The 230,686-nt window shown below is 43.4% G+C and carries 198 protein-coding genes, 1 tRNA gene and 1 other annotated feature (2 of these 200 only partly in view); of the genes, 100 read left to right on the top strand and 99 right to left on the bottom strand.

Annotation, left to right across the window (positions count from 1 at the left end):
- The 4 genes from torS to norW all read left to right on the top strand — a co-directional run.
- Positions 1-2,466, top strand: partial view of a TMAO reductase system sensor histidine kinase/response regulator TorS gene (torS, locus tag CXF83_RS18705; protein WP_101093055.1) — the 3' portion only. Its footprint begins 564 nt before the window's first position; only the last 2,466 of its 3,030 coding nucleotides appear in the window; its start codon lies off the left edge, out of view; its stop codon occupies positions 2,464-2,466.
- 571 nt (positions 2,467-3,037) lie between these two features.
- Positions 3,038-3,250 carry a transcription antiterminator/RNA stability regulator CspE gene (gene cspE / locus CXF83_RS18700; RefSeq protein ID WP_101093053.1) on the top strand — a complete coding sequence of 71 codons (213 nt, stop codon included), beginning with the start codon at positions 3,038-3,040 and terminating at the stop codon, positions 3,248-3,250.
- 779 nt (positions 3,251-4,029) lie between these two features.
- Entirely contained in the window at positions 4,030-5,541 is a 1,512-nt protein-coding gene (gene norV / locus CXF83_RS18695; RefSeq protein ID WP_101093051.1) for an anaerobic nitric oxide reductase flavorubredoxin, read from the top strand.
- Between the two features lie 23 nt (positions 5,542-5,564).
- Positions 5,565-6,725, top strand: coding sequence for an NADH:flavorubredoxin reductase NorW (gene norW / locus CXF83_RS18690; RefSeq protein ID WP_101093049.1), 1,161 nt, complete (start codon positions 5,565-5,567; stop codon positions 6,723-6,725).
- A gap of 116 nt (positions 6,726-6,841) precedes the next feature.
- On the opposite strand, the gene CXF83_RS18685 is transcribed toward norW, so the two are convergent.
- The 3 genes from CXF83_RS18685 to CXF83_RS18675 are packed head-to-tail and all read right to left on the bottom strand — an operon-like array spanning position 6,842 to position 11,509.
- Positions 6,842-8,173: a cytochrome c gene (locus tag CXF83_RS18685; protein ID WP_101093047.1), complete on the bottom strand. Its 1,332-nt coding sequence runs from the start codon at positions 8,171-8,173 to the stop codon at positions 6,842-6,844.
- A gap of 7 nt (positions 8,174-8,180) precedes the next feature.
- The gene (locus CXF83_RS18680) at positions 8,181-8,714 is read right to left on the bottom strand and encodes a (2Fe-2S)-binding protein (RefSeq protein ID WP_101093045.1); all 534 of its coding nucleotides are present in this window, start codon (positions 8,712-8,714) and stop codon (positions 8,181-8,183) included.
- Positions 8,711-11,509 (bottom strand): xanthine dehydrogenase family protein molybdopterin-binding subunit, encoded by a 2,799-nt coding sequence (locus CXF83_RS18675; protein WP_101093043.1) that lies wholly within the window; start codon positions 11,507-11,509, stop codon positions 8,711-8,713. Before CXF83_RS18675 ends, CXF83_RS18680 begins: the two co-directional genes overlap by 4 nt.
- A 479-nt stretch (positions 11,510-11,988) precedes the next feature.
- On the opposite strand from CXF83_RS18675, the gene CXF83_RS18670 reads away from it, so the two are divergent.
- On the top strand, positions 11,989-14,277 hold the full coding sequence (locus CXF83_RS18670; protein ID WP_232775145.1) for a TonB-dependent receptor domain-containing protein: 2,289 nt from the start codon (positions 11,989-11,991) through the stop codon (positions 14,275-14,277).
- Between the two features lie 97 nt (positions 14,278-14,374).
- Here the strand turns inward: CXF83_RS18670 and CXF83_RS18665 are convergent, their stop codons facing one another.
- The 3 genes from CXF83_RS18665 to gloA form a co-directional block, all read right to left on the bottom strand.
- The gene (locus CXF83_RS18665; protein WP_101093041.1) at positions 14,375-15,235 is read right to left on the bottom strand and encodes a DMT family transporter; all 861 of its coding nucleotides are present in this window, start codon (positions 15,233-15,235) and stop codon (positions 14,375-14,377) included.
- 164 nt (positions 15,236-15,399) lie between these two features.
- Positions 15,400-16,500 (bottom strand): alkene reductase, encoded by a 1,101-nt coding sequence (locus CXF83_RS18660; protein ID WP_101093039.1) that lies wholly within the window; start codon positions 16,498-16,500, stop codon positions 15,400-15,402.
- 4 nt (positions 16,501-16,504) lie between these two features.
- The gene (gene gloA / locus CXF83_RS18655; protein ID WP_101093037.1) at positions 16,505-16,894 is read right to left on the bottom strand and encodes a lactoylglutathione lyase; all 390 of its coding nucleotides are present in this window, start codon (positions 16,892-16,894) and stop codon (positions 16,505-16,507) included.
- 147 nt (positions 16,895-17,041) lie between these two features.
- Here gloA and CXF83_RS22575 point away from each other — a divergent pair, with 147 nt between their 5' ends.
- Positions 17,042-17,230, top strand: coding sequence for a hypothetical protein (locus CXF83_RS22575; protein ID WP_157822940.1), 189 nt, complete (start codon positions 17,042-17,044; stop codon positions 17,228-17,230).
- A 64-nt stretch (positions 17,231-17,294) separates the two neighbouring features.
- On the opposite strand, the gene CXF83_RS18645 is transcribed toward CXF83_RS22575, so the two are convergent.
- Complete coding sequence (locus CXF83_RS18645) at positions 17,295-17,483, bottom strand: hypothetical protein (RefSeq protein ID WP_101093035.1); 189 nt, start codon at positions 17,481-17,483, stop codon at positions 17,295-17,297.
- A gap of 455 nt (positions 17,484-17,938) precedes the next feature.
- On the opposite strand from CXF83_RS18645, the gene CXF83_RS18640 reads away from it, so the two are divergent.
- On the top strand, positions 17,939-18,178 hold the full coding sequence (locus CXF83_RS18640; protein WP_101093033.1) for a hypothetical protein: 240 nt from the start codon (positions 17,939-17,941) through the stop codon (positions 18,176-18,178).
- A 448-nt stretch (positions 18,179-18,626) separates the two neighbouring features.
- Here the strand turns inward: CXF83_RS18640 and CXF83_RS18635 are convergent, their stop codons facing one another.
- Positions 18,627-18,887 (bottom strand): hypothetical protein, encoded by a 261-nt coding sequence (locus CXF83_RS18635; protein ID WP_101093031.1) that lies wholly within the window; start codon positions 18,885-18,887, stop codon positions 18,627-18,629.
- A 1,449-nt stretch (positions 18,888-20,336) separates the two neighbouring features.
- Here CXF83_RS18635 and CXF83_RS18630 point away from each other — a divergent pair.
- The 5 genes from CXF83_RS18630 (at position 20,337) to CXF83_RS18610 (ending at position 26,099) form a co-directional block, all read left to right on the top strand.
- Positions 20,337-21,299, top strand: coding sequence for a helix-turn-helix domain-containing protein (locus tag CXF83_RS18630; RefSeq protein WP_198553555.1), 963 nt, complete (start codon positions 20,337-20,339; stop codon positions 21,297-21,299).
- Positions 21,296-22,516, top strand: a complete 1,221-nt coding sequence (locus tag CXF83_RS18625; protein ID WP_101093027.1) for an EAL domain-containing response regulator — start codon at positions 21,296-21,298, stop codon at positions 22,514-22,516. Before CXF83_RS18630 ends, CXF83_RS18625 begins: the two co-directional genes overlap by 4 nt.
- On the top strand, positions 22,503-22,811 hold the full coding sequence (locus tag CXF83_RS18620; RefSeq protein ID WP_101093025.1) for a hypothetical protein: 309 nt from the start codon (positions 22,503-22,505) through the stop codon (positions 22,809-22,811). Before CXF83_RS18625 ends, CXF83_RS18620 begins: the two co-directional genes overlap by 14 nt.
- Entirely contained in the window at positions 22,801-24,852 is a 2,052-nt protein-coding gene (locus CXF83_RS18615) for a hybrid sensor histidine kinase/response regulator (RefSeq protein ID WP_101093023.1), read from the top strand. Before CXF83_RS18620 ends, CXF83_RS18615 begins: the two co-directional genes overlap by 11 nt.
- Before the next feature lie 374 nt (positions 24,853-25,226).
- On the top strand, positions 25,227-26,099 hold the full coding sequence (locus CXF83_RS18610) for a DMT family transporter (protein ID WP_232775144.1): 873 nt from the start codon (positions 25,227-25,229) through the stop codon (positions 26,097-26,099).
- 137 nt (positions 26,100-26,236) lie between these two features.
- On the opposite strand, the gene yghU is transcribed toward CXF83_RS18610, so the two are convergent.
- The 4 genes from yghU to CXF83_RS18590 form a co-directional block, all read right to left on the bottom strand.
- Entirely contained in the window at positions 26,237-27,094 is an 858-nt protein-coding gene (yghU, locus tag CXF83_RS18605) for a glutathione-dependent disulfide-bond oxidoreductase (RefSeq protein WP_101093021.1), read from the bottom strand.
- Between the two features lie 208 nt (positions 27,095-27,302).
- Positions 27,303-28,358 carry a hypothetical protein gene (locus CXF83_RS18600; protein ID WP_101093020.1) on the bottom strand — a complete coding sequence of 352 codons (1,056 nt, stop codon included), beginning with the start codon at positions 28,356-28,358 and terminating at the stop codon, positions 27,303-27,305.
- Positions 28,358-29,842, bottom strand: a complete 1,485-nt coding sequence (locus CXF83_RS18595) for a GIY-YIG nuclease family protein (RefSeq protein WP_101093018.1) — start codon at positions 29,840-29,842, stop codon at positions 28,358-28,360. The genes CXF83_RS18600 and CXF83_RS18595 overlap by 1 nt, the downstream gene beginning before the upstream one ends.
- Before the next feature lie 446 nt (positions 29,843-30,288).
- Positions 30,289-31,293, bottom strand: a complete 1,005-nt coding sequence (locus tag CXF83_RS18590; protein WP_101093016.1) for an HAD family hydrolase — start codon at positions 31,291-31,293, stop codon at positions 30,289-30,291.
- A 266-nt stretch (positions 31,294-31,559) separates the two neighbouring features.
- Between CXF83_RS18590 and CXF83_RS18585 the strand changes: the two genes are divergently transcribed.
- Positions 31,560-31,808: a hypothetical protein gene (locus tag CXF83_RS18585; RefSeq protein WP_101093014.1), complete on the top strand. Its 249-nt coding sequence runs from the start codon at positions 31,560-31,562 to the stop codon at positions 31,806-31,808.
- A gap of 98 nt (positions 31,809-31,906) precedes the next feature.
- Here CXF83_RS18585 and CXF83_RS18580 read toward each other — a convergent pair whose 3' ends face one another.
- From CXF83_RS18580 to CXF83_RS18555, 6 genes are all read right to left on the bottom strand, one after another.
- Positions 31,907-33,979 carry a M13 family metallopeptidase gene (locus CXF83_RS18580; RefSeq protein ID WP_101093013.1) on the bottom strand — a complete coding sequence of 691 codons (2,073 nt, stop codon included), beginning with the start codon at positions 33,977-33,979 and terminating at the stop codon, positions 31,907-31,909.
- A gap of 122 nt (positions 33,980-34,101) precedes the next feature.
- Positions 34,102-34,359: a hypothetical protein gene (locus tag CXF83_RS18575; RefSeq protein WP_101093011.1), complete on the bottom strand. Its 258-nt coding sequence runs from the start codon at positions 34,357-34,359 to the stop codon at positions 34,102-34,104.
- A 396-nt stretch (positions 34,360-34,755) separates the two neighbouring features.
- Positions 34,756-35,412: an NAD(P)H-dependent oxidoreductase gene (locus CXF83_RS18570; RefSeq protein ID WP_101093009.1), complete on the bottom strand. Its 657-nt coding sequence runs from the start codon at positions 35,410-35,412 to the stop codon at positions 34,756-34,758.
- Positions 35,413-35,488: 76 nt separating this feature from the next.
- On the bottom strand, positions 35,489-35,779 hold the full coding sequence (locus CXF83_RS18565; protein ID WP_101093007.1) for a putative quinol monooxygenase: 291 nt from the start codon (positions 35,777-35,779) through the stop codon (positions 35,489-35,491).
- A gap of 412 nt (positions 35,780-36,191) precedes the next feature.
- Entirely contained in the window at positions 36,192-37,103 is a 912-nt protein-coding gene (locus CXF83_RS18560) for a prohibitin family protein (protein ID WP_101093005.1), read from the bottom strand.
- Between the two features lie 211 nt (positions 37,104-37,314).
- Positions 37,315-37,554 (bottom strand): YdcH family protein, encoded by a 240-nt coding sequence (locus CXF83_RS18555; RefSeq protein WP_101093003.1) that lies wholly within the window; start codon positions 37,552-37,554, stop codon positions 37,315-37,317.
- A gap of 141 nt (positions 37,555-37,695) precedes the next feature.
- Here CXF83_RS18555 and CXF83_RS18550 point away from each other — a divergent pair, with 141 nt between their 5' ends.
- The 4 genes from CXF83_RS18550 (at position 37,696) to CXF83_RS18535 (ending at position 42,370) form a co-directional block, all read left to right on the top strand.
- The gene (locus CXF83_RS18550; RefSeq protein ID WP_101093001.1) at positions 37,696-38,571 is read left to right on the top strand and encodes an AraC family transcriptional regulator; all 876 of its coding nucleotides are present in this window, start codon (positions 37,696-37,698) and stop codon (positions 38,569-38,571) included.
- A gap of 94 nt (positions 38,572-38,665) precedes the next feature.
- Positions 38,666-39,529, top strand: coding sequence for a nuclear transport factor 2 family protein (locus CXF83_RS18545; RefSeq protein ID WP_101092999.1), 864 nt, complete (start codon positions 38,666-38,668; stop codon positions 39,527-39,529).
- 305 nt (positions 39,530-39,834) lie between these two features.
- Positions 39,835-41,025, top strand: a complete 1,191-nt coding sequence (locus CXF83_RS18540; RefSeq protein ID WP_101092997.1) for an alginate export family protein — start codon at positions 39,835-39,837, stop codon at positions 41,023-41,025.
- A gap of 316 nt (positions 41,026-41,341) precedes the next feature.
- Positions 41,342-42,370, top strand: coding sequence for a hypothetical protein (locus CXF83_RS18535; RefSeq protein WP_308303107.1), 1,029 nt, complete (start codon positions 41,342-41,344; stop codon positions 42,368-42,370).
- A gap of 22 nt (positions 42,371-42,392) precedes the next feature.
- Here CXF83_RS18535 and CXF83_RS18530 read toward each other — a convergent pair whose 3' ends face one another.
- Positions 42,393-42,809, bottom strand: a complete 417-nt coding sequence (locus tag CXF83_RS18530; protein WP_232775143.1) for a hypothetical protein — start codon at positions 42,807-42,809, stop codon at positions 42,393-42,395.
- 497 nt (positions 42,810-43,306) lie between these two features.
- On the opposite strand from CXF83_RS18530, the gene CXF83_RS18525 reads away from it, so the two are divergent.
- Together CXF83_RS18525 and CXF83_RS18520 are read left to right on the top strand one after the other, a co-directional pair.
- The gene (locus CXF83_RS18525; protein ID WP_101092995.1) at positions 43,307-44,776 is read left to right on the top strand and encodes a carbon starvation CstA family protein; all 1,470 of its coding nucleotides are present in this window, start codon (positions 43,307-43,309) and stop codon (positions 44,774-44,776) included.
- 149 nt (positions 44,777-44,925) lie between these two features.
- Positions 44,926-45,516, top strand: coding sequence for an HAD-IB family hydrolase (locus tag CXF83_RS18520; RefSeq protein WP_101092993.1), 591 nt, complete (start codon positions 44,926-44,928; stop codon positions 45,514-45,516).
- A 536-nt stretch (positions 45,517-46,052) separates the two neighbouring features.
- Here CXF83_RS18520 and CXF83_RS18515 read toward each other — a convergent pair.
- The 6 genes from CXF83_RS18515 to rpsU all read right to left on the bottom strand — a co-directional run bounded on the left by CXF83_RS18515 (position 46,053) and on the right by rpsU (position 52,126).
- Positions 46,053-46,409: a hypothetical protein gene (locus CXF83_RS18515; protein WP_101092991.1), complete on the bottom strand. Its 357-nt coding sequence runs from the start codon at positions 46,407-46,409 to the stop codon at positions 46,053-46,055.
- A gap of 937 nt (positions 46,410-47,346) precedes the next feature.
- Positions 47,347-47,423 (bottom strand) — tRNA-Ile (locus tag CXF83_RS18510).
- Positions 47,424-47,668: 245 nt separating this feature from the next.
- Positions 47,669-49,498 (bottom strand): RNA polymerase sigma factor RpoD, encoded by a 1,830-nt coding sequence (gene rpoD, locus CXF83_RS18505; protein ID WP_180960981.1) that lies wholly within the window; start codon positions 49,496-49,498, stop codon positions 47,669-47,671.
- Positions 49,499-49,624: 126 nt separating this feature from the next.
- Positions 49,625-51,355 (bottom strand): DNA primase, encoded by a 1,731-nt coding sequence (gene dnaG, locus CXF83_RS18500; RefSeq protein ID WP_101092987.1) that lies wholly within the window; start codon positions 51,353-51,355, stop codon positions 49,625-49,627.
- A gap of 104 nt (positions 51,356-51,459) precedes the next feature.
- A complete protein-coding gene (locus CXF83_RS18495; protein WP_101092985.1) occupies positions 51,460-51,903 on the bottom strand; it encodes a GatB/YqeY domain-containing protein in 444 nt (147 codons plus the stop codon).
- A gap of 7 nt (positions 51,904-51,910) precedes the next feature.
- Complete coding sequence (gene rpsU / locus CXF83_RS18490; RefSeq protein ID WP_020911290.1) at positions 51,911-52,126, bottom strand: 30S ribosomal protein S21; 216 nt, start codon at positions 52,124-52,126, stop codon at positions 51,911-51,913.
- A gap of 228 nt (positions 52,127-52,354) precedes the next feature.
- On the opposite strand from rpsU, the gene tsaD reads away from it, so the two are divergent.
- A complete protein-coding gene (gene tsaD, locus CXF83_RS18485) occupies positions 52,355-53,371 on the top strand; it encodes a tRNA (adenosine(37)-N6)-threonylcarbamoyltransferase complex transferase subunit TsaD (protein WP_101092983.1) in 1,017 nt (338 codons plus the stop codon).
- Between the two features lie 91 nt (positions 53,372-53,462).
- Here tsaD and plsY read toward each other — a convergent pair whose 3' ends face one another.
- On the bottom strand, positions 53,463-54,074 hold the full coding sequence (plsY, locus tag CXF83_RS18480; protein ID WP_101092981.1) for a glycerol-3-phosphate 1-O-acyltransferase PlsY: 612 nt from the start codon (positions 54,072-54,074) through the stop codon (positions 53,463-53,465).
- 311 nt (positions 54,075-54,385) lie between these two features.
- Here plsY and folB point away from each other — a divergent pair, with 311 nt between their 5' ends.
- The 5 genes from folB to CXF83_RS18455 are packed head-to-tail and all read left to right on the top strand — an operon-like array spanning position 54,386 to position 57,891.
- A complete protein-coding gene (gene folB, locus CXF83_RS18475; RefSeq protein WP_101092979.1) occupies positions 54,386-54,739 on the top strand; it encodes a dihydroneopterin aldolase in 354 nt (117 codons plus the stop codon).
- On the top strand, positions 54,740-55,231 hold the full coding sequence (folK, locus tag CXF83_RS18470; protein WP_101092977.1) for a 2-amino-4-hydroxy-6-hydroxymethyldihydropteridine diphosphokinase: 492 nt from the start codon (positions 54,740-54,742) through the stop codon (positions 55,229-55,231).
- Positions 55,232-55,255: 24 nt separating this feature from the next.
- On the top strand, positions 55,256-56,056 hold the full coding sequence (locus tag CXF83_RS18465; protein ID WP_101092975.1) for an undecaprenyl-diphosphate phosphatase: 801 nt from the start codon (positions 55,256-55,258) through the stop codon (positions 56,054-56,056).
- A 51-nt stretch (positions 56,057-56,107) separates the two neighbouring features.
- Positions 56,108-56,941, top strand: coding sequence for a putative RNA methyltransferase (locus CXF83_RS18460; protein WP_101092973.1), 834 nt, complete (start codon positions 56,108-56,110; stop codon positions 56,939-56,941).
- Positions 56,942-56,994: 53 nt separating this feature from the next.
- The gene (locus CXF83_RS18455; protein WP_101092971.1) at positions 56,995-57,891 is read left to right on the top strand and encodes a L,D-transpeptidase family protein; all 897 of its coding nucleotides are present in this window, start codon (positions 56,995-56,997) and stop codon (positions 57,889-57,891) included.
- A 204-nt stretch (positions 57,892-58,095) separates the two neighbouring features.
- Here the strand turns inward: CXF83_RS18455 and CXF83_RS18450 are convergent, their stop codons facing one another.
- Positions 58,096-58,362 carry an Lpp/OprI family alanine-zipper lipoprotein gene (locus CXF83_RS18450; RefSeq protein ID WP_101092969.1) on the bottom strand — a complete coding sequence of 89 codons (267 nt, stop codon included), beginning with the start codon at positions 58,360-58,362 and terminating at the stop codon, positions 58,096-58,098.
- A 229-nt stretch (positions 58,363-58,591) separates the two neighbouring features.
- Complete coding sequence (locus CXF83_RS18445) at positions 58,592-59,821, bottom strand: multifunctional CCA addition/repair protein (RefSeq protein ID WP_101092967.1); 1,230 nt, start codon at positions 59,819-59,821, stop codon at positions 58,592-58,594.
- A gap of 312 nt (positions 59,822-60,133) precedes the next feature.
- Between CXF83_RS18445 and CXF83_RS18440 the strand changes: the two genes are divergently transcribed.
- Together CXF83_RS18440 and CXF83_RS18435 are read left to right on the top strand one after the other, a co-directional pair.
- Positions 60,134-61,753 carry an ExeA family protein gene (locus CXF83_RS18440; RefSeq protein ID WP_101092965.1) on the top strand — a complete coding sequence of 540 codons (1,620 nt, stop codon included), beginning with the start codon at positions 60,134-60,136 and terminating at the stop codon, positions 61,751-61,753.
- Complete coding sequence (locus CXF83_RS18435) at positions 61,753-62,769, top strand: general secretion pathway protein GspB (RefSeq protein ID WP_101092963.1); 1,017 nt, start codon at positions 61,753-61,755, stop codon at positions 62,767-62,769. Before CXF83_RS18440 ends, CXF83_RS18435 begins: the two co-directional genes overlap by 1 nt.
- Positions 62,770-62,870: 101 nt before the next feature.
- On the opposite strand, the gene nhaD is transcribed toward CXF83_RS18435, so the two are convergent.
- The 3 genes from nhaD to CXF83_RS18420 all read right to left on the bottom strand — a co-directional run bounded on the left by nhaD (position 62,871) and on the right by CXF83_RS18420 (position 67,392).
- Positions 62,871-64,118 (bottom strand): sodium:proton antiporter NhaD, encoded by a 1,248-nt coding sequence (nhaD, locus tag CXF83_RS18430; RefSeq protein ID WP_101092961.1) that lies wholly within the window; start codon positions 64,116-64,118, stop codon positions 62,871-62,873.
- 936 nt (positions 64,119-65,054) lie between these two features.
- The gene (gene hemL, locus CXF83_RS18425) at positions 65,055-66,344 is read right to left on the bottom strand and encodes a glutamate-1-semialdehyde 2,1-aminomutase (RefSeq protein WP_101092959.1); all 1,290 of its coding nucleotides are present in this window, start codon (positions 66,342-66,344) and stop codon (positions 65,055-65,057) included.
- A gap of 28 nt (positions 66,345-66,372) precedes the next feature.
- Positions 66,373-67,392 carry an aspartate carbamoyltransferase gene (locus CXF83_RS18420; RefSeq protein ID WP_101092957.1) on the bottom strand — a complete coding sequence of 340 codons (1,020 nt, stop codon included), beginning with the start codon at positions 67,390-67,392 and terminating at the stop codon, positions 66,373-66,375.
- 678 nt (positions 67,393-68,070) lie between these two features.
- Here CXF83_RS18420 and lgt point away from each other — a divergent pair.
- Positions 68,071-68,856 carry a prolipoprotein diacylglyceryl transferase gene (gene lgt, locus CXF83_RS18415; protein ID WP_101092955.1) on the top strand — a complete coding sequence of 262 codons (786 nt, stop codon included), beginning with the start codon at positions 68,071-68,073 and terminating at the stop codon, positions 68,854-68,856.
- A 91-nt stretch (positions 68,857-68,947) separates the two neighbouring features.
- Here lgt and CXF83_RS18410 read toward each other — a convergent pair whose 3' ends face one another.
- Positions 68,948-71,104: a TonB-dependent receptor gene (locus CXF83_RS18410; protein WP_101092953.1), complete on the bottom strand. Its 2,157-nt coding sequence runs from the start codon at positions 71,102-71,104 to the stop codon at positions 68,948-68,950.
- Between the two features lie 407 nt (positions 71,105-71,511).
- Here CXF83_RS18410 and CXF83_RS18405 point away from each other — a divergent pair, with 407 nt between their 5' ends.
- Together CXF83_RS18405 and CXF83_RS18400 are read left to right on the top strand one after the other, a co-directional pair.
- A complete protein-coding gene (locus CXF83_RS18405) occupies positions 71,512-72,105 on the top strand; it encodes a GDSL-type esterase/lipase family protein (protein WP_101092951.1) in 594 nt (197 codons plus the stop codon).
- A 334-nt stretch (positions 72,106-72,439) separates the two neighbouring features.
- On the top strand, positions 72,440-73,168 hold the full coding sequence (locus tag CXF83_RS18400; protein WP_101092950.1) for an HDOD domain-containing protein: 729 nt from the start codon (positions 72,440-72,442) through the stop codon (positions 73,166-73,168).
- 56 nt (positions 73,169-73,224) lie between these two features.
- On the opposite strand, the gene CXF83_RS18395 is transcribed toward CXF83_RS18400, so the two are convergent.
- A complete protein-coding gene (locus CXF83_RS18395; RefSeq protein ID WP_101092948.1) occupies positions 73,225-74,127 on the bottom strand; it encodes a LysR substrate-binding domain-containing protein in 903 nt (300 codons plus the stop codon).
- Positions 74,128-74,302: 175 nt separating this feature from the next.
- Here CXF83_RS18395 and metE point away from each other — a divergent pair, with 175 nt between their 5' ends.
- The 6 genes from metE (at position 74,303) to CXF83_RS18360 (ending at position 81,245) form a co-directional block, all read left to right on the top strand.
- The gene (gene metE / locus CXF83_RS18390; RefSeq protein WP_101092946.1) at positions 74,303-76,573 is read left to right on the top strand and encodes a 5-methyltetrahydropteroyltriglutamate--homocysteine S-methyltransferase; all 2,271 of its coding nucleotides are present in this window, start codon (positions 74,303-74,305) and stop codon (positions 76,571-76,573) included.
- A 237-nt stretch (positions 76,574-76,810) separates the two neighbouring features.
- The gene (locus CXF83_RS18385; RefSeq protein ID WP_101092944.1) at positions 76,811-77,146 is read left to right on the top strand and encodes a hypothetical protein; all 336 of its coding nucleotides are present in this window, start codon (positions 76,811-76,813) and stop codon (positions 77,144-77,146) included.
- Positions 77,147-77,341: 195 nt separating this feature from the next.
- A complete protein-coding gene (locus CXF83_RS18380) occupies positions 77,342-79,405 on the top strand; it encodes a protein-disulfide reductase DsbD family protein (RefSeq protein WP_101092942.1) in 2,064 nt (687 codons plus the stop codon).
- Between the two features lie 120 nt (positions 79,406-79,525).
- A complete protein-coding gene (locus tag CXF83_RS18375; RefSeq protein WP_101092940.1) occupies positions 79,526-80,305 on the top strand; it encodes a DsbA family protein in 780 nt (259 codons plus the stop codon).
- A complete protein-coding gene (locus CXF83_RS18370) occupies positions 80,305-80,829 on the top strand; it encodes a protein disulfide oxidoreductase (RefSeq protein ID WP_101092938.1) in 525 nt (174 codons plus the stop codon). Before CXF83_RS18375 ends, CXF83_RS18370 begins: the two co-directional genes overlap by 1 nt.
- Before the next feature lie 206 nt (positions 80,830-81,035).
- On the top strand, positions 81,036-81,245 hold the full coding sequence (locus CXF83_RS18360) for a dodecin (protein ID WP_101092934.1): 210 nt from the start codon (positions 81,036-81,038) through the stop codon (positions 81,243-81,245).
- Positions 81,246-81,288: 43 nt separating this feature from the next.
- On the opposite strand, the gene queG is transcribed toward CXF83_RS18360, so the two are convergent.
- Both queG and CXF83_RS18350 read right to left on the bottom strand, forming a co-directional pair.
- Complete coding sequence (queG, locus tag CXF83_RS18355; RefSeq protein ID WP_101092932.1) at positions 81,289-82,473, bottom strand: tRNA epoxyqueuosine(34) reductase QueG; 1,185 nt, start codon at positions 82,471-82,473, stop codon at positions 81,289-81,291.
- 75 nt (positions 82,474-82,548) lie between these two features.
- Positions 82,549-84,432 carry a tetratricopeptide repeat-containing diguanylate cyclase gene (locus CXF83_RS18350; protein ID WP_101092930.1) on the bottom strand — a complete coding sequence of 628 codons (1,884 nt, stop codon included), beginning with the start codon at positions 84,430-84,432 and terminating at the stop codon, positions 82,549-82,551.
- A gap of 186 nt (positions 84,433-84,618) precedes the next feature.
- Here CXF83_RS18350 and CXF83_RS18345 point away from each other — a divergent pair, with 186 nt between their 5' ends.
- Both CXF83_RS18345 and CXF83_RS18340 read left to right on the top strand, forming a co-directional pair.
- On the top strand, positions 84,619-85,143 hold the full coding sequence (locus CXF83_RS18345) for a phosphatase PAP2 family protein (RefSeq protein WP_101092928.1): 525 nt from the start codon (positions 84,619-84,621) through the stop codon (positions 85,141-85,143).
- Positions 85,144-85,176: 33 nt separating this feature from the next.
- Positions 85,177-85,614, top strand: a complete 438-nt coding sequence (locus tag CXF83_RS18340) for a DUF3069 domain-containing protein (RefSeq protein ID WP_101092926.1) — start codon at positions 85,177-85,179, stop codon at positions 85,612-85,614.
- Between the two features lie 183 nt (positions 85,615-85,797).
- Here the strand turns inward: CXF83_RS18340 and CXF83_RS18335 are convergent, their stop codons facing one another.
- The 8 genes from CXF83_RS18335 to CXF83_RS18300 form a co-directional block, all read right to left on the bottom strand.
- Positions 85,798-86,313 carry a cytochrome P460 family protein gene (locus tag CXF83_RS18335; RefSeq protein WP_232775142.1) on the bottom strand — a complete coding sequence of 172 codons (516 nt, stop codon included), beginning with the start codon at positions 86,311-86,313 and terminating at the stop codon, positions 85,798-85,800.
- A 53-nt stretch (positions 86,314-86,366) separates the two neighbouring features.
- A complete protein-coding gene (locus CXF83_RS18330; RefSeq protein WP_101092922.1) occupies positions 86,367-87,002 on the bottom strand; it encodes a cytochrome P460 family protein in 636 nt (211 codons plus the stop codon).
- A gap of 354 nt (positions 87,003-87,356) precedes the next feature.
- Positions 87,357-88,049, bottom strand: a complete 693-nt coding sequence (locus tag CXF83_RS18325; RefSeq protein ID WP_101092920.1) for a hypothetical protein — start codon at positions 88,047-88,049, stop codon at positions 87,357-87,359.
- A 333-nt stretch (positions 88,050-88,382) separates the two neighbouring features.
- Positions 88,383-90,071: an NAD-dependent malic enzyme gene (locus CXF83_RS18320; RefSeq protein WP_101092918.1), complete on the bottom strand. Its 1,689-nt coding sequence runs from the start codon at positions 90,069-90,071 to the stop codon at positions 88,383-88,385.
- A 200-nt stretch (positions 90,072-90,271) separates the two neighbouring features.
- The gene (locus CXF83_RS18315; RefSeq protein ID WP_101092916.1) at positions 90,272-90,754 is read right to left on the bottom strand and encodes a DUF1456 family protein; all 483 of its coding nucleotides are present in this window, start codon (positions 90,752-90,754) and stop codon (positions 90,272-90,274) included.
- A 77-nt stretch (positions 90,755-90,831) separates the two neighbouring features.
- Complete coding sequence (locus CXF83_RS18310; RefSeq protein ID WP_101092913.1) at positions 90,832-91,989, bottom strand: serine hydrolase domain-containing protein; 1,158 nt, start codon at positions 91,987-91,989, stop codon at positions 90,832-90,834.
- Between the two features lie 15 nt (positions 91,990-92,004).
- The gene (locus CXF83_RS18305) at positions 92,005-93,270 is read right to left on the bottom strand and encodes an NRAMP family divalent metal transporter (protein ID WP_101092911.1); all 1,266 of its coding nucleotides are present in this window, start codon (positions 93,268-93,270) and stop codon (positions 92,005-92,007) included.
- 59 nt (positions 93,271-93,329) lie between these two features.
- The gene (locus CXF83_RS18300; protein WP_101092909.1) at positions 93,330-93,866 is read right to left on the bottom strand and encodes a PH domain-containing protein; all 537 of its coding nucleotides are present in this window, start codon (positions 93,864-93,866) and stop codon (positions 93,330-93,332) included.
- Between the two features lie 213 nt (positions 93,867-94,079).
- On the opposite strand from CXF83_RS18300, the gene CXF83_RS18295 reads away from it, so the two are divergent.
- Positions 94,080-94,703 carry a glutathione S-transferase family protein gene (locus CXF83_RS18295; RefSeq protein ID WP_101093225.1) on the top strand — a complete coding sequence of 208 codons (624 nt, stop codon included), beginning with the start codon at positions 94,080-94,082 and terminating at the stop codon, positions 94,701-94,703.
- 317 nt (positions 94,704-95,020) lie between these two features.
- Here CXF83_RS18295 and CXF83_RS18290 read toward each other — a convergent pair whose 3' ends face one another.
- The 5 genes from CXF83_RS18290 to CXF83_RS18270 all read right to left on the bottom strand — a co-directional run bounded on the left by CXF83_RS18290 (position 95,021) and on the right by CXF83_RS18270 (position 99,886).
- Positions 95,021-95,521 carry a DUF4447 family protein gene (locus CXF83_RS18290; RefSeq protein WP_101092907.1) on the bottom strand — a complete coding sequence of 167 codons (501 nt, stop codon included), beginning with the start codon at positions 95,519-95,521 and terminating at the stop codon, positions 95,021-95,023.
- Between the two features lie 25 nt (positions 95,522-95,546).
- Complete coding sequence (locus tag CXF83_RS18285) at positions 95,547-95,948, bottom strand: SMI1/KNR4 family protein (RefSeq protein WP_101092905.1); 402 nt, start codon at positions 95,946-95,948, stop codon at positions 95,547-95,549.
- Positions 95,949-96,068: 120 nt separating this feature from the next.
- Positions 96,069-96,851 (bottom strand): RelA/SpoT domain-containing protein, encoded by a 783-nt coding sequence (locus CXF83_RS18280; protein WP_101092903.1) that lies wholly within the window; start codon positions 96,849-96,851, stop codon positions 96,069-96,071.
- Between the two features lie 171 nt (positions 96,852-97,022).
- Entirely contained in the window at positions 97,023-99,107 is a 2,085-nt protein-coding gene (locus tag CXF83_RS18275) for a M13 family metallopeptidase (protein WP_101092901.1), read from the bottom strand.
- Positions 99,108-99,331: 224 nt separating this feature from the next.
- Entirely contained in the window at positions 99,332-99,886 is a 555-nt protein-coding gene (locus CXF83_RS18270) for a sugar O-acetyltransferase (protein ID WP_101092899.1), read from the bottom strand.
- Between the two features lie 127 nt (positions 99,887-100,013).
- Between CXF83_RS18270 and rsuA the strand changes: the two genes are divergently transcribed.
- A complete protein-coding gene (gene rsuA / locus CXF83_RS18265) occupies positions 100,014-100,706 on the top strand; it encodes a 16S rRNA pseudouridine(516) synthase RsuA (protein ID WP_101092897.1) in 693 nt (230 codons plus the stop codon).
- A 289-nt stretch (positions 100,707-100,995) separates the two neighbouring features.
- Here rsuA and CXF83_RS18260 read toward each other — a convergent pair whose 3' ends face one another.
- Complete coding sequence (locus tag CXF83_RS18260) at positions 100,996-105,903, bottom strand: S8 family serine peptidase (RefSeq protein ID WP_101092895.1); 4,908 nt, start codon at positions 105,901-105,903, stop codon at positions 100,996-100,998.
- 658 nt (positions 105,904-106,561) lie between these two features.
- Here CXF83_RS18260 and CXF83_RS18255 point away from each other — a divergent pair.
- Positions 106,562-107,467 (top strand): LysR family transcriptional regulator, encoded by a 906-nt coding sequence (locus CXF83_RS18255; protein WP_101090542.1) that lies wholly within the window; start codon positions 106,562-106,564, stop codon positions 107,465-107,467.
- A 56-nt stretch (positions 107,468-107,523) separates the two neighbouring features.
- Here CXF83_RS18255 and CXF83_RS18250 read toward each other — a convergent pair whose 3' ends face one another.
- From CXF83_RS18250 to CXF83_RS18235, 4 genes are all read right to left on the bottom strand, one after another.
- Positions 107,524-108,465, bottom strand: a complete 942-nt coding sequence (locus CXF83_RS18250) for a DUF4097 family beta strand repeat-containing protein (RefSeq protein ID WP_101090541.1) — start codon at positions 108,463-108,465, stop codon at positions 107,524-107,526.
- On the bottom strand, positions 108,462-108,992 hold the full coding sequence (locus CXF83_RS18245; protein WP_101090540.1) for a hypothetical protein: 531 nt from the start codon (positions 108,990-108,992) through the stop codon (positions 108,462-108,464). The genes CXF83_RS18250 and CXF83_RS18245 overlap by 4 nt, the downstream gene beginning before the upstream one ends.
- Before the next feature lie 24 nt (positions 108,993-109,016).
- Positions 109,017-109,550: an RNA polymerase sigma factor gene (locus CXF83_RS18240; RefSeq protein WP_180960982.1), complete on the bottom strand. Its 534-nt coding sequence runs from the start codon at positions 109,548-109,550 to the stop codon at positions 109,017-109,019.
- A gap of 208 nt (positions 109,551-109,758) precedes the next feature.
- Positions 109,759-110,718, bottom strand: a complete 960-nt coding sequence (locus tag CXF83_RS18235) for an ornithine cyclodeaminase family protein (protein WP_101090539.1) — start codon at positions 110,716-110,718, stop codon at positions 109,759-109,761.
- A gap of 413 nt (positions 110,719-111,131) precedes the next feature.
- Between CXF83_RS18235 and CXF83_RS18230 the strand changes: the two genes are divergently transcribed.
- Positions 111,132-112,994 (top strand): methyl-accepting chemotaxis protein, encoded by a 1,863-nt coding sequence (locus CXF83_RS18230; protein WP_101090538.1) that lies wholly within the window; start codon positions 111,132-111,134, stop codon positions 112,992-112,994.
- 120 nt (positions 112,995-113,114) lie between these two features.
- On the opposite strand, the gene CXF83_RS18225 is transcribed toward CXF83_RS18230, so the two are convergent.
- The 6 genes from CXF83_RS18225 to CXF83_RS18200 all read right to left on the bottom strand — a co-directional run bounded on the left by CXF83_RS18225 (position 113,115) and on the right by CXF83_RS18200 (position 119,214).
- A complete protein-coding gene (locus tag CXF83_RS18225; RefSeq protein ID WP_101090537.1) occupies positions 113,115-114,227 on the bottom strand; it encodes a glucosaminidase domain-containing protein in 1,113 nt (370 codons plus the stop codon).
- Between the two features lie 325 nt (positions 114,228-114,552).
- Positions 114,553-114,960, bottom strand: a complete 408-nt coding sequence (locus tag CXF83_RS18220; RefSeq protein WP_101090536.1) for a c-type cytochrome — start codon at positions 114,958-114,960, stop codon at positions 114,553-114,555.
- Position 114,961: 1 nt separating this feature from the next.
- Positions 114,962-115,372, bottom strand: a complete 411-nt coding sequence (locus CXF83_RS18215; RefSeq protein WP_374702312.1) for a cytochrome C — start codon at positions 115,370-115,372, stop codon at positions 114,962-114,964.
- The gene (locus CXF83_RS18210) at positions 115,369-116,595 is read right to left on the bottom strand and encodes a sulfite oxidase (protein WP_101090534.1); all 1,227 of its coding nucleotides are present in this window, start codon (positions 116,593-116,595) and stop codon (positions 115,369-115,371) included. Before CXF83_RS18210 ends, CXF83_RS18215 begins: the two co-directional genes overlap by 4 nt.
- Positions 116,595-116,915 carry a c-type cytochrome gene (locus tag CXF83_RS18205; RefSeq protein WP_101090533.1) on the bottom strand — a complete coding sequence of 107 codons (321 nt, stop codon included), beginning with the start codon at positions 116,913-116,915 and terminating at the stop codon, positions 116,595-116,597. Before CXF83_RS18205 ends, CXF83_RS18210 begins: the two co-directional genes overlap by 1 nt.
- Positions 116,916-117,498: 583 nt before the next feature.
- A complete protein-coding gene (locus tag CXF83_RS18200) occupies positions 117,499-119,214 on the bottom strand; it encodes a chloride channel protein (RefSeq protein ID WP_180961210.1) in 1,716 nt (571 codons plus the stop codon).
- A gap of 66 nt (positions 119,215-119,280) precedes the next feature.
- Between CXF83_RS18200 and CXF83_RS18195 the strand changes: the two genes are divergently transcribed.
- The gene (locus tag CXF83_RS18195) at positions 119,281-120,084 is read left to right on the top strand and encodes a DUF6776 family protein (RefSeq protein WP_101090531.1); all 804 of its coding nucleotides are present in this window, start codon (positions 119,281-119,283) and stop codon (positions 120,082-120,084) included.
- The gene (gene erpA / locus CXF83_RS18190) at positions 120,077-120,427 is read left to right on the top strand and encodes an iron-sulfur cluster insertion protein ErpA (RefSeq protein ID WP_101090530.1); all 351 of its coding nucleotides are present in this window, start codon (positions 120,077-120,079) and stop codon (positions 120,425-120,427) included. The genes CXF83_RS18195 and erpA overlap by 8 nt, the downstream gene beginning before the upstream one ends.
- Before the next feature lie 87 nt (positions 120,428-120,514).
- On the opposite strand, the gene CXF83_RS18185 is transcribed toward erpA, so the two are convergent.
- The 5 genes from CXF83_RS18185 to CXF83_RS18165 all read right to left on the bottom strand — a co-directional run bounded on the left by CXF83_RS18185 (position 120,515) and on the right by CXF83_RS18165 (position 126,996).
- Positions 120,515-120,946, bottom strand: a complete 432-nt coding sequence (locus CXF83_RS18185; protein ID WP_101090529.1) for a hypothetical protein — start codon at positions 120,944-120,946, stop codon at positions 120,515-120,517.
- Positions 120,947-121,296: 350 nt separating this feature from the next.
- Complete coding sequence (locus tag CXF83_RS18180; RefSeq protein ID WP_101090528.1) at positions 121,297-121,677, bottom strand: DUF2750 domain-containing protein; 381 nt, start codon at positions 121,675-121,677, stop codon at positions 121,297-121,299.
- A gap of 134 nt (positions 121,678-121,811) precedes the next feature.
- The gene (gene aqpZ / locus CXF83_RS18175; protein ID WP_101090527.1) at positions 121,812-122,507 is read right to left on the bottom strand and encodes an aquaporin Z; all 696 of its coding nucleotides are present in this window, start codon (positions 122,505-122,507) and stop codon (positions 121,812-121,814) included.
- 187 nt (positions 122,508-122,694) lie between these two features.
- The gene (locus tag CXF83_RS18170) at positions 122,695-124,074 is read right to left on the bottom strand and encodes an alkaline phosphatase (protein WP_101090549.1); all 1,380 of its coding nucleotides are present in this window, start codon (positions 124,072-124,074) and stop codon (positions 122,695-122,697) included.
- Between the two features lie 162 nt (positions 124,075-124,236).
- Positions 124,237-126,996 carry a TonB-dependent receptor plug domain-containing protein gene (locus CXF83_RS18165; protein WP_101090526.1) on the bottom strand — a complete coding sequence of 920 codons (2,760 nt, stop codon included), beginning with the start codon at positions 126,994-126,996 and terminating at the stop codon, positions 124,237-124,239.
- A 360-nt stretch (positions 126,997-127,356) separates the two neighbouring features.
- On the opposite strand from CXF83_RS18165, the gene CXF83_RS18160 reads away from it, so the two are divergent.
- Positions 127,357-129,495 (top strand): winged helix-turn-helix domain-containing protein, encoded by a 2,139-nt coding sequence (locus CXF83_RS18160; protein ID WP_198553554.1) that lies wholly within the window; start codon positions 127,357-127,359, stop codon positions 129,493-129,495.
- Between the two features lie 22 nt (positions 129,496-129,517).
- Here the strand turns inward: CXF83_RS18160 and CXF83_RS18155 are convergent, their stop codons facing one another.
- Complete coding sequence (locus tag CXF83_RS18155) at positions 129,518-130,627, bottom strand: anhydro-N-acetylmuramic acid kinase (protein WP_101090524.1); 1,110 nt, start codon at positions 130,625-130,627, stop codon at positions 129,518-129,520.
- Positions 130,628-130,670: 43 nt separating this feature from the next.
- Positions 130,671-132,092, bottom strand: a complete 1,422-nt coding sequence (locus tag CXF83_RS18150; protein WP_101090523.1) for a peptidoglycan DD-metalloendopeptidase family protein — start codon at positions 132,090-132,092, stop codon at positions 130,671-130,673.
- A gap of 126 nt (positions 132,093-132,218) precedes the next feature.
- Here CXF83_RS18150 and tyrS point away from each other — a divergent pair, with 126 nt between their 5' ends.
- Positions 132,219-133,415, top strand: coding sequence for a tyrosine--tRNA ligase (gene tyrS / locus CXF83_RS18145; protein ID WP_101090522.1), 1,197 nt, complete (start codon positions 132,219-132,221; stop codon positions 133,413-133,415).
- Positions 133,416-133,519: 104 nt separating this feature from the next.
- Here the strand turns inward: tyrS and CXF83_RS18140 are convergent, their stop codons facing one another.
- From CXF83_RS18140 to CXF83_RS18115, 6 genes are all read right to left on the bottom strand, one after another.
- A complete protein-coding gene (locus CXF83_RS18140) occupies positions 133,520-133,909 on the bottom strand; it encodes a hypothetical protein (RefSeq protein ID WP_101090521.1) in 390 nt (129 codons plus the stop codon).
- Positions 133,910-134,066: 157 nt separating this feature from the next.
- Entirely contained in the window at positions 134,067-134,546 is a 480-nt protein-coding gene (locus CXF83_RS18135; RefSeq protein ID WP_101090520.1) for a nuclear transport factor 2 family protein, read from the bottom strand.
- Positions 134,546-135,169 (bottom strand): trimeric intracellular cation channel family protein, encoded by a 624-nt coding sequence (locus CXF83_RS18130; RefSeq protein WP_101090519.1) that lies wholly within the window; start codon positions 135,167-135,169, stop codon positions 134,546-134,548. The genes CXF83_RS18135 and CXF83_RS18130 overlap by 1 nt, the downstream gene beginning before the upstream one ends.
- Positions 135,166-135,543 (bottom strand): DUF2721 domain-containing protein, encoded by a 378-nt coding sequence (locus CXF83_RS18125; protein ID WP_101090548.1) that lies wholly within the window; start codon positions 135,541-135,543, stop codon positions 135,166-135,168. Before CXF83_RS18125 ends, CXF83_RS18130 begins: the two co-directional genes overlap by 4 nt.
- A 150-nt stretch (positions 135,544-135,693) precedes the next feature.
- Entirely contained in the window at positions 135,694-136,689 is a 996-nt protein-coding gene (locus tag CXF83_RS18120; protein ID WP_101090518.1) for a cobalamin biosynthesis protein CobD/CbiB, read from the bottom strand.
- Positions 136,690-136,726: 37 nt separating this feature from the next.
- Positions 136,727-137,425 (bottom strand): 5'-methylthioadenosine/adenosylhomocysteine nucleosidase, encoded by a 699-nt coding sequence (locus CXF83_RS18115; protein ID WP_101090517.1) that lies wholly within the window; start codon positions 137,423-137,425, stop codon positions 136,727-136,729.
- A gap of 385 nt (positions 137,426-137,810) precedes the next feature.
- Here CXF83_RS18115 and CXF83_RS18110 point away from each other — a divergent pair, with 385 nt between their 5' ends.
- From CXF83_RS18110 to CXF83_RS18100, 3 genes are all read left to right on the top strand, one after another.
- Positions 137,811-138,467, top strand: a complete 657-nt coding sequence (locus CXF83_RS18110) for a Bax inhibitor-1 family protein (protein ID WP_101090516.1) — start codon at positions 137,811-137,813, stop codon at positions 138,465-138,467.
- 32 nt (positions 138,468-138,499) lie between these two features.
- A complete protein-coding gene (locus tag CXF83_RS18105; protein WP_101090547.1) occupies positions 138,500-138,973 on the top strand; it encodes a GNAT family N-acetyltransferase in 474 nt (157 codons plus the stop codon).
- A gap of 459 nt (positions 138,974-139,432) precedes the next feature.
- Positions 139,433-139,717, top strand: coding sequence for a hypothetical protein (locus CXF83_RS18100; RefSeq protein WP_101090515.1), 285 nt, complete (start codon positions 139,433-139,435; stop codon positions 139,715-139,717).
- Between the two features lie 33 nt (positions 139,718-139,750).
- Here the strand turns inward: CXF83_RS18100 and CXF83_RS18095 are convergent, their stop codons facing one another.
- The 6 genes from CXF83_RS18095 to betI form a co-directional block, all read right to left on the bottom strand.
- Positions 139,751-140,239: a MarR family winged helix-turn-helix transcriptional regulator gene (locus tag CXF83_RS18095; RefSeq protein WP_101090514.1), complete on the bottom strand. Its 489-nt coding sequence runs from the start codon at positions 140,237-140,239 to the stop codon at positions 139,751-139,753.
- A gap of 123 nt (positions 140,240-140,362) precedes the next feature.
- Positions 140,363-141,067 carry a TorF family putative porin gene (locus CXF83_RS18090; RefSeq protein WP_101090513.1) on the bottom strand — a complete coding sequence of 235 codons (705 nt, stop codon included), beginning with the start codon at positions 141,065-141,067 and terminating at the stop codon, positions 140,363-140,365.
- Between the two features lie 18 nt (positions 141,068-141,085).
- Positions 141,086-142,303, bottom strand: coding sequence for a choline transporter (locus CXF83_RS18085; RefSeq protein WP_101090512.1), 1,218 nt, complete (start codon positions 142,301-142,303; stop codon positions 141,086-141,088).
- 305 nt (positions 142,304-142,608) lie between these two features.
- Positions 142,609-144,309, bottom strand: coding sequence for a choline dehydrogenase (betA, locus tag CXF83_RS18080; protein WP_101090511.1), 1,701 nt, complete (start codon positions 144,307-144,309; stop codon positions 142,609-142,611).
- 9 nt (positions 144,310-144,318) lie between these two features.
- Positions 144,319-145,782 (bottom strand): betaine-aldehyde dehydrogenase, encoded by a 1,464-nt coding sequence (betB, locus tag CXF83_RS18075; RefSeq protein WP_101090510.1) that lies wholly within the window; start codon positions 145,780-145,782, stop codon positions 144,319-144,321.
- The gene (gene betI, locus CXF83_RS18070; RefSeq protein WP_101090509.1) at positions 145,773-146,378 is read right to left on the bottom strand and encodes a transcriptional regulator BetI; all 606 of its coding nucleotides are present in this window, start codon (positions 146,376-146,378) and stop codon (positions 145,773-145,775) included. Before betI ends, betB begins: the two co-directional genes overlap by 10 nt.
- 788 nt (positions 146,379-147,166) lie before the next feature.
- Here betI and CXF83_RS18065 point away from each other — a divergent pair.
- Positions 147,167-148,141 carry a nucleoside hydrolase gene (locus CXF83_RS18065; protein ID WP_101090508.1) on the top strand — a complete coding sequence of 325 codons (975 nt, stop codon included), beginning with the start codon at positions 147,167-147,169 and terminating at the stop codon, positions 148,139-148,141.
- Positions 148,142-148,301: 160 nt separating this feature from the next.
- Here the strand turns inward: CXF83_RS18065 and rbsK are convergent, their stop codons facing one another.
- Entirely contained in the window at positions 148,302-149,513 is a 1,212-nt protein-coding gene (rbsK, locus tag CXF83_RS18060) for a ribokinase (RefSeq protein WP_101090507.1), read from the bottom strand.
- Between the two features lie 2,112 nt (positions 149,514-151,625).
- Between rbsK and CXF83_RS18050 the strand changes: the two genes are divergently transcribed.
- Positions 151,626-152,150 (top strand): hypothetical protein, encoded by a 525-nt coding sequence (locus CXF83_RS18050; protein WP_232775141.1) that lies wholly within the window; start codon positions 151,626-151,628, stop codon positions 152,148-152,150.
- Positions 152,151-152,327: 177 nt separating this feature from the next.
- Here the strand turns inward: CXF83_RS18050 and CXF83_RS18045 are convergent, their stop codons facing one another.
- Both CXF83_RS18045 and gltB read right to left on the bottom strand, forming a co-directional pair.
- Positions 152,328-153,737: an FAD-dependent oxidoreductase gene (locus CXF83_RS18045; RefSeq protein WP_101090504.1), complete on the bottom strand. Its 1,410-nt coding sequence runs from the start codon at positions 153,735-153,737 to the stop codon at positions 152,328-152,330.
- 6 nt (positions 153,738-153,743) lie between these two features.
- A complete protein-coding gene (gene gltB, locus CXF83_RS18040) occupies positions 153,744-158,192 on the bottom strand; it encodes a glutamate synthase large subunit (RefSeq protein ID WP_101090503.1) in 4,449 nt (1,482 codons plus the stop codon).
- 488 nt (positions 158,193-158,680) lie between these two features.
- Between gltB and CXF83_RS18035 the strand changes: the two genes are divergently transcribed.
- The 3 genes from CXF83_RS18035 (at position 158,681) to oxyR (ending at position 161,290) form a co-directional block, all read left to right on the top strand.
- Positions 158,681-159,595 carry a TIGR01212 family radical SAM protein gene (locus CXF83_RS18035; protein ID WP_101090502.1) on the top strand — a complete coding sequence of 305 codons (915 nt, stop codon included), beginning with the start codon at positions 158,681-158,683 and terminating at the stop codon, positions 159,593-159,595.
- A gap of 227 nt (positions 159,596-159,822) precedes the next feature.
- A complete protein-coding gene (locus CXF83_RS18030; protein ID WP_101090501.1) occupies positions 159,823-160,188 on the top strand; it encodes an Hpt domain-containing protein in 366 nt (121 codons plus the stop codon).
- 202 nt (positions 160,189-160,390) lie between these two features.
- Positions 160,391-161,290: a hydrogen peroxide-inducible genes transcriptional activator OxyR gene (gene oxyR / locus CXF83_RS18025; RefSeq protein WP_101090500.1), complete on the top strand. Its 900-nt coding sequence runs from the start codon at positions 160,391-160,393 to the stop codon at positions 161,288-161,290.
- Between the two features lie 92 nt (positions 161,291-161,382).
- On the opposite strand, the gene CXF83_RS18020 is transcribed toward oxyR, so the two are convergent.
- Positions 161,383-162,459: an adenylate/guanylate cyclase domain-containing protein gene (locus tag CXF83_RS18020; RefSeq protein WP_101090499.1), complete on the bottom strand. Its 1,077-nt coding sequence runs from the start codon at positions 162,457-162,459 to the stop codon at positions 161,383-161,385.
- A gap of 124 nt (positions 162,460-162,583) precedes the next feature.
- A complete protein-coding gene (mutH, locus tag CXF83_RS18015; RefSeq protein WP_101090498.1) occupies positions 162,584-163,255 on the bottom strand; it encodes a DNA mismatch repair endonuclease MutH in 672 nt (223 codons plus the stop codon).
- A gap of 691 nt (positions 163,256-163,946) precedes the next feature.
- Between mutH and rppH the strand changes: the two genes are divergently transcribed.
- The 9 genes from rppH (at position 163,947) to CXF83_RS17970 (ending at position 172,277) form a co-directional block, all read left to right on the top strand.
- Positions 163,947-164,468, top strand: a complete 522-nt coding sequence (gene rppH, locus CXF83_RS18010; RefSeq protein WP_101090497.1) for an RNA pyrophosphohydrolase — start codon at positions 163,947-163,949, stop codon at positions 164,466-164,468.
- A gap of 15 nt (positions 164,469-164,483) precedes the next feature.
- The gene (gene ptsP / locus CXF83_RS18005) at positions 164,484-166,721 is read left to right on the top strand and encodes a phosphoenolpyruvate--protein phosphotransferase (RefSeq protein WP_101090496.1); all 2,238 of its coding nucleotides are present in this window, start codon (positions 164,484-164,486) and stop codon (positions 166,719-166,721) included.
- 234 nt (positions 166,722-166,955) lie between these two features.
- Entirely contained in the window at positions 166,956-167,756 is an 801-nt protein-coding gene (locus CXF83_RS18000) for a sulfite exporter TauE/SafE family protein (protein WP_101090495.1), read from the top strand.
- A 79-nt stretch (positions 167,757-167,835) separates the two neighbouring features.
- Positions 167,836-168,687 (top strand): thymidylate synthase, encoded by an 852-nt coding sequence (locus tag CXF83_RS17995; RefSeq protein WP_101090494.1) that lies wholly within the window; start codon positions 167,836-167,838, stop codon positions 168,685-168,687.
- Positions 168,688-169,010: 323 nt separating this feature from the next.
- Positions 169,011-170,186, top strand: a complete 1,176-nt coding sequence (gene nhaA / locus CXF83_RS17990) for a Na+/H+ antiporter NhaA (RefSeq protein WP_101090493.1) — start codon at positions 169,011-169,013, stop codon at positions 170,184-170,186.
- On the top strand, positions 170,183-170,566 hold the full coding sequence (locus CXF83_RS17985) for a hypothetical protein (protein ID WP_101090492.1): 384 nt from the start codon (positions 170,183-170,185) through the stop codon (positions 170,564-170,566). The genes nhaA and CXF83_RS17985 overlap by 4 nt, the downstream gene beginning before the upstream one ends.
- A gap of 64 nt (positions 170,567-170,630) precedes the next feature.
- On the top strand, positions 170,631-171,539 hold the full coding sequence (nhaR, locus tag CXF83_RS17980; protein WP_101090491.1) for a transcriptional activator NhaR: 909 nt from the start codon (positions 170,631-170,633) through the stop codon (positions 171,537-171,539).
- A gap of 80 nt (positions 171,540-171,619) precedes the next feature.
- A complete protein-coding gene (locus CXF83_RS17975) occupies positions 171,620-171,871 on the top strand; it encodes an FAD assembly factor SdhE (RefSeq protein WP_232775204.1) in 252 nt (83 codons plus the stop codon).
- Entirely contained in the window at positions 171,852-172,277 is a 426-nt protein-coding gene (locus CXF83_RS17970) for a protein YgfX (RefSeq protein ID WP_101090490.1), read from the top strand. The genes CXF83_RS17975 and CXF83_RS17970 overlap by 20 nt, the downstream gene beginning before the upstream one ends.
- A gap of 16 nt (positions 172,278-172,293) precedes the next feature.
- On the opposite strand, the gene nadB is transcribed toward CXF83_RS17970, so the two are convergent.
- Entirely contained in the window at positions 172,294-173,904 is a 1,611-nt protein-coding gene (nadB, locus tag CXF83_RS17965) for an L-aspartate oxidase (protein ID WP_101090489.1), read from the bottom strand.
- A gap of 451 nt (positions 173,905-174,355) precedes the next feature.
- Here nadB and rpoE point away from each other — a divergent pair, with 451 nt between their 5' ends.
- The 8 genes from rpoE (at position 174,356) to era (ending at position 181,624) form a co-directional block, all read left to right on the top strand.
- On the top strand, positions 174,356-174,934 hold the full coding sequence (gene rpoE / locus CXF83_RS17960; protein ID WP_101090488.1) for an RNA polymerase sigma factor RpoE: 579 nt from the start codon (positions 174,356-174,358) through the stop codon (positions 174,932-174,934).
- Between the two features lie 25 nt (positions 174,935-174,959).
- Entirely contained in the window at positions 174,960-175,556 is a 597-nt protein-coding gene (locus CXF83_RS17955) for a sigma-E factor negative regulatory protein (RefSeq protein WP_101090487.1), read from the top strand.
- 12 nt (positions 175,557-175,568) lie between these two features.
- Complete coding sequence (locus tag CXF83_RS17950) at positions 175,569-176,501, top strand: MucB/RseB C-terminal domain-containing protein (RefSeq protein ID WP_101090486.1); 933 nt, start codon at positions 175,569-175,571, stop codon at positions 176,499-176,501.
- A 12-nt stretch (positions 176,502-176,513) separates the two neighbouring features.
- Positions 176,514-176,978, top strand: a complete 465-nt coding sequence (locus tag CXF83_RS17945) for a SoxR reducing system RseC family protein (RefSeq protein WP_101090485.1) — start codon at positions 176,514-176,516, stop codon at positions 176,976-176,978.
- Between the two features lie 132 nt (positions 176,979-177,110).
- Positions 177,111-178,901, top strand: a complete 1,791-nt coding sequence (gene lepA / locus CXF83_RS17940; RefSeq protein WP_101090484.1) for a translation elongation factor 4 — start codon at positions 177,111-177,113, stop codon at positions 178,899-178,901.
- Between the two features lie 137 nt (positions 178,902-179,038).
- Positions 179,039-179,956, top strand: coding sequence for a signal peptidase I (gene lepB / locus CXF83_RS17935; RefSeq protein ID WP_101090483.1), 918 nt, complete (start codon positions 179,039-179,041; stop codon positions 179,954-179,956).
- Position 179,957: 1 nt separating this feature from the next.
- A complete protein-coding gene (gene rnc / locus CXF83_RS17930) occupies positions 179,958-180,635 on the top strand; it encodes a ribonuclease III (protein ID WP_101090482.1) in 678 nt (225 codons plus the stop codon).
- Complete coding sequence (era, locus tag CXF83_RS17925) at positions 180,632-181,624, top strand: GTPase Era (RefSeq protein WP_101090481.1); 993 nt, start codon at positions 180,632-180,634, stop codon at positions 181,622-181,624. The genes rnc and era overlap by 4 nt, the downstream gene beginning before the upstream one ends.
- A gap of 98 nt (positions 181,625-181,722) precedes the next feature.
- Here era and CXF83_RS17920 read toward each other — a convergent pair whose 3' ends face one another.
- Positions 181,723-181,890, bottom strand: a complete 168-nt coding sequence (locus CXF83_RS17920; protein WP_198553552.1) for a hypothetical protein — start codon at positions 181,888-181,890, stop codon at positions 181,723-181,725.
- Positions 181,891-181,941: 51 nt separating this feature from the next.
- Here CXF83_RS17920 and recO point away from each other — a divergent pair, with 51 nt between their 5' ends.
- The 5 genes from recO (at position 181,942) to CXF83_RS17895 (ending at position 185,320) form a co-directional block, all read left to right on the top strand.
- Positions 181,942-182,655 (top strand): DNA repair protein RecO, encoded by a 714-nt coding sequence (recO, locus tag CXF83_RS17915; RefSeq protein ID WP_101090479.1) that lies wholly within the window; start codon positions 181,942-181,944, stop codon positions 182,653-182,655.
- 103 nt (positions 182,656-182,758) lie between these two features.
- Complete coding sequence (gene pdxJ / locus CXF83_RS17910) at positions 182,759-183,496, top strand: pyridoxine 5'-phosphate synthase (protein WP_101090478.1); 738 nt, start codon at positions 182,759-182,761, stop codon at positions 183,494-183,496.
- 98 nt (positions 183,497-183,594) lie between these two features.
- A complete protein-coding gene (acpS, locus tag CXF83_RS17905; RefSeq protein ID WP_101090477.1) occupies positions 183,595-183,990 on the top strand; it encodes a holo-ACP synthase in 396 nt (131 codons plus the stop codon).
- A gap of 72 nt (positions 183,991-184,062) precedes the next feature.
- Positions 184,063-184,356 (top strand): hypothetical protein, encoded by a 294-nt coding sequence (locus CXF83_RS17900; protein ID WP_232775140.1) that lies wholly within the window; start codon positions 184,063-184,065, stop codon positions 184,354-184,356.
- Between the two features lie 424 nt (positions 184,357-184,780).
- Complete coding sequence (locus CXF83_RS17895) at positions 184,781-185,320, top strand: Mpo1 family 2-hydroxy fatty acid dioxygenase (protein ID WP_101090476.1); 540 nt, start codon at positions 184,781-184,783, stop codon at positions 185,318-185,320.
- A gap of 64 nt (positions 185,321-185,384) precedes the next feature.
- Here CXF83_RS17895 and CXF83_RS17890 read toward each other — a convergent pair whose 3' ends face one another.
- Both CXF83_RS17890 and CXF83_RS17885 read right to left on the bottom strand, forming a co-directional pair.
- Positions 185,385-186,659, bottom strand: coding sequence for an HlyC/CorC family transporter (locus tag CXF83_RS17890; protein WP_101090475.1), 1,275 nt, complete (start codon positions 186,657-186,659; stop codon positions 185,385-185,387).
- Between the two features lie 122 nt (positions 186,660-186,781).
- On the bottom strand, positions 186,782-187,570 hold the full coding sequence (locus CXF83_RS17885; RefSeq protein ID WP_101090474.1) for a cytochrome C assembly family protein: 789 nt from the start codon (positions 187,568-187,570) through the stop codon (positions 186,782-186,784).
- Between the two features lie 405 nt (positions 187,571-187,975).
- Between CXF83_RS17885 and ffh the strand changes: the two genes are divergently transcribed.
- The 11 genes from ffh to CXF83_RS17830 all read left to right on the top strand — a co-directional run bounded on the left by ffh (position 187,976) and on the right by CXF83_RS17830 (position 199,116).
- Complete coding sequence (gene ffh, locus CXF83_RS17880; protein ID WP_101090473.1) at positions 187,976-189,349, top strand: signal recognition particle protein; 1,374 nt, start codon at positions 187,976-187,978, stop codon at positions 189,347-189,349.
- A 218-nt stretch (positions 189,350-189,567) separates the two neighbouring features.
- Positions 189,568-189,819 carry a 30S ribosomal protein S16 gene (gene rpsP / locus CXF83_RS17875; RefSeq protein WP_101090472.1) on the top strand — a complete coding sequence of 84 codons (252 nt, stop codon included), beginning with the start codon at positions 189,568-189,570 and terminating at the stop codon, positions 189,817-189,819.
- Between the two features lie 20 nt (positions 189,820-189,839).
- Positions 189,840-190,370, top strand: coding sequence for a ribosome maturation factor RimM (rimM, locus tag CXF83_RS17870; RefSeq protein ID WP_101090471.1), 531 nt, complete (start codon positions 189,840-189,842; stop codon positions 190,368-190,370).
- Between the two features lie 15 nt (positions 190,371-190,385).
- A complete protein-coding gene (gene trmD / locus CXF83_RS17865; RefSeq protein ID WP_101090470.1) occupies positions 190,386-191,132 on the top strand; it encodes a tRNA (guanosine(37)-N1)-methyltransferase TrmD in 747 nt (248 codons plus the stop codon).
- Positions 191,133-191,168: 36 nt separating this feature from the next.
- Positions 191,169-191,522, top strand: a complete 354-nt coding sequence (gene rplS / locus CXF83_RS17860; RefSeq protein ID WP_101090469.1) for a 50S ribosomal protein L19 — start codon at positions 191,169-191,171, stop codon at positions 191,520-191,522.
- A gap of 390 nt (positions 191,523-191,912) precedes the next feature.
- Positions 191,913-193,004, top strand: a complete 1,092-nt coding sequence (locus CXF83_RS17855) for a 3-deoxy-7-phosphoheptulonate synthase (protein WP_101090468.1) — start codon at positions 191,913-191,915, stop codon at positions 193,002-193,004.
- A gap of 14 nt (positions 193,005-193,018) precedes the next feature.
- Positions 193,019-194,158 carry a bifunctional chorismate mutase/prephenate dehydrogenase gene (gene tyrA, locus CXF83_RS17850; protein WP_101090467.1) on the top strand — a complete coding sequence of 380 codons (1,140 nt, stop codon included), beginning with the start codon at positions 193,019-193,021 and terminating at the stop codon, positions 194,156-194,158.
- Positions 194,159-194,451: 293 nt separating this feature from the next.
- Positions 194,452-196,116, top strand: a complete 1,665-nt coding sequence (gene hcp, locus CXF83_RS17845) for a hydroxylamine reductase (RefSeq protein WP_101090466.1) — start codon at positions 194,452-194,454, stop codon at positions 196,114-196,116.
- A gap of 95 nt (positions 196,117-196,211) precedes the next feature.
- Complete coding sequence (locus CXF83_RS17840) at positions 196,212-197,309, top strand: hybrid-cluster NAD(P)-dependent oxidoreductase (protein ID WP_101090465.1); 1,098 nt, start codon at positions 196,212-196,214, stop codon at positions 197,307-197,309.
- 137 nt (positions 197,310-197,446) lie between these two features.
- Complete coding sequence (locus CXF83_RS17835) at positions 197,447-197,785, top strand: hypothetical protein (RefSeq protein WP_101090464.1); 339 nt, start codon at positions 197,447-197,449, stop codon at positions 197,783-197,785.
- Positions 197,786-197,829: 44 nt separating this feature from the next.
- On the top strand, positions 197,830-199,116 hold the full coding sequence (locus tag CXF83_RS17830; RefSeq protein ID WP_101090463.1) for a cation:proton antiporter: 1,287 nt from the start codon (positions 197,830-197,832) through the stop codon (positions 199,114-199,116).
- An 81-nt stretch (positions 199,117-199,197) separates the two neighbouring features.
- On the opposite strand, the gene pheA is transcribed toward CXF83_RS17830, so the two are convergent.
- Entirely contained in the window at positions 199,198-201,174 is a 1,977-nt protein-coding gene (gene pheA, locus CXF83_RS17825) for a prephenate dehydratase (RefSeq protein ID WP_101090462.1), read from the bottom strand.
- Positions 201,175-201,207: 33 nt separating this feature from the next.
- Positions 201,208-201,328: a sequence feature (Phe leader region), on the bottom strand.
- Positions 201,329-201,445: 117 nt separating this feature from the next.
- Positions 201,446-201,808, bottom strand: coding sequence for a ribosome hibernation-promoting factor, HPF/YfiA family (hpf, locus tag CXF83_RS17815; RefSeq protein ID WP_101090461.1), 363 nt, complete (start codon positions 201,806-201,808; stop codon positions 201,446-201,448).
- A 308-nt stretch (positions 201,809-202,116) separates the two neighbouring features.
- On the opposite strand from hpf, the gene CXF83_RS17810 reads away from it, so the two are divergent.
- Positions 202,117-202,794: a cytochrome b/b6 domain-containing protein gene (locus CXF83_RS17810; protein WP_101090460.1), complete on the top strand. Its 678-nt coding sequence runs from the start codon at positions 202,117-202,119 to the stop codon at positions 202,792-202,794.
- Between the two features lie 71 nt (positions 202,795-202,865).
- Here the strand turns inward: CXF83_RS17810 and CXF83_RS17805 are convergent, their stop codons facing one another.
- On the bottom strand, positions 202,866-203,309 hold the full coding sequence (locus CXF83_RS17805) for a c-type cytochrome (RefSeq protein WP_101090544.1): 444 nt from the start codon (positions 203,307-203,309) through the stop codon (positions 202,866-202,868).
- Between the two features lie 233 nt (positions 203,310-203,542).
- Here CXF83_RS17805 and trpR point away from each other — a divergent pair, with 233 nt between their 5' ends.
- Positions 203,543-203,818 (top strand): trp operon repressor, encoded by a 276-nt coding sequence (trpR, locus tag CXF83_RS17800; protein ID WP_101090459.1) that lies wholly within the window; start codon positions 203,543-203,545, stop codon positions 203,816-203,818.
- A 292-nt stretch (positions 203,819-204,110) separates the two neighbouring features.
- Here trpR and slyD read toward each other — a convergent pair whose 3' ends face one another.
- A complete protein-coding gene (slyD, locus tag CXF83_RS17795) occupies positions 204,111-204,731 on the bottom strand; it encodes a peptidylprolyl isomerase (RefSeq protein ID WP_101090458.1) in 621 nt (206 codons plus the stop codon).
- A gap of 712 nt (positions 204,732-205,443) precedes the next feature.
- Between slyD and thrA the strand changes: the two genes are divergently transcribed.
- The 4 genes from thrA to CXF83_RS17770 all read left to right on the top strand — a co-directional run bounded on the left by thrA (position 205,444) and on the right by CXF83_RS17770 (position 210,751).
- Positions 205,444-207,909: a bifunctional aspartate kinase/homoserine dehydrogenase I gene (gene thrA / locus CXF83_RS17785; protein ID WP_101090456.1), complete on the top strand. Its 2,466-nt coding sequence runs from the start codon at positions 205,444-205,446 to the stop codon at positions 207,907-207,909.
- A complete protein-coding gene (gene thrB / locus CXF83_RS17780; RefSeq protein ID WP_101090455.1) occupies positions 207,906-208,838 on the top strand; it encodes a homoserine kinase in 933 nt (310 codons plus the stop codon). Before thrA ends, thrB begins: the two co-directional genes overlap by 4 nt.
- 78 nt (positions 208,839-208,916) lie before the next feature.
- A complete protein-coding gene (thrC, locus tag CXF83_RS17775) occupies positions 208,917-210,203 on the top strand; it encodes a threonine synthase (protein WP_101090454.1) in 1,287 nt (428 codons plus the stop codon).
- A gap of 257 nt (positions 210,204-210,460) precedes the next feature.
- Positions 210,461-210,751, top strand: a complete 291-nt coding sequence (locus CXF83_RS17770) for a hypothetical protein (protein ID WP_101090453.1) — start codon at positions 210,461-210,463, stop codon at positions 210,749-210,751.
- 21 nt (positions 210,752-210,772) lie between these two features.
- Here CXF83_RS17770 and nfo read toward each other — a convergent pair whose 3' ends face one another.
- Entirely contained in the window at positions 210,773-211,630 is an 858-nt protein-coding gene (gene nfo / locus CXF83_RS17765) for a deoxyribonuclease IV (RefSeq protein ID WP_101090452.1), read from the bottom strand.
- Positions 211,631-211,851: 221 nt separating this feature from the next.
- Between nfo and CXF83_RS17760 the strand changes: the two genes are divergently transcribed.
- Entirely contained in the window at positions 211,852-212,391 is a 540-nt protein-coding gene (locus CXF83_RS17760; protein WP_180960998.1) for a hemerythrin domain-containing protein, read from the top strand.
- A gap of 54 nt (positions 212,392-212,445) precedes the next feature.
- Here CXF83_RS17760 and CXF83_RS17755 read toward each other — a convergent pair whose 3' ends face one another.
- The 5 genes from CXF83_RS17755 to CXF83_RS17735 form a co-directional block, all read right to left on the bottom strand.
- The gene (locus CXF83_RS17755) at positions 212,446-212,634 is read right to left on the bottom strand and encodes a DUF3545 family protein (RefSeq protein WP_101090450.1); all 189 of its coding nucleotides are present in this window, start codon (positions 212,632-212,634) and stop codon (positions 212,446-212,448) included.
- A gap of 234 nt (positions 212,635-212,868) precedes the next feature.
- Positions 212,869-214,506, bottom strand: coding sequence for a glucose-6-phosphate isomerase (gene pgi / locus CXF83_RS17750; RefSeq protein ID WP_101090449.1), 1,638 nt, complete (start codon positions 214,504-214,506; stop codon positions 212,869-212,871).
- Between the two features lie 18 nt (positions 214,507-214,524).
- Entirely contained in the window at positions 214,525-215,481 is a 957-nt protein-coding gene (gene tal / locus CXF83_RS17745) for a transaldolase (RefSeq protein ID WP_101090448.1), read from the bottom strand.
- 371 nt (positions 215,482-215,852) lie between these two features.
- Positions 215,853-216,959: an OmpA family protein gene (locus CXF83_RS17740; protein WP_101090447.1), complete on the bottom strand. Its 1,107-nt coding sequence runs from the start codon at positions 216,957-216,959 to the stop codon at positions 215,853-215,855.
- A 234-nt stretch (positions 216,960-217,193) separates the two neighbouring features.
- Entirely contained in the window at positions 217,194-219,560 is a 2,367-nt protein-coding gene (locus CXF83_RS17735) for a phosphoketolase family protein (RefSeq protein WP_101090446.1), read from the bottom strand.
- A 425-nt stretch (positions 219,561-219,985) separates the two neighbouring features.
- Between CXF83_RS17735 and CXF83_RS17730 the strand changes: the two genes are divergently transcribed.
- Positions 219,986-221,428, top strand: a complete 1,443-nt coding sequence (locus CXF83_RS17730; protein ID WP_101090445.1) for an alanine/glycine:cation symporter family protein — start codon at positions 219,986-219,988, stop codon at positions 221,426-221,428.
- A 133-nt stretch (positions 221,429-221,561) separates the two neighbouring features.
- Positions 221,562-222,335, top strand: coding sequence for a peroxide stress protein YaaA (gene yaaA / locus CXF83_RS17725; RefSeq protein ID WP_101090444.1), 774 nt, complete (start codon positions 221,562-221,564; stop codon positions 222,333-222,335).
- A gap of 66 nt (positions 222,336-222,401) precedes the next feature.
- Here the strand turns inward: yaaA and CXF83_RS17720 are convergent, their stop codons facing one another.
- On the bottom strand, positions 222,402-223,802 hold the full coding sequence (locus tag CXF83_RS17720; RefSeq protein WP_101090443.1) for a M28 family metallopeptidase: 1,401 nt from the start codon (positions 223,800-223,802) through the stop codon (positions 222,402-222,404).
- 135 nt (positions 223,803-223,937) lie between these two features.
- Between CXF83_RS17720 and CXF83_RS17715 the strand changes: the two genes are divergently transcribed.
- The gene (locus tag CXF83_RS17715) at positions 223,938-224,252 is read left to right on the top strand and encodes an ArsR/SmtB family transcription factor (RefSeq protein WP_101090442.1); all 315 of its coding nucleotides are present in this window, start codon (positions 223,938-223,940) and stop codon (positions 224,250-224,252) included.
- Positions 224,253-224,926: 674 nt separating this feature from the next.
- On the opposite strand, the gene rpsT is transcribed toward CXF83_RS17715, so the two are convergent.
- Positions 224,927-225,193, bottom strand: coding sequence for a 30S ribosomal protein S20 (gene rpsT, locus CXF83_RS17710; protein ID WP_101090441.1), 267 nt, complete (start codon positions 225,191-225,193; stop codon positions 224,927-224,929).
- Positions 225,194-225,450: 257 nt separating this feature from the next.
- Here rpsT and murJ point away from each other — a divergent pair, with 257 nt between their 5' ends.
- From murJ to ileS, 3 genes are all read left to right on the top strand, one after another.
- Positions 225,451-227,010, top strand: a complete 1,560-nt coding sequence (gene murJ, locus CXF83_RS17705) for a murein biosynthesis integral membrane protein MurJ (RefSeq protein ID WP_101090440.1) — start codon at positions 225,451-225,453, stop codon at positions 227,008-227,010.
- Between the two features lie 65 nt (positions 227,011-227,075).
- Positions 227,076-228,011 (top strand): bifunctional riboflavin kinase/FAD synthetase, encoded by a 936-nt coding sequence (gene ribF, locus CXF83_RS17700; RefSeq protein WP_101090439.1) that lies wholly within the window; start codon positions 227,076-227,078, stop codon positions 228,009-228,011.
- Positions 228,012-228,041: 30 nt separating this feature from the next.
- Positions 228,042-230,686: the 5' portion of an isoleucine--tRNA ligase gene (gene ileS, locus CXF83_RS17695; RefSeq protein ID WP_101090438.1), read on the top strand. It continues 178 nt past the right edge of the window; the window shows 2,645 of its 2,823 coding nt (coding positions 1-2,645); its start codon is at positions 228,042-228,044; its stop codon lies off the right edge, out of view.

The raw sequence follows: 230,686 nt of genomic DNA, 5'->3' as shown, positions 1-230,686 counted from the left end.
CCGCAAGCCGTGGGAGTAGAGCAAACCTCAAAGTTGCTCGATACCTTGATTGAACAAGATCTCGATATTCAAGAGCGCCTGAATCGTGCCCTTAAAATTGTGCATAATATTGCTTTGATGGGGCAAGTGTTTCAATCTCCAGAGTTAGATAGTGGCATTTTTAATTCGTTAGCTAAAAACGATAGTCAGCTGAGAGAACTCGGGGTATCCATTTCAGGTTTGAATGATCCGGCATCAGATGCTGGATTACGCTACTTTGCCTCCTTGACCAGCTTATCTAATATTATTCGTGACCCTGTAAGATCGAAAGCTTTTGCAAGACAAGTCCGTATTTTACAGACGTTGCCCCAGAGTATATTGCTGCAAAAACAACACACTCAACTAAATCAAGCGCAAGAGTTAAAACTACAAGCCCTTACCGATAAATTAGATGCGCTAAATGGTGCCGTTGATACGGCGATGAACATTCAACGTGTGGAAGCTGATAAGGCCAGAGTCGATTATCTTAATCAGCTGAGTTGGTCTAAGGTGAGCTTGTTGCTGACAGGCTTGTTGATGCTGCTGGTTATCGCCTTTGTTGTCTACAAAGTGATCTATCAAGGCATAGCACTCAAACTCAATGCGGCCACAACCGCATTGGCGCAGTTGAGTCTTGGCAATACTGCTGTGACCATCGATACTGAAGGTGATGATGAATTAGCGGCAATGGCCAGCGCGATTAAAGCCTTTAAGCAGAAGACCGAACATAACCTTAAACTACAAGCCGAACTACGTGATACTGCTACAGAGCTGTTTGAACATAAACAAGCATTGGAAGCCACCGTTGAGGCGCGTACATTAGAGCTGGCTGAGGCCAATGTTCAGCTAGATAAAGAAGCCAAAGGGCATGTATTAGCCCGTGATATGGCAGAGCAGGCTAACCAAGCAAAGTCATTATTTTTGGCCACTATGAGCCATGAAATTAGAACACCGCTAAATGGTCTGCTTGGTACGTTAACTTTGCTTGGTCACTCAAAACTACCGCCATCACAACGGCAGATGTTGGCATTATCACAATACAGTGGAACGCTGTTGCAAACCTTGTTAAACGACATATTGGATTTCTCCCGCCTTGAGCAAAGTAAGCTGGCTAATGAGCCTCGAGCTGTGGATCTTGCTGAGTTACTCGATGAAGTTACAGCCATTATGCTTGCTGGCGCAGGTTTGGCAGGCCTGACATTAGTGGCAAACTATAAAAACCTGCCAAAGTGGGTCTATTTAGACGGTCCAAAATTACGTCAAGTACTGTTTAATTTGTTGGGTAATTCCATTAAATTCACTCCGCAAGGCACTGTTGAATTGAGCGTGATGGTTGAACAAGGTGCACTGGCCTTTAAAGTACAAGACAGCGGTGTAGGCATTGATTGCAGTGCCATGACAAAACTCTTTAAAGCCTACAGTAACGAGCCCAGTAAAGGCCGCGATCGTGGTACAGGACTCGGGCTTGCTATCAGTAAACAGCTGGTCGAACTTATGAGTGCGGGTGCTGAAGCCTCAAAGGCTTTATGGGTAACAAGCCAAGTTACTCAGGGCAGTAGCTTTGGTTTTTCATTACCGCTTACAGAGTGTGTGGAACCTGATATGGCCCAGCAGCTACAAGCCGTACTTGTTAGCTCTAAACGGGTGTTGGTGGTGGAAGATAACAAGATTAATGCGATGGTTGCGCAAGGGTTTTTAGCACATCTTGGCCATGATTCCGTGTTAGCGACTAGTTGTGAGGCTGCAAGGCAGGCCTACACAACTATAAGTGCCAGTGATTACGATGCGGTGATGCTTGATATTCAACTCGGCGATGGCTCGGGGATGACTCTGCTTGAAGAGTTACAGCAGATTAATGCACAGATAGGCCATTCTCTGCCGATCGCGGCCTTTACCGCTCAACTGCAAGTAGAAGATATGGAAAATTATCAACAGCAAGGCTTTGATTTGGTGTTAATGAAGCCGCTTGATATGAAGGCGTTAACCGCTTGGCTTGGACGAGCAAAAGAGATTGATGAATTGAATGCTACGCCCGAGGCGACATCGCAAACGACAGCTATTGCACCACTGCTCGAAACTGCGCCCGGATCTAAGGCTATGCCTCATGTGAACTTAGCACTATTAGATGGCACGCTGCTAACGCAAGATATGAGTTACTTAGGTAAAGAGGCTGTGGTTGAGCTGTTTGAGCTTTACCGTGGTTCTAGCCAAGCACATATGGCAACTTTAGCGGCAGCGCCTAAGGATTTCGAGCGAATATTACATGCACTAAAAGGCAGCAGCGCCAGCATGGGGTTAACGCAACTGGCAACGACATGTGGTGATATCGAACAATTAAAAGTAACGGCTGAAGAGTACCTGCAGCAACATCAACAGTTGTTAGCGTTATGGCAGCGCTCGATGGAGGCATTATCATTGTGGCTAGACGAGCAGGAAGAAGCGCAGTAGAACTGTTAGTTAAAGGCGCAGACATAGAAGATATTTGTTATCAAAGCATCCAGGGTTCCTCATCTCAGCAGATTAAGATGTTTATCCTTACCAAGGCTAAGCGAAGCTGACAGCGGTACACTCATACTATATTCACGAACACGACTATACCCGTTCTACCTGCATCCTGCATCTTCAAGTAGAATGGGTATATAGTGAGTGCAGCTAAATAGAGCGGGTACTATTGCTACGAGGATGACTTTAGAGCATCAAGCATCTGAACTGAGTTTAGTCGTGCGGCTAAACTGAAAGCTATGCGACATTGGTAATGATTTTCAATTTTTATAGTATCTCTTCATCTTTTATGAATAAAAGCTTTACAATATCTCAAAGTGCTGTAAAGTACGCCTTGCTCTGGCATACAGAGTTATTAATGAAACATCAAGTAAAAGTAAAGCTTCAGATTCTGCGTTATCGTTGTATCATCTGTGTTTCCCTTAGCTTCATCGTAACATTTAATAATTCAAGCTCTCAGCACATCGCACTTTCGCGATAGATTTATTAATTCTCCACTAAATATAAGGGACATAAAATGTCTAACTCAACTACTGGCATCGTAAAATGGTTTAACGAAGACAAAGGTTTTGGCTTCATTACTCAAGACAATGGCGGCGCTGACGTATTCGTACATTTCCGCGCTATCACTTCAGAGGGTTTCAAGACTCTTGCTGAAGGCCAAAAAGTTTCTTTCGACCTAGAGCAAGGCCAAAAAGGCCCACAAGCAGCTAACGTAGTTGCTATCTAGTCGAAAGTCGACACAAAGAGTTTAATTACTGTTTGAGTCAACTTTAAATAATTGAAGAAAAGTTAAATTTTCTTTAGTTATTAAAAAAAGCGAACCTTTAGGTTCGCTTTTTTGCGTTTAAAAGAAAATAATTCTGTTCTAATCCCCATTAGATTAAATAGGTCGTCAACTCAGCCACATTCACCCATTTTCAAATCAAAGCGCATCGGTGAGACTGCAGTGGTTCAATGAAAAGCAGAAGTGAAAACCATGAGCTATTGCTACTGAATACACAGATGCTTAATGCAATTGGTATAATACGTATAAAAAAGCAAATGAGTCAGAATAAAAAGAGGGTTGTGAGCTAGCTTGAAGCTAGTATCGGCTTGGCGGTATGTGTTTAGTCATATGTGTTGATAAACTTTGCTGTAGACGGCAGCCAAAATCTACTCTTGCCTGTATTCCACGTTGTCATATAGTCGTCCCAGAATTGACCCTCGAATATTATCCTTACTCTCGGCACCTATTTCTCGTCCTCAAATTACTTGATTTTACTCTGTCTAAATGGACATTATCTGCGATATTCCCTTCTTTATTAGCCTGTCATTGCGACTATTATCACCTTGTCTTTTTGACATTGATAGTGTTTATTTGACACTTGTTCGCGTTGTCATATTTACACTTCTATTAGAATTGGTTTTGTCATTATCTAATTATTTCAATGAATTAACTTTTTGGCATAGTTAGTGCAATTACTCAAGTAGAAGATTTAATTTATTTAATATTTTAGGGTGTAACTAATGACAATTCATGTGAAAAACAACATTCATTGGGTCGGTCAACGCGATTGGGAAGTGCAAGACTTCCATGGTACTGAATATAAGATGACCAGAGGCACGAGCTATAACAGTTACCTCATCCGTGAAGAGAAGACAGTATTAATAGATACTGTTGATCATCGTTTTAGTCATCAGTTTGTGCAAAATTTAGAGATGGAAATTGATCTTAATACTATCGATTTTATCGTGATGAACCATGCGGAAGAAGATCACTCCGGCGCATTAACCGCATTACTGGAAAAAATCCCCGGCACGCCCATTTATTGCACCGAAGCGGCTGTTGATTCGATTGTAGGTCACTACCACCATCCAGAGTGGAACTTTAAAATTGTTAAAACGGGTGATAGCGTAGATATCGGCAATGGTAAGAAACTCATCTTCATTGAAGCACCTATGCTGCATTGGCCTGACAGTATGATGACTTACATGACCGAGGACGCGGTGTTATTTAGTAACGATGCCTTTGGCCAGCATTACTGCGACGAGCATCTATTTAACGATGAAGTGGACCAGAATGAGCTTAAGGAGCAGTGTCTTCGCTATTACGCAAATATCTTAACTCCATTTAGCAGCCTGGTGACCGCTAAGATCCACGAAGTATTAAGCTTTAATGTACCTGTGGACATGATTGCTACTTCTCACGGTATCGTTTGGCGTGACAACCCTACGCAGATCATTCATCAATACCTTGAGTGGGCTGATAGTTATCAAGAAGATAAGATCACCATCTTTTACGATTCAATGTCGAACAACACACGCATGATGGCTGATGCCATTGCTCAAGGTATCCATGATGTGGACCCTGGCGTAGCGGTAAAAGTCTTTAATGTCTCAAAGCATGATAAGAACGAAATTTTATCGCATACCTTCCGATCAAAGGGTTTATTGGTAGGTTCATCGACAATGAACAATGTGATGATGCCAAAAATTGCAGGCATGCTTGAAGAGATCACCGGCTTAAGATTTAAAGGTAAAAAAGCCGCTGCGTTCGGCAGTTATGGTTGGAGCGGCGGTGCGGTCGATCGTATTCAAACTCGCTTAATGGACGCGGGTTTCGAAACGGCCCTTAGCTTGAAAACTAAGTGGCGTCCAGATGGGAATGCGATGCGAGAATGCCGTGAACATGGCCGTCAAATTGCTAAGCAGTGGGCGTTACATCCATTGGTCGATGCGCCTGCTATAAATCAATTTGCTAAGGCTGTAGCTGTGGATGAGAAAGCTGAAGCTAATAAGCCTGTAGCCAGCTTGTCTGAGCAACCACAGCAAGCAGCGGTTGCCAATAACAAAGATGCTGAGCATGATTCTGATTGCCAATGTATGATTTGTACCGTGTGTAATTGGGTTTACGATCCGGCTATTGGTGAGCCAAACCAAGAAATTGAACCCGGTACTCCTTGGTCTGATGTTCCTGAGTACTTCCTCTGTCCTGAGTGTAACTTGGGAAAAGACGTGTTTATTGCACACAAGGTTTAGTCGACGTATTTGAGGAAGTAGTAATGACAGCACCGATTGTAATCATTGGCAGTGGTTTCGCCGCCTATCAGTTAATAAAGAACATACGCAGGCAAGATGTTAGTTTGCCTATTCAGGTTTTTACCGCTGATGAAGGTGATGAATACAACAAGCCAGATTTAAGCCATGTATTTTCCAAGCAGCAGGATGCAAATGCATTAATCACCTTGTCTGCAGCTGACTTTGCTGCGCAGTATCAGGTTGAATTATTTGCCAACACACGGGTGGAACAAGTTGATACTAAAACGCAATCTCTGTTAGCTAATGGGCAGAGTTATCAATATTCTAAGCTAGTCTTTGCAACAGGCGCAACCACGTTTGTACCGCCAATAAAAGGCGATGCTGCAGTGGATATTGTCACTCTAAACAGTTTATCTGAGTACCGAGCTTCACAGAAAAAGCTAACCACGGCTAATCGCATATTGATAATGGGCGGCGGCTTAATTGGTGCTGAGCTGGCTATGGATCTACAAACGAGCGGCAAAAAGGTGATTGTTGTTGAACCTAATAGTCGATTACTCGCAAATGTAGCACCAGATTTTGTCGCATTGAAGCTTGAACAGCCTTTGCGTGATGGTGGAATGACACTCGAGCTTAACGACTACGTCACCACAATAGAGCAAATTAACGCAAAAGCTGAAGAGGGCAAGCAAGCTATGCTGGTTACCACTAAAGCGGGTAAAGTATTTACTGTCGATTGCGTTATCTCTGCAGCGGGTTTACGACCGAATACCGACTTAGCGCAGCAGGCGGGTATTAAGGTTAATCGCGGTATTGTAGTGGATGAAAAGCTACAATCATCTGCCAACAATGTTTACGCCCTTGGTGATTGCGCCGAGATTAACGGCAAGGTTATGGCTTATTTACAACCTATTATTTTGAGTGCCAATGCGCTTGCTAAGCAGTTACTTGGTCAAGCATCACAACTGACATTCCCAGCGATGATGGTGAAAGTGAAAACACCGTCATATCCGATCCAAGTCGGCGGCAGGTTTAATACTGATTCATCATGGAAAGTGGGCTTTGATAAACAAGGCGTGACGGCAGAAGCATATGATGATCAAAATAATATGACAGGGTTTGTGGTGACCAATGAAAATGCCAAACAGGCTTTTTCACTGCTAAGAAAAGTATCGGCTACTTAATCAAATAGGATAGATATTTATCATACGCAAGCTCAAGTGTGTCTATTTGGATTTGGCTAGCGAGATCAAAAAAACGAACCGTTAGGTTCGTTTTTTTTGGAATAACGTTAAAGCTTCTAATCCGATTTTTTCATCTGTAGATGATTCAAATAACCCTCTGTATCCAATTTTTCTCTAATCTCTTTGACCATATCATTATCAACTTTTGCATCCTTTTGTGCTCCCCAAACTTGTCTTGCAAAGTTAACGAGCTCAGCCACTTGCTGATCTGATACTTGTGCATTGAAAGATGACATCGACACCACGCCTCTGGTTTGGCTTTGACGTTTACTGGGCAAGCCTCGCAGAATAACGGCGATAGAGTTGTACGGCGATTGGGCGGTAAAGGCGCTATTTTGATTTAAGGCCACCACGGCTTCGGGTTTTCCTAAGCCATCTAAACCATGACAACCTGCGCAATAATCAACATAGGTTTGATAGCCTGAAAGTGTTTTATCCTCTTGGCTTAAATACACTCGCTTAGCCATTTTAAGATCACTAGAGCCATCAACTTCTGCAATCGAGACCTGATCTTTATCCAGTAAATAGCCGGATATAGCAGCTAAGTCTTCATTAGGCATGTGACTCAAACTATGGTTAACGACCAAATACATATTCTCGTAGGTTGAGCCCATTCGAGACTCACCCATTTTTAGCAGATCAACCAGATCTTTAGCGTTCCAGCCCTGTGAATTTAGCTCTTTAGCGGTGATATCACCCGCCTGCCAACCTTCCAAAAATTCACCTTGTAGTGCTTTACTGGGTTGCATCGCAAACAATAGGTTTCTCGGCGTGTGGCACTCACCGCAGTGTCCTGCAGCCTCGACAAAATACTTACCCTTGTTCCATTGTTTGCTGCGGTTGCTGTCGGGGCTAAAGTCGGAGTCTTCAAAAAAGAGTTGGTTCCAGCCTCCTAAGAAAAAGCGAATGTTGGCTGGGAAGATAAGATCATTAGCACTGTTAGGCTCTGCAATCGGCTTAATGGACTGGAAATAAGCCCACAGTGCATCAAGATCTTTATCATTTAATTTCCGGTACGAAGTGAATGGCATAGCAGGGTACAAGTTGCCGACCTTACTTGAGTAACCCCATTTTACAGCCCGATAAAAATCTTCACGTTGGTAAAGCCCAATGCCGTATTGTTTATCAGGGGTAATATTGGTTGAATAGATCATTCCGAATGGTGAATCAAACGCCACGCCTCCGGCAAATGGCGCGCCACTGGGGCCTGTATGGCAAGCAACACAATCACTTTCAATGGCGACTTGTCGGCCACGCTCAACGATTAAGTCTACGGCCTCACTTTGATGAACTGCACTTGCGACATTGGCTAATTTACCGCTACCAAGATAGATAAAAATGATCGCGGCTAGACCCAAAGCCAAACCGATAATAATGAGCTTTTTCATAACATCCTTATCGAACAAGTTCTGGTTGAGACAATATAAGATCCTCTATTGCCTCATAGTATTTAACGTAGCCTGTACAGCGACATACATGTTCAGCCAGTGAGGCTTCAATTGAAGATCGTAGCTCAGACTTTTTAACTGGATTTTGTTTTAGTGATTCGTAATAACCGATGGCTTCATTAACAAAGCCCGATGTACACCAACCACATTGGAAAGAGAAGTGTTCGATAAAAGCTTGTTGCACCGGATGTAACTCAAGCTCTTGGGTCTTCACATCAATTCGTGCATGACCTTCTACCGTCATCAAGTTCTTACCATTAAATGACCCTACGCCATTAATACAGGTTCGATGGGTCACATGCCCAGTAGCCGTTTTCTCTAAGATCACGCAGGCATGGCATATCCCTGCACCGCAACCAAATTTAGTGCCGGTTAAGTTTAAGTGCTCATGTAGAAACTGGATCATCATGGTATTTTGATCGACAGCAATAGGGCCGATTTGTTTACCATTTAGGATGAAATTAACGGTGCTTTTGCTCATACACTTAACCTCGACTTTATTTGTTCAGCGGTAATAGGGGTGTGGTCGAAGCGTTCGCCAATCGCATTAAATATTGCATCTTGAACTGCGGAAATCACGGGTAACATCACCACTTCGGCGATCCCTTTAGGTCGCTCTGAACTGTCATTTGATGGCAGGATTTCAAGTGTCATGTCCCATACGCTGAGATCTCTAGCTAGTGGCACGTGATAACGATTCAAATTCCAACGTCCGTTACCTGGGCCATCTTCAAATGGTGGTAAATACTCATGTAAAACATGGCCTATCCCCATGGCGAGTCCGCCTTGAATTTGTCCCTCGACGATAGGCTTTGAGATCACGGGGCCAGCATCGAGTACACTGTGAGTGCGGAGAATATCGACCTTTCCACTGTACTTATCAACGCTGAGCTCTACTAGACAATCACAGGGAGCGTAATAGGTCACCATGGCGTTGTTATATTGAGTGCTTGGGTATTTCACCCAATTACGTTTAATGAGGTGATAGCCTAAATTATCCATCAACTGTGTTTTAGCGCTATTAGCGCCGTTACCATAGCGAACCGCTAATGCATCTAACGAATGTACTTGGGTATGACCTTCAATGGTGAACTCTGCTTCAGTCCAAGCCCAGCGGTTTACCGTATGTGCCACACAACCTGTAACTAACCCAAGGTGGTGTGCAGTTGATGCCAGTAACGCCAAAGGTAAGTTGGGGTAACCTGCTTGGGTGAATTGTCCGTCTTGCCATGTTGCTGCGGAAAGGTCGCTGTTTTTATCGAGTTTCCACAATGTACGCGCCGCAGGCAAAATCCCGTATTGATAGACGACCGCACAGGCTCCTTTGGTTGCTTCGGTTTGAAAAGTAGCGGAATCGGATGCACTACTTGCCATCAGCTTTACGGGTGTCCAGAGTGGGTCTTTAGACATCTTATCTTGCTTCTCTTGACTGATGGTATAGGGGTTGTCTGTTTCAAACAGTTGCAATGCTTTCCAAGTCTCAGTAACAGCAACTTGCACTTCATCAGCTGCTTGGCCAAAGAACTTATCGGTTAATAACCCTTGGCTGGTTTGAGCGCCGCTGCCCATCTCCATATATTCAATTTCTAAAACAATTTCGCCGGACTCCAGCAGGTTGACTGCCGCATTAGGGCCAACATTGCCCGTGCCATAATTCTTAGAAAGCAATGAATAGCCGACACCAAATGTTTTGTTTGGGTTGTTGGTTTCAAAAGTGTGTTTGTTAGCCGCTCGATTCTTCCAGATAGGATGTTGCTCTGCTTTATCTAAAATTTCGCGATAGCGCAGCTCACCTGCAATTTCGGCTCCTTGAGTATTAAGATCATCAGTGTGTAATAGGTTTCTGCGTCTAAGCTCAAACGGATCTACATTTAACTCTGCGGCAGCCTGTCCTATCATGAGATCGACCACTGGCATACATTGTGTCGAGCCATAACCTCGCATTGAGCCTGATGTGACATTCCTTGAGTGATAAGCGGTTGCTTGTAAATCACTTTTTGGAATATAAAACACGCCCTGCATTGCAGACATACCAGCAGAGGCTACGCTGGCACTGAAGTTTTCTCTTCCGCCCCCATCCACATCACATACAGAGGTTAATGCTTCAATTTTTAAGGTGTCTTTATTGATCCCTAAACGGTTGTTGATTTTAAAGGGATGACGTTTAAGACCGGACTGGAACTGTTGATAGCGGTCATTGGCGATTCTAATCGGATTACCATCGGAAAATAGGCTAGCGACAAGGGCATAATAAGGGAATACTGAGTGGTCTTTTGCACCGAATCCGCCGCCAACAAATCCTGAATAAAGCACGATACTTTTAATATCTTTAGCTTGTTTGCTCTGTTTTAGCAGATGTACTGCCATTTCGGTAAAGTCGCTTGGATCTTGGCAGGTAACGGTACCGTGTACGGTCTGAGTCGCTTGATCAAACCAGATATTAGCGGCTTCTGGCTCGAGCATCATCGGCTCAACAATTTGTGTTTGAAATTGCTTTTCAACGACATGAATATTTGTTTTTAATAGATCTTGTTGGATTGTATCCGCGTAATACATCCCTTTTTCACCTAGGGTTCCTCCTATATTACGTTCCCTAGGCCATTTGGGTTGTCTTAACTGATAGGCGGGGAAAAATAGCCCATCTTGGAAGGGGGAAAAAACATCGCTTGAATCATTTCTCTCTTTTGCTATGCGTACCACACGCCATGATGCATAGGGATTTCTCTGATAAAGTTCTGTTTTATCGCCAAATTTGAGTACATCTGGATTGAAATCTAAGCGTGATTTCGCGGCGTTAAAGTCATCAAACTCATCAAACAATAGAATCGCCACCGGATGGCCAATAAAGTGGGCGACACTCCCTTTGGTTAGTAACATCTCTTCACCATGAAAAGGGGGGAGTTTGACGTCATTTTTAGCGAGATCTTCGGCCAAAATAACTTTAGTGGGTTGTTTCTCTAAAAAAGATAAATCGATACTCTCAAATGTACGATCAGCCACCGTTGCACACACAATGTATCCGTGCCACTGCTTATCAGGCCAGAGGTCAAAGTCTTTTGCTCTAAAGTCGCGAGCAAACACTTTTTCACCGGTAACCTTCTGAATTGCATCAACCCTAAATTTAGCCTTACCCCCACTAGCCCATGGTTTTTTTGGCTTATATAAGTACTCTTGCTCTCGACTATTGGCACTGACAAGCGGTGAGAAGTAAACACTGACCCCCGCAATAACGACCGTTTTAATAAAGTCTCTACGAGTTTGCTTAAGTTTTTTCATCTATGATCCTAACGTACAAATTGAAGGTATGACGCCGTAATTTCATCCTTGTTGCCATCGATTAGAGTGTTAATGTTAAGTGTAATCAACACCTAAATAGGCAAGCGATACTAGTAAGATGATAGTCTAATTTTAATACTATATTGATAAATTCTTTAGGTTCAACATACAGCAGTATGTGGATGTCTAATGTAGGAATTCATAGTGTTAGGCTTGGTTGCTTAAAGGGGCTGTATTTTGCCTGTGGTCAATTGCCGATACGTAATTGGGGATGCGCTCGCAGATAAAACATGAACTTTAACTTTGTGTTTATTTTGTAAAATATGAGTTCAAATCGGGTGTTTTGGTAACACAATTATTTCAAATGTAAATTGCAGTTGATAATCATTATCATTTGGGTGTTTTTTCTTTATACTGCCGCCATCTTACATCCTCATGAGTATATCCTGGTGCTGTCACGTTCTATTAAGCTGTTTTTATTGTCTTTTTTATCTCTATCTGTTCAGTCGCATGTATATGCGCAAACGGATCAACATCTACAACAAAGGGTTGAAGAAGGCAGTTCTCGCTCAATGAATCAAGTATTAGGCGAGCCTAAGGTTGATGCAATTGAGATTATTGAAGTTACCGGCAGGTCATATCGTCGTGGTTTAAAATTAACACCTCCGGGTGAAGCTGTGATTACCATGAAAGAGGTTGAGGAGCAGCAGTCTTCACAATTTGCTGAGTTGGTCGATCAACTTCCCGGGGTTAACATTGATGGTGGAACCCGTTCTGGTGGCGAACGAATTAATGTTTGGGGCTTTGGCGCTGTGGAGGATTTGAACCTCTACTTAGATAATGCACCGTTGGGTTTTGAGCAATACCGCTATGGCTCTTTCTTTATCGACCCGGACCTAATTAAACAGGTTGAGGTGATTAAAGGGGCTCACGATGTTCGTTCAGGCAACGGCGGTTTTGGTGGCTCTATGTATGTAACCAGTAAAAGTGCGGAAGACTTTTTGGATACTGGAGAGCATTTTGGCGCAAGAGTTAAAGCAGGTTATAGCGATAATGACGATGAAAAGCGTAGTTTAGTGAGCTTATATGGTCAGTTTAACCGCCATCTGTCTGCCATTGTTAATTACACCTATCGAGACGCTAACGATACCACTTTAGGTAATGGAGTTTTGGGGGGGAATATTGCTGATGAGGGCGAGCCCGTTGAATATGATATGGGCAATGAAGCTAAATTTAGTTACTCAGGTTATCGTCAAAATAGCCTATTAGCGAAGTTAGATTTTGATTATGGTTCACATTTATTGTCTTTATCGATGACCGATTATACCGATGAAGGCCAAAAGCCGTGGGCTAATCGCCGTGGTCAAATGCCGAATATCAGTGATTACAATATTAAAAAGTATGGTGATTATAAAACAGCGCTTTACGCAACAACGGCTCACAATATTTACGAAGATACGAATTACTCGTTGAACTATCGTTATACACCAGACAATGATTTGATTGATACTCAGTTGGTCGTTTCAACCAGTGAGAATCAGCGTCATTGGGTACGCCCTGATATCGCATGGGAAAAGATGTATGTCTCGGTGGGTAACTTTGGCCATGAGTCTTGGCTCAACTACAAACGCTCTTTTGTCGATATCAATAACACCAGCTGGTTCGGCGACCACAGCTTATTAATCGGCTTGCAGTACTTAAGTTCAGACCGTGACTCTCTGGTTTATAATAAAACCTATGAGAAGAAAGAAGCGAAAAACTTTGGTCTGTATACGCCGTATTATCAGCCCAGCGGTAAGCAGCAAACCTCAAGCGTTTATGCCAAATTAAGTTACCAAGTTAATGATGCTCTAACGGTTAAACCATCCGTTAGATATGACTATATTCGTAGTGAAGGTAAGGGAAACTTGGCGTCTGATTATAATGATTTAGCCGCAGGCCATGACTACAGCGCAGTTTCACACTCGGGACTCTCACCGCGATTAGGTGTTCATTACGCCTTAACTGAACAGACCCAGCTCTACTTTGATTACGCCTATACATTACAGGCGCCAGTCATTGATGATATTTATACGGTGCAATATGCCAAGGCCAGTAAGGCTATCACCTCAAGCCGTGATCTAGAGGTTGAGCGTTTACACGCCTATAAGTTAGGGTTGACCCAGCTTAATCATGACTTGTTTGCTAATAGCGACACGTTATCAACTCAAATAACCTTGTACTACCACAAAGGCGAGAATGATGTGGCTAAGCGCTCTGGGGTTAACTCTGTAGAACAAGCTCAAGGCTACAACACCAATCTTGGCGGATACTACAATCAAGGTGTCGACTTGGTATTAAATTATCGCTACCAAGATCTATTCGCAGATTTAGACGCCTCTTATATAGAGGGCAAGCACGATGGCAGCTTAAAGGACTCAACGGGTGAAGATGAGTACCTGGCTGATTTAGCGCCGACCAATATTGGACTAAAGCTGGGATATTATCTGACGAGTGACGTAATGGTTGCTTGGCGTGGTAAGTGGTACGACAGTAAGTCTGAAGATGAGATGCCGACTAAAAGTAGCTTTAGAACGGATCAAGCCACTGATGCGTATTTCTTGCAGGACTTTTATGTGGCGTTTACTGGCGAGTCTGGCGCATTGGATAACTGGGAAGCCTACCTTACGGTCAAGAATATTACTAACCAGTACTACAAGCCTTACATGGCCGATGGCGTAGCGGCTGCTGGCAGAGATGTTCGCGTTAGTGTGGCGTATAAATTCTAGCGAAAGTATCGTTTTAGAGTGTGTTAAATAAAGGTCACATTAGTGGCCTTTATTGACTTTAATTGCGTCTTTAAAAAATAACCAATCGATTTGGCGGTTATCTTTTTGACAACTTGATGTAGACAAACAATGATAAAAAAATAATGCCACCGCCGATGAGCTTTTGTGTCTCTATAACCTCCCCAAGCACACTCATACTTAATATCAGTGTCCAGATAGGCTCCAAGATCATAATCAACGACGCCGTTTCAATTTTCACTGAAAACTGTCCGATGGTTTGCATGAGATAACGCAGGACAGTCGCGATCACTGTTGAAATAGCAAACCAGAATATAATATCGCGGTTGATCTCAAATGCTTCAGGGGAGGTTAATAAGACCGAAAATGCACCGCTAATGCCGACCATAAACAACTGTAAGCAGATAGAGGTCAGTGGATTGATGCTGGTTAGGATTTTTTTATTAAATACAAAATGCAGTGACAGTAACGCCGATGCTAGCAGGAAATACCATTGGCTAGGCTCTACCTGCCAACCATTGGCTAGTGTTAACAATGTCATGCCGCTAATGGCAATCGGTAAAGCTATCCAAAAGGCACGGTTCGGTCTTATTTGGAACAGTAACCATGAGGTGATTGGCGCAATAATCATCGCCAAACTCATAATGAAAGCCCCTTCCGCTAGCGTATTGGAGATAAATACTGCGTGTACCCACACTTGAACAGAGGCCGCTAAAATAAGTCCTACAGCACAAACTGAGGCAACTTGTTTAAGGGTAAGAGTGAGAATGCGTTGGTAACAGAATGGCAGTAAAATGAGACTGGCAAGTAGAAAACGTGCGGTGATGAACGTCTCACCAGGCACTTCTAAAATGATACGTTTTGAGGCTATCCAACCCACAGCTGCAAGCAAGGTCGCAAGCAACAATAATATCTCTCCACGCAGCGCTGGTATTCTCATTGTTATTCTTTCAGTTTCTGCTTCTTGAACAATATGTTGGGAGGTAACGTATTAACCCTACGAGCGCTATTCATCACAGTGCATAACCGTAGGGTATCGTTTGCAGACCTTGTGATAGATTATGGCTTCGGGAGATACTCTCTGGCCAATAATCTACAAGCGGTTTAGCTCGGATTGTACTCTATATAGTCCGTTAATCCTTGCTCTGTGCCACCAAACAGGGTATTTGGATCGTGAGGCGCTAATGGGTAGCCATTTTTAATACGATTTGGCAGATCCGGATTTGCCACAAATGGACGGCCAAAGCCAACCATATCGGTCACGCCATCTTCAATCGCTTTTGCCCCTTTATCACTGTTGTAACGACCCGCATAAATGAGCACACCTTGGTATGCAGCGCGCACTGCAGGTTTAAACTCTTTTGGAGTTTCAGGTGCATCGTCCCAGTCAACTTCTGCAATGTGGATGTAAACCACATTGAGTGTATTGAGCATTGCAGCAGCAGCAGTATAAGTTTCAACCGGTGTCGCATCAACAGTGCCGTTGAGTGAGGTGAATGGAGCAAGACGGACACCGACGCGATCGGCGCCAATAGCATCAGTCATCGCTGCAACAACTTCGGCCATAAAGCGTAATCTGTTTTCAATTGAACCACCGTACTCGTCGGTGCGAAGATTAGCTTCAGAATCAATAAACTGGTTGATCAAGTAACCATTTGCAGCGTGCAGTTCAATGCCATCAAAACCTGCTTCAATAGCATTGAGTGCCGCTTGACGATATTGACCAACGACCTGTTCAATATCGGCTTTAGTCATGGCGCGTGGCTCAACAACATCAACAAAGCCTGGTGCGTCAGTGCCATTATCGATAAATACTTTTACGTTTTTAGCTGCATGTGCTGAAGATGAAATAGGTTGCTCACCGCCAATGTTGTCAGGGTGAGTAACTCGGCCAACATGCCATAACTGCGCAAAAATCTTGCCCTCTTTAGCGTGCACTGCATCAGTCACTAGCTTCCAGCCGGTAATTTGCTCAGGGCTGTAAATACCAGGTGTCCATGCATAACCTTGACCATTTGCAGAAATTTGCGTGCCTTCGGCAACGATAAGTCCGGCAGATGCTCTTTGTGCATAATACTCAGCCATCATTTGGTTGGCGACATTACCAGGTTGGCTAGCGCGAGAGCGAGTCATCGGCGGCATAACAATACGGTTTTTTAGCGCAAGTTTACCCAGTTGGATTGGTTGAAATAGTGCATTAGTCATAGAGTTATTCTCCTGAAACTTGAATGAGTTCAATTTGGTAACCGTCTGGATCGGTTATGAAGGCGATATGAGTATTGCCGCCTTTTACGGGACCGGCTTCACGAGTGACATTGCCACCCAGTGCTTTAATCTTGGTACACGCGGCATAAATGTCTTCAACACCAAGTGCAATATGACCAAATGCGTTGCCCATCTCGTACTCATTAGTGTCCCAGTTAAAGGTCAGCTCAATCGTGGTGCTATCGGCTTGAGCCTCGTACCCGACAAAGACCAAGGTGTAGCGGTACTCACTGTTGTCTGTTCTTTCTAGTACTTTCATACCCAATACCTTGGTATAAAACTCGATGGATGTCTCAAGGTCTGTGACTCTTAACATGGTGTGTAAAAACTTCATATATTGCCTTTTGAAACGCCTCACCGAACTTGAACGTGAACAGTATGAGTTGCGCGGTTTGATGATTTATTTTCGATGTACAGAGTTTATAGCGAATTAATGTAAACATAAAATTATCAATAATTATTGATTTAATAATTATTTTTTATGAATATTGTTTTTGAATGGTTTGAATGGTTTGAATGGTTTGAATGGTTTGAATGGTTTGAATGGTTTGAATGGTTTGAATGGTTTGAATGGTTTGAATGGTTTGAAAGCGACAGTCAAATCAAACAGAAAAAGGCCATAGGTGGCCCATTCGTTAAAGGTGTGAGTCGTTTAATTTTTTTAGCCTAACCGTTTAGCTTACTCGTTGAAGCCAACCGCTTGATGTTATCGGTGCAGATAAAGACAGCCGAATTTATATCAGGCTGTTCGAAATATGGCTTAAATGCATTTCCAACTCATCTTCAGTTTTAGGAAGGCAGTTCAATTCAAAAGAGAGTGGCTTGCTACCATTGAGCATGAACACTGAGCTTGCGCCATGATCATAGTGGAACCATTTTCCATTGACACAAAGATCGGTATAACAATTTGGTAATAGTTCCATCGTGCACCTCTAAATGTTACGTTTCAGTTATTGTTAAAAGAGATAAAGTCATTAATTGCGTGAGCCTTGCGGTGTAACGGAAATCTACGTTTGTGACTTAGCTCACTCTTATATGACCTGAAAAGGCGTAGGCGCTCATTGATCTAAATCAAAGCCAATGTGATTAGCGATTCTGATGACGGATCTCAGCAACATTAAAATCTAATTGAATAGACTTTCACATTAAAAAAAGATGAAACGGTGTTGAGTGGTTGGCATCGTAGCGATATGTACTTCTTTACTGAGATTATTGCGCTACAGTTAGATTTGTCGCCATAAGTGGGGGCTTTAGCCTACGCTATTACAGCGGCTATTTAATTAAATGCCACTTATTCTACTTTGATCTGAGTCAACACGTTGCATGTCGAATCAATTCAATATTAGCGTATGGGATAATACTTATATAAGGGGGACGAGTGGCGGATGCAAAGCTTATTTTACTGCTAAAAACCTGTATTACTCTTGGCGTGCTACTCATCTTGCTGGGGATCTATTGCCATAACTTTAGTGCGTCAGTAGAGGCGATGGGAGTCAATGGCATCATTATCAGTGCAATGTGCATCGCTTTTGGTATGGTGCTGTCATTGCCAACAAAAATGTATCTGACGTTTATTCTCGTTAGAAGAGAATTAGAGCAGCAAAAGCAACAAGATTAGGCTTGTTTTGATTTATGAAATGGATCTAGCGTATACCACCTATGATAGAGCATAGGGCGTTATATCGGCTTTATGTTGAATGGGAGTAGATGAGCGATTAGTCGTAATAGTTTATCGTTGGCTCGTTTACTGAGCTGTAATACCACAGAAAACATCTGCAAAACTCACTGCAATCGCATCGACAATAGGTTCAAGATTTTTAATTATGAGAAAGACAAAAGGTGAACCTGATGGTTTGCCTTTTTGATCTAGTCTGAGCAATAAAGGGAAATGCTAGGCTTTAGAAAGCCAGATTCTAGGCATCATAGCTTAAATGCTTAAGGTCTAAATCTAGTCAGAGTTATCAGTATTTGTAGGTATAGCTCGCAACATAGTTCTGGCGACCATCACCAATATTTGCCTCAAGATCAAATGCATGGTGCTTGGTTAAGCTCCAGTAAAAAAACAGTCATACCGTGTCTAGACAGTTTATGATTGCTATTTTTTGCAGCTCTAACTGCGTTGTACCATTATCTAATTTTTCATCAATGTCATCGACAGCTTTTTTTAAATCATTAGTACGTTGGACAGCTTGCTCTTTTTCTAAAAAATATGGCAAGTCATTAGCAACGAGTAAGCTTTCAATTGAATTAAGTTCAGTTGATTGAGTAAAGAGATAAGCTAGGAAAAGGCAAGCTAGTAAAAGCTTTTTCAGAAGGTCCTGTTGCAAATAAAGTCAAATAGGTGAGGGGAGGAAACACTAATTGTTGATTAATTTGTTAAAAGGAAATGGCTGCTTCAGAACAAATATAGTGTAAACCTAGTATTTAACAAACCTGGCCCGCAGAGGGCATAGATAAGGCTTATAAGAGTCAGTTGACTGGTTAAGACGGTTATGTCTCTAGTCCAGCGAAGCTCTTTGGGGTTCTTATAAGCAAGCTTCATTCACGATATCAAAAGGTATTAGCAAATGTAGAAGGTCGTTAGTTATGTTATTTTTCCATTTACGAGACCTACGATTAACCACTGTCATTGGGTTAGTAGGTGTTAACAGGGACTGAGGTGCTTGTTGATGCATTCTGGTTGGTGAGCTATAGAGATGGCTTAGTGACCCAAATTTTTGACATCTTCAATAATAACCAAATTGTCTGCCTATATGTCATTAGCTGCAAGAACGATGCGATGTATTTAATACAAATCAAGTCATATAGTATAAAAATGTAATGGGGATCCCCTAGAGCAGTAGTTGTAATATGTTTTTACTAACGGATTATGCTGTGAGAGTAATAATGGATATGTTCCTATGCAGCGTATTTTAAGCATGTAATAACCTACTAAACGTTTAAAAAATATGAACAAAGCCTAATGATATTCCATATTGTATTTCTTTGTGCTCTTCAAGTTAACTCCAATTTACTTGATTTGTTCCACAAGTACTTATTTGTATTTTTTATGGATTACAATTTACAACTTTTTAATTAACCTCTCATAAAGTGACAGATAATTATTTATTTTTTGATGTAATTAATTCGTCAGTATAACGTTTTCTTAGTGATGTTTTAGATTACAAATTAGGGTGTTCTGAAAAGAAAACTTGATTATTGATAGCACTAAATTTTTGATTCCTTACTTTAGGTAATTATTATATTTGAAGTCAAATGACGACTATATCGAAATCCATTCTAAAACGGCAAGGTTAATGATAGAACGACTAATCGCTACAAATCCTAAGTGAAACGGTATGATGTGTTGTTGGAGAAGATAGTTGAGTTCAATGACCTGATCCAATGCAGTTGTATCGGACTGAATAAGTAACTTTATGCCTAATATTAATCTGTCTCAGCTTGTAGGCTTAGCTTTATCTGTTTGTTATCAATGATTTTATGGTGATTTATGTAACAGCATGTATTAGCTAGGCATGTTAGGTGGAACTTTGTACATAACTTGCCAATGTTGTCATATTTAATAATGTTTTACACTCAGTAATCAGTTAATTCTACCGAATGACTTACTGGTGAGAGTATGAAGAACGAGCAAGTAACAGGACTTTATTTTAATGAGAGCAACCATCGTATGTGGATTATGTATACACAGTTATACCCCGAACGTATCGATGGCGTAGACAGAGAACTATATGTGGGACTATTAAAACAATTAAGCAAAACTAATGGAACGCGTGATGACCTCTACCAATTACTCTTATTCAAAAGACAAGCAGAACCATGTGTTTTCGACGTTTTTGAAACATCTTCGTCAAAATAACGACCTGTCACAAGAGCAGCTATGTTTACACCTTAGGCAACACAGTAGTCTTTTTTATAACTTAGATACTATTACTGTTAGTCGCTGGGAGCGTGGTGTCAATATTCCATCTTTAGCTAAACAAGCCGAAATAGTTGAACTGTACGATAATGAACTCACTAGTATTTATAGCCGGGATAAACAGTTCTTAAAAGAGTGTAGCAATTTAGTGGCTATTCCTAATGCGCCGGAGATTAAATCAAGCCACCCCTATTACGCAAATGATGAGTATCAGATTAAAAATATTGATATTGAAGATGATAGTTTTTACTTAGTGCTAAAGATGATCCTACGTTATGAAGGTAATCCAAGTCTTAAATTAAAGCATCCTCTTGAAGATTTTTTTTGGTTGAAAAATGTAAAAATATCCATAGCAATCGCATTTAACGGTCAAATTGTTGGTCATGGTTTGTACCTTGAAACATCGGCTCAAAATTTTCTTGAACTAGTCAATATCAATAGTGATCTTAGTGAAATAGTGGCTAATTGCGATAAAAAAGATCGTGACGCAATGTTAGTTTTGTCCTCCGCAGGTGCAACTAAACAAGTTGAGAACAGCATCATGTCGACCTATATCAATCAATTTTCTCAGCAAAAATATCTACGCTACCTCTGCTTTAGCATCTGTGATGAAGGGTTCATCAAAAAACTAAACACGGCCAAGTTAGAGCCGTTTAAGGCAAGAAATATGGAATTTAACGACAGAATGATTGCTATTCACTCCTTTCTATTAAGTCGCTCTGAATTGATGGCGAATCGATTTTTACTCAAGCTGGCGGTGATATCGCCGAAGCGATTAGTCACCTTTCTTGGCAATGATGAACAAGGAGGTTGCTCATGAAGATACTTATTGTTGATGATCAGGCATTTGTAAGAGAAACAATAAAAAGCGAGTTTGCCCAAATAGCGCCTGAGGTGATTTTTGATTTCCATGAAGCAGATTGTGGTAATAAGGCAATCGAGATGCTTGAAAATAATAGCTTAAGTGATCTGCCAACTATCGAATTGGTGATTGCAGATCTGAAAATGGAAAATGGTGATGGTCTCGCCATTATCAACCATATGGCGACAACCCGTAGCCGTGAGATCCCAATAGCAATAGTCAGTTCTTCTGATAAACGAACACTTGAACTCATTGGTAATATTACTAACAGTTTTAGTTTAAATTTAGTCGGGGTATTTCAAAAACCGCTGGATATTAATGATATTTACGCTTCAATAGCAGCAAAAAAAGCCTTTCCACAAGAACCGGATATATCCGCAGACATCACGCCTATTTGTAATGAGGCGAACATCACTTCACTACTAAACGAAGAGAATTTGTTTCTGTGCTATCAACCAAAGATAAACATAAAGACAGGTGAACTAGTCGGTTTTGAGGTTTTGTCTCGGCTTTGCATTCAAGGTGATGGGTTTATCTATCCTGATAAATTCATCCCTTTGATTGAAAAGGCTGGCTTGAATTGTCAATTTACCAAGTTAGTGCTCAATCAGGCGTTATCGCAATGGCATCTATTTGAGAAACTTAAGAGCTATAGCTTATCCATTAATATTAGCGCTAATGATTTGTTATCTGATGACTTTATTAATTACGTAATTGATAAACATTTAACTAATTCTGATATTAAACTCATGCTCGAACTGACTGAGTCTCAACAAACGATCAATCAAGATCGCTCCTTACAGGCTATCGCTAAGTTGATTATTAATGACATTCCGATATCGCTAGATGACTTCGGTAAAAGCTATTCCACTTTTGATCGGCTAGACAGTATTCCATTTGATGAAATCAAAATTGATAAAGACTTTGTGTCAGACCTTGACGTCAATTTACAGCACCAAGCCATTGTTGAGTCTACGATTGCTTTAGCCCGTAAACTCAATGTCAAAGTTGTTGCTGAAGGCGTAGAAACCTTATCGGTACTAAAGCGACTACAAATGCTCGGATGTCATGTTGCACAAGGTTATTTCATCAGCCCCCCCATCGAAGGCCGCTATTTAATGGCTTGGATTAATGATTACAACCTACAACACGAGCGCCAATATGTCAGTTGCTAGCCAAGGGATTAAAACTAAACTCCGTACTTTCTTTGCTCATTTTAATGATGATAGTCGAAGTCACCTCTATGGTGTATTAGCATTAGAACTGGATAATCTGGCTTTTGAGACGAGTTTATTATCTAGCACTAATACCGTTAATATTTCGGCACAACTGCATAAGTACAAAGGGATATGTCGGTATTTGAAAATTCACAATGAAGCGCTATACAGCGATGAAACCAACAAAATTGAACTGCTCGGCAATATCACTTGTCTTCAAGGTTTACTTAAGGATATTGAAAGTGAAATTTAGTGGTCTTGCCCGCGTAGCCTTTGTCGTTGGGGTGTTAGGTACAATGCTGATTGATGTTGCGCTTTGGAATCATGGCCAAGGGGAAATGGCGAAGCAATACCAAAGTCGGGCTGATAAGCTGTACGATTCATCTAGAGACATGTTAATCCAGCACCGAATTATGATGGATGCACTTCGCTCGTTTTTTAATGCTTCTGATGAGGTCACTAATGCCGAGTTTACGCTCTTTGCTAAAGACTTACTGAAAATAAAATCGGCAATTGCATTTACGTTGGGTGCAGATTTAAAACCGAAATATATCTCCGACCCGGAATTTTATGATGTTATAAATTCCGGGCGTGTTCATACCGAACTTAACGACAAAATAACTTATGAGGTTGAAGATTTTGCCACAATAGTTATCAGTATTGATGAGCCTAAGCAACCCTATCTAGTTTATGCGGTTTCTCATAAAAGACTACAGCGAAAAATAGAAGAAAATATTGATGTTTGTGAGAGGTTTACGTTAGGCGATAGGACACTTAGCAATCTCGAATGTCAGCGCCATGAAGGCAGGTTTTTAGCCTCGTTACTTGGGTTTCATTCAGAGCAATTTGTTGATGTACCAGAATATAATACCAGCTATCGTTTGTCTGTTGATTACATGCCAACAAAGAAAGAGATGCTTGAAATAGCACAAATTTTAGTCGTATTTACATTGTTCGGATTGACGTTCTCACTGCTCGTTTCTTTGATGATTCAAAATCGTACCGATAAAGAAAAGCAGCGTATTGAGTCAAACTCTAAATTGGCATTATTGTCTACACTCAATCATGAGATTAGAACACCGATTAACGCTGTTTTAGGTTATGCCAATATGTTAAAGGCACAGGCTTGTTGTTCAATAAGTGGTAAAAATACCCTCGATAAAATCATCTGGTCAGCTAACTTACTTAATAGCGTTGCACAAAACACATTAACCTACAGTAAGGCTAGCTCAGGAACTTTAAAGCTGCATTATGAAGAGATTAACTTTCCCCAATTGCTGCACAATATTGACGATTATTATCGGGCGTTTAGTCATACACACAAAAAACACTTGGAAATGGAATTTTCTGGGGATATTCCTGAATTTATTCAATTAGATGATACTAAGTTTTTCCAGTTAACCACCAATTTTCTTAATAATGCCTTTAAGTACAGCAGTGGAGACCTTGTGATCTTTAATGTCAAAGTTAGTCCATTGCCACACCATTTAGTGGATACGTCAGAAAGGGGAAAAAAGCCTTTAGATGGCTTTGTTAGAGTTGCAGTTAAGGATTTTGGCAAAGGAATGTCAAAAGCATCAATGGAAGCAATAACAAAACCTTTTACCACAGATTTGAAATCGTCCTTGGCGCTTAAATCGGGCATTGGAATTGGCTTGTATACCTGTAAAAAAGTGATTGAGAGTGTGGGAGGTAGTATCAGAATCCGCAGTCGTAAAAATCAAGGCACTTTAGTTATCTTCCAATTTCCTTTTCGGCTAACTAATATGTCACATGGCCAAGAAAGTGTAGTCGACCCAATGGCCAAGCAGTACCATCCAAGTGTGAGTGTAACTGAGGCAAAGGAGACTCATCAGCTGGCCACAAATGCCAGAATTTACCAATCCAATGTAACCAACAGAAAGCAGGTATTACTCGTAGATGACAATCTTTTTAATTTAGAGGTCTGTAAGTCAATGCTCGAAAGTGATGGGTACATAGTCACAACAGCTAAAGATCGACGAGAATCAATTAGTGCATTAAATAACATTTATGCTGAAGCTCAGGAAGATAGTGAGGCCCCCTCTCTTATTGTATTAATGGATTACATGCTTGACGAAACTGATGGTTTAACACTGATATCGTCATTAAGATCGTTAGGTTTTCATCAGCCAAAGTATTTTATTCTCTCTGCCAATTGTAAAGATGAAATACCAAAGTCAGCTCTGTTTCCTGAGATTACTTTTTTACAAAAACCACTTGATATCAAAACGATAAGAGCGCTAAATGACCCGAGTTTTCTCAAGCTATTTTGAAGTTAAAGCTAACTAGATAATATCTAGAGTTTCTCGCACTAGTTGGACGTTTTATTCATACCAATTCAAATGTTATCTTGAAAAGGAATAGCTCTGTAAGTTGTTGGTTTTGCCGGGCTTAGTGGTGGGGTTGATGGCTTTCCATGGTCTGTAAAGTCCGCCTCCTATAGTATTAAGGTCACTGCTATTAGCTCTTATATGAAGAGCCTGAAATATCTGACATTCGTCGTGGGCAGACATTATCGATAACCTCTTTTTTCAGATTGTTCGATAACCATGCTTTACTTCTATTTTAAGCTACTACTTTACATTTCAGTGGGTAGGTTAACCCATTCTCTTGAAATCATTGATGAATAAATATTGTTGGAGTTTTTTTGAATAATACTAGAGGCAGCCTGTTTATGGTTGCAGCAATGGCAGCGTTTTCCATAGAGGACATGCTGATTAAAGCGGCCGCTGAGACAACATCTCTTGGGCTTATTTTGGCGCTATTTGGCCTTGGTGGCATGTTGATTTTTATATTGTTGACGTACCGGCAAGGGCAGCGTGTTATTCATCCTGCTATATTATCTAAAGCAGTATTAATGCGGGCTGTCTGTGAGATTGTTGGGCGGTTTTGTTTTGCCTTAGCGATTACATTAACGCCTCTATCGAGTGCATCGGCGATCTTGCAAGCGACTCCCCTAATTGCAATGATAGGCGCAGCGCTACTATTTGGCGAGCAAGTGGGGGTTAAGCGTTGGCTTGCTGTGCTGGTCGGATTTATTGGAGTGTTAATGATTATTCGTCCAGGCCTTGCAGGATTTGAGGCGGCGTCTTTATTTGCGGTAGTGTCAACTTTAGGCTTTGCTGGTCGAGATTTGGCAACTCGTGCTGCGCCGCCAGTTTTATCCAACTTACAGCTTGGAGTGTATGGCTTTTTCGTGTTGATCCCGACAGGTTTAGTCATGCTGATATATCAAAATGAACCGCTTCAAATCAATGGTACTGCAACGATACAGATTTTAGGGGCGATAGTGTTTGGGGTGATGGCATACAATGCATTGACCATCGCGATGCGTGCGGGTGACGTGTCTGTTATTGCTCCTTTTCGTTACACCCGTTTACTGTTTGCTTTGGCGTTAGGCATTTTTGTATTTGGCGAGTCGCCCGATCTGCTGACTCTATTGGGCAGTTTACTGATTGTTGCCAGCGGCGCTTACACGCTTATGCAAACGCGAAGTGTGTTGAAAACGAATACAGCGTAATAGCGTGTTAAATGTACTGCGTAGATCTGCATGCGAGTAGTGAAAAGATCTGCTTCTTATTCAGGAGCTATGCGGCAGCAGTTAAATATAACCACTGCCGCATTTAATGACTTGATCGCTTACTTTTAAGTATAACGTTAAGGCTGTTTTTTTAGCACGTCATCTATGTCTGCTGCGCTATGACGCTCGACGAGTTGCTCCCATTCTTCACCCCAAGTACGGTTAACTATTTGGCCCCGCTTAACGGCACTGCGCTGGCTAATCTGTTTGGCCCAGCGCTGAACGTGTGTGTAGCTCGAGACATCAAGGAATTCTGCTGCATCATAAATATTACCGAGTACTAGGCTGCCGTACCAAGGCCATATTGCCATGTCGGCAATACTATATTCATCACCCGCGATGTATTCATTGTTTGCCAGTTGTTTGTCGAGTACATCCAGTTGGCGTTTGGTTTCCATAGTGAACCGGTTGATTGGGTATTCGAATTTTTCGGGTGCATAAGCATAAAAGTGTCCAAAACCACCGCCAAGATAAGGCGCTGAACCTTGCAACCAAAATAACCAGTTCATGGTCTCTGTGCGCGCTGCAATGTTACTCGGTAGGAAATGGCCAAACTTCTCTGCAAGGTACAACAAAATACTGGCTGACTCGAATATTCTGATGGGGCTCTCACCAGAATGATCAACTAAGGCGGGGATTTTGGAGTTTGGGTTAATATCGACAAAGCCGGAAGAGAACTGATCGCCTTCACCAATATTAATCAGATAGGCATCGTATTCCGCTTCGGTAACCCCTTTAGCTAATAACTCTTCCAGCATAATAGTGACCTTTTGGCCATTAGGCGTTGCCAGCGAGTGCAGTTGCAGCGGCTGCTTACCGACTGGAAGATCGTGCTGATGTCTGGTACCTGAATCCGGTCTGTTGATGCTTGCCCATTGGCCACCATTCTCGCTATCCATTGTCCAAATGTTTGCCGGTGTATATTCTTTGCTCATAAAGTTTCCTATTGGTTTAGTCACTATTACTTATCGATATGGGGCTGATTATCTAGATTAAAACCTTTGTGGGTAGAACTGTTGGTAATGAGAAAGTATTACATCGTCTAACTTAAATATCGGTCGGTGGGGGGATTAAACATAAGCACTTTTTAATCATCTTGCTAGTGGTAGGCTCAGCTTTAAGCCTACCACTTATTTGACGGTGTTAAGCCAAACTCAAATAAATGGCAGCGCCACTGGCGATGAGCGCGAGTAATGGCAACGCACTTTGAAGCATTTTAGTTTGTAACAAATTCCGATGTTTCTCTGTGCAGTACAGTGTGTTTTGGGTTTCAGTTATGGCATCGGTTAACTGAGTCACTTTTGCATCGGCATTCTGTATACCTTGACTCATTTCAGCAGTGATTAGCTTTAGCTGTGCCATTGCCTGAGTTTGAGACTGAAACGCTTGTGTCATTTGCTCTTTGTTTGATTGAAGTGACAAGCCCATTTCACTGCTGCTCTGCTTAAGTTGTTCAATGGCTTGAGCTTGAGATTGAAGCGTTTGTATCATGTGCTCTTTGTCTAACTGGAGTGATTGAATTTGCGCTGTTAAGTGGTGTATCACTTTGTCTTGTGACATGTCTTTTTGCTGTTTAGCGACACTTTTTTGCTGTAATTCAACAATCAATTGTTGACGGTTATCCGCGCCTCGAATGATTTTTTGTGAGGTTTTATCAAGGTGGGCAATCTTTGCGCTTTGTTCGCTATCAAGGATCTCTTTGACCTCGACAAAGTCATCAAGCTGGGTCAGTTTCCGTTCATGGTTTTCTATCTGTTCCGATTGCGCCAGTTGATAACTGACCTGCTGCTCGATTTTAGTGACTATCGCGATCGCCGCGTCTTTTTGGTTGGAGTCTAATGTAAGATCATCTTCTTTCAGTCGAGTCATTTTCTCAACCAGTGCTTGATGAAACTCCTTTAAAAAGCCATTTTTTATGTTTTGCACTTTAAGGACGATCGTTAAAATGCTTTGAGTGACCTCTAAACTGGCACCAAGATTTTCGATCATCGCGGCGAGATCTTTATCATTGCGGCCTGAAATACTCCCTAGCGCAGTCCCCCAAAAGCCTTTTTCACTTATTTGAGTTGCTAGCTTTTGCACATCTTTGGTGGTTTTTAAGGCTGAGGTTAATTTGCCGAGATTACCTTCAAAGTCTTGATAGAAGGCTTGGTACTCTTTTCGTTCGATTAATGTTTGCTTGGTGGTTACTAACGTCACTATTTTGTTCCTAAGGTAATACTGTTTAGTCTGTCTTCAATGCTAAAAGGGCTGATGGCTTGATGCTGCTTGAGTGTTGCAGTCTGCACTTTTAAATCAACAATCAGCTCTTTGGATGACCGCAAGTAATCTTCTAATCCATTGACTAAAAACATACTTTTTTCAGCGTTACTGACCAGCTGCTCACAGGCACTGACTTGTTGTTGGTAAGATAGTTGGCTGGTAAATTTAAAGTCGATAATTTTTTCGACAATTAATGGGATAATCCCTGAAAGATAGTGGCTTGAAATACCAAAACCAATCGCTGCAATAGTGGCTGCCAAATAGGGGGCGAATGGCGTAATGGCTGGAAATAGCGCGATAAGATTGGCTTCAATTATCGGATCTAATGCATCCCAAATAACAAGACAGCCACTGGTAATAATGGTTTCTGAAATTTTTTGAATCAACTCCGCTTTGGAAAGGGTTTTCGCGCCTTTATAGAGTTGCCATGCGGCGTAACCAAGGTCAAAAATGTTACGTGCCAGTTGGTACACCTTGCGTATTGCACTGGCAAAAGCATTAATGATGAATTCAAAAATGCCTTTGAGCAAGGTTCCTGGGTGCTTAACGATATTCTCAATGACATGCCAAATTTTACTGAATAGGCGTTTGATGCGTATTTTCAGTTTGTCTTCGCCACCACCGACGATATCAACTAACTCATCTTTGAGGGCTTTAAGGCAAGCTGTGATTAAGTTTTCAAGTACTGACCAGCCGACGTTACTGGCGGCTTCCTTTGCTGCGCCAGCGGCTAAACTCGCAGTACTGCCAGAGGCATCTTTCATCTTCTTGGCTTCAATGTTTGAGCGTGTGCCTTGCTCCTGCAGTAACTCTTCGCGTGCATTGACCTCTGGAGCTGCCTCTTTAATTAGGTGAGCTTCAATGGCGGCTGCCGTTTCTTTTGATTCACAGCTGATAAATTTTACCGTGCAGCCCTCTGTTAGCTGGCTACTCAATTTGTATTGCTCGCCACTGTCGAGTTTTTGTTTGTTTTCATTGAGGTGGCCAGCGTGCCAACGGCGACGAATGTTAGTGCTATCGCCGACATAAACTGCAGAGTTGTTTTTGTCATAAACAACATAAACTCCGGGAGTCGAAGGCACTTGGTGTAAACCTTCCGCAATACCATTTCTAACGGTGAACTGACCATCGAACTGCATATCTGATAGTGATGATATGCCGTGCGATAGGCTTTTAGCGATCATCTCTTTCCACGCCACACCACGATTGGCAACAGCCATCACAGAGTCGCTAGAGGTGGCGCTTAATGTGTCGGAAATTGAGGTGCTAATCGTTGCCTTATGACTATTGGGTAAGGAGTTGTTTTTGTTTCTGGCACCACCGACAAGCTTACGTGTGACATTATCTATTGCCTTATCAACAATGGCGTTAGAAAGTGGCGATAAAGTATGTGTGGTATCGGGAATGGGAGAGTCATTCACTTTGTAAATCCTTGCTATACGCTTGGCGTGTGCTCGGCTTGCCTTGGCAAGTTAGCGGGAATGGCTGTTATTGACTGGTCATAAAGTGCGTGTATTGCTTGAATCCTGCGGTAAGTAAGCTTCAGGTATCGTGATGAGCGATAACGAGGATTTTAGGCAGCGAAGCACGTACTATATTAATTGAGTCTTAACATGATGAATTGAAACTAACATATTGTATTTACTTGAAATAGAGTGTTAGCTCTCATTATGAAGTTAAGCTTAATCGTTTGCTTGTTTTTAGTGCTGTTATCGCTAATAAAGGAAACAATAAGGGGCTTGTCATTTAACCGCTAACAAAGAAGGCCTCTGTCATCAGGCCTTCGCTTATATCGTGATGATTGTTTAAGTTAGTCTATCTTGTCGTAATAACGCGGCTAAATGGCAGATATTAGCGACTGTATCTATTATTTTTCCGCTCCATAAACCGTGCACCAGTCATTTTTCATATCAATTAGGTGCCAGTTGCTTTTTTGTTTGGCTTCATCGAGCGCTTTGTCTAAACGGCCGACCGATGAGTCACGGTCATACTGCCATTCACGCTCGCTATCAGTATGATGCACTATCATCGCCATACTCGGACTATTTTGGCTGGTACTCCATTGCAACATGGCATGATCGCCATCGGAGTTACCAACTGCCAGTATGGGTTTTTTACCAATAATACGTTGAATATTTTCAACCTTTACCTGCTTATCATTATTAGACACTAGCGTGCCGTTTTTAACGAGAAGGGTATCACCGTCGATTTTCACGACATCATAGCCAAAGCTGCTACCAATGACATTCTCTGCCGGTATGCCATAAGCTTGCTCTGTCCAGGCTCGCATAAAATCAGTACCACCACCGGATACAATATAGTTAGTAAATCCATTTTCCTTTAGGTAATCCAACATCTCTTTCATTGGTTGATAGGTTAGGTCAATGTAGGCACGGTTGAAGCGCTGATCTTTGCTCTTGGTCACCCATGTATTGACTATCTGCTGGAACGCCTCAACAGTGACCCCTGTATGCGTAGCTTGGAGCAACTCAAGTAATGCATGGTGATCGGCTTTCATCAGCGATTCTAGATCGTCTTCGAGTACCCATTTAAAGGGCGTTTTTGTTTTCCATTCGGGGTTGTTTTTGGCCTGGCCTTTTATTTGCTCTATGGTAAACACTAGCTGATAGTACATCGGTTTTTCAGACCACAAGGTGCCGTCGTTATCAAACACGGCGATACGATCTTTTACTGCTACATACTGTGGACTTTTAGGATCCGTAACCTCTTTTACAAAGGTCTCGATTGCAGTTCGGCGCTCACTTTGCGACCATGACTTCAGGGCTCTGTCACTTGATTGGCAACTCATGGCTAGGGCGGGGGCAGACGAGAGTGCTAGCATAACAACCAAAGATAGAGATTGAAGTTTCATAAAGTAACCCTTTATTTTGATGGAATATCAGTTAAACAAAAAAATCAGCTAAAAATAACAGGTAAAAACCCTCGTTTTATGATGAAACTAAAGCTCTAATTCGAAATTAAATCAAGTAGCTTGAGAGCTTTATTTAAAACTCAGCCGCTATTGTTATGCAACTCAGTTTAAATCCTTTGTCAGTAGCGCTAAAATAGTCACAATATCGCACTATAAGCGTGGCTACTGAGATCGGTTGCCTACGTAAAAATGAAGAGAGTATAAAGATGAATGATGAACAAAGTGTTATCGATAGCTTAGCTAAACTAGAACAATTTCTGCTGTCAGTGGAAAATGGTGGTTTAGGTCTTGCAGGGATCGAGGGCGTTGGTATGGCTACCAATAACGCCGACGGTCGCCATTTTGTTGCGGTCTTCGATAATAAGCACAAATTATTGCATGCGCGCTGGATAACCGATGAGATTTTTGCAACGGGCAAAGATATGGTGGGCAATGGCGTAAAAGGAAAGCACTAAACGCTTTTATTTTTTAAAATATTTATAAAAAATGCAGTTCAGCGAACTGAACTGCATTAATTTCAAGTAGATTAAACAGTGTTAGCTATTTGCCTACATTACCAAATACGTACACGCTCATCTTCTGCTAAATAAAGTGCATCGCCTGGTTTAACGTCAAATGCTTTGTACCAAGCATCGTGGTTGCGAGGTGCTTGAGCACGATATCGCCCTGGAGCATGTGTACCAGCTCGAAGCTGATTAAGCATGCTTTGCTCGGTACGTTTTTCTTTCCAGACTTGTGCCCACGCAAGGAAGAAGCGTTGATCGCCAGTGACGCCGTCGATTACCGGTGCTTCTTTACCATTAAGGCTAAGCTTATATGCGTGGTACGCCATAGAAAGGCCGCCTACATCACCAATGTTCTCGCCTAAGCTGTTACGACCATTAACGAAATTTTCAGGGATAGGCTCATACTGACTGTATTGAGCTGCTAGTTGATCTGCTTTGGCATCAAATGCGGCGCGATCTGCATCAGTCCACCAATTGCGTTGAATACCATTAGCATCAGATTTAGAGCCCTGATCATCAAATCCGTGGCCCATCTCATGGCCGATAACAGCACCAATACCGCCATAGTTCACGGCAGGATCGGCATTTGGGTCGAAGAACGGAGGTTGTAGAATCGCCGCTGGGAATACAATCTCGTTAAACGAGCTATTGTAATAGGCGTTAACACGTTGCGGTGTCATGCCCCAGCGATTACGGTCAGTTTTCTGTAGTTCTTTAGCCACACTATCAGCTTTAAAGTACTCACGTAAATTGTGAAGGTTACCCACTAGATCTGTCTTTGTCAGGGCTAAACCCTCAAATTCTTGCCAAACATCAGGGTAACCAATTTTAGGGGTGAAAGCGGCAAGCTTGGCGTGGGCATTTACTTTTGTTTCTGCACCCATCCAGTCAAGGCCATCAATACGTTGGCCCATTGCAGTGCGCAAATTCTCAACTAGCGCTGACATTTGCTGCTTAGATGATTCAGGGAAGTAACGTGCTACGTATACTTTACCAATGGCAAAGCCTAATGACTGCGTGCCTGACATTTCAGATACCGCACGTTTCCAACGAGGACGAGGCTCCTCTTGTCCGCTTAACTCTTTGCCGTAAAAAGCAAAGTTAGCAGCGTAGATATCTTCAGATAACACATCAGCGTTGTTACTCACTGTATGAAAAGTAAGGTAGTCTTGCCAAACCTTGAGCGACTCGCTGTTAACTAAGCCAATCATGGTTTTCACTGGATCTGGTTGTGAGATATTCAACTGAGGAACCTTGTATCCCGTTTCTGCAAAATACATATCCCAATCAAAACCTGGATACTCTTTAGCAAGATCTGGGCGCTTAACTTGGTTTAAGGTTAAATCACGGTTTCGACGTTTCTCTCGTGGCCACTGCCCTTCAGCCATCTTGGTTTCAAGTGCCAGGATAGCTTCTGCACGATCTTCGGTATCTTTAACGCCTGCAAATGCCAGCATCTCTGCGATGTGATTGACGTAAGCAGTACGAATTTTTACAAAACGTTCGCTGTCTTCAAGGTAATATGAACGGTCTGGTAAACCTAGGCCGCCAGCGCCAATAGACATTTCGTATTGATTTGGGTCGAGGCGGTTAAACCACATCCCACCTGAAATAGGTGACGTTGCGCCAGTAAGCCATGCTTGGCCAAAGACCTTGGTTAGATCATCCGTTGTTTTTATCGCCGCGATCTGATCAAGTGTGCCTTGAATTGGGGTTATGCCCAATTTATTAATGGTGTCGGTGTCCATGTATGACTGGTAAAAGTCGGCAATTAATTGCTCTTCAGCATTGAGATCGCTACGACTGGCAATATCATCGATAATCTCTTTAACTTGTGTTTCGCTGCGCTCAGCAAGACCGGTGAATGCACCATAGCGTGTCTTGTCTGCCGGCATGATGTAATTGTCATACCAGGTGCCGCTGGCATACATAAAAAAGTCATCACCAGGTTTGACGGCTTCATTACGCGCTGATAACTCAACGCCAAAGCTACCTAGCTCTGCTTTGTTTGCTGTTGTCTTAGTGACTTCTGTTGTTGCTTTGCTGTTGTTAACATCCGAAGTACCGCAGCCGCCTAAAAAGGCAGTGGCTAGGGCAATAGCAATTAGTGATTTTTTCATTATTTTATGCTCTTCCTTGCTGAAGTTATTATAATTTTTTAGCGATTCTATCTTCTATAAATGGCATAAAATGTCAACTGCGCAATTGTTAGCAAAGTTATAATGAGAGGCTATTTTAGGTCTTAATGCACTCTATCTGCTTTAGTCAGTTTTCTTCCATCACGAATATTAAGTGACATTAAGGTCAGGTTTAGACGGCGAAGATTAGACTGTACTGTTGCATCAAACTCCGTTAATTCATTATCGATTAAAACGAGATCCGTTAGTGCTGACATGTAACGAATTTCATCGACGTGAGTTATTTGCTTACTTACCAACGCAGCTGAGTTCAGTAATCTTTGATTGTTCTGTAATGCCGGTTTGTGCAATACATTGTGCAAACTTTGGATCCTTAAATTGAATATCGTTGACATTTTTTGGTGAAAGGGCGCAGCCACTTAATGCAGGCAGCGTCATGCCTAGTATGTTGATGGTTAACTTCGATCATGTCATAACATAACTTCTATTTCCCTTAGTGGTTGCAGTGCACCTTCATCTAACCAGTAATTCTATTTATGCTATAAAAAACAAAGGGGAATTAACATAAAGTTATTTTTATTCAATCAATAATTGCAATGTTTTAGGCATTTTTAGAACTGTTGATGCTTTACGGGGAAAAGTGAGTTAGTGATGAACATGTGGTGGCGGGAGATTGGTTAAGCACCTATAAAAAATGCCATACAATACGATTAGGTATGTATGGCATTCTAGTCAATACACTGATGAGAAGTCGCTGGTTAAATGATCGTCATCACGTCTTTTGAAGCCAATCGTGATTTTGGCAAGTTAGCATTATAATCTTCATCTGGGTGGTGATAACCGATGGCTAACGCCACTTCACAGACATAACCGCCCAGTTCATCTTTAAATATTTCACCGATAAGCTCGCTATCAACACCTTCCATCGGTGTTGAATCGATACCAAGACGGGCGAGAGCATGCATCGTATTACCTACGGCTAAGTATGTTTGCGACTTAGTCCAAGCTTCATTGTTACCTTTTTCGTCAGTGTTGAGTGATACAAAGGCAAAGCCGCCAAACGCTTGCTCTCTATCTTCAGGTTTAGTACGACCATCTTCGATCCCCTTATCAACCACTTTAGCGTAATCCTCACGAGTGTAGCTTGGATTGTGTGCAAACAAGATGACATGCGATGCTGACTTTATATGTGGTTGGTTAAACTGGAATTTATTGGCAAAGGTGTCATGCATGCGCTGCTTTGCTTGATCACTCTCAATGACGATGAATTTCCAAGGTTGAGAGTTAATTGAAGATGCTGATAGGCGCATTGCTTCATAAATTACATCAAGATCTGTTTGCGGAATACGCTTTGACGCATCGTATTTCTTAGCTGTGTAACGCTTGTCTAAATCGGTAATGATAGGGTGAGTCATGAAATTTTCCTTTTGATGCGAGTGTTATTGGACTGGCACCATTAATATTGTTTGTAAGTTGGGATTAAAACGCACATCAGCCAATTTTAGTCATTTCATTTATGCTAAATAGCTCAACGCGGCCTTCTGTGGCGGCGATGTAATCAGCTAGGTGACTATTTGCTAGATGTGCTTGTAATTGTTCACGTGATTGCCAGTTCTCATAAAACACAAAGTGGGCAGGGTTTTCATTGTCCTGGTGTAAGTCATAGTTGATGCAACCTGCTTCAGCGCGGGTAATGTCAATAAGCTTGATTAACTCAGCTTTGACGAATTCAATGCTGTCTATTTTGGCGATGATGTTAGCGACGATAGTGAGGTTGGCCATGCTGAACTCCTGTGTTTAAGTCTAACTGTCTTCTTGGCAATGCATTTGGTACGTGCTTTCTATGCGGTGCATAGTAGCGCTAACGATTCAAAACAAAAACAGCTTAGCTTTTGAATTATTATCAATAAAAAATTGATAATGTGCCTATTTGCAACCAACGCTATTTAAATTTAAAAATGGGTATTACTTGAGGATAGCTAAATCAGAGGATTTATCTGCTAAGTCTGACCATAAAATTAGCTGTGATGTCTGTAGGTGAGGGTTAAGAAAATTGACGCTGTAGGCAAACTCGTCAGTAAACGGATCCGCTAGTTATGAATAGAAATCTCAGTAACAGTATGAAAACGAGGCCTTATAAGGCCCCGCTTTGTTAACCACTTTTTATTAAAGGAATCGATGCATAATATCTATGTTATTTATTAGATTCAGCGTCAGCTTCAGCTTCAGCTCTAATATCCATAATTGGCATTACGCCGTTACCCATCATGGTACTTGGCAGTCTTCCATCCCAAGCTTGCGCTTCGGTTAACTTTACAATCAGCGGGTTATTTTTGAGCGCTTTAGCTTTTGCTTCAATCGCCTGTGCCTCAGCTAAACCTTTGAGTAATATTGCTTTAGATTCAGCTTCGGCAATTTTCAAAATCCCTTTTGCCTGAGCATCTGCAGTATTTACTGCTCGCAGTGCTTCTAAACGTTGACGCTCAAGCTTATGCTCCTCTGCTGCTGCAAGGTTTTTCTCAGTTTGCTTTATCTCTATCGAGTTGATGTATTTTTGCGGCAAGATAATATTCTCAATTTGAATATTATCAACCACGACTGGAAAGCCTTCCATCTCTTCAGCCAAGCGCTTCTCTATACCTCGTATCGCACTGGCTCTGTCTTGAATCAGTTGCTCTGCTTCAAATTGAGGAATGGTATCTTTTGTCGCTGAGCGAAAACGTGGGTCGAGAATACGTTGTTCAAACTGGGTTAAGCCGCCATAACGTTTAAATAGCTCTAAAGCAGCTTCTTTGTTAACGGTCCAGTTAACCGAAACCTCAATCGTGACGGGCATCTGCTCTTTAGTGCTTGATGCCATTTTTTCGGCATTTTTACGGGTACGAACTTCGATCAGCTCAACGGTTTCGATAAATGGGATCTTGAAGTGTAAGCCTGGATTTTGTTGTTCTTTCGCTTCTCCGAAGCGCTTAACAACACCCACATGCCCTTCAATTACAATAAAGTAAGAGTTAAATAAGGCAATGATAATGAGCAGTATTGGTAGAGATTTTACTATTGAAATTGATTTTAAAAATGCAAGTGGTGATGGTTTTAACAGCGACATGTTAGGTATCCTTTCTTAATATGCGCGGCAAAGATACCAGTTAACTCTATGCTATGAAACATTTGTTTGTTTTAGGTTGCCAAAGTGTGGTGTTAATTTGCAACTGCAATAAAAAAGGCCAAGTTACTTACCCTTGGCCTTAATCGTTATTTGGCTAATCTAAGCTCGCAGTACGTTAGCGCCGATGCATCATACCTAGCTTAGCGAAACACTACTTGTTTGATAAACGCATATATAACGAGTCTTTTAATTCAGCTCGGTCATGCTTTAGTTGGTGCATGGATTCATCATCTATTGGTGCGCCATTTAATTCCAGCACTCGGATCTCTTTATCCAATGCGTTGTAGTGTTTGGCATCTTTATTAAATGCTGCATCACTTTTACACCGTTCCATAATAATAGCGTGGTGCTCAGGAAACTCATGGAGCAGAGAATGATCTTCGCCTAACATAAAAACCCCTTAATCTTGTATGAGTAAATACAACCTTAACCGGTTAAGTAAAGTCAATTGTTTGATTAAATTCAAGTCGATAAAGACAGATTTTACGCTTTAGGTATACTGGGGAGGTGACGTAATGATAAGTGAGTTCAAATGAACGATTTAGTGCCTGAAATTAGTTTCAGAGATACCAAGCTTCCGGATGTTGGATTTGAAGTTATTGAGCTCTCCAGCTTGTATGACAGAGTGGCGGCAGGAGAGATAAGCTTTTTTGGTAAACCCCACAGGATAGATTTTCATAACCTGATCTTCTTTACTGGCAATCAGGGGGATCATTTCGTTGACTTTAATACTCTTCAGGTAGAAAAAGGCAGCGTCGTGTTGGTCAATAAAGGTCAGGTACATGCGTTTGATCTCACCAATAAACCCGCAGGCAAGGTGGTTATTTTTACCGATGAGTATTTAGATAGGGTGGCAGCTGCCATCGACATCAAGATTTTTGCACCCACTCATTTAGTGAGCTCATATCTACAAAACTTTAATTTATCTACAGAGCAAGCACATTCATTAGTTAGATTGATGGAATTAATCTTCACCGAGTACGAGTTAACAACCCCTAATATTAGTTATCTACAGGTGTTGTTTGCCGCACTTCTGACTAAAGTCAGTGAATGTAGACCTGATATTTATCACCATCAGATGACACCGACACAAATTAACTGTTTTGATCGCTTTACTGAAACCTTAAGTGACGCCTTTACTCATACGCGAGATGCTAAGGCATTAGCGTTACAGGTTGGGACGACTTATAAGACATTGAATAAAGTTTGTAAGATGGCGACGAATCGTACCGCTAAACAGTTGATAGACTCTTATACCATCTTAGAGGCGAAGAGACGTTTGTCGATTGATAATATACAGGTTCAGCAACTATCTGATTATTTAGGGTTTGATGAGCCTACTAATTTTGTTAAGTACTTTAAGAAGCATACTTTAATGACCCCAAGCCAATTTAAACGAAACACTTAAGGCTCATATTTACCATTTTACTGCTTGATTTTACCTGCTGAAACCTGCATTCAAACCCTACAATGGCTCCGAATTCAATTGTTAGGGATACACAATGAAAACCCAATTACTTGCAACACTACTGGTGAGCAGCAGCTTACTGGGCGGTTGTTCAAATCTTTCTGCAGAATCGGAGTCAACGATGAATATTTCAAATAAAACTAAAGCGGTAGCGCTACTCAATGCGATAGAGACCGGTGACAGTAAAGCAATCTCTTATGTGAATGCCAGTGACTATACTCAGCACAATTTGGCTATTGCAGACGGTTTAGCAGGTTTTGGCGAAGCGCTACAGGCGCTGCCAAAAGGTAGCGCTAAGGTCAATGTTGAGCGTGTATTTGAAGATGGTGATTATGTCTTTACTCATACCGATTATAATTTTTTTGGTCCTAAAGTTGGCTTTGATCTATTCCGATTTGAAAATGGTCAGATTGTTGAGCATTGGGATAACTTAGCTCAAAAAGCACAACAGGCTAACCCAAGTGGTAGAACACAGTTAGATGGTGTAACGACAGTATTAGATTTAGATAAGACGGCAGAAAATAAAGCGTTAGTAGCAGATTTTGTGGAAACTATTTTGATCAACGCTGAGTACGACAAGCTTACAAAGTACTTCGATGGTGATCATTATCTGCAACATAACACCGCAATTGCCGATGGCGTATCTGGTTTAGGCCAAGCGATTGAGGCGATGGGACAACAAGGGATCACCATGGAGTACGATAAGGCTTTTAAAATATTAGGTGAAGGTAATTTTGTGTTAGCCATTAGCGAAGGTCGCTTTGCGGGAAAACCTACCTCATATTATGACTTGTTCCGTATTGAAAATGGCAAAATTGCTGAGCATTGGGATGTAATGGAAACCATTTTAAACAAAGAGCAATGGAAGAATGCTAATGGTAAATTCGGTAATCTATAGCGGTTAATGCTTTATAAAATCTGCTTGTACTCCATGAGTATAGGCAGGCTTTCTGCTTTGATTTTATGTGTAAATTAGATATTGTTTATCTTAATAACTACCTGCATTAGAAATATAAACTTAAGCAAAATGAATCAACTACCTATTTATAGGTACCCCTAAATTAGTAGTTGGTGATGATCGTGCTCACAGTTCTTAACACGAAAATGTAATCATTTAGCAACATTGTTCTAGATCAAGTTATCAAGTTGTTTTCAGCTTTATAACAACCCATAAGAATGATGAAAACAAAAGGATTACAATAAATGAAAGTCCATGCCCTAACGTTAGCCGTACTTGCAAGTTTAGCCTCTACCGCCGCCACTGCCGACACAGTTGATCCACTAAAGAAAGCTTTTATTGATGACTCAAAAGTTAAAGTTCAATTCCGTCTTCGATTTGAAGATGTTGATGTTGCGAACGTTGACCAAGAAAATCAAACCACTTTACGTACTCGATTAAACTATCAAACAGGCGATATCTATAAGCTGTTTGCCGTAGCTGAAATTGATGATGTTCGCTCTACGGATAATGAGCCACTTATCGCCGACTATGCCTACACTCAGATTAATCAGGGGTTTATTGGTTATAGAGGTCCAGCTGAAACACTGGCTAAGTTTGGTCGTCAACGTATTCTACTTGATAATCAACGTTTTGTTGGTGGTGTGGGGTTCCGTCAAAATGAGCAAACATATGATGCATTTTCGGTAAAGAATACGGTAATAGAAGGGCTAACGGCTTACTACGCCTATGTTGCTACTGTTAATCGAATTTTCCCTGAAGGCTCAGGTAAAGAAGAGCATGAGAACGAAACCAACCTTGTTAACATTAACTACTCAGGCTTGGATTTTGCAAACATCACCGGTTATGGCTACTTAATTGATAACCAAGATGTTGCTGCATTCTCTAGCGATACTTATGGTATTCGCGCCACGGGTGATGTGAAATTAGATGCGCTTAAATTGAGTTATGAAGCTGAGTTTGCACAGCAATCTGAAGCGGGTGACAATCCTGTTAGTTATAGTGCGTCTTACTATAAGTTAGGTGCGGGTATTAATTTAGCTAGCTTTGGTTTTAAAGCAGGCTACGAAGTTCTTGGTTCTGACGACGGCAAGGCGGGTTTCATCACTCCTCTGGCGACTCTGCATGCATTTAACGGTTGGACTGATAAGTTTCTATTCGGTGGTAAAGGTAACTGGAACAATGGTCTGGTTGATGCTCATGTGATTCTGACGGCTAAAGTCGCTGGATTAAAACTATTGGCTAAATATCACAAATTTGATTCAGATTTTGGCGATATTGATATGGGTAAAGAGTGGGGCGTAGCCGCGACTTATCCGTTTGCAAAGCACTATAGTGTAGGTGTTAAATATGCCAGTTTTAGTGGCGCAGACGAAGGTTATAGCTTCTCAAATGATACCGACAAGCTTTGGTTAACGTTGCAGGCTAAATATTAATAATTGAGTATTTTGCCGCTGCGGTATTGACTCGTTAGCTATATAGAGTCAATACCGTTAGCAGCTCGGACTCCCTTCCAAGCAGGAAAATTATTTTACTCCTGCTTTTTTTCGCTTTTTAAACGCCGAAATGTACGGATGAACAACCTCTGGAAATACGTTTTTTTGGGGGAAGGTCTATGCGCTTTAACCTGTTCATCATCCGTTAAGTAGGCACAATAACAAATCGTTAAAAAAGTGTAGCCAAGTTGTAGTCAGTGTTACTATTGCGACAAGTATTTTTTGTTGAGTGCATCGCTGAGTGTGGTTTTTGTCATTGAAGCTTAAATCAATCTTCTGTCTATCTATTGTGAGTCTACTGTTACTCATTCCCGCCTTTGCGGCTGACAAAGTATTGGTTGAACATGAAGCACAAATAAAAGCTAAGAGTATAACTGACGCAAAACAGAGCTCACCTGTTACTGACAATATTGCTAATGAAGAACCCACTGATCCCTGTTTTAGCCTATCTCAAACTGATCACGCGATTGACCGTGCTTTCGATTACCTCAATACTAAGTTTTGCCAACCCGCTATTTGGTTCGACACTTTTTTTGTCGATGACAGAGTTGCAGATGATGCCAGAGCTGGCACCATTATTCGTTGGTTCAATGATTTTTCTTTTTATGAGAAAGAAGACTTTAGTTATCGAGCCAATATCAGTGCACGTTTAAATTTACCCGGTGTTAATAAACGTCTCAAATTGGTATTGGAAACGTCGGATGAAGATGATCCGTTTGCCCCCTCTAAAGGACCTAGTGCAGAAAGAGAAACGGAAGTAGGCCTCCGCTATGATTGGTATGCCAAAGGGCGCAGCAGTTTTAATATTCAGGCCAACTTTAACCCTAAAGTTGAGGCTCGATGGCGCTATACTTATCCATTATCAGAAAGCACCATTACTCGATTTACTCAAAAGCTATATCAAGACAAGAAGGTCACAGGTGAATCCAGTGACCTCGATATTGAACATTCATTTAATGAAACTTTCTTGGCTCGCTGGAGTGCTGCAGCTCAATATGAATCTCGTGGCAATGGTTGGGAGTTAGGATCGAGTTTTCAGCTTTATCAATATATCAGCAGCAAGCAGGCTATTAGTTATCAAGCGGCGATACACAGTGTCGATGAGCCCCATTACTACATTAAGGATGCAAATATCGGTTTAACTTACAGACAAAATTTTGCCCGAGATTGGTTATTTTTTTCAGTGACGCCAGAATATAACTGGAGTAAAGAAAATGCAGAGTCTGAACGTATTAATCAGGTGATCATCACCTTAACGCTAGAGATATTATTCCACAATGTCTGACGCCACAGGGTATAGACGGTTATTAATCGACAATAATAACCGCGTCAGATAGTGTTATTTGATCGATTACTGACTCTGTTTCCATTACTGGTTGTTGCTGTGTTTGTTCAGCCAAAATAACTAAGCTGTCGGTATAGGAAAACCCATAACCATAACCGCCTTCGGTTGTGACGCCATTGCCAAGCAGATGGGGATCACTTAAGTGATCACTAAAATGATAATTACCTGAGGTTATCGTAGTGATTTGCATAACGCGATAACCTTGCTCATTTAAGGTTTCAATCGCTTGTTGCAGATCGTTATTGAGCCTTTCGGAATCGATTTTACAGTTTGAGTATTCCCACTGTGAGGTTTTGGGTTTAGCGGCCCACATCTCTTCACGCTTATCGGTTTCGATTTTTGCAAAGTAGCTTTTTACTAATATGCTCTTTTGTTTCATGTGCCTACAAATTCTCATTTTGATTAGTGCTCTAAAGCTATCCTATTTTGAACAGCGTAGGAATGGGTAGCGTAATGTTGAGCTGTATTTTCTGTGAATAAGTCGTAAATAAATCACTTTCGCCTGACTTAATATCGCAATTTTGAGCGATAGAGTCGCAAGGTTATGTAACGGCTTGTTCAATACCCACTGCATATGATAAATCAATACACCTATTTTAATGCTGGCCTTTGCCTGTAAGCATTGGCACTTTTTTATTGCTCTTTAAATTTAAATGCAGTTAATAAAGGCGTATTGATTTAACCGCTTATCAACGGCGTTAATATCCATTTACTCCCCCCTCTATTAAGCAAGGGTAAAAAGTAAAATAGCGCCTAACTAAATTAGTCATAACCGCAAGCCCTACTTTGGTATAACACATTGTTACTTGACCGCACTATGGATGTGATTGACACTTGGATAACAATAATTACCCTACAAAAATGGATTAATATAAAATGCTTATTTTCTTTATTTGTATTGCGCTGTTAGTGCTCGCTTACAAGTTCTACAGCCCTTTCGTAGAGCGGCAAGCTGGGATTGACCCTAAAGCTCAAACGCCTCAAGCTCGTTTTGAAGATGGCGTTGACTATGTAAAAGTACACCCAGTAAAAGCTTACTTAATTCAATTCTTGAATGTTGCAGGTGTTGGACCGATATTTGGTCCTATCTTAGGTGCATTGTATGGACCTATAGCGCTGGTATGGATCGTGCTGGGAAATATCATAGGCGGTGCAGTGCATGACTACTTCTCCGGCGTTTTAAGCATTAAAGAAGACGGTAAAAGCCTTCCTGAAATAGCGGGACACTATTTTAATATCTATTTCAAAGGTGTGATGCTCGTTTTTACCGCGATGTTGTTATTCTTCGTTGGGGTTGTGTTTATCATGAGCCCAGCGGGTCTGTTAAGTAACTTGGAATACTTTGAAGGCACTATTTTTGCCAATAATACTTTTTGGGTATTAGCAATTTTAGGTTATTACTTCTTAGCGACTATGCTGCCTATCGATAAAATTATTACTAAGCTTTATCCAATCTTTGGCTTATTGATGATTGTTATGACCGTCTCTATTGCTGTTGCACTGTTAATTAGTGCGCCACAGCTTCCCGAAGTTGGTGATATTTTTGCCTATTTTGACCACAGCCATTATAACAACGATTTGTTAGAGCCGAACCCAGACGGTTTACCAGTGTGGCCGCTGCTATTTGTGACGATCACTTGTGGTGCAATTAGTGGTTTTCACTCAACCCAAGCCCCAATCATGGCGCGCTGTTTAACCAATGAGAAGTATGTTCGCCCAGTTTATTATGGCGCGATGATGTCTGAAGGTATTGTGGCTTGCGTTTGGGCTCTAGCGGGTATTGCAGCGTTCCCAGGTGGCTATATTGAACTTAAGAGTATTCTCGATATAGGTGGTCCTGGTCTTGTTGTAAATCAAGTTGCTACAACTTATCTCGGCGCTGCGGGGGGGATTATGGCGATTATTGCGGTTGCAATATTCCCTATCACTTCGGGCGATACGGCATTCAGGTCATTACGTTTAACCATTACTGATGCATTTAAGATCCCGCAAAGTATGCGTAACCGTTTACTTTTAGCCATTCCTATCTTAGTGATTGCTTATTTCATGACTAAAATTGATTTCTCATTGATTTGGCGTTACTTCGCATTCTCAAATATGTTGTTGTCTACCAGTGTGCTTTGGTTAGCGACTAAGTATTTGTTTGACCGCGGAACGTTCCACTGGATTGTGAGCTTGCCTGCTATTGTGGGAACCAGCATTACTGTGTCTTACATTATGACAGCAGGGATTGGCTTAGGCTTACCTCAATCTATGAGCCAGCCAGCGGGGCTTGCAGTAGGTGTAATTTGCTTAATAGGACTGATTTTAGCGCACCAAAAACGCAAAGTTGTCACTGAGTCATAGTACAACCAGTGTGACCTTTAAAGGGACTGCAATTGCAGTCCCTTTTTATTATCGTTTTTATTAATCCTTAATTTTGGGACTGCTGTTAAACTGGGTATAGATTATAGAGTTACCTTACTACACGGATAATTGAATTAGAGGAGTACAGTTTGAAACTCGCGCTATTTGATTTTGATGGCACGCTAACCCATCATGACATGTACACTCGTTTTATCCTTTATTCAGCAAGCCCCGTACGCTTGGTACTTGGTTCTGTTTTCCTTTCCCCGTTATATGTTCTTTATAGGCTGCGGGTTATCCCAGCGAGAAAGCTAAGGCCTTTAGTCAGCTACTGTGCTTTTGTTGGTCGAGATAAAACCGTTATATCTGCTCTTGGTAAGCAGTACGCACTCAATGTTATCCCACAATCAATCCGTCCAGAGATGCTAGCAGCGCTAAAACAGCACCAAGCGGATGGTGCTCAAGTGGTGTTGGTTTCAGCCTCGTTAGATCTCTATTTACGACCCTGGTGTGAATCAATGGGAATAACACTAATTTGTAGCGAAATGTCTGTTAAAGAGGGGACCTACACTGGGTTTTATGTGTCAGGTGATTGTAGCTGTGATATGAAAGTAACTAAGGTGCAAAACCAGTTCACGTTAAGTGATTATGTTGAGGTTTTTGCCTACGGAGATACTCACGAAGATCTGGCCATGTTAGCGATAGCAGATCACGCCTATATGAATGGCATCAAAGTATAGGTTTTGAAGCTGAGCACACAGTAGCCCATTTTTTAGCTTATGCTATTTTGATGCCGGTGAGCGTACTGATGACTTAATGCTTGAACCCAACTTCATTTTTCGGCGCTATTCACGCAGGCTTCTACATCAACATTTGAAGGGCAAGGTGATAATTCACATTGTTTTTCATTCCAAATTCATGAACATCAACATTGAATTACGATGGCATAGAAGTCAGATTCAGGAGATTGAGCAAAGCCGGAGACGTTACCGAGGATGCCGGAGCCAATAATGACGAATACTGCATTTCCATGAAGACATCATGGACGATGGATATGTCGATAATGCAGGCGCAATTAACGACCTTGAACTCTGACACGTCTCGTTATGTTGGACCCTGTATTTCGAGGTTTTTTGAGTATATAAGTATCTGTAGAAAGGCATTTCACCATTAATTTTTTATTGAACAGCAAAGCATCAAGTGAATATCGATGCCTTGTCCGTCAATAGTACAACAACAAACCATGCTGCCGCATGCGGCAATTTGAATCTATTGCTTACATTTCTTCAGTCACAGTACAAAGGCCTGTTACAGCGTCTTCGCCGTAGACTTGTACTGTTGCGCGTAACGCGTGGTCAGCTACCGGATACTGACTGTATAATAGATAAGTAGGCGTTTCGCTAATGTCTTTACCATCTACTCCATCGATTCTATAGATGTCGCTTAGTACAGGTGACTTGTAGCTACCATCAATCTTAACTATCGACTCGTTAGAACGCAGAATATTGATATTCTTCATAGTGATATTGTCACCATCGGATACTTTGCATGTTAGATCACTTGCATGAGCCATACCTGTAAGTGCTACTGCACCAAAAGTTGAAGCGAGTAGTACTTTCTTAAATGTGTTCATCGGGTGTTGCCTCATTATTTATAATCAGTTGGTGTTTGCCGTCGTTAGCTTGCGTGCTGAACAAATCATGGCAACAAATAATAGAATCATGTAGAAATATTGACGCTGACTCTTCAGCTGTCAAGCTGTGACCATGTTGTTTCGAACTATGCTAGAGTGCAATGATTGACTTATCAAGCCCATGTTTAATGATCAATGTTTGTTTTACGGCACTTAAGCCACAGCGTCACTGTCCGCATGCTTTGCTCATATTGATGTTTCCGGCAACACATTGAAAAATTGGATCAGCCAAACTTTGATAGATTAAACTGATACTGCTAGCACAAAGATGGAGTCAATAATCAGCAAACATTATCTTCGTAAATAATGTTACTGCAAATATAACTAATCACATTATATTTACCCCTGTTCTGTGAGCAATGTCATTAAGAAATCTAACCTAAATCCTATATATAATAACCTATAAATAGTAGGGGTTATGTGGTGGTTCCTCTTAGGGAGAGGAGAGTTGTCTGAATCGATAATGATGACATAAGTGAAAGCTGGCTCTGGGGTTATTGATTTGAAGCTTAGGGCAGAAAAACGTTTGAACGGCCTATCAAGGTTGTTTAGCCTGCATAACTTGAACTACGTGAGTTTATAACGGTGAAATGAGCTCTATTTGGCTTTGGGTCATGGATCTTAAATTTAGCACAAATATTGAATTCGAATAACGAATCCAGCTATTTAATGAAGAGTACTACGGACGGTGGAAATGTCGTTAATGCCGATGCCATTAGCGACCTGAACGCTATCACTTCACGACATGCTTTGAAATTGTTTAGGCATAATGTGTAATATCGGCGCGATGGACCCTAAATTCAAAAATAAGGACTGTAGCCGATATTGAATTTCAGACACAAAAAAGCCTACACAAGGTAGGCTTTTTCGTTTTAATTGGTGGCCCCTCTGTGACTCGAACACAGGACCTGACGATTATGAGTCGTATGCTCTAACCAACTGAGCTAAGGGGCCGACTTAAGATAGTCGTCACTATCGAAAGCGAGGAAAGTATACGAGGTTTAAAAGCGATTGTCACCTGAGTTTTACGCATAATGCACGTCTATCGATTCAACTGCTTATCTGTTAATCAATCTCAAGCCAGCTTAGTTGAATTTATACAAAAAAAGCTGCCCATAGGCAGCTTTTTAAACAGAGGTAGAATCTATCTTAAGATGATTAGTCTTTAGTGTAAGACTATTCGCCTCTTATCCTTGAGACTATTCGTCTAGGAATGACTTCAAAATCTCTGAACGAGAAGGGTGACGCAACTTACGTAGCGCTTTCGCTTCAATCTGACGAATACGCTCACGGGTTACATCGAACTGCTTACCCACTTCTTCTAACGTGTGGTCAGTGTTCATGTCGATACCGAAACGCATACGCAGTACTTTAGCTTCACGAGCCGTTAGGCCTGCAAGTACTTCGTGTGTTGCATTACGTAAGCTTTCGCCTGTCGCAGAGTCCAACGGCAACTCGAGGGTGGTATCCTCGATAAAGTCACCTAAGTGCGAATCTTCATCATCACCAATAGGTGTTTCCATGGAGATAGGCTCTTTAGCAATCTTAAGTACCTTACGGATCTTGTCTTCAGGCATTAACATGCGCTCAGCAAGCTCTTCTGGAGAAGGTTCACGACCCATCTCTTGTAGCATTTGACGAGAGATACGGTTTAGCTTGTTGATCGTCTCAATCATATGTACTGGAATACGGATAGTTCTAGCTTGGTCAGCAATTGAACGAGTAATTGCCTGACGGATCCACCATGTTGCATAAGTCGAGAACTTATAACCACGGCGGTATTCAAACTTATCAACCGCTTTCATCAAACCGATATTACCTTCTTGAATAAGATCCAAGAACTGTAGACCACGGTTGGTGTATTTCTTAGCGATAGAAATTACGAGACGTAGGTTGGCTTCAACCATCTCTTTCTTAGCGCGACGAGCTTTCGCTTCACCGATTGACATACGACGGTTGATGTCTTTAATCGCACCGATAGCTAGGCCAGTCTCTTTCTCAATTGCGTCAAGCTTTGCACGACAACGCTGTACGTCAAATGCGACGACTTTTAGGCCTTCAACATGTGATTTTCCTGATGCTAATTCTAGGTTGAACCACTCAATGCTGCTTTCGTTGCTGGTATAAGCCTTAACGAAATTTTTCTTTGGCATTTTAGCTTGTTCAACACAAAGCTTCATGATCAAACGTTCTTGAACACGGACTTTATCCATCATTGCGCGCATGCTTTTTACTAAGCGGTCAAACTGCTTAGGCATCAAACGGAATTCTTTAAAAATTTCGCCAATTTCAAATAGTGCGACAGTCGACTCTGGGTGACCACGACCTTTTACAGCGATGATTTCTAATGCTCTTTCGTGAGCTAGGCGAAGCGTTGTGAATTTTTCTTTTGCTTCTTCAGGATCGGGACCTTTTGGACCTTCCTCTTCTTCATCTTCATCGTCTTTATCATCAGCATTTTCTAATTCAGCTTCAGACAGAACAGAACCGACGTGAGTTGCTGCTGGAGCAACATCTTCAGCATTTGGGTCGATAAAACCAGATATGATGTCAGATAATCTAACTTCTTCCGCTTCATAACGATCGAATTGCTCAAGGATCATCGCAATTGCTTGCGGATATTCGGCGACTGAAGCTTGAACCGTGTTGATCCCTTCTTCAATACGCTTAGCGATGACAATCTCGCCTTCACGGGTCAGTAGTTCAACGGTACCCATTTCACGCATATACATGCGGACAGGATCGGTAGTACGACCTAATTCAGCTTCTACTGTAGCCAGTGCGGCAGCAGCTTCTTCGGCAGCATCATCATCGGTGCTGTCTTCAGACATCATGATATCATCAGCATCCGGAGCCTGTTCATAGACTCGAATACCCATATCATTGATCATCTGGATAATATCTTCGATCTGGTCGGCATCGACCATGTCAGCAGGTAGGTGATCGTTGACTTCTGCATAGGTTAAATAACCTTGCTCTTTACCTTTGGCAAGCAACAATTTAAGTTGCGACTGCGGAGTATGATCCATAGATATCATCCAAGTTGGGAAACAGTTAAAACGACGGGCAAAAAACAGCCACGTAAGTCGTTAATTATAGCCTTCGGTGCTTCGCTGTGCTAGTCCAAGTGCTTACTTTTGGTGCAAAAATTGCCTTTAAGCTTGCTTTTGGATCACTGCGATTAGCTTTTTAAGCTGCAACCGTTCTTCTTTCGTGTGGTTCTGTTTTAAACTCAGCTCTTGATAACGTTGCTCAATATACTGGTTATTTAGCCACACGAGTGTTTCTTTTAACTCTCGGAGCAAGTTTTCGTCCGCCACTTGATGGTCCCATTGGGTCAGTTTTTTTAGGGTACTGAATTTATCATCGCCCCTGAACTGTTCAAGTAGTTGTGCGCTGCTCATTACTTTGCCGCGAGTTAAATCTAATACAAGGGTCAGTAAGTCAATACCTGCCATCTGTATATGTTTTAGCGCTGGTTGCTGAGGCAATTTCTCACCTAAGCGTGGATGTTGTACCAACAATGCAATGGCTAATCGCATCGGGGTGCCACGTCCTTTCAACGCTTTGTGCTGTTTAGGTTTATCGGCCGACTTAGTCGAAAAGTTAAATTTTCGTTTAAGCTCGTCAGCACCGTTCATTCTTAGCTTGTGTGCTAAATCTTCAAGCAATAGACTTTGTAATACTGTGTCTTGCACTTTTTCGATCAGTTTAATGGCATTTTTTGCCAATACACTTTTGTCTTCTTTGCCAAATTTTTTCGCCAAATTATCAAATAGAAACTCTGGTAGTGCCATGGCGTGGCCAATACTTTCTTCGAACTTATCTTTACCAATCTGCCTGACGAGAGTGTCAGGGTCTTCGCCTTCAGGTAGGAACATGAAGCGAACCTGATTACCCGGTTTTAACAGTGGTAAAGCGGTTTCTAGCGCACGCCAGGCGGCTTCTTTGCCTGCTTTATCGCCGTCGTAACAACAGATAACTTCTTTTGCGCTACGCAGCAACAGCTGAAATTGTTCAGCGGTGGTCGAGGTGCCTAATGAGGCTACGGCATAATCAACGTCAAATTGCGCAAGTGCTACGACGTCCATATAGCCTTCAACAATGAGTACTTGTTGCGGGTCTCGATGGCGTTGCTTTAGTTCATACAATCCATAGAGCTCATTGCCCTTATGAAATATGGGCGTTTCTGGAGAATTCAAGTACTTTGGCGTACCTTCTCCCAAAACTCGGCCACCAAAGCCAATGACTCGTCCACGTCTATCCCTGATTGGGAACATTAATCGGTCGCGGAATCGGTCATATCGCTTACCACTGTCATTTTCAATGACCATACCAGCAGTAAGCAGTTTGTTCTGTGAATCTTGATTTTGACGATAGCGGCTTAACAAACCATCCCAACCATCTGGGGCAAAGCCAATGTTAAAGTGTTCTACTACGTCTTTTGAAAGCCCTCGATGTGATAAATAATCAAGCACTTTTTGTTTGTCACTGTGTTGTCTTAGCTGACTTTGGAAGAATAAACTCGACTCCTCCATCAGTTGGTATAAATCGCGACTTAACTCTTGATCGCGAGGCTTACCGGTACCTTGTTCCTGTGGAACTTCAAGTCCTAACTGTCCGGCGAGTTCTTCAATTGCATCCACGAAGTCGAGTCGGTCATATTCCATGACAAAATCAATAACATTTCCGTGTGCGCCGCAGCCAAAACAATGATAAAACTGCTTGTCTCTACTAACGGTGAAAGAGGGAGATTTTTCGCTATGAAAAGGACAACAGGCAGAGTGATTTTTACCCGCCTTTTTTAGGGGTACTTTAGGGTCTATTAAGTCGACAATGTCGATGCGAGCTACTAGCTCATTGATAAAATCACGAGGTATCGCCATTAGTATTGTTAAATGCCGCCTTTAATTTCGTGAAGTTTAAATAGAGAAAATCGAAAACAAACAAGCCGCGCAAAAGCACGGCTCATTCATCACTAAAACTAAAACTACTTGAGTTTTGCACGGATCATAGCGCCAATTGCCGCCATGTCTGCTCTACCCATTACTTTCGGTTTTAGCGATCCCATTACTTTACCCATGTCCGCCATGGAGGATGCGCCCATCTCTAAGATGCTAGCATCAACTAACGCAAGAATTTCCTCTTCAGTAAGAGGCTGAGGCAAGAAGTGTTCAAGCACTTGAATTTCTTCTGCTTCTTTTTGCGCTAATTCGTCACGGCCTGCTGCTGTATATTGAGCAATAGAATCGCGACGCTGTTTTACCATTTTGGTTAAGACCGCTATAGCTTGGTCGTCATCCAAAGATTCGCGGGTATCCACTTCAATTTGTTTGACGGCGGCTAGTGCCATACGAATAGTCCCCAAGCGTACCTTTTCTTTGGCACGCATGGCGTCTTTCATCTGCTCTTTTAGCTGATCGATTAGGCTCATAATGAGATTAATATAAACGTACGCGACGTGCGTTTTCGCGAGAAAGCTTCTTAGCAAGACGCTTGATAGCAGCGGCTTTAGCACGTTTACGTGCAGTCGTTGGCTTCTCGTAGAACTCACGAGCACGAACGTCAGCTAAGATACCAGCTTTTTCACAAGAGCGCTTGAAACGACGAAGAGCTACGTCGAATGGTTCGTTTTCACGTACTTTAATAATTGGCATTAGCCATCACCCCTTAGGTGTCGGTTGCATTGAGACAATTAATTGACTCAGATAATTTAAAAATGGTGCGGAATTCTATAACGACTAGACACCTTTTGTAAACCCCTTATAACGATCGGGATTATGTCTATTTGGTAATAATGCGCTTAGAACGCTATCGGACTCTGGAGTAATTAAAGCACAGCAGGTAGAATTGGCGGTAATTATATGCAGTAAAGATGAGAGATAATGCGGGTTTTAGGAATAGAGACATCTTGTGATGAAACAGGAATCGCAGTTTATGATGATAAAAAAGGGCTACTTTCACATGCCCTTTATAGTCAGGTAAAGTTGCATGCGGACTACGGTGGCGTAGTGCCTGAGTTGGCGTCTCGGGACCATGTTCGTAAAATCGTACCTTTAATTCGTCAAGCATTAGCCGATGCCGATATGACAATTGAAGATCTCGATGGTATTGCTTATACCAAGGGCCCAGGACTTATTGGCGCGTTGCTGGTAGGTGCATGCGTTGGTCGTGCATTAGCTTTCTCATGGGATAAACCAGCTATTGGGGTGCATCACATGGAGGGACACCTATTAGCGCCAATGTTAGAAGATGACGTGCCAGCGTTCCCATTTCTGGCATTATTGGTGTCTGGTGGGCACTCAATGTTGGTCGGTGTTGAAGGCATTGGTCGCTACGAGGTACTCGGTGAGTCGGTTGATGACGCTGCAGGTGAAGCATTCGACAAAACCGCCAAATTGTTGGGGCTTGATTATCCCGGCGGACCCCGGTTGGCGAAACTCGCGGCTAAGGGTATTGAAAAGAGTTATCGCTTCCCAAGGCCGATGACGGATAAACCTGGGCTTAACTTTAGTTTTTCAGGTCTTAAAACATTCGCAGCCAATACGATAGCTGCAGAGCCAAAAGATGACCAAACACGCGCTAATATCGCTTGTGCCTTTGAAGAAGCGGTTGTCGACACGCTAGCGATTAAATGTAAGCGTGCATTAAAGCAAACGGGTTATCAACGTTTAGTGATTGCTGGCGGTGTCAGCGCCAATACGCGCTTGCGTGCTTCACTGGCCGAGATGATGAAAAATCTGGGCGGCAAAGTGTATTACCCTCGTGATGAGTTTTGTACCGATAACGGCGCGATGATAGCTTATGCGGGCTTACAGCGTTTAAAGGCGGGGCAAACAGATGATTTAAGCGTTAAAGGTCAACCAAGATGGCCTTTAGATACGTTAGAACCGGTCGATTAGTACTGAATCCTAATTATGACGGCGCTTTTAAGCGCCGTTTTTTATGGCGCTGTTTTCGAGTATGAGCTTGGACATTTAAGAGGATAATTATCTAAGAGGTTTTATTACGACGTTTTCGTGACAGTTTAGCCTCTTCGCCCTTTAGTAAGCGGCTAATATTATCGCGATGACGAATGACAATCAGGGTTGATAACATCGCAACCGGAATGGTAAACCTATCGTCAATCCACCATGTGAACACTGGCGCGAGCAATGCCGTGCAGATGGCTGCCAAAGATGAGTAGCGGGTGATGAGTACTATAGCGGCCCAAGTCAGCATTAAAAATAATGCTAGATAATGACCAATGGGCGCCATTGCGCCAAATGCGGTGGCAACGCCTTTACCGCCTTTAAATCCAAAAAAGATGGGGAAAATATGACCTAAGCAAGCAGCAATGGCGATAAGCCCAAGCGCTACGGGGTCAACACCTAATCTAAAAGCGAGATATGCTGGAGCAGCGCCTTTAAGCATATCGAAAAAAAGTACCAGTACAGCGGAACTCGCGCCGCCTATACGCAATACATTGGTCGCCCCCGGATTACCTGAACCTACGGTTCTTGGGTCGGGGAGGCCGCGCATTTTACACACAAGTACAGCACTCGATATTGAGCCTGCCAAATAGGCGCCCACTATCATCATTATTGTTAGTGCAGTACTGGTCAAATTGGTTTCCTTATCCGTCTTAGGGTATTATCGCGCAACATAAAAAAATGCTCTTTAAACTTAGCTGACTGACTTGTAAATTAGCCAGTGAATTGGAGCACAAAAAACAGCTTTACAGCTTTCTTAGCTACCTTGCATATAGAGCCGCTGTTTTTTATAAATTCTTTATTTACGAGGAATTATCCTACTTGGATTTTCTCTCGTTCGAAAGAGCCAAAGAGTAATATCTTAGCTTTGCGACGGATTATATCCTTTTTGTTCGCTTTAGCTAATCAGACCTCAATGGTAAAGATTAAGGTTTTGGAGAAATCATGGATAAAGTACTGATCAGAGAACTTAAAATAGAAACCGTCATTGGGGTCTATGAATGGGAAAAGCAGATCCATCAAACCTTGTTACTGGATTTAGATATGGCTTGGGATAATCGCTTAGCCGCCGCGAGTGACGATTATGAAAATGCTTTGTGCTACGAAACCGTGTCGAATCGACTCACGGCGCTGATCACGGAGAAGCCAATCGAGCTGATTGAGACGGTTGCTGAGCGGGTCGCACATTGTGTGATGGTGGAATTCAACGTGCCTTGGGTGAAAGTAAAAGTAATGAAGCCTGGCGCTGTACCGACAGCGGCAGCTGTAGGCGTTGAGATTGAACGAGGTCATGTATAAATGGCTAAAATTTATATAAGTCTAGGCAGTAATATTGAACCCATTCGTCACCTTAAGGCGGCTTTAATTGATTTGAATTGTCATTTCGATGAACTGCTGCTTTCGTCGGTTTTTGAAAGTGAAGCGGTAGGTTTTGACGGCACCAATTTTTTAAATATGGTCGTTGCTGCTGAAACAGCATTGCCAATAGAGGCCGTTGTCGCGACGTTTAAACAGATTGAACAAGACCACGGTCGGGTGAAAGGCGCCAAGAAGTTTGCAGCGAGAACATTAGATCTCGACTTACTGCTTTATGATGACGTGGTTTGTCAGACGCCAATAGAGCTGCCGCGTGCTGAGATTTTATACAACGCATTTGTACTTTGGCCATTGGCTGAAATTGCGCCGCTGTTAACTCATCCGGTTACCCATGAGCCATATCAAATCCTTTGGGATGAATATGACAAGACTCAACAAAATTTATGGCCTATTGAATTCGATTGGTCAGTATAAAAAGCTTTTTAATATAGGATAGTTATGGACACTTTTCAGGTGATTATATTGGCGCTGATCCAGGGCCTCACCGAGTTTTTACCCATTTCAAGCTCAGCACACCTTATCTTGCCTGCTCAATTGTTGAATTGGGAAGATCAAGGGTTGTCGTTTGATGTGGCAGTCAATACCGGCTCACTGCTGGCTGTGGTGATGTATTTTCGTAAAGAGCTGCTCTCGATGTTTAAAGCGTGGACCGGCAGTATCGTCAGCGGTAAGCAAACGGAAGAAAGTAAGCTGTCTTGGTGGATTATACTGGCGACGATCCCTGCGGTGATTGTTGGTTTTACGGCAAAAGACTTTATTGCAACTCATCTTCGTAATATTGAAGTGATTGCTGCAACCACCATTATCTTTGGTTTATTGCTTTGGTGGGCAGACAGAATGCAACGTCAAGGTTTTACTGAGTTTCAAGTCGGTTGGAAAAAAGCACTGGTGATTGGTATTGCGCAGGCAATGGCGCTTATTCCAGGGACATCACGCTCTGGTGCCACCATTACGGCAGCGTTAATGCTTGGCTTAAGTCGTGAAGCCGCGGCGCGATTTTCCTTTTTAATGTCGGTGCCAGTCAGTTTAGGTGCGGCGATATTAGTGACTAAAGATCTCATTTCCAGTGGTCAAGCTATCGACTATCAAGCGTTAGGTTTAGGCATTATTGTGTCATTTGTCGCAGCCTATGTTTGTATTCACTATTTCTTGAAAATCATCAGCAAAATGGGCATGACTCCGTTTGTTATTTATCGCCTAGTTCTAGGGGCGGTGTTGTGTGGCTTTATCTTCCTTTAAAGCGACTTACACACACTTTAATTACTTATTTATTTTAACAGCGAGCGTGTCATGAACAGTATTTATCTTTGCCCAACTTGCCAATCACCGCTAATGGTGCACGAAGAGTCAAAAGGCATGCATTGTGAAAACAAGCACCACTTTGACAAGAATGAACAAGGCTATTGGTTGTTTGGTCTAGTCAAAAAACCTAAAATAGACTCACGAGCTGTAATGCGTGCTAAGCGTTACGTGCTTGAGTCCGGCATCTATGTACCACTGGCAGAGAAACTGGCTGAGATCATTGCTAACTTGCCTCAGTTTGCTGAAGGAGCGTCATTATCGCAGTTAGATTATGATTGTGGTGAAGGTTACTTCTTAAGAACCGTCAAGGATATCTTGACTGAGCAACAACCTGAAACCGCCTTGGAGCAAACCGGGGTTTCAGAAGCTGAGAATGCCATTTTTGCAGCTGCAAAATCACAAAGTGGTCCGACTTATATTGTTTCAAACTTAAAACATCTACCAATCAAAGATGAAAGTTTTGACCTGATCACCTTAATCGATAAGCCGCTTAAGGGAAAAGAGCTGACTCGAGTGCTTAAACAAGATGGTATTTTGTTGCAAGTGGCAGCTGGTCCTAGACACTTATGGCAAATTCGAGAGTTTATATACCCAGATCTCAGCGAAAAGTCGGTCAGCAATAATCTTCCCAAAGAGCTTGAGTTACTGCAAAGCGAACGTCTATCAATCAGTGTTAAGGTGTCTGGAGAGCAAGCTATCGCACTTCTTGACATGACGCCTTATGCTTGGCGAGCGAATGACAGTATGCGACACCATATACAACACGCAAAGTTTGACTCACTAGAGATAGACTTTGTAATTAACTTGATGACTAGAAAATAGTCTTGGCTCAGGGTAACCTTTGCTTATTCAACCTAATGGAATTATAGATACTGATGATGCGTATATTGCTGTTGTTCATCTTAGCGACTTTACCGTTGTTTTCTTTTGCTAATGTTTATCAAATCCCTCAAGGCGGCAGTCGTTTAGTCGGTGAATTACAAGAGCATGTGGTGCAAAAAGGCGATTACTTCCAAACCATCTCTAAACAGTACAACATTGGTATTTTGGAGTTAATGGAATCTAACCCCGGTGTAGACCCTTTCTTACCTACGCCAGGAAGCCGCTTGTTGATCCCTACGCAAATGTTGCTGCCAGATGTGCCTCATAAAGGGGTGGTGATTAATCTGGCTGAACTGAGGCTCTATTACTTTCCAAAAGGCGGCAAAGAGGTCCATGTCTTTCCTGTCGGGATCGGAAGAGTAGGGCGAGAAACACCAGAGATGGTGACAAAGATTAAATCTCGTATCCCTAATCCAAGTTGGACGCCGCCAGCAAGTATTCGAAAAGAGCATTTAGAGCAGCGTGGCGAAGAGCTACCAAGAGTGGTACTCGCGGGGCCAGACAATCCGCTTGGCAAGTTTGCTATTCAACTATCCTATGGTGACGGTAGCTATCTTATTCACGGTACCAATAAAGATTTTGGTATTGGGATGCGGGTGAGTGCGGGCTGTATTCGACTAAACCCTGATGATATTGAATGGTTATTTGATAAAGTTAAGTACGGCGATTCTGTTACCGTCATTAATCAAGCTGTAAAAATCTCAGCCGAACCTGATGGACAACAATTAATTGAAGTTCACTCGCCATTGTCTGAGTCTGAAGGACAAAGTAGTCGTGTGATTGAGATGAATCGCGATGTCATCGAGTTCATTGGTCAAGATACTGTCGATTACAGTAAAGCCAATGATGCTTTACTCACTCAGCGTGGTATTCCAACCAATATTCAATAGCTTTGAGCTGATGCATTTGACAAGCTTTATTAGGCGTCCATATAGGGCGCTTTTTTATCGCTTAAAAACAGTGAGGAGTTTAACTGTGTTTGAACGTCGAGAGATATTGTGAGGTTAGTGCAGATAAATTTAAGGCTTGGTCAAGTTACCTTGAAACCAAGCCTTGGGTACTAGCTTAATGATTAAGCTAATGCCTCAACGTAATTACTTCTTGTAAGAAGTTGCTACGTTGTCGATGCGGTCGTTAGCACGCTTAGCTTCTGCTTGTGCGTCCATAGCAGCTGCTTTTGCATCATTAATGTCAGCAGACATTTTGCCATGATCAGACTTTAGAGAGCTAACTTCAGCTGAAAGCTGGTCAACTTTGTTACCTAGGTTTGCAACGCTTTCTTCAAGAGCAGTAGTGTTTGCACAGCCACCTAGAAGGGTAGTCATTGCTACACCAGCAATCAAAAGTATTTTGTTATTCATCGGGAATTCCCTTTATTTAGGTTGGATTTAATTAGCACAGCTGCACATAACAACTGAGCAGCTTAATTATGTCATAGACAAAAAAATTTGCTATGAATTTTAATGCTAAGCTCTGAATACCTTAGCGAATAATTGCTCAATTGCAAGCTAAGTGCAATTTAAATGCTAATTCACACAATCATAATCTTAGACTATTAATATCAATCTAAGCTGAGTTTTTATTTTCGCCTTAATTTGGCTGATTGTTTTTGAGTGCTTGTACCGCTGCAATTCGCTTGATAGTAAGTTGTTGCTTAATGTCCGCACCTTTAAAACCATCATCAATAATGGCCTTTACTGCCACATTCGATGCGGCATCAAAACACGCTTGTATGTAGTCAGCCTGAGGATACTCATTTAGCTCAAAACCTTTACGACCCTTAGCATCGGCTTCACAACTGAGTAAGAGCTGCTCTATGCGTTGCGGTTTACGCCAAAAATCTGCTTTGTCGAACAGCTTAACGATGGTGTCAGCCCTAAGATCCATCGCATTATGGATGTTTTGATGTTGGTCGCTGACCAGTAATGCCAGATCGCGGTATTCATTTGGCACTCTATAGCGATGACAAAGCGCTTTAATGAGGGGCAATCCTTTTTGTCCATGACCATAATGTTTTGGTAGCGATTCTTTAGGGCTCAACGCCTTACCGAGATCATGTAGTAGTGCGGCAAACCTTACAGCATTGTCATTAGACAGCTTGGCGGCTTGCTCAAGCACCATTAACGTATGGATGCCAGTGTCAATTTCAGGGTGCCATTGTTCAGGCTGTGGTACGCCAAAAAGCGCATCAATTTCTGGGAATAAAATACTCAAAGCACCGCAGTCTTTTAATACGCTGAAGAAGACTTGTGGCGCATTGCTCGATAATGCTTTGTCGAGTTCAATATAAACTCGCTCAGGCGTTAAGGCCTCGAGTTCACCACTTTGGCTGATCTTTCTCATTAACTCGAGAGTCTCTGCTGCAATGGTAAAACCCAGAGCATGAAAACGGGCGGCGAAACGGGCAACACGCAGTACGCGAAGTGGATCTTCTACGAAGGCATCGGACACATGCCTTAATATACGGGCATTAAGATCGGCAATCCCCAAGTACGGATCATATTGGTTTCCGTCACTATCTTGGGCAATGGCATTAATGGTCAGGTCCCTGCGGAGTAAGTCTTGCTCTAGGGTTACATTAGGTGCAGCATCCACGCTAAAGCCCCCATATCCTGCCGCGGTTTTTCGCTCGGTTCTGGCAAGGGCATACTCTTGTTGGGTACTGGGGTGTAGAAATACCGGGAAGTCCTTACCGACTTGCTTATAACCCAAGGCCAACATCTGCTCTGGCGTGGCACCCACCACCATATAGTCACGATCTTTTATCGGCAGATTTAGCAAATTATCGCGGACAGCGCCGCCAACGAGATAGATTTTCACAATAAAGCTCACTTATGGACATAAGTAGCAGTTTAGCATGGATAAATCGTTGTTCGCTGTCAAAATAGGCGACAACTTGAACCGATAGACCTCTTACTTTAGCCGCTTAAGTACTCGCAAGTTTTGACAACTGATCTGCTTGGCTTTAACGTGAGTGTAATTTATAGATTATTGTCAAAGCGTATAGAATTAAGCTGATAGGTTAGTGGCACTCAAAGTGTTATGTTGCAGTCATTCAAACGTTTTCTAAACAGCAGAGTGATTAACGGCCCAATCGGCGGTTTAGCTCCTCTAACAAGGATTAAAAGCAGTATGTATAAGGCTTTTTTTGGGTTGAAAGATAACCCTTTCTCTATAGCACCAAACCCACATTATCTGTTTCTAAGCGATCGCCATAGAGAAGCGTTAGCACACCTGACCTACGGATTAGGTGAAACCGGTGGCTTTGTGTTGCTGACGGGGGAGGTGGGTACCGGAAAAACCACTGTGTCGCGTTGCTTACTCAATCAACTGCCCGAGAACACAGATACTGCCTTTATTCTCAACCCTGCTTTGACGGAGTTAGAGCTACTGGCGACGTTATGTGATGAATTAGAGATAAGTTACTGTGAATCTCCAAGCCTTAAACAACTGACGGACCGCATCAGTACATTTTTGCTTAATAATCACAGTAACGGCCGTAATACAGTACTTATTATTGATGAAGCGCAGCACCTTAAAGCGGAAGTGCTTGAACAACTTAGGTTATTGACTAACTTAGAAACCGATACCAAGAAGTTATTGCAGGTGATTCTAATTGGTCAGCCAGAGTTACAGCAGCTGCTTAAACGGCAAGAGTTGCGCCAGTTAGCACAGCGAATTACCGCTCGCTACCACCTATTGCCGTTAACGCTCGAAGAGGTTGCACTGTATGTTCAGCATCGACTGCAAGTGGCTGGTCGACATGAACCTTTATTCCATAAAAGTGCTATTAAGACGTTACATAAGCACAGTGATGGCATCCCCAGGTTAATTAACCTGTTGTGTGAGCGTGCGTTAATGGCCAGTTATGCGCAATCTAAAGTGCCGATTGATAAAAATATGATCAATATGGCATCGCGAGAAGTGTTAGGTGAAGAACCTGAAAAGAAAAACATCTGGCTTCCCATCGGCGTAGCGGCATCAATAATATTGACTTTCTCGGGGGCGTTTTACCTCTTTAGCCAATCGGCAAACGACACCACAAATTCAGAACTTAATCGTTTCCCAGCTTCAGCCTCTAATGATAGAAGTACCAGCCGCGAGGTCGATACCACAACAGCAACATTGAGCAGCAGTCAGCGAGTACTCAAAAATGCGATGGCACAAAGTCGTGATATCGACACCGCTTATGCCAGTATCTTAGGCTTGTGGGAGAAAGCGCCTTATATCGGTCTATCCGCCTGTCAATCTGCGCAGCAACAAGGCTTGTCTTGTTATCAGCAGCAGGGTAACTGGAATTCGATAGTGAGGTTAAACTTCCCCGCCGTTGTTTACCTTGTCGATGAGCAGCAACAAGCATTTTATGGCACTGTTGTCGCAAGACAAGGTGAGCAGATGTTACTGCAACTTAATGAGCAACAGTTGTGGGTTAAACGAGACTGGTTTACGCGACACTTTAGCGGTACGTTCGAAATACTTTGGCAAGCACCTCACAATCAAGTCAGTGAAATTGGTAAGTCTGCCAATCAGGCTCAATTGCAGTGGTTAGAAAATAGTTTAGCCATTGTGACAGAATCATCACCTCGATTAGTGTATCAGTTTGACGGCCAGTTAGAGCAAGCAGTAAAAGCATTTCAGCGGCAACATGGATTGGCGGCTGACGGTATTGCCGGAGCACAAACATTGGTGCAGTTAAACCTCTACTTAAGTGATGTCGGACCTCGTTTAGGTCAATCTAAGAGGTTGTATTAATGTCAATTTTACTCGATGCTGTGACGAGAGATAAACAGCAGTCTCAAGGTATCCAACATGATGTTGTAATGACGCCTAGAGCCCAATATAAGACGGTTAGCCATGAGCATCAAATGGCTAAACGCGCCGTGGTTTTTGCAGCTTTACTGTTACTTAGCGTTGCGTTAGCGTGGTTGTTGAGCCAAATGTTCATGGTAGAAAACAATAATAACGATAACGTCGCTAATCAAACGTTTGCAATCGCACCGGAGCAGAACCAACCGAATACACCGCTCAATATTGCATCAGCGGCGGGTCGTCAGTTTGAGGCTAATGACGCAAGTGTAAAGCTTGCTGGCAAAGTCGCGTTACCTGTAGCAAGGGCAATGCCTAACAGTGGACCTCAAGCCCGTCAAACATCGTTTGTACCCGCTGGCAGAGTGACAACGTCGAACGATGCAGAAGGTAACGATTTACTCGCGGCAGTACTTAAAGCGCAACAGAGTGTTGAAGCGGACGAGAGTCCTGCCGAAGTTAAGCCGCAAGCCGTTAGCAATCAACCCGATCCGATTATATTGGGCGCTAATGCTAATCAACGTGGTCAAGATATGTTGGCATCACTGCAATACGAAGTTGATCTTGCAGCTGCAGACGTTGGTTTAGATTCAAAGCCGAAACCACAAAATGACAATAACCTCGTTGCCGCTTTTGAAGCTGCGCTTAAAGATATCGAGCGAGAAAACGCATTTGCCACTCCGGTGACTCAGCCAGCATTAGACCCTATCCCTACCACGCCAAAAACGGATAGTATTCCTAAGTACGGGCAGTTACCCGCAGGCTTGCAGTTACAGGTACCAGAATTTTCTATTAATGCGCATGTATACTCAAGTGTTGAGGACAATCGCTGGTTGAATGTGGATGGCGCTGAACTGCAGCAGGGCGATAAGATCCAAGGTAAACTCACGATTGTAGAGATTAGACCTCGAGATGTGGTGTTGTCGATACAGGGCACCGAATTTAAGGTCCCTGCAATTTAGGTGAATCTACTGACAACTGTTCTTCGAGCAGTATCGTGACTAAAAAGGCCTAACAATCGTTAGGCCTTTTTAGTGCGTATCACTTTCTGTTGTTGGTCGTGCTAGCCGTAGAAATGGTAAGCCAACAGTAAGGTCAGTGCGTAGCCGACGGAATAACATAGGGCTAGAGCCGGCACATATTTAAGATAGCTAACAAAGGTCAGTTCTTTTACTTTACTCATGGCGATAATGCCGGCCGCTGAGCCGATAACAAGTAAAGATCCGCCAACACCAACTGAGTATGTCAGCCCTAACCATTCCGGTGTATTAAGCGCGGGTTCGGCTTTTAATAATGCCGCGGTTAATGGCACGTTATCAAGTAACGCAGAACCAATACCGGCAACAAAGTTGGAGATGTTAGGGTCAAACTGAGTATAAACCTGAGTTAATAGATCCAAGGTGCCAATCTCTTTAAGCATGCCTACAAGCAGTAAAATTCCTAAAAAGAACAACAGGGTGTCGTATTCAACTTGACGGATATACTCCAGGATCTGCAGCTCCTCTTTATTGCTGCGTGTTGTATGCCCAACAAGGAACATCACCGACAGTCCGGTTAAAAAGGTAAGTACTGGAGGGATCCCAAATAATATGTTTAACACCATTGTCATTACAATCGTGGTAAAGAAGATGACAGCGATACCGATATCAACTGAGCGAACCTCTGTTTTAATGGGTGTCGTACAGACTTCGCCTTCAGCTTTAAGTGAAAATAGCACTGCTAGCAGCATGACGCTAACCGCAGCTGGTATAGATAGCATCAGAAGTTCTGACATATGGACATGGCCACCAAGAAAGATCATCAAGGTTGTCACATCACCTGTGATAAGCGCGACTCCACCCGAGTTAACTGCAAAAATGATGAGCACGGCCATGCGTCTACGTATGTTCTTTTCTAGGTTGAAAGTGGTGAGTAAGCCCAGAGAAACGAGCGTTGCGGTCACGTTGTCGCAAATAGCGGAAAGTACCAGTGAGAACAATGCCACTTGCAGCATTAACATGCGCACCGATACACGTTCAGGAAATAGCTTTTGCACCAGTACTTGGATCATTCCTTTGGCATTGAGATACGCAACAAAGGTCATGGTAGACATCAGAAACAACCATAAGGTGGCAATTTCCAGCAGATTTTCGTTTAGTTGTTCTTCGACTAACTTTTCATGGCTGGGATCTCCCGCGGCCATAAAGAGCACAATCCAAGAGATACATCCAAAAAACAGAGTGGTTTTAGCTTTATTTAGATGGGTAACTTCTTCAAACACAATACTCAACAACGCGAGTACAGCTAGCGATATTAAAAATGCGTACAACATAGGGCTACTCACAGACAGATTTTTATATTGGATACTGAAATCAGTACAGGCTTGCTCTAATTTAAGGTTTGTTTAAGCTTTCCTTGCTAGAGCGCGGCGATCAGACCACAGCATAAATAAGAACGCAACTGTTATCTGGATCAAAGTTATTGCAGAAACGTGAGCTTAACACTGTGGATTTTGTATAACTTAGTGTTAACCGCTGACTTGTTATTAATGTGTAGCGACAATGACTGTTTTTTCGTGGTTAAAATACACGCAGTAGATAGCTTAACTAAGAGAGATTGAATAAGAAATTATTGCCATTAAGCAAAAACCTGTACTTGAATTTATATAACGGAAAATAGGCATGGTCAGATGATGGACTTTATAGTTAAAACTTATACCCGTTGTATTAAAAGTTCGACCATTATGTGGGAATTAAAAGCCCTGTAGGCAAGATGGGGCATTGAAACTAATCGTTATACTCGGCTCTGGCATCCTTGGTAATAGCTCCATGCATGACTCGCTATAATTGCTCTACCTTCGTCTATCCGCGGACTCGTATCTCCTGGATCTGACCGCCAAGGAGGGCGGGAATGTCTTATTTTGTATGGAACAAAATAGACCACTTAATCGTATATCGAAAACCGACAACGAAGCTTAAAGGGCTTTGCCATTTACTTTAAACGTCGGCCGCACTCGTTAAGCGACTCTGATTTTCCACTTCTGCTTTGCATTGGCTTAAACGGGAATAACCATTGCTTCACTAATGCGTCTTGAATTGAAAAGTCTGAGGTGCTCTGAATGGGTCAAATACTTAGTGCTGTGGCTACGATATAAGAGGATGCGAAAGCATCCTTTTTTATTATCTAAAATTAAGCCCATAAAAAAGGAACACCTAGGTGTTCCTTTGACGTTAACTAGGGTCTATAACCTTAGCTGTATGCGTTAAGTCTAGCCTTTTGCCATTTTTGCAAAAACGCGATCAGCAGCAGCAAGCGTTGCTTCCAGTTCTGCTTCACCATGAGCCAGTGACATGAAACCTGCTTCATAAGCGCTTGGTGCTAAGTAAATGCCTTCATCGAGCATGCCATGGTAAAACACTGGGAATTTCTCAGCATCGCACTTGGTCACTTGCTCAAATGAGGTCACTTGCTCTTCTTCTGTAAAGAAGAAACCAAACATGCCGCCAACGTAGTTGATTGCCATTGGAATGCCGTGCTTGTTTGCAGATGCTTTAAGGCCTTCTGCAACATACTGTGTCTTAGCGGCGAGTTGCTCGTAAACACCGTCTTCACAAAGCGCGTCCAATTGTGCAAGACCTGCAGACATTGCTATTGGGTTACCTGACAGTGTCCCTGCTTGATAAACTGGGCCAGTAGGCGCAATAAACTGCATCACATCTTTACGGCCACCAAAAGCCCCCACTGGCATGCCGCCGCCAATCACTTTACCAAGTGTTGTTAGATCCGGTGTTACGCCGTAGTGACCTTGTGCGCCGCCCTTAGAGACACGGAAACCCGTCATTACTTCATCGATAATCATCAATGCACCGTATTGGTCACAGATTGCACGTAGGCCCTGTAAGAAACCTTCAACTGGTGGAATGCAGTTCATGTTGCCAGCAACAGGCTCAAGAATGATGCAAGAGATGCTATCTGGATATTGCTCAAATAGTGCCTTAACCGAATCAAGGTCATTATAAGTTGCCGTTAAAGTGTGCTTGGCGAAATCTTCAGGAATACCAGGAGAGCTTGGCTGACCTAAAGTGAGTGCACCTGAACCTGCTTTTACGAGTAAGCAGTCAGCGTGGCCGTGGTAGCAGCCTTCAAACTTTAAAATGTTGTCACGGTTAGTAAAGCCACGTGCTAAACGGATAGCACTCATAGTGGCTTCAGTACCTGAACTCACCATACGAACTTGTTCCATTGAAGGCACCATTTCGATGACTTTTTCAGCCATAGTGACTTCAAGTTCAGTTGGCGCACCAAATGATAAGCCGTTTTCAACCGCAGCAAGTACTGCTTGACGAATTTTTGGGTGGTTATGTCCCAAGATCATTGGGCCCCAAGAGCCAACATAATCGATGTATTTTTTACCGTCGGCATCAAAGATATATGCGCCATCGGCTTTTTCAATAAAACGTGGAGCACCACCAACACTACTAAATGCGCGGACTGGAGAGTTAACGCCGCCTGGAATGGTTTTTTTAGCCTGTTCAAAGAGTTCGTCGGAACGGGTCATTTTAGATCCTTAAAAGTCAGTAGCTTGATTAAAATTCAGCTTTTCGTGAATACCAATTAACTGGGCGCTCATATTGCTCTAATTGAGAGTCAACACCAAGCGTCAGTGCAAACAGTGCCATACGAATTAATAAACCGTTATCAGCCTGCCTAAAGATGGCGAGGTTAGGGTGGTTATTAAGATCGTTATCCAGTTCATTTGCTTGCTTACGAGAATCTCGTGGCAGCGGATGCATGATCACTGTGTTCGATTTACAATGTTTTGTATAAATACTTTGGTTTAATCTAAATTTTCCACGGTATTTATTTGCTTCATCTTGCGAAGGGAAGCGCTCTTCTTGAATACGCGTTAGATAGAGTATATCAGCGCGGTCTAAATTGCCTTCAAGTTGATCTGTTATTGTGATCGTATGCCCAGCATTTTCAATGTCATTGATCACATAGTCAGGCATTGCTAACTCTTTCGGTGACACTAACGTGAAGCTGACATCCTTATACATACACAAGAGTCGAGAAAGTGAATGCACTGTGCGGCCAAATTTCAGGTCGCCTACCATAGCGATATGCATGCCGCTAATATCACGCCCACCTGCAGCGAGCTCTTTTTGAATGGTAAACAGGTCTAGTAATGCTTGAGTTGGATGCTCGTTTGAGCCATCACCACCATTGATGACTGGAACACGACTGCCCTCGGAAAATTCTTTAACTGAAAATGCTTCAGGGTGACGCATCGCAATCACATCTGAGTAGCTCGATAGCACTCTGGCGGTATCATATAAGGATTCGCCTTTTGACAAAGAGGATGACGCCATACCCACGGTTTCATTCACTTTGCCACCGAGCAAGCTAAACGCGCAGCCAAAGCTGATGCGAGTACGCGTACTTGGTTCAAAGAAAAGATTGCCCAATACAGCTCCATCTAAGACGGTGGTGCGTTTTTGTCTTAAAGCATAAGGGGTCATTCGGGTGGCAACGTTGAATATGTTCTGTACGGAATCCAAACTAAGTTGGTTTACCGAGAGGATATGTGAACCTTGAAACTGAGTCATCAGCCTATATTTCCAATTTCTGGGGGGCTTTATAGCAGGCGATAAATCGCGGCTAGTGAGCCCTAAATTTATGTAGGGTGGCTGAGGCGGCACTATAGCAAAAATTCTGTTGCAGTGGAATATGCGCGCAATTGAATATGCTCACCTAAATGTTTACAGTTGGATGGGTTTTCGACCCAAAATGACCGTTAATATCGTCGCAATTTGAAGATGTCGGCCGTGCTGATGATCAGATTGAAATAATGAGGTCACATTTTAGAGAACTAATTAAGTTCCCATGAGTTTAGGGGCTGCTGATCTTTCGAGCTTGGTTTTTGTTCGATTCTTTACCGTAAGGAATAATTATTTTAGTACAAGGCTTGAGCGATGATTTAGCAACCTAAGCGAAAAGCGCGTAACGCACTCTAGTTGTAAAAGACTAAAAGTATTGAAACGAACCCTAAGGGCCGCGCTTCTTGGCTATTTTTACGGTGTTGTAGGCTATTTGTGGAGAATGACTAAACGACATAGCCTACGCCTTGTTAAAATAGCCAATAAACTGCGGCAAAAACAACCGTGAAAGATCTACAGCCACTATGTATATGGTTGTTAGCACTTGCTAAATCGTTTGTTGCAGGGTAAAACTGCGCAATAGTTTTAGGCGTTTTGATTTAAAGACATAGATCTGGAAGGTTAAATTTGGACCATATAATTTGGAATGTAGACCCTGTAGCGATTAGCTTTATGGGGCTTAAAGTACATTGGTACGGCATTATGTTTGCGCTAGCGATAGCCTCGGGCTTTCAGGTAATGAAGCGTATATATATAAAGGAAAAACTGCCGGTAGAGTCGCTGGATAACCTACTGATGTATTGCGTTGTCGGCATTATTGTTGGTGCGCGTTTAGCGCATTGTCTATTTTATGACCCTGCTTATTACTTCAGTCATCCAATGAAAATTTTCGCGATATGGGAAGGTGGGTTAGCCAGCCATGGTGGGGGTGTTGGGGCTATTTTGGCACTCTACTATTACCAGCGTCAGGTTAAGCTACCCTTCTTGTTTTTACTCGATCGCTTGGCAATAGCGACCGCTATCTTTGGCTTCTTCGTGCGGATGGCCAACTTTGTTAATTCAGAGATCTTGGGCTTGCCGACAGATGCACCGTGGGGAATTATTTTTGAGCGAGTTGATATGCTACCTCGCCACCCAGCGCAGCTGTACGAAGGGATAGCCTACTTATTAATATTTGTGTTGTTATGGGCGGTTTATAAGCTGACTGAGATGAAGCAGAAGCACGGCGCTATCTTTGGTTTGTTCTTGGTATTAGTCTTTAGTGCGCGATTCGCTATCGAGATGGTCAAGGTTAAACAAGCCGTTTATGCTGATGCATGGACATTTAGCGCGGGGCAACTGTTGAGTATTCCATTCTTGCTCGTTGGTGTTGCACTGTTAGTACTGCCTTATGTGCGTAAGCGTAAGGGATGATGAACGGCTAAACTTAAGTCTTGATTAGAGATAAAAGAAAGCCATTAGCGTTAAACGCTAGTGGCTTTTTTAATGTCTATTGATTTCGTTATTAAAACGGTAGTGTAAAGCCGATAGTGGCGGTGCGCCCCATGCCTTTGAAGTAACGTGTGTCTGTACCGACAGTCTGTGAGTAGTAAGTGTAATAGTCTTCGTTGAGCAAGTTCTGGATCCCGATGCTTAGGGTGCCGTCGTAGACTGGAATAGCGATAGATGCATCAACCGTGGTGTAACCATCAAAGTTGGCGTACACATCGTTATCCGCGTTTTTAAAGTCTTTATCCATATAGTAATTTGCTTGTACTCGGGTAGAGATATCGTTGTCGTAGTTATGGGTCCAAAATAGGTTAATACGATTGGGTGACATGTTGGCACCATCTAGATCAGTATCTACGCTTTGATCATTATTAGAATCGTACTCGCCATTTTGGATTGCGATATTAACGCCCACATCATCATGATCGCCTAGGTAAGCGGTGATGTTCGACTCGATGCCTTCAATAACACTCTTTTCGCGTTTAATCACGAACGAGCCGCTGCCATCGCCTTTTTCGACCATGCGTGAGCCGTAATCACTCGATGAGCGGTAATAAGCGATTTTGGCTGAGAAGTTGTCACCTTGGTAATCGGCACCAAACTCAATATTGTCAGTCACAATAGGCTCTAGCGCTAAGCTATCTTCAATACTTGGGTTCACGCCTTGAAAGTTATCGCCGTCTCTGAGTACGCGTCCAACGTCTGGCATACCAAAGCCTTGGTTGTAGCTGGTGTAGATCCGTAGCGCGGAGTTCAGTTTATAAGAAACGCCGATATTAAATAGCGTTTCGGTAAAATCGGGTGAGCCACCCTCGATGTGTTTGTCACCGTAACCGTATAACGTTTTGTAATCATCGACATTGAGCTTAGCGTATTCATAACGCACGCCACCCGATAGGGTTAGATTGTCGATGATGTCGTAATCTATTTGCGCGAAAGGCGCAATGTTATCGTAGGTGCTTTCAGGTACCCAAGAGGCGCCACTGACCACCATATCTTGCTCAGTTGTGTCGCGGAAGACATCCAAGCCGTACGCAATACTGACACCAGAATCGGCGATGTTTTTGGCCAGCATTGATGCTTTCATGCCCCATTTAACTGACTTATTACGCGATTGCTCATAGTAGAGAGACTCGCCGTTGGTGCCAGTGCCACAGACTGTGACCTGATCGCTGCCTTCCATGCTTGGGTCGTAAAAGCTCGCCCAACAACCACCACCGTAAACCGCTTCAAAATTTTGATTGAAAAACTGTAGGTTTAGCTGCTGACCGCCAATGTTTTCATGGATATAGGTCAAGCTAGTGGTGGTGACTTGATTGTTGGCTGCTTCCCAAGGCTGGTCTTGTTCGATTGCGCCAGTAGGCACGTCGTTTTCTTTATCGCCTTTAACGGCCATATAGTTGCCGTTGTTTTCCATATTGTAATGGTTAACCATTAGCTCCAATCGAGACTCATCGAAATCGTGGCCAAGTTTGATAAAGAAATCGGCACTTTGGCTGTCCATCGACTCGCCTTGAGTGGTATCAACCCCAATCATGTCGTCGTTAGCATCGTAATAAACACCGTTATTGCGGTAACTGACAGAACCAATCATGTCTAAGTTTTCTGATTCACCAGAAAAGGCATAGCTGGTACCAAAGCTAATGCCATCAACGTCTAGGCTGTTAGGCACACTGACATCAAAACTTACTTGGTGCTCATTGTCGCCGGTGGGTTTTTTAGTGATGTAGTTGATGATGCCGCCTTGGGCACCTAAACCATGCATGGCGTTGGCACCATGAATAATCTCAATGCGCGCGATCATTGCGGGATCAATCGTCTGCCCTGAACGACCGCCGCTGCGCAGTGGATTCGATTGCGGTACACCATCTATCATGATTAACGGGGCTCTGCCACGCAGTGTCTCACCAGTATTGCTCATTTTTTGGCGGCTTGGAGAGAAGCTCGGCGCTAAATTGCCAATGATGGTTGAGAGGTCTTTAGTGGTACGAAACTGCTCTTCTAATTGCTCTTGGTCGATGATGGTAACAGTATTAGGAATTGAGCTGACAGGCTTATCCATTCGACTAGCGGTGACGGTGATGATTTCTATATCTTCATCTTGAGCCTGAGCAATATGTGGCAGTAGTGTAGCTGAAATCGACAGTGCGACTAAAGAGGTCTTAAACTTCATGATAGATCCCGTAAAGCGGAGACACCGTAATAAATCAATCCCTTCCCTTGGTGTAGCAATCCTTTAAGGTGTGTTAACCGCGCATTGTAAATGATAATGATTATTGTTGATGGCGATTATGTCGAAGCCCATTTCTGCTGTCTATGTAAAGTTCAATTAGTTTAATGCAAATGATAAGGATTGTGATTTAGATCTAAGTTATGACTTTCTTTGAATGGTTTTATAACGTTAGTGGATGAATTTTAGGCGTTTAAACCCGAGGGCTGGGCGAAATTATATGTGAAATTAAACACAAATTTACAAAGGCTCTGTCGTTAAAGCGAGTGCTAAGTTGAGCTTTCAAATTGAAGCCAATAACTTGTATGCTAACTGGCATCTTTCCTTGCAACTGAAATAACAGGCCTCTAATGAGAAATAGCCTAATTTTTATTATATTGTCGCTCGCACTGCTGCTACAAGCTTGCCAAGAACCCAAAGTGACAGCATTGTCGAATAACGCTACCGTTATCGCATTCGGTGATAGCCTAACAGCAGGTGTAGGGGCGACAAAAGGGATGGATTATCCTAGTCAACTGGCAAATATGAGTGGTCTAAATGTGATTAATGCAGGGGTGTCGGGAGAAACAACTCGTCAAGGTGCTAAGAGGTTGCCTAGCGTATTAGCAAAACACTTGCCTGAACTACTCATTTTGCTTGAAGGTGGTAATGACTTTCTCAGAAATCAGTCTAAAGCGAGCACTAAAGCTAATTTGGCAACCATGATTGAACAAGCTCAATCACAAGGGGTGACAGTATTGTTGGTAGCGGTGCCTCAAAAAAGTCTGTTTCTATCACCATCGCCTATTTATGCTGAATTGGCAGACGAGTATCGATTAGTGCTCATTGAGGACGTACTCAGCGACTTACTGAGTCGTTCGAGTCAGAAGTCAGATGCCATCCATCTTAATGATAGTGGCTACTTAGCACTCGCCAAGTCCATACTTGAAAAGATAAACCAGTGATAAATCATGGTAAATGATGCCGTAGGCAGTATTATCAGTAAAAATTAGCTGAGGAATACTCAACGTACATTGGACTCCTGACTGAGTCGCTGAGGACTTTAGCAACAGCCAGCGAATAAAACAGACTAATTACTTGGATTTGTCGCACTAGTGCAGTCTTTATTTGGACTGTTAATCGAATCACAGATTTATTCACTGAACGAAATTAAATGCGCATTAGATGGCTGAAACTTGGTAAGCTAGGGAATGAGGGCTTGGCCCCAAATACCAATGGCTAAGAGCTTTAAGCTGATTGCGTATATCAATAAATATAATAAAAGGTTTAACGCTTGAAATGACAGATCTTGAGCAGCAGGTATTTACTCAAGTACGCGCTATTATCAGCAATGAAGAGCAGGTAATTGGCCGTAGAGGGATACTTATCCCGTTAAAAAAAGCCATCATTGCTGATGGTGATATTCGAAATGTGATTGATATTGTCTCGTCAGATCCGGCGTTATCGGCGCACTTACTGTGGCGCAGCAGTACGGCGAATCAAATCTCGGCCTCATCCATAAAGAATCGTTCATTGAAAGATGCTTTAGTGAGACTAGGGCAGGTGAACATCTATCGTTATGCGTTTACCTTTTATTTGAAAGAAAGGTTAGATGAGCTAAAAGAGCCATATAAAAAACTAGTTCATGGTTACTGGGCACTGACTGAAGCCGTTGCAACAGAGGCTGTTGATAGCCTACATCAAATGAATAGCTTTGATATCAGCCCAGATGAAGTGCAAACATTAGCATTATTTAGCGTATTTGGTGACATCATCGCGTTGACTGCGTTTGCTTATTTAAACCATGATAACGATAAGCCCTACTCGCTTAGTGTGCTTAAAGCCGTTATTGAAAATCAGCAACAAACGTTGACGATGGAAGCTTTCGAATCATTGGGGCTCGATGAAGAGTTACGTGATGAGTTTTTGATCGCACATAATTTACGCCAAACACATAATGCTGCTTCACCAGGATTGGTGCTTCGGCGCACGCTCGCTAAAAGAAAGCTATTATTGCGACCGTTATAGAACATAAAAAAGCCTGCTGTTAGCAGGTTTTTTTTATGAGTAACAGTATTAAATCGTTAGTCGAGTTTCTGTTGATAAATCCCTTCCTTTGCCACCATCTCTAGCCAATGCTGCGCTAAACGTGCACTAGCCCCATTTCTGCGATAAGCACCAAACAAGGGTCTTTTTAACCCTTCGCTACCCAATTTAATGCTAACGAGGTTTAAGCCGTGGCTTTCGCTAATAGACCAGTTTGGTAACGCAGCAATACCATCTTTACACGCGATGCGTTGTAGTAACATCATGGTGAGATCACACTTAATCACCGGCCCTGCTTGAATGCCCGCAGGTTCCATGAAATGGCGATAAATATCCAAACGTTCTAGCGATACTGGGTAACTTAAAATAGGTAAGTTTTCGAGTTGTTTCGGGGTGACATATTGCTCTTTTGCAAGCGGGTGATCGCTGGACACAACAAGTCGCACTTCAAAGTCAAAAAGATGTTGGTAAGCAATTGCTTGTCCTGGTACCGGATCTGACGTTAACACCACATCCAGTTCCCCTAATTCAAGCGCGTTGAGAGAGTCGAAAAGATGGCGACTCGAAAGATCGAGATCGGCCTGTGGATACTCCTGTCTGAATTGCTCCATAACGGGCATTAGCCAGCGAAAACAGCTATGGCATTCAATACCGACACCAAGTTTGTTATCGCCCTCTTCAAGTCCCTTTTTGAGGTCAAACTCAGTTTCAATGACTTTAGGTAAAATATCTTCTGCCAGATTTAACAATCTGGCACCTTCTTGGGTGAAAGAGAGAGGCTTGCTTTTTCGCACAAAAATGGACGAATTAATCCTGGTTTCAAGTTCTTTGATCTGATGAGACAGTGCCGACTGTGTGACAAAGCGTTTCTTGGCAGCTCCAGCGAGGCTGCCGCTTTCCTTAAGGGCTACTAATGTACGTAAATGTCTAAGCTCTATCATTTTATCCTCAGATGAAATTTTCTCATGTTGCTCTTGAATTCATTTCGATTGCGATGAAAGAGACTATCACAATAAACTTCTAGACGTCCAGACATCCTGATGGATATTGGAATAATGCTATTCAGATGAGCGTATGCCTGAATTTTGCTCATCTTAACACTAGAAGGTATACAGTATGCAATTAAATAGTTTGGGTTTCCCTAGAATAGGTCGGTTACGTGAATTGAAGTTCGCTGTCGAGAAGTATTGGAGAGGAGAGAGCAGTCAAGATGATCTACTTGATATTGCTAAAGAATTACGTGCAACACACTGGCGCTGGCAGGCTGATGCTGGAGTCTCATTAATCCCGGTTGGGGATTTTGCATATTATGATCAGATCCTTAATTTGAGTGCCACTTTAGATGTGATCCCCGTTCGTCACCGCGGTGAAAATGGGATAGACCTAGACACTTTGTTTCGCGTCGGTCGTGGCCGAGCGCCAACAGGAAAAGACGCTCCCGCTGCAGAAATGACCAAGTATTTCAATACTAACTATCACTACATCGTGCCGGAGCTCACCGAAAATCAACAATTCGGTATTGGCTATGAACAAATATTTGAAGAGGTCTCAGAAGCACAGGCGTTAGGCTATCAAGCCAAACCGGTACTGCTTGGGCCTGTGTCATTTCTTTACTTGGCAAAAACGGTCGATAGTGAGTTTGATAAACTGTCATTGTTGCCAGCGCTATTAATCGCCTACGGTAAAATATTGGCTCGATTTACGGCGCAAGGCGTTGAATGGGTGCAGTTAGACGAACCTATTTTAGCGCTCGAGTTAGATAGTCAGTGGACCGAGGCGATTACTCAAGCTTATCAAGCGCTAGCAAGCAGTGAAGTGAGTATTCTACTGGCAAGTTATTACGGTAGCATCGCCCATCATCATACATTGGTGGCTAAGTTACCCGTAGCAGGGTTACATCTTGATCTTGTTAGTGGACCCGAGCAGCTCGCGCCATTTGTTGACACGTTAAGAGCAACACAGGTGCTATCCGTTGGTGTCATCAATGGCCGCAATGTATGGGCGGCAGAACTGGACCATATTGCAGAATCTATCTCAAATGTGGCCAATGATCTTAAGCAGCGACTCTGGTTAGCACCTTCATGTTCATTGCTGCATAGCCCTGTCGATTTGGAAGTAGAAACCCAATTAGCGCCAGAATTGAAACAGCAACTTTCTTTCGCAAAACAGAAACTCTCTGAACTGAGCAAACTTAAGCAGTTGTTAATAGATCCTAATTCAACACAAAGCCTTGAGATTGTTAAGCAGTGTGTAGCGCGACGAACCGTTAGAGCAAAAGCGGCTAATCAAGATGTCATTGCCAGAGTTGCAGGGTTAAGCGCGGCTGATTACGAGCGTGATGATGTATTTACAATACGTCAAGCAGTGCAAAGGCAGAAATATAAACTGCCGTTATTACCCACGACGACGATTGGAAGCTTTCCTCAAACCCCTGCTATTCGTGGTTTACGAGGTCGCTGGCGTAAAGGAGAGATCACACTAGAAATCTACAATGAGCAATTACGCCAAGTCACCAAAGATACGGTTGAACGTCAGCTAAAGCTTGGTCTTGATGTATTAGTGCATGGTGAGGCTGAACGTAATGATATGGTGGAATACTTTGGTGAGCAGCTTGATGGTGTCGGCTTTACGCAATTTGGTTGGGTACAAAGCTATGGCTCTCGCTGTGTTAAGCCGCCGCTTATTTATGGTGATGTATCGCGCCGCAGTGCTATGACGGTTGAGTGGGCTGAATTTGCTCAAAGTCTGACTGAAAAACCGGTGAAAGGCATGCTAACAGGTCCGGTAACCATCCTGCATTGGTCATTTGCCCGAGAAGATATCAGCCGTGAACAGATAGCGACTCAGATTGGTTTGGCGATTCGTGATGAAGTGGTCGAGTTGCAAAATTCGGGGATTGGTATTATTCAAATCGATGAACCTGCGTTTCGTGAAGGCTTACCGCTTAAAAAGAGTGATTGGCAGCACTATCTTAACTGGGCGGTTAATGCCTTTAAATTAAGCGCAGCAGGTGTGGTCAATGACACCCAGATCCACACGCACATGTGTTACAGCGAATTCAATGAAACCATCGCCGCAATAGCTGCAATGGATGCGGATGTTATCACCATTGAAACCTCACGTTCACGGATGGAGTTGCTGAACGCATTTGAAGATTTCAATTATCCGAACGAAATTGGTCCAGGCGTTTACGATATTCATAGCCCGAACACTCCGTCGGTTGATGACATTGTGGCATTAATGGAAAAAGCAGTGCAAAAAATCGATGTGCAGCAACTGTGGATTAACCCTGATTGTGGTCTTAAAACGCGTACTTGGGATGAAGTTGAGCCAGCGTTAATCAATCTTGTTGAAGCCACCAAGATCCTCCGTAGAAAATTAAACTAAGAGGGCTATATTTATCCTCAATAATAGCTCCAATGACACTCAACTTCAGTGAGTGTCATTGGACTCAAATTGAACTTAATTACATCGAGACAAAGTTATTTCTATATCTTGATGAACTAAATCTGCTAAAGCTCGGTCTTATCTGTTATTGGCGCATGACGCTGGTGATAATCGATAGTTCTGGAGTTCGTTATTCGCTTTTTTTGCAAAAAACAAACCACTAATAATGGAGTCGTCATGGTTTTTACTGTGCTGATTTTTTTATGTTTGATGCAAAATAGTCGAATATTTCATACTATCAATCAGATTATTAGCCATGATGTGCCGCAATTCAGCACGCAGAGTTGGACGGCAGAACAATCTTTGGATGAATTAACCGTAAAGGCTTGTGAGCTATCTGCAAAATCTTTACGGGTTTGCATGGATGAACCGAATCTAAGCCTTGTATTGCTATTGCTGTTTTTCATTCCAATGTTACCTATCGTTTTCCGCCAATTGCATTGGGTTCTTGATGTTCCGATTCTGCCTAAACCACGGCGAATACACCTCTTTTTTTGTCGTTTTCAAGAGTAACGTATAAAAGTCATTAGCTTTACCGCTAAACTGACTCTATTTGCGCTTTACACCATCTTTTATCAATATATTTTGCGCTTACTGTGACTCAGTAAGCCTTTTGGAAATGTGCTGACAGCATAACGACTTAGCTCAAAAAGCTCAGCCTCTTTATTGCTTAGAGAGCTGAGATTATGCATTGCTACGGAGACGAAATTGAAAATTGTTAAACCCTTTTTACTGATATTTGGCTTGTTAATATCGAGCTCAACCTTTGCCCAATCTACTGGGTGGATTGAAAATCCAAATCACCCGCCAGTTACCGCTAAGTTCATGCTTACTGGCGAGCTAGATCCCGTAAGCAAGACCTTGCCGGCGGTGTTAGAGGTTAAGCTTGACGGTGATTGGAAAACCTATTGGCGCAGCCCTGGAGAAGGCGGCATTGCTCCTAGTATTGATTGGGAACAATCGGAAAACCTTGCCAATGTAAGTTGGGACTGGCCCACACCAGAAGCCTTTTCATTACTGGGTTTACAGACATTTGGATATAAGCATGATGTGATGTTTCCGATGTTATTACAGAGTAAGGATATTAATAAACCTATTAAAATTAAAGGTTTGCTCACGTTATCTAGCTGTACCAACATCTGCGTGTTAACCGATTATGAAATAAACCTAAACATTGATCCTAAGCGTATGACAGCGGATCCCGCCGCGATGTTTGCCTATAACAAGGCAACATCGAGCGTGCCACTGCATAAGACTGACGCCGACATTAACCTTGGTTGGGATCAAGAAAAGCGACAACTTGAAGTGTTACTAAACGAGGGCGATTGGCAATATCCGCAATTGATTATTGATGGTGAACCCGACGTTACCTTTAAATTAAAAAAGGTAGAAACCAGTACCGATGATCAAGGGGTTAAACAACTAAAAGCCATTTTTGATGGTAGCAGTTGGTTAGGAGAAACGGATCTCATTGGTAAATCGTTAAATGTCACTGTGATAGAGGCGGATACGGCTATTGAGTACAGCGCACCGGTGACCGCGGTGGATATTATTGATAGTGGATCGTCATTACTGACTATGTTGCTGATAGCACTACTCGGTGGTTTGATCTTGAATGTCATGCCGTGTGTGTTACCGGTTCTCGGTATGAAGTTAAGTGCAGTTGTGGCCGCGCCAGAATTTAATAAAACTAAGATAAGACAACAATTTTTATCGTCAGCTTTAGGTATTTTGGTCTCTTTCTGGCTGTTAGCGGGCTTTATTCTTACCCTAAAAGTCACCGGACAAGCAATAGGTTGGGGCGTGCAATTCCAAAACCCTTGGTTTATTGGCTTTATGGCGTTGATCACCTCTGTATTTGCCTTAAACATGTTAGGGGCATTTGAAATTAACTTGCCTTCTAGTGTGCAAACAAAGCTGGCGACGACCGGTGGCAATGACAACCGTGGTCACTTTTTACAAGGGATGTTCGCGACACTATTGGCCACACCCTGTAGCGCACCTTTTTTAGGCACTGCAGTCGCATTTGCACTTGGGGCAGATGCTATCAGCTTGTTTGTTATCTTTACGGCCTTAGCTGTCGGAATGGCGTTACCATGGTTGATGGTCGCGGCAGTCCCGCAAGTGGCGAATTACTTTCCAAAGCCCGGTCGCTGGATGAATGTGGTTAAGGTTATTTTTGCAGGCTTATTGTTACTCACCAGTCTTTGGCTTATTAGCTTATTAGCCAACTTCATTTCAACGGGCATTCTATGGGTTGCTGCGGCGATATTAGTGCTGTTATTTATCACGTTGATGGCTAGGGTTCATGGCTCTGCTGCCGTGATCGCCAGTATTAGCATGGGTATTCTTGTCAGTGCGATAACTGCTTTTGCCACATCAGATAACTGGGCGCGTCCGTTACCCACAGATCTTAGTTGGACTCCACTGCAACAAAGTGACATTCAGGCAAAAGTCGCTGAAGGGAAAGTGGTCTTCGTTGATGTGACCGCAGATTGGTGTATTACCTGTAAAGCCAATAAAGTCGGGGTGATATTACAAGACCCTGTTTATAGCCGCTTAAAACAAAATGATATAGATCTTGTTATCGGTGATTGGACTAAACCTTCGGCGCCTATTACCGACTATTTACAGAGCCATAATCGCTATGGCGTACCGTTTAATGTGGTTTATGGGCCCAATGCTCCTGATGGGATCGAACTGCCTGTGATTTTGTCTTCAAAGGAGGTGATCGCAGCGATCAATAAAGCCTCTGCTAAAGGTCCTTTTTAGCGTATACGGCAAACCTAACTCGCTAGCGACTATAGTGACAGACGCTAGCGAGCTAAACCTATATGACTGAAAACGGTTAAAAGGACCGTTTGAAGATAGTATTTTTAAGAGAGTATTAAGATGACATTAAGCGTAAAAGCAAAAAGCATAATAGGCGTGGCTCTAGCGGTCATATTCACATTTATCGGGGTTCAAACGGTGAGTAGCGCAAGTGTTAAAGCGGATGAAGGTAAGCTTAGTGCAGGGCAACAGCAAGAAGTTAAGGGTATATTGAAAGAGATGCTGCTCAATGACCCAGATCTGCTTAAAGAGGCGATTATTGCTATGCAAGTACGCGAGCAAGGTTCGCAGAAAGCGAGCGCTAAGTCGCTCATCAAGCAGTATCAACAGGCGCTATTTAATACAAAAACAGATCCATGGAAAGGCGCTGAGTCGCCAGACGTTACCATGGTTTATTTTACCGATTTTAACTGTCCTTATTGTAAAAAGTTAGAGCCAGAGTTGGAAAAATTAATAGCCGAATTTCCTCAGTTGAAAATCATTATTAAAATGGTACCGTTACAGGGACAAAGTGCTGTAGAAGCGGTCGAGTTGGCGCAAACGGTTTGGCTGAATGAACCTGAAAAATACCTTGCACTTAAAAAGACTTTGATGGCAGCGCCTCGCCGGCTAGACTCCGCGACTATCGCCAAAGTGGCCAAGTTAACACACACGCAGAAGTGGCTGGGTAAAAATGACAGCCGAGTGGATGCCATTGTGGATGAAAATCTACAGTTAATGCGACAACTCGGTCTTCGGGGAACCCCAAGTATGATTATTGGTGAGCAGATAATCCCTGGTTTAGTACCGTTTGAAACGCTTAAACAAGAGGTTGAAAAAGCGCTTAAGGCACAAGGATAATGACGAAGCCGAATGCCTATAAATCCCTATTGAGTAAAGTACTTTATGGGGCTAAACAAATAGCTATTATGCTGGTGGTTTTCACCTTGTTTTCTGCAGCGTTAGATCTGTGGCGCAGTAAAGATATCCCCACCGATAATCTGCCAGACTTAAAAGCGATGACTCTAAATGGTGAGCCCGTAGATATTCTGGCGATGAGTTATCAGGAGCCTGTTCTGCTGTACTTTTGGGGAACATGGTGTCCAGTGTGCAGCTTTGTTAGTCCATCGGTTGATATAATGGCGTCACAATATTCGGTGGTGACTGTGGCGATGAACTCCGGCAGTGATGAAAAACTCAGCCAGTATTTGAAGCACAAACAATATGATTTCCCCGTGGTTAATGACAAGAAGGGGCTACTTTCCCGAGACTTTTCAGTCAATGTGACGCCGACGTTGATGGTGATTAAAGACGGTGAACTGCAGTTCTATACCAGTGGTTTTACCAGCTTACCAGGAATGTGGTGGCGAATGCTGTTGGCATAAAGCCAGCTGTTCCCTCATGTTGTATTCAGTCTAAGGTAGCCAAGTCGGCTGCCTTTTTATTATCTATTATATTTTTGCACTGAAGAGTTATCGGTGATCTGCACTCTGCTAAGCACTTCATCATTATAAATGAAATGGAAAACACCGCCGTCATTGGTGTTCTATACTGGTTAACATCTTTGTGTTTAACCGCGTTGGAGCTAGCCATGAGTCATACTTACAAGATTATTGAGCTTACAGGTTCATCCCCGATTAGTTCGGATGATGCAATAAAAAATGCCATTGCGGCGGCAAATGAGTCAATACAGCATATGCGCTGGTTTCAGGTGACCGAAACTCGGGGTCATTTGGAGGAGGGGATGGTGGCTCATTGGCAAGTGACAATCAAAGTAGGTTTTACACTTAATCCCAAATAAATACAGTTAATATACCGAAGGGCTACTCTATTGTGAGCAGCCTTTAGGCATCTCGTGGCAACCCTTTTTCTACCGTCCGAATGACCCGCTGTGTTTTACGGCTTAATAGGCTCTGTTTGGTACTTTGTTGTTCGAGTGCCCAGTCAATATGTTCAGCTACCATCTCATCAACTTCATCCGATAATTTGCGCGCTTCAAGTGCCGACATGATGGATGCTGAAGTCGGTGCATTGCCAAGAGCGATAGCGATATTTCTAAGCCAACGTCGATGACCTATTCTGCGGATCGCACTGCCTTCGGTTAGCTTTAAGAACTCAGCTTCACTCCATGCAAATAACGTCAATAATTCAGGCTGCTGTAACGGAGTGCGAGTGTGAAAATCTTGTTCAGCGGTGATAGGTGCCTGACTATTGATAGGACAAACGAGTTGGCAATCATCACAACCGTAAATTCGATTGCCTATGGCCTCACGAAACTCGACCGGAATAGCCCCTTGTAGTTCAATGGTAAGGTAGGAGATACAGCGGCGCCCATCAACCACATAAGGCTCGACAATGGCGTTAGTCGGGCATGACTTAATGCAGGCCACACAGGTGTTACAGTTCTCGCTTACCGGAATATCGACAGGCAGAGGCAGGTTGATAAACAACTCACCGAGGAAAAACCAACTACCAGCTTCTTGATTGAGCAGTAAGCTGTGTTTACCCGTCCAGCCTAAACCCGCTTTATCGGCGAGAGGCCGCTCTAGCACCGGCGCTGAATCGACAAAAGGACGGGAGTTGGATTTACTGAACCCCATCTCTTTTAGTTCAGCCTCTATTCGGTCTCCCAGCTTTTTGAGTCGACTACGGATCATTTTATGGTAGTCTCGGCCGCCTGCATACCGCGAGATATAGCCTAAGTTGGGATCTTTTAGATTGGTGGCAAAGCCTGCATTAGGGGGCAGGTAATCCATTCTTGCGGAGATGACTCTTCGGGTACCAGGGTGTAACTCATGTGGCCTGGCACGCATCATACCGTGATTAGCCATATAGCCCATGTCACCATGGTAGTCGTTGTCTAGCCATTGCTGCAGTTTAGGTTCTTCGGCCGTTAGATCTGTGTCGCAAATGCCGATCTGCGCAAAACCTAACTCTTGACCCCAGGTTTTAATTTTAAGGGCCAATTCGCCGAGTTGAGTGGGCGTTAAGGTATCAATTGCTGCAGGTAGTGAAGGAGTGTCTGGCATAGCTCTAATAACGGCTTGAAGTAACGGCTAATGATAGCAGTTATTGGGGGGGAATAGGTATCCCCGCCTTCTTCTCTAACTCATTTTTACTTGGTTGCGTCCATTGCTTTTGGCTTGATAGAGCGCATCGTCAGCTTTTTTGAGGAGCAGTGACAGCTTATCATCTGTGGTAGAAAGGCCAGCAACCCCAGCACTGATGGTTAGAGCAAAGCCCCGTGGAAACTTGCAGAAGTTAGCTTCACAGACTGTTTTTATAAGATTCTGAGCAATTTTATACGCTTGAGCTTTATCTGTTTCGGGTAAGATTATCAAAAACTCTTCGCCACCAACGCGTGCAGTTGGGTACTCGGAGGAGAGTATTTCTCGACAGGTATCAGCAAGCAGTACTAGCGCGTGATCGCCCACCTCGTGACCGAAGTTGTCATTAATAAGTTTAAAATGGTCAGCATCAAATATAATCACAGATAACGGCGTTTGTGTTTTCTTTGCTTCCTCAAAACAGCGCTGCGCTTTGGTATAGATATAACGACGATTAGGTAATTGTGTTAAATGGTCAGTCAGTGCGAGTTCCGATAATAATTTGTTCTTTTGCGATTGCTTATAAGCAAAAAAGGAAATAATAATGATAAGGAAGCTGCCGAGAAAAATGATGATCCCTTGCTGGATTTTATTTTGCTCTAACATCGCAAACTCAATCTCCTTGAGCCGCTGATTTTCTATCAGGTGGCGATTCTCTGCTTCTATTTGATCAACATTAAAGCGAGTACGCATTTCAGTTGTATAGCTTGAAAGCCGCTTTAAATCGAGTTCTTTATGTTGCTTCACATACTCATTAAGCGCGCGGTAAGCTTGTTGCCAGTTATTTTGACTCAGAAATATTTGGCTTTCGACTAGCTGCAATTCTGCTAAGCCTCGGATGTTTTTTACACGCTTGAAGGCTGCTCGTGCTAATGCTAGGCTTTCGTGAGCCTGAATTAACTTGCCATTGGCAAGGTATGTTTGCGCTCTAAATAGGTGCATAAAGCTGTAAAAGGCTTCATCGGTAGGCAAAATAAAAGGTTCAGCTTCATTTAAATATTGATTAACTTTTTTAAAGTCACCTAGCTTAATCAAGGTACCAGCCATATTTACCGCTACCCTTGCTTGTTGTAACTCTTGTTTATTGGCTTTCCAGTATAAGTAGCCTTGTTCGAAAAGTTTTTTGGCGGTCTTTAAATTACCTAACTCTTCTTCGGCAATAGCAATGGAAACTGTTACAGCAATAGCGGCATCAAAGTCTTTGTCTGTGATGTAGCTATGTTCCAATTTTTTATAATAACGAATCGCATTTTTTTGATCGCCAAAACGACGATAGCTGGTGGCTATCTCGTAAAGGTTGAACTTTACCCATGCAGGCAAATTTAAACTTTGATACAGAGATTGAGAGGTGATTAGGTCTTCAAGGCCTTGGGTGAAATTTCCTTGGTAAGAATTTAAGTAACCGCGAATACTTCTGGCATCAGCAATCAGGCGTAGGTCTTCTAATGCATATGCATCATTTACCGCCTTGTTATAGCCTTTTAGCGCTAACTCGACATCCCCATTCTGCTCAGTAAACCAAGCTTGGCACAGTTCTAAGTCTAATTTATGGCTTGGGAAGTCAGCTAAATCTGGTTTGGTTAATGCGTGTTGTGCAAAGGCTAAAGCTTTGGAGAGTTGGTCTGCTTCGTTGGGATCAAATGCCCAGCAACGCACGCGAGTTAGCTGCAGTTGTCTTGAAGTATCATCTTTAGCGATTATTGCTTCTAGTCGTTCAATATAGGTGTTAAGCGTTTGGTTGTTAATCACAGTACCGCTATTAATCAAGGTAAATAGCGCATCGGCTTTATCTGTGTTGCTTTGCTCGGCATAGCAGAATGAACTCACTGAAAGTAAGCTTGCAAATAGCATGATTTTTACTAACAAAAACGGCTTTGGCATTTAGCGTTTGCTTAGTCCTGAAGTCATTGATATTCATGGTTAGCATACACGATATAATATTTTTAGAGTCATTTTTTGGTCACTAAGGCTAGCAAGTCAATATTGCCGCCGACAAGTTTTGCATTTACTAGTTGGGATCTGTATAACAACGCCGTGTTTAAAGGACTAATCCTCAAAGGTAATGTAATGAAAAAGATTTTGGCTTGTTTGCTGATGCTGATGAGTTGGTCAGTATCTGCTAAATCAGATTTAGAGCAATCAGGTGATATTTTACATCTTCTCATTCCAGTCGCTGCGCTCGGTGGCAGTTTAATGTACGAAGATGACTACGAGGGCGCATGGCAGTTGGTTAAGACTGGCGTGGTTTCTCGTCTTGTTGTCGAAGGGCTTAAATATACGGTAGATAAAGAGCGTCCAGATGGTTCGGGTGATGATTCATTTCCGTCAGGACATGCTGCTGATACCTTTGCTGCAGCCACATTTGTACAGCAACGCTATGGTTGGAAGTGGGCTATTCCTGCCTATGTTGGCGCGGCATATGTTAGCTATACACGGGTAGAAAGCGATAAGCATCAGCTCGAGGATGTGTTAGCGGGCGCGGCAATCGGTGTACTATCTGGCTTATACTTTACCGACCCATATAAAGACATTACCATCACGCCAATTGTAGGTAACGGCAATTATGGCGTGTATATTAGCGGCACTTTCTAGGCCGTATTGTAAAATTGTAATAGAGATCAAAAAATGACTGAAGTAAACGCTGAATATAAAGCTCGTGCTGAGCTGGTGGCATTAAACGTGTGTAATACCGTTATGCCAATGGATCAAATCCCAGAGAGCTTGTTAGAAGCTTATGCCAACCTTTGTAATGAGTTGATTGAAGATACCGATCTTAAATTCAATAGTGGCTGGAACGCCTTACCTGCTAGCGCCAGAGCACTATTGCCGCAAGAAGATTTTCACGGTTTTTATATTGCTAATGCTTGGTTTCAATTGAGCCGCGTAGCACAAGATATTGCCGACATGGCCGACTCAGATGATGAGATCGCCGAGAAAGAATACAACGGTATTTTCACCCGTTTATCAGATGCTTCACTCAAAGAGAGTGTTCGTAAGCTGAAGAAAGCCCGTACCGATCGCTCAATGCTTAACAGCATTAAAGCCGTTATCGAAGGTAAGTAAACCCTTACGTTTGTGTTAGCGTTAAAGAATAAGGCCATGGGAAACCATGGCCTTATTTTTTGCTGTGCCAAATAGCGCCAAGGGTTAAATATTTGATGATTTTATAGCTCGTTAGTGGACCGGAACGAGTTAATGACACCGCCAATCATCTGATTGTATTTACATTGCTAATGTTGATTTGAGCTATTCTTTACTAAGAGTCGGATAGGCTTCTGTATATATCCAATCCTTATTTTCCACTGGTTTGTGACAACTCAGGCAATCAGTTTTATAGTTTGTTGCGACGTTCTTGTCTTTATTATCTGGCTTGTATAGCGCCCAACCCCAGCCATCGCCCCATAGAGGATTATCGGCAAACCGACCTTTCACGTCTTTGATCATTACGAACCATTGTTTGACGTCTTTTGTCGCATAGCTGACCCCAGCTCCTGTAGTGTAGCTTCCCGCATTAGACACCCGAAGCTCTTTTACGATCGTGGCACCATCGGGAAATTTGCCAGACTTGCGGAAACTCTCAACCGATTCTTTCTCTGTATACACATCATGAAAACCGCTGGCACCGCCTTCAGGAACGAACCATGACCCTAAGTGAACCATATTGGTTCGAAAACTATGAGGGAAACTAATATTGCCTTTTTCATCAACATAATTTGAGAACGTATCATCCGCTATTGCCGAGAATGAACTAACACTAGTCATGATCACGCAACCTAAACAAATGCCTATTTTTTTGAGTCTAATGGATAGCATTATTATTTACCTTTTGGCTCAATATAATTATTGTTCAAGTCTGATTCATGACCGCCCGTAGCCTTCTTACCCTTTGCTTTACCCGAACTGAGAACCGGGTAATACTGAGTAAAAACAAAATCATCTGATGCCGACGCTAGATGACAACTATTACAGGATGCTGAAGGAAACGGCTTGGCGGTCTTTGTTAAGGTCTTATGATCTTTACTGGAAAAGCTAAAGTAAGCCCAGTTGCCAGGCTCATCAGGAAAGTTGCTCTTACTCTTGATGGTTGCTTCCAGACCAATAAACTCACCTTGAAAGTATCCTTGACCACTCACAGCGGCTTTTGAGCCAACACTGACCAGCTCTTTCATTAAAATAGTACCTTCACGAAACTTCCCCGTTTCTTTCCAATGCGCCCAGCTTTTTGGATCGATATACACATTGTGATGCTCGGGAAATGCAGCTTTGCCATTATTCATATCATTTGGTGTTACCGGAGTACCCACATAAATCCACTCGCGATAACCTGTGGGGCGTTCTAGCACTCCATCTTTTATGGTGTAATACTCTTCCGCAATAGCAGGCACTATTAAGAGCAGTTGAGCGAATATTCCAACGGCTACAAAACTTATTATTTTTTTCACTTGCTTCATTGTTAATACTCCTAAGAGATGAAAGACAAGCGTAGTAACGTTTCCACTGAAGGGCAATGTTATGATTTTGTTTGAAGCGAGATGCCACGAATGTGATTCGAGGTTGAATTTGCCTACTCGTTCATAGAGATCTAACACGAAATGAGGCTGAAATAATTTACACCCCTAGCTCACTTTTGGGCATAAACGTGTCAGATTCAGCCAAAAGTGGTGCTAATGATATTTTAGCTCGGTTAGAAAAACGCAACTTATGGGGTGTGAGATAGACATTGGCGCTGAAGACAAGGAAACCTCGTTATAGAAAATATCATTTGCAATAACGAGGCGGAACAGACGTTTTTATTAATATGGCCGTTAGAGTGTCGTTGTAGACTCAGCCATTTGTGTTTGCGCCTTTTCTTGAATTTGTGCTTTTAGCGCGGGGTCTGAAAGAATCTGTAATAATTGGTCGTGATAAGCACGAAGGACATTATTTTGAGGTGATTCATCGGCTTTTTCATCAATGACGTCCCTTTCTTGGGTGTTATGTTGATAAGTTAAACCGCTATCTTTATCAAATAGGTATGTATCAACATTGGTATCAAAATTAAATGATGAAACCCAGTTTAAATTGATGCTGAAGAACCACTCTTGCAAGTCGAGAACTAAAAGATGTTGTGATCCTTGCTCTGTTAACGTATAGCTCGCTATGGTTTCTGTCGGTACTGTTTTGAAATCAGCAGGTTTTACTTGCCATCCCTTTTCCGTTAACCCTTTTACGATTCTTTTTTGTAGCCACTGACTTAAGGTTAACGACTTATCGTCTTTTTCCGTTGCCAAGATGGTATCTACATCCCAATCAACTGGAATACCAAAGGTTGCATGTACGCGACCAACGAAAGTTTCGGGTTTACCTTCTTTAACCTTTTTACGGTTATCAATAACACTGATAAGAATGGGGGCAGCGTTATTATATTCAGGGGTAGGTGTTTGTTCTTGCAAAGCAATGGGAGAAACGCAGCCTGATAACGTTAATATGGCAAATGCCACTAATAAAATTTTGTACATTGTAAGTCCTTTTTTCATTTGTAATTAATTTGTTGTAACGGCGCTGATTATATATAACAAAATACTAATAACTCAATTGTATTAGTACTTTATTGTGGTTTCTATCTCGCTTAGATGTGAATGAACGGCCGTATGTACGGATATTGCAGAGGCTTACGACTAACCTTGGCCGTAGGCCGTACCTTTATTCGCAATTAAATCTGCAAGTGTATCCTCTAATTTAAAAACAAAAAAAAGCTGCCAGTAAATACTGACAGCTTTTTTAGCGTAAATTCTTAGTGCTAGTTGTGAACTTAGCCTCTAACCGCTGAGATCAATCGCTCACAACTGAAATTAGAACGAAGTGCGTTTATAACGGCGATACTCAGCTGTCCAGAAGTTATCTTCGATTGCTTGAGTCAATAACTCATCGCTGCTCGGCAGTGCATGACCCTCTTCAACTGCCACTTTAGCGACAGCAAAAGCGATATGTTTACTGACGCTATGGATATCTTCAAGCTTCGGCAGTAAAGAGCCTTCACCATTAATTGCAAGAGGTGAGCACTCGGCTAATGCACGGCTAGACGCCATTAGCATTGCGTCACTGACGCGGGCTGCACCAGCAGCTAACACACCAAGGCCGATGCCAGGAAAGATATAACTGTTATTGCACTGGGCTATTTCATAGGTAATGTCATCAATCACAACAGGCTCAAACGGGCTACCCGTTGCGACTAATGCTTGGCCGTTTGTCCAATGCAAAATATCTTTTGGTGTGGCCTCAACGCGGCTTGTAGGGTTCGACAGTGGGAACACAATTGGGCGTTTACAATGGCTATGCATCGCCTTGATGATCTCTTCACTGAATAATCCTGGTGAGCCAGAGACACCAATCAACACGGTTGGCCTAGCGTTACTGACGACATCGAGTAGGGATATGTTGTCGCTGAAATTATTCCAGCTCTCTACATCACTACATTGTTGCGCTAGTTTGTGTTGAAAAGGCAGTAAGTTCGGCATGTTTGACTGTAACAAGCCCCAACGGTCAACCATGAATACTCGTTGGCGTGCTTGGGTCTCGCTAATGCCTTCAGATACCATTTGCGCCACAATAGCTTCGGCAATACCACAACCTGCAGAACCCGCACCTAAGAAGGTGATTCGTTGCTTACAAAGCTGAGTGCCAGCCGCTTTACAGGCTGCGAGTAGTGAACCGACAGTAACAGCAGCTGTGCCTTGAATATCATCATTGAAGCAGCAGTATTGATCTTTGTAACGCTCAAGCAATGGCATGGCGTTCTTTTGCGCAAAATCTTCAAATTGAATCAGTGCATCTGGCCAGCGGCGGCTAACCGCTTGCATAAAGGCTTCGACAAACTCTTTGTATTCTTCGCCGCCAATGCGTTGGTTACGCCAACCCATGTACATAGGGTCTTCAAGTAGATGTGGATTATCGGTACCGACATCAAGCGTGATTGGCAAAGTATAAGCGGGGCTAATACCACCACAGCTGGTGTAGAGCGAAAGCTTACCAATCGGGATCCCCATGCCACCAATACCTTGGTCGCCAAGACCTAGAATACGTTCACCGTCGGTGACTACGATGATTTTTACTTTTTGGCGAGTCGAGTTATTTAAGATGTCGTCGATACGATCTTTGTTCGGGTAAGAGATAAACAGCCCGCGGTTACGACGATAATCTTTTGAGAAACGCTCACATGCCATACCGACAGTAGGGGTATAGATAATAGGCATCATCTCAGAAATGTGGTTTTGCACTAAACGATGATAGAGCGTTTCGTTAGTATCTTGAATGTTCCTAAGATAGATGTGTTTGTCTAAATCATTAGAAAAATTCTTATACTGATCATAGGCGCGTGATGCTTGCTCTTCGATTGTCTCAATCACATGCGGCAATAGGCCTTCAAGATTGAAAAAAATACGTTCTTCGTCGGAAAATGCGCTGCCTTTGTTAATCAAAGGTGCTTCAAGAATGGCAGGACCGGCAAAAGGAAGATAGAGCGGGCGTTTGTTATCGTCCATTAGAAACCTTTTCTCTGTTTTTGTTAGTTTAAGGAGGTGATGTTAATCACGGAAGATTAACACAAACCGTGATCTTTGTTGCGTTTTGTCTGCCGATAAGATGAATTTTTTAATCAGAGAATATTGTTCAGTAGTGGACTTTTTCAGGTACAAAAAAGCACAGCAAATGCTGTGCTTTATTCCTTAACTCAAACTAAAGCCTAAGCTTCAGTTTCAGCGGGTTTTGGACGATGCTTCAGGGATAAACCCATTAGGAAGTTTCGTAAAACCTGATCGCCGCACGCTTTATAGTGCTTGTGGCCAGGTTTTCTAAACAGTGCGCCAAGTTCCGATTTAGACATATTAAATTCGGCTAGCGTCAGAGCTTCAATAATATCGTCTTCACGCAATTCAAAAGCAACTCTTAACTTCTTAAAGATAAGGTTGTTTGTTAGCTGTGATAATGGCTCTGGTATTTCAGCACCAGGCTTTAGTCCGCGCTTATAGATCACAAATCCATCAAGGAACATACACATGGTTTTGTCGTTACAAGGCTGATAGCCCTCTTCAGACTCTTTTTTCAACATGTTGATGATTTCTTCTTGATTGATTTCGTGATTAGCTTTAGCAAAAATGCGTAGCATTTTGGCATTGCTTAAATCAAGGATGTAGCGGACTTTACGTATAATATCGTTGTTAATCATATTTGTATTTTCTTTATGCTATTTGACTGCGCGGCTGCGTAATCATCGGTGCGTATTATAGCAGAATCGTTTGGTATTTACTTTGCTGCTAGTAAAGTTGCTGTGATTGCTTCTTTTCCTGCTTGGTATAATTTGGCTACGGGTCTGTCTTCTAACGCCACCAGTTTACTGTTAATACTATTGCGGATCTTATCGTGCAGCCCAAAAGTGCGATTGATATCTTGCAGATCCCAAGAGGTATTTTCTAAAATGACCACGTTGACGTTCGACTGTGGGTAATAGAGTGCAAGGCTGACATAGCCAGGAAGGTAACCACTATGACTATATTCAGTTATGCCGTTGATATTACTGATTTGCGTGCCATAGCCATAGCCCAATGCTCCCCAACGATGTTCTCGGGTGCTATGGGAAGTCGTCATCTCTAGTAGGCTTTGTTCACTAATAAGCTGGCCTGTGAATAGCGCATATTGAAAATGACTATAGGCATCGGCTGACGCCATCATGCCACCAGCGGTGAGCAGCTGCTGATTAATCTCGACATCAGAGGCGGCATAACTTGAGGTGTCATTGCCGTCTTGCTGCTGATGCCTTGTTTCTTCTTGGCCAAGTAACAGTAGCGGGGATGTCTTTTTGATGGTTGATGTTTTGCCTAAGTGCGCACTCAGTCCGCCCAATCCTGCCTGCAGGTTGAATGCGTTGATTTGTTCTGTAATGGGTTGTTGATTGACGGTCTCAAGTAGTTGTCCAAGCAGGGCATAACCATAGTTTGAGTATTTAAATTGGCTACCGGGTTCAAACAACGGCGGCTTACCCGCTTCGACGAGCCCTGAGGTATTACTGAGTAGGTGCGAGATGGTTACGCTGTCAGGGATATTGTCGGGACCCTTTTGTGATGGCTGTGATCCCAGATAATGATTAACCGACTGATCTAACGCTAGCTTGCCATCATCAACGGCTTTAAGCACTAGCGTGGCGGTGACCTGTTTAGATAACGAGGCGATAATAAATTCAGATTTCAGACTGACATTATCGCCGGAAATATAGGTAAACAGCGGTTGGTTATCGCGTTTTACCATAATAATGCCAGTAAAAGGCCGTTCATTTTGAGTGATGATAGTGGGTAGCTGTTTGGCTATATCACTGTTGGCTATGCGGTTGGCACTGGCTTTATTCGCAGCCCATAAGCACAGAGTGAGCAATATAACACTCAGAATTGTTTTCGTTAAAAAATGCATCGCAGGTGTAGTCCGTTATTTAGTAAGCATCCAGTAGATGAATAAAACCGCAAAACTAATAAGGTAAGTTAAGCCAAACAAAGAGAGTATCCTCATCGCGCTACCATACCTGTCTTCAACAGGAAGTGCTGTGCTGATCATCAATTTATAGTTAAGCCAAGCGAAAATAACTGTGGTCATAAACGCAAGGATCATAACAAACTCAAGCAATGGCAGTAACGCCCCTTTAAAAAATAAAATAATAGCCAGTCCACATAAGCTCATTAAACACATCACAGTGTTAAGCCTCTTTTGGCTGTATTGGCGGCCTTTTAGCAGTTGCCAACCCATATTCAAGGTTCTGCTATAGCCATCAATAACGGTAACAGTGGTGCTGAAAATACATAAAAAGGCCACAAAACCAATTAAATATCGGCTTTCATTGCCCATCACCTTGCTATAAAGGTCGATTAGCTGCTTAGAGAACTGCACGCCAGAGGCTGAAAAGGTTTCGCCGCTGCCATGCATCACCAGAGTACCAAGCGCCAAAAATACAATGGCGAGCAGGGCGGTAACGATATAGCCAAAGTTGAAGTCGAATAGGGCTTGTTGCTTTGTCACTTGTTGGCTTTTTTGTTTCTCCAGCAACCAGAGAGAGTTCCAAGCGCTGACTTCAATCGGTGCGGGCATCCAGCCCATCATTGCGACTAAAAAGCCGATATAAGCCCATTGCCAAGGTGAGGTAGACACAAAGCCTGGTTGCACGATAGAAGGTGCATTAAATGCGAGAGCAACCGCAATTAAGGTGGTTAATGTTAGCGCCAACATGATGATCTTCGTCATCTTGTCGAGTAGCGCATAATGGCCAAAAATGAGTATGACTAAACTCGAGATCAGCACCAGTAGCCCTAATAGGTCGATAGAGAGCGGGACAAACTGGGTCAACATTGCCGCGGTTAACATCGCTACCCCCGCTGTACTGGCTATCGCAGCTATCACATTGAGGCCGGTAAACAGTAATAAATAGTTGCGACCCTGTTTTAAATATCCCGCGAGTAAGCTCTCGCCTGTGGCGGTTGTATAGCGAGCACCAGCGGCAAAGAAGGGATACTTGAGTAAGTTGACGGCCAAAATAACCCAAGCTAATTGCCAACCAAATTCGGCGCCCGCTCGGGTAGAAGCAACCAGATGAGAGGCGCCAATGGCAGCGGCGGCCATTAAAATGCCAGGCCCCATGGCTCCGATCACAGAACCTAGCTGAAGAGGGGACTTTGATAGTGTAGGAGTACTGCTGTTGCTCATTATTTGGCTACTTCATCTGTAAAAATTTAAAGGAGGTAGGTGAATCTTTAAATTGAAATCTAAAGACTCGCTTTGTTTTCAAGGCGTTTAAGGGTATCAGAGATCTCTTGTAAAAGAGTAATCACATAAGTGTCATTATTTTCATCTGCTGTACTGTCACTTTCAAGTTGGTTCAGGGTTTCTTTTTGAGCTAACACCAAGCTTCTAAAGTGGGCTGCATCGATGATCCCTGTTAGATTTAATAGCGCGCCAGAACCCGATTGCCCCGCAGTTTCAATCGTTAATTTGTGCAGCTTAAAGAATCGCATCAGTGGCCCTTGGATTAACGCCATGTCGGTGATTTTATCTAATGGGACCGTGTTTTCGGTGCGGGTAAAAATACCTTTGCGGACGATGAGTTTTCGATCTGTGAGCTCGGTGCTCATATTGGCGATATAGCGGCGAGTAAAAATACCGCCAATGGGTAGCCAAAGCAGTAACAGTGGAATGCCGATGATGGATAACGTCAGCACGATGGCAACTGGCGTTAACCAGTATTGACCTAAGTTAGTGGCAAACTCTGCTTGCTTGATACTTTTTTCCAAACCCTTTTGCATGGTTAACCCTTATTTTTGCAACTGATGATGGTGCGACGCGGAGCGTAGTTATGACTTGAGGCTGCTATTGTTATTGCCCTTAGGCTAACTTAAGCAAAATTGAATCTAATTTGAAGTATTTTATGATTTTAGAATAACTTGCTGGTTCCTATTTTAGGATTATAAGAGTAGTTTAAAATGTTATTTATGTTCAAGCAGCAGGGGAAGGGCAGGATGATTACTTTATACGGGGTTCCACGTAGCCGTTCACTGAGAGTGTCATGGACGTTAGAAGAGTTAGGGCTTGAGTGGGAATATCAGTTTATTAATTTCTCAAAAGGCGACAGCCGACATCCCGATTTTCTAGCCGTTAACCCGTGTGGAAAAGTGCCAGCGCTTATCGACAATGGTAACGTTATTACCGAATCTGCCGCTATTGCTGTGTTCTTAGCTGAAAAGTATGGCGAAGGACGCTTACTGCCAAAAGCGGGCTCTGATGCCTCAGCGTTGCACCATCAATGGATAAGCTTTATTACTAATGAGCTTGAACAACCTTTGTGGAGCATCGGCAAACATAAGTTTGCGATACCAGAAGAACTTAGGCTTGAGGCGATGTTTACCGTGGCTAAGTGGGAGTTTGATAAAGCGGCGGCAATTGCTGAGCAGTGGTTGCCCAATACCCCGTTCTTGCTAGGTGCAGAGATTAGCGTAGCCGATATATTATTAGCACAGACTTTGATGTGGGCGACGCGATTTGAGCAAGATATTCCGCCTAAGCTTGCGGCATATCGAGATCGTATAACCGCGCGTAAGGCGATGGCCAGTGCTCTGAAAAAAGAGGAAGCAGGCGCTGTTTAAGAGTCATAAAGAGTCATAAACAGTCATTAAAAAAGCATCCAAATGGATGCTTTTTTATTTTGAGTTCAGTTACTAGAACCTTCTTTAATCTATCGGTCTCAGGTTTTCTGGCAGTTCCGTCTTAGTTTGTACCGTCTTTGCTTATTCCTAGAACCTAGTATCTTCTTTAATCTATCGGTCTCAGGTTTTCCGGCAGTTCCGTCTTAGCTTGTACCGTCTTTGCTTATTCCTAGAACCTAGTATCTTCTTTAATCTATCCGTCTCAGATTATCCGGCTGTTCCGTCTTAGCTTGTTCCTAGACTCTATAACCTAGCTTTTATAACTGAGCTGCAGCCCACTTAGCACGGTTTTCTCTGCTCTCTTTAAGGCCGTCTTTGTCGCGGTAAGCTTTATACGATTCGAACTCGAGTGCGACGAGTACCACTTCAACTTCAAGTACTAGTTTACACTCTTTTTTAATGCGCCATGCTGAAGTGTTGTATAGCTCAGCTAATGGTAAGCTGCCTAAAAACTCAGGATTGTATTGTGCGTATAGCGCTTGTGTTGGGTAAACCACAAAACTTAAAGTGCGTTTAGGCTCTTTAGAAAAGAGTGCTTCGATACCGTCACACGTATTAAGTACCTGCATTTCGATAACTTCATCAATCTCTATCAGCTTCTTTTGTACGGGCATATGTGCTGGCTTTTCGCCTGCTTCCCAAGCAATAACATCGGCTTCTGATACTTTGCCTATTTCAGCTACTTGCGCAGTTGTTAGTGCCAGAGAGTGGCGAAGATACTGCATTTCAATGGCATTGAGGCCGAGATTTTTAGACATGGTGTTTCCTTAATTAGTTTTATGGTTAGCTACGCATCCAAACATTCTCGGCCCATTCCCAAAATGATTCCCAGCTGTCTTCATGGATTTCACCGTCTTGCCATAATTGTATTTCACCTTCTTGGGTGATGAAAAAGAAACTATCACCCTGCTGGCAAATAGGGATATATTCACGCGGTAAACCGATAGACCAAGCGTATGCTGTAACCTCTGATAAAAAGGTGTGCGAGTGAGGGTCGCTGGCGGTCACTGGCTCTAAGCTGCCAACGATAAGGTCACTGGCATCCAACAAGTACTCTTTCAACGCCAAAGGAAGTGGCATTAAAATTTCCTCTTCTACTTCAACAATTTGTTCAAAGGTTGCCAGCTCTAATGGTACCGGAACTGTCTCGCTCATCTCTTGTAGCTGCTCAATGATATCGTTCATAATTTTTTCGTGTGTTAAGGCTATTGGGCGGGAGTATAGACTTTTATCGGGGAAGGCACAAAAAAGCTGTGTTGAGAATAATAGGGAGCATCAGCATTTGCTGAACTCCCATTCATGTCGTTATGCTGCCACCAGAAAATCGGCTTGGTCTAAGCGCTTATATTTGAGCCACGCTTTATGGTATTGCTTGTGTGACTCTTGACGTAGTTGCACTATTTTTGTTTTTTCAATATCACTTAAATCACGTTGCTGTTGCAGGGCATGGTTCTGCATCTGTTGCACCTGTTCATAAACGAGGTGCTCATCGCCACTTTTTATGTCGGCAATATCTGCTAAGTGCAGTTGAATTTCAGCAATCATTTGTGACTTTGGCAGCTTAACAAGCAGGTTTAAATCTCGGTATCCTGAATCTTTTGGCTCAGAGAAGCGGTTTTTCACTTGAATAATCTGACTGTCAGATTTTACCAATGCATAAGCTTGCATTAGGTTATAGATATCTTTGCTAACGATACTGGCTCGTACAAGGTCAGTGAGTTGGCTGGCATCATTATTGAGTTTATTCTTTAGTTTTACCTGGGCTCTGTCTCGGCTTTTTATATCCGCTAAGACAGCGTGAGTTTGAGTTTGGTTGGTGATGCTGCTTAACAAGTCTGCGAGTTCTTGTTGTGCATCTGGCGCGATGGCGTAAAGAGTATCAAGGTCGGCGCTGGTTTGCCTTGGTTGCTGATACTGCATTGACTCTATAGCGGCCAAACCGTCGAGGTTATTAGCAAAAGCTAGCTTGGCACTGTAACCGCTGTTTGCCTCATTTGTCTCTTGCTCAATAGGGGCAATTTGGCCAATCGCCGAGCGAGTCGAGAGCAATAATAAGAAGATGAAGAATGTTCGCAATAACCGGTTCATAGCAGTCCTTTTTTGTTGCTGTGGACTTAATCTAACCCTTCAATACTTAAGCTATGCTGAATGACACATTAAGCTTTATTCATGCAGTGATATGGAACTGGAAAATTAAAAAAGCCGTTGATGAGTTATGTCATCAACGGCTTTTTTGGTTCTAAGTATACTTAGACTGAATTACCAGATTTTTACGCGTTTTTCTGGCGCAATATACATCGCATCGCCAGGCTTAACATCATAGGTGCTGTAAAATTCAGGCATGTTAGATAGCGCGCCAAGTGAGCGGAACTGTGCTGGTGAATGTGGGTCAGTTGCTACACGGTTACGCATTGACTCTTCTTTAATTTTTGCACGCCAAATTTGCGTGAAACCAATAAAGAAACGCTGATCACCGGTTAGACCGTCAATCACAGGTGCTTCTTGACCGTTAAGTGATTTCTTGTATGCACGATAAGCAATGGTTACACCCGATAGGTCGCCAATGTTTTCGCCGAGTGTCAATTCACCGTTAACGTTGAGGTCATCAAATACAGCATAATCATTATACTGATTGATTAGCGCTTTACCGCGAATAGAGAACTCTTTTAAGTCTTGCTCTGTCCACCAATCGCGCATGTTGCCTTCGCCGTCAAACTTAGCACCTTGGTCGTCAAAACCATGGCCCATTTCATGACCGATAACCGCACCAATACCACCGTAGTTTACTGCATCGTCAGCTTCCATATTAAAGAACGGAGGTTGTAAGATAGCGGCTGGAAATACGATTTCGTTCATCGTTGGATTGTAGTAAGCGTTAACCGTTTGTGGAGTCATACCCCATTCCCATGTGCGGATTGGGCCACCTAGCTTCTCAAGATCTTTTTCATGGCTCAACTGGCTTGCGCGCAGGTTGTTACCAAATAGGTCGTCAGCTTTAATCGCTAGCTTGTCGTAGCTTTCCCAACGGTCTGGATAACCAATCTTAGGATTAAATTTAGCTAACTTATCTTTAGCGGCGACTTTAGTGTCAGCGCTCATCCACTCTAAAGACTCAATGCTATCACCGTAAGAGCCACGTAGGTTTTCAACCAACGTTTGCATGCGTGTCTTTGCTTCAGGAGAAAAGTGACGCTTAACATAGACTTTACCAACAACCTCACCGAGCAGGCTGTTGACCGAGGCAACGCCACGCTTCCAGCGAGGTTCTTGCTCTTCTTGGCCGTTAAGCGTTTTAGAGAAAAACTCGAAGTTTTCAGTATCAAGCGCTTCACTTAGACTGCCTGCTGCATGTGTCAGTACCTGCCACTGCATGTAGGTCTTCCAAGTATCAAGATCAGTATTCTTGATAACGTCATTTAGACCTGAGATAAAGGTCGGCTGGTTGATTATAATATCAGCCTGCTTATCTACGCCTAATGTTGACAGGTAACCTTTCCAGTTAATATCCGGTGCTAGAGTGGCTAAATCTTTAACTTGATATAGGTTGTAACTTTTAGTGCTGTCACGTGTTTCAACGACATCCCAATGCTTTTCAGCAATTGATGTTTCAAGTGCGAGTACCGCTTCAGCACTGGCTTTAGGATTAGCCAGTCCAGCCAAGGTGTACATCTTTTCGATGTGCTCAATAAACGCCTTACGGATATTGACGAAGCGCTCATCTTGGTTAAAGTAGTAATCTTTTTCGGGCAAGCTTAGGCCGTATTGCCAGATATGCGTAGCATAACGGCTAGAATCTTTAGCATCTACGTCGATGTAAAATGCCATTGGGGTGCCGCCACCGACAATTTGGCTATGAGCAAAGTAAGTCACGAGTTCATCTTTTGACTTAATCGCGCTGACGTTATCCAGTTCGCTTTGGATTGGCTTAATGCCCAATTTGTTGAGGGTTTCAGTATCCATGAATGAACGATATAAATCGGCAACTTTTTGCTCGTCGCTACCGGCTTTAAGATCTGGCGTTGCAGCAACTTCTTCGATAATGGCTTTTACATCATCACGTGACTTTTCACGGAGATCGTAAAATGCACCAGAGCTAGTGCGGTCGCTAGGAATAGTCGTGTTCTTTATCCAAGTGCCGTTTACGTAGGAGTAAAAGTCATCTTGCGGACGAACTGACTTATCAAAATTAGCAAAATCGATGCCTGATGAAAGGGCTTTTTGTACGGCTACAGCCGTTTCCGTTTTAGTTGTTTCTGGTATCTTCGGTGCTGCTGTGTCGCTATTACACGCACTTAGGCCAACGATAAGGGAAGCGCATAAGCCCCCAACGAGTACTTTTTTCATTTTTCTTCCTTTTATATACCGTCAATTTGTTATTATATTTTGCAATTAATGACAACTAAAATGCATGTTAATAAGCTGCAAGTTACATTAAGCAACACATGTTAAGGCTTTTTTGTTTGCGTGAACAAGCATATGTTTGTAACGAAGGGCGATAATTACTTGATGATCTGTAAGAAAAGGTTTCCTTGAGGTCATTTATCTCGCTAAAGCCCGGATGAACAGTTTTATATCGACTTTAGCCATTTTGCAGGATTTCCTGCTACTACAGTCGCCGTTGGGACATCTTTTGTGACAACAGAGCCCGCTGCAACGACGGCATCATCGCCAATGCTCACCCCCGGTAAAATTATCGCGCCGCCACCAATCCATACCCGTTCACCAATATGAATCGATTGAGCTATTTCAAACCCTTGGCAACGCTTTGTCGGATCTAATGGATGATTGGCGGTGTAAAGTTGTACGTTAGGCCCGAGCATTGTTTGACGACCAATGTGGATCGGAGCGTTGTCTTGTAGCGTGACGTTGGCATTAATAAATACTTGTTCGGCAATAAAAAGGTTAATGCCGTAACTGATAAAGAAAGGTGTTCGGATCACTGTATCTGTCGCAATGTTAGGCAGTAAATCTCGGTCAATTTCGCAAGAGAGATTAACTCGATGGTTAAGTGCTTGTTGCTGTTGCCAATAGTTTGATAGTTCAGGATCAAAACAATTGTATTGTTCACCCTTCACCATCTTATCAAATTGTTTGTTTTGGGCAGAAGTCAGTAATGGCGTCATCGATCAATCCTTGTTTAGCGCATTGCACCATAGTCTTTCTGTCGCAGAGGTTACAAGCAAAACTTTGCCCTTTAGTCTCTCTGCCCTCATAATGTCGGCCATTATGGTCATATAGCTGAGTGTTACAGTGCGTTTAGATAAATATATTTGTGAGTCAACTTCCCATTCTCGTGTTTCAGCCAAAAAAGCACTGCATCGTGGCGATGTCACTTGCAACGGTGAAGTGGTTAAAACTTCAGGTTTTAAAGTCACTGATGACCATGAAATTCGTTTAGAGGGTGTGATACTCAAAGTCATTGGCCCACGTTACATCATGCTCAACAAGCCAGTTGATACTATCTGCTCAACGATTGACGAAGAGTATCCGTCTGTTATTGGCTTACTCGATGTTATTCGACCTGAAGACTTGCATATTGCTGGGCGTTTAGATGCAGACACCACAGGCCTAACCTTGATTACGACTGACGGCAAATGGTCGCACAAAGTCACCTCTCCTAAAAAAGAGTGTGGTAAACGCTATTTGCTAGAAACTGCAGAACCGCTTGCTACTGAGTTAGTTGAGCAGTTTGCGACAGGGTTACAACTTCATAATGAAGACGGTTTAACTAAGCCTGCCATACTTGAATTGTTAGGCACGCATCAAGCGCGCTTAACGATTACCGAAGGCAAATACCATCAAGTTAAACGTATGCTGGCATCTGTTGGTAATCACGTGACTAAATTACACCGTGAAAAAGTGGGCGAAATTGAACTCGATAGCACGCTTGAACTGGGTGAATGGCGTTTTTTAACTGACGCTGAAGCCAAATCAGTAAAGTAAGTCAGTAAACTTGCTCCGTAAAATAAGCCAGCAAAACACGCTGACGGTTCCTCGATAAGTGATATCAGCTTACCTGAGTGGAATTGGATAGCGGATAGTCGCTGGTTAGATAGAGCACTGAACGTGGATGCGTTCGGTGCTTTGTTGTATCTGGGAGTCATTAATCATCTGCATTGGTTGTAATATTGCCCTCTAAATAATGAAGAATGCACAAAAAAGGGCCCTCAATTGAGGGCCCAAAGACAAGGTTAAGCAAATCGCAAATGCTTAACTTTTGTGCTCTTACTGATTAATGTAGCTTACGACGTCCTGCAAATAATCCGAGCAATGCTAGCGCTAGAAAACCTAAGCTACCACCGCTTGAATCATCCGTTCCCTCTTCAACTTCTTCATCTGGTGTCTCAGTGGCTGGTGGCGTTGGTTCAACACCATTAGAAGTCACCGTCAACATAAAGCTGCTTGATACCATATCGTTGCTATTGGCAGCATCGCTTACGGTAACAGTAACCATGGTGCTGCCATGCCAATCGCTATCAGGCATAACGTCTACCATTGAGCCAGAGGTGTGACCGTTTATCATCGCCGTGATGTTATCACCACTGACACTGATAACTTTATCAGTGTTAGTACTCGTGCTATAGACAACCGCTAGATCTGTTAACTTAGTGTTTTCATCGATAGTGACATCGTTGAATTGACCCATGTTGATGTTGCCGTTAACCATCACATTGTGGGTGATAGTTTTAGTGACGGCATTATCATAATCACTGCTGATAACAAGGTCCATATTGTTTCCTGCTGCGTTGTTATTAACCACTGCACTGAACTTAACTTTCACCGCTGTTTGCTCTGGGCCTTGATAGTTACCACAAACCATTGAGAATTCAGATACTTTATCAAGCACGTTATCAAAGGCAAATGTGTCAGCTAACCAACCTTCGTTAGGTGCCCAAGGGTTACGGAAACCATGGTAGCCACGAGTACCGATTGAGCCTTTACCTTTTAATGATTCATCAAGACGTTTATAGGCGAAGATGATTTCATTTTTACCTGGAGTGAAATCAGGTTCTACCGCATAGATGGTCTGGAAGGTATAACTACCATTGGCGCCTGTCCACCAATCGTTAACCGTCATGTTATTCCACTGGACAAGGAGTTCTTTATCAGTCCTTGCTACATATACGCCGCTATATGCCCCCGTCAGCATGTCAAAGCCTGGGTTGATACGACCTTCGCTATGCCAAAGTGGTGCAACCATGGTATCTGGGAACGCTAAGTTCTCCATTGGCATGTGGCCCCAGTTCATGTAAGGCATTTGATCAAAGGCGATATAACCACCGGGGCTTATTTGCATTTGACCGTCTCTGTCCTGCCCATAGTGATTGACCTTGTCGAAACCAAGTTGCCAAATGTCTAGCCTTAATGAGTCCCAAGCACCACCCTCAATAACAGTTGGAAGCATTATTTGCCCCAAGTCTATGAAGTTCTCTTGGAAGTCGGCATCTGCATAAGGCTGGCGACATAAAGGATCTGTTTCGTTGGTCGTCCACACATATTCCCGAGGGGTATAAGCTGATGTAGGTTGAACACCTTCGATGGTGAGATTGTTACCATCAATGGTAGCCATATCAGCATAGATACCTGCAACCTCAACACTGCTTTTCACCAATGTAAGCCCTTCAGGTAACACTGCTTTTAGGCTGAAGTTGCGATCTGTTTCCATCATGTTGGGATCGGCTTCCATATAGAAGTCGATAATATCACCCGCTTTTGCTGCATCTTGGCTAGCTTCAAAAGTAAGGTCAGACCCCTTAGTTTCTAAACGAAGTCCCATCATTCCTACGTCAGTTGGGTTTTCGTCGTTACGGCCTAACTCAACGGCAGCATAGTACACATCGCCTTCTTCAGCTGTGGGTACATCCCATGCTAAATTAACGCGGTAAGGGTCAGCCCCATTAGCTTCGCCGACGATTTCAGCACTCAATTCGCCATTCATTTCATTTGGAATAATAGCCAGCGAACTGGTTATTCCTAATGGTTGATCCTTGTCCATTGGGTAGTTAGGATCATACAGGGTGTAGTTACCCACTAATGCCCAATAGTCACCCGGGGTTGGGTTTTCTACTGCACAGAAGTCACGTGCATAACTGAATGAGTAGCAGATTGCTTCATCACTCCATTGTGCTCGGCCATCGCCATTAGCGTCGAAGCCGATATCGATTGCGGTATCGTGAGCCGTAGTATTACCTTCAATATTTGTCACTTCAAATACAAAACGTTTAGTGCCTTCAGGGATGATAAAGTTGATTTGAGCAATACCAGGGTCATTGTCAATATCATCAGGTGTTCCTATGCCTAACGAATATGGCACTAAGTTATGAACCTGTTGTTCGCCCTTGACTAATCCACTGACTTTTACCGCACCGACCTGTTTTGTGAACAATTCAGGCGTAAGCGCAACACTCTTAGTTCTGTGCATATTCATTGAAAGATCATTCGGTAAACCGTCTGAATTAAAACCAATACGCATCGGTAAAGTTTGTGCCGGTTTCATTGTATCTTGTGGGGTAATGGTGACATGACCTTCAAGCTCCACATCTTGAATTCCCCCATAGACGTTACCAATATCAGAAACATTGGCACTAAACTGTACGGTTTGAACTTGACCTTTCTTCAACGTAAAGCTTGATGGATTTGCCGAGAGCTGCAATAGAGCCAGGCCTTCAGCGGTGTGCTCTTCCATCTCTACATTCCATGCACCATCTTCAGTTGCGCGGAATGTTCTCACAAAGCTACAGTTTAATGAGCAAGCAGTGCCAAATAAATAGGGGGTGTTAAGCGATGATACATCGCCGCCATTATGGGGATTAGCAGCACGATAGTTATCTGCAGTTTCGTCCATCACTAGCGTGGCCATAGAGGCCGCTTTCACATTAACGACACCACTACCAAAATCATTAAATCCAGCCGCAACAATGTCACCCCATTGCCCTGTGATTGTTCCTGTATTATTTGCTGTCATCATCAACGCAGATTCAATTTCAGCAGGCGTCCATTCAGGGTTTAGTTGCTTCAGCAACGCCATAGAACCAGCAATGTGAGGCCCAGCCATTGAGGTACCAGACATCATTGTATAGTCGGATGTAAAAGGTGAGGTGGTGAAAGGTTGGTCATCGGCGAATGCAGCATAAATATCAACACCTGGAGCACCAATTTTAGGCGCCATTGAATCAGGTGTTGTAAGGCTTGGGCCGCGAGAGGAGAAGTCTGCGACGAAATCAGCCTCACCTATTGCTGTGCTCATGCTTGAAGCATTTATGCTTGCCATATGGTCCGTGCCTGACGACAACCAGCTTGTTAATTGCTGACCTGGCCAGCTTTGTATTAACACGCCTGGAATGACATAGGGGTCATTAGGTTCAGGATAACCATTAGGTGCATCTTGCGTGTAGTCAGCGTTATATAAAACAAAGCCGCCAGCACCACCAGCTTGTACATTGATGGCTTTCTCTAAGCGCGAGATATCGCCACGTTTGCACACCACTATTTGATCAATAGTGAACGTATCAGCGGTAAATGGGCTATTACAATTTTCATCGCCATAATTAGCCGCTAATACAATACTGCCACTAAAGCCTTCGGTGTAACCTGCACCAATAAGGTCACTTGGCGCGTTGGTGTCACCACCAGATAGGCTTTCTAGACGTTTCTCTGAAAACTCAACGGTACGACCGTGAGTTGTGGCTGCAACACTAGTGATCCAAGGTGCAACGTGATCGATAAACGCATAACTTGAGTTACCTGCAGATGCTGCGACCACAATGCCCGCTTCACGGGCAGATAGAAACGCCATCTCTAAGACACTTTCCCATGGGTTACTTTCACCACCACCGATAGAAAAGTTAATCACATCAACTTGGTCAATGATCGCATCTTCAACAGCGCTGACTAAGGCTTCAGCTGGGCAGCCTTGATATTGTTCGGTGCCGTAAAAAGTGCCGGCACCATATGAACCATCTCCTGGGTAACACACCTGATAAGATATGATGTTTGCCCTAGGTGCTACACCCGACATATGCGCGAAAGTCAGCTCAGTATCAAAGCCGTCATTGGTTTCGCCATATTGGGGGAATTGATAGGGGACATCAAACAGTTCATTACCCGCCACTGTAGATGCCGTGTGCGAGCCATGTCCTTGGTAATCTTCACCGTTTTCTGGGCGTTTAGGGTCGACTTTTTCAGAATAACCAAGGTTTTGAAATGCAGGGTCACTATAAGAATCGGTGATCACTGGGTATGAGCGCACACCGATGAGCTTATCGTTACACATGCTCGCAAATTCTACTTTTTCACAATCGCCGTAGAATTGACCGCGGGCATTGTTGTGAGTGTAGCCATCACCAGACACTGCTGCAAAAGAGGGGTGGTCTGAGTTGATACCGGTATCTAAAATTCCCACCACAACACCTTCGCCTTTGTTAGCTAAAGATTGTGTATTAGGGATCCATATCTCATCGGCTTTAATATGTTTTGGGCCAACATCGGTATTCAATTTGTAATTAATTGAGCGTTGGATATTTTTTATCCCCGCTAGTTTTGCTACGCGAGAGGCTTGCTGTTGCGTCATCTTCATTGTTGCACCGTTAAGTGCAAATTTGAATGTTCGGTTCACTTTCGCACTACTGCCAACAATGGCGGTAACGTTTGAGATATGTTGCGCTTGCTTTTGTTCTAGGTAATGAACATAGCTTTTAACTTCTTGGCTATTAACATCAATTTTATAGGAATGACTAGCGACTAGGCTTGAAGGGACTTTTGATAACCCACGAACATTAGTCGCTGATAAACCCGATATCCCACCATTATAAGTGGCAACTGGACTGTCATTGAACTCGATAATATAGGTTTGAATTCCTTCGACGTCAGCTTCCCACTTGAATGGAACTTTTTGTGCAGCTGCTCTGTGGGTATTCGCTTGGCTAATGGTGGCTTGTTGAGTGTTACCCGGATTAAATCGGTCAGCTCTTACTTTACGTGCTTCACTATCTGCCACCATTTGAGGAGTAATGGAGACCTCTTTAATGAAATCATGTTTTTCTTGTGCTGAGGATTTCACTGCACTATCAGCTGCTACAGCACCGGCCCCCGCGGCATAAATCGCCGCTATGGTCACCATGCTTATTTTTTTTAACTTCATTGTAGATTCCCTATTTTTTTTGTTATTTCGATCGGGCTAATATCTAGCATTGGGATATTCTTTCGAGGTCGATTTTTAAACATGAAGGGCTTAACAATCCAATGCGTAATATGCATGGGGGTATGCGTTTTATGCATTTACGCGCTACACGTATCAGTTTGTTAAATTACGCTGGTTTGGGTATTAATATTGTGCATGTTGGCTTTGCTGGTGTTAGCAGTTGTTAGTTTGCGTCTTACTGGTGGTTGTGTTTGCCCTAGCTTACGCTGGATAGTATTTCATGTTGTGCTGCTGTTCTTATTTTGCTGGTAGATGGCTGCTAGTTTGATACAACTTGTTAATAATTTGTTCGTTTTGGTTTTTTTGTTGTGAAATGGAAATAGAAAGGAAAGATTGTGAAAGTGCTATTTGTTAAGGTTATTAACTAAAAATAACAAATACTTAAACTAGTTTTTTGTTTAAGTCGACGGATACCTGATACAAATTGTTAATTGGATAGCTTGAACTGATTTGCTTTAGTCGTTAGCTTAATAAAAAACTAATTAATCAGACGATTAAATTAGTCATAAATATAAAACCAATCTATTTTCGCATTGATTGTCGGGGGACAATGAGAGCTGTCTTTGCTAAATAAAATAATTAAAAGCAGGCAAAGATTATGGAGTTAAGGCATTTAAAGCACTTTATGGTGCTAGCTAGACTAAACAGTTTTAATCAAGCCGCTAGTCAGTTAAATCTTGCGCAACCGTCTCTATCTCGAAGTATTCAAAAAATGGAAGATTTACTCGGCGTTAAGCTATTCAAGCGTGGTGCTAATAGTTTATCACTCACTACTTATGGTGAGTTGGTATTGGAACATGGCGAGAGCATTATTTATCATGTTGATTATTTAGAATCTGAGATCCAATCTCTAAGAGGGATCGAGTCTGGCCAGCTAATCATCGGCGCTAGCCCTATTCCTTCCAACAGTTTAATTGGCCCTGTGATAGGCCCTTTTATTCGAGACAACCCCAAGATAAGTGTCGAGCTTAAAGTGGAGAAATGGAGCCGTTTGCATGAACTATTGCTCAAAGGCAGTTTATCGCTATTTATTGCGGAAGCGAAAGCAACCTCTCTTGATGAACAGGATGATTTGATCGTGGTGCCACTACCTGCATCAAATGCTATATTTTGTTGTCGACCTGAACACCCTTTGTTATTGGAGAATCATGTCTATCTGCCGACGTTAAGGGACTATCCGCTAGCCGTCGCACGCTCAATGCCAAAAAAACTTGCAGAACAATTTGATGACCTCTTTGATCTTGATAGACATGATTTTTCGGGCTTAGTAAGGTTCGACCAATTTCAGCCTATTAAGGAGTCATTATATAACTGCGATATGGTGGTGATCACGCCAGAAATATCGGTTGAAAAAGAACTGAAAGAGGGGCGGCTGGTGGCGCTAAATGTTGAGAATATGCCAAATATAAAAGCTGGATTTTGTATTGTTTATCTTAAAAACAAGCGCTTGAGTTTAGCCGATGAACGTTTTATTAATTTTATTTTGCAAGCATCTAAGTCGTAAAGATAATATTAAAAAGGTAACCCAAGGGTTACCTTTTTATTAAACTGAGCCTTGGACTAATTAGATAACTTAATCTCGCCACTAATGGTAGATGCACTGAGGTTGGCGCTGCCATCTCCCGCTTGGAATTTTAGATACGTTTGCGGTGAATACCTTTCTGTTGTCACTTTATCAGCCGTTAACTTATTGCTGATACTGCCGCCCGGGCCACCATTGATATCAAAGGAGACGTTTACCTCGTTAGTAAAATGGATGTTGATATCACCGCTGACACTGCCGAGCTTTGCTTTGTCTTTAAGGCTGGCAATGGAAAGGTCAATATCACCACTGACTGTTTTTATACTCAAGCTATCAATATCGGCAAGCGCCACAGTTGCATCACCTGATACCAGCTCGACAGAGACTTGGTCAGCTTTGGTATTGGCCGTTAACTCGCCGCTGACAAGGCGATAACCGACTTTGCCTGAGCTATCAGTATCTTTTATTTCACCTGAGACGGTTTCAAGCATTACTTTGCCACCAAGCTCACGGCTGGATATGTCTCCTGATACGGTATGCAGCATCACTTTATCACTTAGTTTACTGGCTTTTATATCGCCACTGACAGAGCTGATATCCATTTTTCCGTCAAATGCATCGATACGGAAATTTGCAGATATAGCTTCAGCCTGCAGTTTAATTTGACGTGGCAGTGTGATGGTCAGTTGCGAGCCATCTTTATTGCTGCCGCTGTATTGCCTTGGCATTTCATCCTCGATGACTACATGGTTGCCTTTAACAGTAAAAGTTAGCCCCTCGCTCAACTCATCAAGCTCGCCTTTAACGCTAATCTCACTCTTGTCCCATGACTTAAAGACGACATCGCCTCGTGAGACATTAATACTGACTTTGGGATTCGATTCGACTTGTTGAGTTTGATCCACTGTGGTGCCTGCAAGTGTTGTTTGGCTAATAAACAGTGTGGTTAATGCAAGGCTGATAAGCGGTGTTTTATTCATATTAGTGCTCCCTGATTTTGCTCTGCAGCTGGCAGTGTTTGCCCCTGCTGTAATAATTCGATTTCTCTTTGTTGGGTCCAAAGCCAAAGCTGCCATAGCTCTTTGTCATGGGGTGTTTTGGTGAGTGTTTGATAGATTTTTTCGGCCGCTTTTCTTAGCTGCTCAATGCCTTGATTTAACGGCAGACCAAGCTCGGTGGATTGCCAGTTGACCTTATGACTTTGTTGTAATAGTGCAATTTGTTGCCGATGTTCTAGCTTGATCTCTGATAACGTTATCAGTAGCGGAGATGTATTTGATTGCGCTGTATAGAGCGGCGTAATGACGCCGTTGCTCCACATCGTCGTGCCCAATATCCCGGTTAACAAAATGATGCTGGCTACAGCAATACGGCGCCACTGATTTGGCTGAGAAAATTCGGGTTTATCGAGTTGTTTCTCTATACCTGACCAAAGCTCACGTTCTGGCGCTAATGATTTAGGCGCTTTGGCTATTAATTGCTGTAACTTATCTTGTGAATGACTCATTTGTGCGTCCTTTTTCAGCATCATCTAATTCAGCATTTCAGCGAGTAACTTTTGCGCTCGATGGTATTGCGCTTTACTGGTGCCAGACGCAATTCCCATTAGCTGACCAATCTCTTCATGCTTGTAGCCTTCAAGTGCAAATAGTACAAAAACAATTCGAGCTCTTTCTGGTAATTTAACTAAGATTTTGTCGAGATCTTCATATTCATCTTGTACCGCTTCAGCATCAGTTTCTGATGCTACAAATCGAGACCAAAACGAACGATGTTTCTTGAGGCTATTGAGCGCTTGGTTAACCGATAAACTGTGCAACCAAGTGGTAAATTGGCTTTGGCCTTTAAATTGCGGCAATTTCTGCCACAAGGTGACAAAACAGTCTTGAGTGGCATCTTCAGCTAAGGCAACTTGACCGGTGATGCGAAAACATAGCGCGTACACCCGTTGATGGTGTTGTTGGTAAAGCTGTTTAAATGCAGCTTTGTCGCCTTTTTTTGCACTATCGATAAGATCCGGCTCGTTGAATGAACTCTGCTGCAAGACCTTTATTTGTGCTGTCACTACATGTTCCTTATGTGCTTACCGATATAGATAAGACAAAGCTAACCTATAAAAAGGTTTAAACGAAAATAAAATAAATTATTTTTAGCGTCATCGCCGCTTTAATTAATGAGGGGGAATATGCCCAGATGGGATGCTATTTTAGGAGGAGGAGATAAGAAATGATGCTAGCAATAAGGCCAGTATCAGTGGCCTCACCGGATAAAAATTAAGACTCAGCTGAAGTTAATTTGGCGTAGACCAGTTGAGCACCGACAAGATCTGATAACGCAGTGCCTACGGTTTTAAATAGGGTTATCTGCTCAGCGCTTTCGCGCGCGGAGATTGTAGACTGGCTCAATTGTGCCAGTTCGCCCTTGACCTCATCGAAGCAAAATTGCCCTTCTGCAATTGGAATGAGTAGTTCTCCCGCCTCGGCAAAGACATTGATCTTTGAATCAACAAATACTGCCGATTTTTGGATGAGTGTTGTATCACATTCACGGCGATCGTGGTTGTGGTTGCCGACAAAGTCAGTATGGGTGCCCGCTTGAACCCATTCGCCAGGAAACAGCGGTGTAGGAGAGCCTGTTGCACAGCTAATGATGTCTGCATTACGTACGCTGGCTTCGAGATTGTCACAATAGATAACCTCAATGTCAGGACGTTGATTGCGGATAAGCGCCATTGTCGCATGCGCTTTATCTTGATTACGTCCCCAAACGCTAATCTGGGTAATCGGCCGCACACTAGCATGAGCCAGTGCCATAAATGACGCCAAGTTACCGGTACCACATACCAGTAATTTGCTTGAATCTTCACGCGACAAATAACGGCTACCCAGTGCAGAAACGGCCGCCGTGCGCCAATATGTCACACTGGTACCATCGACTAATGCTTGTGGCTCACCGGTGACCCGATTAAAAATTAATATTTTAGAATAGAGACTGGCGAGCTTAGGATCTTTTTGTGGATTACCCGGAAAGTAAGTAAAGGCTTTAACGGCAATGGTTTTGTCGTTCCAAGAGGGTAATACCGCAAATGCATCACTGTGGCTTGCTGACTCATCCAGACTAAAAACCTGCCTTTGGGGCATACCTGCGGGACGAGAGAATGTTTCGTCGAGCGCGTCGACAAGCTCATTAAAATTTAAAGACTGGTGCACAGACTCGGCATTGATGACTAGCATAAGGGCTCCTGAAAACGGTATATTTTATATCATTAGTTGTCGCAGTATGAATCAATCAACTTTATATTGCTATATGGTTAATTTTGCGTGACCAGCAACAGTACGAACAGCGTGTAACTCCAAAAGAGTTCATCTTTGATTTATCAGTCATGTGATTAATGGGCGTGAGGCTGAGATAACGTAAACTAAGTATTTTTTAACCGTTAAAATGGACCATAAACTGTAATTAAATCAATTTATTATTGGTATTGAATTGACTGTGGTTTTAGTGCTCAAGATAGTTTCGTACTGCTATTTTATTAACGGCTAGTGTTAACGATTAAATATACGGTGTTAACTGGTTTAATGTTGTAGAATCGCGCCCTTCGTAAATGTTACTCATTAGATGTTTTCATCTTGCTGTTGGGGTTTATATGTTAATTCGCCACAAGTTGCTTTTAAGCGCTGCGGTATCTATTGCTGCACTAGGGGCTATGTTTGGTTTACAGCTTTATTTTGGTCAAGTTCAGTCTGAACTGTCTAAAGCATCTCAGGGGATCTCGAGTCTCAAAAGTGAAGTGTTGAGCCTTCGCCGTGACGAGAAAGATTTTTTGGCGAGGTTGGATCTTAAATACGTCGATAAGCATCAATCGAATCATAATGACATTAAGTTACTCACCCGAGAATTGGACCGCGTATTTACTGAGTACAGCATTCCGACTCAAGCGCTTGCTAACTTCAATAGCGATCTTACTATCTATGTAAGCACATTCACCAAGGTGGTAGGGTTACACCAGCAGATGGGATTAACACCAAAGGCGGGTTTATACGGCGCACTGCGTGATGCGGTTCATCAAGTCGAGTCTCTGGTTAAACAATACGATCAACCCGCATTAATGGTGCAGATGCTGCAATTACGTCGAGCAGAAAAAGACTTTATGCTCAGGCGCAGCCAAAGTTACGTGGCAAAGTTTGATGATGGCTTAATTAATTTCGAGACCGTGTTAGCTCAATCGACCGTTACTCCTGCCGCTAAACAGCAGATCAGCACACTCATTCAGCAATATAATGCAGATTTTAAACAGCTGGTCACTAAAGAGCAGCAACTCGGCTTATCTGTCACCCAAGGTCAAATGGGCGAGTTAAGGCAAGCGGTTGCTAATACTGATCGTGCATTGGCGCAGCTTGAATCGTTAGCCAACACTGCGATTCAAGACGAGGAAGAGTCTGCATTTTACTTAGGTTTGTCGATAGCAGTATTGATAGCACTGGCGTTATCTGGCGCAACTTTTTTGATTATTCGCAGTATTATTGACCCTGTTAAACAGATCACCGCAATTATCACTCAGATTGAAGTGAATAAAGATCTGTCGATGCGATGTGATGAGAGTAGTGATGATGAACTTGGGCAAATCGCTAAACACTTCAATAGCATGGTAGAAAGTTTTCAAGAGTTGATTGAACAGGTGACAACATCCGTCGGCACTATGAATCAGTCTTGCCAAGATCTCGCCGGTAATGTCACTCAGGCATCTGAAGGTGTGATAAGCCAATTAAATGAAACTGATATGGTCGCCACCGCAATCACCGAGATGGGTGCCACCATTGAAGAGATCGCTAAAAATACTGAACTGGCAGCTAACAAGGCTAGTAGCACCCATGATAATGCACTGCTAGGTCAAAGAGGTGTCGAGCAAACCATTGAAAAAATTGAGTCTTTGGCACAGCAAATCAATCAATCTGCAGTTGTTGTCAATGAGCTCGAAAAGGACAGTGAGACTATCGGCCGAGTGCTTGGTGTGATTAAGTCGATAGCAGATCAGACTAACTTACTCGCATTGAATGCGGCTATTGAGGCTGCAAGAGCAGGCGAGCAGGGTCGTGGTTTTGCTGTTGTGGCCGATGAAGTGCGTAGTTTAGCCATGCGAACCCAAGAGTCTACCGAAGAGATCTCTGCCATTGTTCAGACTTTACAGAGCCGAACTCGCTCTATTGTGAAAGTGATGGAAGCTAGTCGAATTCAAGGTGATGAAAGCGCGGTGCAAGCTGCTTCTGCAGGGGCACTTCTACAGCTGATAAACAGCGATGTTACTAATATAATGGACATGAGCACTCAGATAGCGGCTGCGATTGAAGAGCAGAGCATGGTGGCGACTGAAGTGAATAAAAATGTGGTTGTTATTAGAGATATTGCGCAAGAGACCGCTGATAGAGCGGTTGCGAACTCATCAGCGACTGAGAATGTTAAAGAACGGGCAGAGTTTTTACTGCACGCCGTGAGTAAATTTAAGGTGTAAAAGCTTAAAGGTAAAGTTTCATCTTTCGAAAGGGTTAGCTGAATAGGCTAACCCTTTTTACTTTTGCGTTGGTTAAATATGCAGTGTTTTAGCAGTGTTGATACTCTCTTGAAACCCCCGCTATTGGTCGGCACTTGAAAGCAGGTGTAGCGGCGCAGCGTCACTTAAGTAGGCTTCGTCAACTTGGTCTAACTTGTTATAACGGATCATCTGCCTTATCCCATCAATGTAGGCTTGGCCTCTTTCTGAATATTTGTCTAAAGTACCCGCCAGTTCAATGCCGGTAATAGCGGCGTTACTGGCACGAAGGTTGGCCCTTAGGCTACGTAACTTTTTATAAGCATTATTGGTGTTCAGATTAAGCATGTAGCCCTCAACGGATGCTAAAGGCGTGTCGAAACGGGCTAAGCCATAATTGCCAAGCTCCTTACGCTGCTGTTTCGGTATCATGCCATTACCGCTGAAATCCCATTGACCGAAAAATGCATTGCCTTCGACCGTAAATCTAGAGGTTGCCCAGCCACTTTCTTCAGCCGCTTGGGCTAATACTAATGACGGCGGCAGTATGTCTATCTCCTCTAATAACATCTGTCTCTGCTGCTCGGTAATCGTCTGGTCAAGGCGGGTAATTATCCGATACTTAGCGGCGATATTGAGCAATACAATATCATCTAATGGTGCTGATTCAATTAAGCGCCTTTCTAAGAGGATATTTTCATTCGCAACTAAAATAAGCGGTGCGATTAGCCTGAAAAATACCATCTTCTTTTGCTGCACGGGGATATTGTTAGAGGTTTCCTGCCAGCGTTCGCTGACCGACTCAAACGTTAGCCTAGGGACCTCTCGATTGCCATCGATCCAGCTTTGAGTATTATAATTTAGCGAATCAAACAGTGACGACAATTCATCAAGTGAGTTTATTTTGATCTCTTTAGGTGCCTTAGTGGGGCGAGCATCTGAGACATTAATAAAGCTCATTTGGGTTTCAGTTGAATTTGAAGCGGTAGCAAGATCAGCAGCGACTATGCGTTGCTGTACGGAACCTGTTTTATCTGGCTCTGATTTACTTTGATTAACTTGGGTTTTGAGTGCCACTTTAGCGCTAGTGACGGGTGCTGGAGTATTAATGACTGCGTCACTGTTGTCGGGATTGAACTGAGAGTTAGCAGCATAAAGTAACAGCAGGACTGAGGCGGCAAGCAGAGCAAGTTGGGTCTGAGGTTTTCTAAGCATCGAAGCGTCCTTTAGGTGATAGCGATGAGGCTGTATCAAGGTTATTGCTACAGTCTAAATCTAGTCGATCCTTATTCAATATTCCTTTATTGTTACTCATTTGTAAAGTTGGCGCTTTATTGTGGCGAAACATGACGATGGTATTGGTCTGTTTTCGAGCGGGTTATGGCGTAAGAACACCTATATTTTTACATGTTATAACGATATTTGAAGTAGTTAAGCTGTTTTGCAAGTTATCACAACAGGTTGTGCAAGGCTCATTGGCAAGCACTAAAAAGCCCAGAGGGTTAATCTGGGCTTTCATTTTAATAGCGAGAATATGGGATTACTTGCTCAAATCAGCAGCGACTTGCTGGGAGTAATAGTAAGCCACATCTTTCATTTCAGTTTCAGAAAGCATGCCCGCTTGGCCTTGCATAATGGGGTTAGTACGTTCACCGCGCTTAAACTGGACTAACTGTTTAAACAAGTAAGCGCCCTTTTGGCCTTTTAGGTTAGGGTAAGTTGCCATTATTTTAAGCATGGCGTCTCCATGACAAGCAATACAACGCTGGTTAACCAGAATCTCCCCTTTGCTTGCATCGGCTTGATAGTTAAGCACACTGCTATCAAGTTTTAGTTCGGCAACGGCAAGCGTGTCTTTAAATGAGCTATCTGTAGCTTGAACATTACTGCACAGTAACCCTGATATTAGCGTACTGGCCCATATGGCCTTTGATATACGGTTAGCCATATTAATGATCCTTGTTCGATGATGACAACACCACTGGCATTGGTGGCATTTTGTCTGCATCTAATGGCTTACGTCTGAAGATCTTCATATCAATCTCAGTTTCGTTGTAATAGGTCGATAGATAATCGAGTACAGGGTCCCAAGTATCAGAAAGATCCCAAAGACCTTGGGTATCGATCATCCATTGGATCGTCTCGCGCCATACTTCACGACTGCCGACATTCTGTGGAATGATAAGACTGGTGTGGCATGCGTTACATTGATGCTTAACCACTTCCCAGCCAGGTGCCATGATAAGACCCGTAGTGGGGTCAATCGGATAGCTTTTGACTGGGGCGGTATCTGCCGCCATAGCGGCAGGTAATGACATCGCGCTCAGCACTGCTACTAATAAGAGTGCTTTTTTCATCATACGACCCTTACTGCTACTCGATGGCAACCGTTGAAGAGGTATCCTTTAGGGTTCCACTGTGGTTGTACCATAGGTTGGCTATCACCTTTAATATCAGTTGCACGGGCCCACACCTCGTAATAACCCGTTTGAGGCAGTGTTATATTAATGCTCCACTGTTGCCATGCCATCGGGTTAACGGCTTTGGTTAATGATGCCGTTTGCCATGTGGTGCCATAGTCGTAGCTGACTTCGACTTTAGCAACATCACGAGTACCCGCCCAGGCGTGTCCGCTAACCTGTAATTTATCGCCTAGCGATAACTCACCGCCAGTTTGCGGTGCAGTGATAAGAGACTTAACAATCATCTCTTCGATAATTTTAAAGTCTTTATTGTCGACCTTCTCGCCTGGCGCAACAGGATTCTTTGGTACTTGATAAGCGGGGGCACCCATCTTCTTACCGTCGTGAACACGATCACGAACACCCATGCCGATGGCACATTTTTGAGATACGGATCCTGGGCGGCCGCCGAAAACAATACGTAGAGGATATCCATGCATATAAGGGATATCCTCGCCATTCATGCCCCAAGCAATCATCGCGTTTTCATTCATGGCAGCTTCAATAGGAACGCCACGTGAAATTGCTGCGCCCTTACCACTAAGGTGTTTATCGAGGCCATAGTGAGCGGTATACACGGCATCACTTTTTACGCCGCAGTCAGCGAGTACGTCTTTGACTAATACGCCGGTCCACTCGGCGCAGAACACAGCGGTATTACTCCACTGGTTACCTTTGGCATTGGGATAGAAGTTCTCACGGCTATTACCGCCACACTCTAGTACCAACTGCTGGGTCACGGTTTTGAATTTTTCCTTTAACTCAGCAATGGTGTAGGTTTTTGGGGTTTCAATCGACTCACCGTCAACGGTGAACTCCCAAGTGTCGGGATTGATGCTAGCAAAGTCTGGCATCTGTCCATTCCAACGAATAAATGCAACGTCGGCAGGGGTCTTTACCGGTGCAAGCAAATGCTCTGGGGGAAAGGCATTCAATGGGTTGGAGTTTAATACTTTAAAGTGGCTAGGTAGGTCATCTACTTTTGACCAAGTGACCGCTGACACATCAAGTGGTGCCATTCCAGCTGGGCGGTTTTGGGCAAATGCCCAACTTGCTGGGAGCATTGCAGTTACCGAAGTGGCGACAGCCCCTTTTAAAAAATTACGTCTATCGATTGCCATCAGTATTGTTCCTTCCCAGTGCTAAAATAATGTGCCATAAACTGCATCTGCTCTTTTGTCAGCAGTTTGGCGACTTTGCTCATTGTCTTATCTTGACGTTGATCTGACTTGAATTGTTTAAGCTGTTCAATCATATATTGCGCATTTTGGCCCTTTAAATGAGGGATAGAGCCGTAGTTGTTGCTGCCATCAATACCATGGCAGGCGATACACATATTGAGCAGTTTTTGATTCTCTTGTGCCTGTGCTTGTTGCACCTGCCCAGTAAGCGGAGCAAGTACTAACATAAACGCAGCTAACTTAATCTTCATTACACTCATAGGTAGCCCTTTTCGGGATGATATTATTGCTATTTTTACGCCGAAGGCTCGATGCCTTTAACGTGATTATCTGACGATGTTTTTGCTCACTAACCCGTTGCGACATGTTTCATGTACGCAATAGTTGCTAATGCCTTTTGGAACAGCACATGAAAAAAAATGTACATCGCTAACCGGTGCGGCGATTGAGATCGTAAAACTACAGATAAATGTGATCTTTAGCCTGTAAAAAGTTGTGAAAAGTTATAAAAGAACCCATTTAGTAGAATGTAAATTGCTTCTTATAACTAGAATTAACCTATTAATACGAACCTAGTTGCAGGTTTAGTTATTGGTGAGTGAATGTTGACTAGAGGGGCTTTAGCAGTTAGGAGCGACGGGAAAAGTGTTTGCTGAGTCATTTAGATGGTGTTTTCAGAGGGTGTTAGGTCGCAAAAATATTGATTATTTATGGCCTAACATGGCGCTAACCATTGTTTAAAACTGGCTAATAATCAACGCGAGATAGTTGTTGTTTTTCTGTAGGGAAGAGCGTTTAATGACGATTAAACTCATTCAGTAAAGCAGCCATTAAACTCATTCATTAAACTTGGCCTAAACTGATCTCTTTTTGCAACGAGGCCCAGTTGATGACACCGACTATATGGTCTTTATTTTCTTGATAAATATAAACCTCGCCTCGTCGTGCTTTCGACAAAATTAAATACACCTCATTGAGCGTTGCGGTATCAGGTACTCCTTGAATGGGGTGGCGAGTCAACGTCGTCGCATCATCACTGGCTTGCAGCTCAAGTTGTATCATCTCGACTTCGTTTATGGCATTGCGCACTAACACCGAGCGACCTTCTGCGCGTTTTAACACCTCAAGCAGCAGCTCGTCATTATTACTAATAATCACGAAGCGTTTGTCCATAAGGTGACGAACACCGACTTTTTGCAACCCTAAATTAACCGGAGCCACTTTATATCCAAGGCCCATAATCTCAAGTTGTTTGAAGAAAATCGATTTGGTTTTAAATCCTTGATGTGAAATCAAAAATGCCGGGATAACCACAAACATCGATGGCAAAATAATAGAGGCATTATCAGTCAGCTCTATTAGAGCGACTAACGCGGCAAGTGGCGCGCTTAAACAGACGCCCATCATGCCTGTCATACCAATGATGGTGTATAAGCCAATATAAGGCGCGATAGACGGGAAAAACATAGCGCAAACCAAGGCTAAGATAGTGCCGAGCAACGCCCCTATGCCATAAAGCGGACCAATCAAACCGCCAGGGATCCCGAGTCCAATAGCGGCAATCGTTGCCACCATTTTACCAATCAATATGGCGCTTAAAAACAGAATGCTGGGATGCTCACTAATGGTTTCTGCAATGGCTAACTCGCCGCTACCAATCGCTTCGGGCAATATAAGGCCGACGAGAGTGGTAATGGCACCTGCCAATAACAAGCGTTGCAGTAGTGGCCACTGTTGCCCCATAGCTGTGACGCTAAGCAAGGTGTGATTGAACACTGCGGCAATGCAACCCAACACAATGCCAAATAGTGCGAGCAAGGGATACTGGCTTAGAGGAATGACGGCAGCGCCAATCTGTTCAAATTCATGGACGTTGCCAAAAACAACTTGGCTACTTAATGCACCGCAAATGGCAGATAGCATAATCGGGAAAAAGTAGTGAATTTTGTACTCACGTAACACGACTTCAAAAACAAAGATCACTGCGGCGAGAGGAGCGTTAAAGATGGCAGCGATACCAGCAGCGATGCCACTGGCACACATAATGCGAACACTGTTATCGGGCAGTTTAAATTTTTCGGCCAGTACGCTGGCGCTGACAGCACCAAGATGAACGGCGGGACCTTCACGTCCGACCGAAAAGTTAGTGGCAAGTGCAAACAAGGCTTGGAAGAATTGCCCCGGAGCTGATTGCAGTGGAACTTTGCCGTAATGCAGCTTAACACGATGAATTACATAGGCTATTCCCATGCGTTTATAACGCTGAGATCCCATCTTTGCCACACCCCAAATTAAAAAAGCGCCGAAAAGTGGCAATAACACTCGCCAGTCGTCGATGATATCCGTAAAATTCAGAGCTTGAGTCTGGGTATAGGTGTCAAACCACACTAAGAGCAATCTAAAAAGTAGGATGACAGCTGACGCAAACAACGCAAAAAGCAATGCGAGTAAACACAGCTGAACACTGACTTTTGCTTGAGAAAGCGTATCTTTGAGATCAGTGCTGAGATACTTTTTTGTTTGCTGTCGCATTTTAACGATTGTTTGATACACAGACATTTCCAAAATTTTTGATTGTCACATTCGCATTGAAATGTGAGATTTTTATTAAGGGGCTGTTACTTAATGGCAAATTATCATCGTTGGATCGATCGCTTGCAAGTGATTGAACGACAATTTCGTACCTCAAGCGTATATTTATCTTTGTTGGTAGTGTCTTCATTAGTATTAGGGGCACTGTGCTTTGATGTTGGCTCGAGCTATTTTGCAGTGAAAGTAGAGCAACCAGCTGATCGAACTGAGGCGCTTTCAGCGCAGCTACATGCGCAAGCAAAGACCCTCGCCGCACGCAATATTGAATTAGCATTAGCGCGAGAGACTAATGCCAATATGCACACTATGTTTGTTGAGCAAGAGGGTAAGCAGCAGTCGTTAGCGCGAGAATTGGCTTTTTATCGCAGTGTAATGGCACCGGAAAACAGCGCCGATGGCGTTTCGATTAATGGCTTAGAGGTATCTGCAGAGCTTATACCCGGTCAATATAGGCTTAAGTTAGTGCTCACTCAACTCGAAAAGCGCAAACGTTCAGTGTCAGGGCGAAGTGAAGTGACATTCATCGGATTTGAAGACGGTAAACCTAAGTCAATTAAGTTATCTGAGCTAAGTGATGCATCTTTTAAATTTAAGTTTAGGTATTTTCAGGTGTTAGAGACAGAATTCACTTTGCCAGATGGTTTTATCTTGTCTAGAGTGAAGGCCAAAGTTACCGTGCCAGCGAGTCGCTGGGCTAAAGGTTCACAAACTGAACAAGAATACAGTTCACAAGAATTACGAGTCACTGAAAATGAGCAGAGCATAGTACTTGAACAAAACGGTCAGGTATTAGATAATTCTGCACAGCAATTAGATGTAAGAGGTAATAATGACTGAACAAGCTGAAGATGCTCTGCCAATCCGCTTTACTGATGCGGCAGCGTCAAAAGTAAAAACCTTGCTTGATGAAGAAGAAAATGACGCACTTAAACTACGTGTATACGTAACAGGTGGCGGTTGCTCTGGTTTCCAATACGGCTTTACTTTTGATGAAAAAGTAAACGAGGGTGACTTTACTGTAGAGAAGCAGGGTGTTCAGTTAGTTGTTGACCCTATGAGCCTACAATACCTTGTTGGTGGTGAAGTGGATTACACTACAGGCCTAGAAGGTTCACGCTTTTTCGTGAAAAACCCGAATGCAACGACAACCTGTGGTTGTGGTGCTAGCTTCTCAGTGTAAACTGATTATAGCGTTAGGCACTGAAGTGTCGTTCAATAAAAAAGCCGTCAATTGACGGCTTTTTTGTGTCTGTTCTATTAATATCGGTCAACGCATAATATTAAGGTTAACTTCCCGATTAAAGTATTGCCCAACCTTACGCGTGAAGGCTATCCATACCTGTACGATCGCTAACAAAATCAAAATGCTAAATATTATCCAATCAGGTACTTGTGCGTTAAAGCTGCCGATAGCAAAACTTGATGCCAAGTTTTCAGGATCGTAAAGTACTAAAGGTAACATGCTCACAATGGCCAGTTGCAAAGAGGTGTATACACGCAGCATGATTAATCCTGCTTTTTGCTTACCTATAATGGCTAGCACCATGAACAGGGTGAGAATACAAAACAACACCCCTTGCTTCATTATCAGGCCAGTGACGGATATCAGTACCAAAAAGACTAATAGGGCGATAAGGCGTTTCGGCGGGTTAACTTTGCTAAGCGTATTGGAAGCGGTGGCAGGGTTATTGGTATCCACTTTTTATTCTCTTTTAGGCAGACAATTAGGGGCTGTAGATCTTTCACGGTTATTTTTGCCGCCGTTTATTGGCTATTTTGACAAGGCGGAGGCTATGTCGTTTAGTCATTCTCCACAAATAGCCTACAACACCGTAAAAATAGCCAAGAAGCGCGGCCCTTAGGGTTTGTTTCAATGCTTTTAGTCTTGACTAGAATGCGTTACGAGCTTTTCGCTTAGCCAGCTAAGCATCATCGCTCAAGCCTTGTACTAAAATCATTGAATTCGAACAAAAACTAAGCTCGAAAGATCAACAGCCCCTAGTGCGGCTGCGGCTAGCACGAAGTTGCTAGCCGTGAAGCTTTACTAAATTAGTGGCTCTTTTTTGGTGCAAGGCGCTCTTCTAACTCAAACGGTTGAATCACTACACCGAGATCTTCTTGTACAGGGAATACAGCAACGAAAAGGTCGTCATCTTGCATGCCTGGAACCCAGCGCTCTAACCATTCATCAAGTGGGATAGCCAATGTTTGGCAATCTTGCCAGTCATCAACAGCCCAAAGCGCTGCAGCTTCTTCAGTTGGCCACATTGGGATACAGTCTTCATCATCGGTGGTTAGCATTACGCAACCATCTGCATCCTGTAGAGACCACAATGTCTTGTGCTCTGTTACTTGCTCTACAAGGTAGTCGTAACGAGATTCTGGCGTCATTTCAGTAATCTGCTTCATGCTTTTGCTTTTGTTGCTCATGGTCTACATCTCTTAATTTTAAATGGGGCGGGCGTAAGCTATGCACGCAATGCGCCGAATTGGAACGGATAGTAACATTTAGCAGGAGAATGAAAAAGAAAACAGAGCCGAATAGGCTCTGCTTTTAGTTATTGCTATGTTTTTGCATTAAAGAACTTGTAAATAGTCCCCGCTAATATAGCGCCAAAAATCGGTGCGACCCAAAATAGCCAAAGCTGTGACAATGCCCAATCACCGACAAAGAGTGCCGGACCTGTGCTACGGGCTGGGTTTACCGAGGTGTTGGTTACTGGAATACTGATCAGATGGATAAGCGTTAGGCCTAAGCCAATAGCAATAGGCGCAAAGCCTTTTGGTGCGCGCTCATCAGTGGCACCGAGAATAATAATGAGGAAGAAAAGGGTCATCACGATTTCGCAAATCAACGCGGCCGTTAAGCTATAACCTCCTGGAGAGTGCTCACCATATCCATTTGAGGCAAAGCCTGCTGATAAGCTAAAGCCATCTTGGCCTGACGCAATCAGGTACAAAATGCCTGCGCCTGCAATGCCGCCAGCAACTTGAGCAATAATGTAAGGTGCCAGATCCGATGCAGGGAAACGGCCACCTGCCCATAGACCGAAAGAGACTGCTGGGTTTAAATGGCAGCCCGATATGTGACCAATCGCAAATGCCATGGTGAGAACGGTAAGACCAAAGGCAAATGCAACCCCCAGTAAACCAATACCAACCTCGGGGAAAGCGGCTGCCATTACTGCGCTACCACAGCCGCCTAACACTAACCACAATGTGCCAATAAATTCAGCCATCATTTTTTGAGATATATTCATAAATCCTGATCCTTTTGATTTGACCGACATACCTCAATGAACAGACTGCACTCACCATTCATTATGTGGTTTATGTATAAAACTTGCGCACTCGCTATTGAATATAAAGCATAATTCTAAGAAATGTTATTTTGATGACATTCATCACGCTTGTTTTGAGTAGACGCACAAGCGCGACGAAGGGGGGCTAAAGGGCGATCATCTGCATTAAGGTCTTGGCAATATCAGTATTGTCCTGATGACCGATAAAGGCTTGATAACCCATGCCATAGGCAAAAACGGGGACATCTACGCCATCGTGGCCGCTGGTGGTCCATCCGGTATAGGTCACTTCATCAATTAATTGCTTTACTGAATGGGTGAGTTTTTTAAGCGGTTTATTTGCTGTCTTTGCCGTTGCAATATTGGCGGTTAACAATACTTGTTGCACTTCAGTTAAGGGGAGTTTAGTCGCTTGCTGCCACAGTTTTAGCGGCTGCGTAGATTCAAGCATCTTGGCTGCAATTGCATTGGGCATCATAGTGACATGTTTCAATGCTTGGCCTTTCCATTGATAAGTGCCCGCGCGGCCTAAGCTTAACCCCCCGGTTGAATGGTCAGCGGTCATCACCAGCAAGGTATCTGGATGGTGATCAATATAGGCTTTAATTAAGATCACCGTTTTGGCTAAATCCTCCATTTCAGCCATCGCGCAGCTAATATCATTACTATGTCCACACCAGTCGATTTGACTCGCTTCTACCATCATGACGAAAGGTTGCTCACGTGCGCTAACAAGTTGCAACGCTTTCTCCGTCATCTGCATTAGACGCGCTGGATATTTACTGCCCAATGCTGGCGCTAATCCTTTGTTCGCAAACAGGCCGAGAGCGGGCAGCCTTGTAAGCTGATTGAGGTTGTCCATGTTATCTATGTAGTGGTAGCCGCGGTCGATAAAGCTTTTAGTGAGGTCTTTATCATTCCGGACAAAGTACTTTTTCCCGCCGCCGAGCATAAGGTCTGCAACTGGCTGACCATTAATAAGGTTGGTCAGATAGCTGTCGGCGATGGCGTCATAGTTGCGACGATATTCGTTATGCGCCAAAAAGCTTGCTGGGGTCGCGTGATTAATTTGAGAGGTTACCACTACAGCGGTGGTTTTGTTTGCCGCTTTCGCTTGCTCAAGCAGGGTGGTTAAAGGTTGCTGATCTTTGGTAACAGAGATTGCCCCGTTATAGGTTTTATGGCTGGTGGCCAGTGCCGTGGCAGCGGCTGCTGAATCGGTGACATAGGTGTCATCGTCGGGATAGGTACTCGACATGCCAACCAAGAGCTGATCAAATATGGTTTGCTCGACAGCTTGAGTTGCTGGGTCGTCATTAAAATAGCGATAAGCACTGGTGTAGGCTGGACCCATGCCGTCGCCAATGACGTAGATGATGTTTTTAGGTGTTTGAGTGCTTGATTGTTCAACACTCTTTTGGGCTGTGCTTTGAGCGGAAATTGGTACTGACTCTGTTACCGATTGAGCTGTAAAAACGGTCAACAGTGGAAACAGCAACCCGCAGGATTTCAATAAGTACTGCATAGGAATATCCCTAAATTGAAACACAATAATGGCAGTAAAGAGCAGTCTCGGCGTCGCTTCGATAGTAAACATCCCCCTAAAAAAGGGAGGCTAATCCGAGTGTCTTTGTGTGCATTTAAAAAGGGCGCCTAGAAAGAGAGTTAGGCGCCAAAAAGGGCGATGTTAGAACTTTTGTGAGTAACCGAAGAATACGCTACGGCCTACAGCGGAGTAGCTGCTGTTATCCTCTTCATAGAAAGGCCAGCTGTCGTGCTCGTCGTTACGCTCATCATATAGAGGCGGCATTTCGTCAGTCAGGTTTTTAACTCCGGCGGTGAACTTTCCGTCCCAAGGCGCACTGTAACTTAGCGTCAGGTTAAGGGTTTGATAGGCACCAAGCACATCGGTGTAGTCTTCTTCTTCATACTCGTCACCATCGGCATCGATTAAGGTAAAGGTATCTTGGCCTTTGGCTTCACCTGTGTAGTAATAGGCTAAGGTCGCTGAGAAATCTTCCATCTTCCAATTTACGCTTGCCTGACCTTTCCATTTAGGAAAATAATCGGTTTCAGTCTGTTCCTCAATCTCGCTTTCAACGGTTTCCTGATACTCTTTTTTGATTAAGTAAGAGGCAGCCAGTTTCAATTTAAACTCACCTGCTGCAGTTTCTGGGAATTGATAATTAAAACTTGCATCAATACCTTCAGAGGCTTCATAAGCGCTATTAATTGGGCCTTTACGCATACAGTCTAGGTTTTCAATACCGTCGTCATCAAGCTCATTTAAGTAGCCAACAACATTCATTTGATCGCAGCTGGTGTAATTGCCTGTTTGATCATACTGAGCGGCATCATCTAACATTTCATCGGTTGAGATGGTTTTTACAGCACCTTCTAGTTTTATGTTCCACCAGTCTAAGGTTAAGTCAGCGTTGTCGGTGATATTGGCGACCAAACCTAGGTTCCAGAAATCACCTTTTTCTTCGGTCAGGTTTATATTGCCCGAGCTAATGCTATTGTATTGATCGTCGTAAACTTCATCAGGTATGGTTGGGTGAGGGTACTCGGTGCTGCCAAAGCTACGTGTGATCCCGGCGTATAGACGATGCATATCTGGTGCTCTAAAACTTTTGCCCCAGTTGGCACGAACAAGCACTTCATCAATTGGGCGATACATCAGACCTATCTGTGGTGTGGTGGCGCCGCCAACGTCGGAATCATCTAAATATTGGTCATAACGCAGTGCAGCTGAAAGCTCGAGTGATTTAACCGCAGTGATATTGGAGATCAGTGGGATCTGTAATTCACCAGCAACGGCAACACGATCGCGGTCGCCTTTACCGCCCGTGCCACCCATACCGATATAACCGCCGCTTGTAGTGACGGCATCTAGCGTATCTTCGTAACTTTCTCGTGCCCACTCAGCGGTTGTTGCAAAGCCAACAGTACCCGCTGATAGCTCCATCAAGTCGCCAGTGAATACCGCTTGAAATTGATGCATGCTTGAGTCTGATTCTTTGGTTGAATCACCAATCAATGCATTCACTTGTTCCGTACTGAGCTTGTTATTTGGATACCACTTAGCGGCATCGGTATCGTTAGGGTCGAATGTCAGCATGTCCAAAAGTGCATCCGCTTTCACCATGTGATGATTTTGCTTCTCGTACTTGTTGTAACTGCTTGACCAAGAGACATCTAGCTCGTACTCACCGATATTACCGTCGACGCCAAACGAGAGCGCTGCTTTAGTGTTTTGAGTATCGTAAGTACGCGGTCCTGAGAACTCTTCCATACGGCGACGCATTTGGAATTTATTGTAGTCGTCAAAGTCAGTTTTTTCGTAACTGAGTGCGCCGGTAGCATCATCTTCGTAGATATAAGCGCCAAAGCCTTTCTCGTCTTTGTACTTAGTCGATTCTTTGTAAGAGGCGTTGACCATGCCGTAGATCTGCCAGTCATCATTGAGATCATAGGTGCTGCTGAGGACTAAGTTGATGCGGTCATATGCTGATTGCAAACCACGGTCTGCATATTTGTCATAGTAACAGTCATATTTACCTACTGGCGTATAAACACCTTTATCACCAAATAGGTTTTCACATTGCGCTTCATCGACTGGGCTGTATTTATCATCAGTGTAGACGCTATCGTAATCGCGAACCCATGATGCCCAGCTAGAGGCTGATGCATCGCCGTATGGGCCTGCTCCCCAGCGTTTATCGCCGTCTTCATCTTCGTAATAAGCAGGACTGTAGAATAGATCTCTCTGGTCCGTTTGGATCTGCTGTACATTTTTATATTCGATCATCAGCAGTGTTTGGCTTTTTTCGGTATTAAAGCCCTGCAGGTAAGATAGGTCGAGCTGTTCGCCACCCCCCTGTGTAGGGTCGTTATATTTAACCGCGATTTTACTGCCTTCATATTCGGTTTTTAATATGATGTTCACCACACCACCCACGGCATCAGAACCATAAATGGCCGAGGCGCCACCCGTTAGTATTTCTATACGTTCAACGGCTGCGGTAGGGATGTCTGAAACGTCAACAAAGTTTGATGTTCCACCTGCTGCACTTGGAAAAGATGCCTGACGACGGCCATTGATGAGAACTAAGGTTCTGTTGGCACCCATACCGCGTAAGTTGACTGAGCTAGCGCTGTCGGTGAAGCCATCGCTTTCACCATTTAAAGAACCACCACTGCTGGCTATTGATGATTGCAGTACTTCAGCGATAGAGCTGAGTCCGCTATTGGCTATCTCTTCGGCAGTAATGACGGTTACCGGGGCGACACCTTCAAAGTCGGTACGTTTGATCCGCGAACCTGTTACCTGAATTTTCTCTATTGGCTGCTTTGCATTTTGCTCTGGAGTGATGTCTGCAGCAAGTGCGGTAGTCGGTGCTACTGTGGCGAGCGCAATCGCCATACTTAGTATTGTTCGTTTCATCAGTTGTCGTCCTTTTTTGTTTTATTTAGCCAATAACAGTGGGGAGACCCTCTGGCTATTTTTTTATAGGAGCTATTTCTTTAGGTGTGGTGCGGTCCCTTCAGTTTGCCCGGACTTAACTTGTAAATACTTTGTTAACCTCTAGCAATGGCTTGTGTGTCGTTTATTCGTTGTTTATATATCTATTTAATGTCTATTCTGTTTTTAATTAATAAGTTAGTATGACTTTTAACGCATGGTTTGCAATGTTAAAAGTGTGGAGTAAATGATCGTAATCACTATGATTGCCACGGCAGAAATAATGGATAACGTACAGAGTCAGTTCATGTTTGGCTAAATATGCACAGAGGTGTAGTGGCAATGAAGAAATTAGTGATTAGGTTTGAGCTTGCAAGCTGCATTATTGATCCAAGCGATCATAGCTTACGTTTTACGGCAGCTGACGAGCATGCTTCGCCTGATAACAGCGTTACACTGCAACCCAAATTTATTGAAGTGCTCGCGTACCTTGCTAGCCGTTACCCTGAAGTGGTATCTCGTGAAGAGATTATTGAACACGTTTGGGACGGCAATGCGTATGTCGGCAGTAAAGCACTAACCAATGCGATATGGCATTTACGCCAGCAACTCAACCCGATCTCTGACGAGCCTGTTATCGAGACGGTGCGTAAAAGTGGTTATCGTTTATTGGTTGAACCCAAATATAATCCAGCGGATTTGGTTGATGATGTCAATGTATTGCAGCAAGTGCAAAGGCAAGTCGATAAGCTAACTATTGCTCTTAAACGCAGTTGGATAAGTATTTTTGTTCTCTGTGCAATTAGCCTGATGACGCTCGCCTATCACCTTTATCGTGATCGTATTGAAATGATGCAGACGCAGATAACCCGCTTATCTTGGGGCGGAGAAGCTGAACGATTTCCGGCGGTATCGCCAGACGGTAAATGGTTAGTGTTTGGCAGTCGTAGTCATGGTCAGAGCTATAGCTTATACCTGAAAGACCTCAGCGATTTTAACAGTAGCCCGAAACGACTCACTTCCAATGCCAGCCGAGAAGCGCGTGCAGTTTGGAGTCAAGATGGCACCGTGCTGTATTTTCCAAGTGAAGACAAACAAAGTGGCCAATGTATTATTAATCACTTTACTGTCGCGACGGCAAAGACGGTTCCATTGGCCCGCTGCAATAGCTATATGTCAGCACTTGATATATCACCTAACGGAGGCGAACTTGCTTATATCGGCTTCGACTCTGAGTATGACATTGGCGGGCTGTATATATTTAAGCTAGTTGAAGCGGGAGCAAAGCCGGTCAGGCTTTCTTGCTTAGTGGATTGTAACTACAGAGACCGTGATCTGGCTTATAGCCATGATGGAAAATGGTTAGCCATTGCACGGCGTTTTGGCAATATTTCAGAAGATATCTTTATTCGCAACCGTCATACCGGTGAAGAGATGCGGTTAACGGAAGGCTTGGAAGATATTCGAGGAATTACTTGGCATCATGATAACCAGCGTGTGGTGTTTAGTACTGAGACATCCGGTGTACGCAATGGTTTTATTATTGATATTAATAGTAAACAGACACACGCATTAGATATCAAAGGCTTAAGTTATCCTAAGTTTTTAGACGACAGCGATGCGTTAGTCTTTGAACGTCATAACAAAGAATATAAAATTGTTTATTTACCCACTCATTCAACCGTGCCAAGTGCGCCATTTCCTTTGTTGCAGTCCGGCTTTAGCTTTCGTAATCCTGATTATTCAGCCCAAACTAAACGCATTGTTTATGTATCGAATATTACTGGCGCAAATGAGCTTTGGACCGCAGACCATAATGGCGATAACCGCCGCCAGTTAACAACGCTCAATCAGCGAGTGGCTTATCCTCGTTGGTCTCACGATGGTAAGGATATTGCTTTTTTAGCGCCAGATGCTAAAGGCGAGGGCAATGTGATCCATGTGCTCAATTTGGCGAGCCAAAGCTTAAGTATTCTAGCCTCGCCCTATATCGATCATGGCCGCTTAAACTGGAGCTATGATGACGCCTCAATTTTCACTTCGACCAAAGATGGTTTAAGCCAGTTTTATCTCGGTAAGCCCCAAGTGAGACTTATCTCTAGCGTTGCAGTACGTTTGGCTCACGCAACCAGTGATAATCGATTGTTGTTTACCAGAGAGGACAGTAATGGTTTGTGGGCGCTATCATTAGCCGCCCCTGATAAGCTTACTATGCTGGTACCGTCACAGGTATTTAAAGAAAATCATAATTGGACCGTGACTGATAACGGCATCTTTTTTAAAGCGAATAGCGTGGGTTATCAACAGATAAATTACTGGGACTTTACCCTAAAGGTGATTGAGCCAATACTGCGCCTGCCCTCATCAAGTTTAAGCTCATTTGGCTCAATGAGCTTTAATGAGCATCAGCAACAATTGTTGATGACGCTCAAATATTCTGATCGCGATGTCATGATGCTGAAGCACAAGCTACTCAACTAATAGAACATTTATATTTAGAGAACTAAAGGGCGTAAAACTTGCCGCCCAGTATTGCTGCTCGACTGGCTCCTGTGACCGCGGGTAAATTGCCGGGTAGCCCCAAATGAAAGCGCATAGCGAGCCACGCAAAGGCAATACCTTCAACCCATTGGGGGTTAATACCAAGCTCTGCGGTGGTGACTATTTTGTAATTAGGCAGTAACTTTTGCAGACGACACATCAGTTCTGTGTTGTAAGCTCCGCCGCCACAAACGTACATCTCAGCTTCAGTTGCCAATGCTAATGCGTCATTGGCAATGCTGTAACAGGTTAAGTCCAGTAGGGTTGACTGAATATCCGCTGCGGATAAATAATTAAACTCGGCCAGTTGTTGCTCTAGCCACGCTTGGTTAAACAGTTCTCGGCCGGTGCTTTTAGGTGCCGCTAAAGAAAAATAAGGGTGCGATAGCAAATGCTGAAGCATTTTCTCATCGGTCGTTCCTGCTTTAGCCCATGCTCCCTCTTTGTCATAGGGTAGATCTTGCTGATGTTGGATCCATGCATCTATTAATGTATTGCCTGGACCCGTATCAAAACCCGTCACCGCGTCGGTGTTACCCGGCAGGTAAGTAATGTTGGCGATGCCACCAATATTGAGAATGATGCGCTTGTGGTTTGGCATTGCGAATACATGCTGATGAAAGGCGGGTACCAATGGAGCGCCTTGGCCACCGAGCGCAATATCTTTACGCCTAAAGTCGGCGATAACATCAATGTCCGTTTCGGCGGCAATGGTATTTGGATCGCCAATTTGTAAGGTGAAGCCCATCTCCAAATTCGGCATATGGCGGACGGTTTGACCATGGCTGCCTATGGCAATAACGGCAAGCTTATCAACCCCTGCTTTCTCAAGTAGGTTATTGACGGCTTTAGCAAATAGCTTACCCACTGCGCGGTCTAGGTGACCTAAACGGTTTATCTCGTCATTTCCAGGCAAACATAACTTCTGTAAGTTGTTTAACAGCGGCGCAGGAATAGCTTCAGAATGATATTCAACCAAAGTAGGTGTGTCAGCGGTAAATTTAACCAGCACGGCATCGACACCATCCATACTGGTGCCTGACATGAGGCCAATGTAATAGCTTTTGTTCATAGTATTGAACTCTTCTGTTGGCGTTGATTAAGCATAAGAAACACTAATGCGATGCTATCTGTACCTGCTTATTATGTTCAAGCTCGGTCATCAACGTTTTACTGACGATGGCAAATTGATTTCTTTCTTTCTTGGCGATAGCTTCTGACTTAGGTAGCTTCACCGTGCGCGGGTTGCGATGTACCCCATTTACAATAAATTCATAATGTAAATGGGCGCCAGTGACACGGCCTGTTGAGCCCAGTGTACCGATAATTTGCCCTTGCTTAACCGAAGCGCCAGTTTTTACTTTACGCTTCTTAAGGTGCAAGTACTTAGTGGTGTACGTATCGTTGTGCTTAATAAAAACGTAATTACCATTATATTGATTATAGCTCGACTTTATCACTCGGCCTTTACCTGCGGCCTTAATCGGTGTTCCCACCGCAGCAACATAATCGACACCTCGGTGCGCTTTCACTCGACCGGTGACGGGGTGTAAACGACGCGGATTAAAGCTTGAACTGACATATTTAAAGTCAACAGGGGAGCGCAAGAACGCTTTACGCATACTGCGGCCTTCTGCAGAATAGTAGCTACCGTCTTTATACCTAACTGCGGTATAGCGGTCACCTTGATTGGTAAATTCAGCGGCGAGAATATTGCCGTTGCGTAAGAACTCCCCATCGGCGTACTCCTCTTCAAAAAGAATCGCGAAGTGATCATTTTTTCTTAGATCTAATGCAAAATCGATATCCCAACCAAAGATGGTTGCCAGCTGCATGATTTGGTTGGGGGTTAAGCCTGCCACAACACCCGCATTCCAGAAATTACTCTCGATAGTGGCGTTGGCAAATTTATTGCGGGTTTCAACCGTCTTTGTGGTGATGCTTTCTTTATAATCGTTACCGACACGGTTAACGACTAACGTTGATATTTTATCGATATGATAGCGAAGTTGTACCAGTTTGCCGTCATCATTCTTGGCGATGACTAGCTCGTCGCCTGGCATGATCTTAAGCAGGTTCTTCTTTGCTTTTGGCAGTTGGGTGACATCATAAACATCTTTTGCCGTCAGGCCAGCGCGGCTAAATAGCGCTGCTAGTGTGTCACCACTTTTAACTTGGAAGTATTTCTCGTTGAGTAATGGCGCAACGTCGACCTGCTCTGCGATGGATTTGGCGGTTTCAGCTTGTCTGTGTATCGATGGCTGCACTAATGGCTGTTTTCGAGTCTCGGCATGTTTTAAACTATTTTCTAAGTTATGTGCTTCAGATCCAGCAGGCGGCGTGGGGGCACGAAAAGCCAGCGGCACTTCATAGCGAGTATTTACGCCGTATTCACCGTTTGATGAGACTGTTTGCTTAGATGCTTGAACATCTTCAGATGGCATTAAGACAATAATTACTGTGACAAAAACTAAGATACATAAGAGTACTTGATGTAATTTTGGCAGTAATTTAAATAAAGTTATGACCTTTCCCATTGACCCTGGTACCAAATTCGCGCTTTCTTAGTGATCCCCTTAGTGTACACACTTTCATTTGTGCTGGCTAACAAGTAACATTAGTCCCCAGATTTTATGATTAGGCTCCCAGGAGTAACCGCCGACATGGCTGATTTAGAGCAAGCATTAGCAGAAATTAAACGTGGTACCGACGAAATTTTACTTGAAGCGGATCTGCTGGAGAAGTTAAAGGAAGGTCGTCCGCTGAGAATCAAATTAGGCGCCGATCCAACCGCACCCGATATTCACCTAGGTCATACGGTGATTTTGAACAAAATGCGTACCTTCCAAGAACTCGGTCATGAAGTGATTTTCTTGATTGGTGACTTCACCGGTATGGTTGGCGACCCCAGTGGCAAAAACAGTACTCGCCCTCCGTTAACACGTGAGCAAGTAATGGCTAATGCGGAAACTTATAAGCAACAGGTTTATAAGATTTTAGACCCAGCCAAAACCCGTATTGAGTTTAACTCTAGCTGGTTAGAGCCATTAGGCGCTGCAGGTATGATCCGTTTAGCGTCGCAACAAACTGTTGCCCGTATGATGGAACGTGATGACTTTAAAAAGCGTTACGGTTCTGGTCAGTCAATCGCTATCCATGAGTTCATGTACCCACTACTGCAGGGTTACGATTCAGTTGCACTTGAGGCTGATGTTGAATTGGGCGGAACAGATCAAAAGTTCAACTTATTGATGGGACGTGAGCTGCAAAAGTCAGCGGGACAAAAACCACAGACCGTTATCATGATGCCACTGCTTGAAGGGCTAGATGGCGTTAAGAAAATGTCTAAGTCGGCGCATAACTACATTGGTGTTAGTGAGCCTGCTGGAGAGATGTTCGGTAAAATCATGTCTATCTCTGATGAGTTGATGTGGCGTTATTTTGAACTGCTGTCGTTCCGTCCGTTAACAGAAGTTGAGCAGTTTAAGACTGACGTTGAAGCCGGCGCTAACCCGCGTGATATTAAGATTGCTTTGGCGAAAGAGATCATTGCCCGCTTCCATGACGAAGCCGCTGCTGATGCTGCGCACCAAGAGTTTATCAATCGCTTCCAAAAAGGCGCGATTCCTGAAGATATTGAAGAGTTAGAGATTGCTGCTGGTGAAGGGATAGCGATTGCTAACTTACTCAAAGAAGCGGGTCTTGTTAATTCAACGTCTGATGCGATGCGCATGATAAAGCAAGGCGCAGCAAAAATAGATGGCGACAAGATTGAAGATACCCGTATGCAGCTAACGGCTGGCACGACAGGGGTATTCCAAGTGGGTAAGCGTAAGTTCGCTAAAATCACCTTGGTATAAAGCACTTTGTTTTAAAAAGCGGAGCTTTATTGTGCTTGGCGAATTCATTTGCTGAGCGCGTTATACCTGTTGCTATACCGATACTAAACTAACAGCTTAGTATTTTAACAACGGTCTGTGCCAAAGTGCAGGCCGTTTTTACACTGCCAAGTGAGCTTGGCATCATCTAATACCCACAAGCCTTTCTGTTTTTCCATTGACAAAATCAACAGCATTTTTGGATGCTTATCATTTTGTTGACTGACGTTATAGGTGACCACCTTTCCCTGAAAATTCTTAACTCTGGCTAACGAAAAGTTATCTCCGGAGTATTGTGCTGAAATAGACTCAGGCGCCTGAGCCCAATGCTCAGAATCTATTTGGGCTTGGTTAAGCTGTTGGTTAAAGTGCTTAACAGGCTGCACAGCATAAGATACGACGATGGGTTGCTCATAGGCAGAAGCTGCGCCACAAAAGAGGACTGATAAAGCAAAAATAGTACGACGGATATTCATAACGACCTAACAGCAAAAATGTCTCTATTGTTTTGACAGGCTAAATCGAAAAAGTTTCCTTAAAAAACACTAAAATGCGATCTAACGCCCAATCAGTTTTAGCGGATATGCCGTTAAGCCCTGTGTGCGGCGAGCTCGAGCTCAGGTTCGTTAATGTTTATTGTGTTGATAATTGATCTGACATGGTTTGATAATCCATTAGATCTTGATGCTCTTTAATTCGGTTGTTGGTCATGTCGAGACTTAAGGTGGTTACGCCTGGAATGGCGATATCAATAATGCGTCCTGGCTTACCAAACTGCTCACCAGGCCCTTTGTAATGATAGTTCCCTATCATCACCACCAGAGAGCCAGAATTAAACATATGCTCAACATTGAAACTGTATTCAAGTACGCCGAGATGGGCGCGTTTTAAGAACTGTAATATATGGCGTTTACCAGTATATTTAAGTTTCGCGGTTCTGTCATTAAAGACGCTATCACGACTATAAAACGAGGTCAGTTTGGCATAGTCTTGTCTGGTAAAGGCTTGGATATACTTGACTGCTAACTGTTGCTCTTTAGGCATGTCGCCGTTGTTAGCCAAGCAAGGTAGGCTGAAAAAAACCAGTATCAAACTGAATAAGCGTAATTTCATTATGGTTGCGTCTTTAAGTCAAATGCAGGTAAGGACAGATGCCATCGTATTGCGGCTAATCTAATGATCAAGGCGGTCGTCATCGCAAATAGCAGCGCAAACATATCGTGCGCTCCCCAATGTAGACTAACGGTATAACAGATACCACCGATGATTGATGCGGTCGCATAAATCTCGGTACGCAATACCATAGGGACTTGTTGGCAAAGAAGGTCGCGAATAATCCCGCCTCCGACACCCGTTATTAGCCCCATGACCACTGCTATCATGCCACCGAGTTCTAGGCTTAAGGCTTTCTCTGCACCAATAATGGTAAAGAGTACCAGCCCGAACGCATCCGCTACCGGGAAAATATACCGTGGGACTCTTTTAGGTTTACGGACAAAAATAAAGGTGAGAAGCACAGTCGCTAATATGACAATAATGTAGTTGGGATCTTGGATCCAAAAAGCAGGCGTAGTGCCTAATATGGCATCGCGGATACTCCCGCCACCAATCGCGGTAACGGATGCGAGCACAATAACGCCAAACGGATCCATCTTATGCCGGCCTGCAGCTAATGCGCCGGATAGCGCAAAAACCGAGGTACCACATAAATCAAAGAAATAGATCCAATCAATCATCTGTCCAGCTCTTTTAGATGGATGTTTAATGCATCAACAGAGATACGGATCTCGATGACGGAAAGCAGTAGTGAATAAAGCAGCAATAACAAGCTGCAGCCAAAAATGAGAGAACCAATTTTGTTAAAACCAATATAGATAAAAATCATGCACAATACACACAGTGCAAAACTCAACACTCCGGATTCCTGCATTCTCTTAATGAGGGTTATTCGCCGACGTAAGTTTTTTAGCTGGCTATCGTGAATCGGTTGGCCATTGGAACTCAAGTTACGAATAAGTGCAGCTAATGCAAAAAAACGGTTGGTATAGGCGAGTAACAGCAACGAAATTGCTGGGAATAGCAATGCTGGCGTGGTGAGTGAAACATGAATGTTATCTAACAAACTGATAAGCCTTTAATGAAGATATTGACCAGAACAATAATAATACCTAGGTCAATAATTTATACAAGATGATGATATTATTCTGGATGAATTAGCGTCTATTTAAGTCATTATAACTCACCAAGATAACAGCAGTGCTTAACCTTGCCATATTCTCAGTGTCCCCCAGATAACGGGTAGCAAAATAATCGACACCGTCCATAAACCAAATGCAATAGAATTCAGTTTGAGGGCGCGTTGAATATCTCCGCCTGTTGGCAATGGCCCATATTTCAATTTTGGCATGCTGACCTTCGTTTCTGCATTTTTACCCGCAGGGAATTTAGCCGGGCCTCCTAACTCAATATTTAACGCACTGGCGATAACAGCATGAGTTTGATACTCAATAATCGGAGTTGCATTAATGCTAGGGTTGAACAGCGTCGCTAAGCTTCTTGGCCCCCCTTGAATAGCAAGGGTAAAGCTCCACAGCTTGGCGGGGATAAAGTGAATGACAGCACTGAGCGCATACACTGGCGTGCCAAAGTAGCGATATTGCGGATTATAAACCGGCCATGCATTATCTAACTGCTTTACCATTCTCGCAATGAGCAACAGTGGTACACCGCCAACACAGTAAAACAGCACTGTGGCTGCAACCCCATAAGTGGGGGTGGTTGCAAGACGTTCTATGGTGACTTTACTCAGCCCCACGCTTGATAGAGATTGGGTGCTGCGATTGAGCCAAGGCAATAGTAATGTGCGCGCTCGGGCTTTATTGTCACGCCGAATCGACATGGAAACTTCATTGGCAATGTATCTGAAGTGATCATCTTGCAAGCAAACATAAATAATCAGTGCTTCAACAAACCATGGGAATTCGGCCAGTTCAGCAAAAAAGCTAATGATGAACCAAAAAGGTAGGATCAACAGCAGTGTTGCTAGCATGCCAGCAATAAACTGCTGTGATGCGGCTCGGTGAGTATGGTTTACTTTAAGGCTTAAGCTTTTGGCGAGATTGGTTAACCATTCTAGTGGCTGTAGCTGTCGCGGTAAGGGTGCCATTCTTGCGATAAGAATCGACATTAACAGCACTATAGCACCGATATAAAGTTGACCATCTTGCGAGAAGAATTTTGTAAACTCCGGAACCATAGTGTCTGTTATATCCTTAAAAAGATTGGCTCACTCGTTAGCTATTTAATTGCTTGAGCAGTGCGATGACCATTAATGCTGAATGATGGCCCGCTTTAACAATATACTCGTCAAAATCAACGGGTGAATCATTATTAGCGTTATCTGATAGCGAACGGATAACCACAAATGGCACGTCAAACTGGTGACACACTTGTGCAATTGCGGCACCTTCCATTTCACATGCTGCCATTGTTGGGAAGTTTTCCAACATGGTTTTTGTGCGGACGGGATCGCAAATAAAGCTATCACCTGTACAGATAAGGCCTTCAATGGCTTTTACTTCGCCAAGGCTTGCAACTGCTTTTTGGGCTGCAGCGACTAGCGCGGCATCAGGAATAAACGCTGCTGGTTGCTGCGCCATTTGGCCAATTTCATAACCAAAAGCGGTAACATCAACATCGTGATGACGTACTTCTGATGAAATTACGATATCACCAATGGCTAAGTCGTTAGCGAAACCGCCCGCTGAACCAGTGTTAATTATCGCGTCAGGTGCATACTTTTCGATAAGCAATGTCGTGGCAATACTTGCTGTCACTTTACCAATACCAGAACGAGTAACAATCACCTCTTTGCCTGCTAACTGACCCGCGATAAACTCGATACCCGCAATAGTGGTCGAAGTCGAGTTTTGCATCGATTCAATGAGATGCGCAACTTCTGGCTCCATAGCGCCAATAATACCGATTTTCATGAAATGACCTTTTAACTACCTGAATGAATATGGGCGCTAATATACCATGGTGATAGGCTTTAGTGAAAAAGCCTTATGGGTAAGGTGGGAGGTTGTGCAAAGTATCGCTTTGCATATGTGCTGAACTCAGGTCAATGGAACAACTCGAGATATAAGTACCTATGAGTTCTCATTAGGATTAAAGCTGCGGCCTTGCGGCCGAGATATTAAGTGCCACTTCGGCGATACTCGTCAGCGTATTATAGATTATTCAATTTACAACAAAGGCTTAATGGTGATATTTTCGCGGTATTAATAATGGAGCCAAAAATAATAACAGGCTTTTGTAGATAGGCAGTATGTGCCATATGCATGTGGCGAAAATTTCAAATTATAGGGAAATAAAATGGAAGTAAATGTATTTAGCCGGACAGAAACCAATGACAAGATAATAAGTGCTTCTGTTTACAATTTGGTTATCGGCTTAACGCTAATCTGGGGCTTTGCCATAAACTGGTTAATGGTTCTAAATATTCCCGTTGAATCAATTAGCAGTATCAATCCCATTGTCTTCTTTGTAGGATATTTTGCTTCATGTTTTCTGGGTATTTATCTTTTTAGTAAATCTGACAGTCCGATCGTGAGTTTCATTGGCTATAACTTTGTCGTTGTTCCTTTCGGACTCATTATTAATCTAGTGGTCAGCCAGTATGATCCAGATATTGTACTAGAAGCGATTAGGGTTACTGGCATGGTCACTTTTGTGATGATGCTTTTAGGTTCAATGTATCCTGCGTTTTTTAATAAGATAGCGGGTGGCCTTACAATAGCCTTGCTGTGTGTGATCGTCGTTGAGCTCATTGAAATATTCATATTCAATACGCATCACGGGATTTTAGATTGGATCGTTGCGATTATTTTTTGTGGTTATATTGGTTATGACTGGGCAAGAGCCAATGCGATTCCTAAAACATATGACAATGCGGTGGATAGTGCTGCAGCCTTGTATATGGATATTATTAATCTATTTTTACGCATCCTTAGAATACTTGGTAGAAAATAGCCAATAATAAGAGCAGGTTACTGATGACGAATATGCAGATCCGAGTTGGCCAGTTAGAGAGCGAACAAGTGCTGGTGCTGTTACAACAGCATCATCAAGATATGTTGTCGCACTCTCCTGCGGAGAGTGTGCATGCGCTGGATATTAGCGGCCTAGAAGCTGATAACGTCACTTTTTTTGGACTGTGGCAGGGTGAGTTGCTAGCTGGTATTGGGGCACTAAAAGAGCTTGATATGCAACATGGCGAGATCAAATCGATGCGCACCTCAGCTGACTTCTTAAGACAAGGCGTGGCGCATAAAATTTTGGCACATATTATTACCGAGGCTAGGCTACGTGGTTATCAACGCTTAAGCCTTGAAACCGGCTCAATGGCCGCCTTTGAGCCTGCTAAAAGGTTATATCAACAGTTTGGCTTTGAGCAATGTAAGCCGTTTAGTGATTACCAAGAGGATCCTTATAGCGACTTCATGTCTAAATCAATGATGAAGCCACTTGAACTATAATGTTCATGTTATAGAGCATCAGAGTAAGGGAATAAGTCACTCACTCTGAAGCTTTCAATATGCTCAATACCACATCATTCTTATCTGCTCACTCTTCATTTTTCTCTGAACTCATTCTTAACGCACTCTAACCTCATTCCTAAACAACTCCCAGTCGGTCTCGACTTGCCCTGGTTTAAATTTCTGGTTTTAGGTTCAGGAATAAGCAGTTCTGCCCAATAAACTGTTTATTACCATTTCCTCCAGAGAATTAAATTGCGCACATGCTAAACAAGTAAATTATGTAAGCGGCATTTTAGATCCCTGTTTAACCATGCTGAATTTAAATGATAATTAATATCATTAGTATGGGGTTTGTGGTGAGATGGAAAATGGGCAAGATGTTATGCAGTCGGGAAATAACACTAAAAAGAGTCTGCTTGGATAGATGCTCAATATTGCTATCAACTCGCGGTCTCGATGATTGAGACGCAATGGTCGACAGAGGAGGGGGATCGCCAACTGCTATTCGCCTGGATTGCGGGTAAGCATAACTTAGCCCATCTACACGAGCGTCAACAACAAAGTGAGATGGCATTGCACTTCTTAAAGAATGCCCACGAAAAAGTACGGCAGATGTCGTCTAACGACGCGTTATCTTATTTTTGGTTTAAAGGTGAGAATAACAACAGTGTCGGTATCGATGATATCGGCCCTGTTAAAGCGTCACAGCTTAAGAGTAAGGTGGTTTTAGTGTTGGGTTAATCTCGAGATCCCAAGAATAACCCGTTGCAACAATTAACTCTTTGGCACTTCATCCGCTTGAATTTGCCCTACCAATAGTACCGGCGCAGCATCAAGTTCATCAGCATTCATCATCGAGGCAATACGTTCTACTGACGATAGCAGTTGGCTTTGTTCCCACTGTTCAAGGTTTTGATAGCGAGTAATAAAGTGTTCTTGCAGTGGCTTTGGCGAGCGACTTAATAGTGTTTTTCCGGACTCACTTAATGATAAGTGAACTTTACGCTTATCGGTTTCACTACGGGTTCTAATGACCAACTCACGGCTTTCTAATCTATCGACTATGGTGGTTACCGTGGCAGGGCTTAGAGACACTTCTTTTGCTATCTCTTTTGCTAGTGGAGCCTCAAGTTGTTCAATATTTTGCATCACCATTAACTGCGGCCCGGTAAGACCTGACTGCTTATTTAATTGGCGTGAATGTATATCAATCGCACGGATCACTTGGCGCAGTGAAATCAATAACTGTTCATATTTTTCCATAATCTTTCCTACTGATATCCAACTGCATAGCCAACATAGCTAAAATTTATAAAAATGCGGAATAACGACGGAGCGTTATACCGCATTTTTATTCTATGGTGCAAGGTTATATCGAGTCAGAGACTAAAATGCGAACGTTCTTGCGACAGATAGCACAGCACGTGTATCGGCGGTATCGATGTTCATGCTGGTGTCTTCTACGGCTAGGTTAAAGTCGAAACCTTTCCAGCTCGTCATGTATTCAGCACGGTAGTGGTTATAAGCCTCATCACCATCCCATGCCCACTTGTTTTCATCCGTAGAAGTCGTGCGATCGAAGCTAACACGAATGTCATGACCTTCCGCTACAGTAAATGTGTGCGCAGCCATCATTACATAGCTACCGACATCAACACCAAAGTAATCCCATGTATACCAGAAGTTTAATTCTGACTGACCCAATGAAGAGCCGTAACCGAACTTAGTATAAACCTCTGGATACTGGTACTCGTCTGAGAAAGAGTCGCCATGGTAAGTATAGTAAGCAATACCAGCATCAAGAGACACGCTTTCACTTAGCTGATAGAACATGCCGCCGTAAAAATCTAGCTCTAACCATGTGTCATCGCCTGAGCCGTAATCAACGTTTGATGCCCAAGTTCCTACATACCAACCCGCATCAGCAGCGTAATCAAGACTTGCTTGTAAAGCAGGGCCATTATCTGTTTGGCTTACACCGTTAAAGGTGTAATCAGATGTTGCATTAATTGTTGAACTAACGCCTGCAAATGCGGTTGTTGGCAAGGCTAATAGCCCTACTAGTGCAAGATTTTTAATTGTAGTTTTCATCATTTCCCTTTTTTATTTTTAGTTAGCTAATTCAATTTTGCTAAAATCAATTTTGTTTTCTATTGGTGAATGTTCAATCGCGGCAACTTTCTTATATTTAGTTGTCATGATATAGCCGAAGCACGTCAATATTAGACCAATCGCTAAGGCGCCAACCCACTGAATTTCTAAGAAATTCAGTTGGAATAACAAGGTAAGGCTACTCATTAGAGCAACATTACCTATGATGTATTTGGTCTTGCCAAAGCGCTCAACGGTTAGGTTAAGGTTGTCGGTGTAAAGGCGGATCAAGGAGTCGAGTGAGTTCACTACAAAAGTGATGCCCACAAAGACCATGGCGAGGTTATAGAACCCTGTGGTGGCTATCTCATTGGCGCTGTAGTAATACAACACGGTAAACCACACTGCGATTGGCAGTGACGGGAACACCATCATCGCGATCAGGACTTGGTAAGTTCGCATACCGCCAACAAAGCGTGAGGTGAACTGGCCAATCATGATGCTCCAAGCAAACCACCAGAAAAGATAAAATTCATGGTAATCATTCAGTGGCAATACAAAGTGATGAATATTGCCAAAGTAGTCGCCAATTAATGCGAAGGTTGTAACAAACTCACCAATTCCGCTGCCGTCCGACATGAAAGCACCGGCCCACATTAGTGCGATCAAACCTAGAAATAACCAAGTACTGGCTAAGCTAAGAATGCGTACATAACGAATACTGGTGCTTGAGTAAACGGCGACCGCAATAATCACAAATACGATGAGATAGAAGCTACTGACAATGGTTTCGCCATCGCCCATCTCCGGCAGATACCAAGGTAAGTTGGTTAATAACAGGTATGCGGTAAAAGCACAGGTACCAATAATCACAATGTTGTTAATAAACTTGATCACAGGGATCTCAAAGTACTTCACTCTTGGTTCTATCACGCAAAAATAGAAACAAGTTAAAAAGTAAAATGCCCAGATGAGAAATGCCCAGAAGCCAAATTCAATGGCCAATGGATTGGTAAAGCCATATTCTGGACTGGCGCCTAAATCAGCGTAGCCGGCAAATTCGGTCAGTGGGAACATGATCAGTCCCACATCTAAGCCAGAGGTAAACAAAATCGCGATGAAGGTAAAGGTACGCACTGGTGTAACACCAACACATTTCACATTCCCCCAGCGATAAATGACAAAGGCGATGGCGGTAAAAGTAAATAATATCCCGATAGTAAGCCAAGTAGTCATTATTGGGCTCCCAACTTATTGTTAAGATAAAACATAGGTTTAAATCCTTTTCTTATTTTATATTTACCAACTTGCAGCAAATTTAGGCTGCAAAAATCCCTCAAGCCTTAACTGTCGCTTTAACGAAAGTTAAGGTTTGATAAATTAAACGTGGCGATTAAGACCATTTAGCCCTACTTGGCTTAGGCTGGTCAGTTGCCTATACCCAACTATTTGAAGATGCGGCATATCGATTGCCGAGCACCTTCAGGTCGCTGGTGACATCATTTGATTTGCCTATTGCACAAACAGGCAAATCAAACGCGCTATCTTGTTGGTGCCTTATTCCGCTGTTGCTGTTGCCAGTCATTAGCGGTAATAACAGCAGCACGACTTGGTGCAAGTGGTGCTTTACCCAAAATTAGATCGGCTGCGCGTTCCGCTAACATAATGGTGGGTGAGTTTAAGTTGCCGTTTGGAATGGTAGGAAATATTGAAGAATCAACCACTCTAAGGCTTTGTAGTCCGTGCACTCTCGTTTGCGAGTCTACGACTGCCATCGGATCTTCGCCCATTTTGCATGAACATGATGGATGGTAGGCGCTCTCAACTGAACTTCTTACAAAGCTGTCTATCTGTTCATCTGTTTCTACTGCAGTGCCAGGCTGGATCTCTTCGCCGCGATATTCATCTAACGCAGGTTGATTGATGATCTCGCGAGTGAGGCGTACACAAGCACGGAATCCTTCAATATCATCTTGATGCGATAGATAGTTAAACTGAATGCTCGGCGCGACATGAGCATCGCTTGATACCACTTTAACGCTGCCGCGACTCTTAGGTTTGTTATGGCCAATATGCACTTGGAAACCATGACCAGCAAAGGCTTCTTTACCGTCATAACGCATTGCTGCTGGTAAGAAGTGATACTGAAGATCTGGCCATTCAAGTCCCGCTTTAGAGCGAATAAAGCCGCAAGACTCAAAGTGATTGGTTGCGCCAAGGCCTGACTTATTCAATATCCAGCGAGTACCAATAAACAACTTGTTCAGTGGATCAATCTTGCCGTTAAGTGATATTGGCTTTAGGCACTTAAATTGGAAGTAAAACTCAAGATGATCTTGTAAGTTCTCACCTACACCCGGCAGTTCGTGTACTTGCTCGATACCTGCTTTAGCAAGCGTACTCGCGGCGCCAACACCAGACAGTTGCAGAATATGTGGTGAGCCAATCGAACCGGCTGATAACACTACTTCTTTATTGGCTTTAACTTCAAGATGCTTGCCTTTGCGCTCAAAATGAACACCGACCGCTTTTTTAGCTTCACCCGCTTTGGTTTCAAACAACACTTTGTGTACTAGCGCATGAGTGATAACGGTGAGGTTGTTACGCTTCATTGCGGGTCTTAGGTAAGCATTAGATGTTGACCAACGCACACCATTTTTAATGGTCATATGCATCGGGCCAAAGCCCTCTTGCTGCGCGCCGTTGTAGTCTGCGGTGGCTAAATATCCAGCATCTACCCCTGCATCCACAAAAGCTTGATACAGTGGGTTTTTCATATTGTTGCCGTTATTAACCGCTAATGGGCCATCAACGCCACGGTAATCATCCTCACCAAAAGACCAGCTTTCCGCTTTTTTGAAGTAAGGCAGGCAATGGGCGTAATCCCAATCTTTGGCACCTGTTTGCTGCCATTCATCGAAATCTCGTGCATGACCGCGCACATAAACCATGCCGTTGATTGATGATGAACCGCCCAACACTTTACCGCGTGGGCAATGCATACGGCGATTATCAAGATGTGGCTCAGCTTCCGTTTCAAACTGCCACGCATATTTAGCGGTATTCATCGGGATAGACAGCGCCGTTGGCATCTGGATAAAGATGCTCTTATCGCTGCCGCCGGTTTCAAGCAACAACACCTTGTTACTGGCGTCGGCCGATAAACGGTTGGCTAGCACGCAGCCTGCACTGCCAGCACCAACGATAATATAGTCGTATGTTTCGTTCATAGATTGAGTCATATCAGCGCCTTAAAATGGACTTTCAAGAGGCTGCATACCAACGTATACGGCTTTGATTTGGGTATAAGCTTTCAGTGTTTCACTGCCATTTTCACGGCCAACACCTGACATTTTATAACCGCCCACAGGCATTTCTGCTGGGGATGCACCATAAGCATTGATCCAGCAAATACCGGCCTGCATTTGATGAATGACACGATGAGCGCGGGTAATGTCTTGGGTAAATACGCCAGCGGCTAAGCCTAAGCGAGTGCCATTTGCGCGGCGAATCACTTCATCTTCATCGGTAAAAGGCAGCACTGACATCACTGGGCCAAAGATCTCTTCTTTACTTAATGTCATTTCATCGGTGCACTGACCAAAAATAGTCGGAGCAACAAAGTAACCGTTAGGGCTGTTTTCTGGGGTAAGTGCGTGGCCGCCGATGAGTAGCTCAGCACCTTCACTCTTACCTATCTCAATATAGCCAAGCACCTTTTCTTGATGGGCTTTTGAGATCAGCGCGCCAAAGTTGGTCTCAGGATCCATTGGGTCGCCACAAATGATGTTGTCTTTGGTACGTTGCAACAGTTTTTCGATAAAGCGAGGGTAGATCTCTTGCTGCACAAATACTCGAGTGCCATTCGTACAGATTTCACCTTGAGTGTAAAAGTTACCTAGCATGGCAGCAGAAACCGCATTGTCGATGTCTGCGTCATTGAAGATAATCAGCGGTGATTTACCACCGAGCTCCATGGTGACTTGTTTAAGTGAGCTTGCCGCGGCAGCCATTACTTTTTTACCGGTACCGACTTCACCAGTGAATGAGACTTTAGCAATCTGGTCATTATTCGTTAGCCAAGCACCGACACGGCCATCGCCTTGAACGACGTTAAATACGCCATCGGGTAAGCCCGCTTCAGTCAATATTTCGGCAAGTTTTAGTGCGCCACGTGGGGTTTCTTCTGATGGTTTAAAGATCATCACATTACCGCAAGCTAACGCTGGCGCCGCTTTCCAGCAAGCTATCTGTAGTGGGTAGTTCCATGCGCCAATACCGGCGCAAATGCCGAGAGGCTCGCGGCGAGTGTAATAAAAATCATCGCCAACGGTCTGTTGATTGCCTTCGATACTAGGGGCTAGTCCGGCAAAGAACTCAATAGAGTCTGCACCAGTCACAACATCAACCACAGAGGCTTCTTGCCATGGCTTACCTGTATCTTGTACTTCAATAGCAGCAAGCTCGTCATTTCGTTCTCGAAGCAGGGCAACTGCTTTTAACAAAATGCGACTGCGCTCTATCGCGGTCATCTTTGACCAAGTGTTAAAACCGGCTTGTGCGCTTTTAATGACGGCTTGTTGGATCTTCTCATCGGCGACTTCAACTAAGTAGCTCACTTCTCCATTGGCTGGATTAATGACTTCAAAGGTTTCGCCCGTTTCATTGGAGAGCGCCTGCCCGTGGACGTAATTTGGGTAAACAACTAATGACATCGATTTGCTCCGTACTGCATGATAACGGCCTCGATAAAGGCTTTACATAAAATTTGGGCCTGTTCGAACTCTTTCTCTGGTGAGTGACTCATTGCACTACGTAACCAAAAACCATCAATCATTGCTGCGGTTTGTTTGGCTGCAGTGATTGCCTTATCCTTGGGGAGTAGTTTTTTGAAAGAGAACAAAAGGTTGCTGTATAAACGTTGGCTGTTGATATGTTGCAATCTAGCAAGCCCTTGCTCGTGCATGGCTTGTGACCAAAAGCTCAACCAGGTTTTTGTTACCGGTCGTGAGCGTTGTAGTTCGGTAAAGTTGGTTTCTACAATCGCCTGCAGTCTTTCAAGAGGCGACAGTTGATTACCTGCTGTTCGACTCAATAAAGCTTGTTTAAGCTGATCGAGTAGATATTTTTGCGTCGCTTCTATTAAACCTTGTTTACCGCCGAAGTAGTGACTAATAAGCCCTGATGATAATCCTGCCAAACCACTGATGGTATTGATGGTGGTATGGTGCAAACCATGATGCTCAACAGAGACCAATGTGGCGTCTATGAGCTGTTGCTGTCGAACAGTTTTCATTGGTGGGCGCGGCATAAAAAACAAGATCCTGAAGACGATTATTGTGAGTCATTTTGGTAGTTCAATTGTTAATTGAACGTTCAATTAATAACAACTCTAATGGTTAGAGCTGTAACTATCAACCTTTATTAAAGTTTGGGACTTGCATCACAGATTTAATTTGATGATTTATGCTTGGAGGCTGATTGTTGCAAGTGATTGTTTAATAACAAACAAAATGAGAGTCTGATAATTATCCAAAACAGATAAATCAGCAGAAAATAAAGTTTGAGCAAAAATTAGTTTCAACCGTAATCTTTCGCTTTAGATGCTTGTTAGTCATTTATCGCTATTGTAGCTAAGTGGTCATTAACGGGCGCAAACTTACTATTCGACCGCCGTTATTAGCCCGCGATAACACCATTGTGATTTCGGGCATCTGCATTGGCATATTTAGCCCGAGTTACGTGACGGAGTTCACGCTTGCTTTGTCCTAGATTGAGACTTTGCAGGCGATATCCGCCGTAAACGAACTGAGTTGTTCTCTTTTTTGCGGAAGTTAGCGGCTCTATCACACTCAAGGTGGGGTTCTACTCGTATAATTTTTTAGTTCTATTCGTATATTAGTTATATTGAGTAAACTCTGCATATTGGTAGCAGGATGAGTCAACACTAACCGATAGTGGTTAAGTCGATGCTTAAGTAGCACGCTTAAGTAGCACGCTTAAGCTGCTAAATTTTCATTAATGCATTCTTTATCTTCTTTTAACCCTAAACAGGGAGCTAAAGAATGAAACGTAGCGACTAACAGGATGATAGATTCAATGGTAAAAAAAATAATTCTAGACACAGATCCGGGTATTGATGATGTTATGGCGATCCTGTTCGCTGAGGCGCATCCGGAGATTGAGCTCAAAGCCATCACCACAATATATGGCAATGTGACCATCAAAGGCGCGACGCATAATGCGCTTTATCTAAAGCAGAAATATGGCTTTGCAGCTGATGTGGCCGAAGGTACTGGTAAGCCGTTGGTTAGGCCTCCTGTTGGCCCTACTGTTGCCGTACATGGTGAAAGCGGTTTCGGTGATGTTCAAGTGCCAGCCGAGGTTGAAGCTGAGGCTGACGCTCGACCAGCCTATCAATACATTATCGATGCGGTAACGGCAGAGCCCAATGAGATCACTATTGTAGCAATTGGCCCGTTAACGAATTTGGCCTTAGCGCTGCAAGCTGAGCCTAATATTGTTAATTTGGTCAAAGAAGTGGTCATCATGGGCGGCGCATTCGGCGTTAACGATCACCGTGGCAATGTGACTCCTTATGCGGAGGCCAATATTCATGACGATCCCCATGCGGCCGATATCGTGTTCGGTGCTTCATGGCCGGTGGTTATTATTGGACTGGATGTTACCGAGCAAAGCTTCTTCACCGCGGATTATCTCGATAAACTGCGTGATGATGCTGGCGAAGTGGGACAGTTTATCTGGGATGTCAGTCGCTTCTACCTTAAATTTTATAAAGAGAAGGTCGGTTTGGATGCTTGTCATGTCCACGACCCTTCAGCGATTGCCTATGTGATTAAACCAGAGTTGTTTACGCTCAGAGAAGGACCTGTTCGAGTGATCACGGAAGGACCCGCTGAAGGCATGACGGTACAAAAATTTGATGGTCGAATTTACATGCATGACGAATGGGAAACCCAACCACCACAACGTGTGGGTGTTGCGGTTAACGATACTGAGTTGCTAGAAATTTACCGAAAGAGCATTATCGACTACAGCCACAAAAAGGCGTAATGGGTTCAATCTAAGGCGCCCGAATATAGGCGGTTGAATTGAAATGGCTTTTATTAAGAGGACTTTTATTTAAGCCTCTAATAAAGCCAAAGAACAAAAAAGCGTAGTGCTAAACACTACGCTTTTTTCTTGCAAGCCGTTTACTGTTTGCTAACGGTCGCTATAGCCGCGCAGCCACTAAGCTAGCATCTGGCATATTGGCAGCACCTTCACGCTCAACAGCCAAGGATGCGTACGCGTTGGCGTATTTTGCGGCATTGAACAGAGTTTCGCCTTTTACAATTTGAGCAACGAGAGCGCCGTTAAAGGCATCTCCAGCACCTGTGGTATCAGTCACAACACATTTAATGGCTGCCACCTCTTTGAACTGCTCGTTTTCATACACAAGAACACCTTGAGAGCCACGGGTGATCACCACAGTATTAACCCCCATCTGATTAATTTTTTCTGCCGCCAGTTTCGCACTGCTGAGATCGGTAACCTCGATCCCCGTCATTAAAGAGGCTTCGGTCTCATTGGGGGTAATCACATCGACATACTTTAATAATGAAGGCGTGTCCTCATGGTAAGGCGCCGGGTTGAGTACCACTCTAACGCCATGGGTATGCGCTATCTGCATCGATTGTCTGATGGCGTCGATATTATTTTCGAGTTGAGTCAAAAACAGATTAGCGCTAACGATATGTTGTTCAGCCTGTAAGATCTCTGCTGGTGTTATTTCGGTGTTAGCACCTGAATGCACCGCAATCATATTTTCGCCGCTTGTTTCACAGACATAAATAAGCGCATTGCCTGTTGGGGATTTTTCAGATTCGACAATGATTGTCTTATCTATTCCTGTTGCGGCGAGATGCTCTTTGGCAAAGTGGCTGAATTGATCTTTGCCTATTTTGGTCATGAAGGTGACATTGGCTCCAGCTTTAGCCGCAGCATAGGCTTGATTGGCTCCCTTGCCGCCAGCGCCAATATTGTTGCTTAGCGCATGCAGGGTTTCACCCGGTTGTGGAAAACGCTCCAACGTGGCGACGATGTCGACATTAAAGGAACCGAGTATAAAAATATTATTTTTCATGTTGTTGACCCTATTTTCCATGAGGTTCTGAGTCATAAGACCTGATAACGTTTTGCTGGCAGTTAACTGAGACAGTAATCTATCCAGACAATATTTATCGGCATCGAAATTAGCAGAAATTTGAACACCACCATGCGTCCTTATCACTTGCTGTTCATTTTCGAGCTGCACCAGATCACAACGAATGGTCTTTGGCGTCACCTGAAGTAACTTGGCGAGTTGTGCATTTGATAAGGTTTTATGTTCACTGAGCAGTTTTAAGATAACAGTCAGTCTTTCATTTCGGCTTAGTTTGTTCATAGGGTCGAATATACGCGCAGAGTATTGTTGAGGTTGTGATTAAGATAAAAGCTTAGCATGGTAAACGCACCAATTGGTTTGTTTTTTTAGGGAGGGTCCTAATATCCCTTTGGTGTAGTTTGCATATTTGCTACTCGGCCAGTAATTTAAACTATTAGAGATGCGGCCTTGCGGCCGAGAATGTCGTGGCGCTTCGCCCACCCCCGAGCTTTACAGCGATAGCAATCAAACTTCGTTTGATAAAGGTCGTGAGCTTCCAGCTCACACTCGGCCAAAAGGGGATCAACAGCAATCCCCTCTTGGATCACCCCTGCCGCCCCGACGAAGTTACATGCGTTGAGTACAGACCTCATACTTATTCGAAATAGCCTAACGCTTCCGATGGGACATCCTGTCCCGCGAAAGCTATGCCCACATCCGTGTGGGCATTACGGCTCTTTCTTCAACGTACTTCGGCAACTTCGATGGGGAATGAGTGTTTTCTGTTAGTTTTGTGCCACGTTGGTTTTTACGTTTTTAAATTAAGAACTCAAATGCTGAGAGTTTACGCTTTTATAACCCAGTGTAGATGCGGCTGAGGCCTTCGGTTTCAGGGATGAAACCGCAGAGCGGCCATGGATGGCGAAAAGCGTGCCTCAGTAGCGCCTGCACATGCGCTGACCGCAGGTCATTGGAACCACTAAAGATACGGCCTTACGGCCGAGGTGAGTCGTGGCGCTTCGCCCACACCCGAGCCAAGGGGCAAAGCGCTTGATTTCATAAGAGTCAATCCCTCAGCGCCCCGGCGAAATTGTCTTCCTTATGCTTATGGATAAATAGCTAACGCTTCCGATGGGGCATCTGATGTAAATGGACTTACGAATGTCGTGGTGGCATGGATGCCAAGGAACGACCTGCCCCGCGAAAGCTAGCCAGACATCAATGTTTGGACTTACGCGACTCTGGTTTATAAAGAGTTTCCAACGCATTTCGGCAACTTCGATGGGGAACTGGTTTTATTTGTTAGTAAAGAAGGTTGTCTTTAAATTTGTATTTTTAAATGTTGAAACACAAATGCTGAGAGTGTGCGCTTTTCTAATCCAGTGTAGATGCGGCTGAGGCCTTTGATGGCATGGATGCCATCGTTGAGCTTACATGGACGTACTTGCAGCGAGCCTCAGTTGCGTCTGCACATGCGCTGACCGCAGGTCATTGGAACCACTAAAGATACGGCCTTACGGCCGAGGTGAGTCGTGGCGCTTCGCCCACCCCCGAGCTTTACAGTGACAGCATTCAAACTTCGTTTGATAAAGGTCGTGAGCTTCCAGCTCACACTCGGCCAAGAGGGGATCAACAGCAATCCCCTCTTGGATCACCCGTGCCCCGCGAAAGCTAGCCAGACATCCATGTCTGGACTTACGCGATTTATTCCAACGCATTTCGGCAACTTCGATGGGGAATTGGTGTTTTCTATTCGTTATATGGAGTGGTTACTTTGGTGCTCTTAATTGAAAGCACAAGAGTCGGGGTCTTGAGCTTTCCAACCCAGTGTAGATGCGGCTGAGGCGTTCGAAAACAGGGACGTTTTCGTTGAGCTCACATGGACGTGCTTGCAGCGAGTCTCAGTTGCGCCTGCACATACCCTGACCGCAGGTCATTGGAGCCATTAGATATAACTGGGTACTCAGCATTGAATAATACACAAAGATCACTAGTGGTCACTAGAACTCGTAAACGAGTGGGCTCTTCTCCTGCCAAAACCATTTATATACAGGGTGGTGAGTGAGAAAATAAGTTTTTGCAACAATAGTTTAGCAATGATACCGTTGAACAAATTAAGCGTTTAGCTAAGTACGTTAGCGAGCTGCTAATGAATAAGTGTTAGCCGAATATCTGGCTAGGATAATTTCTAAATGGGCGTTAAAGAGTTTGTAGCTGAAACATTAAAGCAAGGAACCGATACTGTGAGTAGGGTTTGGTTTGCTGCGCCTCTACAGTTGAAATAATTCGTCTAATGATGTCAATTTAGTCCCTGATTGGGGCGTTATACATATGAGGAATACTGTGGAATCTAGTGACCTGTTAGCTTTGATACTTAGTGGTATTAGTGCTTTGTTTATCAGTGTGTACTACATGAACAAGAAGCAATCTGTTTGCTGTGAGTGTGACGAGGTGATAAGCCATAGAAAGCAAAACAGCTACTACCTTGAAAAAGGTGGTGAAAAGCTCGCTTTATGTAAGAAGTGTTATAACAGCTCTACAAAACAAGCAGCATTGAAAGCTCAACATTGCTCATGTTGCAGCAAAGGCTTTACTACTCGTATGAAAATTTCGGAGTGGCAAGGTGAATATCAATCATATTTCTTGTGCGTGAAATGTGACAAGCTCATGTCAAAGAAGGTAGAAAGAAGATTCTTATTCAACGAGTTACTTCATCCCGACTTTATTCAGTTGCATTCAAACTATGAAAACATAGAATCCATGGTTTCTAGTTCAGGCATTTCCCTAAGCACGCAAGAGGAGCTGAGTTCAGAGGCTTGGAATACTTTTATTGCAACTAACACTTCATTCCTTAGCTGGCACGAAATGAAAATATGTGCAGAAACCTTAATGCTTAAAAGGCAAAGTGATCGAATAGTCATGGATTTGCGAGAATAGGTGGAATGGGAGAAGGCTTTACTCGTTTATTCTTATTAGTCGTTGCTAACGCTGAGCTTCTCCCTCTCTTTGTCCAAAATGAGTTCTCTATAGCTCATTCTATAGCTCATTCTATAGCGCAAAAAAAGCGCTCCTTGCGGAGCGCCAATCACAAACTTAAATCTTAGAACTCAACGCTTAATCTTCGAAGGTATTGAGAATGCCGAGTGCGGCATCTCGTCCTTCGGCTATCGCGGTAACGACTAAATCAGAACCTCGGACCATATCGCCTCCAGCAAAGACTTTAGGGTTGCTGGTTTGGAATGGGTTGTCGGCGACTTTCGGCGCTTTGACTAAACCCCAGTCATTAAGCTCAATATCAAAATCAGCTAACCATTTTGCCGGGCTTGGTTGGAAACCAAAGGCGATAATGATGGCGTCAGCTTCAAGGACTTGTTCACTGCCCTCAATTGGCACTGGGCGACGGCGACCACTGGCATCGGGCTCACCGAGCTCGGTTTCAATGCACTCGATACCCACCACTTTGCCATCGACGGTTTTAATTTCACTGGGCTGGCGGTTAAACAAAAATTCAACGCCTTCTTCACGCGCATTTTTAACCTCACGGCGTGAACCTGGCATGTTTTCTTCATCACGGCGATAGGCACAAGTGACTGTCGTTGCCCCTTGTCGCACTGCGGTGCGGACACAATCCATTGCGGTATCACCACCACCGAGTACCACAACGCGCTTACCTTTAAGGCTTAGATAAGGGTTATCGATACACTCAGTGCCCATCACGTTATGGGTGTTACCGATAAGGTACGGCAGCGCTTGATGAACACCTTGGGCATCTTCACCCACAAGGTTAGCTTTCATCGCAGTATAGGTGCCCATGCCGAGGAAAACCGCGTCGTAGTTTTCAATCAACTCTTTAAAGTCGATATCTTTGCCGACAGTAACACCGAGCTTAAACTCGATGCCCATGCCCTCAAGCACGTTACGGCGAACTTGCATCACCTCTTTGTCGAGCTTGAACGAGGGAATGCCATAAGTGAGTAGGCCGCCAATCTGTACGTTTTTATCATAAACGATGGCTTGCACACCGTTACGGGCGAGTATGTCGGCGCAACCTAGTCCCGCAGGGCCCGCACCAATAATGGCGACGCGCTCTTTACGTGGAGTGACTTTTGACAAATCAGGGCGCCATCCCTGAGATATTGCGGTATCGGTAATGTACTTTTCTACATTACCGATTGTAACAGCTCCGAACTCTTCGTTAAGCGTACAGGCACCTTCACAAAGCCTATCTTGTGGGCAAACACGGCCACAAACCTCCGGTAGAGTATTGGTTTCGTGCACCAAGTCAGCCGCTTCCATAATACGGCCCTGTTTTGCTAACTCCAGCCAATTAGGAATGTAGTTATGCAGTGGGCATTTCCATTCACAATAGGGGTTACCGCAGTCGAGACAGCGGTCAGATTGCTCTACTACCTGTTGTTTAGCAAAAGGTTGATAAATCTCTATAAACTGCGTAGCACGTTGTTTGGCAGCGTGTTTAGTGGGGTCTTTACGCCCAACTTCAATAAACTGAAAATCATTGCTCATTTTTATTTACCCCGCTCTGACTGCTAGTGCAGGTTCTGATGGCTCTAATTTTAACAGATCGCTTAGCTCAACATTTTTTGGTTTGACCAAAATAAAACAATCTATCCAGTTTTCAAAATCACTTAAGATCATCTTGGCATGTTCGCTGTTGGTTTCTTTAACATGCTGCTCGATCAACTCGCGTAAATGTTGTTGCTGAATAGCGGACTCTACTTTGTGAGTGTCGACCATCTCAGTATTGACGCGGCGATTAAAGCGGCCAAACTGATCAAATACATAAGCAAAGCCGCCCGTCATGCCCGCACCAAAGTTAACGCCTGTACAGCCTAGTACCACAACGATGCCACCGGTCATATATTCACAACCGTTATCACCTAAGCCTTCAACTACGGCAATTGCGCCGGAGTTACGCACCGCGAAACGCTCGCCAGCCTGACCCGAGGCAAACAATTTACCGCCCGATGCGCCATACAAACAGGTGTTACCTAAAATGGTAGAACGCTCTGATTTGAATGGACTGCCTAAAGGTGGATAAACACAAATTTTACCGCCTGACATGCCTTTGCCGACGTAATCGTTAGCGTCGCCACACAGCATTAGCTCGAGGCCTGGAGCATTCCACACGCCAAAGCTTTGGCCAGCACTGCCATTAAACTTCAACATAATGGGAGATTTAGCCCCATCGCGACCCATATGGGTTGCTATATAACCTGAAAGGCTGGCGCCCACTGAGCGATCGGTATTGTTGATGTTGAACATCTCACAAATAGATTCACCCGCGAGTACAGCCTCTTTGCAATCTTCAACTAGGCGTTTATTTAACGTGCCTGGATCTGATGGTGGATTGGTTTCGCGCCATGTGACTGCCGATGCAGCTGGCACTTCAGGGCGATACAGAATTGGGGTTAGATCTAAACCTTGTTGCTTAGCAGTTTCGCCCTCTAATGCCGCTAACCAATCGCTACGGCCAACGAGCTGTTCAAATTCGGTGACACCTAAGTCCGCCATGTACTCGCGGATCTCTTGGGCGACAAACTCAAAGTAAGTCATTACGCGCTCTGGTAAGCCGTGGTAATGCTCATTACGTAGCTGTTTGTTTTGCGTCGCAACGCCGGTTGCACAGTTATTGAGGTGGCAAATACGCAGGTATTTACAACCGAGTGCAATCATAGGCACGGTACCAAAACCAAAGCTTTCAGCGCCGAGCAGCGCAGCTTTGATGACGTCTTTACCGGTTTTTAAACCGCCATCCACTTGCAAGCGAATTTTATGACGTAGGCCGTTGGTCACTAGCGACTGATGCACTTCAGCAAGTCCCAGTTCCCATGGACTGCCAGCATACTTTACCGAGGTAATAGGGCTAGCCCCTGTGCCGCCGTCATAACCCGATATGGTGATCATATCGGCGTAGGCTTTAGCCACGCCAGTGGCGATGGTGCCGACGCCGGGTTCTGAAACCAGTTTGACTGAGACCAAGGCCTTAGGGTTTATCTGCTTTAGATCAAAAATCAGCTGCGCTAAATCTTCAATAGAGTAGATATCGTGATGTGGCGGCGGTGAAATTAGCGTGACACCGGGGCGCGCATTACGCAGCGCGGCAATTTCAACGCTGACTTTATCGCCAGGGAGCTGTCCACCCTCACCAGGCTTAGCGCCTTGGGCTATTTTAATTTGTAATACTTCAGCATTGACGAGGTAATGTGCGGTTACACCAAAACGCCCTGAGGCAACCTGTTTAATGGCTGAGTTACCTTCAGTGTTAAAGCGGCGTGGATCTTCTCCGCCTTCACCCGAGTTGGAGCGACCGCCAAGGCGGTTCATTGCTACGGCTAATGCTTCATGAGCTTCAGGGCTGAGTGCGCCGATACTCATCGCTGCGCTGTCAAAGCGAGTGAATAGTGTTTTAGCGGCTTCCACTGTTGAGACATCAACGGGGGCAAGCTCACCCTTTACTTCAATCAAGTCTCTTAGTGTCGCAATCGGGCGGTTATCTACCAGCTCGGTAAAGCGTTTGTAGTTGCCGTAATCTTGATCGCGAAGACTGGCTTGTAGGGTATTGACCACATCAGGGTTAAAGCAATGGTATTCACCACCTTCAACATATTTTAGCAATCCACCTTGTGGTAGTGCTTGGTGAGCTCTGAAGGCGTTCTTGTGTAGCAGTTGTTGATCTTGTTCAATCAACTTGAAACTCGCCCCTTGAATACGGCTAATCACACCGTTGAAGCACAGTTCGACCACTTCATCAGCCAAGCCAACGGCTTCAAACTGTTGACTACAACGATAAGAGGCGACGGTACTAATGCCCATCTTAGACATTATTTTACGCAGACCTTTGTCTATGCCGAGACGGAAGTTGAGCATTAGGTCGCGAGTGTTTTCAACGCCGTTACGTTTAGCTAAATCTGAAATGCACTCATACACCAAGTAGGGGTAGATCGCGGTGGCACCAAAGCCAATTAATACCGCGAAATGATGTGGATCGCGGGCCGATGCGGTTTCAACAATAATGTTGGTGTCGCAGCGCAGGCTCTTGTTCACTAAAATTTGCTGCACGGCGCCAACAGCCATCGCTGCGGGGATCACCTGCTTTGACTTCGCGGTGGCTCGATCTGACAGGATAAGCAGTGTGGTGCCTGTTCTAGCCAAGCGCTCGGCTTCATCACAGATCCGCTTAACCGCGGCTTCAAGACCTTCGCTCAAGTCGTAATTCAAATCGATAGTGTTTGCGCGATAGTAAGTACTATCTAATGCCATTAGCTGACTAAAATCGCTAAAAAGCAGTACTGGTGAATTGAACATCACGCGATATGCATGTCCGGTGGTTTCATTAAACAGGTTTTGCTCACGACCGGCGCAGGTAGTGAGTGACATAACGTGTTTTTCGCGCAGTGGATCGATAGGGGGGTTAGTCACCTGAGCAAATTTTTGACGGAAGTAGTCATAGATTGTGCGTGACTTTTTAGACAGCACAGCCATAGGCGTGTCGTCGCCCATAGAGCCCGTTGCTTCTTCGCCTTTTTTCGCCAGAACCCAAATGACCTGCTCTAACTCTTCACGTGAGTAACCAAACTGCTTTTGATATTGCAGTAGTTGGTCATCTGAGTATTCTCGTGAGCCTTGCTCGTTAGGGCCAAAATCTTCCGCTGGTTTTAACACTTTACTGTTTTTAGCCATCCACTCTTTGTATGGATGACGACGCTTAAGGTCGTTATCAATCTCAAACGAAGAGTAAAGTTTACCATTCAAGGTATCTAGCACCAGCAGCTCGCCAGGTCCGACGCGACCTTTCTCAATCACTTCATCTGGGGCGTAGTCCCAAATACCGACTTCTGAGGCCAGCGTTAAAATACGATCTTTAGTGATGACATAACGCGATGGTCGCAAACCGTTACGGTCGACCGCGCAAGCCGCATGACGACCATTGGTCATGACGATGCCCGCTGGGCCATCCCAAGGTTCCATGTGCATGGAGTTAAAGTCATAGAATGCTTTTAATTCTGCATCCATCTCTGGATTACTTTGCCACGCTGGTGGAATAAGCAAGCGCATTGCTCGGTACAAGTCCATGCCGCCGGCTAGCAACATCTCTAACATGTTATCTAATGATGACGAATCTGAGCCTGTTTCATTGACGAACGGCGCAGCTTGCTGCAAGTCGGGCAGCAGCGGGGCGTGAAACTTATAGGCACGGGCTCGTGCCCACTGCCGATTACCGGTAATGGTATTGATCTCGCCATTGTGGGCTAAATATCTAAAAGGTTGCGCCAGTGGCCACTTTGGCGATGTGTTGGTAGAGAAGCGCTGGTGGAATAAACAGATAGCGCTTTGCAGGCGTATATCGGCTAAGTCGCTATAAAATGATGGCAGATCTGCAGGCATCATCAAGCCTTTATAGACGATGACTTGCCCCGATAGACTGGCAATATAGAAATCTTTATCGTGGCTTAGTTGCTGCTCTACACGGCGTCTTGCCATATAGAGACGACGCTCTAAGTCTTTTTCGCGCCAGCCAATAGGCGCGTTAATGAGTACCTGAACAATTTGCGGCTGACTTGCTTTGCCGATAGGGCCCAATACATCAGGGTTAACTGGCACATCTCGCCAGCCAGCCACACTTAAGGTTTCTTTCTGTAGCTCTTGTTCTATTAGATGCTTGGTTTGTGATGCCAGCTCTTCATCTTGGCTAAGAAAAAGCATACCCACAGCAAAACGACGGCTTAAATGCCAATCATTTTCTGCTGCAATTGCTTTAAAAAATTCCGTCGGCAGTTGCATTAATAACCCGCAACCATCACCAGTGCGCCCATCTGCGGCAATACCACCACGGTGCTTCATGCGGTCCAATCCGTGAATTGCGGTACGTACTATACGGTGACTCGCTTCACCGTCCATTTGAGCTATAAGCCCAAAACCACAATTGTCCCGTTCAAAACTTGGATGATATAAGCTCATTTGTACACTCCCTAACTTCAACCGATACTACTCGGGAGATAAAGCAAAAAATATCTATAGATATTCACCCGAATCAATCAAATTAACCCTAAGCGCTCTAAAGGTCAAACCAAATTATTGCATAATATCTATACGAGTCTAACTATTTAATACGCTCGTTTAACTTGGTTTACCTTTACGTAAACTGTAAAATGCTCCGTATAACCTTATGAATAAAAAGAATTTTAAATTGTGCGCTTATTGGGCTTTACGTATTTGCAACAAGTTTGGCGATTGTAACCTATTTGAGGAAAGTGATTTTTATTGCAAATACAGTGAAATGATAATCACTTTGGGGTCTGACTATTTATGCATAAGCTGATGTTGTTTCTCAGTTAATGTGTACAGCATAAAGATTGCAATGAAATTACGGTTATTTGAGCTAGCGCTAATAAATGAATTGAGGAAATGAATAGAATGACGCAAATTTTTAGGTTAGGTGATTTACTTTGGGCTTGGATAGTTACGTTAATACGTTTGGCAGTGTATGTAAGCAGCGATATGGAGAGCGGATCCGTAAGCTGACAATTGATGCAAAATTTACCTGTCCAAACCGAGACGGCACACTTGGCAAAGGTGGATGCACTTACTGCAACGTGGCCTCATTTAGCCATGAGCATAAAACTGAGTTGTCGATACAAGCTCAGTTAAGCCAAGGCCGTGAGAGGTTATCAACCAAACCTTCGAAATATATTGCTTACTTTCAGGCGTACACCAGTACTTATGACGAGTATTTAGTGTTAAAGCAGAAATACGATGAAGCGATACAAGACAGTGATATTGTCGGTTTATGTGTCGGCACGCGCCCTGATTGTGTGCCTGATGAAGTGATAACGTTATTGGCTGATTATCAGCAGCAAGGGCTAGATGTTTGGCTAGAGCTGGGTTTGCAAACGGCCAATAATAGAACCTTAAAGAAGATCAATCGCGGCCATGATTTTGAGGTTTATGCTGATACGGTAAAGCGTGCCCGAGCAAAAGGCATTAAAGTCTGTACACACTTGATTTTGGGTTTACCTGGAGAAGGGCATTCTGACTACCTCACTACGTTAGATAAAGTGTTAGAAGTTGGTGTTGATGGCTTGAAGCTACACCCTTTGCATATTGTAGAAGGTAGCACCATGGCTAAAGCTTGGCGGAATGACAAAATGGAGTTGTTAGCCATAGAGGATTATGCCTACAGTGTGGGAGAGTTAATCCGTCGTACTCCTAAAGACATTATCTTTCATCGAGTGACAGCCTATGCTAAAAAACCTATGCTTTTAGCACCTGATTGGTGTGCTTTTCGCTGGGATGGTTTAGTGGCTATTGTTGATGATTTAAAAGCCAAAGGTGCGCAAGGTAGTCATTTAGCAATCTCTTAACTGTCTATGGCGTAAGCGATTTGTAATGCATATTAAATACCGCTTGGTAAAAATCACTATATTTAGCGAATGGTGATGTTTTTTGATTAATCAAAGGTTAATAGAAGGTTAAATAACCAACGAATTTAACTACATATGACACTAGTTGTTGCACCTATCATTTTAGCGGGTATTATGTGGTAAAATCGTCTTTTAAATACACGGCAATCATTTTGAGAGGTGCCTAGATGGCAGCAGCTGAATTAGAATCAATCTTGGATCTTAATACACTGGAGCAGTACTGCAGTGCAATTGGCGCAGGTACGCTACTTAAAAGTGTCGTATTGTTTGAGCAGCTAATGCCTGAATATATTGGCAATCTAGTTAACGCTTATGAAGCGAAAGATAAAGACACATTGTGCAGTGAAGCTCATAAGTTTAAGGGAGCTGCTGGCTCTGTTGGCTTAAAGCGTATTCAACAGTTTGCACAGTTATTACAACACGGTGAAGAAGCAGCATGGGAGAATGAACATTCGGTTTGGCTAAACGAAATTGTTAACCATGGTTCTAACGACCTCCAAGAATTAAAGCAGTATCTTGAATCTAAAGCATAAGCTTTGATCCAAATATTGAGATGGCGCTGTTTAGGTAACTAAACAGCGCCATTTTTTTAAACGCATTATGCTGCTCATTCTATTTGGTAAAACAGTTTGCGTTGCTTCACACTCTGTTGGCGTTTTTAAAGTGAAGGCTCGGTAAAGTGTGGTAGAGTTAAATAGAACCTTTCGATAAATAACGTCATTGGTAATCTGCTTTATGAAACATCTTCCGAGTTTGAAAAATCTGTTTTATTTGGTCAATTTACATCAAGAACAAAATTTTAATCGCGCTGCTAAAATTTGTCATGTTAGCCAGTCTACGCTCTCAAGTGGGATCCAAAACCTTGAAGAGCAATTAGGGCATCAACTTATTGAGCGTGACCATAAATCATTTATCTTCACCGCGATTGGTGAAGAGGTTGTACTACGTTCACGCAAATTACTAACGGATGTTGATGATTTAGTCGAACTGGTTAAGCATCAAGGTGAGCCCATGACCGGCGAAATTCGCTTAGGTTGTATTCCCACTATTGCACCGTTTCTGTTAAGCAGAGTTGTCCAGCATTGCAAAGAAACCTACCCGAATCTAACCCTTTTTTTAAAAGAGGATACAACCGATAGGCTGGTTGACGCATTAGGTAAAGGTGAACTGGATCTGTTGCTACTGGCGTTACCGGTGGATACTAGCGGTTACCATAGTATGAAAGTGGGTATTGACCCATTCAAAATGGTGGTGCATACCGATCTTTCTGACGAGATCCATGAGCCTATTGATTATCAAGACTTACCTGATGAGAGTATCTTCTTATTGCAGGCTGAACATTGCATTACCGGCCATGCCATTAGTGCATGTCAGTTAGGTGAGAGTACTAAAATCAACCCATTTGCGGCAACAAGTTTGCATACGTTAGTGCAGATGGTGAATTGCAAGCTAGGGACCACATTTTTACCGCAAATGGCGATAGATGCAGGGATCTTAAGCAATACTGATTTAATCACGATGGCACCACCGGGTGAAACACCTTATAGGGATATTGGCCTTGTTTGGCGTCAGACATCAAGCCGCATTCTAACTTTTAGAACCTTAGGCTTAGAGATCCAAAAGTTGCTTGAATAAGCTTAATAAAGACCTTTAATATTGATAGTCGCAGTTTACCTCTGAGCGAGACTGCAAGTTCACACCAAGCCGATATAGATATATCGGCTTTTTTATGCCGGATTTTTAGGGGTAACACCAAACACTTCAATAGAGTGCTGTTTTCCTTTTAGCTTAATAGGCCCAAGGTTGTTGAGGTTATATTGGGTTTCGCCATAGTCGAGACGAGACTTTAACGAACCAGAGATCAACATTCTTTGGCCGAGAGGGTTACATTGATCTTGTAGCCTTGCCAAGGTATTGAGTACATCACTAAAGAAGCTAATCTCTTGTTTTTGAACACCAACGACAGCTGCCACAACTTGGCCACAATGCGCTGCGGCTTTAAACTTGGGCACAAAACCGTATTGCTCTTCAAAATAGCGTCTTTGCCAGCTAAGTTGCTGCGAAAATTCATGATAGATATTAAAACAGCGATCTTGTTTAATCCCATCTTTAAGTGGCCAATGGATAAGCACTGCATCTCCCATATAACGGTAGATCTCGGCTTCGTTGTTGGTCACCGTATCCGCTAACAGGCTAAAGCTATCTTGGATCAAACGGCTAAAGCGGTAATCGCCTAGTGATTCAGCATGAGTGGTAGAAGCGACCATATCCAGATAAAGAAACAGCCGTTGCTCATATCGTGGCTTATGGTATTTGCCTAGGCCAATATTTAATAACACTCGCGGCCCCACAAGTAGTGCCATTTGTTCGATAAAGGCAAGTCCCACTCTGACCACAACTAGGTAAACGATAAGTGCTTGGAAAGCGGGACTATAAAGAATGTGTGCCGTGAGCATTTGTCGTAGGGTTGTCATGTGGTTTTCAATTGCCCACATGTTGAGATACTGAGTGATATAAGCGAGCGTGGTTGCTCCTAACAGTAGAAACAGCCCTTTAAAGAGAACGGAGAAGACATAGGGTAAGCGGTTTATGGCACTAAAGTTAGCAATGAGGTTAGACATCCAGTGCAGGCTGCCGAAAATAATCCCCATGTAAATTGAAAGCGTGGCTAAATCAGCAGAACCAATGGCCCACTGAGGAAGTTCAGGCGTCTGCGCGTATCTGAAAAATACGAAAGCCGCCATGGCTACAGTCCAACCGAAAATAGCGAAAGCTAATTTCTTCGCTTGTATACGTGCTCTCACTGTATAAGGGGTATCCAACTGCTACTGTTTTTACGAGGCGCTAGTCTATAGAACATCACCTTACTATTTCCAGTAGTATTTGTGATCTAAGTCAAATGAATGTGAGTTTTGGGTTGGAATTCACTCAAATAAGCCCAGAAAGGACATTTTGAGTGAATTGTGTCTTCAAATAAAAGCCGCGAGGGTTAGTTTTCGACACTGCTCCAGTGTGGTCAATACTTTGGGTTAGCACTTGGCTATTGGCTGCTTTTGGGCGTAATTGTAGAACTTCACCATGGCGAGCGGTGATAGTTTCGACTTTTCCCATGGCGATGAGCTCCATTATTTCTTCCCAATCTTGCTTCAATAATGCCGTTTCTTCGACGGAAGGACGCCACAATATGGGGGAACCTATTTGACGCTCTGCAAGTGGGATATCTCGAGCGCCTTGAACAGGGATCCACAGTACACATTGCAATTTATGGCAAACGACGCTGTTCTCCCAAGTTAGCCCGAGAATATTCGTCAGCGGCGCAACGGTAACGTAAGTGGTTTCGAGTACTTTACCCACTTGGTTAACGGGGATAGTTTTCAACTCTACCCCTAAGTGAACAAAATCGGGTTCGGGTCTTGAGCCTGCAAGGGCGCCAAGTTCCAATTCAATTAACTGGCCAACCCAGCCTTTGTGGCGTTTTAGATCTTTGGGAGATTCCACTTGATGGTAGTTTGCCAGTTGTCCTAGCGTAAGGCCTGCCATTGCTTCAGCGCGTGACATAAGCTCTTCAAGTGTACTTGGTGGTTGAGTTGATTTTTTCATAGCAAAGATTTTACTGCAGTTTTGCTATATAGCAAGCATGGTTGAAATTTAAGCTGAAATCTAAATTCAAATAATCCCAATTAATATATATACATAAGTTATTGAATATAATCATTTAAAGTGATTGTTGGCTTTAAGCTTAATACGCGTTGTTCAACTTACTCCAGTGCTTTCCCTATTTTTCCAACATAGTTATCCACAGTTTTATTGGATAACTTCCGTTTCCCTCACGACTACTGCAATGAATGTGATCTGTCAATGCTATTTAAAGGCGATTATTTGCTTTTTTATGACTCTATATACTTGCACTTGTGAATAACATCATTATCCCAGCTATCTGTTTTTAGATTTTAAATTAGCTGGTTAAATAACGTACAGTTAAGGCTTGCTTAAGATTGGCAGATGTCTTTTTGCGTATTAAGCTGTTGTTTTAATAGGTTAATTAAGGTGGCTCAAATCGATGCTTTGTTTTGTTATCTCATGCTGATAGTGAAGTTATTTGGACTTCTAGAGAGTTTCCAACAGAGATATCCACAGATTTTGTGGATATAATTGCATTTATAGGTTTGCTCCTGTTGATAAGGTTTGAGTTTGCTTAGATTTATCCAACAAATATGCGGAACAGATATTTGCTGCAACGCGAGCTTTGTGAAACAATCAATTCATTAATAGTTAATAGTTTGGAGTCCATGTGATTGATAGTGACGGCTTTCGCGCAAATGTGGGCATCATTATCTGTAATCGCTCTGGGCAGGTTATGTGGGCTAGAAGATTTGGCCAACATTCCTGGCAATTTCCTCAAGGTGGCGTTGACGAAGGTGAGTCAGCAGAAGAAGCCATGTATCGTGAGTTATACGAAGAAGTAGGATTAAAGCCAGAACATGTGCAAATCCTAACCTCTACGCGATCTTGGTTACGCTATAGACTCCCGAAGCGATTGATCAGACAAGATAGTAAACCCGTTTGTATCGGGCAAAAACAAAAATGGTTTTTATTACAGTTAAAAAGTGCTGAAAGTGCCATTAATTTAAACGCCTGTGGCCATCCTGAATTCGATGATTGGCGTTGGGTCAGTTATTGGTACCCTGTTAGGCAAGTGGTTTCATTTAAACGCGATGTTTATCGAAAAGTCATGAAAGAGTTTGCGCCGACAACACTGCCTTTGCAGATTAAAGAGTCGAACCATAAAAGAAGAGGTATGCGCAGAATTTAAAGGAGGTTTGCGTTAGTGCTAAAAACACTTAGGGATATAACACAAGTCGTTGCTTCAGCCAGAGATCTTGAATATGCGCTGGAGCAGCTTGTGCGGCAGACCAAACTGGCAATGGCAACGGAATGTTGCTCTGTCTATATATTGGAACAACAACAACTGGTCCTATCCGCAACAGACGGGCTTGAGCCCGATGCCGTTAATCGCGTTAGTTTGCCACTGACTCAAGGGTTAGTCGGCTTGGTTGCACAGCGTGAGGAAGCGGTAAACCTTGCTGATGCGTCTGCTCACCCTCGATTTAAATTACTTCCTGAAGTATCTGAAGAAGCTTATAACGCATTTCTTGCAGTTCCCATTGTTTATCAAAAGTCCGTCATCGGCGTCATCGTTGTCCAGCAGACTCAAACTAGGCTATTTAGCGAGGGAGAAGAAGCCTTTTTAATGACGTTGGCAGCGCAGCTCGCCATGGCGATTAAAGGACTAAAGCGCAGGGCCGTGGTAAACCACACCGCACAGCAACCACTCTATTATGAAGGTAAATCAGCATCGAAAGGGATTGCGATTGCTAAAGCTTTGTTGCTTGGTGGGCAGATATCGTTTGATCTCTCAGAGGTTAAGATAACCGCGATTACTCAAGAAGAGGTTCGCCTTAAATTGGCAATGAGTCGCTGTAAGGATTTGCTTGCTAGCTTATCTCAACGTTTCGATAGAGAGAAAGATGAAGAAGCGGCTTCGATTTTTACCGCATTATTATTGTTACTAGAAAAAGCCAGTTTAGGTGGCGAGTACATTAAAGAGGTGCGGTTAGGCTGGAGTGCAGAAACGGCTATTTGTCGCGTATCTAAGCATTATATTGCCCACTTTAATAGCATGGAGGATCTCTATCTAAAAGAGCGTGCCAGTGACATTAAAGATATTGGACGACGTGTGCTGAGGCAGTTGATTGAGCCTGAGAAGATCATTCTTGAGCCCGATACGCCGGTTATTTTAATCGCTCGGGAAGCGAGTACAACCTTACTTGCTGAATTTCCTAGACGAAAACTGGCAGGGATTGTCACTGAACTTGGCGGCGTTAATTCCCATGCTGCAATATTAGCGCGTGCATTAGGCGTACCTGCCATCATCGGGGTTAATGGTATTTTAAACGCAGGGCTTGATAAGCGACAAGTGATTATTAACGCCAATAGAGGCCAGCTGCTGGTTGAGCCTTCTGCCACTATATTATCTGAATATAAAAGTCTAATAGCCGCTGAAAAAGCGCTGCAACGCCGATATGCCGCAGAATTACCCTTACCAACGGTGACGATTGATGGCTTAAGGGTTTACCTCTATATCAATAGTGGTTTAATTAGCAGTATTGATTCTGATACAGGCTGTGACTCTGATGGTATCGGTTTATACCGTACTGAAATTTTGTTCATGTTGAAGCAGTGTTTTCCTGGAGAGCAAGAACAGTTAGAGGTTTATCGCAAAGTGCTGACCGCAGCCAAAGGCAAACCTGTAGTCATGCGTACATTAGACGTGGGGGGTGATAAGCCGCTTGATTATTTCCCGATCGTTGAAGATAACCCGTTTCTCGGTTGGCGCGGAATAAGACTTAGTTTAGATCACCCTGAGTTGTTTTTAGTGCAGTTAAGGGCAATGCTACAAGCCGCAAGTGATACTGATCAGCTGCATGTTTTACTGCCAATGGTGAGTAATTTAGAGGAGATTGACTTAGCGTTAGTCTACTTTGAACAGGCGCATCAAGAGCTCACCACTGAGCTGGGTAGGGTGATATCTATGCCTAAGGTCGGTATCATGTTGGAGGTCCCTGTATTGCTTTATCAGTTAGATGAAGTTGCAAAACGGGTCGACTTTGTCTCTGTTGGTTCAAATGACTTAACGCAATACTTACTCGCGGTAGATCGTAATAACCCAAACGTGAATGCTCTTTTTGATAGCTATCATCCAGGGGTGCTTCGGGCACTTAAATTTGCACTTGAACGATGCAAAGCTAATCAGCTTTCCATCAGTGTCTGTGGTGAACTGGCAGGAGAGCCCATAGGGGCAATGTTGTTAGTTGCCATGGGGTACGATCAGCTAAGCATGAACCAGGCCAGTTTATCCAGGATCAATTATCTACTGCGCAGAGTCTCCAAACAGGAGCTCAGTGTGCTTTTAGAAGAAGCGCTGACGCTGACGTCTGGAGAGGAGGTAAAGTCGCTTGTCAGCGATTATTGTGAAGAAAAGGGCTTACTGGCTCTACTAAACTAATACCAATTGCATTGAGTCATTCGTCAATTGAAAAACGCCCACGCTTTTCAATTCAATGCGCATTGACGAAAGAATGGTTATTCGCTGATGAGCCAATGCAAAGCAGAAGTGGAATGCTTGAGCGCTTTCCACGGAATGAACAGATACTTAATACAATTGGTATGATTAGCTATTAACTAACTCAGCCTATTGCTTTAAGCTTGTGGCACAATCGAATATTTTAAGGGTATTAGCGTGGAAAGCTGGCTTTTTATATTTAGTATATGTCTTGTGCTTGGTGCTGTTATTGGCTTCATGGCGGGGTTATTAGGTATTGGTGGTGGGCTAATAGCGGTACCAGCGCTATTGCATATATTACCCAAAGTAGGGGTTCCAGCTGAACATCTGCCACATGTTGCGATAGCAACATCACTTGCTGCCATTATTCTTACATCACTGTCTTCTGCTCGTGCTCACCATAAACGCGAAAACATTCCTTGGCAGCTTTTTAGAACCATGCTTCCAGGATTTGTCCTTGGCGCGATCTGCTCAGGTTTTATTTCTGAATTGATTGCCGCAAATCTGTTACAGCAAATCTTTGCTGTTTTTGTCATGTTGATGGCAGTTCAAATGGCTTTCCCAATCAGACCGAACTCTAATCGTGCAATGCCTAGCACTACGGCTCTCTTTTTTGCTGCGGTAATGATAGCGCTCATCGCTGGATTGATGGGAATTGGTGGTGGTGTATTACTGATCCCATTCCTGACTTGGTGTGGGTTGCAGATGCGTTATGCTATTGGCTTTTCATCAGCAACAGGTTTGCTCATCGCACTCTTTGGTAGCATTGGCTATACATTAGCTGGCTGGAATGTTGCTTCATTACCAGAAGGGACGTTAGGCTTTATCTATCTCCCTGCCTTACTTGGTATTGTAACGACATCGATGTTAATTGCACCATTAGGTGCCAAGGCCGCGACCAATTGGCCAACCGCTAAGTTGAAAAAAATATTTGCAGTCTTTTTGGCCTTTGTTGGTTTAAAGCTGGTACTCACTTAATGCGACTCCAAAATGAGAGTCGCTTGTCATTGTAATCAAACCGACTTCAAATCGGTCTTTGTTTTATAGGTAAATTTTCATGAAACAGTATTTAGAACTTTGTCAAAGGATCATTGATGAAGGCACATGGGTTGAGAATAGTCGTACCGGTAAACGGTGTCTTACTGTGATCAATGCTGACTTGGTTTACCACGTAGATAAGAACGAATTCCCGTTAATTACCACACGAAAGAGTTTCTGGAAAGCAGCGATTGCGGAGATGCTGGGCTACATTCGTGGCTATAACAACGCGGCAGATTTTCGTAGTATTGGAGCCAAAACTTGGGATGCTAATGCTAACGATAATCAGGCGTGGCTTGATAACCCATACCGTAAAGGAACTGACGATATGGGACGGGTATACGGCGTCCAAGGTCGAAGTTGGAATAAACCTGACGGTGGCTCAATAGATCAATTGCGTAAGATAGTCGATAACTTGTCTAAAGGCATTGATGATAGAGGCGAGATACTCAGCTTTTATAATCCAGGCGAGTTTCATATGGGATGTTTAAGACCTTGTATGCACACGCATAATTTTTCATTACTGGGTGATACTTTGCATCTGACCAGCTTTCAACGCTCTTGTGATGTGCCGCTTGGGCTGAATTTTAATCAAGTACAAGTGTTTACACTCTTGGCGTTAATTGCGCAGATTACCGGTTTTAAAGCGGGTACTGCTTATCACAAAATAGTAAATGCGCACATTTATGAAGATCAGTTAGAGCTGATGCAAAATGTGCAGTTAACGCGCAGTCCATTTGCATCACCGAAGTTATCTATTAACCCTGATATTAAGTCGTTAGAAGATTTGGAGACATGGGTAACAATGGCTGATTTTGAAGTGACAGGTTATGAGCATCACGAGGGTATCAAATACCCATTTTCTGTCTAATTCACGCTTTATTGACTCGCTTTGGTCGATATTTTCGAGGCGAGTCAGTTTGTAACACTGAATGTTTAGTCAGCATTTCAGCAGAAAAAGTTGTACTGCATAGATAGTTTACTCATTTCATCACTTTAAATGGCGTATTTTCAAAATAATATGCGTTAATTACTTCCTCATCTTTCATTATCTACTTTCCTAATTGATATTTAGTCATCTCAGGCTTACACTGGATACTTCGGATATTCCGATGTATTAAGCTGACGCAAACGAATATTCAGATCGTATGTAATCGGCTACACTCGTTACATTGAGATTTTATGGAGCGTAATATGGAACGGGCTATTAGGAATTTTTTAAGCCAAGAGTCAGCAGGCGGCATTCTTTTGATGATTGCTGTTGTGCTAGCAATGATTTTAGCAAACTCGCCTTTAGCGGGAATGTATCAGGGTTTTCTTGATACCGAGATGCAAGTGCGTGTCGGCAGTTTAGATATTGATAAAACATTAATTCACTGGATTAATGATGGCCTTATGGCGCTTTTCTTTATGCTTATTGGTTTAGAAGTGAAAAGAGAGCTGCTAGAAGGGGCATTATCGAGTCGAGCACAGGCTTCATTACCTACCTTTGCAGCAATCGGTGGCATGGTTTTCCCTGCCGCAGTATATCTCATCTTTAATTACTCTGACCCTATTACGCAAGTGGGTTGGGCTATTCCTGCTGCGACTGATATCGCTTTTGCATTGGGGATAATGGCGCTTTTAGGCAGTCGAGTTCCAGTTTCTTTAAAAGTGTTTTTGTTAGCGTTAGCCATTATCGATGATTTAGGCGTCGTTGTTATTATCGCACTGTTCTATAGCACTGACTTATCAACCATAAGTTTGTTGATTGCGGCTGCGGCAATTGTTGGTCTGGTAGGGCTTAACCGTAAGGGGATTACTGCGCTTGGTCCCTACGGTGTATTAGGCATGATTTTGTGGATCGCGGTGTTGAAATCTGGAGTGCATGCCACTTTAGCAGGTGTGATCATTGCTTTTTGTATTCCGCTGCGCGCTAAAGATGGTTCATCACCATCAGAAAGTTTAGAACATGGTTTACACCCGTGGAGTACATTCATCATCTTGCCAATCTTTGCTTTCGCTAACGCAGGCGTCGACTTAGGAGGTATGAGCTTAAGTTCATTGCTATCGCCAGTACCATTAGGGATCGCACTCGGTCTGCTTATCGGTAAGCCATTGGGTATTATGTTATTTAGTGTTCTTGCGGTAAAACTCAAGCTAGCTGTTTTGCCTGATGGCGTCGGTTGGAAGCAGATAATGCCGGTGGCAGTGATGTGTGGTATTGGTTTTACAATGTCTATGTTTATCTCCTCGCTTGCCTTTGTTGGTGAAGGGCAGATGTATGGTGATTATGCGAGACTGGGCATTCTGTTAGGTTCATTTGCCTCGGCAACAATAGGATACTTTTGGTTATCTAGCGTGTTGCCTAAGAAAGGAGAGAAAGCATGAGAATAGTCCTATTAACACTGGTATTAGCATTGGGTTTTAGCACTACTGCTTCAGCGTCACAAATTGATGCCTGCAATGAAGATATAAAAGATTTTCATTGCCAGAATTATCTTGAAGGTATCGTTGATGGTGCCCTTATGTTTAAAGGTGCGGCAGTTGGTGAGCGTTTGGAGTCCAATGATTATGAATCGCGCGCGCTCAAATATAGAGGTGGTAAACGTTTTCAAGAAGCAAACCGGACCTTCTGTCAAAACCGGATCCCTGATAGAGATGAGTTAGTCGCAGGACTGGCTGAAGCGTTTAGCGTCGGCAAGATTGAAAATACGGAAGATTTGTCAACGGCGATGTTTGGTCTTATGGACTGCCAACGTTTAAAGTAGCTCAATAGCATTATGGGGTGACTTTGTAGTCACCCCATTTGCGTATTAACAATGGCATTTTTATATGGCAAATCTTAACTATAACCATCTGTACTATTTTTGGATGATCCAAAAGCAAGGCTCTGTTGCGAAAGCCGCTGAGGCATTATGCTTAACACCGCAAACAGTGACAGGTCAGATCCGAGTGCTGGAGAGCAGCCTTAAAGGTAGCCTATTCAAGCGCGTAGGCAGGTCATTAGAGCCTACTGAACTTGGTGAACTGGTATTTCGTTACGCAGATAAAATGTTTAGCCTTAGCTATGAAATGCTCGATCTGCTGAACTATCAGAAAGACGACAACATACGGTTTGAAGTGGGGATTGCTGCAGCGCTGTCAAAAGCACTAACGAGCCGGGTACTATTGTCAGTGGTTCCTAGTGATGGTTCGATGCATTTAGCCTGTTACGAGGCTACGCATGAAAGCTTAATGGAGCGACTTAGGGCCCATAAGTTGGATATGATTTTATCTGATTGCGCGGGTGAAAGCCTTAAATATCCAGAGATACTCTCTAAACAGTTAGGGGAGTGTGGTATTGCTTTTTTCTCTGCTGAGACGCATTCAAAACCCTTTCCTGAGTGTTTAGAGCAAGGCAAGCTACTCATACCCAGTAGAGGGACCTCGTTAGGACAGCAACTCGTGCGCTGGTTTGATGAGAAAAATCTAAATATCAGCATATTAGGTGAGTTTGATGATGCGGCTATGATGAAAGCCTTTGGGTTTTTTAAGCAAGGCATATTCGTGGCGCCATCAATATACAAGCAAGATATTTTAGCCCATGGGATGACGCTGCTTGGCGAAACGACCGATATTAAAGAGGTGTATCACGTGATGTTTGCTGAACGCATGATCCAACACCCAGCGGTGAAGCGTTTATTGAGTACCGATTTTTCAGAACTCTTTGCCGGCAAAGATGTAAAAGTTCAGCAACTATAACCATCCTATTTTCCTAAAGGCCATTTGGGTATACACTAACGGCATTGTAAAAGAGTGGAGTAATAAACTTGTCAGAATCAATGCCAGAACCCATGAAAATAGCTAGAGTTAGATGGGCTTGTCGTAGAGGCATGTTAGAGCTAGATGTGTTGTTACAGCCTTTTGTTGAGCTGCATTATGAAGCGATGTCTAATGCTGACAAAGATATTTTTGTAAAGCTTTTAGAGTCTGAAGACCCAGAGCTTTTTGCGTGGTTTATGGGACATGAAATCTGTAAAGATCCTGAATTCGCTGAGATGATTATTAGAGTTCGTGGTCGCCCAGCAGCATAGTTTTTATCTTTCCAGTTCTTTCGGCCAACGACTCTCGTTGGTCGTTATTGCAAGTATCTGTTTAATTTCCTTCCTGATTTGGCCCTATGGTGAATCAATCACTTATCTTTTGAGCAAATCACTGCTATTTACCCTGTGTATCGCTTACTTTAGTTGGCAGTTTTGGCAATTAAAACACTGGTCTTGTCAGTTTGTATTATCAGCAGAAGGCAATGGCCGGCTTAATCAGCAGCAGTGTTTTGTGCTCAAAGGTAAACCTATAGTGACTCCGTTTGCGGTGATGTTTGATATCCAATGTGACACTAAGGTCAAGAGACTGGTGGTATGGGCTGATATGTTGAACGACACAAACTATCGCCATTTGTGTCGTCTGCTACTGCAATCTTACCAAAGCCAGATTAACTAGCACTTGTTACACTTTACTATTTGGGCTGCAATATAGTCGGTTTAGGTGACGGGTCTTTATTCGGATGATCAATGTTGTAGTGCAAGCCACGGCTCTCTTTTCGCTCCATTGCGCTGCGGATGATGAGTTCGGCAACTTGGACAAGATTACGTAACTCTAGCAGGTTATTACTGACTCTAAAGTTGCTGTAATACTCTTGGATCTCTTGTTGTAGCATGGCGCAACGTCTTAAGGCACGCTCTAAACGTTTATCAGAGCGAACGATACCAACATAATCCCACATAAATAGCCGGAGTTCATGCCAGTTATGCGCGATAACAACCTCTTCATCTGAATTTGATACTTGGCTTTCATCCCAAGCGGGAAGTGTTCCCGGCATGGGGATTTTTCCAAGCTGGCTTTCAATATCTTCAGCTGCAGCTCTGGCAAAAACAAGACATTCAAGTAATGAATTACTGGCAAGACGATTGGCCCCGTGTAGCCCGGTATAGGCGACTTCGCCGATGGCATATAAACCATTTAAATCTGTCTGACCGTGTAAATCAGTCATAACGCCACCGCAGGTATAGTGCGCGGCAGGCACGACAGGGATTGGGTCAGTGGTAATATCGATACCAAACTCAAGGCAGCGCTTATAGATGGTAGGGAAATGCTTAATAACGAAATCTGCCGGCTTGTGAGTAATGTCTAAATACACACAATCTGCGCCTAAACGTTTCATCTCATAGTCTATTGTGCGAGCGACGATATCACGCGGTGCGAGCTCGGCTCTTTCGTCAAACTCAGGCATAAAGCGGCTGCCATCTGGACGGCGTAAAAATGCGCCTTCGCCTCTTAAGGCTTCTGTCATCAAAAAGTTGCGCGCATCGGCGTGATATAAGCAGGTTGGGTGAAACTGATTAAATTCCATATTGGCAACACGGCAGCCTGAACGCCAAGCCATAGCAATGCCATCGCCAGATGCGACATCGGGGTTTGAGGTGTATTGGTATACTTTAGAACAACCTCCCGTCGCTAATGCGACAAACCGTGCTTTGATTGTTTCTACCTGCTCTAAGTCACGATTCCAGACATAAGCACCTTGTACTCGATTGCCTGGGCGGTTTAATTTTCGAGTGGTGATTAAATCAATAGCGTTGTAACGTTCTAGTACTTGAATATTGGGGTGACGGCTTGCTTGCTCTTGAAGTGTGATTTGCACTTCTTTACCTGTGGCATCTGCTGCGTGCAAAATACGTCGATGGCTATGACCACCTTCACGCGTTAAATGATACGGCGCCTCTTCTGGACTACCATCGACAGTTTCTTCTTTATCAAAGGCAACACCACAGTCAATTAGCCATTGCATGGCTGATTTGGCATTTTCAGCGGTAAATTTAACCACTGGCTCATCACAAAGCCCTGCTCCAGCGACTAAAGTGTCGGCAACATGAGACTCAATAGTGTCATCTTCATCGAAAACAGAGGCTATACCGCCCTGGGCGTAATAGGTAGAACCTTCACTGAGAGGGCCTTTGGAAAGTAAAATAACCTTCGATTTTTCAGCAAGATGTAGAGCTAAAGTAAGACCGGCAGCACCACTGCCAATAACCAAAAGGTCAGATTGGTGTTCAACTACTTGTTTCATCAGGTATCATAGAGTGATCGGGGAGTTCGGACTATGTTAAACCAAGAAGTCTCATATGGATACTTATCAAGGGTCCATTTCTGTTTGGTTTAGATTTTACACTCATTATATATGTGTTGCGTAAGGTGCATATTGTTACAAACCCCGGTGATAAACATGCTGGTATCAGTGGCTTAAATTGGTAAGGTATGGTTGATTCGAATATGGGAGAAGGCATATTGAGTGTCAGTATGCTGATGATAAGAAACTGACTGTCTGAACAAGCCGTGGATGAAAGCGATTTGTTAGCCTGATATTAGGCTGTAAATAGGATATTAGTAGCTTCCCCTGAAAAGAAAATGACATCTTTGCAAATTTTTATAGAACTTTTTTGAAACTCGCTAGTCTACATAAGTGAATATGATTCGAGCGGCTGAGAAATCAGTATTAGATTTAGGAGTAGTCGGCTCGGATGAGTGGACAAATAAGTGATCAACAGTTAGTTGAGCGCGTACAGCGTGGTGATAAGAACGCTTTTAACCTTTTGGTACAAAAATATCAAAACAAGGTCGCAAATCTGATATCGCGATATGTGCGAAATCAGGCAGACGTTGCAGATGTGTCGCAAGAAGCTTTTATTAAAGCATATCGAGCGTTACCGAACTTTAGGGGCGAGAGTGCGTTTTACACGTGGTTGTATCGCATTGCAGTTAATACTGCAAAGAATCATCTGGTCGCACAAGGGCGTCGAACGCCTGCGAATGATATCGATGCTGAAGAAGCCGAGTATTATGATGGTAGTGACGCGTTAAAGGAGTTTGCATCTCCTGAACGGTTACTCTTGTCTGAAGAGATTCAAAAGGTCGTTTTCGACACTTTAGACACATTGCCAGAAGAATTGAAGATGGCAATCTCACTAAGAGAACTTGATGGTATGAGTTACGAAGAGATTGCTAATGTCATGGATTGCCCTGTAGGCACTGTAAGATCTCGGATCTTCAGAGCGCGAGAGGCAATCGATAAAAAGCTTAAGCCGTTGCTAGAACGCTAGCATCCTTGATAGAGATAGGTGAAAAATGGATAGATTAGGTCAGGAATGGGTCTCTGCTGCAGTCGATGGTGAACTCGACGAGCAAATGTTAGCTGAGTTAGCGGCTGACACAGATTCACATGAACAGTGGCGTGATTATCATATGATTGGTGATGCGATGCGTGGTGAATTGCCACAAACAATATCAGTTGATCTCAGTGCCAGTATTATGGCTGCTATTGATGACGAGCCTGCAATTGTAGCTCCTAAACAATCGACAGTTAAAACCAAGCCTGCAACCAGTAACGTTGTGCCATTTTTCAAACAATTTGGCCAATATGCGATTGCGGCAACGGTTGCTATGGTGGCAGTGGTTGGTGTCCAAAATTACAATCAAGAAACGTTACTGGATAACTCACCATTACCTGTATTGAGTACTCGCCCATTAATGGGTAGTGCATCGCCGGTGAGCCTGCAAACGGGTGCCGTTCAGCAAAACCAGAGCTATACAAATGAGCAAGTTGTAGACCAGCGTCGTCGTATCAATGCCTATATTCAAGATCATATGTTACAACAGAGATTGAATAATGGTGTGAATATAGAGGACAATGGCGAGGTAGATACAATACCTGTCAATCAGTAACAAGGAGCTCGCTTGCGTCTAATCCTATTGGCTATCTTAGCCATAAGTCTTCCCGCGATGGCGCAGGAAGACATACCCGCCAAAGCTTGGCTAGAAAATATGAGCCAAGCGCTGCGTGAACAAGAATTCAAAATATCCCTTATCCAAATTCAAGCCGATCATATTCGTCCATTGGTGTATATCCATGGCAAAGTTGATGGTCAAGAAGTGGCATTTTTAGAGCATCTCAATGGACCACCCAAAAATGCGGTGCGTGTTGGTAATACCGTTACATTCATTGAGCATGATCAACCCGCTTATAGCGTCCACGCTAATCGCATTCAAGGTGTTATTCCTGCAGCCTTTGCTGACGATGTCTCTAAGCTTGAAGCGGGGTATAAGTTTGTATTGGGTGGCCGTAGCCGAATAGCCGGAAGACCTGGGCAATTAGTGCGCATTATACCTAATGATACTAATCGTTACGGTTATCAGGTCTGGTTGGATATGGACACCTATTTACCGTTACGATTCGATATGATTAATGATGACAAACAGCTCTTGGAGCAGCTTTTAGTGGTTGAGCTCCTGGTGTTGGAAGATGTTCCTTCGATATTGAAAGAGGCACACAAGCAAGAATGGCCTGCCGTTATGGCGCAGTCAGAGCGTGCCACTGGCGAAGATTGGAAATTCGGCTGGTTGCCTGAAGGCTTTAAAATCCTCGTAAAAGATCAACATCGATTAATTGGCAGTAAAGATGCGGTTGAATATATTGCTATTAGTGATGGTTTAGCCAGTATTTCTGTCTATGTCGCCAAAGCGGGTGATGCGCCGCTACCCGATGAACTTGTCACCCGAAATGGTTTATCATTTGCCACTGAGCGTGTTGGTAATGCAGAGGTTGTTGCTGTGGGGAAAGTACCTGCGGAAACACTGAGCCGTATTGCCAAGAGCATTATGCTGCAATAAGGAGTTTTGGGGATGATGGAAGAGATTGCCAAAGTTATTGCTAATAACAACTCTGGCTGGGTCGTTGTAGAGGTAGAGATGAAGAGTGCCTGTAATCACTGTGAAAGTGGGGATTCCTGTGGCACTTCTGCAGTCGCAAAAGCCTTTTCTTCAAAAGTTCAGCGTTTTTCGATTCAAACTGAACGTGTTTTAGCTAAAGGGGAGCGTTTAAAGCTTGGCCTTCCTGAAAGCGTTATTCTAAAAGCGGCCTTATTAGTTTATATGCTGCCATTAATGGGTTTCTTTATTGGCGCTTATAGTGGCAACGTTTTAGCGACTGCTGTTGATGTCAATCAAGACCTGTTATCGATAATAGGGGCGCTGATTGGAGGCGTAAGTGCTTGGGCTGTAGGAAAGAAGTTTGCTAAAGCGCTAGAGGAAAAGGCACTGCCAATCATCATTAAATCGCTTGGCACACCGATAGATATAGCGCAATAACCGCAGTTACGTAGCCGCGGGTTTAATATTCCATTGTAAAATCATTTTAAAAATTGGTATTAAAGCCGCAATCGGGTACAATTCTGCACCTTAAAAATTGTTTTTCAACTTCGAGTTTAGTCATCCCGCATAATGAAGCATATTAGAAACTTTTCGATTATTGCCCATATTGACCATGGCAAATCAACACTCTCAGATCGCCTTATCCAAGATTGCGGTGGTTTATCCGATCGTGAAATGGCTTCCCAGGTTTTAGATTCAATGGATCTAGAACGTGAGCGCGGTATTACTATTAAAGCGCAAAGCGTGACTTTGGATTATAAGGCTAATGATGGTGAAACTTACCAACTCAACTTTATTGATACACCAGGTCACGTCGATTTCTCTTATGAGGTGTCACGTTCCTTAGCGGCTTGTGAAGGCGCGTTATTGGTCGTTGACGCAGGACAGGGGGTTGAAGCACAAACCGTCGCCAACTGTTATACCGCCTTAGAGATGAAATTGGACGTTGTCCCTGTCTTAAACAAAATCGATTTGCCACAAGCTGATCCCGAGCGCGTTGCAGAAGAGATTGAAGATATTGTTGGTATTGAAGCTGCTGATGCCGTGCGCTGCTCCGCTAAAACGGGTGTAGGTATTGCTGAAGTACTTGAGGTCATCGTGGCACAGATTCCGCCACCTGAAGGCGATCCAGATGCACCTCTTCAAGCTTTGATCATCGACTCATGGTTTGATAGCTATTTAGGTGTCGTTTCACTTGTTCGTATTAAGCACGGCAAGCTGAAAAAAGGCGACAAGTTTAAAGTCATGTCTACGGGGCAAAACCATACGGCTGACCGAGTGGGTATATTTACCCCTAAACAGACCGATACTGACGCGCTCAATACGGGTGAAGTTGGTTTTGTTATCGCCGGCATTAAAGAGATCCATGGCGCTCCGGTTGGTGATACGCTGACGCTTGCCAAAAATGGTGCACTTGAGCCATTACCCGGATTTAAGAAAGTTAAGCCTCAGGTTTACGCGGGTGTTTTCCCTATATCGACTGACGATTACGAAAGCTTTCGTGATGCATTGAACAAGCTAAGCCTCAATGATGCTTCGTTGTTCTTTGAGCCTGAAACATCATCTGCGCTTGGTTTTGGTTTCCGCATCGGCTTCTTGGGTTTACTCCATATGGAGATTGTCCAAGAGCGTTTAGAGCGTGAGTACGACCTAGATTTGATCACCACAGCACCTACGGTAGTTTATGAGGTGATTGGTACTAAAGGCGAGACGATTTACGTTGATAACCCGTCTGATTTGCCTGCAATTAACAACATCGAAGAGATGCGTGAACCTATCGTAGAAACCAATATTTTGGTTCCTAAAGAGTACTTGGGTAACGTTATTACTTTATGTGTTGAAAAACGTGGCATGCAGACCAACATGGTTTATCACGGTAACCAAGTGGCAATCACCTACGACATGCCAATGGCTGAAGTGGTCATGGACTTCTTTGACCGTTTAAAATCAACCAGTCGTGGTTATGCTTCACTTGAATACAATTTTAGCCGCTTTGAGCCTGCAGATATGGTTCGCCTTGATATCTTGATCAATGGTGACAGAGTTGATGCATTAGCGATGATCACCCATAAAGGTAGTGTTCGTCAGCGCGGTCTTGCTCTGGTTGATAAGATGAAAGAGCTTATCCCTAGACAGATGTTCGATATTGCAATTCAGGCTGCTATTGGTAGTCAGATTATTGCGCGTTCATCTATTAAGGCTTTACGTAAAGATGTTACCGCTAAATGTTATGGTGGCGATATTTCGCGTAAGAAGAAGCTGTTGCAGAAGCAAAAAGACGGTAAGAAACGCATGAAACAAGTGGGTAACGTTGAAGTACCACAAGAAGCGTTTTTAGCAGTGTTAAAACTTAATGATTAAGTTAATCGATTAAGATTTGTTAATATATCGCTAGAGTTTGCGCCGCAGTTTGCGGCGCTTTCATTACTGGCGTATAACCTTAGTGACAGCGGTATTTTCATCGCTACCCAATTATGTTCGGCAGGAGTTAATTAATAATGGCAGCCTATTTTTCTCTTATTTTAGTCTTTGTCACGCTAGGCAGTGGTCTAGTTTGGATGGCGGATGCGCTTTTATTTGCGCCTAAGCGTCGTGAGAAGTTGGCAATGGCTCAAGCTGCAGAAGTTGATCTAAATGAAGACAGTATTGAAGTTATCATGCGCGAGTCAGCGTTTGTTGAAACGGCAAAGTCAATCTTCCCCGTGATTGCGTTCGTACTTATTCTACGCTCTTTTATTTATGAGCCATTTCAGATCCCATCAGGCTCAATGATGCCGACATTATTAGTCGGTGACTTTATTCTGGTAGAGAAGTTTAGTTACGGGATTAAAGATCCTGTATGGCGCTCAACCCTAAAGGAAACGGGTAAGCCTGAACGTGGAGATGTGGCGGTATTCAAGTACCCTGAAAATCCAAAAATCGACTATATCAAGCGTATTGTTGGTTTGCCTGGCGATAGAATTGTATACCGTAATAAACAACTTTCTATCCAACCTGCTTGTGCTGAAGGTCAAAGTCCTTGTCCTGAATTAAAAGTGGTTGAGCGTGTTTCGGTTAACCGTGGCGAGTTTTCGCAAGATGGTACGCCATTATTGCGTTATAAAGAGCAGCTTGGTGATGTTACTCATGACATCTTAATTAACCCGTCTCGACCAGACATGATTAATTACTATCATCGCCAAGAGAACGTACCGTTAACTGAATTTATTGTTCCAGAAGGACAGTATTTTGCAATGGGCGATAACCGCGACAACAGTACAGACAGTCGTTTCTGGGGCTTTGTACCCGAACAAAACTTAGTCGGTAAAGCGGTCGCTATTTGGATTAGTTTTGAATTTGACAGAACGGCTGCTGACTTATTGCCAGCTTGGATCCCAACAGGGGTACGTTTTAACCGTGTAGGCGGAATTGTGTAATATGGAACCGATTAAAAATATCCCTAGACTATGCCGTACTTTAGGTTATGTGTTTGCAGACCAAGCATTCTTAGATCAGGCGCTAACACATCGAAGTGCGTCTAATAAGCATAATGAACGACTTGAGTTTTTAGGTGATTCAATACTTTCAATTGTGATTTCTGATGCGCTATATCATCAGTTTCCTAAAGCAACTGAAGGCGATTTAAGCCGCATGAGAGCGACATTAGTCTGCGGGAAAATGCTCGCAGAAATTGCTATTGAGTTTAAGCTCGGCGATTACCTAAAGCTTGGCCCAGGCGAACTCAAAAGTGGCGGTTTTAGACGAGAATCTATTTTAGCCGATGCGGTAGAAGCCATTATTGGTGCTATCTATCTTGATTCAGAAATCGAGAATTGCCGAAGGCTAGTCCTTAATTGGTATGCATCGCGTTTGGACATTATCGAGCCGATTAACCAGAAAGATCCAAAGACTTTGCTTCAAGAGCATTTGCAGAAGTTCAGAAAACCACTGCCTATTTATAAAGTCGTCCATACTGAAGGGGATGCTCACGAGCAAACCTTTACCGTTGAATGTGTTGTAGAAGACTTGAAACAAGCCGTTGCTGGGGTTGCTAGTTCACGCCGAAAAGCAGAACAAAGTGCAGCCGCTCAAGTGTTGGAGTTAATAAAGAAATGAGTAACAACAAAGATTTACCAGAGAGCAATGAGCCGAGTTTAGATGACTTACTCGCACAGATGAATAACCCTTCATCAGCGGTTAAGTATGCAGTGACTTATTGCGGTATGGTGGCGATAGTAGGGCGACCAAATGTTGGTAAATCGACTTTGCTTAACAAACTGTTAGGCCAAAAAGTCAGTATTACCTCTAAAAAGCCTCAAACGACTAGACACCGTATTATGGGAATTCATACTGACGGTCCACGACAGGTGGTATTTATTGATACCCCCGGTTTGCACATGGAAGAGAAGCGCGCCATTAACCGTTTAATGAACCGTGCTGCCGCCAGCTCGCTTGCCGAAGTCGCCTTAGTTATCTTTGTGGTGGACGGCATGACTTGGACCGCTGATGACGACATGGTACTGCGTAAATTACAGAGCCGTGACGATGGCCGTAAAACAATATTAGCCATCAATAAAGTGGATAATATTAAAGATAAAAAAGCACTGTTCCCGTATCTGCAAGAGTTAGCTAAAAAGTTTGATTTTGATGAAATTCTGCCTATATCGGCGACTCAAGGCACCAACGTACAACGTATCTTGGATATGTCAGTTGAGGTTGTGCCGGAGTCTCCACATTTCTTCCCTGAAGATTATGTGACGGACCGTTCGCAAAAGTTTATGGCATCAGAAATCGTTCGTGAAAAACTCATGCGTTTTTTAGGTGACGAACTGCCTTACGATTGTACGGTTGAGATTGAGCAGTTTAAGATGATGGAAAACGGCGTTTACCAGATCAACGCATTAGTCTTGGTTGAGCGTGAAACGCAAAAGCGGATGGTGATTGGTAATAAAGGCGAGCGTATTAAGACCATCAGTTCTGCCGCCCGTGTTGATATGGAAACCCTGTTTGATAATAAGGTTTTCTTAGAGATGTGGGTTAAGGTCAAATCAGGCTGGGCTGATGATGAACGCGCATTGCGTAGCTTAGGCTACGGCGACGAGTAATCATTTACTTCGCTTGACAATAATGCCTCTTTTTAGCAATAAGAAGAGGCATTTTTATACCTATCCTTATTGAATCGTGATTAACTCACTACAGTCGGTTAAAGCCGATAGAGCCGGGTAAAGCCGATAGAGCCGATACAGCCGATAAAGCCGATAAAGCCGATAAAGCCGATAGAGCCGATACAGCCGATAAAGCCGATAGAGCCGATACAGCCGATAAAACCGATACAACTGATACAACTGATACAACTGATAAAATGACACATGCTATGATGTTTTGTTGTTTTAATGCATTTACCCTTTAGGATTTAATCATTATGGAGCGTGGATACGTTCTTCATACTCGACCCTTTCGCGAGTCTAGTGTACTCGTTAATCTATTGGTTGATGGTAAAGGTCGTGTTGACGCTGTGGCACGACTAGGAGGCGCAAAAAATTCAATCCGCAGCATAGTGCAGCCCTTCCAGCCAATCATTTTTCAATTGCAGGGCAAGTCGGATTTAAAGAATTTAAAGCAAGTTGAAGCGGCTAGTCCAGCAGTGCCGTTAAGCGGTGATTGTTTATATTCAGGTCTCTATCTTAACGAGTTGCTTATCCGCTGCCTAACCGTGCAGCACAGTGCCGAGGATCTATTTTTTAATTATCATCAAACACTCATCGCAATGGCAAAAGGGTTTGACCAAATCCAGTTGCGTTATTTTGAATTAGCATTGCTGCAAGAGTTAGGCACGATGCCATCGCTCGAAAATGATCCGTCGGGGGCGTTCATTACGGCCAGTGGCTTCTACCGTTTGGATATGGAACATGGCTTTATGCCCGTCGTTGCGACAGCGTTTAATCAACACAAATTCTTTACCGGCGCAATGTTAGTCGCGCTCAAGGATCAATCCCTATCAGCCCAACATTCAACGGAAGCCAAGAAGCTGATGCGACAGCTATTAGCACCTACCCTGGGCGATAAACCATTGCACTCACGCAGCTTGTTTATCAAGAAACGTGCAAATTCAGGCAACACTGTCCGGAAAGGGTAATCTTGGCTAATTCAATGGCGTAACGACCAGCCCCTCGCTAGCTAAACGTTAAATCTCCCAGTACAATAGCCTTTTTATATTGTTGTCTATTTAAGGAATACACATGAGCCGGATCCTACTGGGCGTTAACATTGACCACATTGCTACGCTACGCCAAGCTCGCGGTACAAACTATCCTGATCCTGTTCATGCTGCCGCCGTCGCCGAACATGCTGGCGCTGAAGGTATTACCATCCATTTGCGTGAAGATCGCCGTCATATCATCGACAGAGATGTATATACGTTAGCGAAAACCTTAAAGACGCGCATGAACTTCGAGATGGCTGTCACCGATGAGATGCTTGATATTGCTTGCGATATTAAGCCTGCTTACGTTTGCCTAGTGCCAGAGAAACGTGAGGAGCTTACAACCGAAGGTGGTCTTGATGTTGCGGGCCAGCAAGACAAAATTGCAGCTGCTGTAGCACGTTTGACTCAAGAGGGCATTAAGGTCTCTTTGTTTATTGATGCAGATACCACTCAAATTGACGCGGCTGTTGCCGTTGGTGCTCCCGTGATTGAGATCCATACGGGTTGTTACGCAGACGCACTAACGGATGCCGATACCGCAACTGAACTTAGCCGTATCAGCGAGATGGCAACTTATGCCCATGGTAAAGGTTTAGTGGTTAATGCGGGTCATGGTTTGCATTACCATAACGTTAAGCCTATTGCCGCGATCCCTGAGCTTTACGAGCTTAATATCGGTCATTCGATTATCGCTCGCGCTGCTATCGATGGATTAGCGACGGCCGTACGTGATATGAAGCAGTTAATGGTCGAAGGTCGTCGAGGCGAGTAAAGGTTTTTAAAGCTGCTTTTAAAGCTGCTTTTAAAGCCGAGCGTAGCACTGAGCTATTCTCGGCTTTTGTTTAACTATCAGCGAGTGTTGAGGGATTTATGATTGTTGGCTTAGGTACAGACATTGTTGAGATTGCGCGTATCGAAGCGCGAGTCCCCAAAGCGGGAGAACAAGAGTTACACAATAACCGTCTCGCCAAAAGAGTACTCACGCCGACAGAGCATGCCTTGTTTGTTGATTCATCTAACCCCGGTCGCTATCTGGCTAAGCGCTTTGCTGCGAAAGAAGCCGCAGCCAAAGCACTAGGAACAGGCATAGGCCGTGGTGTGTCATTTCAACATATAGCGATCAGCAATAATGATAATGGCGCCCCTATCGTCACTTTTACTGCGGGTGCTGCTGATAGGCTCGCTGAGCTGGGCGGCGTGAGAGGGCATTTGTCTATTGCAGATGAGCAGCACTATGCCACGGCAACGGTAATTTTAGAGTCTTAGTTGCAAGGTCATTATTGAGCGCTAAGTATTGTTTAGCAAGATGATGCATTGAATAAGGCCCGGATAGACAAAATGATCGAGAATAAATTAATACTGAGTTTGTTTATTATCGCCACACCAATATTACAAATAATTGGGCCTATGTATCTGATTGAGGTCGATAGAATTGATCATGAAGGTATTGCTACGGGGTTAGCGTTTTTATTCACTTGTATTTTGTGGGTAGTAACGGTATTTGTTGCAAGCTTAATCGTCGGTAAATTCGCATTTAAAAAATGGCGTTATGGGCTAGCTGCAAATATCCCCTTATTTGGTGCTGCACTGGTTATGTTGAGCAGTATGGCTGATAGTGGTGCTTTTTCTTGATGTTATATTTCAGCAGTCTTACAGATAGCTAACCTTATTAAACTCCGCTTAACCAACGTCGTGGAATTCAATCATAAACTTGGGCAAGGAACATTGCTCGTCTGATCTGAATAGATTCATATATGCCGTGGTAGCTTAATGCCAAGGAGCGGGCTTCTCCTGCAGGTTTCCCCCAAGACGCTCTTACTAAGTTACATACATTTATACTGGCGTGTATTATAGATAGATGACTAATGCATCCGATGAGATCTTTAGTACATCACTTCAATGGAAATAGGCTTGCTGCACTTTTTGAGATCAAACTTACAAAGACTTGATATCCGGGCTGAATATTTGCTCTATTAATCGTGGGTAAAATCCTTTAGGTTAAAGATAAGTTAAATAATAACTATAATGAGACTTGATCAAGTATGGAGACACTAAGATGAAATCCGCCGCTGAGCAGTTATCGACCTATAAAAGCGTGCATTTAAATCCGAGTAATATAAAGACGCATTTCTTTGGTGTACCGCTTATCATCTGGTCCGCTTTTGTCGGTTTTAACCTTATTCCAATCAACTTTGTGGTGTTTGACGATCCAGCCATTAGCTTTAATGTGGCCACCATTTTTGCAGTCATTGTTTTAGCTTACTATTTTATGTTGCATGCAAAGTTAGCTATCGGCTTAACCTTGTTTATCATTCCAGTGCTCTACACCTCGAGTGTCGTTGCTCGATATGATGGCGCTGGTTATATCGCGATTGCGACGTTTATTGTGGGATGGATTATTCAGTTTATCGGCCACAAATATGAGAAAGCTAAACCCGCTTTTGTTGATGACCTTAATCAATTACTCATAGGGCCATTCTTTTTGATGGCTGAAGTGTATTTTAAGTTGGGTTTAGAAAAAGATTTATTAGCTGAAATAACCCCTATTGCACGAGATAAACGCAGAGCGATTGAAGCAGCAAAAAAGGTAAAGTAGCATAATGGCAATCGTTACAAAAAAACGCTAATCAATGATTAGCGTTTTTAGGGGGATTTAGTGGTTAATGTTTGGGTTGCTCATAATGCTGAGGTAGCACCCGCACTGTCTTGACCATGTTATCACCCAGTTTGATGACTTCAATGGGGTAGCCAGCAATACGCATGCTGGTTTTTACTGTTGGGATCTCTTCAAGATGCTCTAATATCAAACCATTGAGGGTTTTAGGGCCGTCAATCGGAAAGTGCCATTCCATCTCTTTATTCAATTCACGGATGTTGATGGTGGCTTCAATAAGAAAACTGCCATCTTGTTGTTCGCAAATATCTTCACTCGGGGTGGCAAGCATCGATGTGGTGTAGTCACCTACAATCTCTTCGAGAATATCCTCTAAAGTAACGAGTCCTTGAATGTCGCCATACTCATCAACGACGAGACCAATACGTTCTTTGTTTTGCTGAAAGTTGCTCAGTTGTACGTTGAGGGGGGTGCCTTCAGGAATAAAGTACAACTCTTTTACGGCGCGCAGTAATGAAGATTTGCTGAACTGCTCTTTAGACTGCAATCGTAATGCATCACGCAAATGAACAAAGCCGACAGCGTCATCGACTGTGTCGCGGTAGAGTAGAACGCGAGTATGTGGGCTCTGAATGACCTGCTTATTAATGCTCTTAAATTCGTCATTGATGTTGATGGCATATAAGTCTGAGCGCGGCACCATGACATCTTCTACCGTCACCTTCTCTAAATCCATGATCGACAATAGCATCTCTTGATGTCGCCTTGGGATCAATGCACCAGCTTCGTGCACAACAGTGCGCAGCTCTTCTTGGCTTAATGCGTCTGAGGTTTTTGTCGAGTTGATGCCCGCGAGTTTGAGCACTCCAGAGGTGATGCCATTAACGATTTTTACAAATGGTGACAGCACGATGAGTAAGAACTGTAATATAAAGCTTGATGGAAAAGCGATACGTTCTGGGTGCAATGCAGCAAATGTTTTGGGGGTGACTTCGGCAAAAACCAGTACCACTAATGTTAATACACCGGTAGAGATGGCAATACCAACATCACCAAATAGGCGGAGGCCTATAATCGTTGCAATGGATGAGGCTAGGATATTGACGAGGTTGTTGCCAATGAGAATAAGGCCAATCAGCCGATCCGGCCGCTCCAACAGCTTAGTGGCTCGAATCGCCCCTTTATGGCCGCTAGATGCTAGATGGCGTAGACGATATCGGTTTAAGGTCATCATCGCGGTTTCAGACCCTGAGAAATAGGCTGAAAGTAGAATTAAGACGCACAGAACAGACAATAGTACGCCAGTGGATATTTCGTCCAAAAGTTGGAGCTCCGCAGTGGATAAATAAAAGCTGTAAAAATTAGTAATTACAGATATTTCGAAAGCATGTCAAGTTTGGCTCAATGCTGAACTGATTGAGCCAAAGTTGACTAAGATGAGAATTAGCTGAGGATTAACTCTTTAACGATGCGGGCACCAAAGTACGCGAGCGTCAACAACACTCCCCCTGTTAGGGTATAGGCAACGGCAGTTCTAATTTTACAACCCACCCAATATTGCTGGGCTAACATACCAATGTAGACGCACCAAGCCAGGATAGACAGAATCGCTTTGTGACCTTTGCCTTCTTCAAACATATCATCGAGGAAGATAAAACCAGTCGCAAGCGCTAAGCTCAATAAAATTACGCCGACAATAACAAGATGATACAGCTGTTTTTCAACGGTCATCAGAGGCGGCATTGTTGATGTCATAATGAGCTTTTTATTCTTGAGTCGACGCTGAATAATCGCTAACTGGATGGCATATAACGCCGCAATCATTAAGGCACTGTAGGCCATTAATGACAGCACTACGTGCACGAGTACATCTGGGTGGATGTCAAAGTGCGTAATATACTCTGGTGGTACTAGCCATAAAAGGGCAACCGAGATCACCGAACAAGCATATACCACAGGCACAACGACGATGACTTTAAGACGGAACATTAAGACGGTGAAACTAAAGGCGATGATCCAATTCACCATTGAGATGACATTGGTCAGGCTAAAGTTTTGTCCGTTACCCGTAAAAATAGCTTGCGATAGCGCTGCCGCGTGTAAAACAACACCAATGGCTGCGACACCCGCAACTAATTTTCGGTTGGGTCCGTCTGCGTGAAAAAGACGAGTCGCGACGAGTATCAAAGCAATACTGTAAAAAAACATGGCTGACGCTGAAAAAATAACCATTGAGTATTAACCTATTGTTTTGTTGACTATTGTTTTATTAACTTGTTGGCTGAACCAAAAAGTTAAAGCAGACTAAACGACATTTATATTAACCTGATTCATGCAGAAGTTAAATTACTGAATCACAAATCGTAACGCGCTGTGTTTCCATTCTAAACGCACTCGGTTTTAATCACGGAAATCGCGTACAACGCTAGCCATTAGAGTAACATGAGCTCGGGTTAGTGGGCAGTGGCATTCGGTGCATAATTGAGTGGATTATATGTCTTAGGTCGGTTTTTTCGCAAAATGTTGCCTCTAGGGGCAAATGTAAACCAAGTTACTTGGTGCATTGAGTAGCATAATATCTGGGCATCGCTATAATACGGGCCATCAATATCAATTTTAAACGGTAAGAACTGGATAATGTTTGAGAACTTAACTGACAGACTGTCACGTACGCTGAAAAATATCAGCGGCCGTGGTCGCTTAACGGAAGAGAACGTTAAGGAAACCTTGCGCGAAGTTCGCATGGCGCTACTTGAGGCCGACGTTGCCTTACCAGTTGTACGTGACTTTGTTAATAGCGTAAAAGAGCGCGCTGTCGGACAAGAGGTATCCAAAAGCCTAAGTCCCGGCCAGGCGTTTATTAAGATTGTTCAAAGTGAGCTAGAAAATTCGATGGGTGAAGCTAATGAAGCTTTGAACCTGTCAGCTCAACCGCCAGCAGTGATAATGATGGCCGGCCTGCAAGGTGCGGGTAAAACCACCAGTGTCGCGAAACTTTCTAAGTTCTTACGCGAGCGCGAAAAGAAATCTGTTCTGGTTGTGAGTGCCGATGTATATCGTCCTGCTGCAATCAAGCAGCTCGAAACGTTAGCGGCAGAAGTGGAAGTCGAGTTCTTCCCATCAGATGTCAGCCAAAAACCGGTTGATATTGCTAAAGCAGCCATTGCGCACGCTAAGCTTAAGTTCATTGATGTTGTTATTGTCGATACTGCAGGTCGTTTGCATGTTGATGAAGCCATGATGGATGAGATTAAAGAGCTTCACGCTACCGTTAATCCAGTCGAAACCTTGTTTGTGGTTGATGCCATGACAGGTCAAGATGCGGCAACTACGGCCAAAGCCTTTAACGAAGCATTGCCTCTTACGGGTGTCGTATTGACCAAGGTTGATGGTGATGCACGAGGCGGTGCTGCACTGTCGATTCGCCATATTACCGGTAAGCCAATTAAGTTCTTGGGTGTGGGTGAGAAAACCGACGCACTAGAAGCTTTCCATCCTGACAGAATTGCTTCACGTATTCTTGGTATGGGCGATGTATTGTCGCTTATAGAAGAAGTTGAGCGCGGTGTCGACCAAGACAAGGCGATGAAGCTTGCGGCAAAAGTAAAGAAAGGCGGTAACTTCGATCTAGAAGATTTCCGCGAACAGCTGCTGCAAATGAAGAACATGGGCGGCATGATGAACATGATTGAGAAGCTTCCTGGCGTGGGTCAGTTACCACCAGAAGCGCTTGCTCAAGTTCAAGACGGTAAAATGACCGGCCAAATGGAAGCCATTATTAATTCAATGACGAAAGGTGAGCGTCAGCGCCCTGATATTATTAAGGGTTCACGTAAACGCCGCATTGCGATGGGTTCTGGTACACAAATTCAAGACGTAAACCGTTTGCTTAAACAGTTTACGCAAATGCAGAAAATGATGAAGAAAATGTCGGCTAAAGGCGGCATGAAAAAGATGATGCGCGGTATGAGCGGTATGTTACCACCGGGCATGAAAATGCCTGGACGCTAGTCTATTATTAATTGTTCCGTATCTAATTTTACAGGCTAGGGTGAGTTTTCATTCTAGCCTGTGAATCGTTTTTGGCGTAATAAACGTCGATTACGGTTGCATTCGCTGGTCAGTCAGGTAATATCTGCCAGCTTTCTATCTGGGGCTCTCCGCGAACACGGAGTTTCAGTTTTTATTTTTGCTTGATAAAAAGCAAATCATTAGAGGATACAAAACGCATGGTTACCATTCGTTTAGCTCGTGGCGGCGCAAAAAAGCGTCCATTTTATAACATCGTTGTTGCTGACAGCCGTAACGCCCGTGACGGTCGTTTCATTGAGCGTGTTGGCTTTTTTAACCCATTAGCTCGTGGCCAAGAAGAAGCTTTACGCTTAGATCTTGACCGTGTTGAGCATTGGGTTGCTAACGGTGCTGCTACATCTGATCGTGTAGCAAAATTGATCAAAGACGCTCGTAAAGCAGCTGCTTAATAGCGTTAAGGTATAGATTGATGAGCAGTAAACAAGAACCCGTCGTACTTGGTAAATTAGGTTCAAGTCATGGCATTAAAGGTTGGTTGAAGATCACTACCTATACCGATTCTGTTGAAGGTATTTTTGATTATTCTCCTTGGTTGTTAAAAGAGCAAGGTGAATGGCGCGAGGTTAAAGTCCTCCAGTGGCGCATGCAAGGTAAAGCGGTTGTCGCTTGTCTTGAAGGCGTAGAAACACGGGATCAGGCTCAGGCACTTACAAATTGTGAGATTGCCGTACCCGCTGAACAGATGAACGTTTTGCCAGAAGATGAATTCTACTGGCGAGATCTTATCGGATGTGAAGTGGTTAATACCAAAGGCTATAACATGGGTAAAGTGCAGGAGATCGTGGAAACAGGATCAAATGACGTACTTCTTGTTAAGGCTAACGCGAAAGATGGCTTTGGCAAAGCGGAACGAATGGTTCCCTTTGTTACCGAACAGTTCATCCTAAAGGTGGATTTGACGGCAAAACAGATTTTAGTGGATTGGGATCCGGACTTTTAAGTCGAGGTACAGCAGATGTGGTTAGGGGTAGTAACCCTGTTTCCGGAGATGTTTCGTGCCGTAACAGACTTTGGCGTAACGGGTCGTGCAGTTAGCAAGGGTTTGCTAGAGATGCAAACGTGGAATCCTCGTGATTTCACCCATGATAAACATAATACAGTGGATGACCGCCCATACGGTGGTGGCCCTGGCATGTTAATGATGGTGCAACCTCTACGCGATGCCATCCATGCAGCAAAAGCTGCAGCTGGAAAAGAGGCAAAGGTGATCTACCTTTCTCCTCAAGGCCGTAAGCTTACACAGCAAGGCGTTGAAGAGTTAGCAAAGTCATCCAGTTTGATTTTAGTGTGTGGACGATACGAAGGTGTCGATGAACGCATTATTCAAACTGAAGTGGATGAAGAGTGGTCGATTGGAGATTACGTGCTTTCGGGCGGTGAAATACCAGCGATGACTTTGATTGATTCAGTATCAAGGCTGGTTCCTGGCGTGCTAGGAAAAAAGGCTTCGGCAGAGCAGGATTCCTTCTCTGACGGTTTACTGGATTGTCCCCACTATACGCGTCCTGAAAGTATGGATGGTCTGGATGTTCCAGCCGTATTGTTAAGTGGAAACCACGAACATATTAGACGCTGGCGTCTGCAACAAAGTCTCAGTAGAACTTTGTTAAGACGACCAGAATTACTTGAAAATCTAGCTCTGACTGGCGAACAAAAGCAGCTTTTAGCTGAATTTGTAGACAGCATCAAACAAGATGATTAGTCGAAGCGCAGTTATTACTAGAATGGAGTTTATTTAATGAATAACATCATCAAAATGCTCAACGAAGAGCAAATGAAAACCGACGTACCAGAATTTGGTGCCGGTGATACAGTAGTTGTTAAAGTACGTGTTGTAGAAGGCGGTAAAGAGCGTCTACAGGCGTTCGAAGGCGTTGTAATCGCTAAGCGTAATCGCGGCGTTCACTCTGCATTCACAGTACGTAAAATCTCTAATGGTGAAGGTGTTGAGCGTGCGTTCCAGACTCACAGCCCAATCATCTCTAGCATCGAAGTTAAGCGTCGCGGCCGTGTTCGTCGTGCTAAGCTTTACTATCTACGTGAACGTTCAGGTAAGTCTGCACGTATCCGTGAGAAGCTCGGAACTAAGTAATTTAGTCCCTAGTTATAAAAAAGATGCAGTGTTCGCACGAGAGACCGCCTATATGGCGGTTTTTTGTGAGCTGCGATTCAGTAAAAAGTCACTTTAGTTTACCTATTACACTTCATCTCCTACTCGCAAAAATCTCTCTTCATATACTTGCACCTAGATTCCTCAGCTAATCTGTTTAATTAATTGAGCTTAGTAAAACCGGCTGTAAGCACAAAATTATTCATTTACTGCACTTGCTACTTGATCTTAATCAGACGGACAGGCATAGTGCTCTCAAGGTGTAATGGTGTAGCATTACGCAATTACGTATAATTTAGTAAGATTAACTGTTAATTGAGGCGACAATGCCGCAAATTATTAGCCAGTTAACACTTAAATCAGGTGATAAGCATGCAGCAAGATACGATAAATAATATCCATATTAGTTCAGAGAAAGTGTTGGTGACTCCAGAGGAGTTAAAGCGCGATCTCCCCTTGTCTGCTCATGCTAGCCAATATGTCCTTAAGGCCCGTAAAACGGTATCTGACATCGTGCATAAGCGAGATAATCGAGTCTTGGTGATCTCCGGACCTTGCTCTATTCACGATATCGATGCTGCCAAAGAGTACGCACTTAAGCTGAAAAAGCTACATGATGCGTTAGGCGACCAATTCTATGTGTTGATGCGCGTTTACTTCGAAAAGCCGCGTACTACCGTGGGCTGGAAAGGCATGATTAACGACCCTGATATGAATGAGTCGTTTAACGTTGATAAAGGATTACGTAAGGCACGCGAATTGATGATTTGGCTGGCTGAGCTTGGACTTCCTGTCGCCACTGAAGCGCTTGATCCCATTAGTCCACAGTACATGTCGGAACTGATCACTTGGTCAGCGATTGGAGCTCGTACCACTGAATCGCAGACTCACCGCGAGATGGCATCAGGACTCTCTATGCCTGTCGGCTTTAAAAATGGTACTGACGGAAAACTTGGAGTAGCAATCAATGCGCTTGAATCTGCTGCGAGTAGCCATCGTTTTATGGGGATTAACCAAAAAGGTCAAGTTGCCTTACTGCAAACGGCTGGCAATCCAGACGGTCATGTGATTTTACGCGGGGGTAAAGCGCCAAATTACGATGCGGATAGCGTCGCTGAGTGTGAGAAGCAACTGCATGCCGCTAAATTGAACGCGCGCCTAATTGTGGATTGCAGTCATGGTAATTCATCAAAAGATCACAACAAGCAAGTTCCTGTGTGTGAAGATGTGTTCCGCCAAATCGTTAATGGTAACCAGTCTATTATTGGGGTGATGCTAGAGAGTCACCTTAATGCGGGTAAGCAAAGCAGCAACTTACCGTTAAACGAATTAGCTTATGGTGTCTCGGTGACAGATGCTTGTATCGATTGGCAATCAACAGAAGCATTATTACGCACTGGCGCTGCAGACTTAGCTTCAGTATTACCAACAAGGTTTGATATGCTGAACGTTGCGAACGGCTGATGGAAGAGAGAGTGATGAACGAGAAGACCACTGCAGAGCTTGAAAACCTGCGAGACTTAATTGATGGCGTTGACCAACAATTACTCCACCTGCTGAGAAAACGGTTAGATCTAGTGGCACAAGTGGGTGCTGTTAAGCACGGTGCTGGCCTCCCGATTTATGCTCCTCAACGTGAAGCGTCAATGCTGGCAAAGCGTCGCGGCGAAGCAAAAGCGATAAATGTAGAGCCACAGTTAATTGAAGATATTTTAAGGCGTCTAATGCGCGAGTCTTATCTTAACGAGAAGGACGTTGGATTTAAGCAGGTTAATCCTGATCTCGGCCATGTGGTGATTGTTGGCGGTGAAGGCAAGCTGGGCGGCTTATTTTCGCAAATGCTGACCCTGTCAGGATATGAAGTTAAATCTTTAGATAAAGATGATTGGGTTAATAGTCAGACGATTTTTGACGGAGCAGGGCTGGTTATTGTGACTGTGCCGATTAACATCACTTGTGAGTTGATTGCCAGCAAACTAACGCAATTACCAAGCCACTGTATTCTTGCTGACTTAACCTCGATTAAAACCGCACCTGTTGAAGCCATGTTAGCAGCGCACTCAGGCCCTGTTTTAGGCTTGCACCCGATGTTTGGGCCTGATGTGGGCAGTTTAGCAAAGCAGGTGGTCGTGGTGTGTCATGGCCGTGACCAATCTCAATACCAATGGTTGATCGAGCAGATTGAGATCTGGGGTGCGCGTATCGTTGAAGCCGAACCAGAGAAGCATGATAAAGCGATGCAACTCGTGCAGGCAATGCGACACTTCTCCTCTTTTGTTTACGGGCTTAACCTCTATAAAGAGGAGGCTGATATTGAATCTCTGCTGCAGTTTAGCTCACCAATATACCGTCTAGAGCTGGCTATGGTAGGGCGTTTATTTGCCCAGAGTCCTGAATTATATGCAGATATTATTTTTGCTCAAGAGGACAGTTTGGTGGCGATTAGCGATTACCTCGAAAACTACTCTCAAGCCTTGTCGGTATTAAAGTCAGGTAACCGAGAAGCGTTTGTTAAACAGTTCGAACAAGTGGCGCAGTGGTTTGGTGATTTTGCACCACAGTTCCAAAGAGAAAGTAGAGCGATGTTGCAATCGGTCAATGATATGAAAACCGATTAGGGTGATTTGAGCGGATGTCATATCAATATTAAAGGAGCTTAGGCTCCTTTTTTATGGTCAAAACCACCCCAAAAGCCAATGAGAATAAATAGCATTATCAGTGCGATTTTTAGTCCGTATCAATATCCTGCACATTTTGACCAATTAGTTAAAATTAGCGACAGCTTAAGGTGATCTCATTCATAGTTTTAACCATTAACCATAGAAAGTACTTTTGCAATTTCTTAATCGGCGTACACTAATTTCAAAAGATGCAATCTAAATGCATGTATTAGGTATTAGGAGTAAACGTCGTGTTTTGTATTCAATGTGAGCAAACAATTAGAACGCCTGCGGGCAATGGCTGTAGTTACACTCAAGGTATGTGTGGCAAGTCGTCAGATACATCTGATCTACAAGATCTTCTAATCTACATTCTTCAAGGCGTGTCAGCATATGCTGTACGTGCTCGTGAAGTCGGTGTTATCGATCACGAAATCGATACGTTTGTACCTAAGGCGTTTTTTGCAACGCTAACTAACGTTAACTTCGATGATGACCGTATTATTGGATACACCACGCAAGCAAACGCTTTCCGTAGCCGTTTACAAACAGCTTATGAAACTAAATGTGCTGAACTGAATATTGAAGCTAAAGCGCCAACGGCAACGATGCAGCTAGTATTAGGTGCTACTAAGCCAGAGATGCTATCTCAAGCTTCACAAGCTGCGCCTAACCGTGGAAAAGACGAAGTTCATGAAGACATCATGGGACTACGTTTACTTTGTTTATATGGCCTTAAAGGCGCTGCTGCATATATGGAGCATGCTCGAGTACTTGACCAAACCAACGATGAAGTTGCTGGTGAGTTCCACGAGATTATGGCATTCCTAGGTGAAGATTCTGTTGATGGTGACAAGCTGTTTGACACTGCAATGCAGATTGGTCAACTTAACTATCGCGTAATGGCGATGTTAGATGAAGGCGAAACTCACTCATTTGGTCATCCAGAGCCAACTCAAGTGAACACCAAATCTATAAAAGGTAAGGCTATCTTAGTGTCGGGTCATGACATGAAAGATCTAGAGCTTATCTTGCAACAAACTGAAGGTAAAGGCATTAACGTATTCACACACGGTGAAATGTTGCCTGCACTTGCTTACCCAGAACTTAAGAAATTCCCACACCTTGTCGGTAACTACGGCAGTGCATGGCAGAACCAGCAAAAAGAATTTTCAAACTTCCCTGGTGCTGTCGTAATGACGTCTAACTGCATAATCGATCCTAATGTGGGCGATTATTCAGACCGAATCTTCACCCGTAGCATTGTGGGTTGGCCTGGTGTTAGTCATATTGTTGGTGACGATTTTAGTGCTGTTATTGCTAAAGCTGAGTCTTTAGAAGGCTTCGCCTATGATGAGATCCCCCATCTAATCACTATAGGTTTCGCTCGTAACGCACTTATGGCTGCAGCGCCTACAGTGATTGAGAATGTTAAGAGTGGTGCTATTAAGCATTTCTTCTTAGTCGGCGGTTGTGACGGCGACAAAGAAGAGCGTGGATACTTTACTGATATCGCGACTCAAGCGCCGGCTGATTCAGTCATCCTGACGCTAGGTTGTGGTAAGTATAAGTTCAACAAACTTGAGTTTGGTGACATCAACGGTATCCCACGTCTATTGGACGTTGGCCAGTGTAACGATGCTTACTCGGCTATCCAACTTGCGATTGCGTTGTCTGAAGCATTTGAATGCGATATCAATGAATTGCCATTGACGCTAGTACTGTCTTGGTTTGAGCAAAAAGCGATTGTAGTGCTGCTTACTCTACTTTCACTGGGTGTAAAGGACATTTTGACTGGCCCTACAGCGCCAGCGTTCCTAACCGCAAACTTGGCTAATGTATTAGAAGAGAAGTTTGGACTGCGTACAACGACAACAGTTGAAGCGGATCTTAATCGCATTCTAAACGTAGCTTAAACGCCTGTTTAGTTGGTGATGAGTAAGTAATAATGGCCACTCATATGTGGCCATTTTTATGTCAGAAATATTTTTAACATCTAGGTTAGAGTTATATGGCTAATAATATAAATGTGCCGGCGACAGAGCAGTTTGAAGCTAAGCAGTGGCAAGCAGGCGAGCATCAGTTAGTGTGTGTTGAAAAGTGGAACGAGACTCACGATGTCGTTAGTTTTCGCTTTCAAGGTATCAAGCCGGTAAAGTTCCACTTTAAACCAGGACAATTTTTAACATTATTATTAGAGATTGATGGCGAGAAAATTGGTCGTAGCTATACGATAAGCTCATCACCTTCACGTCCATTTTCTGTGGTGCTGACGATCAAGCAGATCGATGGCGGCAAAGTGTCCAATTACTTGGCTAATAATTTAGACATTGGCCATGTTGTGCGTGCACTTGGGCCTGATGGCGCATTTAATCTTATTGATATCGAAGCTGAAAACTACCTGTTTTTAAGCGCAGGCTGCGGCATTACGCCGATGTACTCGATGTCTCGATGGTTAGCCGATACTCAAATTAGCCCTGATGTTTGTTTTTTACACAGCGCAAAATCAACTCAAGACCTTATTTTTAAAGATTCACTTGAGCAGATTGCCGAGCGCAGTCGTCAATTTAAGCTCAACTATATTTTAGAAAATGTTGACGCTGAGCCTTGTGCCCATGTTGACGCGCTGGCCGGACGATTATCAGCCGATAACTTGCAACGCTTAGTGCCAGATTTTCAATCTAGAACCGTGTTTGTTTGTGGACCAGAGCAATACATGGCGGCGGTAAAAGCCTTGCTTGAATCACTTAATTTTAATATGGCGCAATTTCATCAAGAAAGCTTTGGTTCATTCAAAGGCGACTTAGGCGAGCTAGCAGCAGCAAAAGAGAGCACCTCGAGCGACGATGCGAGTGGCTTTATGCTACGAGTTGGCGATAGAACACGCTCACTTACCAGCGGACAAACAATACTTGATGGCGTTGAAGCTGAGGGACTGCCTATCATTGCGGCTTGTCGCTCTGGTGTTTGCGGTGCTTGTAAATGTAAGGTCGTAGAAGGTGAAACTGAATCTTCTAGCCAAATGTCATTGACGTCAGATGAAATAGCACAAGGTTATGTTCTGGCTTGTTCAACGAAGTTGAAGTCAAATGTGACATTAGAGCTGTAGCTTTAGAGGCTATATTTTTTGTTAATAAATTTGAAATAAATCAGCGTGAAAGTTGCGTAACTCACCATGAGAAAGTAAGGTTAATGACAGGACGTGATGGAATTTGCGCCTGTCTTTTCTTTCTTGGCGGAGTGGCTATGACATCAACAACGCATTCTGAAGCTTTACCTCTAGAAGATAAAAGCCTTGCTCATATGCTGTATGGGCTTATGGCCTGCTTTCCTATTCTGTTACTCCCAGCTGCATTGAGTTTGTTTATTAACTTAAATCAGCGTCAAAACACCCTAAGTTCAGTCCTTGTGTCACATCTTAGATGGCAACGTTGGTCGATTATCTGCATGCTGCTGTTTATGTTAGTCGGCTACTTAAGCAATCAACCTTGGTTAAGTGCCACACTTTATGTCGCTGGTGCGGTTTGGTTTAGTGGTCGTATTTTTAAAGGCTGGCTAAGTTTAATCGAAGGTCGTTGTATTTAGTCCCCTCTTGAACCATTTTTCCGCTTACATTGACGAGTACTGCCGTGACTAGTTACGAAATCCTTTGCCTTTTATCTGCATTGTCATTAGTGGTATCGCTGATCTCTTCACGCTTACACCGCTGGCAAGATACCATCACTATTACAGCACTTGCGCTGCTTCTTAGCCTCCTAATATTGGCCGCAGGTAAGATTTTTGGAGTCTCTGTTTATTCGAGTTTAGTGACAGATCTTGAACAGTTGGACTTTAAAGCATTACTGTTAAACGGAATGTTAGGCTTTTTACTTTTTGCAGGCGCCTTACAAATTAAATTGAATGTGCTCAAACAGCAGAAATGGGAAATATTCATTCTGGCATTTATTGGTACCTTAATATCGACAGTGGTCATTGGCGGCGTGCTGTACATAGTCGCAGGCTTATTAGGTTTACCCCTTGCATTGAGTTATTGCTTGTTATTTGGCGCGCTTATTTCTCCAACAGATCCAATCGCGGTATTAGCCATTATTAAGCAACTCGGCGCTCCAGAAGATATTGCTACCCAAGTTGAAGGTGAGTCATTATTTAATGATGGTATAGGTTTGGTTATCTTTGTTGCTATTTCACAAGTTGCCTTTTCTACTGAACCCTTAACGATGGCGGGTATTACAGGACTGTTTTTGCAGGAAGCGGTTGGTGGGGTACTGTATGGGACTTTGCTGGCGGGCGGATTACATTTAATGTTGAGCTTTGCGGAAGATCGCACGCAGTATTTATTGATGACACTGCTGATCCCTACTGCAGGGTATGTGGTTGCGGATATGATTGGTGTCTCAGGGCCTCTAGCGATGGTAACGGCTGGGATCATCGCGGGCAATATCAGCATACCTAAATTACTAAAAGAGTCCGAATGTGCAACGTTAGGGAGCTTTTGGGGGCTGATTGAATCTTTCTTCAACTCGCTATTATTCTTACTGTTGGGTCTGTTATTGCTGCTGATCAATTTTGACGCCGAACTTTGGTGGTTTATGTTGCTCTCAGTACCTATCGTATTATTAGGGCGTGCAGTCAGTATCTACTTACCCTATTTTGGCTTTCGTCATTTTAAGCGCTACAACTCTTATGCGGAGCGAGTTCTTATTTGGGGAGGGCTGCGGGGCGGTCTAGCCTTAGCGATGGCGATGAGCTTACCGACAGGGATAATGTTAGCCGATGGAAACGCTATCGATTTACGAGACTTATTAATGGTAATGACTTACGCGGTAGTGGTTTTTTCTATCTTGGTACAGGGAACGACAATCCCGAGCTTAATTGATAAGTGTAATGCTGAAGAGGCTGAGAAGGGGGCTGATTAATTAAAATAGCGTTTAATATAGAGTTTGATAACGACCGCCAATTGTTGCTGGCGGCCGCTCTATTAGGCTAATCGCTATAGATTATCGATATAAGTTGTTAAGGAGGTCATTAAGCAATGTTTGTTGCTCTTTACTCGTACCAACTTGTTCTATATTGGCAATATTAACGACGATACCATCACCACCCAATTGCTTAATGGCTTTGGTAAAACTGGGTAATTGTAGCGTATCAACTGCATAGCAAGGGTTGACTAACACTGGTAAGTGACTGGCATTTTTTAGCTCAACCAAGGCGGCTAAATCGAGAGACGGCTTACCTGAATTGTTTAGTGTGCTGACACCCGACTCACACAATACCAGCTGCTGATTCCCTTGACTTAATACCACTTCTGCAGCATTAAGGAAGTCATCGACACTTGCCATGGTGTTACGCTCCAATATCACAGGCAGTAACAGTGAACCCAGTTGAGTTAATATGGCTTGGTTGTACATTTGTGTACCTGACAACATAATCACATCACCCAGCTGTGCAGCAATGGCTAAGTCAGTTTCATGTTCAACCATTAAGATACACACCAGCCCAAACTGATCCAATGTATGTTTGAACTTGTTGAGTGAGGTTAGCAAATCACTTTGCTGGCTCAATCCCTGGATCACAACGGCTTGAAAGCCAGATTCTTTGAGTGCTTTAGCACGCTGCTCAAATTGGCTGATTTCAAACGGCAATTGCAGTTGAGCAATCGCACCGGACTGATCATTGCCGATGCTAAGTTGACCGCAGATTATTTCGGTCGCCGTTGTTTTATAAGCTTTACTGTAACGCTTCTGTTTACTGCTTGCAGAGCTTGGTGTCGTGATTGATTTAGAGGTGATTGGTTCAATCATCAACTGGCTATTGCTTAACTGCGTTGGATTGACCGTTTCGCATGGATAGCAACCTAGCACTTTGATAAATCTTGTGGTTCTTTCTAACTCTTTCAATGCAGCTTGCATAGGTTCACTAGAAAGATTGGCGTCGATATCAAGGTAGAACATCTCCTCCCAAGGAGTACCTGGGATAGGGCGAGATTCAAGCTTACTCATATTCAGATTTCTGGCTTTTAAAACGAGTAGCGCTTCAACCAAGGCACCAGGCTTTTGCCCTGTGGCCATAATGAGTGTGCATTTTGCGGGTAGCTGTTCGGGCACATCAACTGCTTTTCGTGCGACCACAATAAAACGGCTTTGGTTAATTTTTTGATTGGCTAAACCGGTATCGATAGCTTCGAGTTGGTATAACGCGCCGCCTTCACTGCTGCCAATCGCCGCAACACTATTACTCTCTGCGTTGCACACCATCTGCATCGCTTCGGCACTGCTTGAGCAATACTCTAACTTGAAGTCACCATGTTGGCTTAGATATCGACTGCACTGGCTGATCGGTTGTGGGTGAGCATAAACCGTTTTAATATCATTGATATTACTGCCGCTATTAGCCAATAAACAGTGACCCACTTCGATTGTGGTTTCACCGACAATCGCGAGGCTTGTATGTTGCAGTACATCATAAACTTCGTTGATTGAGCCTGATGAGGTGTTTTCAATCGGTAAGAAACCATAATCAGCATGGCCTGATTCAACAGCTTGAACAATCTCATCAAAGCTTTGGCAACCCAAGTCTTGCATTTCGACCTGGCGTCTGTCGCAATAACGGCTGGCGGCTAGGTATGAATAAGAGCCCCGGGCGCCAAGGTAGGCGACACAATACTGCTGTTGCTGTGTTTCAGGGTTCGCACGGCCATGGAGGTAGGCTTGTTGGTTAAGTACAGAGTCTTCAATAATGCTTTGATATAACGAAATCACATAGTGTGCATCTAACCCCTGTTCTCTGCCTTGTTTAACGAGGCGTGCGAGCAGTTCTTTTTCACGGGTGGTATCACGTATAGGCCTTACATCCACTTCTTTACTGCGAGCAACATCTAAACTTAACTCTCGGCGTTTTGCCAATAAAGCCAAAAGGTCATTGTCGAGAGTCGTGATTTGCTCTCGAGTGTGGTTTAAAGGTTGTGGTTTGCTCATTTGGGCCTCTACATCTTATTTAGCGCGCTTAGAATTAAAAAAGCCTCCCATGTGGGAGGCTTTGGAATTTTTACTTTCGTTTTTACACCGAAATTCCGCCTCCGAGGGTGGGGGGCATAAAAAAGAAAGTAAAAAAGGCAGTCTGGATTTTTTTCATAGAATTAAACTAAAGCGGAGTCGGTTTTCTGTCAATCAAAACTTAGTCAATTTGAAAATTTTGTAATAAAAAGCGCACTCGAGGTGCGCTTTTGGACAAAAATTAATAATAATATCAAGCTGCGTATTCCTCCTCATGGCTGTAGTCAAAGCCGTCATCGATCGCATCATCTTCTCTTTTAAGTGTGGCGTGACGTTGGCTTTCTGGTTTATGTGTTAGGCGATTGAGCTGTTTCTCCAGCTTTTGTCCCATTGCAGTGATTGCTGCGTATAGGTCTTCATGTTTCGCCTGGGCAAATAACTTGGCATTTGGAATGCCGACGGTAGCTTCAATCTTAAAACCTTGTTTCTCCTGTATTATGATGACGTGTGGATTAATAAGCTGCACATCATGTCGTGCTAATTTCTCTAGTCTTGCCTCAATACGTTCGCGGATAGATTCAGTAACTTCAAAGTGCTTGCTAGTAATCTTTATCATATTTCGAACCTTTTGTTGTTTCCTTGAATTCAGACTAACAATCTGGCTAATGAAAGTTGTGATCTGAATCACGTTTTGTAGGGTCTCTGAATCTGTTCGCTTTTTATTTGATCACTTAGATAAATATAGTCAATAACTGCTAATATTTCCTTGAAAATACCAAAAAACAAGTTCATATTTGAATGGATAAGGGGCGACTGAATAGGCCCTTTTGTAAAAATCTTAGCGTTAATAACCCCATAGCTCTATCCACATTCCCAATATATAATGCTCACAAAAGACCAATTAATTAGTGAGAGTTATCATTCATGGCGCAAAACATTGTCAAAGTAAAAATATGGGACATTCCAACACGACTCTTTCATTGGGGAATGTTGTGTTTGCTTGGCGGTTTATGGTGGACGGCGGAATCGGGAGAAATGGAGTGGCATCAACTTCTGGCTTACTGCTTAATGATCTTGCTTGGAATGCGATTACTCTGGGGATTTATCGGTAGTGATACCGCTAAGTTTAGCCATTTTGTACACTCTCCTAAAACAGTCTTTAACTATTTGAAGAAAACTAAGCAGCATGGCATATCAGCTTCAATAGGGCATAACCCCATCGGAGGCTATATGGTTGTGGCGCTAATATCTCTAATGTGTCTTCAGTTATTCACTGGATTGTTTGCGACGGATGAAATATTTACAGAGGGTCCTTTGTACTCAACTGTGAGTGGTGATACTAGTTTATGGCTGACGTGGTTACATAAGAAGAATTTTGATTTGATATTAGTCTTGGCTGCTATTCATGTGTTGGCTGTTGGGGTGCATATGTTGAAAGGTGACAAGATCCTTGCAGCGATGTTTAGTGGCTATAAGCGTTTACCAGGAGAGCAAGAGCAGACATTAGCGTTTGCTTCTGTGCTCAAGGCATTTGCTATCGTAATAGTCATTGGCGCGCTAGTGGTTAACTATTTGATGCTACCAATTATCCAGATGCTGTAAACGTCACTGATGGACGAAAGCTTGATGTAGAATAAAAGAGCCAGCGGCTATTAGCGCTGGCTCATTATTAACTAATCTTTTTTGTAAACGTCATGACAACCTTTACAGCTTTTCCCTGTATTCATAAAGGCTTTCTTTATTTCCTGCTTATCGCCTTTCTGTGCGACTAAAGCGAGCACTGCTGCATTTTCTTGGAAAGTCTTCATCTTGGCATCAAAATCTGCTTTGTCGCTCCAGACTTTTGCTAGGGCTTCAGTATCACCTTTGTCTGAACCAGCAATGAAACCTTCAAGAGGTAGCATAGAGAGTGCAGCAACATTGGTTGCTCGCGTCGCGAATACGCTAGCATCGTAATCTTTCTTGCCCTTTAGCATTGCGCCCATGTCACCAAAGTTATAGGCAATCATCCCAAAAGCAGATTGACGATAGTGAATAGCATCGTCAGCGTCTTCAAAATTATTAGCTTGCACGCTGGTTGCGATAGTAGCAGTCGCAGCTAGTGCGATTAGACTCATCTTTAATGATTTTTTCATGGTTATTCTCACGTTTTTATTATGTTATGCGACTAAATTCACGCTATTGTACCTACTTTTGGCTAGTGGACTCCATTCGTTTTTGGCCAAAATTACGCTTAGTTACAAATCAATTGATTTAACAGTGCTGTTTGCTCGTATCTAAAGTACGTGACTGGAAATGGTTTCCTGATAGACTGACTGTAATGATGCACTAGTACACCATTGAGGCTAAAATGCGAGCAGAGTGGGATTTAGTTTTAGATAAAGTGATGGCTCAAAACGATCATAGCGCTTTAGTGACGTTATTTGAATTACTGCTAACGGAGGAGGAACGCAGTGCAGTGGCAGGCCGATTAAAGGTTTTTCAAACTTTATTACGTAAAGAGATGAGCCAACGACAAATTGCACAAGAGTATCAAATTAGTATCGCGACAATAACGCGCTGCTCAAATTATCTAAAGCATATGTCAGTAGAGCAAAGAGAGCAGGTAAAGTTGTTAACGTTATAGCGTCTATATGCCGTAGGATTCATGTATCTTGCGTTTACCATAACCTATCCACTCACAATCGCCCCGGCTGCAAAGGATTATCCTGAATACGGGAACGACTTTTGTGTTTTGTTGGTATATACGTTAATGAAGCACAATGATGGGACATGTTGATATCGATAGCAGGCTCGGAAGCCTTTCATATCATATTTTTAAACGCCATATATCGATAGGCTGATTTAGCGCATAAAAAAACGCGTTTCATTTTAGTAAATGAAACGCGCTTTATTTCAGTCAAAAGAGTTAGATGAGCTTAGTGCTTACAACCACAGCCACCGTTGCCATCGCAACCTTCTTTTACTTCTTTCGTTTCATCGTCACTGCAGCATCCGCCTTCATGACTGTGCTCATGATCGCCACCACCACAGCATCCACCTTCATGTGAATGTTCGCCACCGCCACAGCTTCCGCCTGCATGGATATGACCGTGGGCAATCTCTTCTTCGGTTGCTGCACGAACTTCAAGCACTTCAACATTAAAGCTCAGTGTTTGACCGGCTAGTGGGTGATTACCGTCAACAATAACAACGTCATCTTTCACTTCAGTCACTTGAACAGGACGTTGTCCCATTTCAGTTTCAGCAATAAATCGCATACCAGGAACGATATCTTCGATATCGCCAAAAGATGCTATTGGCACTTCTTGGCACAAGCCATCATGATATGCGCCATAAGCTTGCTCAGCATCAACGGTGACGTCAAGAACGTTACCTTGCTCTTTACCTTCAAGAGCTGCTTCAAGGCCTGGGATCATATTTTCTGCGCCGTGCAAATACAGCATCGGCTTGCCTTCAAAAGAGCTTTCAACAAGCTGACCTTTTGCATCTGATAATCGGTAATGGATGCTTACAGCACATTTTTCGGTGATTTTCATATTGGCTCCAATCGGTAATTTGCGCGCATTCTAGCTTGCTTTTTGTCAATTTGCGACAGGTTGGATTCACTTATGTTACCTACACCACATCTTTATTTGAGCTGAGATAAATTCAACAAAGCTGACTTGGTTTTGCTTATAGCTAAACATCATAAGCAGTGCTTTTTTATTTGGTTTGTCGTTATAGCCAAGTTTAAAAGCCTAAACTCAGGTGTAAATTGTAAAATTAGCCGTTGGGGTATACTGGCTAGCCAATCTATTGTTGGTCACTTTATCATCATAGTAAGAGATGGGGCTTAACAATTAATTGTTTATTAACAATTGGTTAGTTGTTAATTCTATATATGTTTACGTAAGAGTAACCTTTGGTGGTAGTCGCATTTACAGAGAGGTCTTCTCCTAAACCATGATTTATACCGCTTTTTGGCTGATTATTTAAGATGATGGTTATTAATGACAATAAACCCAATTTAGGGGTTGACACATCTTGGTTAAAAAGCAATTCTGTTAGCACACAAATTAATCCAATTGGATGAAACCTAATTTATATGTTTAGCCACGTTTTAATGATCACCACGATTATTACAACCACCACGATTACCATCGTGGGGGCGGGCTAAGCACAATCTGATATAAGTTAAATATCAAGCCCGCTCCCCACAAAGGAGCGGGCTTTTTTGTTTCTTTAGTGGCGCGGTACAAGGAGTTTTCGATGAAAGTAATGAAATTTGGTGGTACCTCGCTTGCAAATTGGCAGCGATTTAGAGCAGCGGCAGATATTGTTATCCAGTCGGCAAAGACAGAAAGTACAGCTGTTGTGCTGTCCGCACCCGCAACGGTCACCAATGGCTTAATTGAAATGGTTGAGGTTGCTGTTAATGGCGGTGACTATAAAGCCGTGTTAGCCAAAGTAGAGCAAGTGTTTAATGCTTTGTACGGTGACGCTGCTAACACACTAACAGATGAACAAAATAAAAGACTCAGTGAACGTTTGCTGCAGCAAATGAAGTTTTGGGGCGATAAGCTGGCCGGAATGAGTTTGCTTAATGAGTGCCCTGAGAGTGTCGAAGCAGCGGTGTTAGTGGGGGGCGAAAAATTGTCTTCTGCATTGATGGTTGAGGTGATGAAAGCTGCTGATTACCCATCGGCAATATTGGACCCTGAATCATTGTTGGTGGGTTATGGCCCACGTTTAGAGTCAGCCGTTGATATTGAAGCGAGTAAGTTACGCTTTAACGCATTAAACTTAACAGATGCTCATGTTTGGGTGATGCCTGGTTTTACCGCAGGAGACAGTGAAGGAAAAATTGTTACATTAGGGCGCAATGGCTCCGACTATTCTGCGGCGGTGCTCTCAGCTTGCTTACAAGCGAGTTGCTGCGAGATCTGGACTGATGTTGATGGCGTTTATAATACCGACCCACGTGTGGTTGCTGACGCTAAACTGCTACCTCAAATGAGTTATCAAGAGGCTATGGAAGTTTCTTACTTTGGTGCAAAGGTGCTGCACCCAAAGACTGTGGCTCCTATCGCGCAATACCATATTCCTTGTTATATCCGTAATACGCTCAACCCTAAAGCTGTCGGGACGCTAGTATCCAACGCACCTGATGAAACAGGGCTGAATGTTAAAGCGATCTCCAACCTTGATGATCAAACGATGTTTGATGTTTCGGGGCCTGGAATGAAAGGCATGGTGGGCATGGCCAGTCGTACATTAGGCGCGATATCACGCTCGGGAGTTTCCGTTTCACTGATTACGCAAAGCTCGTCTGAATACAGTATTAGTTTCTGTGTCTCCACTGAAGACGCAGCTAAAGCCAAATATGCGCTAGAGCAAGAGTTTGAGCTCGAACTTAAAAGCGACCTGTTAGAGCCGATAGAGATGCGCCATCAGTTGGCGATAGTGTCACTGATTGGTGATGGCATGCGCACCCATAAAGGGGTTGCGGCAAAGTTTTTCCAAGCCCTTGCACAAGCAACCGTTAATATTGTCGCCATTGCCCAGGGCTCTTCAGAGCGTTCAATCTCTGCCGTTATTGAGCAGCGAAAAACCAAACATGCTATTTCGGCATGCCATCAATCTTTCTTTGATGTTCAGCACTATCTTGATGTTTTCCTTGTGGGCTGCGGCAATGTTGGCGCGGGGCTACTTGAACAGATAAAACAGCAACGCCAAATGCTTAAAGAGCAGCATATCGCCGTACGGGTTTGCGGTATTGCGAATTCAAAGCAGATGTTACTCGATGCTCAAGGTATCGATTTATCGAGCTGGCAAAAGCTGTTAGCAGAGTCAAAGCAAGCCGCGAGTATCGATGAGATGCTGGTATGGGCTAAAGAGCAGCAGTTACTAAACCCTGTGCTCGTTGACTGTACTTCGAGTGAATTTGTGTCTGATCAGTATTTAGCAGTGATGAATTCTGGCTTACACGTGGTAACGCCAAATAAAAAGGCCAATACTCGTGATATGGATTACTACAAGGCATTGCGTCAAACAGCGCTAAAACAGCGTCGTCAGTTCTTGTATGAAACCACTGTTGGAGCGGGATTACCTGTTATTGATAACCTTAAAAAGTTGTTATTCGCGGGTGATAAACTGCTGCGTTTTAACGGTGTATTATCTGGCAGTCTTTCGTACATTTTTGGCATGTTAGATGAGGGGATGACTCTGTCTCAAGCCACCAGTATTGCAAGAGAAAAGTGTTTCACAGAGCCGGATCCTCGTGAGGACTTAAGCGGTATGGATGTTGCTCGTAAAGTGCTTATTTTGGCCCGAGAAGTCGGTATGGAACTAGAGCTGTCGGATATCAATGTTGAGTCAGTGTTGCCTGAGTCATTTGATGCATCGGGTGACGTAGAAGCGTTTATGGCAAATTTGCCCTCAGCAGATAAAGCAATAGCACAGCGTGTTGAAACGGCTAAGGCTGAAGGCAAAGTACTGCGTTACGTCGGGCAAATTGATGACCAAGGCTGTAAAGTTAAGATTGCAGAGGTGGATGCAAATGATCCGCTATACAGTGTTAAAGGCGGAGAGAACGCATTAGCATTTTATAGTCGCTACTATCAGCCAATACCATTCGTGCTTAGGGGGTATGGCGCAGGAACCGATGTGACTGCAGCAGGAGCGTTCGCCGATATTTTAAGAACCCTTAATTGGACTCGTGAGGTTGGAATATGAGCGTAACCATTTATGCGCCCGCTTCAATGGGCAATGTGGGTGTCGGTTTTGACTTGCTCGGTGGGGCATTAGCCCCAATAGATGGTAGTTTACTTGGCGATAGAGTGACGGTTGAATCGGCTGAGCAAGGACTAACATTGAGCGTAATAGGGCATTGGGCCAACAAGCTACCCGCTAATCAGAGCGAGAATATTGTTTATCAGTGTGCAACGTTTTTCCTTGAGCATTTAGGCAAAGATGTCGGGCTTAAGCTCACGCTAGAGAAGAACTTACCCGTTGGCAGTGGTTTAGGCTCTAGTGCCAGTTCCGTTGTGGCAGCGCTAGTAGCACTCAATGAATATTTTGATAATCCTTTTTCTGAGCAGGAAGTGCTTCGGCTAATGGGAGATTTTGAAGGCAAAATTAGTGGTTCGGTACATTACGACAATGTCGCGCCATGCTTTCTTGGCGGTATGCAATTAATGCTTGATACGCCGCAGGTTATTTGTGAGCCGATACCCACGTTTAAACAGTGGTATTGGGTGGTAGCCTATCCTGGGATCTCGTTATCGACGGCACGAATGCGCCAGTTGATGCCAGAGCAGTATTCAAAGCAAACCACAATTGATTTTGGCCGTTACCTCAGTGCTTTTGTGCACGCTTGCTATAAGCAAGACGACGCATTGGCTATCTCGGTACTCAAAGATGTGCTTGCTGAGCCTTATCGCGCAGCAGAGATCCCTCATTACCAACAAGCTAAGTCTGCCCTTGCGGAGATAGGTATGCTAACAACGGGGATATCTGGCAGTGGGCCTACCTTGTTCACTATTACTGATGATATAGAAACAGCAAGAGTTGCTAAGCAGTGGTTAGATGAAAATTATATTGATCAAGCATTAGGCTTTTCACATATTTGCCAAATTGATGATTTAGGGGCTCGTCGAGCCTAATTTATAAAGAACAAATGTGAAGCAAATAACGTGTAATAAAAACTATCAATACAGCATTGAGAATCAAAGGACGTCATCATGGAATTATATAATCTGAAGCACCCATCCCAGGTGGTAAGCTTTACCCAAGCGGTTAAACTTGGACTTGGAAAAGACCGTGGGCTTTTCTTTCCAAAAAATATTCCTACATTAGATGATATTGATGGCTTACTGGCACTGCCGTTTGTGGAGCGCAGTAAGAAGGTCATCGGCGCTTGGCTAGCTGAAGAGTTGGGCCAGGATACCGTTGACCGTTTAGTTGAGCGAGCCTTTAATTTTGAGCTGCCGCTGGTACAAGCAGACAAGGATTTGTATAGCTTAGAGTTATTCCATGGTCCGACGTTGGCCTTTAAAGATTTTGGCGCACGCTTTATGGCGCAGTGCTTAAATGCGTTGGCAAAAGACGAAAAAATCAATATTTTAACCGCGACTTCTGGCGATACTGGCGCTGCGGTCGCGGATGCATTTTACGGGCTGGATAATATCAACGTCGTCGTGCTCTATCCTAAAGGTAAGATCAGTGTACTGCAGGAAAAGATGTTTACGACGCTAGGTGACAATATTCACACTGTGGCTGTCAGTGCTGATTTTGATGCATGCCAAACCTTAGTGAAACAATCATTTGAAGACAGCGATATTCGTGATGGCTTACATCTAAACTCTGCTAACTCAATTAACATCAGCCGCTTATTGGCGCAGATTTGTTACTACTTTGAAGCCGTCGCGCAGTTTAAGAAAACGAATAACTCAGATCCTGTTATCGCAGTGCCAAGCGGTAACTTTGGTAATCTAACAGCGGGTCTATTTGCTAAAGCGATGGGATTGCCGATTAAGCGCTTTATTGCTGCAACCAATAGCAATGATACCGTACCACGTTATCTCGACAAGGGGGAATGGTCCCCACAGCTGACCGTTGCGACTATGTCGAACGCGATGGATGTTGCTGAACCAAGCAACTGGCCTCGAGTTGAAGCCATTGTTAAGGCGATGAACTGGTCATTAGCCGATATTAAAGGTATTGGCGTGTCAGAGGCGGATACCGCCGATTCAGTTAAAGGGCTTCATGCAGTGGGTTATCTCTCTGAGCCACATGCCGGTATTGCGGCGTTTGCTTTAAAGCAAACGATGGTGACAGGTGAAAAAGGTATCTTCTTAGGGACTGCCCACCCAGCAAAATTTAACGAAGTGGTTGAGCAGATCTTGGACATTGAGTTGCCGCTGCCGCCCGCACTTGCGAATGTGGTACCTAAAACTATTTTGTCAGCCCATTTACCAGCAGACTTTGACGCATTAAAGCGGCACTTATTTAGTATCTTAGTAAAATAGCCGGAATTATAACGACTCACCATTAAAAAGAGCAGCTGTTATAGCTTCTCTTTTTTTGTGGTGAAAGTGTGGCTTATGTGCTTTTTTATCGACTTTGGAGTGAGGTTGCTGCTGCAATGTCATTGAGCTTCGTTGTGGCTGTTAACAAATGGGGCGGAATGTATTAGTTAGATCTACTTTAGCGTGACTTAGATCCCATTGTTTACTCAAGATATTTTATATTGTGCGGCGCAGTTTTTATAAAAGGTGTCGTATCTGTGTTACGTTTTGTCGTCAGTATATTGTTACTCAGTTTGTTAAGTGGTTGTGCCAGTGAAGAATTTCAGCTGTACCACAGGATAAATGAAGCATACGATTTTGAAGTCACCCACTGCGATAGCTTTGCAATGGTTAGAGGCATAGGACACGGAGAAAATGCGCTCGAAGATGCCAAACTAAGTGCTATAAAGCAGGGTGAAGAGCTCGAAGGAACACACATCGTTTGGTTACAAATCGACTTAGGCGAGCCAACTAAAGTGGTCGCGGTTATCTATAAATGCCTAATGTAATCATCTGTATTAGCCTCGTATTCATGGTGCTTTAGTTAAACTGCGTAGCCAATTAATCTCTTCAGGCCACAGCTCAGCATTGGTTGTTTCTAGAATGAGCGGAATACCCTTAACAGCGTCAAGTGTCATTAGCGTCGCAAACGCTTCTGCCCCTATTTCCCCCTTACCCAGAGATTCATGACGATCAACGCGGCTGTTAAGTCCTGTTTTACTGTCGTTTAAATGCATGGCTTTGAGATATTGATTACCAACAATTTTATCAAATTCATCGAAAACGGCCTTACAGCTTATCTGACTGCGAATATCATACCCTGCAGCAAACATATGGCAGGTGTCGATACAAACTCCGACGCGTGACTTGTCTTCAACGCCGTCAATTATCTGAGCGAGTTGCTCAAAACTATGACCCAGGTTTGAGCCTTGGCCTGCAGTATTTTCGATCACCGCAGTCACGGTACTTGAACGCGTCAGTGCTAAGTTTATCGACTCGCTTATTCGCGTGAGGCATTTATCGGTGTCAATTTGTCTTAGGTGGCTACCGGGGTGAAAATTAAGCAGGGTTAAACCTATTTGTTCACATCTGGCGATTTCATCATAAAAAGCTTCACGTGATTTAGTGAGTAGCTCATCATCTGGGTGCCCTAAGTTAATCAGATAGCTGTCATGGGGTAAAATAGCATCCATTGAAATGTTAGCTTTGTGACAGTTTTCTTTAAATAGCGTTATTTGCTTTTCATCTAGCGCCTTACTTGCCCAGCGGCGCTGATTTTTAGTAAATAACGCAAAAGCGTTAGCGCCGATAGCGGCAGCATTTGTGGGAGCATTTGCTATGCCGCCAGAGGCACTAACATGTGCGCCTATAAAGTAGTTCGGTTGCATTGTTTCTTCCTGTATTTTTGTTGATTAATTCAGCTGACGGCCTGACAACATTAGTTTCAACGGTACTAGTCTCTATATTGGGTAAATAAGTGGTTGTAAATTAGTCTGATTTTGTTGATCTCTGTCACGATGATACACATTCTCTTTTTGTTATAGTTGGCCGTTATTCGTACTGTTTACTAATATTGTATCTAGTGGGGCGAATTTGGGTGGAGAAAACTATGCTAGCCAGACTGATGCACGATCACAAGCATATTGGTATTTTGCTTAAGATTTTAAAGACAAAACACATTAAGCTAGCGGCAGGTGAGGGGATTAACTATAACTTAGTCCGCGATATTGTTGAATATATGCAAAGCTATGCTGAGCACAGCCATCACCCATTAGAGGAGGTGATCTCAGAGTTTTATTGGAACAAGTTAGGCAGAGCCCATATTAATGAAACATTAACTGCAGAGCATAGAAAGTTGGTTGATTCGTCGGCATCTTTAATGGCGACACTCAATTTAATTCTGAGTGATGTGGTGGTGTCTAAAGAGCAGCTCGTCAGCGACTTAGAAGGTTACGTTGAACTGCAGCTGTCGCATATGGAGTTTGAGGAGTCGACGGTATTTCCAAAATGGTCTGATGTGATTACTGAGGAGGACTGGAAAACGGTGGTGAAGATGTGTGATGCAAGGCTGATTGATGATCCGTTATTTAGTGAAAGTGACAATGTGCTGTTTGAGGAACTAAAAGAGTATATTGAAATAGCCGATTAACGATGTTGCTAGGATCAAAAAGAGCGCTATATGCGCTCTTTTTAGTTTACTTGTTTACATTAGGAGGCTGTCTAATTCACCGTCAAAGCCGTTGTCCATATCTTGCAGCTCTTTAAGCAAACGATATTTTTCTTTTAGCGCTTCAATTTCGCGCCACTTACGCTTTTTATTGGAGCTTTTTGAGCGGCTTGTAGGCTTCTCAACGATACTATCTAGCGCACTACCATAATCAAGTCTATTCATGGCAACCTCCTATAGTTTATTTTGTCTTCAAATAAATAGCATATTTTTCAAGCATAGTGCAACATAAATGTTTCATTTATGTTAACTGGAGGTGAAGTTTTAATGTTGATTGAAATGATATATGGCTGATAAACATGAATCAAAATCATGTTTTTTGGTGTAGCTAGCTGTGAAAACTAAAAAAGCCAGTCGAAACTGGCTTTTATAAAGGAATGGTAATCGTGTACTGTTTGCTTATATTTTGTGCTGTTTGAATATATTAATTAACGCATTGCTCGATGTATCTAAATCGGTGGCGTCGGTATTGGCGGTTAGCCTGTCGAGAACATCGTTCCCCAATTGCTTACCTAGTTCAACTCCCCATTGATCAAAAGAGTTAATCTGCCATATCGCACCCTGAACAAAGGTTCTGTGCTCATATAACGCAATAAGGGCGCCTAATGTCGAAGGTGTTAGCTTATCCATTAACAAGGTATTGCTTGGCTTATTACCTGGCATCACTTTATGCTGAGCAATAAGTTGCTTGTCACTGTCTGATAGTGAACTACTGCTAAGTTCAGCTAATGCTTCATCAAAGGTTCTACCTTGCATTAATGCTTGGGTTTGCCCAAAACAGTTAGAGGCAAGTTGCACATGATGCTCACCGAGTGGATTATGACTGTTAAGTGGCATAATGAAATCGGCAGGGATAAGTGCGGTACCTTGATGTAAAAGCTGGTGGTAAGCATGTTGTCCATTAGTCCCTTCACCGCCCCAAATTACAGGTCCAGTGCTGTAGTCCACGTCAGTACCGTTGAGCGTGACTGACTTACCGTTACTCTCCATATCAAGCTGCTGGAAGTAAGCGGGTAACCCTCGCAAATAGTGATCATAGGTGAGCACAACATGAGATTGAGCATTAAAGAAGTTGCCGTACCATAAGGAGAATAGCCCCATAATGACGGGCATATTGTTCTCTAACGGTGTTTGCATAAAATGATTGTCCATTTCATGTGCACCGGCTAATAACTCACGGAAGTGGTCCATTCCGACTAATAGCGCGATAGGTAATCCAATCGCCGACCAAAGTGAGTAACGTCCGCCAACCCAATCCCACATCGGGAAGATATTACTTGCATCGATACCAAACTCAGTGGCTTTAGCAACATTAGAGCTAACAGCAACAAAGTGTTTAGCAACATCCGCTTGCGTTGCTCCTTGGGTCAAAAACCATTCTTTTGCACTAAGGGTGTTGGTCAACGTCTCTTGAGTGCTAAAAGACTTAGATGACATAACAAACAGCGTTGTCTGAGGATCTAGTCCCTTAAGCTTTTCAGTAATTGAGGTGCCATCAACATTTGCAACAAAATGACAATTTAACTGACCTGTCCAATAAGGACGCAGGGCTTGAGAGATTATCTTAGGACCTAAAAATGACCCACCAATTCCAATACTCACAACATCAGTAATAGTCTTGCCGGTGTAGCCTTTCCATTCACCAGTCGTTACCGAGCGAACAAAGCGTTCCATTTTGTCTAAGGTTTGCTGAACTTCAGCCACAATATTGACACCGTCAACATGAATAACCTTATCTTTTGGCGCTCGCAATGCGGTATGAAGCACCGCTCGTTGCTCGGTATTATTAATGATGTTGCCAGCAAACATTGCTTTGATTTTTTCTTCAAGCTTAGATTCTTTTGCCAATGCAAACAGCAGTGACAGAGTTTCTGTTGAAGCTCTATTTTTAGAGTAATCTAAAAGCAGTCCACATGCCTTGGTCGACATATCGTCAAATCGCTGTGGTTGTTGCTGGAACAGCTCTCGCATATGCGGCACTGTTGTACTGTGTTTTGCTAGCGCTTGCCAACTAGCAAGCTGAGTCAGTTCGGTCATTTTAGTAGTCCTACTTCATTAAGACGTTAGTTCTGCTTTTAGCATGACTTCGAGTTTACCTTGGTCAATTGCAAAGTTACGGATCCCTTCAGCTAGCTTCTCTACAGCCATAGGTTCTTCATTAAACGCCCAGCGGAATTGTGCTTCAGACATTGCTGGCTCTGCTGCAACCATTTCTGTTGCTGGAAGTAGTTTTTGAACAATCGGTGTATTGCTATTAGATAACTCTTCTAATAATGCAGGGCCAATGGTTAATCTATCACAGCCTGCTAGTTCAATGATTTCACCAGTGTTACGGAAGCTTGCACCCATAACGACGGTATTAAAACCATGACGTTTGTAGTAGTTGTAAATGTTAGTGACAGAAACAACACCCGGATCTTCACTTGCTGAATACTCAAGACCAGTATCTTTTTTGTACCAATCTAGAATGCGGCCAACAAAGGGCGAAATGAGATAAACACCCGCTTCAGCACATGCACGCGCTTGAGCAAAGCAAAAAAGTAGCGTTAGATTACAGTTGATGCCTTCTTGTTCGAGTTCTTTCGCTGCGCAAATACCTTCCCATGTAGAAGCTAACTTAATCAAAATACGTGATTTATCAATACCTGCTTCTTGATAAAGTTTGATGAGTTTATGGGCTTTTGCGATTGAGGCAGTTTTGTCAAAAGAGAGACGAGCGTCAACTTCTGTTGAAATACGGCCCGGAACAATTTTTAGGATCTCTAGACCGATATTGACGGCTAGCTTGTCACCGGCATCTTCAATCTGTTGCGCAACATCATTGCTTTGGCTTTTTGCCCAAGCAATAGCATTTTCAATTAGGCTACTATATTCAGGAATTTGCGATGCTTTTAGGATTAAAGATGGGTTTGTAGTGGCGTCTTCTGGCTGGTAACGTTTTATGGCTTCAATATCACCAGTATCCGCAACTATGGTTGTGATGGGTTTAAGTTGTTCTAAAGTGTTGGCCATGTGAATTACATCCTTCTCAATGAGCAGCATAAGTTTGATGGTTAATTAGCAGGTATTAAAAGCCATTTTTATGATCATTCCAACTAAATATGAAAAAAAATTACAGAAAAGTTGTAAAAAATCAGTAAATGCGCATTTTTTGGTAATATAGCTACTAATTCTAGCGTCTAATTCTTGCTGTTTTATTAAACATTAGCTTTAGACGTGAGTAATTGGCATAAATATTAAGTCATCGCCTTAAACATTAGTAGGCGGCTATAGTGACGGTCGCTGGTATTTGAACAAAAAAATGCTCACAACAGTAACCGTTGTGAGCAAAATTTGGCAATTTACTCAATAACTGACGTAAATAGCTACATAATGATATCGACTTATTTCAATACAGGAACCTTTTCGGTACCTGTAACATGCGCGTCAATACGGCGGTTAGCTTGATTGGCTTCTACAGAGCTGCCTTCAATTAAAGGTCGAGTAATGCCATAACCTTTAGATGACACTTTACCGGGGGCAACACCATACTCGTTGATCAACACATCAGCGACGGCAATGGCGCGGCGTTCAGACAAGTCCATATTGTAGTCAGCCTTCCCCATATTCGAGGCATGACCTGCAATGGTAACCTCGGCATTTGGATGCTTACTCATATACTCGGCTAAATCTTTAATATCCCCGTAAGATGCTTCTTTTACGGTCGCTGAATTATTATCGAATTTAGCTTCAATTTCGAATTTGTCTTCAGCTTCTTGGTAGATTGTACATCCGTTAGCATCAACCTTATGAGTCGATGGTGTATCGGGGCACTGATCCATATCGTCATTTACACCGTCATTATCTGAGTCGGCAATGATAACGGCAGCTACAGGAGCGATAGGTTTTGTTTTGCTACCAAAGCGATAACTGAGTTCAAGTCCCCAGTAGTTACTTTCCATCTCCAGTGTTTTCCACTTATCTTCGTCAAGGTTTTCATAACGACGATATTTAGCTTGGACTTTTAAATTATCAGTAATGTTATAACCAATACCCGCGCCAACGTATGGGGCGACGCCGCTGTCACTATAATACTCGCTACCGTAGTTCTTATTGTTAGACATAAGGTAGTTTAGGGCACCTGCTTCCGCTGATAAACTCCAGCGATTGGCGAAAGGCCAGAATGCTACGAGACCTAAATTCATTCCTTTAGCACCAACATCATTGAGTTTGTCTGAATAGTCGACCCATTCAGCACGGCCGAGATCGCGGTAACCCAACTCGACACCGAAGTAATCATTAAAAAGAAAACCTGCAAAAACATCCCAGGCATACGGATCATCTTTACCACAGGTTTTCATGGTTTTTTGATCGCAATTAGGCTCGTAGTTGTTAATACCGACACCGCCACCGACATACCATGGGCTCATGCCGTCTGCGGCGTCTGCGGCGTTAGCGGCAAAAGGTAGCATTGAGGTGAGTAGAACTGCTTGTAAAGTTTTGTTCATCATTCGGAAATCCTTATGTTTTAATTATAAAACTCTCCGTCTACTCATTACTTAAGCAGTGCTAGCACTTATTACGGAGATCCTTTGGTTTTATAGCTAGCTATCACTATTATCAACCGCAAATGTGACATTTTCCACTTTATTGTTAATATAAATACTTAAGTTAAAAGAAAAAAGGGTGCTTTCGTTGGAAAGCACCCTTTTATTTAGTCTAAATACACTAACCTGATTAAGGTCTTATCGTGTCCACACCCAGTTTTCAATGCTTATAGGGTCTACACCGTTAGCCTTGATATAGTTTCTGTGGTCAACCAGACGTTGCAGCATATCTGTGGTTATAGCGATATGTTGGCTTTCGTCAATAACGCTTTGCTGGAACAGTTTGTACGCCATGTCGATAACGAGGTGGTAACGCGATGTACCATTACGAACACCCATATCAAATGGAGTCGTCGTTGAACCTTCCTCTTCATAGCCTTTAATTCTAAAGCGGTCACTACCTTTGTAATCGAATACAAGTTTCTTAATGGTATTCGGGTATCCGTGGTAGTTAAAGACAACACCTTTATCAGCAGTGAACACTTCGTCCATTAACCATGGCTTGCTTTGGAATTTTAAGCTACCCAAACCGCTGCTGGTTAGCTCGGTAACGCTGACGAAACGGATGCGTACACGAGGTAATAGTTCGCGGATCAGTACCAGTGAAGCCATTGCTTCTTGAGTAACGTAATCACCACAACCAACAAGCACCACATCTGGGTTCTCGTCTGAAGCAAAGTCCCACACCATGACACCGTCTTTAGCCTGACTGCGAGCTTCATCTAGTGTTAACCATTGTGGTAGATCTTTCTTACCAGCAACGATGATGTTGAGCTTGTCACGATCGGCATAAGCACGTTCGGTGTAAACCAAAGTACTGTTACCGTCAGCTGGTAAGTAAGCAGAGATGATCTTAGGATGCTTCTCTAACATTGCGCCCAAGAAAGATGGGTTCTGATGCGAGTAGCCATTATGATCTTGACGCTCTAGCAGCGAAGACAATACTACGTTACATGCCGGCACTGGTTTACGGAAATGTACACCTTGGCTTGCATAAACGTACTTACAATATTGGTCAGCCATTGATGAAATAACTTGCGAGAACGCTTCATAGGTTGGGAACATGGCGTGACGACCCGTTACCGTATAACCGTGGAGCATGCCGAAGAGTAAGTTTTCAGATAGCAACTCAATGACACGACCGTCGCGAGACATATCTTCGTCCCAGCTTTCGATAGGCCACTGCCATGCACGATCAGTTTCTTCAAACACTGCTTGCAGTTGGTTTGAATAGGTCTCATCAGGACAGAAAATACGCAGGTTACGTTGGTCACGGTTGAGTTTAAATGCATCACGCATCCATTCACCCATCTTGAACATTGACAGCCCGCGTTGACCACGTGGTGTTTCAGCGCCATAAGCGAGTTTTTCAAGATCTGGATTGGTTAAAGCGCGAACCACTTCACCACCGTAGCTTAAGTGTTGACGACCACAAGCTAACGCTTTTGGTGGCATTAATGACAGAATATCTTTGTCAAAAATCAGTTCGCCTTTTTCGTTGATGCTGTATAGCTCATCGAACTTATAGCTGCCTAACCAAGTGTTAAGCGCGTCAAGGTGGCCCTTATCTGTAGCACACTTGTTGACGATAACTTGGTGAGATTCACAGTTACCTTCTAATTTTTTACCGCCATATTCAGCAGTACCAGTCCAGCCTTTAGCGGTACGCATTAAAATGACAGGCCAGCGAGGCTTAACAACATCTTCGCCAGATCTTGCGCGAGTTTGAATGTCATTAATCATTTTATATGACAAGTCCATCGCTGCTAGCATCTGCTCGTAAACGTCTTCTTCAAGCTGATCATCAACAATAATCGGGTGGTAACCAAGACCACGGAACTCAAGGTCTAGTTCTTCATGGTCCATTCTTCCCATACGGGTAGGGCCAGAAATTTTATAGCCATTAATATGAACAATAGGTAAAACAGCACCATTGTTCTTTGGTGATACGAGACGGTTTGCATACCAAGATGCAGCAAGAGGACCTGTTTCTGATTCACCATCACCAATGAGGCAAGCTGCAATCAAATCTGGATTATCAAGCACTGCGCCCCAAGCGACGGACAGAGAATAGCCAAGTTCGCCACCTTCAAGAATTTGTCCCGGAGCTTCTGGGTTTGCGTGAGAAGGATAACCATATGCCGCAGAGAACTTTTGACAAATGTCCGTGATACCTTCCTCATTATAAGGAATAGTTTCAGGATAGAAGTGGCTTAACGAACCTTCCATAAACAGGTTAGCTTGTACTGCAGGAAAACCATGACCTGGACCAACAAGGTAAACGAATGAACGATTGTGCTTAGCAATTAATCTATTAACGTTAGCATAGACAAAGTTAATACCAGGGCAAGTTCCCCAGTGACCAAGTAATCTTGGTTTTATGTCTGTGTGCGCTAAAGCACGTTTATGTAGTACGTTTTGCTTTAGGTAAATTTGTGATGTCGCTAGAAAGTTTGTTGCTCTAACAAATTTCTTTAAGGAAACGATCTCTTGTTGATGTGACATAAACAACCCCGTTTGGTAATCATAAAGTTAAACAAATTCTATATGACATACTATATTTGTAACTTTATTACAAAAATGTGCCCTGTATCGTATTTATAGAAAGTTTTTTGCACTAATTAATGTAGTAAAGTTAGATGTGATTGCCATGTTAATTTAGTTAATTATATTGAGTATGCTTGGCGTTTTGTGTGATTCGGTTGTCAGCTAAATGATGAAATGTGACCTGTATCACTCAGGGTTGAACCAATGCTATGCTATTTTGCAGCGCGGAATGCGGCAGGCGTGGTGGTAATTTAATCACGTATAGGATAATTCGAAAAGAAAATCTGTTGTCATTTAAATACTTTAGGAAGGAAAAATACAAGCCAAACCTAATCCAGAGTGAAAGCGCTTGATTATGTTTGTCATGGGGATAAAGAATAATTATGTTTGAACCGTTAATTAATGCAGTTGAATCTGCCGTCAATGCTGTCAATGGCCTACTGTGGGGAAGCTTACTAATTTATGTATTAGTGGCAGCGGGTGTGCTATTTACTTTTCGTCTAGGTTTTATTCAGTTCAGATTATTTGGCCACGGTGTCAAATTAGTGATTAAAGGCCGTGAAAAAGTGAATGGTATCTCCTCTTTTCAGGTTTTTTGTACATCGATGGCTGCAAGAGTAGGCACCGGTAACATGGCGGGAGTCGCCGTTGCGATAACTGTTGGTGGTGCGGGTGCGATTTTTTGGATGTGGCTGATTGCGCTGCTCGGTATGGCGACTGCATTTATTGAGTCAACATTAGCACAAGTTTATAAAGTAAAAGACGATGAAGGTCAGTATCGTGGTGGACCTGCGTATTATATGGAGAAAGGCCTAGGTAAGAGATGGATGGGAACCTTGTTTTCTATTCTACTTATTATCGCTTTCGGTTTTGCCTTCAATGCCGCACAAGCTAATACCATGACCGACGCGCTGAACAACGCATTCGGTTTGGATAAAACCATTGTTGGTTTAGTGATTGTGATGGCATCTGCATATATTATTTGCGGTGGCTTGAAAAAAGTCGCTCGCGCATCTGAATTGATTGTGCCGGTAATGGCTGTTGCTTATTTAGCAGTAGCAATTGCGGTATTGGTATTGAATATCGAGCAGGTTCCAGCAGCGCTAACACTGATTGTTAAAAGTGCCTTTGGTTGGGAGGAAGCTGCTGGTGGCGCGATGGGCGCGATGATGGCCGGTGTTGCACGTGGCTTGTTCTCTAACGAAGCGGGTATGGGAAGCGCGGCAAATATTGCTGCATCAGCTACACCAAACCCTAATCACCCAGCATCACAGGGTTTTGTGCAAATGATCGGTGTATTTGTCGATACCATCGTCATCTGTACTGCTTCTGCGGCGATTATTTTGTTGTCAGGTGTGTTAGACAATCCTGGTGAGCACAAGGGGATTGGTCTATTGCAATTGGCACTAAGTAACGAGCTTGGTGGTTGGTCTGCTTACTTCATTGCATTCGCAATTATACTGTTTTGTTTCTCGTCAATTATTGCTAACTATAGCTATGCCGAAAACAACATTATGTTCCTGACTAAAAGTAAAAAGGTGCTGTATGTTTTCCGTGTCCTAGTATTGGCGATGGTGATGACAGGTTCAGTGGCCTCTTTGCAACTGGTGTGGAACTTTGCCGATGTATCAATGGGGTTAATGGCGCTGGTAAATATTTCTGCGATAGTGTTGCTTTCTAAGGTTGCCTTTGCGGTAGTGAAAGATTACGAACGTCAAATAAAAGCAGGTGTTTCTCCAACGTTTGATGCTAGTCAATTCCCAGAAATAAAGGGGATTGAAACGGGTGAATGGACTAATGATGAGCCTATTGCAAACAAATCTTAATATAGGATTAACCGCTCGGTGCGGTAAATTGAATTAACACAATCTAAAAAACCACGCTTTATAAGCGTGGTTTTTTTGTTTTTGATCAGTATGATTGTCTCAGTTTAAGAATATCTCTGTATAGGACATCATAATGTTAATCTTGGTTTCACCTGCAAAAACGTTAGATTTCGAAAACCCAGCGGGTACTGAACGTTATTCAATGCCGACGTTGTTGAGGCAAAGTGAATTGCTGATTGATGTCTGCCGTGAATTAACCCCGAGCGATATTGCATCGTTAATGAAGGTTAGCGATAAAATAGCAGGCTTAAATGTTGCTCGATTTGGTAGTTGGCAGCCTAATTTTACCCCGGAGAATGCTAAGCAAGCCATATTTGCTTTTCGTGGTGATGTTTATACCGGGCTTGATGCCGATACATTATCTGAGGCGAGTCTTCAAAAAGCGCAGCAACAGTTGCGGATCCTATCGGGTCTTTATGGCCTGTTGAAACCACTCGATTTGATGCAAGCCTATCGATTAGAGATGGGAACTCGTTTGGGTAACAGTAGAGGCACTAACTTGTATCAGTTTTGGGGAGATATCATCACCGATGAGCTCAACCAGACGACAGACGCCCAAAATGATGAGTTCATTATTAACTTAGCGTCAAATGAGTACTTTAAAGCCGTTAAGCATAAACAGTTAACTGCAACGCTTATAACTCCTGTTTTTAAAGATAAAAAGAATGGCCAATACAAGGTTATTAGCTTTTTTGCTAAGAAAGCCAGAGGTATGATGGTGCGTTACCTATTAGATAACAAAGTCGATACGTTAGATGCACTGATAAAATTTGATAGCGCTGGCTATTGTTACAGTGAAGCAGATTCAACAGTAAGTGCCCCGGTATTCTTGCGAGAAGAGCAGTAGTTGGCGGTAGTATATAGCCGATAAAAAAGCAGCCTAATGGCTGCTTTTTTATCGGGTTAATCGCGATTATTTGACAGTAATGGGGCGTAAAGTAATTTTTGACTGCGCCATTAAGTACGCGAACTGCGCATATGCGGCAACATTTTGCTGAAGCGCAGCGGGCTCAATTTTGTCTAAAGTATCGTTTGGAGTGTGATGATAGTCGAAGTAATCGCTCCCATCTTGCCTTAATGAGGCTACTGGCACCCCTTGTGAAGGTAACATCGAGACATCAGGGCCTCCTGATGCTCTGTTATTGCCTAAGGCAACACCATTATTAGTCATAGGTGTCGTAAGGGCTAATAACTCGGTATAAGCGGTTTCACTGGCTCTATAATCGATCTGATAGATCCTACCAGCACCAAAGTCTGACTCGGCGGCAATGTAGTGCTTATCTAACTCGGCCTTATGGGCTTTGGCATAAGCTTTGCCGCCAACTAAACCGAGTTCTTCAGCTGCATATAAAACGACTCTAATGGTCCGAGCAGGTTTTGTTGGTAAGTCTTGAATTAGCTTGCCCGCGGCCGTGACAATAGCCACACCAGCACCATCATCAATCGCGCCAGTACCTTCGTCCCAAGAATCTAAGTGAGCGCCAATAAGTACTATCTCGTCGGGCTTGCTAGAACCGGTGACTTCAGCAATGACATTGTATGAAGTGGCAAAACCTTGGTTTTGTGCCGTCAACATCAGGTTGATTGTGATATTTGCATCACGCTTAAGCATTGCATTAATAAGATCGGCATCAGGGTTCGACATTGCTGCAGCCGGAATTTTGGCAACGCCATCTTTATATTTCATCATGCCAGTATGTGCCATGCGGTCGTGATCCGTTCCAATAGAGCGGATCATAATGGCTAAAGCGCCTTTCTCTGCTGCTGCAATCGCGCCTTTTGAGCGTCCGCCGACACTTTTACCATAACCCTTACCAGTAATATGGCGCTCGGTGATCTGGTCGATAAATACAATCTTACCTGCGACATCGTTAGTTGAGGCGGCTTGCAGTGCGGCTAAACTATCAAAGCGGATGATATTGGCTTCAATGCCATTTTTTGGAGTTGATATACTACCGCCCAAAGCGGTGATGACTAATGGCTGAGGGAAAGGCGCTACAATCGATGCTTTTGCTTCGCCACGGTGCCACACCGGTACTTGTACTGGTTCTTTATAGACTTTATCAAAGCCAAGCGTCTTAAGTTTAGATTCAGCCCACTGCACCGCAATGAGGTCTTTTTCGCTACCGGCGAGTCGCGGTCCGACTTCGACGGTCAGTGATTCAACCAAATCGTAAGCAAGATCTGAGCTCAGTGCTCGTTGCTGAAGTTGCATTACAATGTGTTCGTCAGGGCTATTTATTTTGTTATTTTGACAACCAATTAAACTGGCCAAAAAGACCCCAGCCGTGAGTCTTAGATAGATGCTTTTCATGAGTTTCCTTTGTTTTTATTACACATGTCCCATTTTTGAAAACAATCTAGCAAAAAGTGTGCTTTATGTCCCGACTATATCTGCAGGGCAGCGCTATATTAGGCGGTCGGTTTGTTTTAGGAGAAATAGTTCGTAATGAATATGGAACTAATACAGCAACGAGCAGACCATGCCGTTGTGTTATTGAAGGCAATGGCGAATGAGCGCCGCCTATTTATCTTGTGCTATCTTCTTAACGAAGGGGAAATGTGCGTTGGCGAAATGAACAAGAAATTGGGATTAAGCCAATCTGCTCTTTCGCAGCACCTTGCGTGGTTACGTAAAGATAATTTGGTTGAAACGCGTAAAGAAGCTCAAACGGTATATTACTCGTTAAAGAGTGAAGAAGTTGCAGAGATCATTAAGCTACTTAATAATATTTATAGCGATAGCTTACAAACGGTAGCGTAATAGCACTAGGCTACAAGCAAGTGCTAATCTCATTTTCGCCGCTACAGTTTCAATCGTTGTTACAAATGGAGAGGCATGCCTCTCTATTTTTTTATCTAAAAATTGTGAATCCAGCCATTATACCCGTTGCATTAAAAGTTTGACCATTCAGCGTGAATTCAAAGCCCTGTAAGCGAGATGGGGATTGAAGCTAATAGTGATTCTCGGCTCTGGCATTCCTCGGTAATTGCTCCATGCATGACTCTCGATAATTGCTCCATGCATGACTCTCGATAATTGCTCCTGCATTATTCTACCTTCGTCCATTCTTGGGCTCGTACCTCCTGCACTTGACCTCCATGAAGGAAGGCAATGGCATATTTTGTATGGGACAAAACAGACCATTTAGTCGTATATCTAAAGCTCACAACGAAGCTTAAAGGGCTTTGCCATTTGCTTTAAACGTTGTCCGCACTCGTTAAGCGACTCAGATTTCCCACTTCCGCTTTGCAGTGGCTTAAAAGGGATCAACCCTTTTCACCAATGCGCCTTGAATTGAAAAGTATGAGGTGCTCTGAATGGGTCAAATACTTAATGCAATTGGTATTAGAAGCATGGCTCCGGCATTAAACTCAAATTTTAGACATAAAAAAACCGGCCGAAGCCGGTTTTTACTTTTGCTTTAAAACTAAAACTTAAGCAGCAAGTGCTTTAATTTTAGTGTTTAAGCGTGACTTATAACGAGCAGCCTTATTCTTGTGAATAAGACCTTTAGTCGCCATACGGTCAACAAGTGGTTGTGCTGTTACGAAAGCGGCAGTAGCTGCTTCGTGGTCGCCTGCATTAATTGCAGCAATTACTTTTTTTACGTAAGTACGTAGCATTGAGCCACGGCTTGCGTTGTGCTGGCGACGCTTCTCAGACTGAAGTGCGCGCTTCTTTGCAGACTTGCTATTAGCCAAGGTGCAACTCCTAAAACTGTGTTTGGTATTTTTGAGGTCGAGGAATATGCCCTATTTATGTCATTTTGTCAATGACAATAGTCAAATCAGTTTGATTAACTCAAAATAATCTAACCAGCTTGGCTTTCTTCAACCTAACTCGTGTAATATAGTGCGCAATTCTAGCAGGTATTGCTACGAGACAATAGGGGGAGCGCTAATTAGTGCGTGGTATCGCCCAATTTTTTTAGCTCTATACACATGGGGCAGGGGGCGTTTTGAGTAGAAAGCTATTTAGGTCAGGCATGATAGTCAGTGCTATGACACTAATTTCACGTGTTTTAGGGTTAGTGAGAGACGTTGTTATCGCTAATATTATGGGCGCAGGCAGTAGCGCCGATGTTTTTTTCTTTGCTAATAAAATTCCTAATTTTTTAAGGCGTCTGTTTGCTGAAGGTGCTTTTGCACAGGCATTCGTCCCCGTTTTAACCGAATATCAAGAAAAAAACAGCGATGAAGAGATAAGAGACCTACTGGGTAAGGTCGCTGGTACGCTCGGTGTGTTAGTTAGCGTTGTAACCTTGGTAGGCGTCATAGCGTCACCCGTGTTGGCAGCATTGTTCGGTGGTGGTTGGTTTCTTGCTTGGTTGAATGATGCTCCAGGCGGAGAAAAATTTGAACTAGCCGCGTTAATGTTGAAGATAACCTTTCCCTATTTATGGTTTATCACTTTTACCGCATTGGCGGGATCTATTCTAAATACTCGCGGGCGTTTTGCGGTTTCTGCTTTCACCCCGGTGTTCCTCAATATCGCCATTATTGCCGCAGCTCTGTTTTTGGTTCCCAATGTTGAACAGCCTGAAATAGGATTAGCATGGGGAGTGTTTTTTGGTGGCTTGATTCAATTTTTGTTTCAAATCCCTTTTCTTATCAGAGAAAAAGCGATTGTTAAACCAAGCTGGGGATGGCGTCACCCAGGGGTGACTAAGATTCGAACTTTAATGATCCCAGCACTTTTCGGGGTGTCGGTGTCACAAATCAATCTGTTATTCGATACATTTATCGCTAGTTTCTTAATGACGGGTTCAATCAGTTGGTTGTATTACTCTGATAGATTACTTGAATTCCCATTAGGGCTGTTTGGTATCGCAATAGCGACGGTTATTTTGCCTGCATTATCTAAACGTCATGTTAACGCTGAGAGCGAAGGGTTTTCACAGACAATGGATTGGGGCGTTAAAGCGATTATCTTATTAGGTTTACCGGCCATGTGTGGCTTGATTATGCTTGCTAAACCCATGCTGATGGTGCTGTTTATGCGCGGTGCGTTTACCTATGATGATGTTGAAATGGCATCATACAGTTTGATGGCATACGGTAGTGGTCTACTGAGCTTTATGTTGATTAAAATTTTGGCACCGGGTTATTACTCTCGCCAAGATACTAAAACGCCAGTGCGTTACGGTATTATCGCCATGGTAAGTAATATGGTGTTTAACCTCATTTTCGCCATCCCGTTCGGCTATGTCGGTCTTGCTATTGCGACTTCTATGTCAGCGGCACTTAATGCTTGCCTGCTATACAGAGGGTTGCATAAAGCGAATGTATATCGGCTGAGTACCTCGACGATTATGTTTTCCGTTAAGACGCTGGTTGCGGCACTGATTATGTTAGCGGTTATTTACTATTTGCAGCCATCCATCGCTGCTTGGTTAGATTTTTCGTTGTCAGAACGTGGAATAGAGCTTGCTAAATTGATTGTAATTGCAGCAATCTCGTACTTTATTTGCCTAGTTTGCTTCGGAATTCGCCCTTGGAAGATGAAAGCTGCAGTTTGAGGGCTGATTATAAAGACTAGCTGGTATATAATCCGCCCATTTACTCTCATGTGTCGTGTAGGATAATGGAATTAATCCGCGGTATTTATAATATTTTGCCTAAGCATCATGGTTGCGTATTAACAATAGGCAACTTCGATGGTGTTCATCGTGGCCATGCGGAAGTGATTAATCGGCTTGTAGAAAAAGCGCAACACCTGGGCTTACCTGCAGTCGTAATGACATTTGAACCGCAACCACAAGAGTTTTTTCGATGCGAAAATGCACCTGCTCGTTTGAGCTTATTACGCGATAAGCTAATGTTGCTCGATGAGTTAGCGATTGACCGGGTGTTATGTGTGAACTTTAATAAGAAGTTTGCTGATTTTAGCGCAGAAGATTTTATTGAACAATTATTGGTTAAAGCACTCGGTATTAAGTACTTAGTGGTTGGCGATGACTTTTGTTTTGGTCGCCAGCGTCAGGGTGATTTTGACATGCTACGTAAAGCCGGTGAGAAACACGGTTTTGCAGTAGTGAGTACGCAAAGCTTTATTTTAGGTGACAAGCGCGTCAGTTCTACAGAGGTAAGGCAGCTACTCGCTAGCGGTAATATGGAACAAGCAAGACGTTTGCTTGGACATCCCTTTATCCTTAGTGGCAAGGTTGCGCATGGTCAAAAGATTGGGCGAACCATAGGTTTTCCCACGGCTAATATCGCGTTAAAGCGCAAAGTCTCGCCTGTTCGAGGTGTTTTTGCGGTTAAGCTTTATTGGGACAATAGCGATATATATGAAGGCGTAGCAAACGTCGGTTTTAGACCAACAGTGAATGGTCAAGTATGTCAGTTAGAAGTCCATCTATTTGATTTTGAAGGTGACCTTTATGGTAAAGCCGTTGAAGTTGAGTTGGTGGCAAAGATTAGAGACGAGCAGCCATTTGGATCACTAGATGCGCTGAAAAAACAAATTGAAAATGATGCCAACAGAGCGAAAGCCCTGCTTGGCAGCGATGCAGGCTAATAGCTTAGCTAACAAAATGGTAAAGGGTTAATGAGCGACTATAAATCTACTTTGAATTTGCCGGAAACTGAGTTTCCGATGCGTGGTAACTTGGCTAATCGTGAGCCAGAGATGTTAAAATCCTGGACCGAGAAAGGACTGTATCAACAGATCCGTGAGAGCCGTAAAGAGAGCAAGCCGTTTATTTTGCATGATGGTCCTCCATATGCAAACGGTGATATTCATATTGGTCACTCAGTTAATAAAATTCTTAAAGATATTATTATCAAGTCAAAGACCATGTCTGGTTTTGATGCGCCATACATTCCTGGATGGGATTGTCATGGTCTACCTATTGAGCTCAAAGTAGAGCAAAAAGTCGGTAAGCCTGGCCACAAAGTTACGGCGGCAGAGTTTCGTCAAAAATGCCGTGAATATGCGGCTAAGCAAGTTGATGGCCAACGTGATGATTTTATCCGTTTAGGTGTATTTGCTGATTGGCAAAACCCTTACCTAACTATGGATTTCGGCACTGAAGCAAACATTGTACGCTCACTATCAAAAGTGATTGAAAGCGGACACTTGCACAAAGGTGTCAAGCCTGTGCATTGGTGTACTGATTGTGGTTCTGCTCTGGCTGAAGCTGAAGTTGAATATGAAGACAAGATGTCTCCGGCAATCGATGTGGCTTTTTCAGTTGTCGATAAGGGCGCTTTACTCACTAAGTTTGGTGTTACTGAATATCCACATAACATCTCTATGGTTATCTGGACGACAACGCCTTGGACTCTGCCTGCTAACCGCGCATTGGCTGTTGCTGGCAATATCGAATACTCTTTGGTTGAGATGGTAAAAGACGGCCAAACTCAAGCACTGGTATTAGCTGAAGACTTAGTTGAGTCATGTGTTGAACGATTTGGTGCTGAGTCGCATAAAGTGCTGGCGAATGTACTCGGTTCTGAACTTGAGCTATTACGCTTTAATCACCCATTTTATGCTTTTGATGTGCCAGTTATCTTAGCGGATCACGTTACTGTCGATTCAGGTACGGGTATTGTTCATACTGCACCAGGCCATGGCCAAGACGATTTCATTGTTGGCCAAAAGTATGGTTTAGAAGTTGCTAACCCAGTGGGTGACAATGGTGTTTATAAAGCCGACACCGAGATTTTTGCAGGACAACACGTCTTCAAAGCGAACAAGAGCGTCGTCACGTTATTGGAAGAGAAAGGCGCATTGCTTAATCATATTGCGATTAATCATAGCTACCCACATTGCTGGCGTCATAAAACACCGATTATCTTCCGCGCGACTCCGCAGTGGTTTATCTCAATGGATCAAAAAGGGCTGCGTCAACAAGCCTTGGGTGAAATCGAGAAAACACAGTGGATCCCTGATTGGGGCCAAAGCCGCATAGAGAAGATGGTCGAGAACCGTCCAGATTGGTGTATCTCACGCCAACGTACCTGGGGGGTGCCAATTGCCTTATTCGTACACCGCGAAACAGATGAACTTCATCCTGATAGCGTCTCACTAATGGAAAGAGTGGCTAACCGTATCGAGCAAGAAGGTATTCAAGCTTGGTGGGATTTAGATGCTTCTGAGCTTCTAGGTGATGAAGCTGACCAATACCGCAAAGTGACAGATACGTTAGACGTATGGTTTGACTCAGGCTCAACATTCTCATCTGTTGTAGCAGCGCGTCCAGAGTTTAATGGCCATGAAGTTGACCTTTATTTAGAAGGTAGCGACCAGCATCGTGGTTGGTTCATGTCATCATTAATGATCTCTACTGCGATGAATGGCAAAGCGCCTTATAAGCAAGTGCTGACTCATGGTTTTGCTGTTGATGGCAAAGGTCGTAAGATGTCTAAATCGGTTGGTAACGTGATTGCTCCACAGCATGTCACCAACAAGCTAGGCGCTGACATACTTCGTTTATGGATAGCTGCAACCGATTATAGCGGTGAAATGACCGTTTCTGACGAAATCCTCAAGCGCAGTGCTGATGCTTATCGTCGTATTCGTAACACTGCTCGTTTCCTATTGGCTAACATCAATGGCTTTAATCCAGAAAAAGATATGGTCGCCGTTGAAGACATGGTTGCTTTAGATCGTTGGGTTGTCCGCCGTGCCGCTGCATTACAACAGGAACTGATTGAAGCTTACGACGAATATAACTTCCATTCAGTGACTCAAAAGCTGATGCAGTTCTGCTCTGTTGAGCTAGGTAGCTTCTACCTTGATATTATTAAAGACAGACAGTACACGGCTAAAGATGACAGTAATGCTCGTCGCAGTTGTCAATCCGCACTGTACCTTATCTCTGAGGCTATGGTGCGCTGGATGGCACCTATCTTGAGCTTCACTGCTGATGAGATTTGGAAACTACTTCCAGGTGAACGTAGTGAATTCGTATTTACAGAAATGTGGTATGAAGGCCTGACGTCTGTGACGCTTGATTCCGATCTGAACGATGAATACTGGGACCAATTGCTAGCAGTTCGCGCTGAAGTGAATAAAGTGATTGAAAGCGCTCGTCGTGAAAAGTTGATTGGTGGATCGTTGGAAGCTGAAATTACGCTATACGCTGATGAAGCATTGTCTACCGTACTTAACACTTTGGGTGATGAATTACGCTTCGTGTTATTGACCTCTAAGACCGATGTAGTGGCACTTTCTCAAGCACCTGCGGA

Origin of the sequence: Shewanella sp. Choline-02u-19 (assembly GCF_002836205.1) — a bacterium.
Classification (GTDB): domain Bacteria; phylum Pseudomonadota; class Gammaproteobacteria; order Enterobacterales; family Shewanellaceae; genus Shewanella.
This window is presented reverse-complemented; position numbering and strand designations above follow the sequence as displayed.

Bases quoted from the DNA above. Each gene is read 5' to 3' on its own strand.
- norV (WP_101093051.1), top strand. From the start codon at position 4,030: ATGACAATTCATGTGAAAAACAACATTCATTGGGTCGGTCAACGCGAT.
- thrA (WP_101090456.1), top strand. From the start codon at position 205,444: ATGAAAGTAATGAAATTTGGTGGTACCTCGCTTGCAAATTGGCAGCGA.
- CXF83_RS18085 (WP_101090512.1), bottom strand. From the start codon at position 142,303: ATGACTACTTGGCTTACTATCGGGATATTATTTACTTTTACCGCCATC.
- mutH (WP_101090498.1), bottom strand. From the start codon at position 163,255: ATGAAAAAATCAACTCAACCACCAAGTACACTTGAAGAGCTTATGTCA.
- CXF83_RS18260 (WP_101092895.1), bottom strand. From the start codon at position 105,903: ATGAAGTTAAAAAAAATAAGCATGGTGACCATAGCGGCGATTTATGCC.
- thrB (WP_101090455.1), top strand. From the start codon at position 207,906: ATGAGCGTAACCATTTATGCGCCCGCTTCAATGGGCAATGTGGGTGTC.
- nhaR (WP_101090491.1), top strand. From the start codon at position 170,631: ATGGCAAATCTTAACTATAACCATCTGTACTATTTTTGGATGATCCAA.
- nadB (WP_101090489.1), bottom strand. From the start codon at position 173,904: ATGAAACAAGTAGTTGAACACCAATCTGACCTTTTGGTTATTGGCAGT.
- CXF83_RS18555 (WP_101093003.1), bottom strand. From the start codon at position 37,554: ATGTTAGGCGAAGATCATTCTCTGCTCCATGAGTTTCCTGAGCACCAC.
- CXF83_RS17840 (WP_101090465.1), top strand. From the start codon at position 196,212: ATGGCTAATAATATAAATGTGCCGGCGACAGAGCAGTTTGAAGCTAAG.
- CXF83_RS18045 (WP_101090504.1), bottom strand. From the start codon at position 153,737: ATGAGCAATGATTTTCAGTTTATTGAAGTTGGGCGTAAAGACCCCACT.
- CXF83_RS18465 (WP_101092975.1), top strand. From the start codon at position 55,256: ATGGACACTTTTCAGGTGATTATATTGGCGCTGATCCAGGGCCTCACC.
- CXF83_RS17955 (WP_101090487.1), top strand. From the start codon at position 174,960: ATGGATAGATTAGGTCAGGAATGGGTCTCTGCTGCAGTCGATGGTGAA.
- rpoD (WP_180960981.1), bottom strand. From the start codon at position 49,498: ATGGATCATACTCCGCAGTCGCAACTTAAATTGTTGCTTGCCAAAGGT.
- aqpZ (WP_101090527.1), bottom strand. From the start codon at position 122,507: ATGAATATATCTCAAAAAATGATGGCTGAATTTATTGGCACATTGTGG.
- CXF83_RS18530 (WP_232775143.1), bottom strand. From the start codon at position 42,809: ATGAAACAAAAGAGCATATTAGTAAAAAGCTACTTTGCAAAAATCGAA.
- CXF83_RS18305 (WP_101092911.1), bottom strand. From the start codon at position 93,270: ATGAGCAACAGCAGTACTCCTACACTATCAAAGTCCCCTCTTCAGCTA.
- CXF83_RS18320 (WP_101092918.1), bottom strand. From the start codon at position 90,071: ATGGACGATAACAAACGCCCGCTCTATCTTCCTTTTGCCGGTCCTGCC.
- CXF83_RS18110 (WP_101090516.1), top strand. From the start codon at position 137,811: ATGGAAGTAAATGTATTTAGCCGGACAGAAACCAATGACAAGATAATA.
- CXF83_RS18280 (WP_101092903.1), bottom strand. From the start codon at position 96,851: ATGAACCGGTTATTGCGAACATTCTTCATCTTCTTATTATTGCTCTCG.
- nfo (WP_101090452.1), bottom strand. From the start codon at position 211,630: ATGCAACCGAACTACTTTATAGGCGCACATGTTAGTGCCTCTGGCGGC.
- CXF83_RS18270 (WP_101092899.1), bottom strand. From the start codon at position 99,886: ATGACGCCATTACTGACTTCTGCCCAAAACAAACAATTTGATAAGATG.
- CXF83_RS18215 (WP_374702312.1), bottom strand. From the start codon at position 115,372: ATGATGAAAAAAGCACTCTTATTAGTAGCAGTGCTGAGCGCGATGTCA.
- CXF83_RS18245 (WP_101090540.1), bottom strand. From the start codon at position 108,992: ATGAGTCATTCACAAGATAAGTTACAGCAATTAATAGCCAAAGCGCCT.
- CXF83_RS18620 (WP_101093025.1), top strand. From the start codon at position 22,503: ATGTCAGTTGCTAGCCAAGGGATTAAAACTAAACTCCGTACTTTCTTT.
- rpsP (WP_101090472.1), top strand. From the start codon at position 189,568: ATGGTTACCATTCGTTTAGCTCGTGGCGGCGCAAAAAAGCGTCCATTT.
- CXF83_RS18515 (WP_101092991.1), bottom strand. From the start codon at position 46,409: ATGAACACATTTAAGAAAGTACTACTCGCTTCAACTTTTGGTGCAGTA.
- CXF83_RS17885 (WP_101090474.1), bottom strand. From the start codon at position 187,570: ATGGTTATTTTTTCAGCGTCAGCCATGTTTTTTTACAGTATTGCTTTG.
- yaaA (WP_101090444.1), top strand. From the start codon at position 221,562: ATGTTAATCTTGGTTTCACCTGCAAAAACGTTAGATTTCGAAAACCCA.
- CXF83_RS18385 (WP_101092944.1), top strand. From the start codon at position 76,811: ATGGTTTTTACTGTGCTGATTTTTTTATGTTTGATGCAAAATAGTCGA.
- lepB (WP_101090483.1), top strand. From the start codon at position 179,039: ATGGCAGCCTATTTTTCTCTTATTTTAGTCTTTGTCACGCTAGGCAGT.
- rimM (WP_101090471.1), top strand. From the start codon at position 189,840: ATGAGCAGTAAACAAGAACCCGTCGTACTTGGTAAATTAGGTTCAAGT.
- CXF83_RS18525 (WP_101092995.1), top strand. From the start codon at position 43,307: ATGCTTATTTTCTTTATTTGTATTGCGCTGTTAGTGCTCGCTTACAAG.
- CXF83_RS18550 (WP_101093001.1), top strand. From the start codon at position 37,696: ATGAACGATTTAGTGCCTGAAATTAGTTTCAGAGATACCAAGCTTCCG.
- CXF83_RS18065 (WP_101090508.1), top strand. From the start codon at position 147,167: ATGGTAAAAAAAATAATTCTAGACACAGATCCGGGTATTGATGATGTT.
- rpsU (WP_020911290.1), bottom strand. From the start codon at position 52,126: ATGCCAATTATTAAAGTACGTGAAAACGAACCATTCGACGTAGCTCTT.
- CXF83_RS18665 (WP_101093041.1), bottom strand. From the start codon at position 15,235: ATGAGAATACCAGCGCTGCGTGGAGAGATATTATTGTTGCTTGCGACC.
- rpoE (WP_101090488.1), top strand. From the start codon at position 174,356: ATGAGTGGACAAATAAGTGATCAACAGTTAGTTGAGCGCGTACAGCGT.
- CXF83_RS18090 (WP_101090513.1), bottom strand. From the start codon at position 141,067: ATGAAAACTACAATTAAAAATCTTGCACTAGTAGGGCTATTAGCCTTG.
- CXF83_RS18095 (WP_101090514.1), bottom strand. From the start codon at position 140,239: ATGGAAAAATATGAACAGTTATTGATTTCACTGCGCCAAGTGATCCGT.
- CXF83_RS17895 (WP_101090476.1), top strand. From the start codon at position 184,781: ATGAAATCCGCCGCTGAGCAGTTATCGACCTATAAAAGCGTGCATTTA.
- CXF83_RS18315 (WP_101092916.1), bottom strand. From the start codon at position 90,754: ATGATTAACAACGATATTATACGTAAAGTCCGCTACATCCTTGATTTA.
- queG (WP_101092932.1), bottom strand. From the start codon at position 82,473: ATGCCAGACACTCCTTCACTACCTGCAGCAATTGATACCTTAACGCCC.
- ffh (WP_101090473.1), top strand. From the start codon at position 187,976: ATGTTTGAGAACTTAACTGACAGACTGTCACGTACGCTGAAAAATATC.
- CXF83_RS17945 (WP_101090485.1), top strand. From the start codon at position 176,514: ATGATGGAAGAGATTGCCAAAGTTATTGCTAATAACAACTCTGGCTGG.
- CXF83_RS17900 (WP_232775140.1), top strand. From the start codon at position 184,063: ATGATCGAGAATAAATTAATACTGAGTTTGTTTATTATCGCCACACCA.
- CXF83_RS18225 (WP_101090537.1), bottom strand. From the start codon at position 114,227: ATGCTTAGAAAACCTCAGACCCAACTTGCTCTGCTTGCCGCCTCAGTC.
- rbsK (WP_101090507.1), bottom strand. From the start codon at position 149,513: ATGAACAAACTAAGCCGAAATGAAAGACTGACTGTTATCTTAAAACTG.
- CXF83_RS18325 (WP_101092920.1), bottom strand. From the start codon at position 88,049: ATGTACAAAATTTTATTAGTGGCATTTGCCATATTAACGTTATCAGGC.
- CXF83_RS18455 (WP_101092971.1), top strand. From the start codon at position 56,995: ATGATGCGTATATTGCTGTTGTTCATCTTAGCGACTTTACCGTTGTTT.
- CXF83_RS18375 (WP_101092940.1), top strand. From the start codon at position 79,526: ATGACATTAAGCGTAAAAGCAAAAAGCATAATAGGCGTGGCTCTAGCG.
- CXF83_RS18030 (WP_101090501.1), top strand. From the start codon at position 159,823: ATGGCAGCAGCTGAATTAGAATCAATCTTGGATCTTAATACACTGGAG.
- CXF83_RS18565 (WP_101093007.1), bottom strand. From the start codon at position 35,779: ATGGCCAACCTCACTATCGTCGCTAACATCATCGCCAAAATAGACAGC.
- CXF83_RS18295 (WP_101093225.1), top strand. From the start codon at position 94,080: ATGATTACTTTATACGGGGTTCCACGTAGCCGTTCACTGAGAGTGTCA.
- CXF83_RS18585 (WP_101093014.1), top strand. From the start codon at position 31,560: ATGAATGATGAACAAAGTGTTATCGATAGCTTAGCTAAACTAGAACAA.
- era (WP_101090481.1), top strand. From the start codon at position 180,632: ATGAGTAACAACAAAGATTTACCAGAGAGCAATGAGCCGAGTTTAGAT.
- CXF83_RS18310 (WP_101092913.1), bottom strand. From the start codon at position 91,989: ATGCATTTTTTAACGAAAACAATTCTGAGTGTTATATTGCTCACTCTG.
- CXF83_RS17920 (WP_198553552.1), bottom strand. From the start codon at position 181,890: ATGTGTCATTTTATCAGTTGTATCAGTTGTATCAGTTGTATCGGTTTT.
- CXF83_RS17805 (WP_101090544.1), bottom strand. From the start codon at position 203,309: ATGAGTCTAATCGCACTAGCTGCGACTGCTACTATCGCAACCAGCGTG.
- CXF83_RS18165 (WP_101090526.1), bottom strand. From the start codon at position 126,996: ATGAAACGAACAATACTAAGTATGGCGATTGCGCTCGCCACAGTAGCA.
- CXF83_RS18275 (WP_101092901.1), bottom strand. From the start codon at position 99,107: ATGAAAAAAGTACTCGTTGGGGGCTTATGCGCTTCCCTTATCGTTGGC.
- CXF83_RS17835 (WP_101090464.1), top strand. From the start codon at position 197,447: ATGACATCAACAACGCATTCTGAAGCTTTACCTCTAGAAGATAAAAGC.
- CXF83_RS18195 (WP_101090531.1), top strand. From the start codon at position 119,281: ATGGCAAATTATCATCGTTGGATCGATCGCTTGCAAGTGATTGAACGA.
- CXF83_RS18115 (WP_101090517.1), bottom strand. From the start codon at position 137,425: ATGAAAATCGGTATTATTGGCGCTATGGAGCCAGAAGTTGCGCATCTC.
- CXF83_RS18220 (WP_101090536.1), bottom strand. From the start codon at position 114,960: ATGGCTAACCGTATATCAAAGGCCATATGGGCCAGTACGCTAATATCA.
- tyrS (WP_101090522.1), top strand. From the start codon at position 132,219: ATGGCTGATTTAGAGCAAGCATTAGCAGAAATTAAACGTGGTACCGAC.
- pdxJ (WP_101090478.1), top strand. From the start codon at position 182,759: ATGAGCCGGATCCTACTGGGCGTTAACATTGACCACATTGCTACGCTA.
- CXF83_RS18590 (WP_101093016.1), bottom strand. From the start codon at position 31,293: ATGAAACTTCAATCTCTATCTTTGGTTGTTATGCTAGCACTCTCGTCT.
- CXF83_RS18660 (WP_101093039.1), bottom strand. From the start codon at position 16,500: ATGACTAATGCACTATTTCAACCAATCCAACTGGGTAAACTTGCGCTA.
- CXF83_RS17855 (WP_101090468.1), top strand. From the start codon at position 191,913: ATGCAGCAAGATACGATAAATAATATCCATATTAGTTCAGAGAAAGTG.
- CXF83_RS17730 (WP_101090445.1), top strand. From the start codon at position 219,986: ATGTTTGAACCGTTAATTAATGCAGTTGAATCTGCCGTCAATGCTGTC.
- hemL (WP_101092959.1), bottom strand. From the start codon at position 66,344: ATGACCCGTTCCGACGAACTCTTTGAACAGGCTAAAAAAACCATTCCA.
- CXF83_RS17995 (WP_101090494.1), top strand. From the start codon at position 167,836: ATGAAACAGTATTTAGAACTTTGTCAAAGGATCATTGATGAAGGCACA.
- CXF83_RS18335 (WP_232775142.1), bottom strand. From the start codon at position 86,313: ATGACTAGTGTTAGTTCATTCTCGGCAATAGCGGATGATACGTTCTCA.
- pheA (WP_101090462.1), bottom strand. From the start codon at position 201,174: ATGAGCAAACCACAACCTTTAAACCACACTCGAGAGCAAATCACGACT.
- CXF83_RS18630 (WP_198553555.1), top strand. From the start codon at position 20,337: ATGACCTCTACCAATTACTCTTATTCAAAAGACAAGCAGAACCATGTG.
- betI (WP_101090509.1), bottom strand. From the start codon at position 146,378: ATGCCGCGCCCACCAATGAAAACTGTTCGACAGCAACAGCTCATAGAC.
- CXF83_RS18420 (WP_101092957.1), bottom strand. From the start codon at position 67,392: ATGACTCAGTTTCAAGGTTCACATATCCTCTCGGTAAACCAACTTAGT.
- CXF83_RS18290 (WP_101092907.1), bottom strand. From the start codon at position 95,521: ATGTCTAAAAATCTCGGCCTCAATGCCATTGAAATGCAGTATCTTCGC.
- oxyR (WP_101090500.1), top strand. From the start codon at position 160,391: ATGAAACATCTTCCGAGTTTGAAAAATCTGTTTTATTTGGTCAATTTA.
- CXF83_RS17985 (WP_101090492.1), top strand. From the start codon at position 170,183: ATGAGAATAGTCCTATTAACACTGGTATTAGCATTGGGTTTTAGCACT.
- CXF83_RS18360 (WP_101092934.1), top strand. From the start codon at position 81,036: ATGAGTCATACTTACAAGATTATTGAGCTTACAGGTTCATCCCCGATT.
- CXF83_RS17810 (WP_101090460.1), top strand. From the start codon at position 202,117: ATGGCGCAAAACATTGTCAAAGTAAAAATATGGGACATTCCAACACGA.
- betB (WP_101090510.1), bottom strand. From the start codon at position 145,782: ATGTCATTAGTTGTTTACCCAAATTACGTCCACGGGCAGGCGCTCTCC.
- CXF83_RS18120 (WP_101090518.1), bottom strand. From the start codon at position 136,689: ATGGTTCCGGAGTTTACAAAATTCTTCTCGCAAGATGGTCAACTTTAT.
- CXF83_RS18685 (WP_101093047.1), bottom strand. From the start codon at position 8,173: ATGAAAAAGCTCATTATTATCGGTTTGGCTTTGGGTCTAGCCGCGATC.
- CXF83_RS18200 (WP_180961210.1), bottom strand. From the start codon at position 119,214: ATGTCTGTGTATCAAACAATCGTTAAAATGCGACAGCAAACAAAAAAG.
- CXF83_RS18580 (WP_101093013.1), bottom strand. From the start codon at position 33,979: ATGAAAAAATCACTAATTGCTATTGCCCTAGCCACTGCCTTTTTAGGC.
- lepA (WP_101090484.1), top strand. From the start codon at position 177,111: ATGAAGCATATTAGAAACTTTTCGATTATTGCCCATATTGACCATGGC.
- CXF83_RS18435 (WP_101092963.1), top strand. From the start codon at position 61,753: ATGTCAATTTTACTCGATGCTGTGACGAGAGATAAACAGCAGTCTCAA.
- recO (WP_101090479.1), top strand. From the start codon at position 181,942: ATGGAGCGTGGATACGTTCTTCATACTCGACCCTTTCGCGAGTCTAGT.
- CXF83_RS18370 (WP_101092938.1), top strand. From the start codon at position 80,305: ATGACGAAGCCGAATGCCTATAAATCCCTATTGAGTAAAGTACTTTAT.
- CXF83_RS18350 (WP_101092930.1), bottom strand. From the start codon at position 84,432: ATGCCAAAGCCGTTTTTGTTAGTAAAAATCATGCTATTTGCAAGCTTA.
- dnaG (WP_101092987.1), bottom strand. From the start codon at position 51,355: ATGGCGATACCTCGTGATTTTATCAATGAGCTAGTAGCTCGCATCGAC.
- CXF83_RS18540 (WP_101092997.1), top strand. From the start codon at position 39,835: ATGAAAGTCCATGCCCTAACGTTAGCCGTACTTGCAAGTTTAGCCTCT.
- betA (WP_101090511.1), bottom strand. From the start codon at position 144,309: ATGACTCAATCTATGAACGAAACATACGACTATATTATCGTTGGTGCT.
- folK (WP_101092977.1), top strand. From the start codon at position 54,740: ATGGCTAAAATTTATATAAGTCTAGGCAGTAATATTGAACCCATTCGT.
- CXF83_RS17715 (WP_101090442.1), top strand. From the start codon at position 223,938: ATGAATATGGAACTAATACAGCAACGAGCAGACCATGCCGTTGTGTTA.
- CXF83_RS18130 (WP_101090519.1), bottom strand. From the start codon at position 135,169: ATGATTGATTGGATCTATTTCTTTGATTTATGTGGTACCTCGGTTTTT.
- CXF83_RS18330 (WP_101092922.1), bottom strand. From the start codon at position 87,002: ATGAAGCAAGTGAAAAAAATAATAAGTTTTGTAGCCGTTGGAATATTC.
- CXF83_RS18400 (WP_101092950.1), top strand. From the start codon at position 72,440: ATGACAGATCTTGAGCAGCAGGTATTTACTCAAGTACGCGCTATTATC.
- CXF83_RS18680 (WP_101093045.1), bottom strand. From the start codon at position 8,714: ATGAGCAAAAGCACCGTTAATTTCATCCTAAATGGTAAACAAATCGGC.
- CXF83_RS18410 (WP_101092953.1), bottom strand. From the start codon at position 71,104: ATGAAGTTTAAGACCTCTTTAGTCGCACTGTCGATTTCAGCTACACTA.
- CXF83_RS18625 (WP_101093027.1), top strand. From the start codon at position 21,296: ATGAAGATACTTATTGTTGATGATCAGGCATTTGTAAGAGAAACAATA.
- CXF83_RS18405 (WP_101092951.1), top strand. From the start codon at position 71,512: ATGAGAAATAGCCTAATTTTTATTATATTGTCGCTCGCACTGCTGCTA.
- CXF83_RS18050 (WP_232775141.1), top strand. From the start codon at position 151,626: ATGAACAAGAAGCAATCTGTTTGCTGTGAGTGTGACGAGGTGATAAGC.
- acpS (WP_101090477.1), top strand. From the start codon at position 183,595: ATGATTGTTGGCTTAGGTACAGACATTGTTGAGATTGCGCGTATCGAA.
- CXF83_RS18180 (WP_101090528.1), bottom strand. From the start codon at position 121,677: ATGAGCAACAAAAGCAAAAGCATGAAGCAGATTACTGAAATGACGCCA.
- CXF83_RS18235 (WP_101090539.1), bottom strand. From the start codon at position 110,718: ATGCTAGTCATCAATGCCGAGTCTGTGCACCAGTCTTTAAATTTTAAT.
- CXF83_RS18230 (WP_101090538.1), top strand. From the start codon at position 111,132: ATGTTAATTCGCCACAAGTTGCTTTTAAGCGCTGCGGTATCTATTGCT.
- folB (WP_101092979.1), top strand. From the start codon at position 54,386: ATGGATAAAGTACTGATCAGAGAACTTAAAATAGAAACCGTCATTGGG.
- CXF83_RS18135 (WP_101090520.1), bottom strand. From the start codon at position 134,546: ATGAAATTACGCTTATTCAGTTTGATACTGGTTTTTTTCAGCCTACCT.
- CXF83_RS18495 (WP_101092985.1), bottom strand. From the start codon at position 51,903: ATGAGCCTAATCGATCAGCTAAAAGAGCAGATGAAAGACGCCATGCGT.
- CXF83_RS18460 (WP_101092973.1), top strand. From the start codon at position 56,108: ATGAACAGTATTTATCTTTGCCCAACTTGCCAATCACCGCTAATGGTG.
- CXF83_RS17720 (WP_101090443.1), bottom strand. From the start codon at position 223,802: ATGAAAAGCATCTATCTAAGACTCACGGCTGGGGTCTTTTTGGCCAGT.
- ribF (WP_101090439.1), top strand. From the start codon at position 227,076: ATGGAATTAATCCGCGGTATTTATAATATTTTGCCTAAGCATCATGGT.
- CXF83_RS18170 (WP_101090549.1), bottom strand. From the start codon at position 124,074: ATGCAGTACTTATTGAAATCCTGCGGGTTGCTGTTTCCACTGTTGACC.
- CXF83_RS18340 (WP_101092926.1), top strand. From the start codon at position 85,177: ATGACTGAAGTAAACGCTGAATATAAAGCTCGTGCTGAGCTGGTGGCA.
- tyrA (WP_101090467.1), top strand. From the start codon at position 193,019: ATGAACGAGAAGACCACTGCAGAGCTTGAAAACCTGCGAGACTTAATT.
- gloA (WP_101093037.1), bottom strand. From the start codon at position 16,894: ATGAAGTTTTTACACACCATGTTAAGAGTCACAGACCTTGAGACATCC.
- CXF83_RS18545 (WP_101092999.1), top strand. From the start codon at position 38,666: ATGAAAACCCAATTACTTGCAACACTACTGGTGAGCAGCAGCTTACTG.
- trmD (WP_101090470.1), top strand. From the start codon at position 190,386: ATGTGGTTAGGGGTAGTAACCCTGTTTCCGGAGATGTTTCGTGCCGTA.
- CXF83_RS18140 (WP_101090521.1), bottom strand. From the start codon at position 133,909: ATGAATATCCGTCGTACTATTTTTGCTTTATCAGTCCTCTTTTGTGGC.
- hpf (WP_101090461.1), bottom strand. From the start codon at position 201,808: ATGATAAAGATTACTAGCAAGCACTTTGAAGTTACTGAATCTATCCGC.
- CXF83_RS18105 (WP_101090547.1), top strand. From the start codon at position 138,500: ATGCAGATCCGAGTTGGCCAGTTAGAGAGCGAACAAGTGCTGGTGCTG.
- metE (WP_101092946.1), top strand. From the start codon at position 74,303: ATGCAATTAAATAGTTTGGGTTTCCCTAGAATAGGTCGGTTACGTGAA.
- CXF83_RS17975 (WP_232775204.1), top strand. From the start codon at position 171,620: ATGCCAGAACCCATGAAAATAGCTAGAGTTAGATGGGCTTGTCGTAGA.
- CXF83_RS17735 (WP_101090446.1), bottom strand. From the start codon at position 219,560: ATGTCACATCAACAAGAGATCGTTTCCTTAAAGAAATTTGTTAGAGCA.
- CXF83_RS18675 (WP_101093043.1), bottom strand. From the start codon at position 11,509: ATGAAAAAACTTAAGCAAACTCGTAGAGACTTTATTAAAACGGTCGTT.
- CXF83_RS18285 (WP_101092905.1), bottom strand. From the start codon at position 95,948: ATGAACGATATCATTGAGCAGCTACAAGAGATGAGCGAGACAGTTCCG.
- slyD (WP_101090458.1), bottom strand. From the start codon at position 204,731: ATGAAAATCACCGAAAAATGTGCTGTAAGCATCCATTACCGATTATCA.
- CXF83_RS18570 (WP_101093009.1), bottom strand. From the start codon at position 35,412: ATGACTCACCCTATCATTACCGATTTAGACAAGCGTTACACAGCTAAG.
- CXF83_RS18440 (WP_101092965.1), top strand. From the start codon at position 60,134: ATGTATAAGGCTTTTTTTGGGTTGAAAGATAACCCTTTCTCTATAGCA.
- cspE (WP_101093053.1), top strand. From the start codon at position 3,038: ATGTCTAACTCAACTACTGGCATCGTAAAATGGTTTAACGAAGACAAA.
- erpA (WP_101090530.1), top strand. From the start codon at position 120,077: ATGACTGAACAAGCTGAAGATGCTCTGCCAATCCGCTTTACTGATGCG.
- CXF83_RS18645 (WP_101093035.1), bottom strand. From the start codon at position 17,483: ATGGAACTATTACCAAATTGTTATACCGATCTTTGTGTCAATGGAAAA.
- nhaA (WP_101090493.1), top strand. From the start codon at position 169,011: ATGGAACGGGCTATTAGGAATTTTTTAAGCCAAGAGTCAGCAGGCGGC.
- CXF83_RS18255 (WP_101090542.1), top strand. From the start codon at position 106,562: ATGGAGTTAAGGCATTTAAAGCACTTTATGGTGCTAGCTAGACTAAAC.
- tsaD (WP_101092983.1), top strand. From the start codon at position 52,355: ATGCGGGTTTTAGGAATAGAGACATCTTGTGATGAAACAGGAATCGCA.
- trpR (WP_101090459.1), top strand. From the start codon at position 203,543: ATGCGAGCAGAGTGGGATTTAGTTTTAGATAAAGTGATGGCTCAAAAC.
- CXF83_RS18345 (WP_101092928.1), top strand. From the start codon at position 84,619: ATGAAAAAGATTTTGGCTTGTTTGCTGATGCTGATGAGTTGGTCAGTA.
- CXF83_RS18560 (WP_101093005.1), bottom strand. From the start codon at position 37,103: ATGTCGCTGTTAAAACCATCACCACTTGCATTTTTAAAATCAATTTCA.
- CXF83_RS18210 (WP_101090534.1), bottom strand. From the start codon at position 116,595: ATGGCAATCGATAGACGTAATTTTTTAAAAGGGGCTGTCGCCACTTCG.
- CXF83_RS18395 (WP_101092948.1), bottom strand. From the start codon at position 74,127: ATGATAGAGCTTAGACATTTACGTACATTAGTAGCCCTTAAGGAAAGC.
- rnc (WP_101090482.1), top strand. From the start codon at position 179,958: ATGGAACCGATTAAAAATATCCCTAGACTATGCCGTACTTTAGGTTAT.
- CXF83_RS17755 (WP_101090450.1), bottom strand. From the start codon at position 212,634: ATGAATAGACTTGATTATGGTAGTGCGCTAGATAGTATCGTTGAGAAG.
- CXF83_RS18100 (WP_101090515.1), top strand. From the start codon at position 139,433: ATGATTGAGACGCAATGGTCGACAGAGGAGGGGGATCGCCAACTGCTA.
- CXF83_RS17740 (WP_101090447.1), bottom strand. From the start codon at position 216,959: ATGATGAACAAAACTTTACAAGCAGTTCTACTCACCTCAATGCTACCT.
- tal (WP_101090448.1), bottom strand. From the start codon at position 215,481: ATGGCCAACACTTTAGAACAACTTAAACCCATCACAACCATAGTTGCG.
- CXF83_RS18250 (WP_101090541.1), bottom strand. From the start codon at position 108,465: ATGAATAAAACACCGCTTATCAGCCTTGCATTAACCACACTGTTTATT.
- CXF83_RS17760 (WP_180960998.1), top strand. From the start codon at position 211,852: ATGCTAGCCAGACTGATGCACGATCACAAGCATATTGGTATTTTGCTT.
- CXF83_RS18155 (WP_101090524.1), bottom strand. From the start codon at position 130,627: ATGAACAAAAGCTATTACATTGGCCTCATGTCAGGCACCAGTATGGAT.
- CXF83_RS18300 (WP_101092909.1), bottom strand. From the start codon at position 93,866: ATGCAAAAGGGTTTGGAAAAAAGTATCAAGCAAGCAGAGTTTGCCACT.
- thrC (WP_101090454.1), top strand. From the start codon at position 208,917: ATGGAATTATATAATCTGAAGCACCCATCCCAGGTGGTAAGCTTTACC.
- pgi (WP_101090449.1), bottom strand. From the start codon at position 214,506: ATGACCGAACTGACTCAGCTTGCTAGTTGGCAAGCGCTAGCAAAACAC.
- norW (WP_101093049.1), top strand. From the start codon at position 5,565: ATGACAGCACCGATTGTAATCATTGGCAGTGGTTTCGCCGCCTATCAG.
- nhaD (WP_101092961.1), bottom strand. From the start codon at position 64,118: ATGTTGTACGCATTTTTAATATCGCTAGCTGTACTCGCGTTGTTGAGT.
- gltB (WP_101090503.1), bottom strand. From the start codon at position 158,192: ATGAGCTTATATCATCCAAGTTTTGAACGGGACAATTGTGGTTTTGGG.
- rplS (WP_101090469.1), top strand. From the start codon at position 191,169: ATGAATAACATCATCAAAATGCTCAACGAAGAGCAAATGAAAACCGAC.
- CXF83_RS22575 (WP_157822940.1), top strand. From the start codon at position 17,042: ATGAATATTGTTTTTGAATGGTTTGAATGGTTTGAATGGTTTGAATGG.
- CXF83_RS18150 (WP_101090523.1), bottom strand. From the start codon at position 132,092: ATGGGAAAGGTCATAACTTTATTTAAATTACTGCCAAAATTACATCAA.
- CXF83_RS18160 (WP_198553554.1), top strand. From the start codon at position 127,357: ATGAAGAAATTAGTGATTAGGTTTGAGCTTGCAAGCTGCATTATTGAT.
- CXF83_RS18205 (WP_101090533.1), bottom strand. From the start codon at position 116,915: ATGAGTGTAATGAAGATTAAGTTAGCTGCGTTTATGTTAGTACTTGCT.
- yghU (WP_101093021.1), bottom strand. From the start codon at position 27,094: ATGAGCAAAGAATATACACCGGCAAACATTTGGACAATGGATAGCGAG.
- CXF83_RS18450 (WP_101092969.1), bottom strand. From the start codon at position 58,362: ATGAATAACAAAATACTTTTGATTGCTGGTGTAGCAATGACTACCCTT.